This is a genomic window from Rhodoferax ferrireducens, assembly GCF_003347515.1.
In the GTDB taxonomy this organism is placed as follows: Bacteria; Pseudomonadota; Gammaproteobacteria; order Burkholderiales; family Burkholderiaceae_C; genus Rhodoferax.
This window is the reverse complement of sequence record NZ_QEII01000236.1, coordinates 1-228,214: the sequence shown is the minus strand read 5'-3', so window position 1 is coordinate 228,214 and position 228,214 is coordinate 1. Positions and strand designations below refer to the sequence as shown.

222 protein-coding genes, 2 tRNA genes and 1 pseudogene (1 of these 225 cut by a window edge) are annotated in these 228,214 nt (G+C 60.0%); 84 read left to right on the top strand and 141 right to left on the bottom strand.

The features are described 5' to 3' along the window. The 4 genes from C5P05_RS06785 to C5P05_RS06770 form a co-directional block, all read right to left on the bottom strand. Nucleotides 1-1,617, bottom strand: the 5' portion of a protein-coding gene (locus tag C5P05_RS06785; protein WP_114969082.1) for an FAD-dependent oxidoreductase. 57 nt of this gene lie to the left of the window's left edge; only the first 1,617 of its 1,674 coding nucleotides appear in the window; the start codon lies at nt 1,615-1,617; the stop codon falls past the left edge of the window. 50 nt (nt 1,618-1,667) lie between these two features. Next, entirely contained in the window at nt 1,668-2,633 is a 966-nt protein-coding gene (locus C5P05_RS06780) for an MBL fold metallo-hydrolase (RefSeq protein ID WP_114969081.1), read from the bottom strand. 179 nt (nt 2,634-2,812) lie between these two features. After that, nucleotides 2,813-3,604 (bottom strand): IclR family transcriptional regulator, encoded by a 792-nt coding sequence (locus C5P05_RS06775; protein WP_114969080.1) that lies wholly within the window; start codon nt 3,602-3,604, stop codon nt 2,813-2,815. Between the two features lie 154 nt (nt 3,605-3,758). Beyond that, a complete protein-coding gene (locus tag C5P05_RS06770) occupies nt 3,759-4,151 on the bottom strand; it encodes a hypothetical protein (protein ID WP_114969079.1) in 393 nt (130 codons plus the stop codon). 144 nt (nt 4,152-4,295) lie between these two features. Here C5P05_RS06770 and C5P05_RS06765 point away from each other — a divergent pair, with 144 nt between their 5' ends. Beyond that, nucleotides 4,296-5,279, top strand: a complete 984-nt coding sequence (locus C5P05_RS06765; RefSeq protein WP_114969078.1) for a Bug family tripartite tricarboxylate transporter substrate binding protein — start codon at nt 4,296-4,298, stop codon at nt 5,277-5,279. Nucleotides 5,280-5,293: 14 nt separating this feature from the next. Here C5P05_RS06765 and C5P05_RS06760 read toward each other — a convergent pair whose 3' ends face one another. From C5P05_RS06760 to xdhC, 4 genes are all read right to left on the bottom strand, one after another. After that, the gene (locus tag C5P05_RS06760; RefSeq protein WP_114969077.1) at nt 5,294-5,878 is read right to left on the bottom strand and encodes a chalcone isomerase family protein; all 585 of its coding nucleotides are present in this window, start codon (nt 5,876-5,878) and stop codon (nt 5,294-5,296) included. 90 nt (nt 5,879-5,968) lie between these two features. Next, on the bottom strand, nt 5,969-6,859 hold the full coding sequence (locus tag C5P05_RS06755) for an amino acid ABC transporter substrate-binding protein (protein WP_114969076.1): 891 nt from the start codon (nt 6,857-6,859) through the stop codon (nt 5,969-5,971). A gap of 151 nt (nt 6,860-7,010) precedes the next feature. Beyond that, nucleotides 7,011-8,252 (bottom strand): urate hydroxylase PuuD, encoded by a 1,242-nt coding sequence (locus tag C5P05_RS06750; protein WP_114969075.1) that lies wholly within the window; start codon nt 8,250-8,252, stop codon nt 7,011-7,013. An 11-nt stretch (nt 8,253-8,263) separates the two neighbouring features. Then, entirely contained in the window at nt 8,264-9,100 is an 837-nt protein-coding gene (gene xdhC / locus C5P05_RS06745; RefSeq protein ID WP_114969074.1) for a xanthine dehydrogenase accessory protein XdhC, read from the bottom strand. A 50-nt stretch (nt 9,101-9,150) separates the two neighbouring features. Between xdhC and C5P05_RS06740 the strand changes: the two genes are divergently transcribed. Next, nucleotides 9,151-9,663, top strand: coding sequence for a hypothetical protein (locus tag C5P05_RS06740; RefSeq protein WP_114969073.1), 513 nt, complete (start codon nt 9,151-9,153; stop codon nt 9,661-9,663). A 4-nt stretch (nt 9,664-9,667) separates the two neighbouring features. Here C5P05_RS06740 and uraH read toward each other — a convergent pair whose 3' ends face one another. Continuing rightward, nucleotides 9,668-10,021, bottom strand: a complete 354-nt coding sequence (uraH, locus tag C5P05_RS06735; RefSeq protein ID WP_114969072.1) for a hydroxyisourate hydrolase — start codon at nt 10,019-10,021, stop codon at nt 9,668-9,670. A 94-nt stretch (nt 10,022-10,115) separates the two neighbouring features. Between uraH and C5P05_RS06730 the strand changes: the two genes are divergently transcribed. The 10 genes from C5P05_RS06730 (at nt 10,116) to C5P05_RS06685 (ending at nt 22,665) form a co-directional block, all read left to right on the top strand. Continuing rightward, nucleotides 10,116-10,787, top strand: coding sequence for a GntR family transcriptional regulator (locus C5P05_RS06730; protein WP_114969071.1), 672 nt, complete (start codon nt 10,116-10,118; stop codon nt 10,785-10,787). Between the two features lie 4 nt (nt 10,788-10,791). Then, on the top strand, nt 10,792-11,742 hold the full coding sequence (puuE, locus tag C5P05_RS06725) for an allantoinase PuuE (protein WP_114969070.1): 951 nt from the start codon (nt 10,792-10,794) through the stop codon (nt 11,740-11,742). A 13-nt stretch (nt 11,743-11,755) separates the two neighbouring features. Further along, nucleotides 11,756-13,561 (top strand): 2-oxo-4-hydroxy-4-carboxy-5-ureidoimidazoline decarboxylase, encoded by a 1,806-nt coding sequence (gene uraD / locus C5P05_RS06720; RefSeq protein ID WP_114969069.1) that lies wholly within the window; start codon nt 11,756-11,758, stop codon nt 13,559-13,561. A 112-nt stretch (nt 13,562-13,673) separates the two neighbouring features. After that, complete coding sequence (locus C5P05_RS06715) at nt 13,674-14,906, top strand: M20 family metallopeptidase (RefSeq protein WP_114969068.1); 1,233 nt, start codon at nt 13,674-13,676, stop codon at nt 14,904-14,906. A gap of 65 nt (nt 14,907-14,971) precedes the next feature. Continuing rightward, nucleotides 14,972-17,284 carry an NADP-dependent malic enzyme gene (locus C5P05_RS06710; protein ID WP_114969067.1) on the top strand — a complete coding sequence of 771 codons (2,313 nt, stop codon included), beginning with the start codon at nt 14,972-14,974 and terminating at the stop codon, nt 17,282-17,284. 110 nt (nt 17,285-17,394) lie between these two features. After that, complete coding sequence (locus C5P05_RS06705; RefSeq protein WP_114969066.1) at nt 17,395-18,423, top strand: ABC transporter substrate-binding protein; 1,029 nt, start codon at nt 17,395-17,397, stop codon at nt 18,421-18,423. Further along, on the top strand, nt 18,424-19,266 hold the full coding sequence (locus C5P05_RS06700) for an ABC transporter ATP-binding protein (RefSeq protein ID WP_114969065.1): 843 nt from the start codon (nt 18,424-18,426) through the stop codon (nt 19,264-19,266). It abuts the gene before it with no gap. After that, a complete protein-coding gene (locus C5P05_RS06695) occupies nt 19,263-20,030 on the top strand; it encodes an ABC transporter permease (protein ID WP_114969064.1) in 768 nt (255 codons plus the stop codon). The genes C5P05_RS06700 and C5P05_RS06695 overlap by 4 nt, the downstream gene beginning before the upstream one ends. A gap of 57 nt (nt 20,031-20,087) precedes the next feature. Next, the gene (locus tag C5P05_RS06690; RefSeq protein WP_114969063.1) at nt 20,088-20,918 is read left to right on the top strand and encodes an urease accessory protein UreD; all 831 of its coding nucleotides are present in this window, start codon (nt 20,088-20,090) and stop codon (nt 20,916-20,918) included. A gap of 85 nt (nt 20,919-21,003) precedes the next feature. Beyond that, entirely contained in the window at nt 21,004-22,665 is a 1,662-nt protein-coding gene (locus tag C5P05_RS06685; RefSeq protein ID WP_114969062.1) for a response regulator, read from the top strand. A gap of 35 nt (nt 22,666-22,700) precedes the next feature. Here C5P05_RS06685 and urtE read toward each other — a convergent pair whose 3' ends face one another. The 5 genes from urtE to urtA all read right to left on the bottom strand — a co-directional run bounded on the left by urtE (nt 22,701) and on the right by urtA (nt 28,451). Continuing rightward, nucleotides 22,701-23,393, bottom strand: coding sequence for an urea ABC transporter ATP-binding subunit UrtE (gene urtE, locus C5P05_RS06680; protein ID WP_114969127.1), 693 nt, complete (start codon nt 23,391-23,393; stop codon nt 22,701-22,703). 2 nt (nt 23,394-23,395) lie between these two features. Next, the gene (urtD, locus tag C5P05_RS06675; protein ID WP_114969061.1) at nt 23,396-24,271 is read right to left on the bottom strand and encodes an urea ABC transporter ATP-binding protein UrtD; all 876 of its coding nucleotides are present in this window, start codon (nt 24,269-24,271) and stop codon (nt 23,396-23,398) included. Next, nucleotides 24,268-25,476: an urea ABC transporter permease subunit UrtC gene (gene urtC, locus C5P05_RS06670; RefSeq protein ID WP_420130725.1), complete on the bottom strand. Its 1,209-nt coding sequence runs from the start codon at nt 25,474-25,476 to the stop codon at nt 24,268-24,270. Before urtC ends, urtD begins: the two co-directional genes overlap by 4 nt. A 3-nt stretch (nt 25,477-25,479) precedes the next feature. After that, nucleotides 25,480-27,060: an urea ABC transporter permease subunit UrtB gene (urtB, locus tag C5P05_RS06665; RefSeq protein WP_114969060.1), complete on the bottom strand. Its 1,581-nt coding sequence runs from the start codon at nt 27,058-27,060 to the stop codon at nt 25,480-25,482. Between the two features lie 104 nt (nt 27,061-27,164). Beyond that, nucleotides 27,165-28,451, bottom strand: a complete 1,287-nt coding sequence (gene urtA, locus C5P05_RS06660) for an urea ABC transporter substrate-binding protein (RefSeq protein ID WP_114969059.1) — start codon at nt 28,449-28,451, stop codon at nt 27,165-27,167. A gap of 252 nt (nt 28,452-28,703) precedes the next feature. On the opposite strand from urtA, the gene C5P05_RS33580 reads away from it, so the two are divergent. Further along, on the top strand, nt 28,704-29,912 hold the full coding sequence (locus C5P05_RS33580; protein ID WP_157979232.1) for a PIN domain-containing protein: 1,209 nt from the start codon (nt 28,704-28,706) through the stop codon (nt 29,910-29,912). A 44-nt stretch (nt 29,913-29,956) separates the two neighbouring features. On the opposite strand, the gene C5P05_RS06650 is transcribed toward C5P05_RS33580, so the two are convergent. Beyond that, nucleotides 29,957-30,538: an RES family NAD+ phosphorylase gene (locus C5P05_RS06650; RefSeq protein WP_114969057.1), complete on the bottom strand. Its 582-nt coding sequence runs from the start codon at nt 30,536-30,538 to the stop codon at nt 29,957-29,959. A gap of 8 nt (nt 30,539-30,546) precedes the next feature. Next, on the bottom strand, nt 30,547-31,017 hold the full coding sequence (locus C5P05_RS06645) for a helix-turn-helix domain-containing protein (RefSeq protein ID WP_114969056.1): 471 nt from the start codon (nt 31,015-31,017) through the stop codon (nt 30,547-30,549). Between the two features lie 349 nt (nt 31,018-31,366). On the opposite strand from C5P05_RS06645, the pseudogene C5P05_RS06640 reads away from it, so the two are divergent. The 3 genes and pseudogenes from C5P05_RS06640 (at nt 31,367) to C5P05_RS06630 (ending at nt 32,346) form a co-directional block, all read left to right on the top strand. After that, a pseudogene (locus tag C5P05_RS06640) lies at nt 31,367-31,720 on the top strand (type II toxin-antitoxin system RelE/ParE family toxin). Continuing rightward, nucleotides 31,717-32,049, top strand: a complete 333-nt coding sequence (locus C5P05_RS06635) for a helix-turn-helix domain-containing protein (protein ID WP_114969055.1) — start codon at nt 31,717-31,719, stop codon at nt 32,047-32,049. The pseudogene C5P05_RS06640 and the gene C5P05_RS06635 overlap by 4 nt, the downstream one beginning before the upstream one ends. Nucleotides 32,050-32,070: 21 nt before the next feature. Further along, a complete protein-coding gene (locus C5P05_RS06630; RefSeq protein WP_232834372.1) occupies nt 32,071-32,346 on the top strand; it encodes a hypothetical protein in 276 nt (91 codons plus the stop codon). A 37-nt stretch (nt 32,347-32,383) separates the two neighbouring features. Here the strand turns inward: C5P05_RS06630 and C5P05_RS06625 are convergent, their stop codons facing one another. The 5 genes from C5P05_RS06625 to C5P05_RS06605 all read right to left on the bottom strand — a co-directional run bounded on the left by C5P05_RS06625 (nt 32,384) and on the right by C5P05_RS06605 (nt 37,681). Continuing rightward, the gene (locus C5P05_RS06625) at nt 32,384-33,175 is read right to left on the bottom strand and encodes a hypothetical protein (RefSeq protein ID WP_114969054.1); all 792 of its coding nucleotides are present in this window, start codon (nt 33,173-33,175) and stop codon (nt 32,384-32,386) included. A 174-nt stretch (nt 33,176-33,349) separates the two neighbouring features. Next, a complete protein-coding gene (locus tag C5P05_RS06620) occupies nt 33,350-33,730 on the bottom strand; it encodes a c-type cytochrome (protein WP_157979231.1) in 381 nt (126 codons plus the stop codon). 53 nt (nt 33,731-33,783) lie between these two features. Beyond that, nucleotides 33,784-34,902, bottom strand: a complete 1,119-nt coding sequence (locus C5P05_RS06615) for a c-type cytochrome (protein WP_114969126.1) — start codon at nt 34,900-34,902, stop codon at nt 33,784-33,786. Beyond that, nucleotides 34,902-36,614, bottom strand: a complete 1,713-nt coding sequence (locus C5P05_RS06610) for a PQQ-dependent dehydrogenase, methanol/ethanol family (protein WP_114969052.1) — start codon at nt 36,612-36,614, stop codon at nt 34,902-34,904. The genes C5P05_RS06615 and C5P05_RS06610 overlap by 1 nt, the downstream gene beginning before the upstream one ends. A 284-nt stretch (nt 36,615-36,898) precedes the next feature. Then, a complete protein-coding gene (locus tag C5P05_RS06605; RefSeq protein WP_114969051.1) occupies nt 36,899-37,681 on the bottom strand; it encodes a helix-turn-helix transcriptional regulator in 783 nt (260 codons plus the stop codon). 98 nt (nt 37,682-37,779) lie between these two features. Here C5P05_RS06605 and C5P05_RS06600 point away from each other — a divergent pair, with 98 nt between their 5' ends. From C5P05_RS06600 to C5P05_RS06590, 3 genes are all read left to right on the top strand, one after another. After that, complete coding sequence (locus C5P05_RS06600) at nt 37,780-38,562, top strand: class I SAM-dependent methyltransferase (RefSeq protein ID WP_114969050.1); 783 nt, start codon at nt 37,780-37,782, stop codon at nt 38,560-38,562. 74 nt (nt 38,563-38,636) lie between these two features. Continuing rightward, complete coding sequence (locus C5P05_RS06595; protein ID WP_114969049.1) at nt 38,637-39,215, top strand: TMEM175 family protein; 579 nt, start codon at nt 38,637-38,639, stop codon at nt 39,213-39,215. A gap of 440 nt (nt 39,216-39,655) precedes the next feature. Continuing rightward, a complete protein-coding gene (locus C5P05_RS06590) occupies nt 39,656-41,632 on the top strand; it encodes an AsmA family protein (RefSeq protein ID WP_198674641.1) in 1,977 nt (658 codons plus the stop codon). Between the two features lie 48 nt (nt 41,633-41,680). On the opposite strand, the gene nadA is transcribed toward C5P05_RS06590, so the two are convergent. The 4 genes from nadA to C5P05_RS06570 all read right to left on the bottom strand — a co-directional run bounded on the left by nadA (nt 41,681) and on the right by C5P05_RS06570 (nt 46,656). Next, on the bottom strand, nt 41,681-42,817 hold the full coding sequence (nadA, locus tag C5P05_RS06585; RefSeq protein WP_114969048.1) for a quinolinate synthase NadA: 1,137 nt from the start codon (nt 42,815-42,817) through the stop codon (nt 41,681-41,683). Between the two features lie 43 nt (nt 42,818-42,860). Next, nucleotides 42,861-43,739 carry a carboxylating nicotinate-nucleotide diphosphorylase gene (gene nadC / locus C5P05_RS06580; RefSeq protein ID WP_198674640.1) on the bottom strand — a complete coding sequence of 293 codons (879 nt, stop codon included), beginning with the start codon at nt 43,737-43,739 and terminating at the stop codon, nt 42,861-42,863. Nucleotides 43,740-43,870: 131 nt separating this feature from the next. Continuing rightward, nucleotides 43,871-44,359, bottom strand: coding sequence for a DUF1854 domain-containing protein (locus C5P05_RS06575; protein WP_114969046.1), 489 nt, complete (start codon nt 44,357-44,359; stop codon nt 43,871-43,873). Beyond that, the gene (locus C5P05_RS06570; protein WP_114969045.1) at nt 44,356-46,656 is read right to left on the bottom strand and encodes an ABC transporter ATP-binding protein; all 2,301 of its coding nucleotides are present in this window, start codon (nt 46,654-46,656) and stop codon (nt 44,356-44,358) included. The genes C5P05_RS06575 and C5P05_RS06570 overlap by 4 nt, the downstream gene beginning before the upstream one ends. Before the next feature lie 212 nt (nt 46,657-46,868). On the opposite strand from C5P05_RS06570, the gene cphA (C5P05_RS06565) reads away from it, so the two are divergent. Both cphA (C5P05_RS06565) and cphA (C5P05_RS06560) read left to right on the top strand, forming a co-directional pair. Continuing rightward, nucleotides 46,869-49,061 carry a cyanophycin synthetase gene (cphA, locus tag C5P05_RS06565; protein WP_114969044.1) on the top strand — a complete coding sequence of 731 codons (2,193 nt, stop codon included), beginning with the start codon at nt 46,869-46,871 and terminating at the stop codon, nt 49,059-49,061. A 4-nt stretch (nt 49,062-49,065) separates the two neighbouring features. Beyond that, nucleotides 49,066-51,642: a cyanophycin synthetase gene (gene cphA / locus C5P05_RS06560; RefSeq protein ID WP_114969043.1), complete on the top strand. Its 2,577-nt coding sequence runs from the start codon at nt 49,066-49,068 to the stop codon at nt 51,640-51,642. A gap of 38 nt (nt 51,643-51,680) precedes the next feature. Here the strand turns inward: cphA (C5P05_RS06560) and C5P05_RS06555 are convergent, their stop codons facing one another. The 4 genes from C5P05_RS06555 to C5P05_RS06540 form a co-directional block, all read right to left on the bottom strand. Then, a complete protein-coding gene (locus tag C5P05_RS06555; RefSeq protein WP_114969042.1) occupies nt 51,681-52,706 on the bottom strand; it encodes an NAD(P)H-dependent glycerol-3-phosphate dehydrogenase in 1,026 nt (341 codons plus the stop codon). Between the two features lie 52 nt (nt 52,707-52,758). Continuing rightward, nucleotides 52,759-53,226, bottom strand: a complete 468-nt coding sequence (secB, locus tag C5P05_RS06550; RefSeq protein WP_114969041.1) for a protein-export chaperone SecB — start codon at nt 53,224-53,226, stop codon at nt 52,759-52,761. 140 nt (nt 53,227-53,366) lie between these two features. Beyond that, entirely contained in the window at nt 53,367-53,630 is a 264-nt protein-coding gene (grxC, locus tag C5P05_RS06545; RefSeq protein WP_114969040.1) for a glutaredoxin 3, read from the bottom strand. 1 nt (nt 53,631) lies between these two features. Next, nucleotides 53,632-54,039, bottom strand: a complete 408-nt coding sequence (locus C5P05_RS06540) for a rhodanese-like domain-containing protein (protein WP_114969039.1) — start codon at nt 54,037-54,039, stop codon at nt 53,632-53,634. 161 nt (nt 54,040-54,200) lie between these two features. Here C5P05_RS06540 and gpmA point away from each other — a divergent pair, with 161 nt between their 5' ends. From gpmA to C5P05_RS06525, 3 genes are all read left to right on the top strand, one after another. Then, on the top strand, nt 54,201-54,944 hold the full coding sequence (gene gpmA / locus C5P05_RS06535) for a 2,3-diphosphoglycerate-dependent phosphoglycerate mutase (RefSeq protein WP_114969038.1): 744 nt from the start codon (nt 54,201-54,203) through the stop codon (nt 54,942-54,944). A 75-nt stretch (nt 54,945-55,019) separates the two neighbouring features. After that, entirely contained in the window at nt 55,020-56,492 is a 1,473-nt protein-coding gene (locus tag C5P05_RS06530; protein ID WP_114969037.1) for a S41 family peptidase, read from the top strand. 10 nt (nt 56,493-56,502) lie between these two features. Then, a complete protein-coding gene (locus tag C5P05_RS06525) occupies nt 56,503-57,255 on the top strand; it encodes a HesA/MoeB/ThiF family protein (protein WP_114969036.1) in 753 nt (250 codons plus the stop codon). Between the two features lie 15 nt (nt 57,256-57,270). On the opposite strand, the gene C5P05_RS06520 is transcribed toward C5P05_RS06525, so the two are convergent. Beyond that, nucleotides 57,271-57,795, bottom strand: a complete 525-nt coding sequence (locus C5P05_RS06520; protein WP_114969124.1) for a thermonuclease family protein — start codon at nt 57,793-57,795, stop codon at nt 57,271-57,273. A 202-nt stretch (nt 57,796-57,997) separates the two neighbouring features. On the opposite strand from C5P05_RS06520, the gene C5P05_RS06515 reads away from it, so the two are divergent. After that, nucleotides 57,998-58,768, top strand: a complete 771-nt coding sequence (locus C5P05_RS06515) for a GGDEF domain-containing protein (RefSeq protein ID WP_114969123.1) — start codon at nt 57,998-58,000, stop codon at nt 58,766-58,768. A gap of 2 nt (nt 58,769-58,770) precedes the next feature. Further along, on the top strand, nt 58,771-59,607 hold the full coding sequence (locus C5P05_RS06510; RefSeq protein WP_114969035.1) for a MinD/ParA family protein: 837 nt from the start codon (nt 58,771-58,773) through the stop codon (nt 59,605-59,607). A gap of 21 nt (nt 59,608-59,628) precedes the next feature. On the opposite strand, the gene C5P05_RS06505 is transcribed toward C5P05_RS06510, so the two are convergent. The 16 genes from C5P05_RS06505 to C5P05_RS06430 form a co-directional block, all read right to left on the bottom strand. Next, entirely contained in the window at nt 59,629-60,471 is an 843-nt protein-coding gene (locus tag C5P05_RS06505) for a DUF429 domain-containing protein (RefSeq protein WP_114969122.1), read from the bottom strand. A 61-nt stretch (nt 60,472-60,532) separates the two neighbouring features. Beyond that, on the bottom strand, nt 60,533-60,955 hold the full coding sequence (locus tag C5P05_RS06500; protein WP_114969034.1) for a BLUF domain-containing protein: 423 nt from the start codon (nt 60,953-60,955) through the stop codon (nt 60,533-60,535). Between the two features lie 2 nt (nt 60,956-60,957). Then, nucleotides 60,958-61,683, bottom strand: coding sequence for a GTP cyclohydrolase I (gene folE / locus C5P05_RS06495; RefSeq protein WP_114969033.1), 726 nt, complete (start codon nt 61,681-61,683; stop codon nt 60,958-60,960). Nucleotides 61,684-61,761: 78 nt separating this feature from the next. Continuing rightward, nucleotides 61,762-62,997: a cardiolipin synthase ClsB gene (gene clsB, locus C5P05_RS06490; protein WP_114969032.1), complete on the bottom strand. Its 1,236-nt coding sequence runs from the start codon at nt 62,995-62,997 to the stop codon at nt 61,762-61,764. Nucleotides 62,998-63,009: 12 nt separating this feature from the next. Then, a complete protein-coding gene (locus C5P05_RS06485; protein ID WP_114969031.1) occupies nt 63,010-63,744 on the bottom strand; it encodes an endonuclease/exonuclease/phosphatase family protein in 735 nt (244 codons plus the stop codon). Then, a complete protein-coding gene (gene nudB / locus C5P05_RS06480; protein ID WP_198674648.1) occupies nt 63,741-64,220 on the bottom strand; it encodes a dihydroneopterin triphosphate diphosphatase in 480 nt (159 codons plus the stop codon). The genes C5P05_RS06485 and nudB overlap by 4 nt, the downstream gene beginning before the upstream one ends. A gap of 75 nt (nt 64,221-64,295) precedes the next feature. Next, the gene (aspS, locus tag C5P05_RS06475) at nt 64,296-66,110 is read right to left on the bottom strand and encodes an aspartate--tRNA ligase (protein WP_114969029.1); all 1,815 of its coding nucleotides are present in this window, start codon (nt 66,108-66,110) and stop codon (nt 64,296-64,298) included. Nucleotides 66,111-66,158: 48 nt separating this feature from the next. Beyond that, nucleotides 66,159-66,806 (bottom strand): DUF502 domain-containing protein, encoded by a 648-nt coding sequence (locus tag C5P05_RS06470; RefSeq protein WP_114969028.1) that lies wholly within the window; start codon nt 66,804-66,806, stop codon nt 66,159-66,161. Nucleotides 66,807-66,828: 22 nt separating this feature from the next. Next, entirely contained in the window at nt 66,829-67,170 is a 342-nt protein-coding gene (locus tag C5P05_RS06465; RefSeq protein ID WP_114969027.1) for an FmdB family zinc ribbon protein, read from the bottom strand. A gap of 82 nt (nt 67,171-67,252) precedes the next feature. Continuing rightward, nucleotides 67,253-68,821 carry a ubiquinone biosynthesis regulatory protein kinase UbiB gene (gene ubiB / locus C5P05_RS06460; protein WP_114969026.1) on the bottom strand — a complete coding sequence of 523 codons (1,569 nt, stop codon included), beginning with the start codon at nt 68,819-68,821 and terminating at the stop codon, nt 67,253-67,255. Further along, nucleotides 68,818-69,366: a hypothetical protein gene (locus tag C5P05_RS06455; protein WP_114969025.1), complete on the bottom strand. Its 549-nt coding sequence runs from the start codon at nt 69,364-69,366 to the stop codon at nt 68,818-68,820. Before C5P05_RS06455 ends, ubiB begins: the two co-directional genes overlap by 4 nt. A 67-nt stretch (nt 69,367-69,433) precedes the next feature. Next, complete coding sequence (locus C5P05_RS06450; RefSeq protein ID WP_198674639.1) at nt 69,434-70,402, bottom strand: Tim44 domain-containing protein; 969 nt, start codon at nt 70,400-70,402, stop codon at nt 69,434-69,436. A 25-nt stretch (nt 70,403-70,427) separates the two neighbouring features. After that, nucleotides 70,428-71,159: a bifunctional demethylmenaquinone methyltransferase/2-methoxy-6-polyprenyl-1,4-benzoquinol methylase UbiE gene (ubiE, locus tag C5P05_RS06445; RefSeq protein WP_114969024.1), complete on the bottom strand. Its 732-nt coding sequence runs from the start codon at nt 71,157-71,159 to the stop codon at nt 70,428-70,430. Nucleotides 71,160-71,303: 144 nt separating this feature from the next. After that, nucleotides 71,304-71,717 carry a gamma-butyrobetaine hydroxylase-like domain-containing protein gene (locus tag C5P05_RS06440; RefSeq protein WP_114969023.1) on the bottom strand — a complete coding sequence of 138 codons (414 nt, stop codon included), beginning with the start codon at nt 71,715-71,717 and terminating at the stop codon, nt 71,304-71,306. Between the two features lie 66 nt (nt 71,718-71,783). After that, nucleotides 71,784-72,227, bottom strand: coding sequence for an HIT family protein (locus C5P05_RS06435; protein WP_114969022.1), 444 nt, complete (start codon nt 72,225-72,227; stop codon nt 71,784-71,786). Nucleotides 72,228-72,230: 3 nt separating this feature from the next. After that, nucleotides 72,231-76,118 carry a DUF3683 domain-containing protein gene (locus C5P05_RS06430; protein WP_114969021.1) on the bottom strand — a complete coding sequence of 1,296 codons (3,888 nt, stop codon included), beginning with the start codon at nt 76,116-76,118 and terminating at the stop codon, nt 72,231-72,233. A 230-nt stretch (nt 76,119-76,348) separates the two neighbouring features. Here C5P05_RS06430 and ugpB point away from each other — a divergent pair, with 230 nt between their 5' ends. From ugpB to ugpQ, 5 genes are all read left to right on the top strand, one after another. Continuing rightward, entirely contained in the window at nt 76,349-77,656 is a 1,308-nt protein-coding gene (ugpB, locus tag C5P05_RS06425; protein ID WP_114969020.1) for a sn-glycerol-3-phosphate ABC transporter substrate-binding protein UgpB, read from the top strand. A gap of 14 nt (nt 77,657-77,670) precedes the next feature. After that, entirely contained in the window at nt 77,671-78,552 is an 882-nt protein-coding gene (ugpA, locus tag C5P05_RS06420) for a sn-glycerol-3-phosphate ABC transporter permease UgpA (RefSeq protein WP_114969019.1), read from the top strand. 109 nt (nt 78,553-78,661) lie between these two features. Then, on the top strand, nt 78,662-79,513 hold the full coding sequence (ugpE, locus tag C5P05_RS06415) for a sn-glycerol-3-phosphate ABC transporter permease UgpE (protein WP_114969018.1): 852 nt from the start codon (nt 78,662-78,664) through the stop codon (nt 79,511-79,513). A 57-nt stretch (nt 79,514-79,570) separates the two neighbouring features. Beyond that, the gene (locus tag C5P05_RS06410) at nt 79,571-80,599 is read left to right on the top strand and encodes a sn-glycerol-3-phosphate import ATP-binding protein UgpC (RefSeq protein WP_114969017.1); all 1,029 of its coding nucleotides are present in this window, start codon (nt 79,571-79,573) and stop codon (nt 80,597-80,599) included. Further along, nucleotides 80,596-81,375 carry a glycerophosphodiester phosphodiesterase gene (ugpQ, locus tag C5P05_RS06405; RefSeq protein WP_232834371.1) on the top strand — a complete coding sequence of 260 codons (780 nt, stop codon included), beginning with the start codon at nt 80,596-80,598 and terminating at the stop codon, nt 81,373-81,375. The genes C5P05_RS06410 and ugpQ overlap by 4 nt, the downstream gene beginning before the upstream one ends. Nucleotides 81,376-81,379: 4 nt before the next feature. Here ugpQ and C5P05_RS06400 read toward each other — a convergent pair whose 3' ends face one another. Both C5P05_RS06400 and C5P05_RS06395 read right to left on the bottom strand, forming a co-directional pair. Further along, entirely contained in the window at nt 81,380-81,955 is a 576-nt protein-coding gene (locus tag C5P05_RS06400) for a rhodanese-like domain-containing protein (RefSeq protein ID WP_114969016.1), read from the bottom strand. Between the two features lie 149 nt (nt 81,956-82,104). Continuing rightward, nucleotides 82,105-82,350 (bottom strand): hypothetical protein, encoded by a 246-nt coding sequence (locus C5P05_RS06395; RefSeq protein ID WP_332871339.1) that lies wholly within the window; start codon nt 82,348-82,350, stop codon nt 82,105-82,107. Between the two features lie 102 nt (nt 82,351-82,452). Between C5P05_RS06395 and hemA the strand changes: the two genes are divergently transcribed. Further along, a complete protein-coding gene (gene hemA / locus C5P05_RS06390; RefSeq protein WP_114969014.1) occupies nt 82,453-83,712 on the top strand; it encodes a glutamyl-tRNA reductase in 1,260 nt (419 codons plus the stop codon). A 184-nt stretch (nt 83,713-83,896) separates the two neighbouring features. Then, nucleotides 83,897-84,994 (top strand): peptide chain release factor 1, encoded by a 1,098-nt coding sequence (gene prfA, locus C5P05_RS06385; protein ID WP_114969013.1) that lies wholly within the window; start codon nt 83,897-83,899, stop codon nt 84,992-84,994. 14 nt (nt 84,995-85,008) lie between these two features. Here prfA and C5P05_RS06380 read toward each other — a convergent pair whose 3' ends face one another. Further along, on the bottom strand, nt 85,009-85,251 hold the full coding sequence (locus C5P05_RS06380; protein ID WP_114969012.1) for a hypothetical protein: 243 nt from the start codon (nt 85,249-85,251) through the stop codon (nt 85,009-85,011). Between the two features lie 81 nt (nt 85,252-85,332). Here C5P05_RS06380 and prmC point away from each other — a divergent pair, with 81 nt between their 5' ends. Together prmC and C5P05_RS06370 are read left to right on the top strand one after the other, a co-directional pair. Continuing rightward, the gene (prmC, locus tag C5P05_RS06375) at nt 85,333-86,181 is read left to right on the top strand and encodes a peptide chain release factor N(5)-glutamine methyltransferase (protein ID WP_114969011.1); all 849 of its coding nucleotides are present in this window, start codon (nt 85,333-85,335) and stop codon (nt 86,179-86,181) included. Nucleotides 86,182-86,288: 107 nt separating this feature from the next. Beyond that, nucleotides 86,289-88,325 (top strand): GumC family protein, encoded by a 2,037-nt coding sequence (locus C5P05_RS06370; RefSeq protein ID WP_114969010.1) that lies wholly within the window; start codon nt 86,289-86,291, stop codon nt 88,323-88,325. Nucleotides 88,326-88,354: 29 nt separating this feature from the next. Here the strand turns inward: C5P05_RS06370 and C5P05_RS06365 are convergent, their stop codons facing one another. Then, nucleotides 88,355-88,831, bottom strand: a complete 477-nt coding sequence (locus C5P05_RS06365; RefSeq protein WP_114969009.1) for an FKBP-type peptidyl-prolyl cis-trans isomerase — start codon at nt 88,829-88,831, stop codon at nt 88,355-88,357. Nucleotides 88,832-89,085: 254 nt separating this feature from the next. Between C5P05_RS06365 and grxD the strand changes: the two genes are divergently transcribed. Then, entirely contained in the window at nt 89,086-89,409 is a 324-nt protein-coding gene (gene grxD, locus C5P05_RS06360) for a Grx4 family monothiol glutaredoxin (RefSeq protein ID WP_114969008.1), read from the top strand. 207 nt (nt 89,410-89,616) lie between these two features. After that, nucleotides 89,617-90,612, top strand: a complete 996-nt coding sequence (locus C5P05_RS06355; protein ID WP_114969007.1) for an AAA family ATPase — start codon at nt 89,617-89,619, stop codon at nt 90,610-90,612. 30 nt (nt 90,613-90,642) lie between these two features. On the opposite strand, the gene C5P05_RS06350 is transcribed toward C5P05_RS06355, so the two are convergent. Together C5P05_RS06350 and C5P05_RS06345 are read right to left on the bottom strand one after the other, a co-directional pair. Further along, the gene (locus C5P05_RS06350; RefSeq protein ID WP_114969006.1) at nt 90,643-91,287 is read right to left on the bottom strand and encodes a lytic transglycosylase domain-containing protein; all 645 of its coding nucleotides are present in this window, start codon (nt 91,285-91,287) and stop codon (nt 90,643-90,645) included. After that, nucleotides 91,284-93,026, bottom strand: coding sequence for a proline--tRNA ligase (locus C5P05_RS06345; protein ID WP_114969005.1), 1,743 nt, complete (start codon nt 93,024-93,026; stop codon nt 91,284-91,286). The genes C5P05_RS06350 and C5P05_RS06345 overlap by 4 nt, the downstream gene beginning before the upstream one ends. Before the next feature lie 93 nt (nt 93,027-93,119). On the opposite strand from C5P05_RS06345, the gene C5P05_RS06340 reads away from it, so the two are divergent. Both C5P05_RS06340 and C5P05_RS06335 read left to right on the top strand, forming a co-directional pair. Continuing rightward, nucleotides 93,120-93,761: an RNA pyrophosphohydrolase gene (locus C5P05_RS06340; RefSeq protein ID WP_114969004.1), complete on the top strand. Its 642-nt coding sequence runs from the start codon at nt 93,120-93,122 to the stop codon at nt 93,759-93,761. A gap of 25 nt (nt 93,762-93,786) precedes the next feature. Then, nucleotides 93,787-94,254, top strand: coding sequence for a CNP1-like family protein (locus C5P05_RS06335; protein ID WP_232834370.1), 468 nt, complete (start codon nt 93,787-93,789; stop codon nt 94,252-94,254). Between the two features lie 33 nt (nt 94,255-94,287). Here C5P05_RS06335 and proB read toward each other — a convergent pair whose 3' ends face one another. The 4 genes from proB to rplU form a co-directional block, all read right to left on the bottom strand. Continuing rightward, the gene (gene proB / locus C5P05_RS06330; RefSeq protein ID WP_114969002.1) at nt 94,288-95,424 is read right to left on the bottom strand and encodes a glutamate 5-kinase; all 1,137 of its coding nucleotides are present in this window, start codon (nt 95,422-95,424) and stop codon (nt 94,288-94,290) included. Nucleotides 95,425-95,485: 61 nt separating this feature from the next. Further along, a complete protein-coding gene (gene cgtA, locus C5P05_RS06325; protein ID WP_114969001.1) occupies nt 95,486-96,553 on the bottom strand; it encodes an Obg family GTPase CgtA in 1,068 nt (355 codons plus the stop codon). A gap of 172 nt (nt 96,554-96,725) precedes the next feature. Further along, nucleotides 96,726-96,983, bottom strand: a complete 258-nt coding sequence (gene rpmA, locus C5P05_RS06320) for a 50S ribosomal protein L27 (RefSeq protein WP_114969000.1) — start codon at nt 96,981-96,983, stop codon at nt 96,726-96,728. Between the two features lie 12 nt (nt 96,984-96,995). Next, complete coding sequence (gene rplU / locus C5P05_RS06315) at nt 96,996-97,307, bottom strand: 50S ribosomal protein L21 (RefSeq protein ID WP_114968999.1); 312 nt, start codon at nt 97,305-97,307, stop codon at nt 96,996-96,998. Nucleotides 97,308-97,489: 182 nt separating this feature from the next. On the opposite strand from rplU, the gene C5P05_RS06310 reads away from it, so the two are divergent. The 8 genes from C5P05_RS06310 (at nt 97,490) to C5P05_RS06275 (ending at nt 104,092) form a co-directional block, all read left to right on the top strand. Beyond that, entirely contained in the window at nt 97,490-98,440 is a 951-nt protein-coding gene (locus tag C5P05_RS06310; protein ID WP_114968998.1) for a polyprenyl synthetase family protein, read from the top strand. A gap of 28 nt (nt 98,441-98,468) precedes the next feature. Continuing rightward, nucleotides 98,469-98,545 (top strand) — tRNA-Pro (locus tag C5P05_RS06305). 119 nt (nt 98,546-98,664) lie between these two features. Then, nucleotides 98,665-100,398 (top strand): type IV-A pilus assembly ATPase PilB, encoded by a 1,734-nt coding sequence (pilB, locus tag C5P05_RS06300; RefSeq protein ID WP_114968997.1) that lies wholly within the window; start codon nt 98,665-98,667, stop codon nt 100,396-100,398. 21 nt (nt 100,399-100,419) lie between these two features. Further along, nucleotides 100,420-101,637 carry a type II secretion system F family protein gene (locus C5P05_RS06295; RefSeq protein ID WP_114968996.1) on the top strand — a complete coding sequence of 406 codons (1,218 nt, stop codon included), beginning with the start codon at nt 100,420-100,422 and terminating at the stop codon, nt 101,635-101,637. After that, nucleotides 101,637-102,479 carry a prepilin peptidase gene (locus tag C5P05_RS06290; protein ID WP_114968995.1) on the top strand — a complete coding sequence of 281 codons (843 nt, stop codon included), beginning with the start codon at nt 101,637-101,639 and terminating at the stop codon, nt 102,477-102,479. Before C5P05_RS06295 ends, C5P05_RS06290 begins: the two co-directional genes overlap by 1 nt. Before the next feature lie 4 nt (nt 102,480-102,483). Next, nucleotides 102,484-103,101 (top strand): dephospho-CoA kinase, encoded by a 618-nt coding sequence (coaE, locus tag C5P05_RS06285; RefSeq protein WP_114969119.1) that lies wholly within the window; start codon nt 102,484-102,486, stop codon nt 103,099-103,101. Between the two features lie 26 nt (nt 103,102-103,127). Then, nucleotides 103,128-103,883: a cell division protein ZapD gene (gene zapD / locus C5P05_RS06280; RefSeq protein ID WP_114968994.1), complete on the top strand. Its 756-nt coding sequence runs from the start codon at nt 103,128-103,130 to the stop codon at nt 103,881-103,883. Continuing rightward, on the top strand, nt 103,880-104,092 hold the full coding sequence (locus C5P05_RS06275) for a DNA gyrase inhibitor YacG (RefSeq protein ID WP_114968993.1): 213 nt from the start codon (nt 103,880-103,882) through the stop codon (nt 104,090-104,092). Before zapD ends, C5P05_RS06275 begins: the two co-directional genes overlap by 4 nt. 48 nt (nt 104,093-104,140) lie before the next feature. Here the strand turns inward: C5P05_RS06275 and C5P05_RS06270 are convergent, their stop codons facing one another. The 5 genes from C5P05_RS06270 to C5P05_RS06250 form a co-directional block, all read right to left on the bottom strand. After that, nucleotides 104,141-104,617: an NUDIX domain-containing protein gene (locus C5P05_RS06270; RefSeq protein ID WP_114968992.1), complete on the bottom strand. Its 477-nt coding sequence runs from the start codon at nt 104,615-104,617 to the stop codon at nt 104,141-104,143. Beyond that, nucleotides 104,614-105,492 (bottom strand): ATP-binding protein, encoded by an 879-nt coding sequence (locus C5P05_RS06265; RefSeq protein ID WP_114968991.1) that lies wholly within the window; start codon nt 105,490-105,492, stop codon nt 104,614-104,616. The genes C5P05_RS06270 and C5P05_RS06265 overlap by 4 nt, the downstream gene beginning before the upstream one ends. Then, a complete protein-coding gene (argJ, locus tag C5P05_RS06260) occupies nt 105,489-106,718 on the bottom strand; it encodes a bifunctional glutamate N-acetyltransferase/amino-acid acetyltransferase ArgJ (protein WP_114968990.1) in 1,230 nt (409 codons plus the stop codon). The genes C5P05_RS06265 and argJ overlap by 4 nt, the downstream gene beginning before the upstream one ends. Before the next feature lie 104 nt (nt 106,719-106,822). After that, nucleotides 106,823-109,588: a preprotein translocase subunit SecA gene (secA, locus tag C5P05_RS06255; RefSeq protein WP_114969118.1), complete on the bottom strand. Its 2,766-nt coding sequence runs from the start codon at nt 109,586-109,588 to the stop codon at nt 106,823-106,825. A gap of 144 nt (nt 109,589-109,732) precedes the next feature. Then, nucleotides 109,733-110,737, bottom strand: a complete 1,005-nt coding sequence (locus C5P05_RS06250; RefSeq protein ID WP_114968989.1) for a M23 family metallopeptidase — start codon at nt 110,735-110,737, stop codon at nt 109,733-109,735. 26 nt (nt 110,738-110,763) lie between these two features. Between C5P05_RS06250 and C5P05_RS06245 the strand changes: the two genes are divergently transcribed. Beyond that, nucleotides 110,764-111,075 carry a hypothetical protein gene (locus C5P05_RS06245; protein ID WP_114968988.1) on the top strand — a complete coding sequence of 104 codons (312 nt, stop codon included), beginning with the start codon at nt 110,764-110,766 and terminating at the stop codon, nt 111,073-111,075. A gap of 24 nt (nt 111,076-111,099) precedes the next feature. On the opposite strand, the gene C5P05_RS06240 is transcribed toward C5P05_RS06245, so the two are convergent. The 6 genes from C5P05_RS06240 to petA form a co-directional block, all read right to left on the bottom strand. Continuing rightward, nucleotides 111,100-111,175 (bottom strand) — tRNA-Thr (locus C5P05_RS06240). 51 nt (nt 111,176-111,226) lie between these two features. Then, the gene (locus C5P05_RS06235; RefSeq protein WP_198674646.1) at nt 111,227-111,751 is read right to left on the bottom strand and encodes a ClpXP protease specificity-enhancing factor; all 525 of its coding nucleotides are present in this window, start codon (nt 111,749-111,751) and stop codon (nt 111,227-111,229) included. Between the two features lie 21 nt (nt 111,752-111,772). After that, nucleotides 111,773-112,384, bottom strand: a complete 612-nt coding sequence (locus tag C5P05_RS06230; RefSeq protein WP_114968986.1) for a glutathione S-transferase N-terminal domain-containing protein — start codon at nt 112,382-112,384, stop codon at nt 111,773-111,775. 103 nt (nt 112,385-112,487) lie between these two features. Next, the gene (locus tag C5P05_RS06225) at nt 112,488-113,261 is read right to left on the bottom strand and encodes a cytochrome c1 (RefSeq protein ID WP_198674638.1); all 774 of its coding nucleotides are present in this window, start codon (nt 113,259-113,261) and stop codon (nt 112,488-112,490) included. 14 nt (nt 113,262-113,275) lie between these two features. Then, complete coding sequence (locus C5P05_RS06220; protein ID WP_114968985.1) at nt 113,276-114,676, bottom strand: cytochrome b; 1,401 nt, start codon at nt 114,674-114,676, stop codon at nt 113,276-113,278. An 11-nt stretch (nt 114,677-114,687) separates the two neighbouring features. Then, nucleotides 114,688-115,302 carry a ubiquinol-cytochrome c reductase iron-sulfur subunit gene (gene petA, locus C5P05_RS06215; protein ID WP_114968984.1) on the bottom strand — a complete coding sequence of 205 codons (615 nt, stop codon included), beginning with the start codon at nt 115,300-115,302 and terminating at the stop codon, nt 114,688-114,690. A gap of 145 nt (nt 115,303-115,447) precedes the next feature. On the opposite strand from petA, the gene mscL reads away from it, so the two are divergent. Further along, nucleotides 115,448-115,876 (top strand): large conductance mechanosensitive channel protein MscL, encoded by a 429-nt coding sequence (gene mscL / locus C5P05_RS06210; protein WP_114968983.1) that lies wholly within the window; start codon nt 115,448-115,450, stop codon nt 115,874-115,876. A 65-nt stretch (nt 115,877-115,941) separates the two neighbouring features. On the opposite strand, the gene pdxA is transcribed toward mscL, so the two are convergent. From pdxA to C5P05_RS06195, 3 genes are all read right to left on the bottom strand, one after another. After that, complete coding sequence (pdxA, locus tag C5P05_RS06205; protein ID WP_114968982.1) at nt 115,942-116,988, bottom strand: 4-hydroxythreonine-4-phosphate dehydrogenase PdxA; 1,047 nt, start codon at nt 116,986-116,988, stop codon at nt 115,942-115,944. Between the two features lie 39 nt (nt 116,989-117,027). Beyond that, nucleotides 117,028-117,786 (bottom strand): Nif3-like dinuclear metal center hexameric protein, encoded by a 759-nt coding sequence (locus tag C5P05_RS06200; RefSeq protein ID WP_114968981.1) that lies wholly within the window; start codon nt 117,784-117,786, stop codon nt 117,028-117,030. Nucleotides 117,787-117,847: 61 nt separating this feature from the next. Next, nucleotides 117,848-118,228: a hypothetical protein gene (locus C5P05_RS06195; RefSeq protein WP_114969116.1), complete on the bottom strand. Its 381-nt coding sequence runs from the start codon at nt 118,226-118,228 to the stop codon at nt 117,848-117,850. Nucleotides 118,229-118,380: 152 nt separating this feature from the next. Here C5P05_RS06195 and C5P05_RS06190 point away from each other — a divergent pair, with 152 nt between their 5' ends. Continuing rightward, nucleotides 118,381-119,532, top strand: a complete 1,152-nt coding sequence (locus C5P05_RS06190; protein ID WP_114968980.1) for a S1C family serine protease — start codon at nt 118,381-118,383, stop codon at nt 119,530-119,532. A gap of 76 nt (nt 119,533-119,608) precedes the next feature. Here the strand turns inward: C5P05_RS06190 and tatC are convergent, their stop codons facing one another. The 40 genes from tatC to C5P05_RS05990 form a co-directional block, all read right to left on the bottom strand. Beyond that, the gene (tatC, locus tag C5P05_RS06185) at nt 119,609-120,400 is read right to left on the bottom strand and encodes a twin-arginine translocase subunit TatC (protein WP_114968979.1); all 792 of its coding nucleotides are present in this window, start codon (nt 120,398-120,400) and stop codon (nt 119,609-119,611) included. Then, the gene (tatB, locus tag C5P05_RS06180; RefSeq protein WP_114968978.1) at nt 120,400-120,864 is read right to left on the bottom strand and encodes a Sec-independent protein translocase protein TatB; all 465 of its coding nucleotides are present in this window, start codon (nt 120,862-120,864) and stop codon (nt 120,400-120,402) included. The genes tatC and tatB overlap by 1 nt, the downstream gene beginning before the upstream one ends. 33 nt (nt 120,865-120,897) lie before the next feature. Next, nucleotides 120,898-121,137, bottom strand: a complete 240-nt coding sequence (gene tatA / locus C5P05_RS06175) for a Sec-independent protein translocase subunit TatA (protein ID WP_114968977.1) — start codon at nt 121,135-121,137, stop codon at nt 120,898-120,900. Between the two features lie 91 nt (nt 121,138-121,228). Beyond that, nucleotides 121,229-121,603: a histidine triad nucleotide-binding protein gene (locus tag C5P05_RS06170; protein WP_114968976.1), complete on the bottom strand. Its 375-nt coding sequence runs from the start codon at nt 121,601-121,603 to the stop codon at nt 121,229-121,231. Continuing rightward, entirely contained in the window at nt 121,600-122,016 is a 417-nt protein-coding gene (locus C5P05_RS06165; protein WP_114968975.1) for a DUF4870 family protein, read from the bottom strand. Before C5P05_RS06165 ends, C5P05_RS06170 begins: the two co-directional genes overlap by 4 nt. Next, nucleotides 122,013-122,393 carry a phosphoribosyl-ATP diphosphatase gene (locus C5P05_RS06160; RefSeq protein ID WP_114968974.1) on the bottom strand — a complete coding sequence of 127 codons (381 nt, stop codon included), beginning with the start codon at nt 122,391-122,393 and terminating at the stop codon, nt 122,013-122,015. Before C5P05_RS06160 ends, C5P05_RS06165 begins: the two co-directional genes overlap by 4 nt. A gap of 6 nt (nt 122,394-122,399) precedes the next feature. Continuing rightward, nucleotides 122,400-122,807 (bottom strand): phosphoribosyl-AMP cyclohydrolase, encoded by a 408-nt coding sequence (gene hisI / locus C5P05_RS06155; RefSeq protein ID WP_114968973.1) that lies wholly within the window; start codon nt 122,805-122,807, stop codon nt 122,400-122,402. A 65-nt stretch (nt 122,808-122,872) separates the two neighbouring features. Then, the gene (gene hisF, locus C5P05_RS06150) at nt 122,873-123,652 is read right to left on the bottom strand and encodes an imidazole glycerol phosphate synthase subunit HisF (RefSeq protein WP_114968972.1); all 780 of its coding nucleotides are present in this window, start codon (nt 123,650-123,652) and stop codon (nt 122,873-122,875) included. Between the two features lie 141 nt (nt 123,653-123,793). After that, a complete protein-coding gene (gene hisA, locus C5P05_RS06145) occupies nt 123,794-124,534 on the bottom strand; it encodes a 1-(5-phosphoribosyl)-5-[(5-phosphoribosylamino)methylideneamino]imidazole-4-carboxamide isomerase (protein WP_114968971.1) in 741 nt (246 codons plus the stop codon). Nucleotides 124,535-124,592: 58 nt separating this feature from the next. After that, entirely contained in the window at nt 124,593-125,276 is a 684-nt protein-coding gene (hisH, locus tag C5P05_RS06140; RefSeq protein WP_198674637.1) for an imidazole glycerol phosphate synthase subunit HisH, read from the bottom strand. A 51-nt stretch (nt 125,277-125,327) separates the two neighbouring features. Further along, on the bottom strand, nt 125,328-125,984 hold the full coding sequence (gene hisB / locus C5P05_RS06135; protein WP_114968970.1) for an imidazoleglycerol-phosphate dehydratase HisB: 657 nt from the start codon (nt 125,982-125,984) through the stop codon (nt 125,328-125,330). Next, a complete protein-coding gene (gene hisC / locus C5P05_RS06130) occupies nt 125,981-127,153 on the bottom strand; it encodes a histidinol-phosphate transaminase (protein WP_114968969.1) in 1,173 nt (390 codons plus the stop codon). The genes hisB and hisC overlap by 4 nt, the downstream gene beginning before the upstream one ends. Beyond that, nucleotides 127,150-128,478, bottom strand: coding sequence for a histidinol dehydrogenase (hisD, locus tag C5P05_RS06125; protein WP_114969114.1), 1,329 nt, complete (start codon nt 128,476-128,478; stop codon nt 127,150-127,152). Before hisD ends, hisC begins: the two co-directional genes overlap by 4 nt. 144 nt (nt 128,479-128,622) lie before the next feature. Next, a complete protein-coding gene (gene hisG, locus C5P05_RS06120; RefSeq protein WP_114968968.1) occupies nt 128,623-129,261 on the bottom strand; it encodes an ATP phosphoribosyltransferase in 639 nt (212 codons plus the stop codon). A 79-nt stretch (nt 129,262-129,340) separates the two neighbouring features. Beyond that, nucleotides 129,341-130,618 (bottom strand): UDP-N-acetylglucosamine 1-carboxyvinyltransferase, encoded by a 1,278-nt coding sequence (gene murA / locus C5P05_RS06115; protein ID WP_114968967.1) that lies wholly within the window; start codon nt 130,616-130,618, stop codon nt 129,341-129,343. Nucleotides 130,619-130,672: 54 nt separating this feature from the next. Beyond that, nucleotides 130,673-130,918 carry a BolA family protein gene (locus C5P05_RS06110; protein ID WP_114968966.1) on the bottom strand — a complete coding sequence of 82 codons (246 nt, stop codon included), beginning with the start codon at nt 130,916-130,918 and terminating at the stop codon, nt 130,673-130,675. A 30-nt stretch (nt 130,919-130,948) separates the two neighbouring features. Then, a complete protein-coding gene (locus C5P05_RS06105; protein WP_114968965.1) occupies nt 130,949-131,704 on the bottom strand; it encodes an ABC transporter permease in 756 nt (251 codons plus the stop codon). Next, the gene (locus C5P05_RS06100) at nt 131,701-132,717 is read right to left on the bottom strand and encodes an ABC transporter ATP-binding protein (RefSeq protein ID WP_114968964.1); all 1,017 of its coding nucleotides are present in this window, start codon (nt 132,715-132,717) and stop codon (nt 131,701-131,703) included. The genes C5P05_RS06105 and C5P05_RS06100 overlap by 4 nt, the downstream gene beginning before the upstream one ends. Before the next feature lie 108 nt (nt 132,718-132,825). Then, the gene (locus tag C5P05_RS06095; protein WP_114968963.1) at nt 132,826-133,095 is read right to left on the bottom strand and encodes an STAS domain-containing protein; all 270 of its coding nucleotides are present in this window, start codon (nt 133,093-133,095) and stop codon (nt 132,826-132,828) included. Between the two features lie 2 nt (nt 133,096-133,097). Beyond that, nucleotides 133,098-133,742 carry an MlaC/ttg2D family ABC transporter substrate-binding protein gene (locus C5P05_RS06090; RefSeq protein WP_114968962.1) on the bottom strand — a complete coding sequence of 215 codons (645 nt, stop codon included), beginning with the start codon at nt 133,740-133,742 and terminating at the stop codon, nt 133,098-133,100. After that, nucleotides 133,739-134,548, bottom strand: coding sequence for a VacJ family lipoprotein (locus C5P05_RS06085; protein ID WP_114968961.1), 810 nt, complete (start codon nt 134,546-134,548; stop codon nt 133,739-133,741). Before C5P05_RS06085 ends, C5P05_RS06090 begins: the two co-directional genes overlap by 4 nt. Continuing rightward, on the bottom strand, nt 134,545-135,039 hold the full coding sequence (mlaD, locus tag C5P05_RS06080) for an outer membrane lipid asymmetry maintenance protein MlaD (protein ID WP_114968960.1): 495 nt from the start codon (nt 135,037-135,039) through the stop codon (nt 134,545-134,547). Before mlaD ends, C5P05_RS06085 begins: the two co-directional genes overlap by 4 nt. 87 nt (nt 135,040-135,126) lie before the next feature. After that, the gene (mlaE, locus tag C5P05_RS06075; protein ID WP_114968959.1) at nt 135,127-135,909 is read right to left on the bottom strand and encodes a lipid asymmetry maintenance ABC transporter permease subunit MlaE; all 783 of its coding nucleotides are present in this window, start codon (nt 135,907-135,909) and stop codon (nt 135,127-135,129) included. Continuing rightward, the gene (locus C5P05_RS06070; protein WP_114968958.1) at nt 135,906-136,754 is read right to left on the bottom strand and encodes an ABC transporter ATP-binding protein; all 849 of its coding nucleotides are present in this window, start codon (nt 136,752-136,754) and stop codon (nt 135,906-135,908) included. Before C5P05_RS06070 ends, mlaE begins: the two co-directional genes overlap by 4 nt. Nucleotides 136,755-136,896: 142 nt before the next feature. Beyond that, on the bottom strand, nt 136,897-138,372 hold the full coding sequence (locus C5P05_RS06065; RefSeq protein ID WP_114968957.1) for a glutamate synthase subunit beta: 1,476 nt from the start codon (nt 138,370-138,372) through the stop codon (nt 136,897-136,899). A gap of 111 nt (nt 138,373-138,483) precedes the next feature. Beyond that, nucleotides 138,484-143,217: a glutamate synthase-related protein gene (locus tag C5P05_RS06060; protein WP_114968956.1), complete on the bottom strand. Its 4,734-nt coding sequence runs from the start codon at nt 143,215-143,217 to the stop codon at nt 138,484-138,486. 178 nt (nt 143,218-143,395) lie between these two features. Beyond that, entirely contained in the window at nt 143,396-144,094 is a 699-nt protein-coding gene (locus tag C5P05_RS06055; RefSeq protein ID WP_114968955.1) for an REP-associated tyrosine transposase, read from the bottom strand. Nucleotides 144,095-144,100: 6 nt separating this feature from the next. Then, nucleotides 144,101-145,084, bottom strand: a complete 984-nt coding sequence (locus tag C5P05_RS06050; protein WP_114968954.1) for a class I SAM-dependent methyltransferase — start codon at nt 145,082-145,084, stop codon at nt 144,101-144,103. Next, on the bottom strand, nt 145,081-145,701 hold the full coding sequence (locus C5P05_RS06045) for a DUF1415 domain-containing protein (RefSeq protein WP_114968953.1): 621 nt from the start codon (nt 145,699-145,701) through the stop codon (nt 145,081-145,083). Before C5P05_RS06045 ends, C5P05_RS06050 begins: the two co-directional genes overlap by 4 nt. A gap of 13 nt (nt 145,702-145,714) precedes the next feature. Beyond that, complete coding sequence (locus tag C5P05_RS06040; protein WP_114968952.1) at nt 145,715-146,362, bottom strand: hypothetical protein; 648 nt, start codon at nt 146,360-146,362, stop codon at nt 145,715-145,717. Nucleotides 146,363-146,394: 32 nt separating this feature from the next. Beyond that, on the bottom strand, nt 146,395-147,696 hold the full coding sequence (locus C5P05_RS06035; protein WP_114968951.1) for a CynX/NimT family MFS transporter: 1,302 nt from the start codon (nt 147,694-147,696) through the stop codon (nt 146,395-146,397). A gap of 19 nt (nt 147,697-147,715) precedes the next feature. Next, a complete protein-coding gene (locus C5P05_RS06030) occupies nt 147,716-148,891 on the bottom strand; it encodes a deoxyguanosinetriphosphate triphosphohydrolase (protein ID WP_114968950.1) in 1,176 nt (391 codons plus the stop codon). A gap of 69 nt (nt 148,892-148,960) precedes the next feature. Further along, nucleotides 148,961-150,085 carry a 3-dehydroquinate synthase gene (gene aroB / locus C5P05_RS06025; protein WP_114968949.1) on the bottom strand — a complete coding sequence of 375 codons (1,125 nt, stop codon included), beginning with the start codon at nt 150,083-150,085 and terminating at the stop codon, nt 148,961-148,963. Between the two features lie 75 nt (nt 150,086-150,160). Beyond that, entirely contained in the window at nt 150,161-150,697 is a 537-nt protein-coding gene (locus C5P05_RS06020) for a shikimate kinase (RefSeq protein WP_232834369.1), read from the bottom strand. 3 nt (nt 150,698-150,700) lie between these two features. Next, a complete protein-coding gene (locus C5P05_RS33575; protein ID WP_157979230.1) occupies nt 150,701-152,290 on the bottom strand; it encodes an Ig-like domain-containing protein in 1,590 nt (529 codons plus the stop codon). Nucleotides 152,291-152,326: 36 nt separating this feature from the next. Next, complete coding sequence (gene pilQ / locus C5P05_RS06010; protein ID WP_114968947.1) at nt 152,327-154,459, bottom strand: type IV pilus secretin PilQ; 2,133 nt, start codon at nt 154,457-154,459, stop codon at nt 152,327-152,329. Next, on the bottom strand, nt 154,456-154,998 hold the full coding sequence (locus C5P05_RS06005) for a pilus assembly protein PilP (protein ID WP_114968946.1): 543 nt from the start codon (nt 154,996-154,998) through the stop codon (nt 154,456-154,458). Before C5P05_RS06005 ends, pilQ begins: the two co-directional genes overlap by 4 nt. Next, the gene (locus C5P05_RS06000; RefSeq protein ID WP_114968945.1) at nt 154,995-155,669 is read right to left on the bottom strand and encodes a type 4a pilus biogenesis protein PilO; all 675 of its coding nucleotides are present in this window, start codon (nt 155,667-155,669) and stop codon (nt 154,995-154,997) included. Before C5P05_RS06000 ends, C5P05_RS06005 begins: the two co-directional genes overlap by 4 nt. An 8-nt stretch (nt 155,670-155,677) precedes the next feature. Continuing rightward, on the bottom strand, nt 155,678-156,313 hold the full coding sequence (locus tag C5P05_RS05995; protein WP_114969112.1) for a PilN domain-containing protein: 636 nt from the start codon (nt 156,311-156,313) through the stop codon (nt 155,678-155,680). Next, nucleotides 156,310-157,389 (bottom strand): pilus assembly protein PilM, encoded by a 1,080-nt coding sequence (locus C5P05_RS05990; RefSeq protein WP_114968944.1) that lies wholly within the window; start codon nt 157,387-157,389, stop codon nt 156,310-156,312. The genes C5P05_RS05995 and C5P05_RS05990 overlap by 4 nt, the downstream gene beginning before the upstream one ends. Before the next feature lie 266 nt (nt 157,390-157,655). Between C5P05_RS05990 and C5P05_RS05985 the strand changes: the two genes are divergently transcribed. Beyond that, nucleotides 157,656-160,052 (top strand): penicillin-binding protein 1A, encoded by a 2,397-nt coding sequence (locus tag C5P05_RS05985; protein ID WP_114968943.1) that lies wholly within the window; start codon nt 157,656-157,658, stop codon nt 160,050-160,052. 61 nt (nt 160,053-160,113) lie between these two features. Here the strand turns inward: C5P05_RS05985 and cyaY are convergent, their stop codons facing one another. Next, on the bottom strand, nt 160,114-160,443 hold the full coding sequence (cyaY, locus tag C5P05_RS05980) for an iron donor protein CyaY (protein WP_114968942.1): 330 nt from the start codon (nt 160,441-160,443) through the stop codon (nt 160,114-160,116). A 12-nt stretch (nt 160,444-160,455) separates the two neighbouring features. Here cyaY and lptM point away from each other — a divergent pair, with 12 nt between their 5' ends. Together lptM and lysA are read left to right on the top strand one after the other, a co-directional pair. Further along, entirely contained in the window at nt 160,456-160,698 is a 243-nt protein-coding gene (lptM, locus tag C5P05_RS05975) for an LPS translocon maturation chaperone LptM (RefSeq protein WP_114968941.1), read from the top strand. After that, nucleotides 160,695-161,987 carry a diaminopimelate decarboxylase gene (lysA, locus tag C5P05_RS05970; protein ID WP_114968940.1) on the top strand — a complete coding sequence of 431 codons (1,293 nt, stop codon included), beginning with the start codon at nt 160,695-160,697 and terminating at the stop codon, nt 161,985-161,987. Before lptM ends, lysA begins: the two co-directional genes overlap by 4 nt. 109 nt (nt 161,988-162,096) lie before the next feature. Here lysA and C5P05_RS05965 read toward each other — a convergent pair whose 3' ends face one another. From C5P05_RS05965 to C5P05_RS05955, 3 genes are all read right to left on the bottom strand, one after another. Continuing rightward, nucleotides 162,097-162,753, bottom strand: a complete 657-nt coding sequence (locus C5P05_RS05965) for a sulfite oxidase heme-binding subunit YedZ (protein WP_114968939.1) — start codon at nt 162,751-162,753, stop codon at nt 162,097-162,099. Then, nucleotides 162,753-163,760, bottom strand: coding sequence for a protein-methionine-sulfoxide reductase catalytic subunit MsrP (gene msrP / locus C5P05_RS05960; RefSeq protein ID WP_114969111.1), 1,008 nt, complete (start codon nt 163,758-163,760; stop codon nt 162,753-162,755). The genes C5P05_RS05965 and msrP overlap by 1 nt, the downstream gene beginning before the upstream one ends. Before the next feature lie 206 nt (nt 163,761-163,966). Continuing rightward, nucleotides 163,967-164,632, bottom strand: a complete 666-nt coding sequence (locus C5P05_RS05955; RefSeq protein WP_114968938.1) for a c-type cytochrome — start codon at nt 164,630-164,632, stop codon at nt 163,967-163,969. Between the two features lie 86 nt (nt 164,633-164,718). On the opposite strand from C5P05_RS05955, the gene yihA reads away from it, so the two are divergent. Then, on the top strand, nt 164,719-165,438 hold the full coding sequence (gene yihA / locus C5P05_RS05950) for a ribosome biogenesis GTP-binding protein YihA/YsxC (protein WP_232834368.1): 720 nt from the start codon (nt 164,719-164,721) through the stop codon (nt 165,436-165,438). 97 nt (nt 165,439-165,535) lie between these two features. Next, nucleotides 165,536-166,474 carry an alpha/beta fold hydrolase gene (locus C5P05_RS05945; protein ID WP_114968937.1) on the top strand — a complete coding sequence of 313 codons (939 nt, stop codon included), beginning with the start codon at nt 165,536-165,538 and terminating at the stop codon, nt 166,472-166,474. A 64-nt stretch (nt 166,475-166,538) separates the two neighbouring features. Here C5P05_RS05945 and C5P05_RS05940 read toward each other — a convergent pair whose 3' ends face one another. Next, complete coding sequence (locus C5P05_RS05940) at nt 166,539-167,450, bottom strand: LysR family transcriptional regulator (RefSeq protein ID WP_114969109.1); 912 nt, start codon at nt 167,448-167,450, stop codon at nt 166,539-166,541. Between the two features lie 102 nt (nt 167,451-167,552). Here C5P05_RS05940 and C5P05_RS05935 point away from each other — a divergent pair, with 102 nt between their 5' ends. From C5P05_RS05935 to C5P05_RS05910, 7 genes are all read left to right on the top strand, one after another. Next, the gene (locus C5P05_RS05935; protein WP_114968936.1) at nt 167,553-168,305 is read left to right on the top strand and encodes an SDR family oxidoreductase; all 753 of its coding nucleotides are present in this window, start codon (nt 167,553-167,555) and stop codon (nt 168,303-168,305) included. Nucleotides 168,306-168,367: 62 nt separating this feature from the next. Next, nucleotides 168,368-169,090: a pirin family protein gene (locus C5P05_RS05930; RefSeq protein WP_114968935.1), complete on the top strand. Its 723-nt coding sequence runs from the start codon at nt 168,368-168,370 to the stop codon at nt 169,088-169,090. 35 nt (nt 169,091-169,125) lie between these two features. Continuing rightward, nucleotides 169,126-169,536 (top strand): nuclear transport factor 2 family protein, encoded by a 411-nt coding sequence (locus C5P05_RS05925; RefSeq protein ID WP_232834367.1) that lies wholly within the window; start codon nt 169,126-169,128, stop codon nt 169,534-169,536. 37 nt (nt 169,537-169,573) lie between these two features. After that, nucleotides 169,574-169,999, top strand: coding sequence for a nuclear transport factor 2 family protein (locus C5P05_RS05920; protein WP_198674636.1), 426 nt, complete (start codon nt 169,574-169,576; stop codon nt 169,997-169,999). 234 nt (nt 170,000-170,233) lie between these two features. Continuing rightward, complete coding sequence (locus C5P05_RS34335) at nt 170,234-170,548, top strand: MCP four helix bundle domain-containing protein (RefSeq protein WP_232834366.1); 315 nt, start codon at nt 170,234-170,236, stop codon at nt 170,546-170,548. A 21-nt stretch (nt 170,549-170,569) separates the two neighbouring features. Continuing rightward, nucleotides 170,570-171,799 carry a methyl-accepting chemotaxis protein gene (locus C5P05_RS34925; protein WP_269813902.1) on the top strand — a complete coding sequence of 410 codons (1,230 nt, stop codon included), beginning with the start codon at nt 170,570-170,572 and terminating at the stop codon, nt 171,797-171,799. 3 nt (nt 171,800-171,802) lie between these two features. Further along, nucleotides 171,803-173,722: a putative bifunctional diguanylate cyclase/phosphodiesterase gene (locus C5P05_RS05910; protein ID WP_232834365.1), complete on the top strand. Its 1,920-nt coding sequence runs from the start codon at nt 171,803-171,805 to the stop codon at nt 173,720-173,722. Nucleotides 173,723-174,631: 909 nt separating this feature from the next. Here C5P05_RS05910 and C5P05_RS05905 read toward each other — a convergent pair. Then, a complete protein-coding gene (locus C5P05_RS05905) occupies nt 174,632-175,510 on the bottom strand; it encodes a lipid A biosynthesis acyltransferase (RefSeq protein WP_114968932.1) in 879 nt (292 codons plus the stop codon). Nucleotides 175,511-175,528: 18 nt separating this feature from the next. Beyond that, nucleotides 175,529-176,359 carry a lysophospholipid acyltransferase family protein gene (locus tag C5P05_RS05900; protein ID WP_114968931.1) on the bottom strand — a complete coding sequence of 277 codons (831 nt, stop codon included), beginning with the start codon at nt 176,357-176,359 and terminating at the stop codon, nt 175,529-175,531. A gap of 193 nt (nt 176,360-176,552) precedes the next feature. On the opposite strand from C5P05_RS05900, the gene metK reads away from it, so the two are divergent. The 4 genes from metK to C5P05_RS05880 are packed head-to-tail and all read left to right on the top strand — an operon-like array spanning nt 176,553 to nt 181,293. After that, complete coding sequence (gene metK, locus C5P05_RS05895) at nt 176,553-177,734, top strand: methionine adenosyltransferase (protein ID WP_114969107.1); 1,182 nt, start codon at nt 176,553-176,555, stop codon at nt 177,732-177,734. A gap of 26 nt (nt 177,735-177,760) precedes the next feature. Continuing rightward, a complete protein-coding gene (locus tag C5P05_RS05890; protein WP_114968930.1) occupies nt 177,761-178,996 on the top strand; it encodes a glycosyltransferase family 9 protein in 1,236 nt (411 codons plus the stop codon). Further along, the gene (locus C5P05_RS05885; protein WP_114968929.1) at nt 178,993-179,502 is read left to right on the top strand and encodes a GtrA family protein; all 510 of its coding nucleotides are present in this window, start codon (nt 178,993-178,995) and stop codon (nt 179,500-179,502) included. The genes C5P05_RS05890 and C5P05_RS05885 overlap by 4 nt, the downstream gene beginning before the upstream one ends. 3 nt (nt 179,503-179,505) lie before the next feature. Beyond that, nucleotides 179,506-181,293, top strand: coding sequence for an ArnT family glycosyltransferase (locus C5P05_RS05880; protein ID WP_114968928.1), 1,788 nt, complete (start codon nt 179,506-179,508; stop codon nt 181,291-181,293). Here C5P05_RS05880 and C5P05_RS05875 read toward each other — a convergent pair. The 7 genes from C5P05_RS05875 to imuA form a co-directional block, all read right to left on the bottom strand. Then, nucleotides 181,256-181,975, bottom strand: a complete 720-nt coding sequence (locus tag C5P05_RS05875) for a hypothetical protein (protein ID WP_157979229.1) — start codon at nt 181,973-181,975, stop codon at nt 181,256-181,258. The two genes, C5P05_RS05880 and C5P05_RS05875, sit on opposite strands and share 38 nt — an antisense overlap. 11 nt (nt 181,976-181,986) lie before the next feature. Beyond that, entirely contained in the window at nt 181,987-183,153 is a 1,167-nt protein-coding gene (locus C5P05_RS05870; protein WP_114968926.1) for an exo-alpha-sialidase, read from the bottom strand. A 7-nt stretch (nt 183,154-183,160) separates the two neighbouring features. After that, nucleotides 183,161-185,122: a methyl-accepting chemotaxis protein gene (locus tag C5P05_RS05865; protein ID WP_114968925.1), complete on the bottom strand. Its 1,962-nt coding sequence runs from the start codon at nt 185,120-185,122 to the stop codon at nt 183,161-183,163. Between the two features lie 124 nt (nt 185,123-185,246). Continuing rightward, complete coding sequence (locus C5P05_RS05860) at nt 185,247-185,819, bottom strand: hypothetical protein (protein WP_114968924.1); 573 nt, start codon at nt 185,817-185,819, stop codon at nt 185,247-185,249. Between the two features lie 155 nt (nt 185,820-185,974). After that, entirely contained in the window at nt 185,975-189,247 is a 3,273-nt protein-coding gene (locus C5P05_RS05855; protein ID WP_114968923.1) for an error-prone DNA polymerase, read from the bottom strand. Then, entirely contained in the window at nt 189,231-190,679 is a 1,449-nt protein-coding gene (locus C5P05_RS05850) for a Y-family DNA polymerase (RefSeq protein WP_114968922.1), read from the bottom strand. Before C5P05_RS05850 ends, C5P05_RS05855 begins: the two co-directional genes overlap by 17 nt. Continuing rightward, a complete protein-coding gene (gene imuA / locus C5P05_RS05845) occupies nt 190,648-191,415 on the bottom strand; it encodes a translesion DNA synthesis-associated protein ImuA (RefSeq protein ID WP_114968921.1) in 768 nt (255 codons plus the stop codon). The genes C5P05_RS05850 and imuA overlap by 32 nt, the downstream gene beginning before the upstream one ends. A 111-nt stretch (nt 191,416-191,526) precedes the next feature. On the opposite strand from imuA, the gene C5P05_RS05840 reads away from it, so the two are divergent. From C5P05_RS05840 to C5P05_RS05830, 3 genes are read left to right on the top strand one after another with little or no spacing between them, the layout of a single operon-like run. After that, the gene (locus tag C5P05_RS05840) at nt 191,527-192,327 is read left to right on the top strand and encodes an MlaE family ABC transporter permease (protein ID WP_114968920.1); all 801 of its coding nucleotides are present in this window, start codon (nt 191,527-191,529) and stop codon (nt 192,325-192,327) included. A 15-nt stretch (nt 192,328-192,342) separates the two neighbouring features. Beyond that, nucleotides 192,343-193,290 (top strand): MlaD family protein, encoded by a 948-nt coding sequence (locus tag C5P05_RS05835; RefSeq protein WP_114968919.1) that lies wholly within the window; start codon nt 192,343-192,345, stop codon nt 193,288-193,290. Next, nucleotides 193,287-194,090 (top strand): hypothetical protein, encoded by an 804-nt coding sequence (locus C5P05_RS05830; RefSeq protein WP_232834363.1) that lies wholly within the window; start codon nt 193,287-193,289, stop codon nt 194,088-194,090. The genes C5P05_RS05835 and C5P05_RS05830 overlap by 4 nt, the downstream gene beginning before the upstream one ends. Here the strand turns inward: C5P05_RS05830 and C5P05_RS05825 are convergent. Next, complete coding sequence (locus C5P05_RS05825) at nt 194,077-195,321, bottom strand: multidrug effflux MFS transporter (protein WP_114968918.1); 1,245 nt, start codon at nt 195,319-195,321, stop codon at nt 194,077-194,079. The genes C5P05_RS05830 and C5P05_RS05825 overlap by 14 nt on opposite strands. A gap of 10 nt (nt 195,322-195,331) precedes the next feature. Next, nucleotides 195,332-195,808 carry a CopD family protein gene (locus C5P05_RS05820; RefSeq protein ID WP_114969105.1) on the bottom strand — a complete coding sequence of 159 codons (477 nt, stop codon included), beginning with the start codon at nt 195,806-195,808 and terminating at the stop codon, nt 195,332-195,334. Between the two features lie 339 nt (nt 195,809-196,147). On the opposite strand from C5P05_RS05820, the gene groES reads away from it, so the two are divergent. Continuing rightward, entirely contained in the window at nt 196,148-196,438 is a 291-nt protein-coding gene (groES, locus tag C5P05_RS05815) for a co-chaperone GroES (RefSeq protein WP_114968917.1), read from the top strand. A gap of 50 nt (nt 196,439-196,488) precedes the next feature. After that, on the top strand, nt 196,489-198,141 hold the full coding sequence (gene groL / locus C5P05_RS05810; protein ID WP_114968916.1) for a chaperonin GroEL: 1,653 nt from the start codon (nt 196,489-196,491) through the stop codon (nt 198,139-198,141). Between the two features lie 257 nt (nt 198,142-198,398). Here groL and C5P05_RS05805 read toward each other — a convergent pair whose 3' ends face one another. Beyond that, nucleotides 198,399-199,007, bottom strand: a complete 609-nt coding sequence (locus C5P05_RS05805; protein WP_157979228.1) for a hypothetical protein — start codon at nt 199,005-199,007, stop codon at nt 198,399-198,401. Here C5P05_RS05805 and C5P05_RS05800 point away from each other — a divergent pair. Continuing rightward, a complete protein-coding gene (locus C5P05_RS05800; protein WP_157979227.1) occupies nt 199,000-199,860 on the top strand; it encodes an alpha/beta hydrolase in 861 nt (286 codons plus the stop codon). The genes C5P05_RS05805 and C5P05_RS05800 overlap by 8 nt on opposite strands. Before the next feature lie 30 nt (nt 199,861-199,890). On the opposite strand, the gene C5P05_RS05795 is transcribed toward C5P05_RS05800, so the two are convergent. The 3 genes from C5P05_RS05795 to tal form a co-directional block, all read right to left on the bottom strand. Beyond that, a complete protein-coding gene (locus C5P05_RS05795; RefSeq protein ID WP_114968913.1) occupies nt 199,891-200,538 on the bottom strand; it encodes an HAD family hydrolase in 648 nt (215 codons plus the stop codon). Nucleotides 200,539-200,542: 4 nt separating this feature from the next. Further along, entirely contained in the window at nt 200,543-202,111 is a 1,569-nt protein-coding gene (gene pgi, locus C5P05_RS05790; RefSeq protein WP_114968912.1) for a glucose-6-phosphate isomerase, read from the bottom strand. Between the two features lie 68 nt (nt 202,112-202,179). Continuing rightward, complete coding sequence (gene tal / locus C5P05_RS05785; protein ID WP_114968911.1) at nt 202,180-203,127, bottom strand: transaldolase; 948 nt, start codon at nt 203,125-203,127, stop codon at nt 202,180-202,182. 270 nt (nt 203,128-203,397) lie between these two features. Between tal and zwf the strand changes: the two genes are divergently transcribed. Together zwf and C5P05_RS05775 are read left to right on the top strand one after the other, a co-directional pair. Continuing rightward, nucleotides 203,398-204,852: a glucose-6-phosphate dehydrogenase gene (zwf, locus tag C5P05_RS05780; RefSeq protein WP_114968910.1), complete on the top strand. Its 1,455-nt coding sequence runs from the start codon at nt 203,398-203,400 to the stop codon at nt 204,850-204,852. 4 nt (nt 204,853-204,856) lie between these two features. Next, nucleotides 204,857-205,705: a MurR/RpiR family transcriptional regulator gene (locus C5P05_RS05775; RefSeq protein WP_114968909.1), complete on the top strand. Its 849-nt coding sequence runs from the start codon at nt 204,857-204,859 to the stop codon at nt 205,703-205,705. Between the two features lie 67 nt (nt 205,706-205,772). Here C5P05_RS05775 and C5P05_RS05770 read toward each other — a convergent pair whose 3' ends face one another. The 4 genes from C5P05_RS05770 to C5P05_RS05755 all read right to left on the bottom strand — a co-directional run bounded on the left by C5P05_RS05770 (nt 205,773) and on the right by C5P05_RS05755 (nt 210,145). Beyond that, nucleotides 205,773-206,996 carry a M20 aminoacylase family protein gene (locus tag C5P05_RS05770; protein ID WP_114968908.1) on the bottom strand — a complete coding sequence of 408 codons (1,224 nt, stop codon included), beginning with the start codon at nt 206,994-206,996 and terminating at the stop codon, nt 205,773-205,775. Between the two features lie 32 nt (nt 206,997-207,028). After that, the gene (locus C5P05_RS05765; protein WP_114968907.1) at nt 207,029-207,766 is read right to left on the bottom strand and encodes a DUF3047 domain-containing protein; all 738 of its coding nucleotides are present in this window, start codon (nt 207,764-207,766) and stop codon (nt 207,029-207,031) included. A 128-nt stretch (nt 207,767-207,894) separates the two neighbouring features. Then, on the bottom strand, nt 207,895-208,911 hold the full coding sequence (locus tag C5P05_RS05760) for a porin (RefSeq protein ID WP_114968906.1): 1,017 nt from the start codon (nt 208,909-208,911) through the stop codon (nt 207,895-207,897). A 253-nt stretch (nt 208,912-209,164) separates the two neighbouring features. Next, on the bottom strand, nt 209,165-210,145 hold the full coding sequence (locus C5P05_RS05755) for a porin (RefSeq protein ID WP_114968905.1): 981 nt from the start codon (nt 210,143-210,145) through the stop codon (nt 209,165-209,167). A 441-nt stretch (nt 210,146-210,586) separates the two neighbouring features. On the opposite strand from C5P05_RS05755, the gene C5P05_RS05750 reads away from it, so the two are divergent. Both C5P05_RS05750 and coq7 read left to right on the top strand, forming a co-directional pair. After that, nucleotides 210,587-211,888 (top strand): porin, encoded by a 1,302-nt coding sequence (locus C5P05_RS05750; RefSeq protein ID WP_114968904.1) that lies wholly within the window; start codon nt 210,587-210,589, stop codon nt 211,886-211,888. Nucleotides 211,889-212,014: 126 nt separating this feature from the next. Next, complete coding sequence (gene coq7, locus C5P05_RS05745; RefSeq protein WP_114968903.1) at nt 212,015-212,641, top strand: 2-polyprenyl-3-methyl-6-methoxy-1,4-benzoquinone monooxygenase; 627 nt, start codon at nt 212,015-212,017, stop codon at nt 212,639-212,641. Between the two features lies 1 nt (nt 212,642). On the opposite strand, the gene C5P05_RS05740 is transcribed toward coq7, so the two are convergent. After that, on the bottom strand, nt 212,643-213,092 hold the full coding sequence (locus C5P05_RS05740; protein ID WP_114968902.1) for an OsmC family protein: 450 nt from the start codon (nt 213,090-213,092) through the stop codon (nt 212,643-212,645). A gap of 67 nt (nt 213,093-213,159) precedes the next feature. Between C5P05_RS05740 and ilvA the strand changes: the two genes are divergently transcribed. The 3 genes from ilvA to C5P05_RS05725 all read left to right on the top strand — a co-directional run bounded on the left by ilvA (nt 213,160) and on the right by C5P05_RS05725 (nt 217,539). After that, nucleotides 213,160-214,719: a threonine ammonia-lyase, biosynthetic gene (gene ilvA, locus C5P05_RS05735; RefSeq protein ID WP_114968901.1), complete on the top strand. Its 1,560-nt coding sequence runs from the start codon at nt 213,160-213,162 to the stop codon at nt 214,717-214,719. After that, nucleotides 214,716-215,636: a 5'-nucleotidase gene (locus C5P05_RS05730; RefSeq protein ID WP_114968900.1), complete on the top strand. Its 921-nt coding sequence runs from the start codon at nt 214,716-214,718 to the stop codon at nt 215,634-215,636. Before ilvA ends, C5P05_RS05730 begins: the two co-directional genes overlap by 4 nt. A 103-nt stretch (nt 215,637-215,739) precedes the next feature. Continuing rightward, nucleotides 215,740-217,539, top strand: a complete 1,800-nt coding sequence (locus C5P05_RS05725) for an ABC transporter ATP-binding protein/permease (RefSeq protein ID WP_114968899.1) — start codon at nt 215,740-215,742, stop codon at nt 217,537-217,539. Here the strand turns inward: C5P05_RS05725 and queC are convergent. Together queC and C5P05_RS05715 are read right to left on the bottom strand one after the other, a co-directional pair. After that, nucleotides 217,524-218,243 (bottom strand): 7-cyano-7-deazaguanine synthase QueC, encoded by a 720-nt coding sequence (gene queC / locus C5P05_RS05720; RefSeq protein WP_114968898.1) that lies wholly within the window; start codon nt 218,241-218,243, stop codon nt 217,524-217,526. The genes C5P05_RS05725 and queC overlap by 16 nt on opposite strands. Nucleotides 218,244-218,288: 45 nt before the next feature. After that, nucleotides 218,289-218,774 (bottom strand): hypothetical protein, encoded by a 486-nt coding sequence (locus C5P05_RS05715; protein WP_114968897.1) that lies wholly within the window; start codon nt 218,772-218,774, stop codon nt 218,289-218,291. A gap of 149 nt (nt 218,775-218,923) precedes the next feature. On the opposite strand from C5P05_RS05715, the gene cdd reads away from it, so the two are divergent. From cdd to deoA, 4 genes are read left to right on the top strand one after another with little or no spacing between them, the layout of a single operon-like run. Then, nucleotides 218,924-219,415: a cytidine deaminase gene (cdd, locus tag C5P05_RS05710; RefSeq protein WP_332871338.1), complete on the top strand. Its 492-nt coding sequence runs from the start codon at nt 218,924-218,926 to the stop codon at nt 219,413-219,415. After that, the gene (locus C5P05_RS05705; protein ID WP_114968896.1) at nt 219,412-220,239 is read left to right on the top strand and encodes a purine-nucleoside phosphorylase; all 828 of its coding nucleotides are present in this window, start codon (nt 219,412-219,414) and stop codon (nt 220,237-220,239) included. Before cdd ends, C5P05_RS05705 begins: the two co-directional genes overlap by 4 nt. Next, nucleotides 220,236-221,051: a deoxyribose-phosphate aldolase gene (deoC, locus tag C5P05_RS05700; protein WP_114968895.1), complete on the top strand. Its 816-nt coding sequence runs from the start codon at nt 220,236-220,238 to the stop codon at nt 221,049-221,051. The genes C5P05_RS05705 and deoC overlap by 4 nt, the downstream gene beginning before the upstream one ends. A gap of 5 nt (nt 221,052-221,056) precedes the next feature. Continuing rightward, nucleotides 221,057-222,379, top strand: a complete 1,323-nt coding sequence (gene deoA / locus C5P05_RS05695; RefSeq protein WP_114968894.1) for a thymidine phosphorylase — start codon at nt 221,057-221,059, stop codon at nt 222,377-222,379. Between the two features lie 49 nt (nt 222,380-222,428). On the opposite strand, the gene C5P05_RS05690 is transcribed toward deoA, so the two are convergent. Further along, nucleotides 222,429-222,764: a cupin domain-containing protein gene (locus C5P05_RS05690; RefSeq protein ID WP_114968893.1), complete on the bottom strand. Its 336-nt coding sequence runs from the start codon at nt 222,762-222,764 to the stop codon at nt 222,429-222,431. 221 nt (nt 222,765-222,985) lie between these two features. On the opposite strand from C5P05_RS05690, the gene C5P05_RS05685 reads away from it, so the two are divergent. After that, nucleotides 222,986-223,792 (top strand): carbon-nitrogen hydrolase family protein, encoded by an 807-nt coding sequence (locus tag C5P05_RS05685; protein ID WP_114968892.1) that lies wholly within the window; start codon nt 222,986-222,988, stop codon nt 223,790-223,792. Nucleotides 223,793-223,883: 91 nt separating this feature from the next. Here C5P05_RS05685 and C5P05_RS33570 read toward each other — a convergent pair whose 3' ends face one another. From C5P05_RS33570 to C5P05_RS05675, 3 genes are all read right to left on the bottom strand, one after another. After that, a complete protein-coding gene (locus C5P05_RS33570; protein WP_157979226.1) occupies nt 223,884-224,120 on the bottom strand; it encodes a hypothetical protein in 237 nt (78 codons plus the stop codon). A 210-nt stretch (nt 224,121-224,330) separates the two neighbouring features. Next, the gene (locus C5P05_RS05680; protein ID WP_232834361.1) at nt 224,331-227,756 is read right to left on the bottom strand and encodes a DUF748 domain-containing protein; all 3,426 of its coding nucleotides are present in this window, start codon (nt 227,754-227,756) and stop codon (nt 224,331-224,333) included. Between the two features lie 210 nt (nt 227,757-227,966). After that, a partial coding sequence (locus tag C5P05_RS05675) for an aldehyde dehydrogenase family protein (RefSeq protein WP_114968891.1) occupies nt 227,967-228,214 on the bottom strand: 248 nt, incomplete at its 5' end.

Genomic DNA, 228,214 nt, shown 5'->3' with positions numbered 1-228,214 from the left:
GGCGCGCCAGCGGGCGGCGACATGCTGATCCGGACGCAGCAGGTAGGCGGTGCCGGCTTGGGCATCAAAACGCTCGGCAAACCGGCCCTTCTCGTCCACCAGCACGCGCAGACCTTCGGGGCCCACGCCCGCCTTCGAGGACACCAGCACCACGTCGACCGGAATCGGCGCATCCAGCAGCAAGCGAAACGCACGGGCGCTCGCGGCATCGACCGCCGCCGGGTCGTTGACGTAGACCAGCGCCATGAAGTGCCCGCCGACCGCGTCCAGCAGCCAAACGCTCTTGCCATCCTCCTGCATTGGCGCGTCATCCAGCGCCGCGCCCGGCACCATGTCGCCGGCAAACTCGGCCGTGTCCGGGGTATTCAGTGGCGATTCGGTCAGCACCGCCGGCACCGACAGACGACCCGAGTTGACCAGCGCGCGGGCAAACGCGTGGTCGCGCGCCAGGGTCAGCACGGCATTGCGAAAGGTCAGCGACATCTTGCTCTTGGGCGTGATGAAATCGGTCGAGCGGGTCGAATTGAGCAGGTTCTCGTCGGCGGCAAAAACACGCTCTTGCGAATAGCTGTCGAGCAGGCTGGACGGCGCCTTGCCTTCGATCACCAGCTTGAGCTTCCAGCACAGGTTGTCGGTATCCTGAATGCCGGAGTTGGCGCCGCGCGCACCGAAGGGCGACACTTGGTGAGCGGCGTCGCCGACAAACAGCACATGGCCGTGCGTGAAGCTGTTCATGCGCCGGCACTGGAAGGTGTAGACGCTGACCCATTCCAGCTCGAACTCGCGCTCGTCGCCCAGCATGGCCTTGATGCGCGGAATGACGTTTTCCGGTTTCTTCTCCTCTTCCGGGTCGGCCTGCCAGCCCAGCTGGAAGTCAATGCGGTAGACGTTGTCGGCCTGGCGGTGCAGCAGCACCGACTGACCGGGGTGAAACGGTGGGTCAAACCAGAACCACCGCTCCTGCGGGAAATCGGCCTTCATCACCACGTCGGCGATCAGGAAACGGTCCATGAAAATCTTGCCGTCAATCTCCAGGTTCATCATGCGGCGAATGCCGCTGCGCGCGCCATCGGCCACGATCAGCCAGTCGGTTTCCAGGCTGTAGATGCCGTCCGGCGTTTCCACCTGCAGCGTCGCGCCCTGCCCGTCCGGGCTGACCGAGAGCACTTTGTTCTTGAAGCGCAGATCGAGATTTGACAACTCCTGGGCGCGCTTGATCTCGAACTCTTCCAGGTAATACTGCTGCAGGTTGATCATGCCGGGGCGCTTGTGCTCGTCTTGCGGGCGCAGGTTGAAGTTGTACACCTCTTCCTCGCGGAAGAAGGTACGCCCGACATTCCAGCTCACGCCCTTCTCCACACAGGCGTCGCCGACACCCAGGCGGTCCAGAATCTCCAGCGTGCGCTTGGCATAGCAAACACCACGGGAGCCGACAGAAACCGTGTTGTCATCGTCGAGTACCACCACGGGCACGCCGGACTGGGCCAACTCAATGGCGGCCGCCAGGCCGACCGGACCAGCACCCACGATCACGACCGGATAGCGCTTTTTGTCGGCCCCGCTTTGCTCCGGCGGGCGGACGTATTCGTAGCTCGAATATTGATAGGTACTCAACATGTCTGTCTCCTTTTTTATAAATACTCGCTTCAGAAATCGGGGGAAGAAATCTAAGCCCCCGTCTGCAAGCCGTGCCACATTTCCTGGTCGCGCTGCGCCGTCCAAATGCGGGGGTGCTTGATGCCGCTGGCCTCATCCACGGCACGGGTGACGTCAAACGGCAGGCAGTGTTCGTAGATGAAGACCTGGCCGAACTTGGGGTCCATGGCCTTGCGGCAATGCGCCATGGCCTGGTTCAGGTTCATGCCTTGGGCCACGGCCTCCTTGGCCGAACTCAGCAGCGTCACGACAAAATCGCGCGTGTAGGCCAGGCCGGCCTGCACGCGCTCGGAGCCGACCAGCGCCGGACCCCGACCGGGCACCAGTTTTTCCGGCTGCAAAGCGGCCAGTGCATCCAGTGTGGCGGGCCATTCTTCGAGCTGCGCATCGCCGGTGTAGCAAGCGGCATCGGCTTCGACCAGGTCGCCCGAGAACAGCACTTTTTCTGACGGCACCCAAACCACCGTGTCGCCCTTGGTGTGGCCTGCGCCTAGATGCATGATCTTGACTTCCAGCTTGCCCATCCACAGCGTCATCGCGTCCTTGAAAACGAGCGTCGGCCAGGTCAGGCCGGGAATCGAATCAAAGGCGTCGAACAGGCGCGGAAAACGCTCGTACTCCGACTGCATATCCTGCGCGCCGCGCTCGACGATCATCTCGTAGGTACCCTGGCTGGCGATGATTTCCTGCAGGCCGGCGGTCTTGTAGCCCGAGGCGCCGAGCACGCGCACCGCGTGGTAATGCGAGAGCACGACGTACTTGATCGGCTTGTCCGAAACCTTGCGGATTTCAGCAATCAGGCCTTGCGCCATGACCGGCGTGGCCAGCGCGTCGCAGATCAGCACGGCATCGTCGCCAATGATGACGCCAGTGTTTGGGTCGCCCTCGGCGGTATAGGCCCAGCAGTGCTCGGACATCTGGGCGAAGGTGGTTTTCTTGACCTCGAGGTCGGCTTGGGATGCGAACTGCTTGCTCATGGGTGTTTCCTTGGTAATAAATGGGGCTCTTGCATCCGTCACGCTGATCGGGTTGCGGACGCTATTGGACAAGATTCTGAAATACAGAACTAGTTCTGTCAATAGGGACGGGCAAAAAAATGGCCTCGGGACATTGCGTATCCCCGAAGCCGAGTGATTGGGCGGCGTCTACAGAGCGGCTATGCATCCCCTCCCGCATAGCCCAGCCGCAATGACAGCGCCTGCGCCGAACGCTTCAAGGCGGCAACCACCGGCCCGTCCAGCGACATGTCGATCATGCCCTTCACGCCGATGGCCAGCACCCCGAGCGTGATTTCGTTTTTGGCATTGAAGACCGGCGCAGCCACCGCCGCCACGCCCGGCACCAGGTGGTAATCGGTCACGGCGGCCACCCCGTGCTGACGCACGGCCGCCAGCATGGCCTCAACCGCCGCTGACGTGCGCACGTCGGCCGGCAAGTCCGGCGTCTTCAGTTCGCGGGCAATCAGCGGTTCCACCGTGGCATGGGGCAACCAGGCGGCAAACATGCGGCCGCTGGCCGAAGTCAGGGTATTGAGTGCCGTACCGGTCACCACATTCACCGTGATCGGGCGGTGTGGCCGCTCCGAGCGCACGATCACCGGGCCGTTGTCGCTCCAGACGGCGAGCGCCGTGGTCTCGTTGATCTCGTCGCGCAATTGCGCGATGGCCGAGAGACCGAGGCCGACGCGGTCCAGCCGGTCCACCGCGACCAGGCCCACCGTCAAGGCGAACGGACCGAGGTCGTAGCGCGAGGTCATGGGGTCCTGGTCCACCAGGCCGGAGCGAACCAGGCTGACCATGTAGCGGTGCACCTTGGAGGCCGGCATGTCCGCCGCTGCCGCGATGTCCTTGAGCATCATGGCGCGGTGGCCGTTGGTGATGGCGCGCAGGATGCTGATCCCGATTTCCAGCGACTGCACGCCATGTTGACCTTCTGTATCTTTGCTCATCCCGGCTTCGCCCCTTGCGCCACGCGAAGCGGCGGCGCTATCGCCCGAATCATAAACAGGTCGGGGCCAAGGTCGTTTTGAAATAACGTTCAGGCCAGGCAACGCAAAAAAAGGCCGCCACCCGGTGGGTGCGGCCTTTTTTGCGAGCCCCGGTTTACTTGACCGGGTCAAGCACCGGCTTGTCGGCTTTTTGCTTATTGATCGCCTTGGCGTTCGCGCTGGCTTCCACCTTGAGCTTCTTTTTCTCTTGCGCAGTCACTTTACCGTCGGCCTTGGCGCCTTTCTTGTTGGCTTCCAGCTTGGTTTCACTCTTCTCAAGATCGGTCGCCTCTTTGGTGCTCAGTTGACCCGAGGCGACCCCTTTTTCGATACTCAGTTGCTGCTCGGCCTGCGCCTTGTCCACGGCGGGTGTCGCCACAGGACTCTTGACTTCCGCCGCAGGTGCGACTGCTTTGAGGTCCGCGGCGGCAGGGCCGGCTGTGGTTTGGGCAAAAGCGGCACCGCTGGCGGCGAGAACGAGAGCAGTCATCAGAGTTTGAATCTTCATCGTGAATTCCTTCATTGAGTTGGGCATGGAGAAAATCCCCCATGTACCTACAACGCCCCCTGCCCCGCTCAGACGACGTACAAAATGCAAGGCGTGTAAGACGATGTCACCAAGAACGCCCCCGGCATCGCGCAGAATAGCGCGATGCATTACCCAACATCCCTCAAATCTTTCACACTGGCCGCCCTGACCTTGCTCAGCGCGACCACCGCAACGGTGGCGCAGGCGCAAGGCAAACCGATCCGCCTGATCGTGCCCTACGCGGCGGGCGGCCCGATTGACGTCACGGCACGCGCCCTCGCGGAGCGGGTGCGGGACACGCTGGGGACTGTCATCATCGAGAACCGGCCAGGCGCGGGTGGCAACATCGGCGCCGACGCGGTGGCCAAGGCAGCGCCTGACGGCCTGACCATCGGCATCGCGGCCACTGCCACCCATGCCGTCAACCCCTGGCTGTACGCCAGGATGCCCTACAACGCCGCCACTGACTTCGCCCCCATCACGCAGATGGTGCGGGTGCCCAATGTATTGGTCATGAACGCGGAAGTGGCCCAGCGTTTGAAGATCGACAAGCTGTCCGACCTGATTGCCTATGCCAAGGCCAACCCGGCCAAGCTCAACTACGGCAGCGGCGGCAATGGCAGCGCGGGCCACCTGGCCGGGGAACTGTTCAAGAAAGAAGCCGGCATCTTTGCCGTGCACATTCCCTACAACGGTGGCAATCCGGCGCAACTGGCCCTGCTCAGTGCGCAGGTGGATTTCAACTTTGACAACCTGGCCACCGCCGCCCCCAACATTCGCTCCGGCAAGCTCAAGGCCATTGCGGTGACTACCTTGAAGGGCGTGAGCGCCCTGCCCGGCACACCGCCGGTGGCGGACACCCTGAAGGGCTTTGCCATCGACACCTGGTGGGGTCTGGTGGCGCCGGCGGCCACGCCGAAAGACGTGTTGGCCCGGCTCAATCAGGCCTTCGTGGCGGCACTCAATGCGCCCGAAACCAAAACCCGCTTTGCCACCTTGCTGGCCGAACCGGCACCCAGCACGCCTGAAGAGTTTGGCGCCTTCATGACCAGCGAACGGACCAAGTATGAGAGTCTGGTGAAGGCGTCCGGGGCGCGGGTGGACTGACAGAAGGCCAGGGCCTAGCCGCCGAGCAGTCCCTTCTTGAGGCTGCCGTCAACCGGCTTGTCGCCGATCCAGATGCGCAGCACCGAGGTGAAAAAATCCTCCCCGGGAATCACGCTGCCGCGCACCTGCCCGTTGACCGTCACGCGCGTGCCCGCTTCCGGCATGAACTCAAAGTGGATCACGTCACCTTTCTTGGCCTCGCCGACCGCCTTGAGGTTGGCATTCAAGGCATCGATCTGCGACTTCATGCCGGCGAACTGTGCCTCGCTGTGGTTGCTGCGCAAACCGTCATTCAGTGCGGTGGCAAAGGATTCCGCATCGACGTTGCGCAACATGGTGATGGCCACGCGGCGCGCACCCTTTTGGGACAGCAGTGTTGCCGCATCGCCCGCTTTCTGGGGCACGTACAGCCCGGCCACGTAGACCTTGAAGATGACGCGCGTACGCACGCCGGCGCCGTTGAGTTGCAGCGTTGTGGTGCCGACCTGGGCCGTCGGCTCAAGCTTCACGCCTTCGATGTCGACCGGCTGTGCAAGCGCCCCCACTGCGGCGAGCGCCATGACCACTGCGGCCAGAAGCCGCACCATTAAATTATTCATGTTTTGTCTCCTCAGGGTTGAAAGCCAGGGCGTCGCCCCGGTGCGGATGCAGGGTACCAGATCATTCCCGTCTGAGGGTTGCCGCACGACTCAGAACGGCACAAAGTCTGTCGGGTACTTCCAGAAATCCTTGAGCAGGTAGCTCGCCGGCAAGTTCAGTGACTTGCCTTTGGGGGGAATGCCCTTGAGGAACCATTTATCGTAGATGGGCTGAATCTCATGGCTCATGATCAGGCGGCGCATTTCGGAATCCACCAGTTTCTTGAACTCGGGGTCATCCTTGGACAACATGATGGCCAATGGCTCGGTGGTGAGAAATTTGCCCACGACTTTCAGGGCTTCGGGCTTGGCACGGTTGGCCGCCAGTCCATAAAGCAGCACATCGTCCATCACAAAGGCGTCTGCCTCACCCTTTTCCACCATCTCCACCGCCTTGGTATGGTCGGCCACTTCCAGTATGTTGATATTCAGCAAGCGCTCCCGGTTGGCCTGCACGGCTGCGTTCAGGGGCGTGGAGCCCTTGGTGGAAACCAGTTTCTTGCCATTCAGATCTTCAAAGCGTTCGATTTTGCTGTCAGCGCGCACCAGCATGCGCGCGCCCGTGATGAAGTGGGGAATGGTGAAGGCGACTTTTTGGCGGCGCTCGGCGTTGTTGGTGGTAGAGCCGCATTCCAGATCGGCCTTGCCCTGCTCGACCATGGCCAGGCGATTCGCCGAGGTGACCTGCAAAAACTCGACCTGCATGGCTTTGGCCCCTGTTTTCTTGCGCACGGCATCCGCCAGTTTCAGGCACAAATCCAGGGCATAGCCCACGGGCTTATTGTCTTGGTCCAGGTAAGAAAAAGGAATGGACGACTCGCGGTGCGCCAGGACGAGCTTGCCGCCGGCAGCCACCCGTTCCAGCACGCCAGTGGCCTGCGCAGTTGAACCGCCCAGTAACAAACCCAGTGCCAAGGCACCCGCCAACGACTTTATTTGCATATCTGCTCCAACAACGCATGTCTACTCCCCGGCCGCGACTCTAGCCACGTCGGCTCAACGCCGCCAATGCCGATTCATTCGCGCTTTATGCAAAATGAGAATGCAACTTCCATGCCGCAGTGATAAAGGCGGGCCTTGTGCGCCACGTCGTTCAATCGGTCCTAGCCCCCGCTTCATACCACTGCCTGATGAGCAGGCGCTCGGCATCAGTGATGCCCGTGGCATTGTTCATCGGCATCAGCTTCATCACCACCACTTGCTGGTACACGTTCTGCGCATGAAGCCTGAGGCTTTGCGGTGAATCCAGCCGCACGTTCTTCATCTGCACCTGTTCGCCGTGGCACATATAGCAGCGCTGCGCCAGCACGCTCTGCACTTTTTTATAGTCTTTTTGACCTATAGCCCCCGTCGAATAAGCGGGAGTAGCTATTGAATCAATAGCATTACCAACATTGACCGAGGATGGCACCGGCCTCAGCCAGACGATGACCGCCAGGATGGCCACCACCCCCACCACGGCATAGCCCAGCGGATTGCCATTGCGCCCCAGCTTGTAGCCGTGACGCATGACAAAAAACTGGCGAATGGCGGCGCCGGCGAACATCATCAAAATCAGCACCAACCAGTTCTGCGGATGCGTGTAGGTAAAGCTGTAGTGGCCGCTGAGCATGGCAAACAGCACCGGCAAGGTGAAATAAGTGTTGTGCACGCTGCGCTGCTTGCCGCGCTGGCCGTGGACGGGGTCCACCGGCGCGCCCGCCTTGATGGCTGCCACCACCTTGCGTTGCCCCGGAATGATCCAGAAAAAGACGCTGGCGCTCATGGTGGTGGCCAGCATGGCGCCGACCAGCAAAAATGCCGCCCGGCCGGCGAACCAATGGCAGGCCAGCCAGGACGCCACGCACACCAGCATGAACACCAACGCGCCCACAATCGCATCGCCATGCTTGCGTTGGCCGAAGACCCGACAAACCAGGTCGTACAGCAGCCAAAACACCACCAGGAAGGACAGCGCCACCGCGATCGCGCTGGCGGGCGCCCAGTCCATGCGCGATTTGTCGATCAGGTAGGTGCTGGCGCTCCAGAGATAGGACACCGTGAACAGCGCGAAACCCGACAGCCAGGTGCTGTAACTCTCCCAATAAAACCAGTGCAAGTGAGGAGGTAGCTGCGGTGGCGCCACATTGAACTTGACCGGGTGATAGAAGCCGCCACCATGCACCGCCCATAGCTCACCGCTAACGCCCTGTTTTTTCAGGTCATCATCCACTGGCGGGGTCAGGCTGCTGTCGAGAAAGACAAAATAAAACGAGGAACCAATCCAGGCAATGGCGGTGATGACGTGCACCCAGCGCAACAGCAGGTTGCCCCAGTCGAGGTAGTAACTTTCCATCCGTCTTGTCCTTATGTGTACTCGTGATGCGCATGGTGCGCTGGCAATGTCTGCAATATCTGTGCCGCCACCGCCACGGCGATCACCTCGGGCTCCTTGCCGCCAATCCCGGTAATACCGATCGGACAGGTGATGTGGGCCAGCTCCTGCGGCGAAAAGCCCCGTGCCTCCAGCCGGTGGCGAAAGGCGGCCCACTTCGTCTTGCTGCCAATCAGGCCGACATAGGGTAAGTCGGCCTGCAAGCGCTGGCGCTTCAGGCAAGTCGCCACCACCTCCAGGTCCTCCGCATGGCTGAAGCTCATGATGAGCACGCGGGTATCGGGCGCCAGTTGGGCCACCGCCGCCTGCACCGGATCGGAATGTTCGCAGCTGACGTTGGACGGCAGGCCCGCCGGAAAGACTTCATCGCGGCTGTCAATCCAGCTCACCTGCAGCGGCAACGGCGCCAGCACATGCACCAGGGCATGGCCGACATGGCCGCCGCCAAACAGGGCGACCGGATACGACTGTTCCGCCAATTGCACCTTGAGCGCGCCGATGTCCGCCGCGCTCACCCGCTCGAAGCGAAGATGCACCTCACCACCGCAGCACTGACCCAAGGCGGGGCCCAGCGCAAAACGCTGCACCGGTTCGCCCTCGCCGCCCGGTAATCCGAGCAGGCGCGTGCGCGCTTGCGCCATGGCCGCGAACTCCAGGTGCCCGCCGCCAATCGTGCCCACGGCGCCCTGGCTGAAAACCGCCATCCAGGCGCCTTGCTCCCGAGGCACCGAGCCGCGGGTCGCGTGCACCGTGATCAACACGGCTTCCTCCTGCGCCAGGCGCGCCAAAAATATTTCCCTTGTAGTCACGCTACCATTACCTCATCTATAAGCCATAACACCAGCACCGGAGACGCAGCATGAACCTATTACGCCTGATCCGCAGAGCCTTGATGGCCGCCACCGCCGGCGTTGTCGCCTTCATGGCGGGCTGCACGTCCACGCCCACGGCTCCCCGAGCCACGGCACCCGCAGCTGATGCGCCGCCGTCCGCTGCAGAGCAAGCTGCCGGGCCCGCGCCGGTGGTCACGGTTTCGCGCGCCTCCACGCCGCGGGACTACCGACGCGATGCCGCCAGTCATCTCTACGCGCAAAATGCCCAGCGGATTTATCAGGGAAAACTGCCGCCCATGCTTTACGCCATTGGCGTGCTGCAGGTTGACGTCGACGGCAAGGGCCGGGTCACCAAGCTCAACTGGATGCGGGCCCCGACACACGCGCCCGAAGTTATCAAGGAAATCGAACGCACCGTGCGCCAGGCCGCCCCTTATCCGATACCCGCACGCATGGGCCGCGTCACCTACACCGATACCTGGCTTTGGCACAAGAGCGGCCTCTTTCAACTCGACACCCTGACCGAGGGGCAACTGTAAAAAATCATGAGCCGCGATAGGTCGAATAGCTCCACGGACTGACCAGCAGCGGCACATGGTAGTGCTGGTCCGCGTGGGCAATGCCGAAATCCAGGTTCACCTTGCCCAAAAAATTGGGTTCCGGCAAGGCCACGCCGCGCGCCTTGAAGTAAGCCGCCACATCGAACACCAGCCGGTAGGTGCCCGACTTGAGGCTGTCGTTGTCAATCAGCAGGCCGCCCGGGTTGCGGCCATCCTGATTGAGCACAAATTGCTTCACCAGGGTCGCAACCTCCCCCGCCGTGCTGAACAGCGCGACCTGCATGCCCGCCGCCGGCGTGCCGTGCATGGTGTCCAGTACGTGTGTGCTCAAGCCCATGGTGTGTCCTTCCGTCTTTGCAACGCCACCTTGAGAATACGGGCAGCCGGCTGAAAGTGTATACACTTTTTCGGATTGCAGCTATCATGACCGCATGGAGTCCTCCACCACCAGTTTCATCGTGACCGCCTTGACCCGGGCCATCGTGGCGCACCAGCTCCAGCCCGGCGCCAAGCTGTCCGAGCAAAAACTGGCGGACCAGTTTGGCGTCTCCCGCACCCTGGTCCGCCAGGCCCTGTTCCAGTTATCGCAAAACCGCCTGATCCGCCTGGAACCGGCCCGGGGCGCCTTCGTGGCGACGCCCTCGGTCAGTGAGGCCAGGCAAGTCTTCACCGTGCGCCGCATGCTGGAGGCCGAGATGACGCGCGCCTTCGTGCGGCAAGTCACGCCGGCCCAGATCCGGGTACTCAAGGCGCATGTGGCACAAGAAAAGTCAGCGATGGCGCTTGACGACGTTCCCGGCCGCACCGAGTTGCTCGGCGATTTCCATGTCCGCATGGCGGAACTCATGGGCAACGAGGTGCTGGCCCAAATGCTGGTGGACCTGATTTCACGCTGCTCGCTGATCACCCTGATGTACCAGTCCGCCAGCGCGGCCGAGCATTCCCATGCGGAACATGCGGCCATCGTGAAGGCGCTGGCCGCCCGCGATGAGGCCCTGGCGCTGCAATTGATGGATGAACACCTGCACCACGTCGAAGCCCACCTGACGTTTGACCCCAAAGCCCCCAACACCCACATCGCCCCGGCGCTGGCGCTGGCCTGAATTTATGCATCACTACGACAGCACCCTGCTCTACCCGCGCGATCTCATCGGCTATGGGCCCAAGCCCCCGCACGCCCAGTGGCCCGGGCAGGCCCGCATTGCCGTGCAGTTTGTGCTGAACTACGAAGAAGGCGGCGAAAACAGCGTGCTGCATGGCGATGCCGGCTCCGAGCAGTTTTTGTCCGAGATGTTCAACCCGCCCAGTTTTCCAGAGCGCCACATCAGCATGGAGGGCATTTACGAATACGGCTCGCGTGCGGGTGTGTGGCGCATCCTGCGCGAGTTCGAAAAACGCCAGCTGCCCTTGACGGTGTTTGGCGTGAGCATGGCGCTGGAGCGCCACCCGGAACTGGTGCAGGCACTGAAAGCACTGGGCCATGAAATTGCCTGCCACGGCTGGCGCTGGATTCATTACCAGCATCTGGACGAGGCCACCGAACGCGAGCACATGGCGCGGGGCATGGACATCATCACCCGCATGACCGGCGAACGCGCCCTGGGCTGGTACACCGGGCGCGACAGCCCCAACACGCGCCGCCTGGTGGCGGACTACGGCGGCTTCGAATACGACAGCGACTACTACGGCGACGACCTGCCGTTCTGGATGCAGGTCCAAAAAACCAGCGGCGAAGTCGTGCCGCAGCTGATCGTGCCCTACACCCTGGACTGCAACGACATGCGTTTTGCCCTGCCGCAGGGCTATTCGCACGCCGATCCCTTCTTTCAGTACCTCAAGGACACCTTCGACGTCTTGTACGCCGAGGGCGCCGAGTCCCCAAAAATGATGAGCATTGGCATGCACTGCCGGCTGCTGGGGCGGCCCGGGCGCATCACGGCGCTGCAGCGCTTTCTGGACCACATCGAGAAGTTTGAGCGGGTCTGGGTCTGCCGGCGCCTTGACATTGCCCGGCACTGGAAAGCCACCCACCCTTACCAGGCCAACGAGCCGCAATAGCGCGAGACTGCACATGACCCTGACCCTTGAACAATTCAATGCCGCGACCAGCGAGGAAGCCATGCGGCTGCTGGAGGGTGTGTATGAACACTCGCCCTGGATTGCAGAAGCAGCCTTGAAGGCGCGTCCGTTTGTCTCGCTCGCGCAGCTCAAACATGCCCTGGCGCGGGTCGTGGCCGGCGCGGGGCGCGATGCCCAGCTGGCGCTGATCCGCGCGCACCCCGAACTGGCCGGCAAAGCCATGGTCAGCCAGACCTTGACCGCCGAGTCCAACAACGAGCAAAGCACGGCCGGCCTGACCCAATGCAGCGCTGAGGAATTTGCCAAACTCCAGCAGCTGAACACCGCTTACAACGAGAAATTTGGCTTTCCCTTCATCCTCGCCGTGCGCGGACCGCGCGGAACCGGCCTGAGCCGGCGCGACATCATCGACACGTTTGAGCGCCGGCTGCACGGCCATCCCGAATTTGAATTGCCGGAGTGCCTGCGCAACATCCATCGCATTGCCGAGCTGCGCCTGAACGACAAATTCGGCGTCACCCCCGCGCTGGGCAATGAGGTGTGGGACTGGCATGAGCAGTTGGCCCAATTCAGCGATCCGGGCTACGCCGAGAAGGGGCAACTCACCGTCACCTACCTCACCGACGCGCACCAAGCTTGCGCGGCGCAAATCAAGACGCGGATGCTGGACTGCGGTTTTGACGAAGTTCATATCGACGCCGTCGGCAATGTCGTTGGTTGCTATTACTCTGATAGCTATATGCGCACCACCAACGCGGGCTACAACGCTGAAACACCTAAAACTTTGCTCACCGGAAGCCATTACGACACCGTACGCAACGGCGGCAAATACGACGGCCGCCTGGGCATTTTTGTGCCCATGGCCTGCGTGCGCGAACTCGCAAGCCGAGGCAAACGCCTGCCGTTTCATCTGGAAGTGGTAGGCTTTGCCGAGGAAGAGGGGCAACGCTTCAAGGCCACTTTTCTGGGCTCGGGCGCGCTCATCGGCCAGTTCAACACCCATTGGCTGGATCAAAAGGACGCCGATGGCATCACCCTGCGCGAAGCCATGATGCAGGCCGGGCTGAACGTGGACGACATCGCCAAACTGCAGCGCCAGCCGACCGACTACCTCGGCTTTGTCGAAGTCCACATCGAGCAAGGCCCGGTGCTTAACGAGCTGGACTTGCCGCTGGGCGTGGTGAGCGCCATCAACGGCGGCGTGCGCTACACGGGCGACATCATCGGCACCGCCTGCCACGCAGGCACGACACCGATGAACCGGCGCAACGATGCAGCCGCCGCGGTCGCCGAACTGATCCTCGCCGCAGAAAAGCGGGCCCTGGCAGATGGTGACTCCGTGGCCACCGTCGGCCAGCTCCTGGTGCCCAATGGCTCCATCAACGTGGTGCCGGGGCGAGCCCAGTTCAGCCTGGACATGCGGGCGCCAACCGACGCCCAGCGCGACGCCATGGAAGGTGACGTGCTGGCGGCGCTGGCTGCGATCTGCACGCGCCGCCAGGTCCGCTATACGCTGGAAGAAACGATGCGCGCCGCCGCCGCGCCCAGTGCACCGGCGTGGCAAGAACGTTGGGAACGGGCGGTGCAGGCGCTGGGCGTGCCCGTTCATTGCATGCCCAGCGGCGCCGGCCACGATGCCATGAAACTGCATGAGGTCATGCCGCAAGCCATGCTGTTTGTGCGCGGACAAAATTCCGGCATCAGCCACAACCCGCTGGAGTCCAGCACCAGCGATGACATGCAACTGGCCATTGAAGCGTTCTCGCTGTTACTTGACCAACTCGCTGGCGGGTTCTAATGCGCCATCTAACTTGTTGTCATTGCGAGCGTAGCGCGGCAATCCAGCGGCCATGGATTGCCGCGCTACGCTCGCAATGACGGCTCCAAACTATTAAATAGCTTATTTTTTCATGAACACCTACGAACAACTCGACGCGTGGATCGACGCTCACTTTGACGAGCAGGTTCAATTCCTGCAGGAACTGATCCGCGTCCCCACCGACACGCCACCGGGCAACAATGCGCCCCACGCCGAGCGGGCGGCTGAACTCCTGCAAGGGCTGGGACTCGATGTTGAGAAACACCCGGTGCCCCAAGCCGAGGTGCAGGCGGCCGGTCTGCAGAGCGTGACCAATCTGCTGGTGCGTCGCTCCTACGGTCCCGGCAAGACGGTGCTCCTGAATGCGCATGGCGACGTGGTGCCTCCCGGCGAAGGCTGGACCAAAAACCCCTACGGGGGCGAGATTGAAGACGGCAAGATGTATGGCCGCGCCACCGCCGTGAGCAAAGGCGATTTTTCCACCTACACCTTTGCGGTGCGGGCACTCGAAGCGGTCGCCAAACCGACTGCCGGCAGCGTCGAGCTGCTCTTTACCTACGACGAGGAATTTGGCGGCACCGTCGGTCCGGCATGGCTGCTGCAGCACAACATCATCAAGCCCGACCTGATGATTGCGGCCGGCTTCAGTTACCAGGTCATCACTGCCCACAACGGTTGTCTGCAGATGGAAGTCACCGTTCACGGCCAGATGGCGCATGCCGCCATCCCCGACTCGGGCATCGACGCCTTGCAGGGCGCGGTCCACATCCTGAACGCGCTGTATGCGCAAAACACACTATTCAAGAAAGTCCGTTCCTCGGTCGAAGGCATCACCCACCCCTACCTGAACGTCGGCATGATTGAAGGCGGCACCAACACCAACGTGATTCCGGGCCGGGTCACGTTCAAACTGGACCGGCGCATGATCCCGGAAGAAATCCCGGCGCAAGTCGAGGCCACATTGCGCCAAAGCATTTGCGACGCCGCCATGCAGGTGCCCGGCGTCTGGGTAGATATCAAGCGCATTCTGCTGGCGAATGCCATGCAGCCGCTGCCCGGCAACAAGCCGCTGGTGGACGCCATTCAAAAACACGGCAAGGCCGTCTTTGGCGAGGACATCCCGGCCCTGGGCACACCCCTGTACACCGATGTGCGCCTATTTTGCGAACGGGGCATTCCCGGCGTGATCTACGGAGCCGGGCCACGCACGGTGCTGGAGTCGCACGCCAAGCGCTCGGATGAACGGCTCGATCTGGAAGACCTGCGCCGGGCCACCAAAGTGATCGCCCGCACCTTGATGGACTTGCTTGACCCCGCACAATGACGCGTAGCAGTATGGTTACCCCCCAGTAGCCAATTCGTTTAAATAAGACAAAACAGGAGACCCGCATGAGCAAAGAACTTTCCCCCGCCGAACACGCCCTCCGTGAAGCCGCGCGCGAATACCATCGCACGCCGACGCGCGGCAAGATCGCGGTCAACGCCACCAAGCCGCTGTCCAACCAGCGCGACCTCTCCTTGGCCTACTCGCCCGGCGTCGCCTACCCCTGCCTCGACATTGAAGCCGACCCCTCGCTGGCGGCCGAATACACCTCGCGCGGCAATCTGGTCGGCGTCATCACCAACGGCACGGCGGTGCTGGGCCTGGGCAACATCGGCCCGCTGGCCGCCAAACCCGTGATGGAGGGCAAGGGCTGCCTGTTCAAGAAGTTCGCCGGTATTGACGTGTTTGACATCGAACTGGCAGAGAACGACCCCGACAAGCTGGTGGACATGATCGCCGCGATGGAGCCCACCTTGGGCGGCATCAACCTGGAAGACATCAAGGCGCCCGAGTGCTTTTACATCGAGCAGAAGCTGCGTGAACGCATGAACATTCCGGTGTTTCATGACGACCAGCACGGCACGGCCATCATCTCCAGCGCCGCCCTGCTCAACGGCCTGGAGCTGGTCGGCAAGCGCATTGACGAAGTCCGCATCGCCGTCTCGGGCGCCGGCGCGGCGGCACTGGCCTGCCTGGACGTGATGGTCGGCCTGGGCGTGCGGCGCGAGAACATTTACGTCTGCGACTCCAAGGGCGTGGTCCATGAAGACCGGCCCGGCGGCTATGACGAGTCCAAAGCCCGCTTCGCACAGCGCACCGAGCTGCGCACCCTGGCCGACGTCGTCAATGGCGCCGACGTTTTTCTCGGCTGCTCGGCGCCCGGCGTGCTGACGCAGGACATGGTCATGACCATGGCCGCGCGCCCCATCATCCTGGCACTGGCCAACCCGGAGCCTGAAATCCGCCCGGAGCTGGCCAAGGCCGTGCGACCGGACTGCATCATCGCCACCGGGCGCTCGGACTACCCGAACCAGGTCAACAACGTCCTGTGTTTCCCCTATATCTTCCGGGGCGCGCTGGACTGTGGCGCGACCAAAATCACCGAAGCCATGAAGCTGGCCTGCGTACGTCAGATTGCCGATCTGGCCAAGGCCGACATCAGCGAGGAAGTCGCCACCGCCTACGCCGGCAAGGAACTGGTTTTCGGCCCGGACTACCTGATTCCCACCCCCTTTGACACGCGCCTGATTTTGCGCATTGCGCCGGCCGTGGCCAAAGCGGCCGAAGAATCGGGCGTGGCCGTGCGCCCGATCAAGGACATGGAGGCCTACCGCCAGCAGTTGTCGCGCTTTGTCTACCAAACCGGCATGTTCATGCGCCCGGTGTTCTCGGCCGCCAAAGCGGTGCCAAAAGACGCCAAACGCGTCGCCTATGCCGAAGGCGAAGACGAGCGGGTGCTGCGGGCAGCGCAAGTGGCGGTCGACGAAGGCCTGGCCCAACCGATCCTGATCGGCCGCCCCGCCGTGATTGAGGCGCGGCTGGCCAAAGCCGGGTTGCGCATCAAGCTCGGTGTGGATGTGGAATGCGTAAATCCGGAAGACGATGCCCGTTTTCGCCAGTACTGGGAGACCTACCACCGCCTGATGGGCCGCCATGGCGTGTCCGTCGACGCGGCCAAGGCCGCCGTGCGCCGCTCCAACACCACCATCGCGGCGCTGATGGTCAAACTCGGCGATGCCGACGCCCTCTTGTGCGGGCTGGTCGGCCGTTTTGATGTCCACCTGGAACATATTCGGGAGATCATCGGCGTCAAAAAAGGCGCCTCCGGCTTAGCCGCCCTGAACGCACTGATGCTGGATCAGCGCACCCTGTTCATCGCCGATACCTTTGTCAATGAAGAGCCGGATGCGGCGCAGCTGGCCAGTATTGCCGTCATGGCGGCGGATGAGGTCCGGCGTTTTGGCCTGCCGCCCAAAGTCGCGTTTCTCTCGCACTCCATGTATGGCTCCTCCAACCGCAAATCGGCCGTCAAAATGCGCGAGGCGCACGAGCTGTTTTGCCAGATGGCGCCCGAGGTGGAATGCGAAGGCGAGCTGCAAGGCGACGCCGCTTTTTCGCAGCAAATGCGCCAGGTGGCCCTGATGGACAACAAACTGCAGGGCGAGGCCAATGTCCTGATCTGCCCGAATCTGGACGCCGCCAACATTCTGTTCAATGTGCTGAAGGTCACCGGCGGGCACGGCGTCACTGTGGGGCCTATCCTGCTGGGCGCCGCCGCCTCGGCCCATGTGCTGACGCCCTCCGCCACGGTGCGGCGCGTGGTCAACATGACGGCGCTGGCGGCGGCCAATGCCGACCGTGTCACTGATATCAAATAGAGACTTGCTCGCGTGTCCGCGTCGGTGCCCAGATGAGTGTTTGGCACCGTTCTTGCGTGCTTTTTCACCATGCGAACCGTGCTATCCCTTGCCTTGACCGGAGTTTTTATATGAGCAAACGCATCTTGTTGAAGCTGGCCTCCACACTGGCCATGAGCGCCACGTTGGGTGCGGCCCAGGCCCAAAACACGCCCATCAAGTTCCAGCTCGACTGGCGCTTCGAGGGGCCGGCCGCCCTGTTTTTGTCGCCTGCCGCCAAGGGCTACTTCAAGGATGCCAAACTGGACGTGAGCATTGACGCTGGCAATGGTTCCGGCGGGACGGTGACCCGAGTGGCTTCCGGCACCTACGACCTGGGATTTGCCGACCTGGCGGCGCTCATGGAGTTCCACGCCAACAACCCGGATTCGCCCAACAAACCGGTCGCCATCATGATGGTCTACAACAACACGCCGGCCTCGGTCATGGCGCTCAAGAAGTCGGGCATCAAGACGCTGGCGGACCTGAGCGGCAAGAAGTTTGGCGCCCCGGTGTTCGACGCGGGCCGGCGCGCCTTCCCGATCTTCGCCAAGGCCAACAACATCACGAATGTGCAGTGGACCGCCATGGACCCGCCCCTGCGCGAAACCATGCTGGCACGCGGTGATGTGGACGCCATCACCGGCTTCACCTTCACCTCCTTGCTGAATCTGGAAGCGCGTGGCGTCAAGGCCGCCGACGTGGTGGTGTTCCCCTATGCTGAAAACGGCGTCAAGCTCTATGGCAACGTGATCATTGCCACGCCCAAAATCCTCAAAGAAAACCCGGCCGCCGTCAAAGCGTTTCTGGCGGCATTCACCAAAGGCGTCAAGGAGGTCGTCGCCAAGCCCGAGGCGGCGATTGAGTCGGTGCGCCAGCGCGACGGCATCATCAACGTCGCGATGGAAACGAGGCGCCTGAAACTGGCCATCGACACCGCCGTGAACAGTCCGGATGCCCGCGCCGAAGGCTTTGGGCAGGTCAAAGGGCCGCGCCTCACCTTGATGGCGTCGCAGGTGTCGGACGCCTTCAACACCAAAACCCGGGTCAACGCCGATGCCGTGTGGAACGCCAGCTTCCTGCCGACCAAGGCGGAGCTGGATATCTTGCCAAAAAAATAAATGTCATACACCCCCCTCCCCTGGTTTGTCGATTTTCAGGACGTCTGGCTCGCCTACAACGAGGCGTTGCGCCGGCAGAACCACTTCGCGGTGGAGGCCATCGACCTCAAGGTGAATCAGGGCGAGTTCATCGCCATCGTCGGGCCGTCCGGCTGTGGCAAGTCCACCTTCATGAAACTGGCCACCGGGCTGAACATGCCCTCGATGGGCCGCATTCTGATCGACGGCCAGCCGGTCACCGGGCCTTTGAAGATCTCCGGCATGGCGTTTCAGGCGCCGTCGCTACTGCCTTGGCGCACCACGGTGGACAACGTGTTGCTGCCGCTGGAAATCGTAGAGCCGTACCGCAGCCAATTCAAGGCGAAACGCAAAGAGTACGAGGAACGCGCCCGCCAACTGCTGCAAAAAGTGGGCTTGGCGGGCTACGAAGACAAGTTCCCCTGGCAACTCTCGGGCGGCATGCAGCAGCGCGCCAGCATCTGCCGCGCCCTCATTCACGAGCCCAAAATGTTGCTGCTGGACGAGCCCTTTGGCGCACTCGACGCCTTCACGCGCGAAGAGTTGTGGAGCATTCTGCGCGACCTCTGGACCGAGCAAAAATTCAATGTCATCCTGGTCACGCACGACCTGCGCGAGTCCGTCTTTTTGGCCGACACGGTTTACGTGATGAGCAAGAGCCCGGGCCGTTTTGTGGTCAAGCGCGAGATTGACCTGCCGCATCCACGCGACCTGGAAATCACCTACACCCGCGAGTTCACCGATATCGTGCATGAGTTACGTGGCCATATTGGTGCAGGCAGAAAAAATGAGGCCAAGACTCAACCGATGGGCACCACTGCATGAACCGCCAGCTCACCGAACACTGGGCGCCGGTTGTGCTGGCGCTCATTCTCCTGCTGATGTGGCAAATCATTTGCATGGGCTTTGCCATCCCCGAGTTCATCTTTCCCAGTCCCCTGGCCATTGGCCAGGCCATGGCCGAGTTCGCCGGACCGATTGCCGAGGCCGGTTGGAAGACCTTCTGGGTCACGATGGTCGGTTTTGGCATCTCCATCGTGGTCGGGGTGATGCTGGGTTTTCTGGTCGGCTCATCGCGCCTGGCCTACGCGGCGGTGTACCCGCTGCTGGTGGCGTTCAACGCGGTCCCGAAGGCCGCGCTGGTGCCCATCCTGATCGTCTGGTTCGGCATAGGCGTGGGGCCGGGCATCCTGACCGCCTTCCTGATTTCTTTTTTTCCGATCACGGTCAACATGGCCACGGGCCTGGCCACGCTGGAGCCCGAGTTGGAGGACGTGTTGCGAGTGCTGGGCGCCAAACGCTGGGACGTGCTGGTCAAGGTGGGCTTGCCGCGCGCCATGCCCTATTTCTTCGGCTCGCTCAAGATCGCCATCACATTGGCCTTTGTCGGCACCGTGCTGGCCGAGATGACCGCGGGCGACTCGGGCATTGGCTACCTGATGCAGTCGGCCGGCTCGTCGCAACGCATGCCGCTGGCCTTTGCCGGCCTGGTCGTGATCGGGGCCATGGCCATGGCGATGTACGAGTTGTTCAGCTACGTTGAAAAGAACACGACCGCCTGGGCGCATCGCGGCTCGCAGGGCGAATAGTTGCCCGCCCTCTCTCCCTCCCTCTTCATCCTCTCCATCTGGCTCTTGCTTTAATCCATGACCTGGCACGCCTCCCTGAAACTTGACTACGCCTTGCAGGCCGAGCGCACCGTCGCCCATTTCCTGCACGACGGCCCCTTGCGCATCCTGCAAAGCCTGTACCCCGAAGGCGATGCGGTGTGCCACAACGTGTTGGTGCACCCGCCGGGCGGTCTGGTCGGCGGCGACACGCTGGATATCGCCGTCACCGCCGGTGGCACCGCCCACGGCCTGATCACCACGCCAGGCGCCACACGGTTTTACCGATCCAACGGTGAGCTGGCTTTGCAGCGCACCCACATCACGCTCACGGAGCAGACGCGCCTGGAGTGGCTGCCGCTGGAGGCGCTTTGCTACAACCACTGCCGCGCCGAAAATCAGCTCACGCTCAATCTCGCACCACAGGCCGAGTTCATGGGCTGGGACGTGACGGCCCTGGGTCTGCCCCACGCCCAGCAGCCGTTCGAGCAGGGCAGTTTTTTGCAGCACATTGAAGTCCCCGGCGTGTGGCTGGAGCGCGGACGCATCCAGGCCGACGATCACCGATTGATGAACGGCCCGCTGGGACTGGCCGGCCATCGCTGCCTGGCAGCCCTCTTTTTTGCATCAGGAAGCAAGCTGGAACGCGGGCGACGCGAACAGGCACTGGACGTGGCCCGGGAGCTCATCCACGCGCACGGCCTGCGCCACACCGCCGGTGCCACTAGCCCGAATGGACAGGTCATCGTGCTCAGGGTACTGGCCCCCGTGGTGGAGCCCGCCATGGATTTGCTGCGCCAGGTCTGGTCTGCGTGGCGTCAACACCTGTGGAGCCTGCCTGCCATAAATCCACGCATTTGGTCCACGTAGTGCTATTATTTTGCGAAATCGCAATACGAGGTGACAAAATTTCCACAAAAACATCTGACGCAGCCAGTCAAACGGGGCGTTTCTGATGGCACTGCCCGAGGACGACCTGTCGGCTTCGAGTGCCCTGATTATTGAAAGCAACCCCACGTCACGCTCCATCCTGGTGGCGCAATTGCGTGACTTCGGGATGGGCACCGTGGTGCAATGCGCCCGCCTGGCGGATGCCCGCCGACAATTGGAATTTCGCACGTTTGACGTCGTTCTGTGCGAGCACCATTTCGCCAACGAAGTCATGTCCGGCCAGGATTTGCTGGACGATCTGCGTCGCAACCAGCTCCTGCCATTTTCAACCGTCTTCATCATGGTGACCGCCGAGGCCACCTACGCCAAAGTGGCCGAGGCCGCCGAGTCGGCGCTGGACGGCTATTTGCTTAAACCACACAAAGCGGTCCATCTGGGCGAGCGGCTGCGCCAGGCCCGCATCCGCAAGATTTCTCTGGCCGAGATATTTGCCGCGATCGAGGCGGAAGACTTCGATACCGCCGCCAATCTGTGTCTTCATCGCTTCGAGACCCGGGGCCTGTTCTGGCTGTACGCCGCCCGCGTCGGTGCCGAGCTGCTGCTGCGCACCGGCAAGTGCGCGCAGGCCCAGGTGTTGTACGAAGCGGTGGTGGCTGCCAAAACCCTGCCCTGGGCCAAACTGGGCGTGGCGCGCTCTTTGCTCGATGAAGGGCAAACCGCCAAAGCCGCCAGCACCCTGGAGAACCTGATCAGCGAAGACCCCAGCTACGCCGACGCCTACGATGTGATGGGACGCGCCCAGTTTGAACTTGGCAAGTTTGACAAGGCACTGGCCACCTACAAGATGGCCAGCGAACTCACACCCGCCTCCATCAGCCGTCTGCAGAATCTGGGCATGATGACCTACTATGCCGGCGACCGCAAAGAGGCCGAAGCCATACTCGACCGCACCACCCGACTCGGGCTCGACTCCAAAATGTTCGACTGTCAGACCCTGGTGCTGCTGGCCTTCGCCCGTCTGGAAAGCGGCGACCGCAAGGGACTGCAGCGCTGTCGTGACGACTTCGTTCGCCTGATCGAAAGAAATCCGAAAAGCGTGCGCCATCAACGGCTCGCAGGCATTGTGGATGCCCTGTCCTCCATTCAGCTTCACCAGTTTGCGCAGGCCCTGGACGCGGTACGCGCCATGACCAAAGCCGTGACATCCCCGGACTTTGATTTTGAAGCAGCCTCCAACCTGCTGGCCCTGATGGCCCAACTGGCCAACAAAGCCATTCAACTGAATGAAGTGGAAGCAGTTGTCGACACGCTGGGCATGCGTTTTTGCATCAGCCGGCCCTTGAGCGAACTTCTTGCGGCGGCGGCAGCCGTGCACGAGCCCTACGCCACCCGCGTGCGCGAGGCGCACACCCAGATTCTGAAACTCGCCGAACACGCCATGTTGCTCAGCATGGAGGGCGACCCCAAGGCGGCCGTCAAGAACCTGATTTTTCACGGCAACGCCACTCTCAATGGCAAGCTGATTGAAACTGCCTACCTGGTGCTGCATCGCTACTCAGAAAAAATTTCCGATGCAGCGGCCCTGACTGAAATTGTTCAGGACCTGCGCAGCCGTTTCTGCACCCTCAACAGCAAGCCGGCACTGGGCGAACAAAAACGCCAGGCCGGTGGGCTGACACTGCGCACGGGTGGTGCGCCCGCCAAGGTGCCCACCACCCTGAGCTGAACAACGAGTGATTCAAAACCGGGAACGCGGGGCCTTCAAATGGCAACCAGTTGCCGGACACCGTCAATGTCCATGTTCGCGCCTTTGCCGCGGGCCAGCACGGCGCCACGCTCCATCACCACATAGTCGTCGGCCAGCTCCTGGGCAAAGTCGTAGTACTGCTCCACCAGCACGATTGCCATGTCGCCCCGGCTGCTGAGCATGCGGATGACGCGGCCAATGTCCTTGATGATGCTGGGCTGAATGCCCTCGGTGGGTTCGTCCAAAATCAATAGCTTCGGGCTGGCCGCGAGCGCTCTGGCAATCGCCAGTTGCTGTTGCTGCCCGCCCGACAAATCGCCACCGCGGCGCTGCAGCATCTGCTTGAGCACCGGGAACAGTTCAAACAGCTCGGGGGGAATCGGCGTGCTGGCACTTTTGTAGGCCAGGCCCATGCGCAGGTTTTCTTCCACCGTGAGCCGCGCGAAAATTTCGCGCCCTTGCGGCACAAAGCCGATGCCGGCGCGAGCGCGCTCGTAGGGCGTGGCGTTTTGCATCGGTTTGCCGTCAAACTCGATGCTGCCGGTCTTGATCGGCACCAGGCCCATCAGGCTTTTCAGCAGTGTGGTTTTGCCCACGCCGTTGCGGCCCAAAATCACAGTCACCTGGCCCAGCGTGGCCTGCAGACTGACATCGCGCAGGATGTGCGAGCCGCCGTAGTATTGGTTGATGTTCTTGACGTTCAGCATGTTCATCTTCCGAGGTAAACCTCAATCACCCGTTCGTCCGCCTGCACCTGCGCCAGCGTGCCTTGCGCCAGTACCGAGCCTTCGCACAGCACGGTGACGATGTCGGAGATGGTGTTGATGAAGCTCATGTCGTGCTCCACCACCATCAGCGAGTGCTTGCCTTTGAGGCTCAAAAACAGCTCGGCGGTGCGCTCGGTTTCTTCATCGGTCATGCCGGCCACCGGTTCGTCCAGCAGCAGCAGCTTGGGGTCTTGCATCAGCAGCATGCCAATCTCCAGCCACTGCTTTTGCCCATGACTCAAGTTGCCCGCCAGGCGTGACACGCTGTCCGCCAGATGAATGGTGTGCAGCACGTCAAGCAGGCGGTCTGACTGGGTCGAGTCCAGCCGGAAGAACAGGGAGGCGGTCACCGCCTTGTCGGTCTTGAGCGCGAGCTCCAGATTCTCAAACACCGTGAGGTGTTCAAACACCGTGGGCTTTTGAAACTTGCGCCCGATGCCCATTTGCGCAATCTCGGATTCCTTGTAGCGCAGCAAATCAATCGTGCTGCCAAAGTAAACCCGCCCCTCGTCCGGCCGCGTTTTGCCGGTGATGATGTCCATCATGGTGGTCTTGCCCGCGCCGTTGGGCCCGATGATGCAGCGCAGCTCACCGGGTGCGATGTCAAGCGACAGTTTGTTGATGGCCTTGAAGCCGTCAAAGCTCACGCTCACGTCTTCCAGGTACAGGATGCGGCCGTGGGTCACATCCACATCACCCGGCGTGTGCAGGCGCGAGAAGCCCGCCGCACGCCCGCCTGATTCGGTCTTGCCGAGTTGCTCTTTCTGCTGGCGCGCCGCGAGTCGGCGTGCGCCTTCTTCCAGGAGGTCGGGGGTCATTTGGCGTCTCCCTTTTTAGCCATTGGATTGCCACGCTGCGCTCGCAACGACGAAATCCCTTTGACAAGCCCGACCACACCACTCGGCAAAAACAGCGTCACGCCAATAAACAAGGCGCCCAAAAAGTACAACCAATATTCCGGGTAGGCCACCGTCAGCCAGCTCTTGGCACCATTGACGATAAAGGCGCCGACGATCGGACCAATCAGCGAAGCACGCCCACCGACGGCGGCCCAGATGGCAATCTCGATCGAGTTGGCCGGGCTCATTTCGCTCGGGTTGATGATGCCCACTTGCGGCACATACAAGGCGCCGGCCACGCCGCACATCATGGCCGAGATGGTCCAGATGGTGAGCTTGTAGCCAACCGGCGAGTAGCCCGAGAACATGACGCGGGTTTCCGCATCACGCACCGCCTGCAGCACGCGGCCAAACTTGCTGCTAACCAGCCAGCGCGCCAGCAGGAAAAAAACCAGCAAGGTCACGCCGGTCATCACAAACAGCGTCATGCGCATGGAGGGCGTGGCAACCGGAATGCCCAGAATCCGTTTGAAATCGGTGAAGCCATTGTTGCCGCCAAAACCGGTTTCGTTGCGGAAGAACAGCAGCATCGCGGCAAAGGTCATGGCCTGGGTGATGATGGAAAAATACACGCCCTTGATGCGCGAGCGAAAGGCAAAGTAGCCAAACACAAAAGCCACCAGGCCCGGCACCGCCACCACCAGGAACAAGGTGGCGATAAAGCTGTCGCTGAAGGTCCAGTGCCAGGGCAAGGTCTTCCAGTCCAGAAACACCATAAAGTCGGGCAGATTGCTTTTGTAGTTGCCGTCCGTGCCAATCTGGCGCATCAGGTACATGCCCATGGCGTAACCACCCAGCGCGAAGAACACACCGTGACCCAGACTCAGGATGCCGGTGTAGCCCCAGATCAAGTCCATGGCCAGCGCGCAGATGGCGTAGCACATGATCTTGCCCACCAGCCCCACGGCGTAGTCGCTCAGGTGGAAGATGCTCTCGCGTGGCACGAGCAAGTTAAGAACAGGCGCGACGGCGCAGACCACGATCAAGGCGAGGATAAAGGCGGACCAGCCGGTGCGGGTGAGCAACGGGCCTTTGGCGGGCAGTGGATTGCCGCGCTGCGCTCGCAATGACGTAGCAATTGCCGGTAGCGTTGTGGGCGTAGAAGCGGAAGTTGACGTGTCCATCATTTAGGCCTCCGCCGAGCGGCCCTTCATGGCAAAAATGCCTTGAGGACGCTTTTGAATAAAGATGATGATGAACACCAGCACCGCGATCTTGGCCAGCACGGCGCCGGTCCAGCCCTCCAGAAACTTGTTCAAAATGCCCAGGCCCATGGCGGCATACACCGTGCCGGCCAGCTGGCCCACGCCGCCCAGCACCACCACCATGAACGAGTCCACGATGTAGCCCTGCCCCAGGTCCGGCCCCACATTGCCGACCTGGCTCAAAGCGCAGCCCGCCAGCCCGGCAATGCCCGAGCCCAGCGCAAAGGCGTAGGTATCAATCCGAGCCGTGTTCACGCCCATGCACGCGGCAATCGGCCGGTTTTGCGTGACGCCGCGCACGAACAGACCCAGCCGCGTTCGGCCGATCAACCACCCGACTCCCAGCAAGACAAACACGGCAAAGCCAATGATCACCAGCCGGTTGTAGGGCAGCGACAAATTGCCCAGCACCTGCACGCCGCCACTCATCCACGAGGGGTTTTCCACGCCCACGTTTTGTGCGCCAAACAAGGTGCGCACCAGCTGCATCAGCATCAGGCTGATGCCCCAGGTGGCCAGCAAGGTTTCCAGCGGACGGCCATACAGAAAGCGGATTACGCTGCGCTCCAGCGCCGCGCCCATCAGCGCCGAGGCCAGAAAGGCTACCGGCACCGAGGCCAGCAGATACCAGTCAAACGCACCCGGCAGGTATTTTTGAAACAGGCCCTGCACCACATAAGTGGCGTAGGCGCCAATCATCATCAGTTCGCCATGCGCCATGTTGATCACGCCCATCAGCCCGTAGGTGATGGCCAGGCCCAGCGCCACCAGCAGCAGGATGGAGCCAAGGCTGATGCCGCTGAAGATGGCGCCCAGCCGGTCACCCCAGGCCAGGGCCGCTTCCACCTCGCGCAAGGACTTTTGCAGCGCGGCTTTTACGTCGGGCTCGGTCTCTTGCGTCAGGCGCGCCAGCAACACGGTTTTGGTGCTGGCCTGAGTGCTGCTGCCCAACAAGGCGGCCGCTTCCAGGCGCTTGGCCTTATCGCTGCTGCCCAGCAGCGCGGCGGCGCGCACCATGCCCAGCAGCTCTTTAATCTGTTCGTTTTTCTCTGCGGCAAACGCCTTGTCGATCAAGGGTAGTTTGGTTTCATCCGCATCACTCTGCAACTGCTTGATGGCGGCCATGCGGATCTTCTCGTCTTTGGAAAACAGCTTGAGCGCGGCCAGCGCTGAATCCAGCTCGCCGCGCATGCGGTTGTTGTTCATCACGTCCTCAAACGCGTCCGGCACGGCAAACTCAACGCCGCTCACAGGATCAACGCCCTTGTCGTCCCGCACGATGAAGGCCCTGCTGCCGACCAGTTTGACGGCGTCATCGGACAAGGCCTGCAAAAACGCGGCGGTCTTGTCGTCAGCCGTGCTCACCGCCTTGTGCAAGGCTTCGATGCGCGCATCGGACTCGCCGGACGCCATGGCATTCGCCTCGTCAGCCGTCAAGGCGTGGGCGTTACCAGCGACTAAACATAGGGCAAATGCTGTCAATCGAATTAAATGGCTAAGCATTGACAGACTCTCTCTTTGGGTTGTTGTTGCTGACACGATCAATCCGGAGTTGAGTTTTAAAACCCAACCCCGGACCGTGTGACAGCTCTCTTACCTACCTTGTCTTACTTCTTGGCGATTTCCATCTTGGCCGGCTCATCAGGCTTCTTGTCGTTGCCTTCGATGTACGGCGACCATGGCTTGGCTTTCACCGGGCCGGGCGTCTTCCAGACCACGTTGAACTGGCCGTCGGCCTTGATCTCGCCAATGAACACCGACTTGTGCAGGTGGTGGTTTTTCTCATCCATCTTGCTCACGATGCCGCTCGGTGCCTTGAAGGTCTGGCCCGCCATGGCGGCGATGACCTTGTCGACATCGGTGGATTTGGCCTTCTCAACCGCCTGCTTCCACATGTTGATGCCGATGTAGGTGGCTTCCATCGGGTCGTTGGTCAAAGGCTTGTCAGCGCCGGGCAGTTTCTTGGCCTTGGCGTAGGCCGACCATTTCTTGATGAACTCGGTGTTGGTCGGGTTCTTGATCGACTGGAAATAGTTCCAGGCGGCCAGGTGGCCCACCAGCGGTTTGGTGTCCACGCCGCGCAGCTCTTCTTCACCGACGGAGAAAGCGACCACCGGCACATCTTTGGCCTTCAGGCCGGCGTTGCCCAGCTCTTTGTAGAACGGCACGTTGGAGTCGCCGTTGATGGTGGACACCACGGCGGTCTTGCCACCGGCGGAGAACTTCTTGATGTCAGCCACGATGGTCTGGTAATCGGAATGACCAAACGGCGTGTACTTTTCGTCGATGTCGGATTCTTTCACGCCCTTGGATTTCAGGTAGGCGCGCAGAATCTTATTGGTGGTGCGGGGATAGACATAGTCGGTGCCCAGCAGCACCCAGCGCTTGGCGCCGCCGCCGTCCTTGCTCATCAGGTAGTCCACCGCCGGAATCGCCTGCTGATTCGGTGCGGCGCCGGTATAGAACACGTTTTTGGACAGCTCTTCACCCTCGTACTGCACGGGGTAGAACAGCAGGCCGTTCATTTCTTCCACCACGGGCAACACCGATTTGCGTGACACCGAGGTCCAGCAGCCAAAGATGACCGCCACTTTGTCTTGGCCCAGCAGCTGCTTGGTTTTTTCAGCAAACAGGGGCCAGTTGGAAGCCGGGTCCACCACCACGGGTTCGAGCTTCTTGCCCAGCACGCCACCCTTGGCGTTGATCTCGTCGATGGCCATCAGCACGGTGTCTTTCAACACGGTTTCCGAAATGGCCATGGTGCCCGAGAGGCTGTGCAGAATGCCGACCTTGATGGTGTCAGCGGCATACGCAGGCAGCGCCGACAGGGTGGTGAGGGCGACGGCAGCGGTGAGTGCCTTGAGCGTAAAGCGTCGTGAATTTGAGCGTTGCATGTTGCTTCTCCGGTGGTGATAAGTTTCCGTCTCGCTGCGCTGGGCCTGTCTTTCTGTTGTCAGACAGGCTTTTGCGTGGCGATGGGGGAACTTTAGGGAGGAGCGGGGGATTGGGGAATACGCCTTGTGGCGTATGGGGGCGTTGGCGTTTGCAGTTTTCTCCTCAACACAAGAATCGCACGCCGAACTGATGACGGGGAATGTATAAAGCTATCATGCATTGAATCAAATAAGACAAAGTGGAGGCAACGAGTGCCAAGTGGTTTACCGAATTCGTCCGAATTGAATCCCCGAAAGGCGTGCGCATTTGCACTCGACACATCAGTCATTGAAGCGGCGGGGTTCCGCTTCAATGACGGTCCACTGCGTCACCTTGCGGGTCAATTGCCGCCATGGTTTCAACTTTGGATGCCAGACATCGTGCGCAGAGAAATAAGCCAGCATCGAACGGACAATGTTTCGCGATCAGTCCAGCAAATTCAAACTGGAATGCAAGATCTTCGAAGACACCTTGGCAACGCCTTCAACCAAACTGAACCAGATTGGCTAAAGTTCGCGAGAGATAGTGCTACCAATGTTTTTGATGCTCAATTTCAGATCTTTCTTAATTCACACAACGGCATAGTTTTAAAGCCCACACACGAACGTTTAAGTTCAAAGATTTTCGATATGTACTTCCAAGGTCATCCGCCCTTTGGCGGAGGCAAGGACAAAAAACATGAATTCCCGGATGCAGCATCGCTTCTAATGCTTGAATATTTGGCCGCTGAAAAACAGGTTCAAGTTGTTGCGGTGTCTAAAGATGTTGGTTGGAAAGCCTATGCGGAACAATCAACGCATGTATATTGCGTGTCATCGCTTCAAGAGCTGACTGCCATGTTTTTATCCGAAACGTCGGAAGTCAAAGATATAAAAAAGCGACTGTGTACTGCATATGAAACTCCAACTACTGGCTTCAAACGATCCATACAAGAAACGCTAGAAAAGGGACTCATATCCCTTCCATGGCGAATCAAACTACCGCGTTCATATCGCTATGGCTTTGATGCTCGAGTAGTCGAAACGACATTGAAATCATTTCAAGCGCATCCTGAGGCAATGGGAGTGTGGATTACCTCACCGCAACAGGATGCTTGTGTAGCAGAGATACCCATTGATATCGATGTATCGTTGAGAGTCGAAGTCGTCGCGTACCAATATGATGACTATGGACAACAGATTGACGTGACGATCGCACAAGCAATGATTGAGCATGAATTTGAAGCCAAACTGCAACTGGAATTGACTGGTGCGTTACAAACAACGGCTCTGGAAGATTTGATAAAAAACATGGAATTGGGTGACAGTCCTATTGAAGTGGTTGTAGGACGGGACAAACTGGGCCCCGACTGGATGGGGGAACCAGCGAAGGAAAGTCCGCGCAGCGGATTTGATGATATGGACGATGACATCCCTTTTTAGAGACAGTTGGCGGCAGATTCCAATTGCCTGAACTTTAGCGACGGTTACTCCCGAACAATCGGCACCTGCGACCCACGCGCGGCGACCATCACCGCCTTGTGCAACTGCTCGGTGTCCGGTTTGACAAGCGGCGTTAACGCGGTGCGCTTCGTCTTTTCAATGCCCGCCTTGAAAAGGCAAACACAGCCGTGGTAAGGGTGTTGGGCCGAGGCGTAGAGGATGCCGTGCAGGTCTTGCTGTCTGCAGTCCAGCGCGAAACTCTGTGTGGCGTCGTAGCGCAGCGATTGCAGCACCGGATAACGCTCTTCCAATCCCCGTAAGTCCACCAAACGCAGGCGGTGCAGCGTCTCAAAGCTGACCAACACGCGCTGCTGCAAGCGATCCCAGTGGCAGCTGCGCACTTCTCTTCGGAAAAGCGATTCATACAGCGCCGTCTCCGGGCTGTCACCGAGGTACGCGGTGGGCTCAATCGCGAGATCAAAGCGGCCGGCCAAGCCACCTGATGGGGCCAGTACGAAACCATTTATTCGCACGCTGTCTTTGCGTGCCGTTTTGCGCTGCACGCGGTGCCAGATTTGATGGGCGGGAAGCTCAATGATTGGCGGATTAAGTTCTTTGAAGTTCATGGTTGAGGTCAATGGGCCTCAGCCGTTGCCAGTGCCAGGATGCGCTCAAGTGGCGCGCCTTGTTCCAGTGCAGCGCGCGGTGTCTGGCCGTCCAGCGCGGTGGCCGGCGACTCCAGAAATGCGAGCAACTGCCAGCCATCGTTGGTACCCAGGTTCTTGGCCATGGGCTGCAGCGCGGGCCAGATGGCGGGCTCAAACTGCCAGCGCGGCAGCTTGAAGCCACGGCGCAGATTGGACATGCCGATGCAGCGCCCGCTTTTGATCCAGGCATTGATCGTCACGCGGCTGGTGCCCGCCAGTTCGGCAGCTTCATCGGTGGTGATCATGTCGGCGGCTTCCATGCGGTCGCGGCGGTACTGCACGCCGGATCGAAGCAAGGCGGCGGTCTGCGTGGCCGTGGCATAAGGGCTGTCGGTCGCTTCATGGCGGAGCTGAGCGGATTCTGTGGCAAACGGTGCGTGGATGGTTAGGGTGTTCATGCGTTTTCTCTAAAAAAGCGCTTTATGGCGCGTTACGCAGGTTGGCTTTGCTGGCGGAAAAGCCACTCAAATGGAAGCGAGGGCTAGCGCCAATGCGGGATGGTCAACATGCAATCAAATTCTAGTTAACTTTGCGTAATTCGTCAATTTTGATAAATACGTTAACTTCGTTAATAAAACGGCGTGCAGATCGGAACACTACAAAATAAATAGCTGCTTGCGCTTATTCCACGGGCGCTAGAACCCTAAAACACCGCACGATCAATACGTCGTCAATCACGGTGCGCTTGAGCCAACGTTTTTGTGACTTACCTTGACGCATCACCCTGCTTTGTATAAAATTTTATACATGCACGACCCTGACACCCAAAAAGAGATTCGCTGGGTGGGTTCCTGTTATGACGATTTACTGGCATTTCCTCATGAGCCCCGGAAATAAGCCGGTTTTCAATTAGGCAAGGTGCAAGCTGGTCTGGAGCCGGAGGACTGGAAGCCGTTTGATGACGTAGGCGCTGGCACCAAAGAAATCCGCATCAAAGATAGTCAGGGCATTTACCGTGTCATGTATGTCGTCAAGTTTGAGGAAGCGGTTTACGTGCTGCATTGTTTCCAGAAGAAAACACAGGCGACGAGCAAGCATGACAAAGACATCGCAGAGGCGCGCTACCGCGCCGTTGCAAGGACAAGAAAGGCCACAAAATGACGATTGATACCAATATCCACCATGTGACGAAACCGGGTGCCAACCTGTTTCGCGAATTGGGATTTACACCAGAAGAAGCGGACCGCTTCCAGGCGGAATCACAGCAACAAATCAATGACACGAAGGTGCTGAAAGAGCAACTCATGGGCGAGCTGTCGAAATGGATCAGCGACAACCATTTGAAGCAAGCGCAGGCGGCAGAAATTTTGATGGTGTCGCGGCCCCGCGTGTCAGATGTGGTGAACATGAAAGTCAGCAAATTCACCATTGACACGCTGGTCAATATGTTGAGCCGGGTTGGGAAACCGGTGCGGCTGGCCATTGGTTGAGTTTTCATGGAGAAGCCCGCAATGCCGCGCAAACCCACCCCTGAATTAATGGACATGGACACGCCCGAGGCCACTGAAGAGTGGTTTGCAAAAGCGCATCCGGCTTCCGAGGTGCTGCCCGGATTGTTTGGGCAGTCCGCAGCGCAAGAGATGCTCAACTGGCGCGGGGTGGCAGACTCGTCTGAACAACGCGCTACGGGATTGGCTAAAGACGCATCCCAAAGTCAATGGGGTATGACTGGCAACTTTAAATGCTACATATTTAGTAGTGGCTTGCGCTTATTCCACAAGGGCTAGAGGCCTAAAACGTTTAAATTTCTGGAACTCCGTGCTCTCAATGCCGCAAGGCCTTCAACGCTTGCGGCAAGGACTGCGCCGTAGGAATGAAGTAGTCAATCGTCGCCCCGAGCATCACCGCGCAAAGCACGGCGCCGGCCAGGGGTTTCCAGGTCAGACGCACGGCGGCCGACGCCCAGCCTTCGCGTGTGACGCGCACGGCGGTGCGGGCCGTGGCATAGGAGAACGCCAGCTCCACCGCAACCGCCAGCAAGACCTCCCAGCCAAAATACAGCAGCACCAGCGCGCCCGCTCCAAAAAAGACCGCGCACCCGATCAAGAACACGGCCACCACCGGCACCACCACGATGGCGGCCTCGTCGCTACCGGCAGCGGCCTCAATGGCACCGCCCGCCAGCTCGCCCATCCCGTCTGCTGCGCCAGCTGCACTATCTGAAAAATCTCCCGACGCACCGCCACCGCCAAAGTCCCCGCCGCCACCGCTGCGCAGGGTCGGCAGGTTGGGCATTTCCCAAGCGCCATGCGAACCGGGCAGATCAAGACCCGACACATCGGGCACTTCGGCATGGTTGCGCCGGATCAGGGCTTCAGCCCACAGGCGTATCGTCAACAGGTAGCTGAGGTAGCCCACGCCCAGGGACACCAGGTAGCGCAGCGCCAGCGATTCGCCGCCCAGATGCATCTGCATCGCTGACACGCCCCAGGTGACGGCCAGGGTGATCAGGCCAATGCACAGCCCATGCAGCCAGAGCACGCGCCGCTGATGCAAATCACGCGCCAGCCGCGACTCCCACATGCGCACCGAGCGCCAGTTTGAAAATGAATTCATTCCGCTTTTCCACCCTTTGAGTTATTGGACCGCTGCGGGGCGTCCCTGCAGAATGGCGGACAGCACCCTGACGCAGGCGACCGAAGTCGCTACATTCTCGGTGACTCATGGGACTGAAGGCGTCGCACATCATGCTTTGCGCGCGGCGCCCGGGGTGAAACAACTATTCGGCGTTTACTTGATTGAGGTCAGGTACGCGATCACGTCGGCACGATCCTTGGCATCGGGTACAGCAAAGAACATCTTGACGCCGTGCAGTACCTGACGCGGATTGGTCAGATAGGTATTCAGGTTCTTTTCGTCCCAGACCTTCCACTGCTTGCTGACCGCACGCATTTTCCTGGAATAGTCGTAGTCGTGGATGGAGGCGATGGGGCGATCGACGACATCGAACAAGGTCGGGCCAACCTTGTTCACGCCGGCATCGATCGAGTGGCAATTGGCGCAAGTTTTTTCGAAGATGAACTTGCCATTGGCAACGTCGGCCGCCCAGGCAGACGCGCCGAACGCCAGACAAATGGCAAATGCACACCCTGAAGCGGCCAGTCTTTTCATTTTCGATTCCTTCCGTACTTGTGGGATAACTGCCGCGGGCTGCGGTGACGTGATCATTTCTCCTGCACCGTGTTCAGGTAAGTCAATATGTTGACAAAATCCTGCCGCTTGAAGACGTCCTTCCACGCCGGCATGCCTTTAGCCGGACGGCCCTCGGTGACCGCGGTGAAGAACGTTTCACTCATCTGGTCGCCGTATTTGAGCTTGAGACGGCGCAGGTTGATCTTGCGATCGGCCACGATGGCATCCGGCCCGTGGCAGTGCCCACAGGTGCCGTTGAAGACTTCCTTGCCCGCGACGGGGTCGCCCTTTTCGGCGGCACCCGGAGCTGCTGGCGCGGCTACCACCTCGTTGGCTGCCGCGGCGACCTTTATTGGCGCCGCGTCCGCGAAGGCGAGCGACGGGCCCATCGCAACCCTGTATTTGCTGACGATGGCGCGGATTCGCGGCTCAAGACCCCCGAGCGCGGCATCGACCTCATCGCGCAATGCCGACTGCTTGTTGGAGAAACCGATGGCGGCCTGCCATTGCATCTGTGGCGCATCAACCGGGATCACGTCGAACTTGTCATGCAGCGCGGAGTGGTTGATATAGCTCGCGCTCGGACCCCAGATGAACGCCGCATCCACCTCGCCGGTGGCGAGGCGGCGCATTGCATCTTCCGGATCCAGGGTCGTGACAGAGGTAACGTCACTGCGCGCGGCGAGCAGGCTTTGCGGCGGCGAGGCGAGCTGGACCGCAACCCGCTTGCCTTTCAGATCGTCGACGCGGGTGGCCGTGCGGGCCTTTGGTACGACCAGTGAATAGCCCATTTTCAGGATCGGACGCGTAAAGATGACGCGCGGACCCATGAAGTCCGAGGTTGCCGGCAGGCCGACCGCGAAATCGCACTGGCCTGCCAGAAGCGTGGTGCGCAGGTTGCGTTTGCCGAAGTAACTGAGCGACCAGAAGATTTCCATCGGACGGCCCAGCGCTTCGGCCACGGCCTGGCCGATTTCGACGTACAGGCCAGGCGCCCCCTTGCTGACGGCTTCGGGCGCATTGCTGCTGAACGGCAGGTTGGCGGGGTCGGCGCACAGCCGCAGCGGTGGCGCTGCAGCCTGCGCAGCCGTGGCGCCGCCCACAACCGCCGCTGCCAGGCCAAGACACAGGATGACTCGCGTTTTCATCATCACTCCGAGAACACGAAGAGCGCACCGCCCTCTGGCGTTGCATCGGTCATCGTCACGCCGACGCTGCCCAGGAAGGCCGGGATCGACGCCGTGCGTCCGACGACGATCGCCACGTATTGCTTGCCGTTCACCGCATAGGTGATCGGGCCTGCGCCGATTCCGGAGCCCAGTCCGACCTTCCACAACTCTTTGCCGTTCTTGGCGTCGTAGGCATGGAACACGCCGTGCAGGTCGCCCCAGAACGTCAGGCCACCCGCTGTCGTCAGGGTACCGCCATTGAACGGCAGGTCCATCTTCACACCCCAGACCTTCTTCTGGGCGACCGGATCCCAGGCCAGCAGTTCGCCCATGTAGCCGCCGGGGCCGGGCTGGGGCGGGAATTCGCCGCCGAGGTAGAACACGCCCTTCTTGTAGTTGACCTCGGAGACCGACCAGTCCATGCAGAGGTTGTTGCTCGGTATGTAGACAAGGCCGGTCTGCGGGTTATACGACATCGGCTGCCAGTTCTTGCCGCCTATCAGGTTCGGGCATACACCCTTGACCGGGTGGCCGGGGCCGGGCCGCTTGTCGGGGTCTTCTTCCGGCTTGCCGGTGGCCAAATCGATCTTCGATGCCCAGTTCGTCGGCACGTATTTTTCTGCCGATATGATCTTGCCGTTCTCGCGGTTGACCACATAGAAGAAGCCGTTGCGATCGGCCTTCATGTAGACGGGTGTCTTCTTGCCGGAGATCGCCAGGTCGGCCAGCACCATCTCGTTGACGCCGTCATAGTCCCAGGCATCTTGCGGCGTGGCCTGCACCCACCACTTGATCTTGCCGGTGTCGGCATCGAACGCGACCGTGCTGGCGGAGTAGAGATTGGTCAGCTTGCCGTAATTGCCGTCGCCGGTGCTGCGCACGATTGAGTTCCACGGCGCGGGGTTGGAGGTGCCCCACAGCACGGTGTTGGTCTTCGGGTCATAGGAGCCGGTCAGCCAGGGCGCGGCACCGCCATGCTCCCAACTGTCGCCCTTCCAGGTGTCGTTGTTGGGTTCGCCGGGGCCCGGCACGGTCCAGGTCTTCCAGACTTCCTTGCCGGTGTTGACGTCATAGGCCTGCAGACTGCCACGCGCGCCGTATTCGCCGCCACCGAAACCGGTGATCACCAAGTTCTTGACCACCAGTGGTGGCGAGGTGATCACCGAGCCCTGCTTGTAGTCGACGACGGTCGTCGTCCACAGCTCCTTGCCGGTCGCGGCGTCCACCGCGGACAGCTTGCCGTCGACGCGGCCGACGAAGATCTTCCCGTCGGCGTAGGTCACGCCGCGGTTGGCCACGTCGCAGCAGGCGTACTGCAAGGTGTCATCGGGAACCTCCGGCTCATAGGTCCACTTGCGCGCACCGGACTTGGCGTCGAGGGCGTAGACATACTTGGGCCCCCAGGAAGTACTGACATACATCGTGTCGCCGATCACGATCGGCGAGGCCTCGTTTGAACGCAACGACCCGAGCTGAAACGAATAGGCGAGCTTCAGCTTGCCGACGTTGCGCGTGTTGATTTGCTTCAGCGTCGAATAACGCATGTTGTCGTAGCCGTAGCCATGCATCGGCCAGCCATTCGGATCGGCAGGCTTGGCCATGCCGTCTTGCGCGTAAGAAGCGGTGCCCAGCCCGCTGGCGGCCAGCGTGGTCGCGCCAAGCCAGAACAACAACCCAGTCTTTTTATGAACCATTTTGTATTCTCCATGTAGTTATGAAGCTTGTAGTAACGCGAACAGTCCGCCGGCCTTGACCGATATTCCCACTCACGCCTGCAACTCATTACCCGGATGCAAAACGCAAGACATTCGACAGCGGGCGGACACAATAGGCTTCAGCCCATTTCATGCGTTGATAAAACGCAAAGTGCATGTTCAGCCTCAAGCCGGTTTTGCTTGTTGAATCGCAGAAAGCCGATGGTTGATGTGGGCACAAGAAACATGGCTCTTGTCAATCGCCATCAGCACGATGTCGTTCGCTACAAGGCACCTTGGATCGGCGCCAGACAGACCAGCTTGCATTCCTGCTGCGAAGCCACCAGCAAAGTGGTTTGCAGAAATCGCTGCGGCCCATCCACGGGATGATTGAATTCACGCTCGCCGCCTTCGCGGTGCAGCACCGCCTGTTCCCGCCACAACTGCGGGAACAACGGACTCTTTTGCGACAACGCATCGATCAGCGCCCGCATCTCGGCATCACGCGGACGGCGACTGTAGTCGGCGCGAAATTCGGCCACCAGCCGCCGGGCGCGTTCGGGCCAATCGGCGATCAAGATTTTCGCGGTGGGTGAGAGAAAAACGAAGTGCAAGAGGTTGCGGTCGGCCCCTTCGTCCAGCCAGCCGGTGAACAGGCGGGCGGCGGCGGCATTCCAGGCACGGGCTGTCCATGTGTGGTCGAGAAGATAAGCCGGCACAGCAAACAGCTCCGGCAAAGCCAGGAGGCGGGGCGAGAGATCGGTTTGCGGTTCGGCGAGCGCGACCGGGTCGCGCCGCCCCGCCAAATCGAACAGGGAGACACGCTCCGCCGGGCTGAGGTGCAGCGCGTCGGCGAGGCGGGCCAAGGCTGCGGGCGAGGCCGAAACATCGCGCCCCTGCTCCAGCCAGGTGATCCATGTCACGCCCACACCGGCTGCTTCGGCCAGTTCCTCGCGCCGCAGTCCGGGGGTGCGACGACGGCCGCCCGATCGGGCCGGGGAAGGCTGACGCTCCCGGTGGGCGCGGATGAAGGTCCCCAGGATGCTGCGCGGATCAGTTTCAGTCATGGTGGGTTTTATACCAGGATAAGGTAGGTCCTTGTACCAGTTAAATAGCCGGAGCACCATCGGCCATCCCTAATGTGAAAGTTAACTCAGCACTCACCATGACCACAGAGAACCACGACGCGATTGTCAGCAGCCAATTCAGCCCCAGAGCGCATTCCTACCTGACCAGTGCCGTCCATGCCAGCGGGGAAGACCTGGAACAGATGGTCCGCCTGATTGGCGAACGGCCCGATGCCATTGCGCTCGACATGGGTTGCGGCGGCGGCCATGCCGCCTTCCGGCTGGCGCCGCTGGTGAACAAGGTGGTGGCCTGCGATCTGTCCGAGGCCATGCTCAAGGTGGTGGCCGACGAAGCCAGGCGGCGGGGCCTTGCCAATCTGGTGACCCAACAAGGCGCCGCCGAGACCCTGCCCTGCCCCTCGGCCTCCTTCGACGTCGCGGTGACGCGCTACAGCGCGCACCACTGGCGGGATGTTTCGGCCGGCCTGGCCCAAATGCGACGCGTCTTGAAGCCGGGCGGGCTGGCGGTGTTCATGGACGTGATCTCGCCGGGCGAGCCGTTGCTGGATACCTGGTTACAGACACTGGAGCTCTTGCGCGACCCCTCGCATGTGCGCAATGCGTCGCTGGACGAATGGCGTTCGCAATTGACGGCTGCGGGGTTCATCGTCGGCACGGCGACAAAATTCCGTTTGCGTCTGGAATTCGCTTCGTGGATCGAGCGGATGAAGACGCCGGAATCCCACGTTCTGGCCATCCGTTCCCTGCAGCTGCGCGCGGGGAGCGAGGTGACGGCGCACTTTGCCATTGAGGACGACGGTAGCTTCACGGTGGACACGGTCCTGATAACGGCCGAGGCAGGGACAGCCCCGCCGCTTTAAGCCGCGTGACCCGCCCAACGCGCCGATTGCCCCATGGGATACTTCAAAAAAAATCCCATCCAACAGGAGCAATCATGGGCAAGGCAAGACTGGAGGCATTCAGTGACGGCGTCACGGCCATCATCATCACAATCATGGTGCTGGAGATGAAGGTGCCGCACGGCGACAGCTGGGCCGAACTCAGCAAGCTGGGCCCTGTGTTTTTGAGCTACGTGTTGAGTTTTATCTACGTGGGAATTTACTGGAACAACCACCACCATATGCTGCACGCGGTGAAGCAGGTGAACGGCGCCGTCTTGTGGGCGAACTTGCATTTGCTTTTCTGGCTGTCCCTGATGCCTTTCAGCACCGGCTGGATGGGCGAAAACCATTTTTCTTCGCTGCCGGTGGCGGTCTATGCCTTTGATTTGCTGATGTGTGCCGTGGCCTACAACGTGTTGCAATGGCAAATCATCCGGCTGCACGGCGCGGAATCGATCCTGGCGAAAGCCGTCCGGGGCGACATCAAGGGCAAAGGATCCGTGGTGGCTTACGTTGTCGCGATCCCGATGGCCTTGTCGGGCTACGCCTGGCTGGCCGGCGCCCTGCTGATCGCCGTGGCGCTGATCTGGTTGATTCCGGATCGCCGGATCGAAAAAGTTCTGGAGCCTTGATGCGATATTGCTGAAGATTAGCTATTAAATGTATAGCATTTTTTGCATATTTCACCGGGCTAGAAGCCTGATATGTATTGACCTGTCAAGTTCTTGATAAACGGTATTGGTCTTCTTGCAATGTGTTGGCAGCAGAACGTACGGCTTGGGCGCGCCAGTCTTGCGGCAAGGCGCTGTTTGCCATGGTTTCAATGCTGACGTTATGGGGCAAATATACGGGTATCAAAACATAGTGGGCGCGCAAAGGTTCATCCTGCACCGGCATCTCCAGCCAGCAAAATTGGCTGATTTAAGTCTGGACTGGGCGTCACGTGGTTGATCGACAGTTTCGAAATTTGAGTCTTCTTCGTCGCGCCGGCACCCGAATATCAAGCGTCAAGAACAAAACTTTCATGGCGATGTGCGCTTACGCAAGACGCGAGCTTGGAGAGGATTTGACAATGAATTCCATCATGACGCTGATTCGTTTGCTCAAATGGCTGGCTGCAGCCTTTCTTGCGCTCATTATTCTGGCGGTCATGTTTATCGCCCTCTTCGGCTGGAACTGGCTGCGCGGTCCGATAGAACGCTCGACGGCGGAGAAAACGGGGCGGGTGCTGGCCATCCACGGCGACCTCACGGTGAAATTCGACTGGCCCTGGCCGCGCCTGCGTGCGGATTCGGTGACCTTCGCCAATCCGGACTGGGCCAAGGAAAAGCAGATGCTCACCGCCGATACGGTGGACATCACGCTCGACTTGTCGCAACTTCTGCGTCGAAAAATTGTCTTTCCCGACGTGTCGCTGGTACGTCCGGCGGTCTTTCTGGAGCAAAGCGCTGACGGCCGCAAGAGCTGGCTGCTGGACCGCAACCAGCAAGACGAAGGCGCGCGTATCCAGATCGACCGTTTGATGCTTGATCAGGGAACCCTCGGCTACGACGATGCGGCGAACAAGACCCGTATCCGGTCGGACTTCACGACCATGCGCCCGCCCTCGGGTGGCGCGACCGATGCCGGTGTCACTTTCAGCGCCAGCGGGCAATACAAGGGCCTTGCGCTGCAAGCGCGAGGCAGCGGCGGGCCGGTGCTGGCGATTCGCGATGAACGCACCCCTTACCCTTTGAAAGTTGAGGCAAGCATTGGCAAAACCAGCGTGCGGGCCAATGGCACGGTCACCGGTCTGCTCACATTTTCCGCCGTGGATCTGCGCATGGCGCTGCGGGGAGAGAGTCTGGATCAGCTCTTTCCCGTGCTCGGCATCGCCTTGCCGGCGACCCCGCCCTACACGACGGAGGGGCACCTGCAGCATAGCGGGACCGTGTGGCGCTATGAGAAATTCTCAGGTCGGGTCGGCGGCAGCGATATTGCGGGCTTGCTGCAGGTGGACACGAACGGTAAACGCCCGGCACTTACCGCCGAAATGGACTCCAAACTGCTCGATCTCGCGGATCTGGGGCCCTTGATCGGTTCACGGCCCGGCAGCGCGGCGCAAGCGGTCAGCCGGGCCGCGACCGGTGCGGCGAAGCCCGGCCGCGTGCTGCCTGACCTGCCGTTCCAGACCGATCGCTGGCACAGCGTGGACGCGGAAGTGCGCTTGCGTGCCAAAACCCTCCGGCGTGCCAAGGAGTTGCCGCTGGAAGATTTTGCGACCCATCTGACTTTGCGCGACGCCGTGCTGAAGCTTGAGCCTCTCACGTTCGGTCTGGCCGGAGGGCAACTCAATGCCGCTATTTCGCTCGATGGGCGCCAGGACCCCATTCGGGCGACTGCCCAGATACGGGCCAGAAAAATCCTCCTAGCCCAACTGTTTCCAACGGTCGAATTGAGCAAAAGCAGCATTGGCCAGGTCAACGGCGATTTCGATCTCGTCGGACAAGGCAACTCGGTCGGGCGCATGCTGGCGAGCGCCAACGGCAAGGTGGGATTGGTTGTCGCCGGCGGCGAGATCAGCAAGTTGATGATGGAAAAAGTGGGCCTGCATCTCTGGGAAATACTGCAATTGAGCCTGACCGGCGACAAACAAGTCAAGTTGCGCTGTGCGGTGGTCGATTTTGAGGTCCGCAATGGCCGCATGAACACCGACGCGCTGATCTTTGACACCGAAATCACGACCGTCATCGGCACCGGCAACATTGATCTGGGGCAGGAGACGCTGGATCTGACACTCAATCAGAAAACGAAGATCACCAGCCCCTTGGCCTTGCGCAGTCCGATCTACATTCGCGGCAATTTTGCCAAGCCGGTGGTCCAGGTGGACACGGCACGCGTCGCCTCGCGGGCGCTGGGCGCGCTAGCCTTGGGCCTGATCAATCCACTGCTGGCGCTCATGCCTTTGATCGACGCCGGCCCCGGAAAGGACAGCGATTGCGCGCAGTTGGTTCGGGATGCCACGGCTTTGGCGCGATCGGAGAATAAGAAAGAAGCCCCCCGAAAATGAGCTTGAGCGTCGTTCGTCCAGCGCTGCGGAAATTGATCAACCCGCAATTTATGCAGCACCGATAAGCGGTACCAGGCTGCCCGCATCCTGCCCCCCCTTGAGTGCCGAGGTGAACGCCAGCATGCGATCAATCGGCAACCGGGCTCTCACGCCCAGGGCGGGATCGACGTGAATCTCGTTGGTCCCGGTTTCCAGCACATGGGCCAGCCCCGCCAGACTGTTCATGGCCATCCACGGGCAGTGCGCGCAGCTCTTGCAGGTGGCGCTGTTGCCGGCCGTGGGCGCCTCCAGAAACACCTTGCCCGGATTGAGGGTGCGCAGCTTGTGCATCATGCCGTTGTCGGTGGCGACAATGAACTCTTTGGCGTCCATCTCGTGCGCCGCCTTGAGGATGGCCGAGGTGGAACCGACCGCGTCGGCCAACGCGATCACGTCGGCCGGTGACTCGGGGTGCACCAGCACTTTGGCACCCGGATGTTCCGCCATCAGGGCTTGCAGCTCAAAGGCCTTGAACTCGTCGTGCACGATGCAGGAGCCGCCCCACATCACCATGTCGGCACCGGTTTCGCGCTGGATGTAGCCGCCTAAGTGTTTGTCGGGCGCCCACAGAATCTTGTGGCCCTTGTCTTTCAGCGCACGCACGATGTCGAGCGCACAGCTCGAGGTCACCAGCCAGTCGGACCGCGCCTTCACGGCTGCGCTGGTGTTGGCGTACACCACCACGGTGCGGTCCGGGTGGGCATCGCAGAAGGCGCTGAAGTCCTCAATCGGGCAACCGAGATCGAGCGAACAGGTGGCGTCCAGGTCCGGCATCAAAACCCGTTTTTCCGGCGACAGGATTTTGGAGGTCTCGCCCATGAAACGCACGCCCGACACCACCAGCGTGGTCGCCGCATGGTCGCGCCCGAAGCGGGCCATTTCCAGCGAATCGCTGACGATGCCACCGGTTTCTTCGGCCAGATCCTGCAAATCCGGATGCACGTAATAGTGCGACACCATCACCGCGTTGCGCTCTTTCAGCAGGCGGCGGATTTTGTCTTTCAGCGCGGCACGTTCGGCCGGACCCGGTTCGACCGGCACCCGGGCCCAGGCATGTTTGGTGGCGCAAACCGAGCCGCTGGCCGTGGCATCGCGCAGCGGCTGCTCGTATTCAACATCCCGCACGGCATTGGAAACAGTATTCATCACAAGTCCTGATAAGGAAGTAACAGTGAAGACTAACTTGGACTCAAGTCAGGTCGGCGCTAAAGCGCATGGAAAAGTCAACCGCCTGCACGTCTTTGGTCAAGCCACCAATCGAAATCCGGTCCACCCCAGTGGCGGCAATCGCGCGCACGGTGGCCATGTTCACGCCGCCCGACACCTCCAGGATGGCGCGCCCGGCGTTGATCTGCACCGCCTCGCGCAGCTGCTCCAGGCTCATGTTGTCGAGCAGCACCATGCTGGCACCGGCATCCAGCGCTTCGGCCAGCTGGGTCAGGGTCTCGACCTCGATCTCGACGAAGCTGGCGGTCGGCGCCACCGCAGCCGCACGCGCCAACACAGCCGTGACGCCACCGGCCGCGGCAATGTGGTTTTCCTTGATCAGCACGGCATCATACAAACCGATGCGATGGTTGGTACCGCCACCGGCGCGCACCGCGTATTTTTGCGCCAGACGCAGGCCGGGCAGCGTTTTGCGCGTGTCCACGATCTGCGCGCGATTGCCGGGAACGCCTTGTACGGCATCGACAAAACTGGCGGTCTTGGTGGCCACGGCGCTGAGCAATTGCAGAAAATTGAGCACCGTGCGTTCCGCCGTCAAGAGCGAACGCGCCGAGCCTTCCAGCTCCAGTACCACCTGGTCGGGGGTGCAGCGCTGGCCCTCCTGCACGCGCCAGACGATTTTTATTTCAGGGTCAACCTGTTGCAACGCGGCCTGCGCCCACGGAGCGCCACAGATCACTGCGGCCTCGCGCGCCAGAATGCGGGCACGGGCACGGCGGCTGGGGTCGATCAGGCCGGCGGTCAGGTCGCCGGCGCCCACGTCTTCCTGCAGGGCGCGGGCCGCGTCCAGACCGGCCAGTTCAGTCACCGCGGCGTCGGAGAAATCAAAAGAATTTGTCATAGGGATTAGCATAGCGGCATCCATTCAGTGGGGTAATTCGTCACTGCGGAGCGGGGGTTTTAGGGGGCTTGAGGTTGCTATAAAATAAATAGCTACTTACGCATATAGAACGAGGGCTAGAGGCCTATTTCTTATAAAAATCGGTCCAGAATCCTGCGGCTGTCCTTGTTCAGGTTCGACTTGTCGCGAATCAGGAACTGGATGCCGTGCGAGTCCGTCACCAGCAGGATGGTGGGGCCGACGCGGCGAATGTCTTCATCACCGCGCAGCACGAAGCGGGTGTCGCCGCGGTCGGTCTGGACATGCCAGGTACAAGGCGTGGAAAAGCTGGTGACACTCGCAATATTCTCAATTTCAGGCATGAATTCGCGCGACTCCAGCTCTTCCCGGATCAGGCGCTGGATCGGGTCGGGCAGCTCATGCAGGCAATCGACCCACGCCACTTCGTGGCCATCGGTATGCACCATGCCAATACCCTCCTCCGGTGACTGGATGGGGAAAGCCCGCACCGGCACCACGCCCTCAAAAACCTCACCCGCAGACGTGGTCAAAACCAGCCGCCCGAAGGCATTTCGAGTCAGCTGAAAAGTCGTTGTTGCCATGGCAGAAGTCGCGTTCATTTGTCGTCTTTCACGTTACTGACCCTGACAATGCTTCTTCTATCGTCGTCCATGTCCACGTCCATGTTGCGCGCCTGCGCCTGGTAGAGGTTGAAGTAGGCGCCTTCGCGCGCCATGAGGTCGTCGTGCGTGCCCACCTCCACGATGTGGCCCCGGTCCAGCACCACCAGCCGGTTGGCGCGGTGCAGGGTGGACAGCCTGTGGGCAATAGCAATGGTGGTGCGGCCCTGCACCAGATTTTCCAGCGCCTTCTGGATTTCTTTCTCGGTCTCGGAATCCACCGAGGACGTTGCTTCATCCAGGATCAGGATGCGCGGATTGATCAGCAGCGCGCGGGCGATCGAGATGCGCTGGCGCTCACCGCCGGACAAGCCCTGGCCGCGCTCACCCACCATTGAGTCATAGCCCTGCGGCAGGCGCAGAATAAATTCATGCGCATGCGCGGCGCGCGCCGCCGCAATGATGTCGGCCTGGCCGGCGTGCGGCTTGCCGTAAGCGATGTTCTCGGCAATCGTGCCGAAGAAAAGGAAAGGTTCCTGCAGCACCAGCCCGATGTTGCGGCGGTAGTCGGCGATGGGGAAGGAGCGGACATCAACGCCATCGACACGGATCGAGCCTTCCGTCACATCGTAAAAGCGGCAGATCAGGTTCACCAGTGTGCTCTTGCCGGAACCGCTGTGGCCGACCAGGCCGATCATCTCGCCCGGCTCGATGACGAGATTGATGCCCTTGTTGACTTCGCGGTTGCCGTAGCGAAAACTCACTTCCGACAATTCGATGCGGCCTTCGACGCGGTCCAGCTTCACCGGCTGCGTTGGCTCGGGCACGCTGGAGACGTGGTCCAGGATGTCAAAAATGCGTTTCGCCGCCGAGGCCGATTTCTCGGTCACCGACACGATGCGGCTCATGGAGTCGAGCCGGCCATAGAAACGGCTGATGTAGGCAATGAAGGCCATCAGCACGCCGACCGTGATTTCGGCTTTGGACACCAGCCAGATGCCAAACGCCCACACCACCAGCAGCCCCAGCTCGGTGAGCAGGGAAACGCTGGGCGAGAACAGAGACCAGATCTTGTTGATCTTGTCGTTCACCGCCAGATTGTGTTTATTGGCCTCGCGAAAGCGCGCCGCCTCGCGCTTTTCCTGCGCAAAGGCCTTGACCACGCGCACACCGGGAATGGTGTCGGCCAGCACGCTGGTGACTTCGGACCAGACCCGGTCGATTTTCTCGAACCCTGTTTGCAGCCGGAAGCGCACGGCATGAATCATCCACACGATGAAGGGCAGCGGCACCAGGGTGACCAGCGCCAGCCAGGGGTTGATGGAGAACAGAATCACCGCCGTCATCAGCAGCATCAGGATGTCGGAGGCAAAGTCGAGCAAATGCAGCGACAGGAACACGCAAATGCGGTCACTTTCGCTACCAATGCGCGACATCAGGTCGCCGGTACGCTTGCCGCCAAAGTATTCCAGCGACATGCGCAGCAAGTGCTCGTAGGTGGAGGTGCGCAGATCGGCCCCGATGCGCTCGGAAACCAGGGCCAGGATGTAGGTCTTGGCCCAGGACAACCCCCAGGCCAGCAGCGCCGCGCCGAACAGGCCCGAGAGATACAGCGCCACCAGCATCGGGTCGATGTGCTGGCCGTTTTGAAACGGGATCAGCACCTCGTCCATCAAGGGCATGGCCAGATAAGGTGGAACCAGACTGGCCGCCGTGCCCAAGAGCGTCAGGATAAAACCGGCGAGCAACTGGCCGGAATAGGGTTTGGCAAAGCGCCACAGCCGAAGCAGCGTCCAGGTCGACGGCGGCGTGTGGATGACTTTGGTGCAAATTGGGCACTCATCTTGATCGGGCTCCAGCGGCGCCTTGCAGCTCGGGCAGCGGCGACGGTCCGGCAGGGCCGCAGGCTGACCGGTGACCTGGCTTTCCAGGTGAATCTGGAATTGATCCAGCAGCCGGATCGCGTGCAGGTTGCGCCCAAGGGTGAAACGCCAGGTCGCCAGGCGGCCCTGTGCATCATGGAGTTCCAGATGCCCCACGCCGGCGTGGTCGTGGTGCTTGAGTGTCAGATTGGGGCGGTAGGCCCAGGCGGTCCACGCCGCATCCGGCGCGCGGCTTAACAGGCGCAGGTTCGTGACCAGCACCAAACCTTTGACAAAACAAAGTTTGGTGTCGAGGTCAACCTCCAGCGCGGCTAAAACGTTCTCCCCTGTTTGGAGCTGCGCCCGGACTTCCGGGCGCCAATCCGCCGCGATGTCGTTCAACAATGTATCTGAAGCATGGATTTCGTTTGTCATTTAGGCCAGTTGATTCTGCGGGTTTGCATGCGGATTTACGGCCGTAAGCCGAGCCAGGGTCGCTTGCAGAACTGCAATAGACTTAACGGTATTACGATCAGCGCCGACTATTTGAAGTGATTATTACGTGCCGACCGTACCGGTAACCTGGGTATGTTCGCACGAACCAGAGATTCGCCCGCAGTGTTTGATTGCCAAACTTGTTTAAATTCATGACGACGAAGAACATTCAATTGCTGCGGGTTACCCATCTGCGCGGCCCCAATATCTGGACTTACCGTCCGGTCATCGAAGCCTGGGTCGATATCGGCGCACTGGAAGACCATCCCTCCAACACTATTCCGGGATTTTATGAGCGTTTGAGCGAGCTGCTGCCCGGCCTGGCAGAACACCGCTGCGGCGTTGGTGAACGCGGCGGCTTTTTGCTGCGCGTGCGCGTTGGCACCTGGGCCGGCCATATTCTGGAACATGTGGTGCTGGAACTGCAAAATCTGGCCGGCATGCGCACCGGCTTTGGCAAGGCCCGCCAGACCTCGGTTCGCGGTGTGTACAAGGTGGCCTTCCGGACCCGGCAGGAACAGGTCGGCCGTGCCGCGCTGGTTGCCGCCCTGGATCTGGTGATGGCCGCCATGGAGAACCGTCCCTATGACCTCACGGCCACGATCGCCAAATTGCATGACATGGTCGACGCCTTGTGTCTGGGGCCCAGCACCGCGCATATCGTCGAAGCCGCCACCGAGCGCGGCATTCCCCACCTGCGTCTGACCGATGGCAATCTGGTGCAACTCGGCCATGGCGCCAGCCAGCGTCGCATCTGGACGGCTGAAACTGACCAGACCAGCGCCATTGCCGAAGAAATTGCCAGCGACAAGGACTTGACCAAGTCCCTGCTGCAGTCCTGTGGCGTACCCGTTCCACAAGGGCGCCTGGTCAAGACCGCCGAAGAAGCCTGGGAGGCAGCGCAGGACATCGGACTGCCGGTCGCGATCAAGCCTTATGACGGCAACCACGGGCGTGGCGTGTCACTGGATCTGAACAACCGCAAGGATATCGAGGCGGCATTTCAGCTCGCCCAGCGCAAGGGCGGTGGCAGCGTCATCGTCGAGCAGTTCATCAACGGCAACGAGCATCGGCTGTTGGTGGTTGGCAAACAAGTCGTGGCGGCGGCGCGGGGCGAAACGGCCTGGGTCACCGGGGACGGCCAGTCCAACATCATTGAACTGGTCGATAAACAGATCAACATCGACCCGCGACGCGGCACGGGTGAGGATGCCCCGCTGAACGCCCTGGCGCCGCATGAGGGCGCGGAAATCATTCTGGAGCTGGAGCGCCAGGGTTTCACCGCCTACTCGGTGCCCGCCAGCGGTGAAAAAGTCCTGATCCAGCGCAATGGCAACGTCGCCTTCGATGTGTCCGACAAGGTCCACCCCAGTATTGCCGCAGCGGCGGCCCTGGCCGCGCGCGTCGTGGGCCTCGATATTGCGGGCGTTGATCTGGTGCTGGAGGACATCACGCGGCCTTTGTCAGAGCAACGTGGCGCCGTGATCGAGGTCAATGCCAGCCCTGGCCTGCTGGCCCACCTGAAGCCAGCCGACGGCCAGCCCCGTCCGATTGGCAAGGCCATCATTGAACACCTGTTCAGTGCTGAGCAGAATGAGCGCACGGACGGCAAGGTTCAAGGCCGCATTCCGGTGGTCGGCGTCACCGGGACGCAAAACACCACCCGGATTGCGCGGCTGATCGCCTGGCTGCTGCACATCAGTGGCAAGCAGGTCGGCCTGGCCTGCCGAGACGGCTTCTATCTGGGTGCCCGTCAGGTCGATGCCCATGACAGCACGCATTGGGACGCCGGCCAACGCATTCTCATCAACCGCACTGTCGATGCGGCGGTGTTCGAGCACAGCAGCCGGATGATCCTGAGCGAAGGTCTGGCGTACGACAAGTGCACGGTCGGTGTGGTGACGGATGTCAGCGGCTTTGAGTCACTGGCCGAGTTCTATATTGATGACATTGACAGGCTCTACAACGTGGTGCGCACGCAGGTCGACGTGATCCTGCCCCACGGAACCGCCGTGCTCAATGCCGCCGACCCTCTGGTGGTGGAAATGGCACCGCTCTGCGATGGCAAGGTGATTTTTTACGCGCTGGATTCCCAGCTCGAAGCCATCACGATCCACCGTACGCATGGCGAGCGCGTGCTCTTCGTACGGGACGGGAAGATCGTTCTGGCCCAGGGCATGGACGAAGTGGCCTTGATTCCTCTTGCCGCCATGAAGCCGGCCAAGTCGGAAAAGCCGGACATGGTGATGGCCGCCGTGGCCGCTGCCTGGGCTTTGGGCGTCACCCCCGATTTGATCATGGCCGGCCTGCGCACCTTTGAGTCAGATCCCAAGAAGAATTATTGAGACTATGGACATATCACGCATCCGCGCCCTGCGCGGCCCCAACCTGTGGAGCAATCACACCGCCATTGAGGCGATCGTGAACTGCACACCTGCGGAGTGCGCGATCAGCACGCGCAACGGATTCGAGGGTCGTCTGCGGGCCCGCTTTCCTGAACTCAGCCCGCTGCAGCCAACCGGACATGACGACACGGTGCCCATGGCCCATGTGCTCGAACTGGCCGCACTGGACCTGCAGGCCCAGGCCGGCTGCCCGGTGACCTTCAGCCGCACGACGGCCACCACCGAAGCGGGCGTCTACCAGGTGGTCGTGGAATATTCAGAGGAAGCGGTTGGCCGTCTGGCACTGGAGCTAGCCGCAAGCTTGTGCCTGGCAGCTCAAAACGACACGCCCTTCGAGCTGCAGCAGGCGCTGGAGCAGCTGCGCGAGCTCGACGAGGATGTACGCCTGGGGCCAAGCACGGGGGCCATCGTCAAAGCGGCGGTCGCGCGCAACATTCCCTACCGTCGCATGACCGATGGCAGCATGATCATGTTCGGCTGGGGCAGCAAACAGCGCCGGATCCAGGCGGCCGAAATGGACGTGACCGGTGCCATTGCTGAAGCCATTGCCCAGGACAAGCAACTCACCAAGAAGCTGCTGGCGGCGGCCGGCGTGCCGGTTCCGCTCGGTCGCGAGGTGGATACGCCCGAAGATGCGTGGACCGCCGCCTGTGAAGTCGGTCTGCCCGTCGTGATCAAGCCCAAGGATGGCAATCAGGGCAAGGGCGTGACGGTCAATATCACGTCTCACGAGCAACTGCAGGCGGCCTACAAAGCCGCCGCCGAGTTCGGCAATGACATCCTGGTCGAACGCTACATTCCCGGCAACGACTTTCGCCTGCTGGTGGTCGGCAACAAGCTGGTGGCCGCGGCACGGCGTGACCCGCCCCATGTCGTAGGCGACGGCAGCCACAGCATTCACGAACTGGTGGAACAAGTCAACAAGGACCCGCGCCGTGGCTCAGGACACGCCACCTCCCTCACCAAGATCCGCTTCGACGAGATTGCCCTGGCTTGCCTGACCGGCCAGGGTTTGCACGCCGGATCGGTGCCCCCCAAGGGCCAACGCGTCACGCTGCGCCACAACGCCAATCTATCGACCGGCGGTTCGGCCACCGATGTCACTGACAGCGTCCATCCGGAAGTGGCGGCACGCGCCGTGGCGGCCGCGCAGATGGTGGGGCTGGATATTTGCGGCGTGGACATGGTCTGCAACAGCATCCTGCACCCGCTCGAAGAACAGGGCGGCGGCGTGGTCGAGGTCAATGCCGCGCCCGGTCTGCGCATGCACCTGTCCCCTTCCTACGGCAAGGGGCGTCCGGTGGGCGAGGCGATCATCGCCAGCATGTTCGGCAAGCAGGAAAACGGTCGCATTCCGCTGGTGGCGGTGACGGGCACCAACGGCAAGACCACCACGGTGCGCCTGATCTCCCACCTGCTGGCCCAGAGCGGCCTGCGCGTAGGCATGACCAATACCGATGGCGTCTACATTGCCGGCCAGCGCATCGACACTGGCGACTGCAGCGGCCCCCGCAGCGCACGCAATGTATTGCAGCACCCCGACGTGGACGCCGCCGTACTAGAGACCGCGCGCGGCGGCATGCTGCGCGAAGGCCTGGCCTTCGACCGTTGCGACGTGGCCGTCGTCACCAATGTCGGCAGCGGCGACCACCTGGGCCTGAACTACATCACGACGGTCGAGGATCTTGCCGTGCTCAAGCGCGTGATCGTGCAGAACATCGCCCCTGACGGTGTGGCCGTGCTCAATGCGGCTGACGAAATCGTGGCGTCCATGGCCAAACACTGTCATGGCTCAATCACCTTTTTTGCCACCGACCGGAACCATCCGGTCATGGCCACCCATCTGGCTCAGGGGCGCCGCGTTGTCTTTATCGAAGACGGCTGCCTGGTCGCCGCCCAGGGTGCGGTGCGGCACAGGGTGCCCTTGTCCGGCGTACCCATCACCCGTCAAGGCACTATCGGCTTCCAGGTGGAAAACGTCATGGCCTCGGTGGCTGCGGCCTGGGGCCTGGGGCTGGACTGGGACATCTTGCAGCAGGGATTGGCCAGTTTTGTCAACGACAGCGACAACGCCTTGGGCCGCTTCAATGTGTTCAGCTACCGGGGCGCCACCGTCATTGCCGACTACGGTCACAACCCGGATGCCATTGCCGCTCTGGTTCAAGCGGTGGAGAGCATGCCCGCCCAACGCCGCTCGGTGGTGATCAGCGGCGCCGGTGACCGGCGCGATGAGGACATCCGTCAGCAAACCGAAATCCTGGGTCACGCCTTTGACGAAGTGGTGCTGTACCAGGATCAGTGTCAGCGCGGCCGCGCCGATGGCGAGGTGCTGGCGCTGCTGCGCGATGGACTCACCGCCGCCACGCGCACCAAGACCATCCGCGAGATTCAGGGTGAGTTCCTGGCCATTGACACGGCCATGAACACCTTGGGCGAGGGCGACCTGTGCCTGATTCTGGTGGATCAGGTGGAGGAGGCGCTGGCCCACATCGCGGCACGGATTGAAAGAAACCAGGACTGAGGATTGTGGTCGGGAGCACAAGCGGCTCCCGCCGGCGCCTAAGCCAGTTCGTTCGCCGGGTCGCGGCCCATGAGGGCGGCCACCGCGTGCTCAGGTCTGATTTGCCCATCCAGCAAAGCCACCACCGCCTGCGCAATCGGCATTTCCACCCCCAGACCCTGTGCCCGCTGCACCACGGTGCGGGCGGAGTAAACCCCTTCGGCCACATGGCCTAGCGACGCCACCGCCTGCTGCAAGCTCTGGCCTTGGGCCAGCGCCAGACCGACCTGCCGGTTGCGGGACAAATCGCCGGTGGCCGTGAGCACCAGGTCGCCCAGCCCGCTCAGACCCATGAAGGTGTCAGATTTGGCGCCCAAGGCCAGGCCCAGACGCGTCATCTCGGCCAGACCGCGGGTAATCAGGGCCGCCCGGGCATTGAGGCCCAGATTCAGGCCGTCACACAAGCCAGTGGCAATGGCCAGCACATTCTTGACCGCACCGCCCACCTCGACGCCAACGATGTCCTCATTGGCATAGACCCGCAGTGTCGGACTGTGAAAAGCCGCCACCAAGGCCTCACGCACCGCCGCATGGGTGCTGGCGGCCACCAGAGCCGTCGGTTGACCCCGCGCGACTTCCAGCGCAAAGCTGGGGCCGCTGAGTACGCCAGCTATCAAATCAGGAGCCACTTGCGCTTGTACTTCATGGGCTAGCAGTCCATAAGATGCTGTAGTAGCGGCTTCAAAGCCCTTGCACAACCAGGCCACCGGCATGCGGCAGTTGCTTAAGTGCGCCAACATGCCGCGCAGGCCCGCCATTGGCGTGGCGACAATAAGCAGATCAGCCCCGGCCACGAAACGGCCGAACTGCGCCGGGTCGTCCAGGCTGACGGCACTGACACCGAGCGCAGGCGGCAATGAGATACCGGGCAAGTAACGCACATTTTCACGCTGCGACTGCATGGCTGACGCCTGTCCGGCATCACGTGCCCACAGCGTCACGGTGTGCTGTGCCAGCAGGTTGCGGCCCGCGTTAACCGCCAGCGCCGTGCCCCAGGCACCCGCGCCAAGTACTACTATTTTCATAGCATGTTACGCAATGAATACGGGGGCTAGAGGACTAAAACGTTCTAACTTCTTACTGAACGAGAGTACTCGTCTCAACGTCAGCGGTGGCCGCCGCCTGCTGCTGTTGCTGCTCATACATGGCCTGGAAGTTGATTTCCGACAGGTGCACGGGCGGAAAACCACCACGCTGGATCAGGTCGGCCACGTTGCCCCGCAGGTAGGGGTAAACGATTTGCGGGCAAGCGATGCCCATGATCTGGCTCATCTGCTCTTGCGGCAAATTGCGGATCTCGAAAATACCGGCTTGCGTGACTTCCACCAGGAACACGGTTTTTTCCTTGATCTTGGTCTGCACCGTGGCCGTGACCGTCACTTCAAAAATGCCTTCGGCCACGGGCGCGGCGTTCACGCCCAGCTGGATGTCCACCGTGGGGGATTCCTGCTCCAGCAGGATGGCGGGCGAGTTAGGCTGCTCCAGGGATGCCTCCTTGAGGTAGACGCGCTGGATTTGGAAAACGGGTTCTTGTTGCTCGGACATGAAATTTCCTTAAATTTGTTGAGGACAGCGCGGGCTCAGCAATCGCTGGCTGCGGCCTGTCCCGCAAGATTTCAATTAAAAATAAAGCCCGCTCAGGTATCTCTTGAGCGGGCACGCAATCGGGAACGTGGAAGATTATCTCAGGTGGCCGCGTTCAGTAAGGGCATCAGGCCGCCGTGCCCGTCCAGCGCCACCAGATCGTCACAGCCGCCCACATGCGTCTGGCCAATGAAAATCTGGGGCACGGTGCGTCGACCCGTGATCTCCATCATCGTCATGCGGTGGTGGGGATCGGTATCGATGCGGATTTCTTCAATCTGCTCGACGCCCCTGGCCTTGAGAATCTGCTTGGCCCGAACGCAGTAAGGACAGACTGCGGTGGTGTACATCTTGACGGCTTGCATATCAGGCTTTTTCGACCGGCAGGTTGGCCTTTGTCCACGCGCCCATGCCACCACCCAGAGACTGGGCCTGTTCATATCCCAGCTTTTTGGCAATACTCACCGCACGACCCGAACGGGCGCCCGACTTGCACACCAGAATGACGGGCAGCGCCTTGTTCTTCACCGCAGCGGGCAACTTCTGTTCAAGTTGGCTGAGCGGAATGTTTTTTGCACCACCCACATGCCCGGCCGCAAACTCATTGGGCTCGCACACATCGATGACCACCGCTTTTTCGCGGTTGATCAGCTGAACTGCAGCTTCAGCGGTCAATGAGCCCCCGGTTGCGCCCTTGAGAATAGGCCAAAACAGCATGCCCGCAGAGGCCAGGGCGACGGACATGATCATCCAGTTATCGAGAATAAACTTCACTTTTTTCCTTTGTTAAATTCCTGAAATCTTGCGAGACGGACTGCCACTAACGACCATGCGCCAGGACCGTCCCCAGCCGATTCCACACTCATTTTAGAATGGAGGGCTGCGCAGCGCATTCAGTCTTCGTTTTACCCCGGCTCGGACCCTTTCAAACCACCATGCACAAACTAGTTCTAATCCGCCACGGCGAATCCACCTGGAACCTTGACAACCGTTTTACCGGTTGGACCGACGTCGACTTGACGCCTGCCGGCATTGAGCAGGCCAAAAACTCCGGGCATCTGCTCAAGGCCGAAGGCTATGAGTTTGATATCGCCTACACCAGCGTGCTCAAGCGTGCCACCCGCACCCTGTGGCATGTGCTGGACGAAATGGACCGGACCTGGCTGCCAGTAGTCAATAGTTGGCGGCTCAATGAGCGCCACTACGGCGCCCTGCAAGGCCTCAACAAAGGCGAGACGGCCAAGAAATACGGCGATGAGCAAGTACTGGTGTGGCGGCGCAGCTACGACACCCCACCACCCGCGCTGGACGCCACAGACCCGCGCAGCGAACGGGGCGACCCGCGCTACGCCAAACTGCAGCCCGAGCAAATCCCGCTGACCGAATGCCTGAAAGACACGGTCGCGCGGGTCATGCCGTTCTGGAACGAAGCGCTGGCACCGGCCCTCAAAGCTGGCAAACGCGTGGTGGTGGCGGCACACGGCAACTCCATCCGGGCGCTGGTGAAATACCTGGACAACATCTCTGACAACGACATCGTGGGCCTGAACATCCCCAACGGCATTCCACTGGTGTACGAGCTGGACGACGACCTTAAACCCATCCGCCATTACTACCTGGGCGACGCGGAAGCCGCCGCCGCTGCCGCTGCGGCCGTGGCATCCCAAGGTAAAGCGTAGGTAAATAGGGAACCATCCTGTCGAAAAATCCTCCAAACGTGTATATTGACCAATTGGATTGGTAGAGGACTATTTATGGCTCAGAAATTGAAAATTGCAGGCTGGATTTCGGTGGGCGTTGTCGCTGGCGCCTTGACCACTGTTTCCCTCCAGACCGTAGCGCGTGGCACGCTGGCACCCTTGCCGCTGGAGGAGTTGCAGCAACTGGCCGCCGTGTTTGGCATGGTCAAAAGCAATTACGTTGAGCCGGTCAATGACAAAAAACTCATCACCGACGCCATTGCCGGCATGGTGGCGGGTCTTGATCCGCATTCCGTCTACCTCGATAAAAAAGCACTCAAGGATTTCAACGAAGGTACAACCGGTAAGTTCGTCGGCGTTGGCATCGAAATCTCTCAGGAAGATGGCGTGATCAAGGTGGTGTCGCCCATCGAAGGCTCACCCGCTTTTCGGGCTGGCATCAAACCCAACGATTTGATCGTCAAGATCGATGACACCCCGGTCAAGGGCCTGCCGCTGAGTGAAGGCGTCAAGCGCATGCGCGGCGAGCCCAATACCAAGGTGGTGCTTACCATTTTCCGCAAGGCCGAGAATCGCACCTTCCCGGTCCCGATTACCCGCGAGGAAATTCGTACCCAGTCTGTGCGCAGCAAGGTGGTTGAACCCGGCTATGCCTGGGTCCGCCTGAGCCAGTTCCAGGAGCGCACGGTCGAAGACTTTTCGCGCAAGGTCGAAGAAATTTACAAGCAGGAGCCGCAACTCAAGGGCTTGGTGCTGGACCTGCGCAACGACCCGGGTGGTTACCTGGACGCCGCCGTGGCGATTTCGGCGGCATTCTTACCGGAGAACGTCACCGTGGTGTCGGCCAATGGCCAGTTGCCCGACAGCAAGTTCACGTACAAGGCATCGCCTTCGTTTTACCAACGTCGCGGTGGCTCCGATCCCCTGAAGCACCTGCAGGAAGTCACCAAAGGGGCGCTGAAAACCGTACCTCTGGTGGTGCTGGTCAATGAAGGCTCCGCCTCCGCCAGCGAAATCGTGGCCGGTGCATTGCAGGACCACCATCGCGCCAAGCTGCTGGGCAACCAGACCTTCGGCAAGGGCTCCGTGCAAACCGCGGTTTGTCTTGATCCCTCCTTCCGCATGGACAACTGCCCAAGCGCTGGCCTGAAGCTCACCACCAGCCGTTACTACACGCCCAGCGGTAAATCCATCCAAGCCAAAGGTATCGTGCCCGACGTCATGGTGGACGAAACGGAAGAAGGCAATCTGTTTGCCGCACTGCGCACCCGTGAGGCGGACCTGGAAAAACACCTGAACAATGGCCAGGGAGAAGAAAAGAAAGATGCAGCCCGCGAAAAAGCCCGGGAAGAAGCCCGGGTCAGGCTGGAGGAAGAACTCAAGAAGCCGCTGGCCGACCGCAAGATTCCTGAGTTTGGGTCGGACAAGGATTTCCAGCTGATCCAGGCCATCAACCAGCTCAAAGGTCGCACCGTCATGGTCAGCAAGACCATGGTTGAACGCCCGGAAGAAAAGAAGGAAGACTAAAAGTCTTCTGATGAAGGACGACCAGCTCCTGCGTTACTCGCGCCATATCCTGCTCGATGAGATCGGGATTGAAGGTCAGGCGCAAATTCTGGGCAGCCACGCCCTGATCGTGGGCGCTGGTGGTTTGGGATCACCGGTCGCGCTTTATCTGGGGTCTGCGGGTGTCGGGCGTATCACAGTAGTGGACCATGACACGGTGGACATGACCAATTTGCAGCGGCAAATTGCCCACACCATGGCCCGCGTCGGCCAGCCCAAGGTCTTGTCAGCCCAGACAGCCATTGGCGCCATCAACCCCGAAGTGCAGGTGACCCCCATCATTGCTCGCGCCGATGCCGCGCTGCTGGACAAGCTGGTGGCGCAGGCTGATGTGGTGCTGGACTGTTGCGACAATTTCGCCACCCGCCATGCCATCAATGCCGCGTGCGTGAGGCACCGCAAACCGCTGGTGTCTGGGGCCGCCATTCGCTTCGATGGCCAGGTTTGTGTCTACGACCCACGCGACCCAGATTCGCCCTGCTATGCCTGCGTGTTCCCGCCCGATACCACCTTTGAAGAAACCCGCTGCGCGACCATGGGCGTTTTCGCGCCCCTCGTGGGCATCATCGGCGCCCTGCAGGCAGCCGAGGCGCTCAAGTTGATCTGCGGCGCTGGCCGCCCGCTAACGGGCCGTTTGCTGATGCTCGATGGCCGCGCCATGGAGTTCACCGAGGTGGGCATCGGGCGCCAAGCCAGTTGCGTCGTCTGCGGCACCGCGCACTAACACTGCCTTCCGGGGTCATCGTCTCATTGCGTGGCACGTTCCATGTCGCTGGCGAAAATCGCGCGGCAACTCAGGTTGACCGACAGCGAACAGGCCACGGCGAGATTGCCGAGCGCGAGTTTCCTCGGATGCATAGGGCCCAGCACTGCGGCGGTAGTGGTAGGACCAGGCATAACCCTTGAGCACCATCCAGGCACCGATGTCCTCGCCACCCAAGGTGACGCGTCCCAATACACGGCCGTAACTATCACGGGCGCGTGTCCCGACTAACACAGACTGATGCAATAGACGCGCGGCCAGCGCATCGCGCGACTGTGGACCGAAGTCCTGACAAATCTCCGGTGCGTCAATGCCCTGGAAGCGCACCTTGCGCGGCTCCCCACCGGAAACCGGGCGCACCCACAACGTGTCGCCATCGGAGATGTGCGTGACCACACCCTGAAAGCTGCGCGCCTGCGCCGAACCGCCCCACAGCAGCACCAACAGGAAAATGGAACAAAGACGGGGATTCAGATAAGTCACCTGACAACAACGCACCATGGCGCCGTCCCGATGACCGGTGCACCGGGCGACGCGCTGGAGGCCACCCTCACACGGAAACTGAAGTGCACCCAAAACCACTTCATAACGTGATTAATGCGTGGAAATAACCATGGAACTCCATCGAAGTCGAAAAACGTTCCTGTTAGACTCAATTCGTCAAACCTCCAGTTATCCCGTGATTACCAAGGCTGTATCTTCCATGATCGATATGCGTGATTTGCGCTTGGACGACGCACGTGCGCTGCTGGAGCATGATCCTACATGTCACCTGCCCGAACCGGAAGAGTCCCTGACGGTCTATATGCAAAGTGTCATAGACAATCTGTGTGAACTTTCGCTGAAAGACCCCCTGACAGGCTTGGCAAATCGACGCCATTTCCGCAATGTGCTGGCCCGCGAAATTGATGCGGTGGCCCGTTCCGGTGATTCTGCGCTGCTGTTGATGATGGACATTGACCATTTCAAGAAGGTCAATGACAACTATGGCCATTTGGCGGGCGACCGGGTGCTGCAGGCCATTGCCAACTGCCTGGCAAGCTGCATGCGACCGATGGACACGGTGGCCCGCTACGGTGGCGAAGAGTTCGCCGCGATTCTGCCCAACTGTCCGCCCTCGTTTGGGAAAATCGTGGCAGAACGAATCCGCGAAGCTGTGGGGAGCCTCTCCATTTCCGTGCCCCCCCTGGTCAGCATCCAGGTGACGCTCAGTATTGGGGGGGCCTATGCGCCTGAGTGGGTCCGCTCAACGACAGCCTTGTGGAGCGATCGGGCCGACATCCAGCTCTATCGCGCCAAGACCGAGGGTCGCAACCGCGTTTGTATCGAGCCGCAACGGGAGATCGCCGTGAGTGCGGAAGAAAAAAGCATGTTGTTCGGCCACCTGTCAATAGGTGACCCGGCCTGGCTTGAAAGTGCGTCCAGTGACGCGTCCGTCGGTGCAGCAGACAGCGCAATGAATAAAGTGAACTGAAAATGAGCGATGTCCTGAACCCTCCACTCGACAATGTGGCACCCGTCGCAGTACCCCTTAAACCGCTGGGCAAAGTGCTGGCCGTCACCAGCGGCAAAGGCGGCGTCGGCAAGACCTTTGTCTCGGCCAATCTGGCAGCAGCACTGGCCAAACGCGGCCACCGGGTTCTGGTACTGGACGCTGATCTGGGGCTGGCCAACCTGGATGTGGTGCTGAACCTTTATCCCAAAGTGACTCTGCACGATGTATTCACCGGAAAAGCGAAACTCGAAGAAGCCATTGTCCGGGCTCCGGGCGGTTTCTCCGTTTTGCTGGCCGGCTCCGGCATGGTTGAGTACTCGCGCCTGACCCCCGAAGTTCGCGACGATTTTCTGCGCATCATGAGTGGGCTGGTGCCGCATTACGACATCGTATTGCTGGATACCGGTGCCGGCATCTCTGATGTGGTCCTTTTCGCGGTGTCGCTGGCTTCGGAGGTTCTGGTGGTGGCCACCCCCGAACCCACCTCACTGACAGATGCCTATGCCACCATCAAGGTGCTGGTCGGCCAGCAAAAGCGGCAAAATATTCGCATGGTGGTCAACCAGACGGCACGTCTGGGGGATGGCCGGGCCATCACGACGCAATTACAGCAAGTGCTGGACCGCTTTGTGGTCACTGAACCGGGGCGCCCGATCCGCTTGATCCATCTGGGTGACATCCCCTCCGACCCCTCGGTACGTCAGGCGATCATGCGTCGCCAATTGCTGATGCTGTCCACACCCGGATGCCCAGCCGCCATGGCGATTTCCCAGTTGGCCGTCAAGCTGGAAGACACCCTCATCAGGCGCCCGGCATAAACGTTTGCCGCGTTGAAATCATCAAGCCGTGACAATCCAGCCCTCCAGCGGATCCATGTTGTCGGGCAAACCATAACGCGCATCACCTTCGCGTTGCCGGGATTGCGCCCAGGCCGCCTGCATCAGACACAGCACGGCATCCAGCGAGTCACCGCTGGCGTCATCCACCAATACGTCGCGCTGCGCATGGGTCAGCTTGAGCCGCAAACCCAGGCGGGTCTGACCATGCTCCAGCGCCGTGATCAGGTCTTTGCGGGCAATCAGGCGCTCTGGTGTCTGGCGCGCTTTGTCGTCACTCTTGTAGCTTCGCTTCTCCAGCACTTCGCGCGCCAGCAAACCCGGATAGGCTTCCAAGGCGACCCGACACGCTTGGCCCTCCCTGTCTACATCGAGCGGATCGCCGGCATGCAGGCCGACCAAATGCACCCCCGCCTGAAGTAACAGGGGTACGCCAGCGTGCAGCATGTAGGCCACCGGCGGGTTGACCCATTTCATGGAGGGACTGGACCCCGCGGGCAAGTCTGTTGACCTGTGTGCGAATTTGCCGCCCACGGGCCGCAAATTGCAAAAAGCGGCAAAGGTACTGCGAATTTGCGCCCGGCTCAGCGTGGCGTAATGCCGGATACAAGCTTCCCAATGTGTGGGCCAACCCAATGTTTCCACCAATTCGCGCGGCAACCCGAACGGCAAATCAAAGCCACCCACCCAGCAAAGCGGTTGCTGCAACCACTGTGCAAAGGCCTCCAGCGACTCCAGTTGCTCTAGTTTTGATAGCTGAACCCGCCCGGCAGTCAAGGACCCGAGGGCTATAACAATCGGTTTTTTGCGGGAAGGACGACTTGAAAAGTCACAGCCCACGAGCACCGGCCCCACCCCGGACTCACCCCGGCACGGCTCGTTCAGCAACGCGGAAGCTGACAAATTCTCAGGCGCGGCCAATGATGCTGGCGGTCGCCATCAACTCTTCCAGCAGCGCGAGGGACACGCTGCCCGACACCGAATAGGGATCAAGCTCCGGTTTTTCGGCGTACTTGAGCAAAATGGAAGCGTTGATCTTGGACATGTTGACTTGTCCCATGGTCCAGCCGCCGAAATGACGTTCGGAAATTTCTTCGTAATGCAGCAGCACCACGTCCTTGTGGCGAGGATCTCTCTGGATGTGGCCATACAGCTCGCTCACGGCCATGCGCCCGCCTTCGATGGCTTGAAGAAAAATGCCACCGCCATAACAAAGAATGCCGGTGATGCCACACTCCGGATTGTGCAGGCGCGACTGGGTCAGAATCGCCTCGATGGCATTGGGACTGGTGTCGACTGCACGGCTGGCGTAAAGCAAACGTACCAACATGATCAGCCTTTCTTGGGTATCAGTGAGAGAAATTCACGGCGCAAATTGGGGTCTTTGAGAAAGCTGCCCCGCATGACCGAATTGATCATCTTGCTGTCCATGTCCTTGACGCCGCGCCAGCCCATGCAGAAATGGGTCGCTTCCATCACAATGGCCAAGCCGTCCGGCTGGGTTTTTTCCTGAATCAGGTCTGCCAGCTGAACCACTGCTTCCTCCTGAATTTGCGGCCGGCCCATGACCCACTCCGCCAGCCGCGCGTACTTGGACAAGCCAATCACGTTCGTGTGTTCATTGGGCAGCACGCCAATCCAGATCTGGCCGATCACTGGACAGAGGTGGTGGCTGCAGGCGCTACGCACCGTGATAGGACCGACGATCATCAGCTCATTGAGGTGCTCGGCGTTGGGAAACTCGGTGATGGGTGGGGCGCTGACGTAGCGGCCGCGAAACACCTCATTGAGGTACATCTTGGCCACGCGGCGGGCGGTCTTGTCGGTGTTGTGATCGCGATCGGTGTCAATGACCAGGCTGCTCAGCACGCCTTTCATCTTGTCTTCGACCTCGTCGAGCAACTTCTCGAGTTCACCGGGCTCGATGAAGTCGGCAATGTTGTCGTTGGCATTGAAGCGTTTGCGCGCCGCCATCAGACGTTCCCGGATTTTGACGGAGACGGGAGTGCCCTCATCGGCATCGCTTGAGATCATGGTGCTTTGACTTTTCATTAACATGAAAGAATGGTACCAGCGTTTCAGTTAAAGGGTTTTTGGCCTGTGACCCTCGCCAAATGAGCGTCGTCAGCTATAAATTTAATAGCGCTTTCCATGCAGAAACAGCAGGACGCGCATCACACCCAAGGCGACGCGGTCCAGAAAGCGCTGGCGCCACGGTCGGTTGGCGTACGCCGCCGGGTCCACACGAACACCGCCATGCGCCATGGCGTGCACCAGCCGCGCACGCAAATCCTGCGCGAAAGCCACATCCTCCACCACCACGTTGGCCTCACGTGCCAGCAGCAGACTCAAAGGATCTAAATTGGAAGAACCCACTGTGGCCCAATGGCCGTCGATCACCGCGACCTTGGCGTGGAGAAAGCTGACGGAGTACTCGTGAATTTCCACGCCTGCTGCCAGGAGCGCGCCGTACACGGGTCGGGCCGCGTGGTATTGCATGAAATACTCATAGCGCCCCTGCAGCAACAAGCGCACCCGCACCCCGCGCAACGCAGCGAGAATCAGGCCCTTGCGCAGTTTGCGGCCGGGAACAAAATAGGCATTGGCAATGATGATCTCATCAACTGCGGTGCCAATGGCTTTTCGGTAGCTGCGTTCGATCCGGGAGCGGTTGCGCACGTTGTCGCGCAACACCAGTTCAGCATGGGTGTCATGCACCAACGCATCGTGCTGCAGCGTTCCGGCACTCCCGTCAGATTCAGTGCCGGAACGGGCCTGCAAAGACAGCGCGACCGCCTCTTGCAGTGCCTGCCAGGCGGCCTTGAAATGACTCTGCCGCACGGTCCGGGCCGCCTGCAAACGCCACCAGAATTGTGCCGTGGCCTCATGCACCGCCTGCACCAGCGGGCCTGTCACACGCACGGCGAAGTCAAAGCGGGGGGCATCTAGAGCACCGTGGTTGGGGTCAAAATAATCGTCCAATACGTTGATGCCGCCGCAAAAGGCCACTGTGCCATCGACCACACACAGCTTTCGGTGCAAACGGCGCCAACGGCTGGGAATAAAAACCCCCAGTCGCCCCAGCGGCGAAAAAATACGCCACTCAACGCCCGCTTTATTGAAGCGGTTTTTCCACTCCGCTGGAATGCGGGGCGTGCCCACGCCGTCCATCACCAAATACACCGCCACGCCGCGTTGTGCCGCTCGCTCCAGCGCCACAGCCACCTGTACCCCGGACGCTTCCACATTGAAGATATAGGTCTCGATCCGGATTTCATGCACGCTGCTGTCAATGGCATTGTTTAGCGCCTGGAAAAACGCCTGCCCGCCCTGCAGCAACTGGACCTGATGACCGGATCGGGTCTGTGACATGGATGGGCGTGGCTAAACCGGCAGGCCGAACTCGGCGATCAATGGCAGATGGTCAGACATGCGCCACCAGATGCGCCCTCGGGGCACATGAACACTCAGTGGGGTCAGGCCTCGGGCATACACATAGTCCAGCTGCACCAAGGGCATCCGGGCGGGGAACGTGGGGTTGTTTTCCCCCTTGAATGCTCTTAAGTTCGTCGCATACAGCGCACGCTGTACGAGGGCGCCCCAGTCATTGAAGTCGCCAGCCACCAGTAGCGGCGCCGTCAGCGGGACTTCACGTTCGATAAAGCGCTGCAACTGCGCCACCTGGCGGGCACGGCTGGACCGGATCAGCCCCAGGTGAACCACGACCACGTGCACGGCCTGCCCATGCACCATCACCTCCACGTGCAGGAGACCACGCTGCTCAAAGCGGTGATCCGAGATGTCTTCGTGCTGGTGCGCCACCACGGGCCAGCGCGACAAGACGGCATTGCCGTGCTCGCCATGCCGGGTGATAGCGTTGGTCTGGTACACCGCTTCGTAGCCTTCGGGGGCCAAAAAATCGGCCTGCGACAACTCCGGCCAGCGTGTGAAGTGGCGCTCCTCGTTGCGATTGAGCTTGCGCACCTCCTGCAGACACACGACGTCCGCATCGAGCTGCTCGACCGCGTGACCCAGATTGTGTATTTCCAGCCGGCGCTGTGGCCCGATGCCTTGCACGCCCTTGTGGATGTTGTAGGTGGCCACGCGAACGATATTCATACTTGCACCTTCAATGCCGCCAACCGGGGCAACATCAAAATAGCCTCCGCGTTGGATGGTGAAAAACAGGCCTGGGCGGCTTGGCGAAACGGCAGCCACTGGTAAGCCGTATGTTCACGCGGGCTCAGGCAAACGTCAAGAACGGCTGGCACCTTCAAACCAAACAGATGCTCGGTATTGCGTGTCACACCCGGCGCATAGCGATGGCGCCAACGCGAATAAATGTCGTACACGTTTTCAAGCTGCCAATCCAACAGACTGTGTTCCAGCGACGTTCCGGGTCCGCAGTCAATACCGGTTTCCTCCTGCACCTCACGCACCGCCGTTTGCGCGAAGGGTTCATCCAAAACATCTTTGCTGCCCGTGACCGATTGCCAGAAGTCGGCCGCATCGGCTCTCTTGATCAGAAGCACATCCAGCGCCGGCGTGTAAATCACCACCAGGACGGATTCGGGAATTTTGTAAGCAATGGACATGAAGGCGAGCGATAAAAAAAGGGCGCTTGACAAGCGCCCATTCATTCTGCCTGAAGCCTCCCGGTCAGGACTTGATCAAACTGCTTTGCTCAGTTCGGTTGGGCGCAGCCTGATGTGCAGTTCGCGCAGCTGTTTTTCATCCACCGTGCTCGGCGCCTGCGTCAGCAGGCACTGGGCACGCTGGGTCTTGGGGAAGGCAATTACGTCGCGAATCGACTCGGCGCCGGTCATGAGCGTGACAATGCGGTCCAGACCGAAGGCCAGACCACCATGGGGTGGTGCGCCATATTGCAGGGCGTCAAGCAAAAAGCCGAACTTGTCCTGCGCTTCTTCGGGCGTGATTTTCAAGGCATCAAACACTTTCTGCTGAACGTCGGCACGGTGGATACGCACCGAACCGCCGCCCATTTCCCAGCCGTTGAGCACCATGTCGTAGCCTTGGGAAATACATTTCTCCGGGGCGGTGACCATCCAGTCCTCATGGCCCTCTTTGGGCGCCGTGAACGGATGGTGCACGGCGGTGAAACGCTGCGACTCTTCGTCGAACTCGAACATCGGAAAGTCAACCACCCACAGCGGGCGCCAGGCCTTTTCGAACAATGCGTTCTTCTTGCCAAACTCGCTGTGGCCAATCTTGATGCGCAACGCGCCGATGGCGTCATTGACGATTTTTTCCTTGTCCGCGCCAAAGAAAATCAGGTCACCGTCCTGCGCGCCGGTGCGGGCCAGCACTTCGGCCAGCGCCTTGTCGTGAATGTTCTTGACGATGGGGCTTTGCATGCCCTCGCGGCCCTTGGCCAGGTCATTCACCTTGATGTAGGCCAGGCCCTTGGCGCCGTAAATCTTGACGAACTCGGCGTAGGCATCAATCTCACCGCGGCTCAGGCCACCCACTTCCCGGGCGCCGCCGGGGATGCGCAGACCCACCACGCGGCCGCCCTTCATGGTGGCGGCGCCGGAGAATACCTTGAAGTCCACATCCGTCATGACGTCGGTCAGCTCGGTGAACTCCAGCTTGACGCGCAGATCAGGTTTGTCCGAGCCGTAACGGTGCGCGGCCTCCTGGAAGGTCATGACCGGGAATTCGCCCAGATCGACGTTCAGGGTGTTCTTGAAAACGGTGGTGATCATGCCCTGGAACATGTCGCGGATTTCCTGCTCGCTAAGGAACGAGGTCTCAATATCAATCTGCGTGAATTCGGGCTGGCGGTCAGCCCGCAGGTCTTCGTCGCGGAAGCACTTGGTGATCTGGTAATAACGGTCGTAACCGGCCACCATCAATAGCTGCTTGAACAACTGGGGACTTTGCGGCAAGGCAAAAAAGTGCCCCTCATGCACCCGGCTGGGCACCAGGTAGTCGCGCGCACCTTCGGGCGTGGACTTGCCCAGCATCGGGGTCTCGATGTCAATGAAGCCGTTGGCATCCAGGAACTTGCGCACTTCCATGGACACGCGGTAACGCAGCATCAGGTTGTTTTGCATGTAGGGACGGCGCAGGTCCAGCACCCGGTGGGTCAGGCGCGTGGTTTCGCTCAGGTTTTCATCGTCCAGCTGGAACGGTGGCGTGACCGACGGGTTGAGCACGGTCAACTCGTGACACAGCACCTCGATCTTGCCACTCTTGAGGTTGTCGTTGATGGTGCCGTCCGGGCGGGCGCGCACCAGGCCCTTGACCTGGATACAGAACTCGTTGCGCAGGCCCTCGGCGGTTTTGAACATGTCGGCCCGATCCGGATCGCACACCACCTGCACATAACCTTCGCGATCCCGAATGTCGACAAATATCACGCCGCCATGGTCACGACGACGGTTGACCCAACCACACAAGGTAACGGTTTCGCCCAACAGGGCTTCGGTCACAAGACCGCAATAGTGGGAGCGCATGGCCATAGACAGCTTTCAGAGCCCGCCCTGAGGGGCGGCACAGGTTATCAAAAATTATTTGGAAGAAATGCCAACGGCAGAGGACGGAGCGACAGAGCCCATGGAAATGACATAGGTCAAAGCCTCATCCACACTCATGTTCAATTCGATGACTTCGGCACGCGGCAGCATCAGGAAAAATCCGCTGGTCGGGTTCGGCGTGGTGGGTACATAGACACTCACCAAATCCGGCCCCAGATGCCCTGCCACCTCGCCGCCCGGTGTGCCGGTCTGGAAAGCGATGGTCCAGACACCAGCACGTGGATACTGGACCAGCATGGCGGTGCGAAACGCGTTGCCATTGCTGGAAAAAAGCGTATCCGACACTTTTTTCACACTGTTGTAAATCGACTTGAAGACCGGAATCCGGGTGAAAATCTTGCCCCACTGGCTGAGCCACCAGCGGCCCGCCACATTGGAAACCAGCGCGCCTGTCACCAGCAAGGCGGAGAAAACCAGAATCACGCCCAAACCGGGAATGTGACGCAGTTGTTCAATCAGGTCGCCGGTCGAAGCCGGCGTCAGCGCGGAAAGCCCTGTCAAAAATCCGCCAAAAATGGCATCCAGCAGACCCACCAACCACAACAACACCCAGATGGTGAGGGTCAATGGCAACCAGGCCAAGAGGCCGGTGAGCAGGTACTTCTTGATTGGCACAGTCATTCCAGATTGGTTTCAGTAAAGGTCAATGACAAGCACAAGAGCCGCCGCAGCCGCCCGAGGCAGAAGGCGGTTCCGACTCCGTTTTTGTCGCAGAGCTCTCACTGGGCTTGGCGCCCGCCGCATCCTTTGACGCCGTCTCAGCGCTGGGGGCACTGGAAGAAGCGGTGGCAGGAGCCGAGGTTCCGCCCTTGAAGTCAGTGGCGTACCAACCAGAACCTTTTAGCTGAAAGCCGGCTGCCGTCAACTGTTTCTTGAAGGCGGAGGTGCCGCAGGACGGGCAATCAGTCAGCAGGGGGTCCGACATTTTTTGCAATACATCCTTGGCAAACCCGCAGGACTCGCATTTATAGGCGTAAATAGGCATGGAAATAGGACTCGGATTTCTAGTTGCAAAGCTTTTAATTATAGAGGGTCGGCACCTCAGGCTGGGCTTTCGCCACCGACAACTAGAAAACCCGGACCCGGACAATCAGCTGCATCGCCACCAATCCCAGCACGAAGCCAACACCGCCATAGACAAGACCTTGAAGCAGGCGGTTGGTGCGCTTCTGCTCAGCCAGCAACTCGCCGAGTGCACGGTCTGAGCCGGACTGTCCCCTTTGAAGAAAGTCAACCAGGAGCCGCGGCAACTCGGGTAGCAGCTTGGCATAGCGGGGCGCCTCGTTGCGCAACTGGTCGAGGAGTTTTTTGGGCCCCAACTGATCGATCATCCACTTCTCAAGAAATGGTTTGGCCGTGGCCCAGAGATCCAGGTCCGGGTCCAGTTGACGCCCCAGACCTTCGATGTTGAGCAGTGTCTTCTGCAACAGTACCAGTTGCGGCTGGATTTCGACATGAAACCGCCGTGAGGTCTGAAACAGCCGCATCAGCACCAATCCCAGTGAAATTTCCTTGAGCGGCCGATCAAAGTAAGGTTCGCACACCGAGCGAATGGCGGACTCCAGTTCATCCACGCGGGTCGCCGCTGGCACCCAGCCGGACTCGATGTGCAGCTCGGCCACCCGCTTGTAGTCACGCCGGAAAAAGGCCGTGAAATTCTGCGCCAGATACTCCTTGTCCGTCTCGGTCAGCGTGCCGACAATGCCGAAATCCAGCGAGATATAGCGGCCAAACGTGGCGGGCGCCACACTGACCTGAATGTTGCCGGGGTGCATATCGGCGTGAAAAAAACCGTCGCGAAACACCTGGGTGAAGAAAATAGTGACACCGTCTCGCGCCAGCTTCGGGATGTCCACCCCGGCCGCGCGCAGGCGCTCCACCTGACTGATGGGGATGCCCGTCATGCGCTCCATCACGATGACTTCGGTCGCGCAGTAGTCCCAGAACATCTCGGGGATCAGCACCAGGTCCAGCCCGGTCATGTTGCGGCGCAACTGCGCCGCACTGGAGGCCTCCCGCACCAGATCAAGCTCGTCATGCAGATACTTGTCGAATTCGGCCACCACTTCACGCGGCTTGAGGCGCTTGCCATCGTCGGAGAGCCCCTCCACCCAACCCGCCATCATGCGCATCAGGCTCAGGTCTTTTTCGATCGCCGTGAGCATGCCGGGGCGCAACACCTTGACCGCTACCTCGCGACTTTCGCCCGTCCGGTTTTTGAGCACCGCAAAATGCACCTGTGCAATCGAGGCACTGGCAATCGGCTCCCGGTCGAACGAGACAAAGATATCCTCCACCTTTTTATTGAACGCCCGCTCAATGCTGGCGATGGCCACATCGCTGCTGAAGGGCGGCACCCGATCCTGCAGGCGCGCCAATTCGTCCGCGATGTCCAGCGGCATCAAGTCACGCCGGGTCGACAGCACCTGCCCGAACTTGACGAAGATGGGTCCCAAGCGCTCTAGCGCCTCGCGAATGCGCTGGCCCCGCGGCGCGTCCAGCTTGCGCCCGACCGACACGATGCGGGCAATGGCATGCAGCCAGGGTTTCTGAAAGCTCGTCAGGAACAGCTCATCCAAACCGTAACGCAGCATGACCCAGACAATGAAGACGCCCCGAAACAGGCGGCGCGTCATGTCTGCGCCTTGCTCGAACCCGCTGCAGCAACACCGGCAAACTGGCGCAAGGCCTGGGCCATGCCGCGAGCGGCCTGGCCCAGCGCATGGGCGGGTGCGTCGCCGATCACACGCGCCACATCTTCCTCCAGATCCCAGCGAACATGGTCGACCAGCCAGTTCACCTCGGCGGCCAGTTGCACGTCGCCCTCAATGCGCACCGCCGGTTTGTCGCCACGCAACGCTGCCTGCGCCAAGACCAGGGGGGATTCTTCGGTCACCGCCAGCAGCAGGTCCGGCTTGGCCTCGCCCGGCGCCCGGTCCAGCAGACCGGCCGGTGTTGCAATTAACTCCATAGAGAATGAGCGCCATTGCATGTGCACGACGCGCCCTTTTTGCCGTGCAAGACGGCTGGTGGCTTCCGGCTCCTGAATCAGGACGTGGTTCAACAGCAAGACGAGGCGGCGCTGCGCCTCATCTATAGCCCAAGCCGGGGGCTGAATAGTGGGGAGGGGAAGATTTTGAAGAAAACCTTCCAACAATGAAAAAGGGGACTGTGTTGCCATAGCCCCCGATTATTCCTTGTTTATTCCCGGAATTTCCCCGTGCTTTCGGGGAATCCTGCGCCGCAGCCTATTGCAGGGCCTGCACCCCGGCCACCAGCCAGCCGCTGTTGCCGCTTTTGGCTTTGCTCATGTTCCACACTTCACGGAACGGGTTCGGGCCGGCAGACGCCTCTTCGCGGATCATGCCAGAGAACTCGACACTGGCCAGATAAGAATCGCCCAGATCTTCAATCCCCAGCAACTGGGCTTCGATCATGACGACATCGGTCATGTTGACCGGGCCGCCGGTGTGCACTTCGCGCTCGGCGAGTTGGGCTTGAATTTCCTTGAGCATGGTGTCCGTCATCATGACGCGCAAGGCGTTGATGTCCGACTTGTCCCAGGCAGCCTGCAGCGACACAAAATTCGCTTTGGCCGACTTGAGAAAGCCCTCTGCATCAAAACCAGCGGGAACACCCCAGCTTTGTGAGCCACCCAGACCCGCGCCAATCATCGAACCCGATGCTTCAGGCGCTTTCAGGGCTTCGAACGATGTGCTGTTGCGCTCCCAGGGACGGGCGGAAGCGTCGTTACCCACGTTTTCCGGCCGGTAAGTGGCCGGCGCCTGGGCCAGGCTTGCCGGCGAGGCCCCTTGAAAGGCAAACGGCGAGCTACCCGCTTGACGCGATTGCGCCGCCTTGCGCGACTTCATGAACCAGCCAACGGCGACCATGATCACCAGCGCCAACAGGGCAAACATCATGAACTGGCCTGCAGCCGCTCCCAAACCGAGGGAGCTCGCCAGCCAGGCCAAGCCCAAACCAGCGGCCAAACCACCCAGCATCGCACCCCAAGGACGCTTGGGCGCGGCAGCGGCCGGCGTTGTGGGCGCTGGCGCTTTCGTGGCACCTTGCGCGGGCGCTGGCGCCGCCTGGCGCTGCGTCACATTACCGGACTGCTGGCCAATCGAGCGGCCGCCGCCAAAGCGTTTAGCCGCCTCGGCATTGAAGCCCGCCAACAGCATAAATACCGCCAAGACCAAAGACCAAATTTTCATGATGTCTCCAAAAGATTCTTTATGTTCAACACTTGATTCCAACATGCAAGGCTACCAGCCCGCCGGTGAGGTTGTGGTAGTCCACATGGCCAAAGCCATTATTTTTCATCAGGGCTTTGAGTTCCTCCTGTCCCGGGTGCATGCGAATGGATTCGGCCAGGTAGCGGTAACTGGCATCGTCGCCAGCCACCAGCTGGCCCAGCTTGGGCAAAACCTTGAAGGAATACCAGTCATAGATTTTCTCCAGCGGCGGCGCCACTTTGGAAAACTCCAGCACCAACAACTTGCCGCCCGGCTTGAGTACCCGGTTCATCTCGGCCAGCGCCACATCCTTGTGCGTCATGTTGCGCAGGCCAAAAGCCACGCTCACGACATCGAAATGGTTGCTTGGAAAAGGCAGCTTCTCGGCGTCGCACACCAGTGTCGGCAAGGCAACGCCGGCATCGAGCAAGCGGTCGCGCCCGGTACGCAGCATGGCTTCGTTGATGTCGGTATGCACCACGCGCCCGCTTTTTCCCACTTTTTTGGAAAAAGCCAGCGCCAGGTCGCCAGTACCGCCAGCGATGTCGAGCACCTGGTAACCCTCATGGATATTCGCCAGCAGCACCGTGAACGCCTTCCAGGCCCGGTGCATGCCCATCGACATCAAGTCGTTCATCAGGTCATATTTGGGCGCGACCGAGTCAAATACGCCGCGCACATGCTTTGCTTTTTCGGCCTCGTCGACCGATTGATAACCAAAATGTGTTGTTGTCATGAACGTAATACTAGACGTGAAAGAACGAGCCGGGAACGGGGAATCCCCGTATCCGCGAGAATAATGTGGTGATTATGACAAAAATGGGCTCTAGCCCCCGTCCCTGTTGCGCAGACAGCTATTATTTCAATAGCTTCGCGTAAGTCAGTGACTGGCGCAACCGTGGCCCGGTTTCTCGGGCATCGGGTCATCACGCGCGACGCCGGCAGCTGCCAGCCGGGCCGTGTAGTCGGCCCACAGTTTGTCCTGCTGGGACCCCAGGAAATAGAGGTAATCCCAGGTAAAAATGCCGGAGCTGTGTCCGTCCGAAAACGCCGGCTGCACGGCGTAGTTGCCGACGGGCTCCAATGTGGTCAGCTCGACCTCCCGCTTGCCACTCTGCAACACTTCCTGCCCCGGCCCATGGCCCTGCACCTCGGCCGAGGGCGAATACACGCGCATCAGCTCGAACGGAATGCGGAACGCGGCGCCGTCAGAAAAACTGATCTCCAGCACTTTGGACTGGCTGTGTACCGTGATGGACTGCGGCGTCGGAGCGCCTGATTGCAAACCTGCCATGAAGATCACCTATTGAAGAGTTGTCTAATCAGTGAAGGACAGCGCTGAAGGTCTGCCCCGTCAAAATCATTCGGTCTGACACAGCGCCGCAAGTTCAGCTTGAATCGCCAGATCCACAGCGCCCAGACGCGTCTGCATCGCCGCCAGCGCCGCCACATCGACCGGCCGTTGCGCTGGACACCATACCGGCGACGGAAAATGACTGTCCCAGTCAAAGCGGGCAATCACATGCCAGTGCAGATGCGGCACCACATTGCCCAGCGCGGCCAGGTTGATCTTGGTGGGCTGCAACTGCGCACGCAAAGCCAGCTCCACGACATTCACGGCCGCCATGCACAGGCTTCGGTCCGCCAGGCTCAGATCCGAGAATTCGGCTACATGCTCTGTCCAGACCACGCGGTAGAACGCCGGGAAACCGGCCTCCTCCGCCCGGATCACCCGGAATTTGGCAGCCTGGAATACCAGCATCCCGCCGATAGCCGTGCACAAGGGGCAGTCCGGATTCGCCATGTTTTAGACCAGCACGCGTTCAATGCCGCCGTTATTGGCGCGCTTGACGTAGTCGGGCATCCACTGGTCGCCCAGAATCTGGTTCGCCATCTCGACCACGATGTAGTCAGCTTCCAGCAGGCCGTTTTGCAGATCGTCGCCAAACCGGCTCAATCCCTGCAGGCAGGCCGGGCACGAGGTCAATATCTTGACGTTTTCCTTGGCACCCAACAGCCCCTTGTCGCGCAGTTGCGCTTCGCCCTTGCGGATTTCCTCTTCCTTGCGAAAGCGCACTTGCGTGGACACGTCCGGTCGGTTCAGCGCCAAGGTACCGGACTCGCCGCAGCAGCGCTCGGACTGGATCACGTTGTCGCCCAGCAAGGCCTTGACGGTCTTGATCGGCGCCTGCAGCTTCATCGGGCTGTGACACGGGTCGTGGAACAGGAAGGAGCCGGCGTTGTTCAGGGTAATGCCCTTCTCCAGCAGGTATTCGTGAATATCGATGATGCGACTACCCGGAAATATCTTGTCGAATTCATAACCCTGCAACTGGTCAAAGCAAGTGCCGCAACTCACCACCACGGTCTTGATGTCCAGGTAGTTCAGCGTGTTGGCGACCCGGTGGAACAGCACCCGGTTGTCGGTGATCATCTTCTCGGCCTTGTCAAACTGGCCCGAACCGCGCTGCGGGTAACCGCAACACAGGTAACCGGGCGGCAACACTGTCTGCACACCGGCGTGCCACAGCATGGCCTGCGTCGCCAGGCCGACCTGGCTGAACAGGCGCTCGGAGCCGCAACCGGGGAAATAAAACACCGCCTCGGTCTCGGACGTCGTGGCCTGCGGGTCACGGATGATGGGCACGTAGTCCTTGTCCTCGATATCGAGCAAGGCGCGCGCCGTCTTCTTGGGCAAACCACCGGGCAGCTTCTTGTTGACGAAGTGGATGACCTGCTCCTTGATCGGCGCGGTGCCGACCGTGGCCGGCGGGGCCTTGGTCTGCTTGCGCGAGATCACTTTGAGCACGTCATGCGCCACGCGCTGCGCCTTGATCGCCACATTCACCATGGCCGAACGCGCGAACTTGATGGTCTCGGGGTTGGTGGCGTTGAGCATGAACATGGCGGCGGCGCCGGCCGGACGGAAGGTCTTCTTGCCCATCTTGCGCAGGAGATTGCGCATGTTCATGGTGACATCGCCAAAGTCGATGTTCACCGGACAGGGCGACAGGCATTTGTGGCACACGGTGCAGTGGTCGGCCACGTCTTCAAACTCTTGCCAGTGGCGAATCGAGATGCCGCGGCGCGTCTGCTCTTCGTACAGAAAAGCCTCGACCAGCAGCGAAGTCGCCAGAATCTTGTCGCGCGGGCTGTACAGCAGATTGGCCCGCGGCACATGGGTGGAGCACACCGGCTTGCACTTGCCGCAGCGCAGGCAGTCTTTCACGCTGTCGGCGATGGCGCCAATATCGCTTTGCTGCATGATCAGCGACTCATGGCCCATCAAACCGAAGCTGGGCGTGTAGGCATTGGTCAAATCAGCCTGTAGGCCCCGTCCTACCTGCGTAAGTAGCTCTGAATTGCGTAGCAGTTTGCCCTTGTTGAAGCGCCCTTCCGGGTCCACCCGGGCCTTGTACTCGGTGAAGGGGCGCAGCTCTTCGTCGCTCAAAAACTCCAGCTTGGTGATGCCAATGCCGTGCTCGCCCGAAATCACGCCATTGAGCGAGCGCGCCAGCGCCATGATGCGTTTGACCGCACCATGCGCGGCCTGCAGCATTTCGTAATCATCACTGTTGACCGGCAGGTTGGTGTGTACATTGCCGTCACCGGCGTGCATGTGCAGCGCCGCCCAGACCCGGCCCTTGAGCACGCGCTGGTGGATGGCGTTGCACTCCAGCAGGATGGGTTCAAAGGCGCCGCCGGTAAATATGTTTTGCAAGGGGGCCCGAAGCTGAGTCTTCCAGCTGGCGCGCAGGGTGTGGTCCTGCAGCTCGGGAAACAGCGTTTCCACGCCCGCCAGCCAACCCGCCCACAGCGTGCGTACTTCGCCAATCAGGGCCAGGGCCTGCGCCACGCGGTCTTCCAGCAACTCAGCGGACGGAATGCCATTGGCATCGTCGGACTTGCCCAGCGGCAAATTGCCCTTGGCAAAAAACTCGTCCAGCGCATCGCACAGGGCAATTTTGTTGCGCAGGCTCAACTCGATGTTGATGCGCTCAATGCCATCGGTGTATTCGGCCATGCGCGGCAGCGGAATCACCACGTCTTCATTGATCTTGAAGGCGTTGGTATGGCGGGAAATCGCGGCCGTGCGCTTGCGGTCGGCCCAGAACTTTTTGCGCGCTTCCGGGCTGATGGCAATAAAGCCTTCGCCACTGCGCGAATTGGCAATGCGCACGACTTCCGACGTCGCCCGCGCCACCGCATCGGCGTCGTCACCGGCGATATCACCAAACAACACCATCTTCGGCAGGCCACCGCGCTTGGACTTGGTGGCATAGCGCACCGCCTTCAGGTAGCGGTCATCCAGATGCTCAAGCCCGGCCAGCAACACGCCCGAGCGTTTTTGCTCGGCAAACATGAAATCAATGATCTCGACAATGCTGGGCACGGCGTTCTTGGCATTGCCAAAAAACTCCAAGCACACGGTGCGCGTGTGCACCGGCATGCGGTGCACCACCCAGCGCGCGCTGGTGATCAGGCCGTCGCAGCCTTCTTTCTGAATGCCGGGCAGACCGCTCAGGAACTTGTCGGTCACGTCCTTGCCCAGACCTTCCTTGCGGAAGGATTTGCCGGGAATGTCGAGCCGCTCGGTGCGCAGCGGCGTTTTGCCGTCGGCCTTGAAATACTGCAACTCGAAACTGGCAAGCTCGGCGTCGTGAATCTTGCCCATGTTGTGGTTCAGGCGAGTCACCTCCAGCCACTCGGCTTGCGGCGTCACCATGCGCCAGCTGGCCAGGTTGTCCAGCGCCGTGCCCCATAGCACGGCCTTTTTGCCACCGGCGTTCATGGCGATATTGCCGCCAATGCAGGAAGCTTCGGCCGACGTGGGATCGACCGCAAACACATAACCACCGCGTTCGGCCGCATCCGCCACGCGCTGGGTCACGACCCCGGCTTCAGTCCAGACCGTGCCAACCGGCTCGGACAGACCCGGCAGCGTCAGCATCTCGACTTCCGTCATGGCCTCCAGCTTTTCGGTATTGATGACCACGCTCTTCCAGGTCAGGGGAACCGCGCCGCCGGTGTAGCCGGTGCCGCCGCCGCGCGGGATGATGGTCAGCCCGAGGTCGATACAGCCCTTGACCAGACCGGCCATCTCTTCTTCCGTATCCGGCGTCAGCACAACAAACGGATACTCCACGCGCCAGTCGGTGGCGTCGGTCACATGGCTCACTCTGGAGAGGCCGTCGAACTTGATATTGTGTTTGGCCGTCAATTTGACCAGCGTACGCTGGGCCTTGCGCCGCAGGGTCGCCGTTTCAACAAACGCCGCGTCAAAGGCCTGCACCGCCTGGCTGGCCGCCTTGAGCAGTTCGCCCACCAGCGCATCGCGCTCCGGATCGGTCTCGGGTGTGCGCCGTTTTTGCACCTCGGACAGACGGTGGTGCAGGGCCTCGACCAGCAGCGCACGCCGCTTCGGGTTGTCCAGCAGGTCATCCTGCAAATAGGGGTTGCGCTGAACCACCCAGACATCACCCAGCACTTCATACAACATGCGGGCCGAGCGGCCGGTGCGGCGCTCGTCGCGCAGGCGGTTAAGCAAGTCCCACGCAGGTGCACCCAACAGGCGGATGACGATTTCGCGATCAGAAAACGAAGTGTAGTTGTAGGGGATTTCGCGAATGCGGGCGTGTTCGTGCGGCAAATGGGCGGCGGGCACGAATTGATTGAGCAAAATGGGAGCGTTCATCGGTTCTTAGGGTTGCAGCCAGCACATGACACGGAGGTGCGGTGAGGGTAAGCCCGGCTGGGCTGAGATATTACCGCAGCGCAGCATGCACCTACTGCCCTGATGGAAACCCCGATAAGACGGCGCCGAAATCGCGTGTTTAATGAATGGTCGATGGTTTTTGACATATTTTTGTCGCCCGACCGTCACAAAGCGTCACTATGCTCAGCCCTTTCATCCAAGGAGATCGCATGAAATTTAAATTTGCTGCTGTGGCCGTTGCCGCGGTTTTTACCCTGTCCGCCCAGGCGCAAACTGAAATTCAGTGGTGGCACTCGATGACCGCGGTCAACGGCGAATGGGTCAACGACCTGGCCAAAGACTTCAATGCCCGCCAAACCCAGTACAAAATTGTGCCGACCTACAAGGGCCAATACGACGAATCCATGACCGCCGCCGTAGCCGCCTTTCGCGCCGGCAATGCACCGCACATCCTGCAGGTGTTCGAAGTGGGCACCGCCACCATGATGGCCAGCAAGAACGCCATCGTGCCCGTCGCTCAAGTGATGAAGGATGCCGGCCAAAAATTTGACCCGTCTGCCTATATATCAGCAGTCGCCGGCTATTACACGGCCCCCAACGGCCAGATGCTGAGTTTCCCGCTCAACAGCTCGACCACGGTTTTCTACTACAACAAGGACGCTTTCAAAGCCGCGGGCCTGGACCCCGAGAAGGCACCCGCCAGCTGGCCGGAGGTGGCGCTGGCGGCCGCCAAGCTCAAGGCCAACGGCCACAAATGCCCTCTGACCATTGCCTGGCAGGGCTGGACCCAGCTGGAGAGTTTCTCGGCCTGGCACAACGTGGAATTTGCCACCAAGGGCAATGGCCTGAACGGCATGGATGCGCGCATGAAAGTCAATTCGCCCCTGCATGTGCGCCACATTGAGAATCTGTCCAATATGGCCAAACAAGGCCTGTTTGTCTACAAGGGGCGGGCCAATGTGCCGGAACCGACCTTTGTTTCCGGCGAGTGCGCCATGATCACCACCTCGTCGGGCTTTTACGGCAACGTCAAGAAAAATGCCAAGTTTGCCTTTGGCCTGTCGCCCCTGCCCTATTACCCGGACGTTCCCGGCGCACCGCAGAACACGGTGATTGGCGGCGCCAGCCTGTGGGTCATGGCCGGCAAGAAGCCGGAGGAATACAAAGGCGTCGCCGCCTTTTTCAACTACGTCTCCAGCCCCGAGGTGCAATCCGCCAGCCACAAGCGCACCGGCTATCTGCCCATCACGACCGCCGCCTTCCAGCTGACTGAAAAATCCGGCTTTTACAAGGAAAACCCGGGAACCGATGTCGCTCCGACGCAGATGATCCGCAAGACCACCGACAAGTCGCGTGGCATCCGCCTGGGCAACTATGTGCAGATCCGCACCATTGAGGACGAGGAACTCGAACAAGTCTGGGGCGGCAAGAAGACGGCCAAGGAAGCGCTGGACTCTATCGTGAAGCGCGGCAATGAATTGCTGGAGCGGTTTGAAAAAGCCAATAAAAAGGGCTGAGACGCGTCAATTTGATGGAAAAACGCGTCGTTTTTCGCTCAAGCTGGTTGCCTTGGGTGCTGATCGCACCCCAGGTGCTGGTCATCGCGGTATTTTTCTTCTGGCCCGCGGTCCAGGCCCTGCTGCAATCGGTGCAACAGTCTGACGCCTTCGGCACCTCGGTCGAATGGGTTGGGCTGGAGAACTTCCGCAACTTGTGGAACGACGACACCTACCTGGCATCGTTCTACACCACGGCGATTTTCTCGACGGCGGTGGCGGTGGCCGGCATCAGCCTGTCCTTGATGCTGGCGGTGTTTGCGGACCGCATCGTGAAAGGCGCACTGATCTACAAAACGCTGTTGATCTGGCCTTACGCGGTGGCCCCGGCGGTGGCCGGTGTCTTGTGGCTCTTCATGTTTGCGCCCAGTGTGGGCGTGGTGTCTTATGCCCTGCAGGCGCTGGGGATGGATTGGAACCATTTGCTGAACAGTACCCACGCGATGACGCTGGTTGTGATGGCAGCGGTCTGGAAGCAGATTTCCTACAACTTCCTGTTCTTTCTGGCCGGTCTGCAAAGCATCCCCAAATCACTGATCGAGGCCGCCGCCATTGACGGCGCCCGCCCATGGCGGCGCTTCTGGACCATCGTGTTCCCGCTGCTGTCACCCACCACCTTCTTCCTGCTGGTGATCAACATCGTTTATGCCTTCTTCGACACCTTTGCCATCATTGATGCCGCGACCCAGGGCGGCCCTGGCAAAGAGACGGCCATCCTGGTCTACAAGGTGTATTACGACGGTTTCAAGGCCATGGACCTGGGCGGTTCGGCCGCGCAGTCGGTGGTGCTGATGGTGATCGTGGTCTTGCTGACGGTGGTGCAGTTCCGGTTTGTCGAGAAGAAAGTGAACTACTGAGATATGAAACCCCCACGCTTGTCACTACGTGTACTGCGCTGCCCCCCGAGGGGGCCGTGCCTTGCTTGGGGCGGCCCGGCGCGGCGGCCATTCGTCGGAGCCTCCTTCCATGGTTGAGCGCCGCCCCCTGCTGACCCTGCTCTCGCACCTCGTCCTGATTCTGGGCGTGTTGGTGGTGGCGTTTCCGCTGTACTTGACCTTTGTCGCCTCGACACAGACCTCGCAGGCCATTGTGCAGACGCCCATGCCGCTGCTGCCCGGCGCGCACCTGATCGAAAACTACACCGCGGCCTGGAACGGCACCGGTGGCGGATCGGGCGCCAAGGCCCCGGTGGGACGCATGATGATGGTGAGCCTGATCTCGGCGCTGATCATTTCCATCGGCAAGATCGCCATCTCCTTGCTGTCCGCGTTTGCGATCGTATATTTCCGCTTTCCGTTTCGCATGTTTTTCTTCTGGGCCATCTTTATCACCCTGATGCTGCCGGTCGAGGTGCGCATCGGCCCGACTTACAAAGTGGTGGCTGATCTGGGCATGCTCAACAGTTATGCCGGCCTGACCGTGCCGCTGATCGCCTCGGCCACCGCCACCTTTTTATTCCGGCAGTTTTTCCTGACCGTGCCGGAGGAGCTGGTGGAAGCGGCCCGCATGGATGGCGCCGGCCCCATGCGCTTTTTCAAGGACGTGCTGTTGCCTCTTTCGAGCACATCGATAGCCGCCCTGTTCGTGATCCAGTTCATTTACGGCTGGAACCAGTACCTGTGGCCGCTGCTGGTGACCACCAACGAGAACATGTACCCGGTGGTCATCGGCATCAAGCGCATGATCTCAGGCGGCGACTCCGACATGCAGTGGAATGTGGTCATGGCCACCGCCGTGCTGGCCATGATCCCGCCGGCGCTGGTGGTAATGCTGATGCAAAAATGGTTTGTCAAAGGGCTAGTGGATACCGAAAAGTAACGTCTTTGCGGGACAGACCGAAGCAAAGCGGAGCTCTGTCGCCAACTGATTAAGAATATGGCCTCAATCACATTAAAAAACATCGTCAAAAGCTACGGGCACGGCAAGTCGGCGAATCAGGTCATCCATGGCGTGAATGCCGAGATTAGCGATGGCGAGTTCGTCGTGATCGTCGGCCCGTCCGGCTGCGGCAAGTCCACGCTGTTGCGCATGGTTGCTGGCCTAGAAGAAGTCAGTGGCGGTGAAATTTCCATCGGTCCGCGCGTGGTCAACCAGCTGGAGCCGTCCGAGCGCGACATTGCCATGGTGTTCCAGAACTACGCGCTGTACCCGCACATGAGCGTGTTCGACAACATGGCCTACGGGCTGAAAATCGCCAAGGTGCCGACGGACGAGATCAAAACCCGGGTCGACAAGGCCGCCAAAATTCTGGAAATCGGCCCCTACCTTCAGCGCAAGCCGCGCGAACTCTCCGGCGGCCAGCGCCAGCGCGTGGCCATGGGGCGCGCCATCGTGCGCCAGCCGCAGGTGTTCCTGTTTGACGAGCCGCTCTCCAACCTGGATGCCAAGCTGCGCGCCCAGACCCGACTCGAAATCCAGAAACTGCACCGCGAGCTGGGCATCACCTCGCTCTTTGTCACCCACGACCAGGTCGAGGCCATGACCCTGGCGCAACGCATGATCGTCATGAACGCCGGCGTGGTCGAACAATTTGGCACGCCGGTCGAGGTCTACACGCGCCCCGCCAGCACCTTTGTCGCCAGTTTCATGGGTTCGCCCCCGATGAATCTGCTGAAAAACGCACCGAATGCGCCAGCGGGCACCATTACCGGGGTGCGCCCCGAGCATCTCGATATCACGGCCACCGGCTGGGCACTGCAGGTGGAAGCGGTGGAAATGCTCGGCGCCGAGCGCCTGGTCTACGGCCGCTGGGCTCACGGCAGCGGCGACGAGCTGGTCATCATCCGCACCGAAGAAGCCCATGCGGTGCCGGCGCTGGGCGGCACCATCCACGTCACCCCGCGTGCGGACAAGATGCACTGCTTTGACGCCGCCAGCGGCAAGCGCAGGGAGGCGTCCCAATGATGCAGGTGACCCATGACAACTGGCCCTACCCGCGCTGGGTGGCACACCGGGGCGCCGGCAAGCTGGCGCCTGAAAACACCCTGGCCGCGTTTCGTGTGGGTGCCAGCCACGGCTACCGCATGTTCGAATGCGACGTCAAGCTGAGTGCCGACGGTGTTCCCTTTCTGCTGCACGACGCGACGCTGCAGCGCACCACCCATGCCCGCGCGCAATTGGGCGCCGGCAACAGTGCCGTGGCCGGTGATCATCCCTGGAGTACCTTGTCGCAACTCGATGCGGGCAGCTGGCATTCCCGAGCCTATGCAGGCGAACCCCTGCCAAGTTTCGAGAACATCGCCCGCTATTGCCTGCACAACGGCTATTTTTTGAACATCGAAATCAAGCCCACGCCGGGGCTGGAGCGCCAGACCGGCGAAGTGGTGGCCAACTACGCCGCCCGACTCTGGCAGGGCGCCGCGGTGCCGCCGCTGCTGACTTCTTTCGACCCGGAAGCGCTGGAAGGAGCACGCGACGCCCAGTCCGAGCTGCCACGCGGCCTGTTGCTGGATTCGCTGTGGAAAGGCTGGCTGGAAACCGCCCTGACGCTGGACTGTGTGGCCGTCGTCTGCAACCACGCCTTGTGGGACAAGTCCAGTGTGTTGCAAGCCCGGAGCGCCGGGTTTCGGACGCTGAGTTACACCGTGAACGACGAATGGGCCGCCCAACGCCTGATCGAGCTGGGCACGGACGGCATCATCACCGACCGGGTGGACTTGTTTTCACCCGCTTGCGTTTGACGGCTTAAAAGTCGCCCTTGACGACCGGAAAGCCCAAAGCAGACCAGTCGAGCATGCCGCCGCGGTAGTAATAGATGCGCTCAGCCGGAAAACCTTCACGCGTCATGGCCTGGATGGCCGACGGGCTTTGTGGGCAGGCCGGGCCATTGCAGAAGGCATACACCTTCTTGGCTTTGCTGCAATCCCATTTGCCGGCGACCTTGGTGCAACCCAGCTCGTTCAGGCGACCGGCCACTTCGGTGTACACAATGTGCATGGAGCCGGCGATGGTGCCGTTGGCGCGGTCTTCGGGCTCGCGCATGTCCACCAGCAGGGCATCGCGGTCGTTCATCGCATTCAGAATTTCGATCTCGCCGACCGGATGCACGCCCGCCACGGGGACCATCGCCTGAATCCAGCCCTTGTTTTTGGCGCAAGGTGTCATCACACGGGTGATCACGGTTTCTTCGCCCTTGGCATTTTTGGCCACGAATTTCGTGTCGGTGCCGATGATGCGCAGGTATTCGGGGTCGGCCGCGTGGGCGGTGGAAGTCAGGCCACAGGCCAAGGTGAAGGCGGCGAGCCAGGCAGTAAATTTCATGTTGTCTCCGGTTTCGTGATTCGAATCCGGGAGCGTAGCGATGCCGCCCCCCAACACCCCTGATCCAAATCAATCGCTCGAAAATACTGATGTCGCCGGAACTTGCCTACACCCTGGCGTCTGCTGGGCTAGCCCGGCGCCCACGCTACTTAGCGCCAGCCACGCACCATGAACCACTGGCTCGTGGCGCAAAGTAAGGCCATGCCGGTGTACGTGGCCATCTTGCCATCATGTCCAAAGAACCACAGTCCAAGCACAAGTGCGCCCACGCCGACTACGAAATTGATAGCTGCTTGCGCATATAGCGCGAGGGCTAAAGGCCGTTTTTTCATAAATATACGGGCAACCAGTGCGACCAGAACAGCCACCCACAAAGCCGGTGCGATGAAATTCAACAAGTGGTTCAGGAGGTCTAGCGGGCCCATCGGTGAATTGATCTATGGATAAGTAAAAGTGTTTGGCTGGTTATCAACGCGGGCTGATTTTATAATCCCCATATGGCAGTCTGGGCTTTAGGCATCAATCACACGACCGCACCGCTCGATTTGCGCGGTCGTTTTGCGTTCGCGCTCGATCAAATCGAGCCGACTTTGCGCGGTTTGCGCGAGTCGCTCTCCCGCCAGCCGGAGGCGGCGCTGATCTCCACCTGCAACCGTACCGAGATCTATTGTGCCGGTGACAAACCCGAGCTGGAGCACACGCTGGACTGGCTGGCCCACTCGGGCGGCGTCTCCCCGGCCCTGTTGCGCTCCCATTCCTACACACTGCAGGATGGTTTTGCCGCACGCCACGCCTTTCGCGTCGCCAGCGGCCTGGACTCGATGGTGCTGGGCGAGCCGCAGATTCTGGGCCAGCTCAAGGATGCCGTAAGGGCCGCCGAAGCCGCGGGCTCTCTGGGCACCACGCTCAGCCAGTTGTTCCAGCGCTCGTTTGCCGTCGCCAAGGAAGTGCGCACCTCGACCGAGATAGGCGCCCACTCCATCAGCATGGCCGCCGCCGCCGTGCGCCTGGCCGGACAGTTGTTTGAAGACCTGGGTGAGGTGAAAATCTTGTTCGTGGGTGCCGGCGAGATGATTGAGCTCTGCGCCACCCATTTCTGCGCCAAGAACCCCAAAGCCGTCGCCATTGCCAATCGCACACTGGAACGCGGCGAAAAGCTGGCCAGCCGCTTTGGCGGTGAGGTCATGCGCCTGGCTGATCTGCCGGAGCGCCTGCATGAGTTTGACGCCGTTGTGAGTTGCACCGCCAGCACGCTGCCCATCATTGGGCTGGGTGCCGTGGAGCGGGCTTTGAAACGCCGCAAGCACCGCCCCATGTTCATGGTGGATCTGGCCGTGCCGCGCGACATTGAGCCCGAAGTCAAGGCGCTGGAAGACGTGTACCTGTACACCGTGGACGACCTGGCCGGTGTGGTGCAAACCGCGCAAGCCAGCCGACAGGCGGCCGTCGCCCAGGCCGAAGCCATTGTGGATGCGGGCGTGCAAAGCTTTATGCACTGGGTCGACCAGCGCGGCTCGGTGCCCTTGATTCAACAACTGAACGCCCAGGCCGACCAGTGGCGCGCCGCCGAACTGGCACGCGCCCGCAAGCTGCTGGCCAAAGGCGAGGATGTCGATGCCGTGCTCGAAGCCCTCTCCAAAGGGTTGACGCAAAAGATGCTGCATGGCGCCATGGCCGAGTTGCATGCCGGCGACGCCACGGCACGGGAGCGCGCCAGCACCGCTATTCAGCACTTCTTTTTGCGCAAAGAACGTTAGCGACGCTGTCCTGACGCAACCCTTCGTCATCGCGAGCTCCGCGCGGCAATCCAATCCTGTCTCGTCATTGCGAGCGAAGCGTGGCAATCCATGACTCCTAGATTGCCACGCTTCGCTCGCAATGACGGTCAAAAAGGCCAATCCTGCAACCTTAATCTCCCTGTCCCGCATCGTCTGATCACTCATGAAACCATTCCTCCGTCAACAACTCGCACGCTATGCCGACCGCTTGGGCGAGCTTGAATTCCTGCTCTCGCGCGAAGACATCATGAAGGACATGAAGCAGTTCCTGGTACTGTCGCGCGAGCACACCGAAGTCTCCGCGGTGGCGACCCGCTGGGCGCGCTATACCCAGCGCGAGGCCGATCTGGCCGCGGCGCAGGAGATGCTTAAAAGTGCTTCAGACGACGCCGACATGACCGAGATGGCGCAAGAAGAGATCGACAGCGCCACCGCCGAACTGCAGCAACTGGAAGGCGAGCTGCAGCGCATGCTGCTGCCCAAAGACCCGGACGACGCACGCAACGCCTTCATGGAAATCCGCGCCGGCACCGGCGGCGACGAATCGGCCCTGTTTGCCGGCGATCTGGCGCGCATGTACACGCGCTACTGCGAACGCCGCGGCTGGAAAACCGAGATCATCAGCGAATCCTCCAGCGAACTGGGCGGCTACAAGGAGGTGGTAATCCGCATTGAGGGTGACAACGTGTACGGCGCCCTCAAGTTCGAATCCGGCGGCCACCGCGTGCAGCGCGTGCCGGCCACCGAGACGCAGGGACGCATCCACACCAGCGCCTGCACGGTGGCGGTGTTGGCCGAGCCGGATGAGGCGGTGGCGATCCAGATCAACCCGGCGGACCTGCGCATCGACACCTACCGCGCCAGCGGCGCCGGCGGCCAGCACATCAACAAAACCGACTCGGCGGTGCGCATCACGCACATCCCGACCGGCATAGTGGCCGAATGCCAGGAAGGCCGCAGCCAGCACGGCAACAAGGCCCAGGCGCTCAAAGTGCTGACCGCCCGCATCCATGAAAAAGACCGCTCCGAGCGTGCCGCCAAAGACGCCGCCGAGCGCAAGGGCCTGATCGGCACGGGCGACCGCAGCGACCGCATCCGCACCTATAACTTCCCGCAGGGTCGCCTGACCGACCACCGCATCAACCTCACGCTGTACAAGCTGCTCTACATCATGGAAGGTGACTTGGACGACGTGGTCCAGGCGCTGCAGGCCTACGAGGCAGCGGAGCAACTGGCGGCACTGGAAGTGGGCGCGACATGAACGCCGCCCCGGTCTCAGACCGCCAAGGTGTAGACCTCGGCCATCGCCCGCTCAATCCCGCTGTGTCCCGCCAGCGCCCGGTCCCATTCAGGGTCAGCGGCGCTGGCCGTCGGCATAAGGCCGTCAATCGTTGCCACCACCTCTTCGGTCGAGGCGTCCATGTCCATCACCGGGGCACGCTCCGCATTGAACAGCCGCGCCACCATGGGTCCCCCCGAGTCGATCACGATCAGGTACTTGACTGGTGCGCTGTGCATGTTGACCCCTAAGCCTTGGTTGGTTCAGGCTGACAGCATACGGCCAAAAGGTGCTCATCTGCACACAACAGGGGTATCAGAATGAACAGACCGGCAAAGCCAGCGCTGTGCGTGTCGCAGGCTATCGCGGCCGCCATCGCCGGCGGGCTGGACCGGCTGGACGCGCAACTGCTTTTGCTGCGCGCGCTCGGCAAGAACGCCCATGAGCGCGCCTGGCTGCACGCGCACGACACCGACATGCTGGGGCCAACAGTGCAAGCCGCGTTTGACGCCAACGTGCAGCGCCGCGCTGCAGGCGAACCGCTGGCCTATATCACCGGTCACAAGGAGTTTTTTGGCCTGGACCTGCGGGTCGACGCCCGGGTGCTGGTGCCCCGGCCCGACACCGAGACACTGGTGGAGTGGGCGCTGGCGGTGCTCCCGGCGGCGCCCAACTTGAGCGTGCTCGACCTCGGCACCGGCAGCGGCGCCATTGCGCTGGCACTCAAGGCAACGCGGCCGGATCTGCAACTGAGCGCCATCGACTACAGCGAGGACGCGCTGGCGGTCGCACGCGCCAACGCGCAACGCCTCCATCTCGATGTGCAGTTCCTGCAGGGTTCATGGCTGAACGGCGTGCAAGCGCGTTTTCAGGTCATCGTCTCCAACCCGCCCTACATTGCCGCGCAAGACCAGCACCTGCGCGCCCTCACCCACGAACCCCTGCAGGCGCTAGCGTCCGGCCCGGACGGTCTGGATGACATCCGCCGCATCATCACCCAGGCCCCGGCCCATTTGCATCCGGGCGGTTGGCTGCTGCTGGAGCATGGTTTTGACCAGGCCGCAGCAGTACGTGGCTTGCTGACGGCTGCCGGCTTCTGCGACGTCCAGTCCCGGAATGACTTGAGCGGCATTGAGCGCTGCAGCGGTGGGCACCTGCCGCAGGTCTGACTGGCGCGCGTGGTCGCGCCAATCCAGCATTTGGTAACAACTTTCTTCCGGCTTGCATTGATCATTTTCAATTCGACTGCCTGAATGATCCGCTCCAATCAACGCCTATGAGCGATCAGTCAGTCCCCTTGCAGCGGGTGTTTCCGAATGAATTCGGAACACGGCACGCTGGTTACGCCAACGCGAATGTCGAACCCACGCCACGCAGCAGGGCGATGCGACATCGGATATTTATTTTCTCCGGCGTGTTCGTGCTGTGCCTGCTGGTGAGCCTGAGTTACACCTTCCTGCGCAGTCCCATCTTCATGGCCAATGCACGGGTGCTGGTCACACCGGCCGAACGGGTGGCGCTCCGCGACACACCCGCCGTCCCGGATGCCAAACCCGACTTTCTAAGTGAAGTGCAGATACTCACCAGCCGCCCGCTACTTGAAAAAGTCGTCAAGAAGCTGCAGGAACTCGGCCATTTGAAGGGTCTGGATGCCGATCCCATCATGACGGTGCAAAACATGCTGACGGTAACGCCGGTTGAAGGTACGCAGATGGTGCAGCTGCAGGCGCAGGGTCCTGAGCAAGCTTTGGTGGCGCGGCTGATCAATACATTGATCGAAACCTACCGCGACGAGCAGGCAGCAACGGGCAACGCAGCCTCCCAGGCCCAGTTGCTTGAAACCCGCCAAGCGCTTCAGGTCATAGAAGCCAACGTGGCGGAGAAGAAAAAAAATCTGGAAGCCTACAGATTGCAGTCCAACATCGTGTCCAGCGAGCGCGACGAGAACCAGACCCTGTCGCGGCTGCGAGGACTGAGCACATCCCTGAGCACCGCCACCGATCGTGAAGCCATCGCCGCCGGCCGGGTCCGGGCCATTGAACAGGCCATCGCAGAAGGCAAACGCACGCCACAGGCCAAAGACAATCCCACGGTCGCCAATATCGAGGCTCGCCTGTCCCAGGCCCGGGAAGAATGGCGCGCTCTGGAGCGCCAGTTCACCCCGCAGTACATGGACATGGACGCCCCTTCCAAGGCTCTCAAGACCAGAATTTCCAACCTGGAGCTGCAACTGGACGGCGAACGGCAGAAAAGCCAGCAAATGGGCTTGGCCGAGGCGCGCGAAGACCTCGCCAGCGTGCGCGCCGCGACCCAGCGCCTGCAACAACAACTCGCGGACGACAAACAGAGCGTGCAGGTCTTCAGCCGCCGTTTTAGTGAATACCAGGGCATGCAGGAGGAGATGAAAGGTCTGGAGGAAATGCGCCAGAACGCCAAAAAGAAGCTGCTCGCCATGGAGTCCAGTGAAACAGCACGCCGGCCGCGCATTCTGGTGGTGGAACCGGCGGTGACGCCCGATGGAGCTTGGCGCCCCTTGTACTGGCGCGACGCCGGCATCAGCCTGGCCGCCTCCCTCGCGCTGGGTTTTCTGGCGGTCTGGTTCGTGGAATTTTTCAACCGGAAGGAAATTCAGCCCCCTGGCCCCTCGACTGTGATCCTGCCCCAGCCGTGGATGGCGATCGCCCAGCCCATCGGACCAGCGCTTGGCGCAGGGTCAGCTTCAAGTCCGCCGCTGCCGGGCGGTCAGGACACCCGACTTTTGGGCAATCCCTTGCCGCGCGAGCTGCGCTCCGACGAAGTCGAAAAATTACTGGCGTCCGCGGCGCCCGAGAATCTGGCCATCCTGGCCTGCCTGCTGTGCGGCTTGAGCGCCGATGAGGTGGTGTCTTTGCGGCGCCAGCATGTGGATACCGCAACAGACACGCTACAGGTGCCGGGAGAATCCAGCCGCGCGCTGCCCTTGCCAGCCCAATTGCTTGCACTGACGGCGCACCGGCACGCGGGCTCGCCGGACACACCCTTGTTTCTAAAGGCAAAGGATCGCGCTTTGGACGCCGAGGACATCCATTCTGTCGTGACCTCCAGCGCCTATGACGCCGAACTAGAACACCCTCAATCCATCACCCCGGTCGCACTGCGCCACACGTATGTGGCGTTTCTGGTGCGCCAGGGGCTGCGCTTCAGCGAGCTTGTTCATCTGGTCGGCCGGCTGAGCGCAGAGACTTTCAACATGCTGGCGCCGCTGGCTCCTGATGCCCAACGGGTGTCCGTCGACAGCGTGGAACGCCTGCTGCCAGCCTTGCGCACGCGCTAGCCTTCTCGCGGACTCAGGGTTACCAAACTTCAGTGGTGGTGACCATGCTCACCGTGCACATGGCGGTGCGCAATTTCCTCTTCGGTCGCCGGGCGAACCGACACGACCGTGACGCCAAAACGCAAGGCTTTGCCGGCCAAAGGGTGGTTGCCGTCCAGCATGACCGTGTCGCCCTTGATCTTCATCACGGTGAACACATGCGCATGCCCGTCCTCGCCCTGGCCCTGCAGCTGCCCGCCCACTTTCACGCCGGGCGGGAACTGGGTCTTGGGAATGGTCTGCACCAGACTCTCATCGCGCAGGCCGAAGGCATCCTGCGGCTGCAGTTCCAGCGTGGTCTGGAAGCCCGGCATTTGGCCTTCCAGCGCAGCCTCAACCTTGGGGAAGGTGTTGTCGTAGCCGCCATGCAGGTAAACCATGGGCTCCTGGCTTTCCTCCAGGACTTTTCCCAAGGTGTCGGCCACCTTGTAGCGCAAGGTGACGGCGGTGTCTTTTTCGATCTTCATAGGTGTGCTTGAGTTGCAAATGTAATTGTCAGGCTGCCATTTTCGCGCATTGCCGGATGGAGCGGAAAATCCCAAGAGGGGCGAAAGATTCACCTTTTATATGCAAAATAGGCCTCTAGCCCCCATCGAATAAGCGTAGTAAGCTATATATAAAATAGCAATCAATTTCAATCCCTTCTCGGTGCGGGGTTACCTGCGGCGCGGCGCGGGCGAAGGTGAAATAATTGCGCCATCTATTTACGAGGACTATTGACATGAGCGACACACAACAACGCATTGACGAACTGGTGAAATCCAACGAAGTGGTCCTTTTCATGAAGGGCAACGCCAGTTTTCCCCAGTGCGGTTTTTCGGGCCGCGCCATCCAGATTTTGAAAGCCTGTGGCGTGGACCCCAAGGCGCTGAAGACCGTCAATGTGCTGGAAGATGACGAAATTCGCGCCGGCATCAAGGACTACAGCCAGTGGCCAACAATCCCCCAGCTCTACGTCAAGGGTGAGTTCATTGGCGGCTCGGACATCATGATGGAAATGTACGAAAACGGTGAGTTGCAGCAGGCCTTGACGGCCAAATCCTGAAGTAGCCGCCGGGCCAATCCCGGTTCCATGTGTGCAGGCCAGTGACTGGATACGCATGCAACAAAAAAGCCACCGCGAGGTGGCTTTTTTGTTATTCAACCGAACAATGTCACTTTTTGGTGCCCTAATTGCGTTAATAGCAGGCACAACTTGTGCTTGAATGGGGTTGTGGTTGTTGCTTGGAAAGTTACTACTCAGGAGTCCATCATGGAATCTCGCAGTCTTGTTCCCCAGTCTTCACCGTTTCACCTGCCGGTGGCGCAAATGCGCCGTGTGTTCCAGCCCGACGAGGTCGAGCGCAAGCTGGCCAAGCTGCAAGACCACGAGCACGACAGCCTGCGCGCCACCTACCAGCGCATGCTGGAACGCGGGCCCCAGCGCTTTCAGGTCAAACCCTCGGGCGTACCCGACATGGCGGGCCTGTATCACACCCTGCCCAACTTCACTGAGGTGCTGGACGACGTCAAACGCCATGTCGCCCTGGCCCAGGACTGCCGCGACGGGCTGGAGGTCACGCCCATCTTGTTGCTCGGCCCGCCCGGTATTGGCAAAACCCACTTTGCCAAAAAGCTGGCCGACCTGCTCGGCACCGGCATGAGTCTGGTGCCCATGAGTTCCATGACGGCCGGCTGGCTGCTGTCGGGCTCGTCGTCGCAATGGAAAGGGGCCAAACCGGGCAAAGTGTTTGAGGCCCTGGTGGACGGCGAATATGCCAATCCGGTGATCGTGGTGGACGAGATTGACAAGGCCAGCGCCGACGCGCAGTACGACCCGCTGGGCGCCTTGTACAGCCTGCTGGAGCACGATACGGCGCAGAGCTTTACCGACGAGTTTGCCGAGGTTGCCATTGACGCCAGCCAGGTGATCTGGATCACCACAGCCAACGACGAACGCGCCATCCCGGAGCCGATTTTGAACCGCATGAATGTGTTTGTGGTGGAGCCACCATCCCAGGATGCAGCACGCCAGATTGCCCGCAATCTGTACCAGACCATTCGCAACGAACATGGCTGGGGCGCGCGTTTTGCACCCGAACCGAACGACGACGTGCTTGACCAGTTGTGCGAGATGGCGCCACGGGAGATGCGCCGGGCCTTGATGACCGGCTTTGGCAACGCCCAGCTGGAACGGCGCGATGAGATCGGCGTGGCCGACCTGCCCAAGGCGGGCCTCAAAAAAGGGCAGATCGGTTTTCTGCAATAAGGCCCTTCACGGAGGGCCAAGCCTTGGCCTTCAGGCCGTGGGATATTCCCACAGCCTTTTCGCGCCCAGCACCGCGTTCGGGTACGGGGCTCTGCCGCGCGAACCGTTGTAGCGTCCCAGCGCCAGGAAGACATCGCCTCGTTCACGGTCCAGGTAGTGGCGCAGGATCACGCAGCCAAAACGCAGATTGGTCTGCATATGAAACAGTTTGCCGGCGTCACCATCGCCCAGCACCCGCGTCCAGAACGGCATGATCTGCATGTAACCGCGGGCACCCACGCTAGAAACGGCAAATTTGCGGAAATTGCTTTCCACTTGCACCAGCCCCAACACCATCGCCGGGTCCAGGCCCGCGCGCCGGCTTTCGTACCAGAGGGTTTGAAGAAACTCCTTGCGCACGTTCCATTCCGGCTTCTTCTTGCGCAGACGATCGCTCATGCCGCCCAGCCAGCGCAGATATTTGAGGCGGGACTCGGTATCGGAGAACTCCGGCACCGGCGGTGCATGGTTGGAAATGGCCGAACTCAAGGCGGTGCGCACCGAGTCCATCAGCGGCTCTTCCATCTGGCGCCCGGCGGCGGCCTGCTCTTGGGCTGATAGCAGGCCAATCCCTGAAATCAGGGATATCAGGCTGATTCGCCTGGAAACCAGGGTGGCCGCCAGCGGCAAGGTCATGCTGTCAGGCGGGACTGGATCAGGCCGAAAATTTCTGTCACAGCCACATTGGTCGCCGCCGCATCGCGGCGATGCTGGTATTCGACCTGTCCGTCTTTCAGCCCCCGGTCACCCAGGGTCACGCGGTGCGGCACACCAATCAGTTCCCAATCGGCAAACATTGCGCCGGGACGCTCACCCCGGTCATCCAGAATCACATCCACACCGGCAGCGATCAAATCAGCATACAACTTGTCGGCCGCCACTTTGACATCGGGGAAACGATCCGGGCTGATCGGACACAGTACAACGGTAAATGGCGCCAACGCGTCGGGCCAGATGATGCCGCGCTCGTCGTGGTTTTGCTCAATCGCGGCTGCGGGCAGGCGGGTGATACCAATGCCGTAACAGCCCATTTCCATGAAACTCGGTTTGCCGTTCACGTCCAGGAAAGTGGCATTCATCGCCTGGCTGTATTTGGTGCCGAGGTAAAACACATGGCCGACCTCGATGCCACGCTCAATCGCCAGCACACCTTGCCCGTCGGGCGATGCGTCGCCGGCCACGACATTGCGCAGATCGGCCACGAGTGTGGGTTCGGGCAGGTCGCGCCCCCAGTTGACGCCAGTGATGTGGAAGTCGGGCTCGTTGGCGCCACAAATCCAGTCGCTCATGGCAGCCACATCTCGGTCGACCACGATATTGACTGGTTTCTGCAAGCCGATGGGACCCAAGTAGCCGGGCTTGCAACCAAAATGATCTTCAATTTCGGCCAGCGTGGCGAAACGGGAATCGGCCAGTCCCGCCAACTTGCCCACTTTGACTTCATTCATGTCGTGATCGCCACGCAGCAAGAGAAGCCACACCTGGGTTTTGACGATCTCGCCTTCTTTGCTGAGCGTGTCTGTCGCCAGTACCAGTGACTTGACCGTTGTTTGCAGCGGCACGTCCAACAACTCGGCCACGTCGGCACAGGTACTTTTGCCCGGCGTAGCAGTTTTCACCATGGCTTGCATCGGAGCGGGTCGTGGTCCAGCAGGTGCCAGCGCCTCCGCCTTTTCCATATTGGCTGCGTAATCACTGGTGGGGCAATACACGATGGCATCTTCGCCGGTGGCGGCAATCACCTGGAATTCTTCGCTCAGGTCGCCGCCAATCGCACCGCTGTCCGCCGCCACGGCCCGGTAGGTCAAGCCAAAACGATCGAAAATCTTGCGGTAAGCCTGCGCCATCACCTGGTAGCTGGCCTTGGCTGAAGCTTGATCTCGGTCAAAACTGTAGGCATCTTTCATGATGAATTCACGGCCACGCATCAGACCAAAACGTGGCCGGCGTTCGTCACGGAACTTGGTCTGGATCTGGTAGAAGTTTTTCGGCAGCTGTTTGTAGCTCTTGATCTCCTGGCGTGCGATGTCAGTCACCACCTCTTCGCTCGTCGGCTGGACCACGAAATCCCGACCGTGGCGGTCCTTGATGCGCAGCATCTCGGGGCCCATGGTCTCGAACCGACCGGTCTCAGCCCAGAGTTCGGCAGGTTGCACCACCGGCATACTCAGCTCCACTGCACCGGCCCGGTTCATCTCTTCGCGCACGATGGCCTCCACTTTGCGCACCACGCGCAAGCCCATGGGCATGAGGCTGTAGATGCCGGCGCCGAGCTTTTTGATCATGCCGGCACGCATCATCAGCTTGTGACTGACCACCTCCGCGTCCGCAGGCGCTTCCTTGAGGGTGGAAATAAAGAATTGGGAGGCTTTCATGGCAGATATCCGGGAAGAAACTGAGGGCTACGCCCCTTGCTGCACAGCGCGTGCTGTGCATAATGGACACAGTTTAAAAATTGGGGTTTGATTATGCTTGACCGGGACGGCTTTAGGCCCAACGTCGGCATCGTCCTGCTCAACCAGAAAAACCAGGTGTTCTGGGGCAAGCGAATTCGTACACACTCATGGCAGTTTCCGCAGGGTGGCATTGACCGGGGTGAAACCCCCGAGCAAGCCATGGTGCGCGAACTGCACGAGGAAGTCGGGCTCTATCGTGAGCATATTCGCATTGTGGCCCGCACCCGAGACTGGTTGCGCTACGAGGTGCCGGACAGATACATTCGCCGCGATGCGCGCGGCCATTACAAAGGCCAGAAACAAATCTGGTTCTTGCTTCAACTGGTGGGTCACGACTGGGATTTGAACCTGCGTGCTACGGACCATCCCGAATTCGACGCCTGGCGCTGGAATGATTACTGGGTGCCGCTGGATGCGGTGGTTGAGTTCAAACGCGGCGTTTACGAAACGGCGCTGACTGAACTGGCGCGCTACCTGCCGCGCAACGAGCACCGCAACCGATTCCTGCGCCAAGGCATGCGCCCGCACGACCAGGATGGGGCGTTTGACGCCCTGCCAGGTGCCAATTTCGAGTTGCCACCCGGCGGCTCATTCGAGCCGGATCCACATACCGGCTCTTTTCCGGTCATGACCGAGAAGTCGAATGAAGTTTAAAAAGAGAATTTTCTGGCTTGGCCTGATGCTGATGGCACTGGGTGCGTCTGCGCAGGTGGTGACGGACCCTGATTGGAAGGAAACCGAAACACCTCTGCCGCCGGCATTTAACAAAGACCGGCTGATTTCGATTGAGATGCCGAAATATGTCTCCCTGCGCTTTGGTGTCGATCCGGCCACCTTGACCATTACACCTGACGGCATCGTCCGTTATGTGGTGGTCGCGTCAAATGCAACAGGGTCGATCAATGCCATGTACGAGGGAATTCGCTGCGCCACCGGGGAGTTCAAGACCTATGCCCGTTACACCGCCAGCGGGCAATGGTCTTCGGTGCAAAATCCGCAATGGCAAGGACTCGACGACAACTTGCCATCAAAGCATGCCATGGCGCTCGCTCGGCAAGGGGTTTGTGAAGGTCGCTCGACGTCAGCCAGTTCGGCGACGGCCATCGTTCACGCGCTGCAGAACTCGGGTCACGCGCAGTCCCGTTAAGGACTGGCGTGAGGCCTTGGTGCGACTTGGAACTTACCGGGTCAGAACCAAGTTGTCCCGGTGCACCATTTCGGGCTCAGCCACGTAGCCCAACAGTTTCTCAATTTCGGTGGAGGCCTTGCGGCAGATGAGCCGTGCCTCGGCGCTGGCGTAATTGGCCAGCCCGCGCGCCATCTCGGCACCCAAGACGTCACGGATCGCGATCACATCACCCCGTGAAAAATCCCCGTCCACAGCCGTCATGCCGATAGGCAATAGACTTTTCCCGTCATCACGCAACTTGTCAACGGCGCCGGCATCGACTGTGACGGAGCCCCGCAGTTGCAGATGATCGGCAATCCACTGTTTGCGTGCCTGCGTTTTCTGCGTCTGTGCAACCAGCAATGTGCCAATCGACTCACCTTCGGTCAATCGGACCAAAACGTCAGGCTCGCGCCCCCAGGCGATCACGGTGGAGGCACCCGATCCGGCTGCCCGCTTGGCCGCCAGAATTTTGGTAATCATGCCGCCGCGCCCCAGACTCGATCCAGCGCCACCGGCCATGGCCTCAAGCGCCGGGTCACCGGCCTTGGCTTCATGGACAAACGATGCCGACGTATCCTTGCGTGGATCAGCCGTGAACAGCCCTTTTTGGTCCGTCAGGATGACCAAGGCATCCGCTTCCACCAAGTTGGCCACCAGCGCACCCAATGTGTCGTTGTCACCAAACTTGATTTCGTCATTCACCACCGTATCGTTTTCATTGATCACCGGCACAACGCCCAGCTTGAGCAAAGTCAGCAAGGTGGAACGCGCGTTGAGATAGCGCTCCCGATCAGCCAGATCAGCGTGGGTCAGCAGCACCTGCGCGCTGCCCAAGCCGTTTTCACGCAAGTTGGTCTCGTATGCATGTGCCAGTCCCATCTGGCCGACCGCAGCAGCGGCTTGCAGTTCATGGATTTCGTGCGGCCGACTGGTCCAGCCCAAGCGCTTCATACCTTCGGCAATGGCACCGCTGGACACCATGATGACTTCGCGCCCACCACGCACCAGAAGGGACATCTGGCGGCACCATTCGCCAATCGCCGTCTCGTCCAGCCCGCGCCCCTCATTGGTCACCAGGCTGGAGCCCACTTTAACGACGATGCGCCGGGCATCACGCAGCACGAACGAAGCTGTTTCTATTGTCATTTTGGCCTGTAGCGCCCGTCAGTCAAGCGCAAATAGCTATATAAATAATAGCACTCTCGCCTTATTCGGGATTCACCGCAAAACGCGGATCTATGACCTCAGGCGTCTGCTCGGCTTTTTGTTGTGCCTTCACGTGCTGGTAGATGATTTTGATCAGGGACTCACAACCTTCACGTGTGAGTGCCGAAATCTCAAACACCGGCCCTTTGAACTTGAGGCGTTTGACAAAGTCCTTCACGAGTGCTGCGCGCTGTTCAAGCGGGACCATGTCCAGCTTGTTGAGAACCAGCCAACGGGGCTTGTTATAGAGCGCCGGATCGTATTTCTTCAACTCATTCACAATCGCTTTGGCTTGCGCGACGGTATCAACGGCCTCGTCAAAAGGGGCCATGTCTATGACATGCAGCAACAGCCGCGTGCGCTGCAAATGGCGCAAGAACAGATGGCCCAGGCCCGCGCCCTCGGATGCACCTTCGATCAATCCCGGCAAATCCGCCACCACAAAGCTCTGCTCCGGCCCCACCCGCACGACGCCCAAGTTGGGGTGCAAGGTGGTGAACGGGTAGTCGGCGATACGGGGACGCGCATTGGAGATGGCGGAGATCAACGTGGATTTGCCCGCATTGGGCATGCCCAGCAAGCCGACATCGGCCAACACCTTGAGTTCAAGCTTGAGTTCGCGCTTTTCACCCGGCCAACCCGGGGTTTTTTGCCGCGGCGCGCGGTTGATGGCGCTCTTGAAACGCATATTGCCAAAACCACCGTCGCCCCCTTTGGCAATGGTGATGACCTCACCGGGTGTAATCAACTCGAACAATACTTCGCCGGTTTCAGCATCCGAGATGATGGTGCCCACTGGCATCTTCAGGATGATGTCATCACCCGCAGCCCCGAACATGTCAGAGCCCATACCATGTTCGCCGCGCTTGGCGTCATGCCGGCGGGAAAAACGGTAGTCCACAAGGGTATTCAGATTGGGGTCCGCTACGGCAAATACATGACCACCACGACCACCGTCGCCACCATTAGGCCCCCCGAACTCTTTGTATTTTTCATGCCGAAACGAGACGCAGCCAGCGCCGCCGTCTCCTGCAGAGACGTCAATATAGGCTTCATCAACGAATTTCATGATTTCATTCCATTTCTACTTCAATGCGCCAAGTGGTTGGCCCGTCCGGCCTTGTCGAAACACTGCCAGCGACGGTTTGCCTAATCTCGCATTGAACTAAAAACGGAATCAGGCTTTATAAACGAAAAACCCCGCGCAGCGCGCAGGGTCTCAATTGGGAGTTCCCTGCAAATTATGCCGAGATAACGCTCACCGTCTGCTTGTTCAATGCACCTTTGGTGGTGAACAATACATTGCCGTTTACCAGTGCAAACAGCGTGTGATCCTTGCCGATGCCGACATTGGTTCCGGGATGGAACTTGGTACCACGTTGGCGAACAATGATGGCGCCTGCGCCGATCAACTCACCACCGAACTTCTTCACACCGAGCATTTTGGGCTTCGAATCGCGCCCGTTTCGCGTAGAGCCGCCGCCTTTTTTCTGTGCCATGACCCGTACCTCTTAAGCCACAATCGCACCAATCAGCAGTTCAGTGAACTGTTGACGATGACCTTGACGTTTCTGGTAATGCTTACGACGACGCATTTTAAAAATGCTGACCTTGTCGTGCTTACCGTGAGCCAATACTGTGACACTCACGGTTGCGCCGGACACCAAGGGAGTACCCACTTTCAGATCTGCGCCGTTGCCGACCGCCAGAACCTCGTTGAACACAATCTCTTGGCCTACGTCCGCAGCAATCTGTTCTACTTTAATTTTTTCGCCGGCTGCAACCCGATATTGCTTGCCGCCGGTTTTTATGACCGCGTACATGTTGACCTCTTCAATTTAGCTCCGGGAACGAATTTTCTCAGAGCCATAAATTATAGCGCAGCGTTGTATAAACAGCAATCGAGGCCATTCCGATCAGGTTTGAGTGCATTCAGCTTTCTATAATCCGCGCATACAACTGGTCATTTGTCTTGCAAGTTATTCCATCCAGCCCCGCTTCTTCCATGTCGATCATCACGCACGATATGCGTGAGGTCGATCAAGTCATTGCCCTGCGATTGAACTCCGGAGTGCCGCTGATCGGCCAAGTGTCGCGTTACATCATCGCAGCCGGAGGCAAGCGTTTGAGGCCAGCCCTGCTGCTACTGACCAGCGGCGCACTAGGCTATCGTGGCGAACAGCGCTTCAATTTGGCCGCAGTCGTGGAGTTCATTCACACCGCGACCCTGTTGCACGACGACGTGGTCGACGACTCTGCCTTGCGACGGGGCAATCCCACAGCCAACGAAACTTTCGGCAACCCTGCCAGTGTGCTGGTCGGCGACTTCTTATATTCTCGGGCCTTTCAGATGATGGTCGACGCCCAAAACATGCGCGTGATGCAAGTTCTTGCCGATGCCACCAACGTCATCGCCGAAGGCGAAGTGTTGCAGTTGATGAACATGCACAACGCATCATTGGACGAAGCAGGTTACCTTCAGGTCATCCGCTCCAAAACCGCAAAATTATTTGAAGCCAGCGCCAGGGTTGGCGCGATTCTCGCTGGCAGCTCACCCGAGATGGAAGACGCTTGCGCCGTTTATGGCCAGGCACTCGGCACCGCCTTCCAGGTCATTGATGATCTGCTTGACTACACGGGCGATGCCGATGTCATGGGAAAAAATCTGGGCGACGACTTGCGCGAAGGCAAAACCACGCTGCCGCTGATTGCGGCGATGCAACGAGGCACTGCCGGCCAGAAGACCGTTATCCGAGAAGCGATTGAGACCGGAGATGTATCAATGCTGGATCAAGTAGTCAACATCGTGAAAACAACGGGTGCACTGGACGTTGCTCGCCTGGCGGCGATGCAGGAGGCGCAACGAGCCAGCGCCGCCGCCGGACGACTTCCGGCGGGGCCGCATACCGAGTGTTTGATACAATTGTCAACTCAGCTGCTTGAGCGCCAGTATTGACACTGCGTGCGACGGGCGACAGAAATATCGGAATGTGGCGCAGCCTGGTAGCGCACTTCGTTCGGGACGAAGGGGTCGGAGGTTCGAATCCTCTCATTCCGACCATAAATTATCCCTTCTCAAACAACGTCCTTGCAGCCGGACGCTGCACCTTTAAATTTTTATCGACTAGCAATCGATGATGATTCGATAAGGCCCCTCCCGACGTAGTACATTCTTGGCCTATGGCCGCAGTCGATACCACTCAATCTGAATCCCCCAGCACTGCGCTTCCGGGATTGGGCCGTGCCCTTGTTCTGGCAGGAAAACTAGGGCAAAAATCAGCGGAAGATATCTACAGCAAAGCCAAAAGTAGTCGCACCAGCTTTATCGCCGAACTGACCGGGTCGGGGGTGGTTTCAGCGTCTGACCTGGCGCACACCATGTCTTCCGCGTTCGGGGCACCGTTGGTGGATCTCGATGCCATCGATCCGCAACGCCTCCCCAAAGGCCTTCTGGACAGCAAAATTTGCGTTGACTATCGCGTTGTCGTCTTGAGCAAACGCAATAACCGGCTGATTGTTGCCACGGCCGATCCTTCCGATCAACAAGCGGCTGAAAAGATCAAGTTTGCTACCCAAATGGGGGTTGACTGGGTCATTGCCGAATACGACAAGCTGCTGAAACTGGTCACCGCCAACGTGGCGACGGCATCGGAAACGATGGAGCACATCATTGGCAGCGAGTTCGAGTTCGATGAGTCGATGGCAGAGGCCGTCACGGACAGCTCCGACGCCACGGTTTCAGAAGTTGAAGATGCGCCGGTAGTCAAGTTCCTGCACAAAATGCTGCTGGATGCCTTCAGCATGCGCGCCTCCGATCTGCACTTTGAACCGTATGAACACAATTACCGCGTCCGATTCCGGATTGACGGAGAACTCAGGGAAATCGCGTCTCCTCCCATAGCCATCAAAGACAAGCTGGCCTCGCGCATCAAGGTTATTTCGAGAATGGACATCTCGGAAAAACGGGTCCCCCAAGACGGCAAGATGAAACTGAAGATTGGGCCGGACCGGGTAATCGACTTTCGGGTCAGCACCTTGCCTACCCTATTTGGCGAAAAAATTGTGATCCGCATACTCGACCCGAGCAGCGCCAGACTGGGTATTGATGCCTTGGGCTACGAACCGGAAGAAAAGGAACGGCTGGTGCAAGCCATTGGCCGGCCGTACGGCATGATACTGGTCACAGGGCCCACCGGCTCAGGCAAAACGGTCTCCTTGTACACATGCCTGAACATGTTGAACAAACCAGGGGTCAACATTGCCACGGCCGAAGATCCTTGCGAGATCAATTTACCGGGCGTCAATCAGGTCAATGTCAATGAAAAGGCAGGACTTACTTTTGCAGTGGCGCTCAAATCATTCCTGCGCCAGGACCCGGACATCATCATGGTGGGAGAAGTCCGGGATCTTGAAACGGCCGATATCTCCATCAAGGCGGCACAGACTGGTCACCTGGTGCTCTCCACACTTCACACCAACGACGCACCAACCACATTGACGCGCATGCGTAATATGGGCATTGCGCCATTTAACATCGCCTCCAGCGTAATCCTCATTACGGCGCAGCGCTTGGCGCGTCGTCTTTGCCCGAACTGCAAAACCCCAATCGACATCACCAAGAAAGTGCTGATCGATGCCGGCTACAACGACGATGAACTCAAGGATTCCTGGGTCTCTTATCGTGCCGTCGGTTGCTCCATGTGTAACAACGGCTACAAAGGGCGCGTGGGCCTCTACCAAGTTATGCCCATCAGCGAAGAAATCCAGCGCATCATCCTGCGCGACGGTAACGCCATGGAGATCGCCGAACAAGCCAAGCGCGAAGGTGTTCGCACGCTCAGGCAAGCCGGCCTGCATAAAGCCAAATTGGGTTTAACTTCGCTGGAAGAAGTGCTGGCCGTGACGAACGAATAAACCATCAATCCAGGAAAGCATATGGCAACCGCAAAATTAAAAGGCGCCAAAGAGTTTGTCTTCGAATGGCAGGGCAAGGACCGCAACGGTAAACAGGTACGTGGAGAAACAAGAGCGGCGGGCGAGAACCAGGTCCAGGCGGCCCTGCGTCGCCAGGGGGTGATGCCGACGAAGATCAAAAAACGCAGAATGGGCATGGGCAAATCCATCAAGCCCAAAGATCTTGCCATTTTTACGCGCCAACTTGCCACCATGATGAAAGCAGGCGTTCCCCTGTTGCAGGCGTTTGACATCGTGGGACGGGGAAACCCCAACGCAAGCGTGACCAAGTTGCTCAACGATATCCGTACCGATGTCGAAACGGGAACATCACTGAGCGCAGCATTTCGCAAGTACCCGCTATATTTTGACAACCTCTACTGCAACCTGATTGAAGCCGGTGAATCCGCGGGCATTTTGGACCAGTTGTTGGACCGGCTTGCGGTTTACATGGAAAAGACTGAAGCCATCAAGTCAAAAATCAAGTCAGCCCTGATGTACCCGATCTCGGTCTTGATCGTGGCGTTTGTTGTCACGGCCGTCATCATGATTTTTGTAGTGCCTGCCTTCAAGGAAGTTTTCTCGAATTTTGGCGCCGACCTCCCAGCACCGACCCTTGCCGTGATCGCCATCAGCGAAATTTTTGTCAACTATTGGTGGTTGATTTTTGGTGGCCTCGGCGGTGGTTTTTACTTTTTCATGCAGGCGTGGAAACGCAACGAAAAAATGCAGCATGTCATGGACCGCATCATGCTCAAGATGCCGATTTTTGGCACGCTGGTCGATAAATCATGTATTGCGCGCTGGACACGAACCTTGTCAACCATGTTCGCAGCGGGTGTGCCATTGGTGGAAGCGCTTGATTCTGTAGGCGGCGCCGCAGGTAATTCCGTCTACGAAATTGCCACCAAGAAGATTCAGCAAGAGGTATCGACCGGTACCGCCTTGACGGTTGCCATGACCAATACCAATCTCTTCCCATCCATGGTCCTGCAAATGTGCTCCATTGGCGAGGAATCGGGCTCGATTGATCACATGCTCGGCAAGGCCGCTGATTTTTACGAAGCAGAGGTCGACGACATGGTGGCGGGCATCTCCAGCCTGATGGAGCCCATCATCATCGTTATTCTGGGTACGGTGATTGGCGGCATTGTGGTGGCGATGTACCTGCCAATTTTCAAACTGGGGCAGGTTGTCTGATGCAGGTTTCACCATGGTTTGACGTCACCGCTTTCTGCGTTCTGGGCTTGTTGATCGGCAGTTTTCTCAATGTCGTGGTTTACCGGCTACCCCTGATGCTTGAAGCACAGTGGAAAGCCGAGTGTGCTGAGTTGTCGGGCGCTGAATCTCCTTCGGCAGAGAAATTTAACTTGAGTGTGCCGCGCTCCCGATGCCAACAGTGCGGCCATCAAATCCGGTGGTATGAAAACATTCCTGTTGTGAGCTACCTGTTCTTGCGGGGAAAATGCTCAGCCTGCAAAACGCCCATCAGCCTGCGCTACCCCATGGTGGAACTGGCAACAGGCGCCCTATTTTTCTATTGCGCCTGGAAATGGGGGGCAAGCCCTACCGCCCTGCTCTGGAGCGGCTTTAGCGCATCTATTTTGGCGCTGGCTTTAATCGACTGGGACACCACGCTTTTACCAGATGACATCACCTTGCCCTTGCTGTGGAGCGGCCTGATCGCAGCCACCCTTCAATGGACCCCAGTCTCCCTGTCAGCCGCTGTCTGGGGCGCGGTAGCAGGCTATATGTCCTTGTGGTTGATCTATTGGGCTTTCAAGCTGATCACCGGCAAGGAGGGCATGGGTTTCGGTGATTTCAAGCTTTTTGCTGCCCTGGGGGCTTGGTTTGGCTGGCAGGCGCTGGTGCCGATCATTCTGATGGCTTCGGTCATTGGGGCCATTGTGGGGATTGCCATGAAGTTTTCCAGCGGCTTACGCGAAGGTGGTTATGTGCCTTTTGGTCCGTTTCTGGCGGGCTCCGGTCTGACGGCGATGATTTTTGGCCCTGGTGCAATTCTCGGCCTCTTTGGGCTGTAAAGCCGTGGCGCCTATTGTCCGGCTTGGACTCACCGGCGGTATTGGCAGCGGCAAGAGTACCGTTGCCCGATCTCTGGCCGAATTGGGCGCCGCCATAGTGGATACCGATGCCATTGCCCGCGATCTGACGGCGGTGGGAGGTCTGGCCATGCCATCGATTGCGGCCACTTTTGGTCAGAAGTTCATTACATCCGCCGGCGCGCTGGACCGGGAAAGAATGCGGGCTCTCGCCTTCACCGACGCAACAGCGCGCAAACGGTTGGAGTCCATCATTCACCCTCTGGTGGGGCTGGAAGCTCAAAGGCAAGCTTCGTCTGCGGCAGGTGAAGGGCGCGCTTGCGTCGTTTTCGACATTCCCCTGCTGGTTGAATCGTCCGTCTGGCGGCAAAAGCTGGATCACGTTTTGGTGGTGGATTGCACGCCAGAAATCCAGATCAGCCGGGTGATGGCGCGCAGCAATTTGACGCGCGACGCCATCGAGAAAATCATCTCATCCCAAGTCGGACGAGAACGGCGTCTGTGCGCGGCTGACACGGTCATTTGTAACATCGATCTGTCACTTACAGAACTAGCTGGCGAGGTACGTCAAATATCGCATCGCTTCGGGCTATCATTCAAGTAGCATCCGGCCTACTGAAAAAAACAAGCGTGATCCTTTACGAATACCCCTTTAACGAGCGAATCCGCACCTATTTGCGACTGGAACACCTGTTTCTTCGCTTGACAGAGCTTGTCGCACGTGACCCTGCGCTGGATCACCACTACGCGCTGACCACGCTCTTCGAGATCATGGATGTCGGCGCGCGTGCCGACCTCAAGTCCGACGTACTCAAAGACCTGGATAAACAAAAACACATTCTGGACGGATACCGGGGCAATCCAGCCATTGCCGAAAGCGTTCTTGATAACGTGATCGGGAAATTGGACCGTTGTTTCATGGCCTTGAGCAGTCTGCCTGGGAAAGCGGGTCAATCGCTGACCGAGAATGACTGGCTTATGAGTATACGGAGCCGGGTCGGGATTCCAGGTGGAACCTGCGAGTTCGACCTCCCGGCCTACTATGCGTGGCAGCACGAAACAAGCGTGCAACGCCGAACTGATCTGCAGCGTTGGGCGTCCACGTTAGCGCCTCTTGCTGACTCGATTTACGTATTGCTCAAATTGCTGCGGGATTCCGGTGCGCCGCAAAAGGTGATGGCCAACGCAGGGCAATTTCAGCAAAATCTTCCCCAGGGGAGAACCTTTCAACTGTTGCGCCTGGCACTGGACTCCTCACTGAAGCTGATACCGGAAATCAGTGGCAATCGACTGATGGTATCCATCCGACTCATGCGTCATGGAGAGGATGACAGACTCCATGCCTGCGGTGAAGATGCTGCTTTTGAATTGACCTTGTGCTCATGAAACTTCAAGATAAGGCCTCTCCAGATCTGCCCAAACTGGTCACTTGTCCTACCTGCGGTGGAGACAGTGTTTACGCGCCGTCCAACCCATTCCGCCCTTTTTGTGGCGAGCGCTGCAAAAATATCGATCTGGGTGCCTGGGCCAGTGAAGACTTCCGTATGCCCGCCACGGGCTTGCCAGAAGATCAACTCACTGACGACGAACAATAGCCTTTGATTTATATAAATATGGGCTCCAGCCCTTTATTTATATGCGTATCAAGCTATTAAATAAGTAGCGCCCTGAAAACCCCGCTCCTCTGCAAGCCATTGCAGAACTGGCACCGTACCTGGTAACACCGGCACCACCTGCACGGGGAGTTGTTGCCAGGAAAACGCCTGTGCTTCCCGCATTTGCAGGTCACCCGTCCAGCTAAAGACCTTGCAGAAGTTCAAGCGAACCAGCGCATGGGGATAATCCACCACTTCAACTTTCCATGGCGTGGCATGGTCGATCGTGATGCCGAGCTCTTCATGCAACTCACGCAGCAAGGCCCGCGCCACCGTTTCACCCGGCTCCAGCTTGCCACCGGGAAACTCCCAGTACCCTTCATAAACCTTCCCCGTCGGTCTGGAGGTCAGCAAGAAGTCGCCATTCGGTCGAATCAGAACACCTACCGCGACATCAACGACCGCACGATCAGCGCCACCTTCGCGCGGAAGTCCGGCGTCAGCCACCAGTGTCGGCGTGCTCATGTGCTTGCGGCATGTTTGCCAGCATAGTCACGCGCAAACTGGTAGGCCACCCGGCCGCTGCGTGAACCCCGCTCCAAAGCCCACACCAGGGCTTCCGGCCTTGCCGCTTCAATCGCCGTTGAAACCACACCGAACGAGGACAACCATTGCGCCACGATGGTGAGGTACTCATTCTGGGTGAAGGGGTAAAAGCTGACCCACAAACCAAAGCGTTCGGACAGCGAAATTTTTTCCTCCACCACCTCGCCGGGGTGAACCTCGCCGTCGTCTGTATGCGTGTAGCTGAGGTTTTCCTTCATGTACTCCGGCAACAAATGCCGCCGGTTGCTGGTGGCGTAAATCAGCACATTAGGCGTTGTCGCTGCCACCGAGCCGTCCAGAATGGACTTGAGGGCCTTGTAGCCCGGCTCGCCGTCTTCAAAGCTCAGGTCATCGCAAAACACAATGAATTTCTCGGAACGTTCAGACACCACGTCCACAATATCGGGAAGGTCAATCAAATCAGCCTTGTCCACCTCAATCAGCCGTAGTCCCCGCCCGGCGTATTCATGCAGACAGGCTTTGATCAGCGAAGACTTGCCGGTACCCCGGGCGCCGGTCAGCAACACGTTATTGGCAGGTTTGCCGTTGACAAACTGCAGGGTGTTGAGCTGGATCTTTTCCTTTTGCGGCTCAATTTTCTTCAAATCCGACAAATGCATGACGCCCACATGGCGCACCGGCTCCAGCGCACCATGGCCTGAGCTTCGCTTGCGATAGCGGTAGGCCACAGACGCCGTCCAGTCGGGTTGAGAAAGCGCTTGGGGCAAAACCGATTCAATGCGGCTGATGAGTTGCTCGGCACGCAGCAACAAATGTTCAAACTTCTCGTTCATGAGCGGTAGTCCGCGTTGATCGTGACGTAGTCATGGCTGAGATCGCACGTCCAGACCGTGTCCACCGCATCGCCCCGTCCCAAGACAACACGTACCGTGATCTCACTTTGTTGCATGACCCGCTGACCATCTTCCTCGCGGTACAAGGGGTTGCGACCACCGTGAACCACCACATGCACGTCATCAAGAAACAAGTCAATACCAACCTGATCCAGATCAGCGATGCCAGCGTATCCTACTGCCGCCAGTATCCGCCCCAGGTTGGGGTCGCTGGCAAAGAAGGCCGTCTTCACCAAGGGTGAATGGGCGATGGCATAAGCCACCTGGCGACACTCCACTTGTGTCTTTCCGCCCTCCACCTTGATTGTTATAAATTTAGTAGCACCCTCCCCATCACGCACAATAGCTTGCGCCAGTTTTCTTGCAACGTCCAGCATGGCCGCCTTGAGTGCTCGCCCGTCCGCGGTGTCCAGCGAATCAATAGGCGTGTGCGCCGCTTTGTTGGTGGCAATGACCACGAATGAGTCGTTGGTAGACGTGTCGCCATCCACCGTCACCCGGTTGAATGAACCTTCCGCCAGTTCCGTCGCCAACTGATGCATCAACCCCGGCCTGACACAGGCGTCGGTCGCCATAAACCCCAACATGGTCGCCATATTGGGCCGAATCATGCCAGCCCCCTTGCTGATGCCCGTGATGCTCACCAAGGCGCCACCAATCGTCACCTGCGCGCCAAAGGCCTTGGCCACCGTATCAGTGGTCATGATGCCTTCGGCAGCACGCAACCAGTTATCTTCGCGTGCATCCGCCAGAGCGCCCTCAAGCCCGGCCTCGATTCGCTCACTGGGCAAGGACTCCATGATGACGCCGGTGGAAAACGGCAACACTTCCTCTGGAGAAATGCCGAGTTCGCGGGCCAGTGCCGCACACGTACTGAGGGCACGAATCCGTCCGTCTTCGCCGGTACCTGCATTGGCGTTGCCGGTATTGATGAGCATGGCCCTGACCCCGGCCCCGCTGGCGAGATGTTCACGGCATATCTGCACCGGCGCCGCACAAAACCGGTTCTGGGTGAAAACACCCGATACCGAAGCCCCTTTGTCGATCAATACGACCGTCAGGTCTTTACGATTGGCCTTACGCACACCGGCTTCAGTCACGCCTATACGCACACCCGAGACGGGATACAACTCTTTCAGATCGGGGGCGGGCAAGTTAACGGACATATTTTTCCTTCAGAGAATTAGCAGATTATCCAAAAAATTCATCCCACAAAAGCAATCGGGCCTTGGAAAAAATCCAAGGCCCGATGCTTTGGCGGCTAGGCGACTTAGGCCAACTTGCCGTGGCAGTGCTTGTATTTATGGCCACTGCCACAAGGACACAGCTCATTGCGACCCACGCGGGGTACGGCCCCCGCCATGGCGAGCGATTTCTTATTGACGGTCTCTTCATCGACCGTGGTTTCAACTTCGCCGGTTTCAGTAGGCGCCGTGTAGGTCACGTTAGCAATGCTTTCACCGCGATACTCAATCTCATCAGCCACCTGCTCCAGTTGCTCATTGGATTGGATCTTGACGGTCATGAGGACCTTGGTGACATCATTTTTTACAGAGTCAAGCAACTGCCCGAACAACTCAAAGGCTTCGCGCTTATATTCCTGTTTGGGCTGCTTCTGGGCGTAACCACGCAGATGGATGCCTTGACGCAAATAATCAAGTGAACTCAGATGTTCGCGCCAATGGGTGTCGATACTCTGCAGCAACACCATGCGCTCGAACTGGGTGAAATTTTCACCGCCGACCTGCTCCACCTTGGCGTCGAATACCTTGTTGGCTTCGTTGCGCACGATTTCCAGAAGATCCTCGTCGGTAATGGCACTGGCCGCGCTCACCTGCTGCTGCAATGGCAGGCTTATTTGCCACTCATCGGATAAAACTTTTTCCAGCCTCGTGATATTCCACTGCTCCTCAACCGATTCGGCAGGCACATATTCGCGTACCAAATCATTGAAACAGCCTTCCCGCAAGGACGTGATCTGCGCCGACAAGTCCTTCGCATCCAGGATTTCATTGCGCTGCTGGTAGATCACCTTGCGCTGATCGTTGGACACATCGTCGTACTCAAGCAGCTGCTTGCGCATGTCGAAATTGCGGGCTTCTACCTTGCGCTGGGCGCTCTCGATACTGCGCGTTACGATGCCCGCTTCGATGGCTTCACCATCCGGCATTTTGAGTCGATCCATGATGGCCTTGACCCGATCACCCGCAAAAATGCGCATGAGGGAATCATCGAGACTCAAGTAGAAGCGCGAGGAACCAGGATCGCCTTGGCGACCGGAGCGGCCACGCAACTGGTTATCGATCCGGCGCGACTCGTGCCGCTCGGTGGCGATGATGCGCAAACCGCCCAGGGCCTTGACCTGCTCGTGGACGATTGCCCACTGCGCGCGAATGGCCTCGATTTGTTTCTGCTTTTGCGCAGCGTCCAGTGATTCGTCCGCCTCCACAGCCTCCACGGCCTGACTGATGTTGCCGCCCAGCACGATATCCGTTCCACGCCCCGCCATATTGGTGGCGATGGTAATCATTTTGGGGCTGCCCGCTTGGGCCACAATGTCGGCTTCGCGCGCATGCTGCTTGGCGTTCAGCACCTGGTGCGGCAACTTCTCTTTTTCCAGAAGCTGCGCAATGATTTCCGAATTTTCGATGGAGGTTGTTCCAACCAGCACGGGCTGGCCCCGTTCATAACACTCGCGAATATCCTTGATCGCTGCTTCGTATTTCTCACGCGTTGTCTTGTAGACGCGGTCCAGTTGATCTTCGCGCTTGCTGGGCCGGTTGGGTGGCATCACCACCGTTTCCAATCCGTAAATTTCCTGGAACTCATAGGCTTCGGTATCAGCCGTGCCCGTCATACCTGCCAATTTGCCGTACAGACGGAAATAGTTCTGGAAGGTGATCGACGCCATCGTCTGGTTTTCAGGCTGGATCGCCACACCCTCTTTGGCCTCAACCGCCTGATGCAAGCCCTCGCTCCAGCGACGACCTGACATCAAGCGCCCCGTGAATTCATCCACAATCACAATCTCGCCGTCCTGCACCACGTAGTGCTGGTCGCGATGATAGAGGTGGTTGGCACGCAGGGCCGCATACAGGTGATGCATGAGCGTGATATTGGCCGGGTCGTAAAGCGTTGCACCCTCGGGAATCAGCCCCAAGTCGAAAAGAATGCGCTCAGCACTCTCATGGCCCTGTTCAGTCAAGAAGACCTGCCGACTCTTCTCGTCCAGCGTAAAGTCACCCGGTTTGGTAATCCCTTCGCCGGTTCGCGGATCTTCCTCGCCTTCCTGTCGGTGCAGCGAGGGAACCACTTTATTGATCGCAAGGTAGAGGTCTGTGTGATCTTCTGCCTGCCCGCTGATGATGAGGGGCGTGCGCGCTTCATCAATCAGAATGGAATCGACTTCGTCAACAATGGCGTAGTTCAGGCCGCGCTGGACACGGTCGCCCGCCTCGTAGACCATGTTGTCACGCAGGTAATCAAAACCGAATTCGTTATTGGTGCCGTAGGTAATGTCGGCCCGGTAAGCCGCCTGCTTTTCTTCGCGCGCCATGTTTGGCAAATTGATGCCGACCGTCAAACCCAGAAAATTGTAGAGCTTGCCCATCCACTGCGCGTCGCGATTGGCCAGGTAGTCATTCACCGTGACAACGTGAACACCTTTGCCGGTCAGCGCATTGAGGTACACCGGCAACGTGGCGGTCAGCGTCTTGCCCTCACCCGTTCCCATTTCAGAAATCTTGCCGTTGTGCAGTGACATGCCGCCCAGCAACTGAACGTCAAAATGGCGCATCTTCATCGCACGCTTGGAGCCCTCTCGCACCACAGCAAAGGCCTCCGGCAACAGGGCGTCCAGAGTTTCTCCCTTGGCGACCCGAGCCATGAACTCCTGCGTCTTGCCACGCAATGCGTCATCGGAGAGATTCTCAAGCTCGGCTTCCATCGCATTGATGCGAACCACGCTGGTGCGAAACTGTTTGAGCAAGCGGTCATTGCGACTGCCGAAAATTTTGGTGAGGATATTGGTGGCCATGAATGCAAGACGGACCAGCCAGCCCACATGGGCCGACAGGACAGCTCAATCCTTTTTCTAATCTGGATGAAATGGGGTCACTATCGCGAAATGCAACCGTTGGAACGGAATGCGCTGCGTGGAGAAATAACCAAACACGTGATTTTACCTTTGCCCGGGCAAGCGATTTTCGAGCGGTTTACTCTGACCCAAAGCTGCGATATGGGTTGGGATAGCATGCCTGACCGATTGTTGAAATGGGAGCTTGCGGGCAGCCGCCAAAAACTTCTCCGGATCTTGCGGAACTCCCTGCACCAACACTTCAAAGTGCAGATGCGCTCCGGTGGAACGTCCAGTGGTTCCGACCTCGGCAATTTTTTGCCCCCGCTTGATCAAATCACCTCGCCTGACAAGTGTTTTTGACGCATGGGCATAACGCGTGATCAGCTCATTACCGTGATCGATTTCGATCATGTTCCCATACGCAGGATGAAACTCCTGCGCCACCACAACGCCACCAGCGGCCGCCAATATAGTCGCGCCCTGCTCGGCCGAGAAATCCAATCCGGTATGAAGCGCGGACTGCCCCGTGATCGGATCGATTCGCCAACCGAACAGGGATCCCAGGTTGGCCGGTGAAACCGGTTGCTGCGTGGGAACCATCATGTTGCGAATTTTCTGATCGAACAGACGGGACTCCATCAAGGTCATCAAGTCGGTGCGTTGATCCGTCAAGCCATCAAGGTCTGCCATTGTGGCCAGGAGTTGTTCCATGGACAAAGAGCGACCCGAAATCAGCGCACCACCTTGACCAGGCTTTGCCTTGATGTCGTTAGGGTTGACCCCGGCCAATCCAGAAACACGCTCACCCAAAGATTCGAGCTGCGTCATTTTTGCCTGCATTTCGCCCAACTTGCGCGCCAAGACGTCAAGGTTTTCGCGCATATAGCGATCGCGCTGCTCAAACTCATCCTTGACAACCAGTCTAACCAGTGTGCCCACCACTGGCCAGCCCTCCCTAGCCCCCTTCAGGAACACCCAGTGGTACAACGCTGCGGCCACCAGCATTAAAGAGAACGACATCAGCAATGTGGTCAAAACCAGCTTCGTGCCGCTGAGGTGAATGGCCCGGCTTTTCGCGAGCCATGCATCCGTGATAATCAATTGCATTCAGATATTCCCTCAACAGCTCGCTCATGAACCGCCGTCAAAATTCAGTCACGCTGCTGCAAGCCAGTCAGGACTCACCCACACTGGGCAGGTTGATAGAACTCACCCGTGACTCTGCGGCACGACTCAAGGCGATTGAATCCCTTATTCCCGGATCCTTGCGAACCGCGATCAAAGCTGGGCCCATTGAAGGCCCAGTGTGGTGTCTGATTTTGGACAATAACGCGGCCGCAGCGAAGATTCGCCAGATTCTGCCTGCGCTGGAATCTCATTTGCGGACCAAGGGATGGGAGGTTAACTCAATTCGGCTGAAGGTTCAAATCAAACGTGATCAGTGATTTACGTCAGCGAAGAAATATAGATGGTGCCGATTATCGGATTCGAACTGATGACCTACCGCTTACAAGGCGGTTGCTCTACCAACTGAGCTAAATCGGCACGTCTTTTATTCTACTAGACTCTTCGAGCTTAGCGGCGATGCGCGCCTGATTATTTCACCCGTTTCAGCGCAGGCCTCAGGCCCGTCGCAGGCGGTCGCGGCGGATCCGGCTCCTCATTTTGTTCATTATTTCGTCGTCCCGATTCGACGCTTGCCAACGGGACCACCTTAACCTCGGGCGCAGCGGCCTGATCGTCATTCCGCACAGAGAGCAGGTTCGTCGAGGACGGTGCAGTTATTTTGACGCCGCCGGGTGGTCCCAAGGGAAAAGCCATACCTTGCCCATTTTCTCGTGCATAAATGGCAATGACCTGGTTGATCGGCACCATGATGTCACGGGCAGTGCCGGCAAACCGACCTTTGAACTCGATGAAATCGTTGCCCAACTTGAGCGAACTCGTAGCATCAAAGCTGATGTTGAGCACGATCTCCCCGTCTTTCACATACTCGCGGGGAACCTGCACAGTCTCATCCACCGCAACGGCAAGATAAGGTGTGAACCCGTTATCCGTACACCACTCGTACAAAGCCCGGATCAGGTAAGGACGAGTGGAAGTGGCGTCTGGAGCATCCATCATGGGTCGTTGGCAAAGCGCTTACTTGCGCATCACTTTCTCAGAAGGAGTCAACGCTTCAATGTAGGCCGGACGCGAAAAGATGCGCTCGGCATACTTGAGCAATGGCGCTGCATTTTTGCTGAGATCAATGCCGTAGTAATCCAGGCGCCACAACAAGGGGGCGATCGCCACATCAAGCATCGAGAAGCCATCGCCAAGCATGTACTTGTTCTTCAGAAATACAGGGGCAAGTTGCGTCAAGCGATCGCGAATGTGGGCGCGGGCTTTTTCCAGCACCTTTTCGTTGCTCTTGGCAGCACGGGATTCGAGCGTAGATACGTGCACAAACAACTCCTTCTCGAAATTGAGCAGGAACAGGCGAACACGGGCCCGGTCAACTGGATCTCCGGGCATCAGCTGTGGATGAGGAAAGCGTTCATCAATGTATTCATTGATGATGTTTGATTCATACAGAATCAAATCGCGCTCCACCAAGATCGGCACTTGACCGTACGGATTCATCACATTGATGTCTTCAGGCTTGTTGTACAGATCCACGTCGCGAATTTCAAAGTCCATGCCTTTTTCGAACAGGACAAATCGGCAACGGTGGGAAAACGGGCAGGTAGTACCTGAATACAACACCATCATGGCAGGGCTCCTAAAAATCAAAAAGAGTGGGATGCTAGATGCAAACCCACTCTGAAAAGCTTGAGTCACGCTTATCGAGCGAAACCCAAGCCGTTTGTTTGTGCTACTTGACGTCTTTCCAGTAGGCGGCATTCAGTCGCCAGGCGAAGAATGTAAAAACAGCGAGGAACAGCAAAACCCAGACACCTATGCGCACACGCGTGTTTTGAACCGGCTCGCCCATCCACTGCAAATAGCCCACCAAATCGCCCATTGCCTGATCGTACTGCAGCGGCGTCATGCTACCGGGCTTGAGCTGTTCCCAGCCCTTAAGGACATGAATCTTGGAACCATGCTCCTCGATTTCATCATAGACCGGGCGACGCTCACCTTGGAGTTCCCACAAAACATGCGGCATCGCCACATTCGGAAACAGCAGATTGTTCCAGCCGGTCGGCTTGGTTTCGTCTTTATAAAAAGTCCGCAGGTAGGTGTATAGGTAGTCAGCACCCGTCCCGCCAGCGCCAGCGCGCGAACGGGCAATCACAGTGAGATCGGGCGGATTGACGCCGAACCAAGCCTTGGCCTGCTGCGGATCGATGGCAGCCTTCATGGTGTCCCCAATCTTGGCATTGGTCACCAACAGGTTGTCCTTAATCTGCGCCGACGTCAACCCAATGTCTTGCAGGCGGTTGTAGCGCATGAACGCTGCCGAATGGCAATTCAGGCAATAGTTGACGAACAGTTTGGCGCCATTTTGCAGCGCAGCCATGTCATTGGTCTTGCTGGGGGCCTTGTCCCAGGCCAAGCCGCCGACATTTGCCTGTGCACCCAGCGTCACGCCAAATGCCACCATCAAACCAAAAATGACTTTTTTAGTGAAACCCATTGTTTTCATAATTTCTTTCCAGTTCAATGCGCCGTGAAGGTGACACGATCTGGCACCGGCTTGGATTTTCCGATACGACTCCACCAAGGCATTAACAGGAAAAAGCCAAAGTAGAACAAGGTTCCCGCTTGCGAAACACGACCGCCAATAGCGGAAGGCGGTTGCATGCCCAAGTAGCCCAGCACCAGGAAATCGATGACAAAAACCGCATACAAATATTTATGCCAGTCAGGCCGGTACCGGATGGACTTGACCGCGCTGTTGTCCAGCCATGGCAGGAAAAACAGAATCACAACGCCGCCACCCATGGCCACCACGCCCCAGAATTTGGCATCAATGGAGAGCATCATGGCCACGACCACGATAGCCACACCCAGGATAGCGCCCTTGAACACATTGGGCATCTTGATTTTGGTCACACCCAGCACGGCGCCCACCAGCACACAGGCAATCAACGCGTACATCATCTCGCCCGTCACCGCACGCAGCATCGAGTAGAAGGGCGTGAAATACCAGACCGGCGCGATATGCAATGGCGTTTGGAACGGATCAGCCGGGATGAAGTTGTTGTACTCCAGGAAGTAGCCGCCCATCTCCGGCGCAAAGAACACGATGGCCGTAAACACCATCAGGAACACACTCACCGCAAAGATGTCATGTACCGAGTAGTAAGGATGGAAAGGAATGCCATCCAGAGGACGTCCGTTCGCATCTTTTTTTGCCTTGATTTCGATACCATCTGGATTATTGGAGCCGACTTCATGCAAGGCAATGATGTGCGCAACCACCAGACCCAACAGCACCAGCGGAACGGCGATCACGTGGAAGCTGAAAAAGCGGTTCAGCGTGGCATCACCCACCACAAAGTCACCGCGAATCAACAGAGCCAGATCAGGGCCAATAAATGGAATGGCGGAAAACAGATTCACGATCACCTGGGCGCCCCAGTAGCTCATCTGACCCCAAGGCAACAGATAACCCATGAATGCCTCGGCCATCAAGGCGAGGAAAATGCCACAGCCAAAAAGCCAGATCAATTCGCGAGGTTTACGGTAACTACCGTACATCAACCCACGAAACATGTGCAAATAGACCACCACAAAGAAAGCTGACGCGCCCGTGGAGTGCATGTAGCGAATCAACCAGCCCCATGGTACGTCGCGCATGATGTACTCAACCGAGCCAAACGCCAGTGCGGCATCGGGTTTGTAGTGCATCACCAGGAAAATGCCAGTGACAATTTGAATCACCAACACCAACAAAGAGAGCGAACCAAAAATGTACCAAAAATTGAAATTCTTCGGCGCGTAATATTCGCTCATGTGCTCTTTGAAGAGCTTGGAAGCCGGAAATCGATTGTCGACCCAGTTAAGCAATTTTTCAGCGGCGGGCGCGTTTGGGGAAATTTCGTGGAATTCAGCCATGTCGTTCGTCCTCAGGCTTTCTTATCGTCGCCAATGAGCAACTTGGTGTCAGAGAGATACATATGGGGCGGGACTTCGAGGTTGTCCGGCGCTGGCTTGTTTTTATAGACCCGACCGGCCAAATCAAATGTGGAGCCATGACATGGACAGAAAAATCCACCCTGCCAGTCATCCGGCAATGAAGGCTGGGCGCCTGTCTGGAACTTATCCGACGGCGAACAACCCAGGTGGGTGCAAATACCCACGGCAATCAGGTATTCGGGCTTGATGGAACGAGTTTCATTGCGCGCATAGGCAGGCGCCTGGTCAGCAGGCTTGCGCTCGGATTTGGGATCCGCCAACTGCGAGTCCAGCTTGGGCAAGGCGGCCAGTTGTTCTGGCGTGCGTCGTACGATCCACACCGGCTTGCCCCGCCACTCCACTGTCATCTTCTCGCCCGGCTTGAGCGCGGAAATGTCCGCCTCGACCGCCGCGCCAGCCGCTTTGGCCTTTTCAGAGGGTTGAAAACTACTGACAAAAGGTACGACGGCGGCTACACCGCCCACGGCGCCAGCGCAGCTGGACGCTATCAGCCACGTTCGTTTACTGGCGTCGATTTGACCGTTGTCGACAAGGGTTTCACTCATGGGAATCCTCAATGAAAATCATCGCTATTGGGGTTAACGCTCGATTGTAGCTGACCGTTTCGGGCGACTTTGCGCTTGAAGCTTGCCCGCAAAAGGGGTTTCGGTTAATACTTCATTCATATTTTTTGAATAGGAGATTTCACACATGGGAATGATGCAAGAGTTCAAAGAGTTTGCCGTCAAGGGCAATGTGATGGATCTCGCCGTGGGTGTAATCATTGGCGCCGCCTTTGGCAAAATCGTCGATTCCGTGGTCGGCGACCTGGTCATGCCAATGGTGGGGGCGGTGATTGGAAAGCTTGATTTTTCCAATCTTTTCGTCGTGCTGGGTCAAGCGCCCGCGGGTACTGCGACGACTCTCGACGCCTTGAAAAAAGCAGGCGTGCCAGTATTTGCCTATGGCAACTTCATCACGGTGGCTGTCAATTTTGCGATTCTGGCGTTCATCATTTTTATGATGGTCAAACAAATCAACAAACTGAAAAAAGCCAACCCGCCACCGCCTGCTGCCCCCGCTGCACCAGCAGAAGATGTGTTGCTGCTACGCGAGATTCGCGACAGCCTCAAGAAATAGTGCAGCTATAAATTTAATAGCGATTGGCGATTGTTTGACGGGCGCTACGGCCCGGTTTAACACGTTTATTGAGACAATTCGCTCAGCTGCCGCGCCATGCGAATGGCCTCAACCAGGCTCGACGCGTCGGCCTGACCCGTGCCGGCGATGTCAAAGGCTGTGCCGTGGTCTGGACTGGTGCGCACCAGCGGTAGGCCTAGCGTCACGTTAACGCCTTTTTCAACACCCAAGTATTTCACCGGGATCAAGCCTTGGTCGTGGTACATCGCCACCACGACATCAAACTCCCCAGGCTCGCCGTCCCTCGCGCGCGCGCGCATGAACACGGTGTCCGGTGCGAACGGCCCACTGACCTGCATGCCGAGTGCGCGCGCCGCAGCCATGGCCGGCGCGATGATGTCAAGTTCTTCGCGCCCGAACAGACCGCCCTCCCCCGCGTGCGGATTCAGACCCGCCACGCCGATACGCGGCACGCGGCCCAAGATCGCGCCCAGCGACGCATGGGTGATGCACAGCGTCTGCAGGACATTGTCATAAGTCACGGCTTGAATAGCGTCACGCAAGGACACATGAATGCTCACCAGGACAACGCGCAACTCGTCATTGGCCAGCATCATGCGTACCGGCATATCCGCTACCGACGTCCCCGCGTGCGCCGCCGCCAAGGCCTGCAGCATTTCCGTGTGGCCCGGATAGTTTGAATGGGGCGCGCCAGCAAGGGCCAGCGCCTCCTTATTGAGTGGCGCGGTCACCAGCGCTGCCACGTCACCGCGCAAAGCGGCCTGGGCCGCCCAGACTACGCATTCGGCGGCGAGTCGGCCAGCGCCGGCATTCAAGCGTCCGAAGGGGACGGGCTCCGCCAGCGCGCCCATTTGCAGCACCGGCAGGCAGCGCGGGGGCAGGCTGAGGGCCTCGGCCGGGGAGTCGATCAGCGCCACCGGCAGGGGTATCCGGTCGGTGCTGATCACGCCTGCCGCCCGTCGCAGGATCGCCACATCGCCCACCACAAAACAGCCCTGCGTGATGTCGGGCGCATCCCGAAACGCCTTGGCGATGATCTCGGGGCCTATGCCGGCAGGGTCGCCGAGCGTGATGGCAATGGGTTTCTTCATGGCGTGTCAATTTCCGGTTCGGCCCGGGCCTGATGCGATTCAAGCCGGGTTGTCAATGTCAATGAATTCATGCGCCAGACCGAATTGCGCGGCCACATGCGCGGCCACCGCGGGGGCGCCAAAACGCTCGCTGGCGTGGTGGCCACAGGCCAGGTAGGCGACGCCACATTCACGGGCATAGTGGGCTTGCGGCTCGGAAATTTCGCCGGTGATGAAGGCATCGGCCCCGGCGGCAATCGCGGCTTCAAAATAGCTCTGTGCGCCACCGCTGCACCACGCTACTTTTCTAATAGCGCGTTGCGCAACATTGACGAGGGCTACAGGCCGATTTAGCTTATTCTCAATATGCTGCGCGAGAACCTCTGCGGTCTCGAAGCCACCAGGTCCGATCCGCTCGCCCAGAAAACCCAGGTCCTGCTCGCCGAAGCGGCTCTGCGCCTTTAAACCCAGTTGCAGGCCCAGTTGCGCGTTGTTGCCCAACTCAGGGTGCGCATCCAGCGGCAGATGGTAGGCAAAGAGATTGATGTCGTGCGCCAGCAGCAATGCCAGGCGCTGCTTCATCCAGCCGGTAACACGCCCGTCTTGCCCCTTCCAGAACAGGCCGTGGTGCACAAAAATCGTGTTCGCCTGGGCTGCAATGGCCGCCTCAATCAACGCCCGGCTGGCAGTGACGCCAGAGACGATTTTGCGCACGGACGCGGCGCCTTCGACCTGCAAACCGTTGGGGCCGTAGTCACGAAATCGCTCTGGCTGGAGCAGCGCGTCAAAAGTCTGCAGGAGCTGTGTGCGGTCGGTCATTTCAATGAATGGAGGAAGAACAGGGCCGGAAGAAACTATTCGGGAATATGCCTTGGCATTGTCAACGAATTTGTGGGCTGGCCGGCGGTTCTTCCAGCGGTCTCGCCTCCACAGTGCTGTCGCAGCCCTGGCCCACAGCGATCCATCGTTTCGCCAGCCGCGCCAAGCCCGGTGCCAAGTGGGGAACCAGGCGACGCATTGGCTTGGGCAATACATGCTGCAGCACATCCACCGGCTCACTGAGGGCACCGCAACGGTACTGGCGCGCCTCAACACGCCAGCGCACCGCGACGCAGGCGCCACGACGGCGGCCGGAGAGCAACACTCCCAGCGGACACGGCTCCAGCAGGCAGCACACCCCGCACCCATTGCAGGGCGCGCCGGTCGCCGGCTTGGACGCGGCTTCGGGCTGTATCAGGATGATCTGGCGTATCTTTGACATGGAGCCACTGGACTGTACAGCCCCAGCCAAGCCCTGTGTCCAAGTGCTGAAATTTCCCGTTCCTGCCCGCGTCCCTCTACGCGGCGCCTACAATTTGGCGACCTGCTTCTGACCATCCAATCACTCGGAGGGCATCGCGCCCGAAATTCCTCATGAAACGTTTTTGGTTGTTATTTTCCCAAACAGTCACCGTGCTGCTGGCGGCCTATTTTGTCGTTGGCACACTCAAACCCGATTGGCTGGGAAACCAGCCTTCCCGCTCGGGTGCCTTGGCCCTGATGGAGGCGCCCGCCACTGCCCCCGGCGTGGCGCCGCCGGGCAGTTTCAGGCTGGCGGCGCAAAAGTCGTCGGCGGCCGTGGTCAGCATCAACACCAGCAAGGCGGCCCGGAACAATCCGAACAGCAATGATCCCTGGTTCAAATTCTTTTTCGGCGACCAGGGCAACGAGCCGCAGGTCGGACTGGGCAGCGGTGTCATCGTGAGTGACAGCGGTTACATCCTGACCAATAACCATGTGGTGGAGAGTGCCGATGAAATCGAGGTCATCCTCAATGACAGCCGCCACGCCCGGGCCAAAGTCATTGGCACCGATCCGGACAGCGACCTCGCCGTGCTGAAGATTGAGCTGGACCGGCTGCCCGCTATTGTGCTGGGCGACTCCGATACGCTGCAGGTAGGGGACCAGGTGCTGGCCATCGGCAACCCGTTTGGCGTCGGGCAAACCGTCACTAGCGGCATCATCAGTGCGCTGGGGCGCAATCAGCTCGGCATCAATACGTTCGAGAACTTCATCCAGACCGATGCCGCCATCAATCCCGGTAACTCGGGTGGCGCGCTGGTGGATACCAGCGGCAATCTGCTGGGCATCAATACAGCCATTTACTCGCGCTCGGGCGGCAGCATGGGCATTGGCTTTGCCATTCCCGTGTCCACGGCCAAGCTGGTGCTGGAAGGCATTGTGAAGGACGGCCAGGTCACGCGCGGCTGGATCGGCGTGGAACCGAACGACCTGTCACCCGAACTGGCTGAAACCTTTGGCGTCAAGACACGCTCGGGGGTAATCATTACCGGCGTGCTGCAAAACGGACCGGCGGCGCAATCAGGCATCCGGCCTGGTGATGTCATCACCAGCGTGGCCGGCAAGCCGATTGGCAATGTCTCCGAATTACTGTCCAGCGTGGCCGCCTTGAAGCCGGGCACCGCGTCGAAATTCAGTTTGCTGCGGCGGGAAGAAAAGGTCGAACTGGATGTAATCCCCGGCTTACGGCCCAAGCCGCGCAGACCGGTGCAGCCAACGCAATAGTCATCAGCACCTGTCAGGCACTACTGTTTTAGTAGCAGCCTGCGCTTAATCAGCAAGGGCTGGAGCCCTGATTGACTTAAGGTTTTGCGGCCTCGGCATCTTCTTCAGGTGCCTGGGTGTGTTTGATGAAGACTTGGGCCGCCACAATGCCGATTTCGTAAAGCAGGTACATCGGCACCAGCAAGGCAATCATGGAAACCGGATCGGGCGGCGTCACCAAACCCGCAACAGCGGCCGCACCGACCACAAAATAGGTGCGAAATTTCTTCAGCTGCGCAATCGTCACGAAGCCCATACGAGCCAGAATCACGACGACGATAGGCACTTCAAACGCCACGCCGAAGGCGATGAACATGGTGATGACGAAGTCAAGATAAGCCTCGATGTCCGGACTGACAGCAACCGACATCGGCGCCATTTTCTGGATCGCCGGAAAGGCCTGCCCAAACACAAAGAAGTAGCAGAACGCCGCGCCCAGGTAGAACAGCACGGTACTGGCCGCCACCAGGGGCAACACCAGCTTCTTTTCGTGCTTGTACAGGCCCGGCGCGACAAAAGCCCAGACCTGATAAAGAATCCAGGGCAATGCCAAACCAATCGCTGCCAGCACCGATACCTTGATCGGCACCAGAAATGGTGACACCACGCCCACGGCAATCATCCGCGAGCCTTCCGGCAGCGCTTTGACCAGTGGCATCGCCAGCAAGTCATAGAGTTGGGAGGGACCCGGGTAGAACAGCAGCACAGCCAGCACGGCGGCAACGCCATACAGGGAACGCAGAAGTCGGTCGCGCAGCTCATAGAGGTGCTGGACGAAGGGCTGTTCGGTTCCGGCCAGTTCGTCGTCTTTGTTGACAGGATCAGTCATCAGCTAAATTTGGAGGGTCGATACCGGGCCACCCGGGCGGCCCCGGACATGGCATGCGTCCGTGTGCCCGTGCGGGCTTTGTACCAACTGGGGGTGGCGCCTTGCTTGAGTCGCCATTTCTTTTTGGGGTGTTTGTACTCTGGGAAACCGGGGCTTGAATCACCGAACTGCGTATCCGACGCCAATCCGGTGGTTTCGCTCCAGCTTTTCTCAAAATCGCTGGCACTGGTCTGGATCGAATTTTCGACATCGCGCGCTGCGCCTTCGACCGTGTCCTTCATTTTCTTGAGTTCGTCCAGCTCCATGGACCGGCTGACCTCTTCCTTCACATCGGCCACGTAGCGGCGTGCGCGCCCCAACAGTGTTCCGATGGTCTTGGCCAAACCCGGTAGCTTCTCGGGACCAATGACCACCAGCGCAATCCCGCCAATGATGGCGAGCTTGGTGACGCCAATATCAATCACTTGCGCGTATCCCTGGCTGCTGAACCTGCGCCATCAGACCTTGGTCTTGGCTTCAACATCAATGGTTTCCTTGGCGGCCGTGCCTGCAGTGCCTACCTGCTGGGCAGGTGCAGCAGACGCATCAGCTGCCCTGTCGGTGCCGTCCTTCATGCCGTCCTTGAAGCCTTTGACCGCGCCACCGAGGTCCGACCCGATGTTGCGCAGCTTCTTGGTACCAAAAATAACAATGATGATGACCAAAAAAATGATCAGGTGTGTTGTCGAAAATCCCATGAGTCTCTCCTAACGAATTGCGCCGATTTTAGTCGGCGAAGTAGATCCAGCGCCTTATCCCCGAAAATTACCCGCGATATAAACGCCGGAACTAACCCTTCAGCCAGGGCCGCGGCCCGCCCATCACATGAATGTGCAGATGATGCACTTCCTGGCCCCCTTCCGCACCCGTGTTGCTCAAAATGCGAAACCCTCCGCCCGGGTAGGGATTGCACCCTTCCTGCAAAGCGAGACGGGGTGCAAGCGCCATCATGCGCCCTAACAGGCCAGCATGCTCGACACCGACGTGCGCCATGGACGGAATGTGCACCTTGGGGATCATGAGAAAGTGCACGGGCGCCCATGGATGGATGTCATGGAATACGAAAAGTTCCTCATCCTGGTAAACAATCCTGGAGGGGATTTTTCCCGCCACTATTCTGCAAAACAGGCAATCCGGGGCGTGCTGAACAATCTCTTCCTTCATGCTGAAAACTCCATGCCAAGTCCCTTGTTCATGCGCACCATGCCACGCACGATGCGGTAGAGAAACCAGATGGAAATGAGGCACCAGGCAATCCATCCCGGCAGAATGAAAAGAAACCACAGAGGCGCCGTCACAGCATAGAGCAGCGCCGCGATGATGACGGTGCGGATGCGCCAACGAAAATGGGAGGCATGCCAGGTGCCCGTTGCTTCGGAGCGTTTCACCAGATCAAGGGTCAAGGCCACAATCAGCAGGACCGGACCGAACTGCCCGCCCGGGATCAGGGCACCCACGGCCACGATCAAGTGCAGGATGTAACTGATGGTGCCCACCGTGTTGAGCGACTGCAGCTTTTGCAGGCCGGCCCGATCCGGATCTGAACCCTGGCCTGGGTTTGAATAGTCTTGCGTCATTTGGCATCTCCTTCTCGCGCCAACACCTTGCGCAACGCCTTTTCTTCAATACCGCTGGTGCCGACACGACGATCCAGTTCGGCCACCACCTCGGCCGGGGTCAGGCCGTAGTGCGCCAGCGCCACCATGCAGTGAAACCACAGATCCGCCACTTCGTAGACGATCTTCGCCTTGTCGCCGCCATGGTCGGCATCCTTGGCGGCCATCACCACTTCCGTGGCCTCTTCGCCGATTTTCTTCAGAAAGGCGTCGGGGCCCTTGTGCAGCAGGCGCGCCACGTAACTGGCTTCTGGATTGCCGCCATTGGCGGGCAAGCGGCTTTCAATCACCTGCGCGAGGCGGGTCAGTGAATCCGTGGACGAGGGGATGGATGGCATAAGTTCTTATTTATAGATGGTTTGCGGGTCTTTCAAGACCGGCTCGGTGACTTTCCACTCGCCGTTCTCGTACAAACTGAAGAAACAGCTGTGGCGCCCGGTGTGGCAGGCAATGCCGGGCTCATGCCCGAGTTGCGTCACCTTGAGCAAAATCACGTCATTGTCGCAATCCATGCGGATTTCATGCACTTTTTGCACATGACCCGACTCCTCGCCCTTGTACCAAAGTTTGTTACGTGAGCGGCTGAAATACACGGCCTGCCCCAGTTCCGCCGTCTTTTGCAAGGCCTCGCGGTTCATCCAGGCGAACATCAGCACGTCGTTGCTGCCCTGCTCCTGGGCGATCACCGGCACCAGCCCTTTGGAATCCCAGCGGATGTGTTTTAGCCAGCTCGTGGAGGTCGTATTCGTCATATGTGTTTACTTCAAAATTGATAGCTGCTTGCGCAGCATCGACGAGGGCTAGAGGCCAAAAAGGCTTAAATCCGAACCGGAATGCCGCGCTCGGCCATTCTGGCCTTGGCCTGACCGACGGTGAATTCACCGTAGTGGAAGATGCTGGCGGCCAGCACAGCATCGGCGCCACCCAGCTGGATACCATCGGCCAAGTGGTCCAGGGTACCGACACCGCCGGAGGCGATCACCGGCACGCTGATGGCATCACTCACCGCGCGGGTCAGCGCCAAATCGAAACCGGCCTTGGTGCCGTCGCGGTCCATGCTGGTGAGCAAGATCTCGCCGGCGCCGTATTCGGCCATCTGGCGCGCCCAGGCCACCGCATCGAGGCCCGTGTTCTGGCGCCCGCCGTGGCTGTAAACGTCCCAACCCTCGCCGCGGTTCAGCATGTCGTCGCCAAAGCGGCGTTTGGCATCGATGGCGACCACGATGCACTGGGCGCCGTATTTGGCCGAGGCATCCCGGATGACCTGCGGATTCGCCAGCGCCGCCGAGTTGAAACTGGTTTTGTCGGCCCCGGCGTTGAGCAAGCGACGCACATCGTCCACCGTCCGCACGCCCCCGCCCACGGTCAGCGGAATGAACACCTGCGAGGCCACTGCCTCGATGATGTGCAGAATCATGTCGCGCCCGTCACTGGTGGCGGTGATGTCGAGAAAAGTCAGCTCATCAGCGCCCTGCTCGTTGTAGCGCGCGGCAATCTCCACCGGGTCACCGGCATCGCGCAGCTCCACGAAATTGACGCCTTTGACCACCCGGCCACCGGTGACGTCAAGACAGGGAATGATGCGTTTGGCTAGCATGGGCAGGCGACGCCGGGCCGTGCATTACGTGCTACGACAAGCGGGGGGGTCATGCGGCCTGTCGCCGGGCCGCCCCAAGGCAGGCCAACCCCCTCGGGGGGCAGCGCAGCACACGAAGTGGCAAGCGTGGGGGTCATAGTCCTAGCCATTGAGCTCGTCAGCGCGTTCTTGCGCGGCCGCAAAATCCAGGTCGCCAGAGTAAATGGCGCGGCCGCAAATGACGCCTTCGACGCCGTCGTCCTCCACCGCACACAGGGCTTCAATGTCGGCCATATTGCTCAGGCCACCGGAGGCGATGACTGGAATGGTCAGGGCTTGCGCCAGTTTGACGGTGGATTCCACATTGATGCCGCTGAGCATGCCGTCACGGCCAATGTCGGTGTAGATGATGGATTCCACACCGTAGTCTTCGTACTTTTTGGCCAGATCCACCACGTCGTGGCGGGTGAGCTTGCTCCAGCCGTCGGTGGCAACCTTGCCGTCGCGGGCATCCAGGCCGACGATGATGTGGCCGCCAAACGCCGTGCAGGCGTCCTGCAGAAAACCGGGATTTTTCACCGCCGCTGTGCCAATGATGACGTAGCGCAGACCCGCATCCAGGTAGCGCTCTATGGTGTCGAGATCGCGGATACCGCCGCCGAGCTGCACGTCCACTTCGCTGCCGACCTCTTTGAGGATTTTGCGAATGGCCATCTCGTTTTTCGGATGCCCGGCAAACGCGCCATTCAGGTCCACCAGGTGCAGACGACGCGCGCCTTTGCTGACCCAGCTGCGGGCCATCACGGCGGGGTCCTCGCCAAAGGTGGTGGATTGGTCCATGTCGCCTTGTTTGAGGCGAACGCAGTGGCCGTCTTTTAAGTCAATTGCAGGGATTAAAAGCATGATGCTTCAGAGTGGTGGGAAAAGGGAGGCGTGGCGAGGCTCAGCGGGCGCAAAAGCTTCAGGGATTCCAGTGAAGGAAGTTTCGGTAGAGAGACAAACCGTGCTCGGCACTTTTTTCAGGGTGGAACTGGGTGGCAAAAATATTATCGCGTGCAATGACCGAGCTGAAGCGGCTGCCATAGTCCGTCTCGCCCACGCTGTGGCGCGCATCCGACGGTTGGACGTAAAAACTATGCACAAAGTAGAAGTAGCTGCCATCCGGCACGTCGCCCCACATCGGATGCGGCGCAGCCCCATGGTTGTTGCGGTAGACCTGGTTCCAGCCCATTTGCGGTACTTTGTAGCGACTGCCATCGGGCTGCAGCTGGCCTTCGAGCTCGAACTTGACGACATTGCCGGGAATCAGGCCCAGGCAGGCGGTGTCTTGCTCGTCACTGTGGTCGAGCAGCATTTGCATGCCGACACACACGCCCATCAGCGGCTTGTTCGCCGCCGCATGCAGGACCGCCGCCAGCATGCCGGAGTCGTGCAACTCGCGCATGCAGTCGCGCATGCCGCCCTGGCCGGGCAGCACCACGCGATCGGCGGCCATCACCTCTTCGGGCGAGCGCGCCCACACCACCTCGACGCCAGAGCCCTGGGCCGCGTGCAGCACAGCTTGCGACACCGAGCGCAGATTGCCCATGCCGTAGTCGACCACGGCCACGGTTTTAGGACGGGCACCAATTACTACTGAATTCATAGCTGCTTGCGCAGGATCGACGGGGGCTAGAGGCCTATTTGGCATATAAAATTACAAAGATCCCTTGGTCGAGGGAATGCTGCCCAGGGCACGCGGATCCAGCTCCAGCGCGGCACGCAGGGCGCGGGCAAAGGCCTTGAACACGGTCTCGGCCTGGTGGTGCGCGTTTTCGCCGCGCAGGTTATCGATATGCAGCGTGACAAAAGCGTGGTTCACAAAACCCTGGAAAAACTCGTGCGCCAGCTGGCTGTCAAAAGTGCCGATCATGCCGCTCTTGAAGGGCACGTTCATGATCAGCCCGGGGCGCCCGGACAGGTCGATGACGACCCGGGACAGCGCCTCGTCCAGCGGCACATAAGCGTGACCGTAGCGGCGAATGCCTTTTTTGTCGCCCACCGCCTTGTGCACGGCCTGGCCGAAGGCAATGCCCACGTCTTCCACCGTGTGATGACCGTCAATGTGCAGGTCGCCATCGGCGTGGATGTCGAGGTCGATCATGCCGTGGCGGGCGATCTGGTCGAGCATGTGGTCAAAAAAACCGATGCCGGTGTGCAGCTTGGCCACACCAGTGCCGTCCAGATTGACTTTGACCGTGATCTTCGTTTCGGCCGTGTTGCGGGACACTTCCGCGATGCGCGGGGTCGGGGTAAAAACAGACGCTAGCGGAGGAGTAGCAGTGGGTGCAGCGGTCGGCGTAGAGGTGGTCATAGTGATTCGTGGAGGGCGGCCAGCATGCGCCGGTTTTCATCGGCGGTGCCGACAGTCAGGCGCAGGCAATTGGCCAGCAATGGGTGCATTTTAGAAACGTTCTTGACGAGAACTTTGCGTGTTCTCATGTCTTCAAAGGTTTTTTGCGCATCGGCCACCCGCAGCAAAATCATGTTGGCGTCGCTGGGATAGGCCCGCACACCGGGCAAACTGGCCAGGGCGTCCAAAAGATAAGCACGCTGGGCGCGCACATCAAGAGCTTGTGCCGCAAAAACGGCTTGATGCTCCAACGCGAACAAAGCGCATTCGCAGTTCAACACGCTGATGTTGTAGGGCGGGCGTACCTTGTCGAGCTCGGCGATCAGGGTCTGTGGCCCCATCATGTAGCCCAAGCGCACGCCGGCCAGACCGAATTTGCTGAGGGTGCGCATCAGCAGCACATGGCGGTGGCGCGGCAGGCGGTCGATATAGCTTTTACTGGAAAACGGCTGGTACGCTTCGTCCATCACCACCAGACCGCCCTGCGCGCCGACGGCCAGGATGATTTTCTCAATCACCGCGTCGTCCCACAAATTCGCGCTGGGGTTGTTCGGATAGGCCAGGTAGGTGATGGATGGTTTGTGCTGCGCGATGGCGGCCAGCATGGCGGCCTCGTCCAGCTCGAAGTCTTCCGTCAACGGCACGCCGTGAAAGGCCAGGCCCTGCAACTGCGCACTCATGGCGTACATCACAAAACCCGGTACCGGCGCGAGCACGCTGGCGGTTCTGAATTCGTTCGCGGCGCTCGGGGGCACGGCGCAGGCCAAGGCCAGCAGGCTGATTAATTCGTCCGAACCGTTGCCCAGCATGATGTCAAAACCTTCGGGCATGGCCGCGTAACGGGCCAGCGCGTGGCGCAAATCGTTCACCCGGCCAGCCGGGTAGCGGTTCAGTGCCAGCGCGCCCAGGCGTTGACCCAGCTCCGCTTGCAGCACGGAAGGCAACCGGTGCGGGTTCTCCATCGCATCGAGCTTGACCATGCCGGCCGAATCTTGGATGGCGTAGGCGTGCATGGACTGCACGTCCTGACGAAAGACGCGCGCCCCCACGCTTTTCGCTTCGCGTACTGCGCTGCCCCCCGCGGGGGCCGTGCCTTGCTTGGGGCGGCCCGGCGCTACGGCGGCGCTCATGATTTCACGCCCTTCAGCCGCATTTCAGCGGCGCGCGCATGGGCCTGCAGGCCTTCGCCATAAGCCAGTTCAGCAGCGATCGGGCCCAGCACTTGGGCGCCGGCTTCGCTCACTTCGATCAGGCTGCTGCGTTTCTGGAAGTCGTACACGCCCAGCGGCGAGCTGAAGCGCGCCGTGCCGCTGGTGGGCAACACGTGGTTCGGGCCGGCGCAGTAGTCGCCCAGCGATTCGCTGGTGTAGGCGCCCAGAAAGATGGCGCCTGCATGTTTGAGCAAGGGTTCCCAGCGGTGCGCGTCCCGGCTGCTCACTTCCAGGTGTTCGGGCGCAATGCGGTTGCTGATGGCGCAGGCCTCCTCCATGCTGCGCGTGTGAATCAGCGCGCCGCGCCCATTGAGCGACTTGGCGATGATCTCGGCGCGCGGCATCTCGTTCAGCAGTCGGTCGATCGAGGCCTGCACCTGGTCGATGTAAGCCAGGTCGGGACATAGCAGAATGCTCTGCGCCAACTCATCATGTTCGGCTTGGCTGAACAAATCCATCGCCACCCAGTCGGGCGGCGTTGTGCCATCGGCCAGCACCAAAATCTCGCTCGGCCCGGCGATCATGTCAATGCCGACAGTGCCGAAGACACGGCGTTTGGCGGCGGCCACGTAGGCGTTGCCGGGTCCGGTGATTTTGTCCACTGCGGGAATCGTCTGCGTGCCGTAGGCCAGCGCCGCCACCGCCTGCGCGCCACCGACGGTGAAGGCGCGAGTGACACCGGCCACATAGGCGGCGGCCAGCACCAGTGCGTTCTTTTCGCCCTTGGGCGTGGGCACGACCATGATGATTTCACCGACCCCGGCCACATGGGCGGGGATGGCGTTCATCAACACCGAGGAGGGATAGGCCGCCTTGCCGCCGGGCACATAAATGCCAACCCGGTCCAGCGGCGTGACCTTCTGGCCCAAAAGTGTACCGTCCTGGTCGCGGTAGCTCCAGCTCTCGCCGCTGGCCTTTTTCTGCGCCTCGTGGTAGCTGCGCACGCGTTGGGCCGCGGCCTGCAGGGCCTCGCGCTGGGCGGCCGGAATGGCCTCGAATGCAGCCTTGAGTTCGGCCTGTGTGAGCTCCAACTCACCCACCGTCTTGGCGCTCAGTCCATCAAAGCGCGCGGTGTAATCCAGCACCGCGGCATCGCCGCGTTGCCGTACGTCGGCCAGAATATCCGCCACCCGCTGCTCAATCGCGGCGTCGGCCTCGGCGGACCAATGCAGGCGCGCCTTGAATTCAACATCAAATGTGCTGCTAGCGGTTGATAGACGGGCGGTAGTAGCTACTAATTTCATAGCGTTTTTAAAGATGAATTGCTTTAGGAAACCGTCATTGCGAGCGTAGCGCGGCAATCCAGTGCGTTGGCATTCCACCATGGATCGCCACGGCCTGCGGCGTCGCGATGACGAGTGAAAGGTCTTTGCTCATTCCCTCTGCCTTCATTTCCCAATAGCGGAGGCAAACGCGTCAATGATCTTGCGGATCGGCGCCTGCTTGAGTTTGAGCGCGGCCTGATTCACCACCAGCCGCGAGCTGATGTCCATGATGTGCTCGACCTCGACCAGGTGGTTGGCCTTGAGCGTGTTGCCGGTGGAGACCAGATCGACGATGGCATCGGCCAGTCCGACCAGCGGTGCGAGTTCCATGCTGCCATAGAGCTTGATCAAGTCCACATGCACGCCTTTGGCGGCGAAAAATTCGCGCGCGATCGCCACGTATTTGGTCGCCACTTTCAGGCGCGAGCCTTGTTTCACCGCCGAGGCGTAGTCAAAGTCCGCCCGCACGGCGACGCTGATGCGGCACTTGGCGATCTGCAAATCAAGCGGCTGGTACAGGCCGTCGCTGCCGTGCTCCAGCAGCGTGTCCTTGCCGGTGATGCCAAGGTCGGCACCGCCATATTGCACGTAGGTCGGTACATCGGTGGCGCGCACCACCAGCACACGCACATCGGGCTGGTTGGTCGTCAGGATCAGCTTGCGCGACTTTTCCGGGTCTTCCAGCACATCGATGCCGGCGGCCCGCAGCAGCGGCAAGGTTTCTTCAAAGATCCGGCCTTTGGACAATGCGAGGGTAATCATGGTGTCTCCTGCCGAGCCGCCTCAAAGGAGACACACGCCCCCTCGGGGGGCAGCGAAAGAATGTGAGCGTGGGGGTACATCATTTCACTCTTTCAATGTCGGCACCCAGGCCGCGCAGCTTGGTTTCCATCTGGTCGTAACCGCGGTCCAGGTGGTAGATGCGGTCGATCAGGGTTTCGCCCTCGGCCACCAGGCCGGCAATCACCAGGCTGGCAGAGGCGCGCAGATCGGTCGCCATCACGGTGGCGCCCGAGAGTTTTTCGACCCCCTCCACCAGCGCCACCTTGCCATCAATCTGGATGTTGGCGCCGAGACGCACCATCTCGTTGACGTGCATGAAGCGGTTCTCGAAAATCGTCTCGGTCACCTTGGCGGTGCCGTGCGAAATGCTGTTGAGCGCCATGAACTGCGCCTGCATGTCGGTCGGAAAACCCGGGTACTCGGTGGTGCGAAAACTCTGCGCCTTAAGGCGCCCCTGGGACTGGACGTGAATCCCATCCGCCACTTCAGTGACGGTGGCGCCTGCTTCCCGCAGCTTTTCCACCACGGCTTCCAGATGTTCCACCCGGCCATGCCGGAGCAACACATCGCCGCCCGTGGCCGCCACGGCACAGAGGAAGGTGCCGGTCTCGATCCGGTCCGCCACCACCTGGTGCTCGCAACCCTTCAGTTTTTCAACACCCTGGATGCGGATGCGGCTAGTGCCGTGACCCTCGATTTTCGCGCCCATCTTGATCAACATTTCGGCCAGATCGGGAATCTCGGGCTCCTGCGCCGCATTCTCCAGAATGGTCTCGCCCTCGGCCAGACAGGCGGCCATCAGAAAGTTTTCGGTCCCGGTGACGGTCACCATGTCGGTGGCGATGCGGGCACCCTTCAGGCGCGTCCAGCCTTGCGGCAGTTTGGCGATCATGTAGCCATGCTCGACCACAATCTCGGCACCCATGGCGGTCAGGCCCTTGATGTGCTGGTCCACGGGACGGGAGCCAATGGCGCAGCCGCCGGGCAAGGACACGCGGGCATGGCCAAAGCGTGCCAGCAAAGGCCCCAGCGCCAGCACCGACGCGCGCATGGTTTTGACCAGCTCATACGGCGCCTCGGGTGTGGTCAGCGATCCGGCGTTCACCGTGACCCGGCCGTCCCTGCCCGCGCCCGCTTGATGCTGCACGTCAACGCCCATGTTGCGAATCAGCTTGAGCATGGTGTTCACATCCTGCAGGCGCGGCAGGTTGCTCAGGATGACGGGCTCGGCCGTCAGCAGGCAGGCACACAGCTCCGGCAAGGCGGCGTTCTTGGCACCGGAGATGTAAACCTCGCCCTGCAGCTGGCGACCGCCGCGAATCAGTAATTTATCCATGGGGTTAGCTCAGCAAGAATCGGAGGCACATGTTCGTCAGGCCTATTGAATCGGTCATGGTTTGGGCAAGGCGGCCCATTCGGCCGGCGTGTAGGTTTTCATCGACAGGGCGTGAACTTCATCGTTCTTCATTTTGTCGCCCAGTGTCGCGTACACCATCTGGTGGCGTTGGATCGCGCGTTTGCCTTCAAATTCGACGGACGCAATGGTGGCGTACCAATGGCGGCCATCGCCTTCAAGCTCGATATGCTCGCATTGGATGCCAGCCGCAATCATGTTTTTGATCTGGTCTGCATTCATGTCATTAGTTTAATAAGTGGAAAAAAGCCGTTAGCTGCGTATTTTGTAGCCAATGCGAAGCAGATACACCGCCACCGCGCTCACCGCGACCAGCGCACCGCCCACAACACCCAGGCTCAGCCAGGGCGACACGTCGCTGGCACCAAAAAAGCCAAAGCGAAAACCGTCAATCATGTAGAAAAACGGATTCAAGTGGCTGACGTTTTGCCAGAACGGGGGCAGCGAATGGATGGAATAAAAAACGCCACTGAGAAAGGTCATGGGCATGACGACGAAATTCTGAAACGCCGCCAGTTGGTCAAACTTTTCGGCCCACAAGCCGGCAATCAGGCCCAGGGTACCCATCAGTGCGGCGCCCATCACGGCAAAGATCATGATCCACAGCGGCGCGAAAAAGCTGACATCTGTGAACAGGGCGGAAATGGCAAACACCCCCACACCGACGACCAGACCACGAATGACGGAAGCACCGACGTAAGCCACAAACCAGTTCATGTAGGACAGCGGCGTCAGCAGCAAAAATACCAGATTGCCCATCACTTTGCTCATGATCAAGGACGATGAGCTGTTGGCAAATGCGTTTTGCAGCAAGCTCATCATGGCCAGACCCGGCACCAGAAAAGCGGTGTAACTGATTTTGTCGTACACCTTGACATGCGCCTCCAGCGCGTGGCCGAAGATCAGCAGGTAGAGCATGGCGGTCAGCACCGGACCGGCCACGGTCTGGAATGCCACCTTCCAGAAACGCAGCACTTCCTTGTAAAGCAGGGTTTGCCAGCCGGTCATGACGTCACCCCCACGCTTGCCGCTTCAGTCAACGCGCCCGTATCCGCCGGGGCTGCTTCGTTCTGGGGTGGCCCGGCGTCAGGACTCGCTCCGCTTTGCCCGCTCTTTTTCATCACGTCCAGAAAAACATCTTCCAAATCGGCTTTGCGGATCTCGACATCCTGCGCCACCAGACCGGCCTCGCGCACAGCCGCCAGGTAGTGCTCAATTTCCAGTGCGTCATGCGCGGGAAACTGAACAATGCGCCCGGTGATGCGTGCCTTGTCGGCCAGCACTTTGGGCAGTTCACTGTCAATTTTGAAGCGCAGCACATTGCTGGAGGCCGCCTTGAGCAGCTCACTGGTGTGGTCCAGCGCCACAATTCGCCCGGTTTTGAGCATGGCAATGCGGCCACACAGGGCTTCAGCTTCTTCCAGGTAATGCGTGGTCAGCAAGACCGTGCTGCCCTGCTTGTTGAGCTTGGCAATGAACTGCCACAAGGTCTGGCGCAACTCCACGTCAACACCGGCGGTCGGCTCATCCAGCACGATCACCGGCGGCTTGTGCACCAGGGCTTGCGCCACCAGAACACGCCGCTTCATGCCGCCGGAGAGCTGGCGCATGTTGGCGCCGGCCTTGTCGGCCAGCCCCAGGCTTTCCAGCAGCTCGTCAATCCAGGCGTCGTTGTTCTTCACACCAAAGTAGCCGGACTGGATGCGCAGCGCCTCGCGCACGCTGAAAAACGGGTCAAACACCAACTCCTGCGGCACCACACCAAGGCTGCGCCGGGCCTGGGCGTAATCCGCCTGGACATCGTGGCCGAGCACCGACACCCTGCCCGCATTGGCGCGCGACAAGCCCGCCAGAATGCTGATCATGGTGGTCTTGCCGGCGCCGTTGGGGCCGAGGAGACCAAAAAACTCGCCCTCTTCGATGTCGAGGCTGACGCGATCGAGTGCTAGAAAAGTGCTGCCTTTGGGTCCACGCGGGGAAGGATAGGACTTGGAAACGGACTGAAAGGAAATGGCAGGCATGAAGAGCGTTATTTTAGAGACTTGCGGGACTGGCCGCTGTTAAACGAGGCGAACAGGCCCGCTCCTCAACATTTCATGAGCCGGGGTCGCTCCCAAGACACGGGAGAGTCAAGCGGATGGTAGCAACTCAACAACCCCGTACAGCGTAGCCAGATCACCCAGGCGGGCCGGTAGTCCACGCACCAGAAAACGCTTGCCTGCCGCCAGCGTTTCCCGCCGGAATTCCAGCAAGACAGCCAGCGCCGCTGAATCAAAGCGGCTCAGCGCGCTTGCGTCAACCACCACATCCGGACCCGGCAGCGCGCGCAGGCCCTGCACCAGCATGCGCAGGCACGCGGTGGCGTGGACTTGCGTCAACTCTTTGGGCAATACCAGCACACTTATCCCTTTTTGGCGTTGGTGTTGGCCTTGTTACGGGTGGTCAGGCTGGCAATCAAGCCATCGATGCCTTTGGCATTGATTTCCTGCGCAAACTGGCTGCGATAGGTTTCCACCAGCCACACGCCCAACACGTTCAGGTTGTGGATTTTCCAGCCAGCCCCCTCACCGGGGGTTTTTTCCAGCTTGTAGTCCAGTTGAATGGGGTCGCCCCGGCCTTTGACCTCGGTACGAACTGTCACCTCTTTATCTTCAGCGGCCGCACGCATGGGCTTGACCTCAATGGTCTGATCGCTGACCTGGGTCAACGCGCCGGCATAGGTGCGCACCAGCAAGATCTTGAACTCCTCCTGCAACCGCTTTTGCTGCTCAGGGCTTGCCTGGCGCCAGGCCGGTCCCACAGCGGAGGCCGTCATGCGCTGGAAGTTGACGTTGGGCATGATCTTGGCATCCACCAGCGCAACGATCCGGGACACGTCCCCGCCCTGGATGGCTTTGTCGGCCTTGATGCTGTCCAGCACGTCAGTGGACAGGCGTTTGATCAAAGCGTCCGCGGGTTCATCCGCCGCGCTCGCCGGCAGGGCCAACAGACTCGATGCGCTCAAGATAAGCACGCTGAACAGGTGACTAAACATACGACGATTCATGGTTTGTCCTTTCCATCACCGGGAAGCCCGGCCTTGATTAACGTTTCAGGTCCCGTTTCGGTTCCCGTTTCTGCCTGCGGTTCCGCTAAATCTTGCTGCGCCGGCCATATTTCCCCCGTTTTTTCCTCCGGTGGGTTGCCGTCATAAACACTGCTGCGGCGGCGCTGAAGGTAGGCGTCGCGGGTGAACGTGTACCTGTCCAGCGCAGCTTGCTCCAGCATCGCGGTGGCTTTGAGCAATTCCGATCGTGTGTCAATGGCTCTCACCACGATCAAGGTATTACGCGTGGGGACGTGCCCCATATTGCCAACGATATCACCCTGCATGTCCACCGGCAATGCCACAGTCTCGCGCAGACTGGAAGGTCCCAGCAGGGGCAGGACCAGATAGGGACCCGGGGCAACCCCCCAATAACCCAGGGTATGGCCAAAATCCTTAGTGTGCTTCTCGATTCGCATCTCGCTGGCGACGTCCAACACACCCCCCAAGCCAAAAAGGGTATTGACGCCGAAGCGGGCCAGGCTGTCGGCCGCCGCCTCGCCTTTGAGTTGCAGGGTGTTGTTCACGAATGACCACGCGTCTTCCAGATTGCCAAAGAAATTGGCAACGCCGCGGCGCACTGGCGTTGGCAAGACATCACGATAGGCCGTGGCCACGGGTTTGAGCACCGCCTTGTCCACGGCATCGTTGAACCGGAAGACGCCACGATTGAAGGGCTCAAGTGGATCGCGCGGATTGGCGGCGGGCCCGCTGGCACAGCCGCAGAGCAGCACAAGAGCTGACAGCATGCAGACAATGAGCTTCATTTTTTGGCCTTATCTTTATTGCTGTCAGCCGCACTGCCGTCGGCGGCCTTGCTGTACATGAACTGACTGATCAGGCTTTCCAGCACCATGGCCGACTGGGTGCTGGAAATGGTATCGCCGGCCACCAGTGTTTTTTCTTCGGCACCGGGCTCTATTCCCAGGTATTGCTCACCCAGCAAACCACTGGTCAGAATTTTCAGCGAACTGTCTTTGGGGAAGACGTAACGACTCTCCATCGCCAGGGTCACTCGGGCCTGGAAGGATTTGTCGTCAAAGGCGATCTCTTCGACTCGGCCCACGACCACGCCCGCACTGCGCACCGCGGCCTTGGGCTTGAGTCCGCCAACATTGTCAAATTTGGCGTTGACCAGATAGCTGCTCTGGAAATTCAAAGTCAGCAAATTGGCGGCCTGCAGGGCCAAAAACAGGATGGCCACCGCACCAATCAGCACAAATAGACCCACCCACACATCATTCTTCGAACGTTGCATCAAACTTCCTTCTTATTCCGACACTCATTGGCGGCAGCGCTTGCCAACTTTATCCAGCGACGGCCTGCTCAACGAGGTTTCAGTTATTCATATAGTAAACATCATGGCCGTCAGGATGAAATCCAGACCAAGAACCGACAGAGACGAAACCACCACGGTTCGGGTGGTTGCGCTGGCCACGCCTTCGGGCGTGGGCTGGGCTTCAAATCCCTGCAACAAGGCGATAAAAGTCACCGTAAAACCAAACACGATGCTCTTGATGACGCCGTTGCCGACGTCCTTCCATACATCGACGCCACCCTGAATCTGACTCCAGAACGAACCGCCATCCACGCCAATCATCAGTACGCCCACCGCCCAGCCGCCAATGATGCCCATGGCGCTGAACACGGCGGCCAGCAGGGGCATCGTGATGATGCCGGCCCAGAACCGGGGCGCCAAAACGCGCAGCACCGGGTCAACCGCCATCATTTCCATGACGCTGATTTGCTCGCCCGCCTTCATGAGACCAATCTCGGCCGTCAGCGAGGTGCCGGCCCGACCGGCAAACAGCAAGGCGGTTACCACCGGCCCCAACTCGCGGACCAGGGTGAGCGTCACCAGCAAGCCCAAGGCCGACGATGAACCATAGCGCTGCAAAGTGTAGTAACCCTGCAAACCAAAAACAAATCCAACAAACAGGCCGGACACCGCAATGATGGCCAGCGAATAGTTGCCCAGAAAATGAATCTGGTCGCGAATCAGTCCAAAGCGCTTGAAACTGCCGCCCAACGTGCCCAGCAAGCGAACGAAAAGGCGGGCGCCTTGGCCCAGATCGGCCAACTGGCTGCGAACGGCAAAGCCGATGTCGGCCGGCTTGTACCAGCTCATGAGGCGGTTCCCGTCATTTGGGGCGTTGGCACCGCAACGGTGCCCAAACCAAAATCTTCATCAATTGATGGACCCGGATAATGAAAGCGCACCGGCCCGTCCGACAAGGCGTTCACATACTGGTAGACCAGCGGATCGGTGCTTTGCCGTACTTCCTCGGGCGTGCCCTGGGTGGCAATCTTGCCATTGGCCAGAATAATGACGTGGTCGGAAATCGCGAACGTCTGCTCCAGCTCGTGCGACACAAAAACGCTGGTCAACCCCATGGAATCATTGAGCTGGCGTATCAGGCGCGCGGCCGTGCCCAGGGAGATCGGATCGAGGCCGGAAAACGGCTCGTCATACATCACCAACTCAGGGTCCAGTGCAATAGCGCGCGCCAGGGCAATGCGACGCGCCATGCCGCCCGACACTTCGCTGGGCATCAGGTCGCGCGCGCCGCGCAGGCCGACGGCATTGAGCTTCATCAGGACAATGTCCCGAATCAGGGCGTCGGACAAATCAGTGTGTTCACGCAGCGGGAACGCCACATTCTCAAACACCGACAAGTCCGCGAACAAGGCGCCAAACTGGAACAACATGCCCATGCGGCGCCGCGCCGCGTAAATTTGCGCCTGGTCCATGGGCGTGACATCTTGCCCGTCAAACAGCAGCTCACCCGATTGAGCCCGGTTCTGCCCGCCGATCAGCCGCAAAATCGTCGTCTTGCCGCCGCCCGAGGCCCCCATGAGCGCCGTGACCTTGCCGCGTGGCACGGACAGGGAAATGTCGTCCAGAATGACCCGCTCACCATAACCAAAGGTCAGGTGACGCAGCTCGACAAGAGATTCTGAAGTTGGGACCATTAATACAGTTGGGAACAGGGCAGTCGCGCGGCGCATGGCTGCGGTCTGTCCTGCAGAGTTGCAAAAATAACAAAGGCCCGGGCTGCCCCGGACCTAGGGGATCATAAGGGATTGCCCTAATGTCCTGGTCCGTGCCGATGAATTACCTTGGCAAATCGCTGAATCCCATCAGGAATTCATCCACCGCCCGCGCGGCCTGACGGCCTTCGCGGATGGCCCACACGACCAGGCTCTGGCCGCGACGGATGTCGCCGGCGGCAAACACCTTGGGTACGTTGGTGGCATAGCCACCGGTGAACTCGGTCGTCGCTTTGGCGTTGCCACGGCCATCCTTGTCGACTCCGAAGGCTTCCAGCACGGTGGCCACCGGGTTGACAAAACCCATGGCCAGCAAGACCAGATCGGCCTTCAGCACCAGCTCGCTGCCGGCCACTTCGACCATTTTCCCGTCTTTCCATTCGACGCGAACGGTTTTCAGGCCAGTGACCTTGCCTTTTTCGCCGATGAATTCCTTGGTGGAAATGGCGAACTCGCGCGAGCAGCCTTCGTCATGACTGGAGCTGGTGCGCAGCTTGAGCGGCCAGTAAGGCCAGGTCATGGGGCGGTTTTCTTCCACCGGGGGCTGGGGCATCACCTCGAACTGGGTGACGCTGACGGCGCCATGGCGGTTGCTGGTGCCCACGCAGTCCGAACCGGTGTCACCGCCGCCGATGACGATGACGTGCTTGCCGGAGGCAGACAACTGGTTCTTGAGTTTGTCACCGGCATTGACCTTGTTCTGCTGGGGCAGGAGCTCCATGGCGAAGTGAATGCCGTCCAGGTCGCGGCCCGGCACGGGCAGATCGCGCGACTGCTCGGAGCCACCGGTCAGCACAATGGCGTCAAAGTCTTTTTGCAGCTGGGCGGCAGAAATGGTTTCCTTGGCCCAGTTGGTCACCTTGGAGCCTGGACCCGATTTCGGCAGCTCGCCCACCAGAACGCTGGTACGGATGGTGACGCCCTCTTTTTTCAGCTGCTCGACGCGGCGATCGATGTGCGACTTCTCCATCTTGAAGTCGGGAATGCCGTAGCGCAGCAAGCCGCCAACCCGGTCATTCTTCTCGAACAGGGTGACATCGTGGCCGACGCGGGCCAACTGTTGCGCTGCCGCCATGCCGGCCGGGCCGGAGCCCACCACGGCGACTGATCTGCCTGTCTTGTGCTTGGCCGGTTGCGCCAGCACCCAGCCCTCCGCCCAGGCGCGGTCGATGATGGCGTGCTCGATGGACTTGATGCCCACGGCATCGTCGTTCACATTGAGTACACAAGCCGCCTCGCACGGTGCCGGGCAAATGCGGCCGGTGAACTCGGGGAAATTGTTGGTGCTGTGCAGCACGTCAATCGCGTTTTTCCAGTCGCCCTGGTACACCAGGTCGTTGAAATCAGGAATGATGTTGTTGACCGGGCAGCCGTTGTTGCAAAACGGTGTGCCGCAATCCATACAGCGCGCCGCCTGCACCTTGGCCTGCGCGTCATCCAGACCGATGACAAATTCCTTGTAACTCTTCAGGCGCTCGGGCACGGGCTTGTAGCCCTCTTCGATGCGCTCAAACTCCATGAAGCCGGTAACTTTACCCATCTCTACTCCTTTGCGGGACAGCCCTTCAACGCTGCCCTCAAGCTATTAATTTTTGGGGGGACAGAGCTTGCGTTCTCTCCCCAACACTTTCAGTTTGCGCTGGTGCAAGCCTTATTTGGCCGGAACCGCTTCTTTTTTCATAGCAGCTTGCGCACGGCTGGTAAGGGCTAGAGCTTCTTTTCGTGCATGAATCTCGCCCAAGGCACGTTTGTATTCATTGGGGAACACCTTGACGAACTTCAGACGGGACACGGCCCAGGTATCGAGCAATTCACGCGCGCGCTTGCTGCCGGTCCAGCGGTTGTGGTCTTCCAGCAGTTTCTTGAGCTGCGCTTCATCGCTTTGACCGCGATGCCAGAGGCTTGAATCCACGCTGGCTTGCTGCTCGGCCGTGGTCAGCACTTTCTCCATCGACACCATGGCGGTGTTGCAGCGTTTGGCAAACTGGCCGTCTTCGTCATACACATAGGCGATGCCGCCGCTCATGCCGGCGGCAAAGTTGCGTCCGGTTTTGCCCAGCACGGCCACGGTGCCGCCGGTCATGTATTCGCAACCATGGTCGCCTGTGCCTTCCACCACGGTGGTGGCACCGGAGAGGCGCACCGCAAAGCGTTCGCCGCCGACACCACTGAAGAAAGCCTCGCCGGCGGTGGCGCCATACATCACCGTGTTGCCGACGATGGTGTTGCGGATCGCCTCGCCCCGGAAGTCGATGCTGGGTCGCACCACCACGCGGCCGCCGCTCAGGCCCTTGCCGGTATAGTCGTTGGCGTCGCCAATCAGGTAGAGCGTGATGCCGCGCGTCAGGAAGGCACCGAAGGACTGACCGCCCGTGCCCTCCAGCTGGATGCGGATGGTGTCGTCCGGCAAACCCTCCGGGTGCACCTGGGTCACCGCGCCGGACAACATGGCGCCGACCGAGCGATTAACGTTGCGCGTCATTTCCATGAACTGCACTTTTTCACCCTTGTCGATCGCCGCGCGGGACTTGGCAATCAGCACCTTGTCGAGCGACTTTTCAAGACCGTGGTCTTGCTCCAGCGTCTGGTAGCGTGGTACGTCGGCCGGCACATTGGGCAGCGCAAACAGACGACCGAAATCCAGGCCGCTGGCCTTCCAGTGTTCGATGCCCTGGCGCATGTCGAGCAGGTCGGCGCGGCCGATCATGTCGTCAAACTTGCGGATACCCAGCTGCGCCATGATCTGGCGCACTTCTTCGGCGATGAAGAAGAAGTAATTCACCACATGCTCAGGCTTGCCGGAAAACTTCTTGCGCAGGGCCGGGTCTTGCGTGGCCACGCCCACCGGGCAGGTGTTGAGGTGGCATTTGCGCATCATGATGCAGCCTTCCACCACCAGCGGTGCGGTAGCAAAGCCGAACTCGTCGGCACCCAAGAGCGCGCCAATGGCGACATCGCGGCCGGTTTTCATCTGGCCGTCAGCCTGCACGCGGATGCGGCTGCGCAGACGGTTCAGCACCAGGGTTTGCTGGGTTTCGGCCAGGCCGATTTCCCACGGGCTGCCGCAATGCTTGATGGACGACCAAGGCGAGGCGCCGGTGCCGCCGTCGTGGCCGGCGATCACCACATGGTCGGCCTTGCACTTGGCAACGCCCGCGGCGATGGTGCCGACGCCGATTTCAGCCACCAGCTTGACGCTGATGCCGGCATGCGGTGCCACGTTTTTCAGGTCGTGAATCAGCTGCGCCAAGTCTTCAATCGAATAAATGTCGTGGTGCGGCGGCGGCGAAATCAGGCCCACGCCCGGCACGGAATGGCGCAGACGGCCGATGTACTCGGACACCTTGCCGCCAGGCAGCTGGCCGCCTTCGCCAGGCTTGGCGCCTTGGGCCATCTTGATCTGGATCTGGTCGGCACTGGTCAGGTACTCGGCGGTGACGCCAAAGCGGCCCGAGGCCACCTGCTTGATGCGCGAACGCAGCGAGTCGCCGTCCTGCAACGGCAGGTCGACTTCCACCACGTCGTTACCAATCACGCTCTTGAGTGAATCGCCCTTCTTGATCGGGATGCCCTTGAGCTCGTTGCGGTAGCGGGCCGGATCTTCGCCGCCTTCGCCGGTGTTGCTCTTGCCGCCGATGCGGTTCATGGCGACGGCCAGCGTGGCATGCGCCTCGGTCGAAATCGAGCCCAGCGACATGGCGCCGGTGGCAAAACGCTTGACAATTTCCTTGGCCGATTCGACCTCGTCCAAAGGAATGGCCTTGGCCGGGTCAATTTTGAACTCGAACAGGCCGCGCAAGGTCATGTGGCGCTTGCTCTGGTCGTTGATCAGCTGGGCGTACTCCTTGTAGGTATTCCAGTTGTTGGCCCTTGTGCTGTGCTGCAGCTTGGCAATCGCGTCCGGGCTCCACATGTGCTCTTCGCCACGCGCACGCCACGCGTACTCGCCACCGGTGTCCAGCATATTGGCCAGCACCGGGTCGTCGCTGAAGGCGGCCTTGTGCATGCGGATGGCTTCTTCGGCGATCTCGAACACGCCGATGCCTTCGACCCGGCTGGGGGTGCCGGTGAAATATTTGGCGATGGTTTCACTGTTCAGGCCAATGGCCTCGAACAATTGGGCACCGCAGTAGCTCATGTAGGTGGACACGCCCATCTTGGACATGATCTTGGACAAGCCCTTGCCGACGGCCTTGACGTAGTTGTAAATCGCCTTGTCGGCGCTCAGTTCGCCTGGCAGGTTCTTGTGGATGCTGGCCAGTGTTTCCATGGCGAGGTAGGGGTGAACGGCTTCCGCGCCGTAGCCCGCCAGCACGCCAAAGTGGTGCACCTCGCGCGCCGTGCCGGTCTCGACCACCAGGCCGGCATTGGTGCGCAAGCCCTCGCCCACCAGATGCTGATGGATGGCGCTCAGGGCCAGCAATGCCGGAATCGCAACCTGGGTGGCGCTCACGGAACGGTCGCTGATGATCAGGATGTTCTTGCCACCCTTGATCGCGTCCATGGCTTCGGCGCACAGCGAGGCCAGCTTGGCCTCCACGCCCTCGCGGCCCCAGACCAGCGGGTAAGTAATGTCCAGCGTGTAGCTGCGGAACTTGCCTTGGGTGTGTTTTTCGATGTCGCGCAGCTTGGCCATGTCGGCAAAGTCGAGAATCGGCTGGCTCACTTCCAGGCGCATCGGCGGGTTGACATGGTTGATGTCCAGCAGATTGGGTTTGGGGCCAATGAAGGACACCAGCGACATCACGATCGCCTCGCGAATCGGGTCGATTGGCGGGTTGGTCACCTGGGCGAACAACTGCTTGAAGTAGTTGTAAAGCGGCTTGTTCTTGTCGGAGAGCACAGCCAGCGGGCTGTCGTTGCCCATGGAGCCGATGGCTTCCTCGCCGGCCGTGGCCATGGGCGCGATCAGGAACTTGATGTCTTCCTGCGTGAAGCCGAAGGCCTGCTGGCGGTCCAGCAAAGTCACCACGCTCTCGGAGGCCGAGGCCGGCTCGCCACCGCCCACGACGTCATCCAGACGGATGCGCAGGTTCTCGATCCACTGCGTGTAGGGCTTGCTGTTGGCCAGGGTTGCCTTGATCTCTTCGTCGTCGATCATGCGGCCCTGTTCCAGATCAATCAGGAACATCTTGCCGGGCTGCAGGCGCCATTTGCGCACGATCTTGTTCTCCGGCACGGGCAGCACGCCGGACTCGGACGCCATGATGACCAGGTCGTCATCGGTGATGCAGTAGCGCGAGGGGCGCAGGCCGTTGCGGTCCAGCGTGGCGCCGATCTGGCGGCCGTCGGTGAACACGATCGAGGCCGGGCCGTCCCACGGCTCCATCATGGCGGCGTGGTATTCGTAGAAGGCCTTGCGGCGCTCGTCCATGGTGGTGTGCTGTTCCCAGGGCTCGGGAATCATCATCATCACGGCCTGGCTGATGGGGTAACCCGCCATCGTCAGCAGTTCCAGGCAGTTGTCAAAGGTGGCGGTGTCGGACTGCCCGGCGAAGCTGATCGGGTACAGCTTTTGCAGATCCGCGCCCAGCACCGGCGACGACATCACGCCCTCTCTAGCCTTCATCCAGTTGTAGTTGCCCTTGACGGTATTGATCTCGCCGTTGTGCGCCACATAGCGGTACGGGTGAGCCAGCGGCCACTCGGGGAAGGTGTTGGTGGAAAAGCGCTGGTGCACCAGGCCCAGGGCCGAGACGCAGCGCACGTCTTCCAGGTCCTTGAAGTAAACCCCCACCTGATCGGCCAGCAGCAAGCCCTTGTAGACCACGGTCCGGCTGGACATGCTGGGCACGTAGTATTCCTTGCTGTGCTTGAGCTGCAGGTTCTGGATCGCTGCGCTCGCCGTTTTGCGAATCACATACAGCTTGCGCTCCAGTGCGTCCTGCACGATCACATCGTTGCCACGGCCGATAAAGACCTGGCGCAGCACCGGCTCTTTTTTGCGCACGGTCGGCGACATCGGCATGTCGCGGTTCACCGGCACATCGCGCCAACCCAGCAAGACCTGGCCCTCGGCCTTGATGGCGCGGTCCATCTCCTGCTCGCAAGCCAGCCGCGAAGCGTGCTCCTTGGGCAAAAAGACCATGCCCACGCCGTATTCGCCCGGGGGTGGCAGCGTCACGCCTTGCGCGGCCATCTCTTCGCGGTACAGCGCGTCGGGCAACTGGATCAGAATGCCGGCGCCGTCACCCATCAGCTTGTCGGCGCCGACAGCACCCCGGTGGTCCAGGTTTTCAAGAATCTTGAGCGCATTCTTGACGATGTCGTGCGACTTCGTGCCCTTGATGTGCGCCACAAAGCCCACGCCACAAGCATCGTGCTCGTTCTCGGCGGAATACAAACCGTTGTTTTGAAGATGTTGGATTTCGGCAGCCGTGGTCATGGCGCACTCCTAAAAATATCAGAGGGATTGAAGAATACTGCAACGCAACAAAAGTGCCAAGCAGAATAATTGGGGTCAGATTCCAATTATTTGCCGAATAATTTAGCCGACTTTAAATTAGGGACACATCAAAAATAATAGCTACTTACGAACTATACGCAAGGGATACAGGCTAATTTCACTGTATTTTTCGAGTTGAAACCGGACGCCCGGCCGTGCTTTTCGTGACACGACGCTCGGTTCTTTTTTGTAAATCAGCCACAAAATCAGGCTCCCCCAAGGCCCAGCCCCGCAGAACCGAGTCCGTCAAAGCAGTCTGCTGCACCGGGTTGATGCCACGCTGCACTAGTTCAGCGTAAGCCGCTTCGCGGGCGAACGGTGTGTTGCCCAAGGCCCAGACCAGGGGATGCGGCGTGATGAGCTTGTCGATGCGCTGGCCCGTGTAGTGGCCGTGGCTCGACCAGGGATAGTCCCGCGCCTGCGTCACCAGCCCGGCACGCACCGGGTTGAGGTCGATATAGACCATGCAGGCGAGCAAATAACGCTCGGCCTGGATCAGGGTGGATTTGTAGCGCCCTTCCCACAAGGTGCCGGTGCGTTGTTGGGTGTCGTTGAAATAGCGCACATAGCGCCGGCCCACGGCCTGCATCAACTGCGGCAGGCCGTCCGCCGTTTGCGGCGTGGCCAGCAGGTGAAAGTGATTGCCCATCAGCACATAGGCATGGATGGCGACGCTGAACTTTCTGGCGTTCTCGTCCAGTAGGTCCAGCAGGGTCTGGTCATCCGCGTTGGAGGCAAAAATGGGCTGGCGGTTGTTGCCGCGCTGGATGATGTGGTGCGGGTAACCGGATAGGGTCAGGCGGGGCAGACGGGCCATGGGCCGTCAAACCGTGGCGACGGTGTCGGACGCGTTGTCCGTCGTGTTGCCCGAACCCTGGACTTCGGGCAATCTGAAGCGCGTCTCCAGCAAGCTGGTCAGTCCGAATTCCTGCAATACGTCGCGCAGGCGCTGCGCGGCCGCCCGTTTGGGCTGGCCGGTGTGGCGGGCGATGATGAGCTCGTTCTTCATGCTGTGTTCCCAGCCCACCAGCTCGGTGACGGTGACCTGGTAGCCGCAGGCCTCCAGGTACAGGCAGCGCAAGACATTGGTGATTTGGCTGCCCATCTCGCGCGTGTGCAGCGGGTGCCGCCACAGTTCGGCCAGCGGCGTGCGTGACAGCGACAGGGCTTTGTGCTGGCTTAAGACACGCGCCACTTCGGCCTGGCAACAGGGCACCAGCACCATGAATTTGGCACGTTTTTGCAGGCCGAAGGCGATGGCGTCGTCGGTGGCGGTGTCGCAGGCGTGCAATGCAGTGACCACGTCAATCCCCTCAGGCAGCAGCTCCGACTGCGCCGACTCGGCCACGCTCAGGTTCAGGAAGGACATGCGCTCGAAGCCGAGCCGTGCCGCCAGCTCGCGCGATTTCTGCACCAGTTCGGAACGGGTCTCGACACCGTAAATGTGCCCCGCCTTTTGCGCCTTGAAGAACAGGTCGTAAATGATGAAGCCGAGGTAGGACTTGCCCGCGCCGTGGTCGGCCAGGGTGAGGCCGCGCTCCTGGCCTGCTTTGCTGTCCAGCAGCTCCAGCAAGAGCTTCTCAATGAACTGGAACAGGTGGTAGACCTGCTTGAGTTTGCGCCGCGAGTCCTGGTTGAGCTTGCCCTCGCGGGTGAGGATGTGCAACTCCTTGAGCAACTCGATGGACTGACCGGGCCTGATTTCAGGGGCGATGACGGCAAGCGCTTGCGCATTGGCCGGCGGCTTGGAGGGCGTAGCGGCTTGCGACCCGCTGTGGGCCGGACGATCAGATTTTTTTGTTTTCATGCTTTTTGTCCGCCAAACCCTTTGGCGCCAGGTGTTTCTTCTATCAGCGACGCATGCGGGCATTCCTGCGAACGCCCTACCCCCAGCGCAGTCCAGCCCTCGGGGCCAAGCCGTTCCATGGTTTCCATGTTGCGCTCAAAAATGGTCTCCGCCTCGGGAAAGGCCTCCACCGCGCGGTCAATGCTGTCTTCGCGCAGCAGGTGCAAGGTGGGGTACGGGGCACGGTTGGTGCAGTTCGTGATGTCGTCGGGCCGGGTACCGGCGAACTGGTAGTTCGGGTGCAAATTGGCGATTTGCAGCACGCCATCGAGTTCCAGATCGAGCAAGGCCTGATCGGCCTCGGCCAGAAAATCGTTGAAATCGAGGAAATCGGCAAGACAGTCAGGCGCTATCAAAAGCGTAGTATCTCGCGCTGATGGGTCCTGGGCTAGCAGCTCTTTTAGTTCAAAAACCAGATCTTTCAGGAGGTCTTGCGCCGTCTGGGCGCGACTCACCACATAGTGAATTTGCCCCTTGACATGGACGCTTTTGGCGAACGGGCACAGGTTCAGACCAATCACCGCGCGCTCCAGCCAGACTCGGGTATCGTCAATGGCGGTTTGTGTCGTTACTTGCATGTTGCTAACTCTCTTAAACAAAGCGGCTGATCTGCCCGACGATCAGTTTGGCCAGCTCGTCGAGCACACGGCTCTGGATTTGCGCGGCCGGGTAGCTTGTATTCACGATCTCAAACCCTTGCGCATTGACCAGGCGAAACGCCAGCTTGGCCGCTTCGTGATCGGTGCTGATGGTGAGGCTGCCGCGCGCCTCGGTCATGTAATCGAAGCGGATCGCCTGCAAAGTGTTCTTCTCAGGATGGCGCACATTGACGCGTTCATGCTCGACGGTGCCAGCCGACAAACGTGTTTCTATACGCTGCAAATCCGGCGGAAAATTGGCACTGACGCTGCCGGCAACTGGTGCGCCATCGCGCGGCACAATGCGCCAGCCCATGGCGATGTAGTCAAACACCTCCTGGTCGCGCAGCTTCTTTTGGCGCGCATCGACGCGGAACGCCATCAGCTTCATGAGCGGCCAGGGGGTTTTGCCGTCCAGGCTCAGCGTGGGGCCGCCCGGCTCGATCACATTGAGTTGCGTTGCCAGGTCCGTGACATACAACCAGGCGGTTTTTGCCGCCGCCTCGGTCAATCGGGTGTTCTCCGTGCTGTGGGTTTGCTGCACACTTTGCGCAGTCTGCACAGCACTGGCTTGCGATTTAAGTTGATTGAGAAAACTCACGACGATTCCAGGGTGCTCTTGTTTGCTCAATTTTAACGAGGCGTTACACAGGGCACGTTGATCCCTGCAACGCTTGCGTCAAGCTGGCGCCCCACTTGGCGCGCCAGCATCAACCCCAGCACGGAGCAGGCGCCCGTGACGAGCCAAGTCCAATGCCAGCCGCCAGCGCCGCTGGCCACCCAGGCCACCAGCGGCGGGCCGGCAAACTGGCCCAGGGCCGACCACTGCTGCATCCAGCCAACCGTGGTGGAGACCGTGCGCTCATCGGGGGCCAGCCGCACGGCCAGGGAGAACAAGGTGCCCGGAATCATGCCGCCCACCGCCGAGAACAACAAGATGGCGGCATACCGGATCCCAGCTGGCAAGCCGGCACCGCCCGCCAATGGCCAGGTGGCGAAGGCCAGCAAAGTCCCCAGAGCCATGACACAAAAACCGGTGTAGAGCAGACGCTGCGCCGCCACGCCGCGCTGCAAGAATCGCCCCGAAGCCAGGTTGCCGACGATATTCACCGCCGCCGCGAGCGCTGTCAACACCGCGCTGCTGCCACCCGCCACCCCGGCCTGGGCGTAGATGGACGGCAAAAATCCGATCACTGCCAGCCATTGGCCCGAGTAGACGGCAAAGCTCAGGGCCACCAGCCAGGGCCCCGGCGACACCAGCGTTTGGCGCAGGCGCCCAGGCCAGCCGGTCCGGGTGCTGGCCATCACGCCCGTGAGAGGTTTGGCGAGGGCACGGCGTTGCGGGTCGGACGGAACGACGCGCCAGACCCAGACCGCCATGGCCAAAGACAGTGCCGCCGTGCCCCACCACCAGGTCTGCCAGCTGCTGATCAAGATCACCAGCGGACCCAAGAGCAGGGCGACGGCCGTGCCCAAGGGCATGTAAGCGCCCCAAATGCCCAGCATGGCACTCAGGCGATGCGGGGGCACCAACTGGCGCACCAGACCCGGTGCCGGCATGGACACCAACAGAAAGCCGAAACCTTCGAGTGCCCGCAGCGCTATCAAACTGGAAGCATCCTGCGCCCAGCCACCCAAGGCTCCCGCCCCAAAAAGCACCAGAAGCCCGGTTAGCAGACTGCGCCGCAAGCCGATACCGTCAGCCGTCAGCCCGACAGCGAGGCCCAAGGTCATGCCGGCCAGTTGCACCATGGACAGCAAAAATCCGGATTGCAGCAGCGTGATGCCCAGCGCCTCGCGCAACACGGGCAAGGCCGGTGGCAACTTGCCGATATGCAGGGCAGCACTGACGCCGGCCAGAATAACCACGAAGGCCGAACTAAGGACCTGAGGCGAATCCGGGCGCCCTTCTTCGTTTCGCAACGGATGGTTCATGCCACGTGCCCGGCCAGGTTCATGACAACAAACGCTGGCCAGTGAGACGTTCATGCTCCCGCCCGGCAAAGCGGTCGGTCATGCCAGCGATGTAATCGGCCACCACGCGGGCGGCCGTACGCGTCGCATCCGGTGTGCCGCAGGCTGCGTCGGAGCGCGCCAGAAATCGGCCCTGCATTTCCACCGGACTGGCCAGATAGGCGGCAAACAGCTCGCGCACCATCTGCTTGGCCTGCCCGGTGGTGTGCATGACCTGGGGATGGCGGTACAACTGGTGCAACAGGAATTGTTTGAGTGTTTGCGACTTGATGCGCATGTCCTCGCCAAACTGCAGCATGGGCGCCATCTGGCGTGCTTCTTCCGCGCTGCGTGGCGCGGCCATGTCCAGCGCACCCTGGGTGGCGACGATGACGTCATACACCTGGGCGCTGAGCATGCGCCGGATCGTCTCGTAAAGCAGGCGACGGCCCTGCGTTTTATCCTGCAACTGCGGATACTCGGCCAGGGTCTGCTGCCGGAAATCGTCAAACAGCGCGACCGCCTGCAACTGCTCCAGCGTAATCAGGCCGGAGCGCACGCCGTCGTCAATGTCATGCGCGTTATAGGCAATTTCATCGGCGAGATTACACAGCTGCGCCTCCAGGCTGGGCTGGCTGCGGTCCAGAAAGCGGCGCCCCACGCCGCCCGGCTCGCTGAGTTCCAGTTGCTCGGCGTTGCTGCGCGAACAGTGTTTCAGAATGCCTTCGCGCGTCTCGAAGGTCAGGTTCAGGCCGTCGAACTGGGGATAACGCTCTTCCAGCTGGTCCACCACGCGCAGGCTTTGCAGGTTGTGCTCGAAGCCACCGAACGCGGCCATGCATTCATTGAGCGCATCCTGACCAGCATGGCCGAACGGCGTGTGGCCCAGGTCGTGCGCCAGCGCAATGGCCTCGACCAGGTCTTCATTCAGCCCCAAAGAACGGGCAATGGACCGCCCAAGCTGAGCCACCTCCAGCGAGTGCGTGAGACGCGTGCGAAACAGGTCGCCTTCGTGGTTGAGAAACACCTGCGTTTTGTAGACCAGACGGCGAAATGCCGTGCAATGAACAATGCGGTCACGATCGCGCTGAAACTCGGTGCGCGTGGGCGCAGGCGATTGGGGATAACGACGGCCGAGCGACTGGACGGGATCACAGGCAAAAACAGCAAGCGTCATATAAATTTGTGAAAAATAAGGCTCTAGCCCTCGTCGAATAAGCGCAATTAGCTATTATTTACATAGCAATCAGGCGCAACACGAATCTATTACCTCGCGCACCAGCGCATCCGGTGCGCTGCGCACGGCGGCCCGGGCGGGCCCATCAATCACGACGAATCTGATTTCCCCACCTTCCGCCTTTTTGTCCACGCGCATGAGTTCAAGGTAGCGCCCGGCGTTGTCCGTCTCCGACAGGCGCGGCCCGATCACCGGCAAACCGGCTTTTTGAATCAGCGCCGTCAAGCGCCGAACCAAGGCCGCATCCACCAAGCCCAGTCGATGCGACAAATGAGCCGCCATGACCATGCCACAACCCACCGCCTCGCCATGCAGCCACTGGCCGTAACCCAGCCCGGCCTCAATCGCGTGGCCAAAAGTGTGGCCAAAATTGAGGATGGCGCGCAGCCCCGCTTCGCGCTCGTCCTGACCCACGACCCAAGCCTTGATTTCACAGCTGCGCTTGACCGCATGGGCCAGCGCCGCGGGCTCGCGTGCCATCAGGGCGTCGATATGAGCCTCAATCCAGTCAAGAAATGTCAGATCGGCAATCGGTCCGTATTTGATGACTTCAGCCAGTCCGGCACTGAGTTCACGTTCGGGCAGGCTCTTGAGCGTGTCCAGATCACACACCACTTTGAGCGGCTGGTAAAACGCGCCCACCATGTTCTTGCCCAGCGGATGGTTGATGCCGGTTTTGCCGCCGACCGAAGAATCGACTTGCGCCAGCAAGGTGGTGGGAACCTGGACAAAAGGCACGCCGCGCATATAGCTGGCCGCCGCAAAGCCAGTCATGTCCCCCACAACGCCGCCACCGAGCGCGAAGAGAATTGTCTTCCGATCACAGCCGTTGTTTAACAGCGCATCGAAAATCAGGTTGAGGGTTTCCCAAGTCTTGAACACTTCCCCGTCCAGCAAGGTCAGCATGTGGATGGCGGCGTACTTTCCCTGCAAAGCCTTCTGCAGACGCTTCGCATACAGAGGGCCGACCGTGGTGTTGCTCACAATCAGGGCGCTACTGGCACCGGGCAGCTCTGAATAGGTTAGAGGATTGTCAAGAAGTGCACCACCGATGGCAATGTCGTAGCTGCGATCGCCGAGATCAATAGAAACGGTTGCGCCTGGTGAAGTTGGTTGCGGGTCTGAAGCATTCATACCCTTGAGTTTAGAGGCTCTTGGGGATGCACCGTGCTGCCACTGGCAGGGAAACCCTGCAGCGACCCGACCACCTCACGAACTGGGCACGACGCCCGCCAGCTCCAGCTGCATCACAATCATATTGACCAGGGTTGCGACGGAGGGGCGCCCGGTTTCAATGGTGAAATGCGCCGTCTCCCGATAAAGCGGATCGCGCAACGTATGTAAATCGCGCAAGCGACCGAGCGGGTCAGCGACTTGCAGCAAAGGCCGGTTCACATCGTGGCGCAGCCGCCGAAACAGCTCATCGGGCGAGGAATTCAGGTAAACCACCTGACCGCGTTCATGCAAATGCTGACGGTTGGCGGGCCGCAAGACGACGCCGCCACCCGTGGACAACACACATTTGGGATTCTGCGTCAACTGGTCGATCACCGCTTCCTCGACATCGCGGAAGCGGTCTTCCCCCTCACGCTCGAAGTATTCGCGGATAGAACAGCCAAGCTGCTGCTCTATCACATGGTCCGAGTCAAAAAACGGAAGCTGCAGCCGCCGGGCGAGTTGTCGCCCGACGGTGGATTTACCGGAACCGGGGAGGCCGATGAGGGCAATATTCGAGATTTGTCTCAAGAACTAGTTGGCCGTTGAGCAGCTATTGATGCCAAAAGGCGGGGTCAGAAATGATCCATTGGCATCGTCACCAATAATAAATGTAGTGAAGTAGCTCTTCACAGCCGTGCCCTCGGAGCCGGCCACATTAGTGGTAACCCGAACTGAATAATCCAGCCACGTCGCAACGTTTTGCGGATACTCCACTTGGATCGTAGTTCTCCCATTCGCCCCAGTAGTGTTTGTACCTGTAAATGACAGGATTACATCGGCTTTTCGCGGCGACAGGATACCGTTGCCGTCCAAGTCTTCTATCGACTCAAGAAAGCCATTCCGGTTCGCGTCTTCGTTGGCGCACCAGAGGCGGGCAGCAGAGTACAAGCCTTTGCCATAGCGCATGAGATCCACGCTAGCAGACACAATTGCGTTCGGTACCGCATTACCGGCAGAGTCCGCGACTGCGACGTCGAACAATTTGATATAGGTAAGATTATTGCCACCCTTGGCCAGTTCATTGTTGTCACCCAGCGTAATTGAAAGCGGCTGACCTGCAACAGTCAGGGTGGCCGTCCTAGAACTGACGCAGGTACCCATAGCGATATCAGCGTCTGTGTTTCCGTAGCATGCACGGATGGTTACGCCATTGGTCGGACTTGTTCGGGTTCCAGCGATGTAGTCTGCGATCGCCACCCCGCTGGCATCGCTATATACCGTCGCGGCAGCAGTCGACACTTGTTCGCCGCTTCCTAGACCTGGCGCTACGATTTCAAACCGCACCCGGACATTTTGAATAGCTTGATTCGAAGAGTCCAGAAAAACTGCCCGGATACCGGCACGGTTTGAGGTTCCGCCCGACAAATTGGGAAAGATTGTATTTGGGGTAACCGCCAAAGTAGCGGCGCTAATTGAGCCTGCGGCGTTAGGAATACCACCGCTGCCGCCAACCACCTGCACATCGCGCAAGGCCGTCACCCCCAAACCAGCCGCTGCGACTGTGTATGTTCCTGAGATGGAGGGTACAGCGCCAAGTATCGCAGTAACGTTACCAGAAGGATCTGTCGTCACGGATTGAGTAAACCCTAGCGTCCCTCCAAGCTGGACAGTGGCGCCGCCGATTCCGACCCCATTCACATCTGTAGCCTTGACAACCACTTGAACACTAACCCCAGGTCCCGGAGTTGCAGGAAGCGGTGTCAACGAAATCTGACTCCCTGTTACGGCAATTACAGCTGAGCCAGTTTTCCCACCGACATTTATTGTGGCCGTAATGTTTCTATTGGCCTTGTTACCACCAATCGAAATGCTCCCGGATGCCTGACCAGTTGCATCGGTGGTGGCGACGATGGCAGTGTAGACACCAGAGTCGACAGAAACGGCTAAAGGAATGCCACTCACCACATTCCGCGCTACATCCAATGCGGTTACTGTCAGTACCGCCTTGTCGCTTCCCGTATTACTTATTGACGATTTATCCAAGGTGAACACAAAGCTTGCCGCGCTAGGAGTACTGCCCGAAGCAGCAGCGAGCGGAGCACTAGCATTTCCCCCACCACCACCACAAGCCGTCAATGCCATGGCGACGACAAGACCCATTCCATATTTCAACAAATTCATACTCACCTTGTTTCGATTCATTTTTAGTAGTAACGATTAACGTGCTGCACTGCGTTCGGCGACAACCTTGGGCGTGATAAATACCAGCATTTCCTGCTTGTTTGATATTCTGGAACGGCTCTTGAACAGGTTGCCGACTCCAGGTATATCCCCCAGCAAAGGCACTTTGGTTTCACTATCGCTTTCAGTCAATTCAAAAATTCCGCCGATAACGACGGTGCCGCCGTTTTCAACCAGCACCTGGGTCTGTATATGTTTTGTGTTGATGGCAAAACCAGCAGCAGTCGACTGACCGACCGTATCCTTATTGACATCCAACGCAAGGATGATGTTGCCTTCAGGTGTGATTTGCGGCGTCACTTCCAGTTTCAAATTCGCTTTACGGAAGGCAATAGAGGTTGCACCACTGGCAGAGGCCACCTGATACGGTAACTCGGTGCCTTGCTCTATCAGAGCCTTGATCTGGTCAGCAGTCACCACGCGCGGGCTCGAAACAACCTTGCCTTTCCCGTCAGCTTCAAGCGCTGACAGCTCCAGATTGAGGAAGCGATTGGCCGCGGAGCTAAAAATTGAAACTGCAAACGTCGCAGGGTTGTAGCCATTTTGACCGACGGCGGGCAGGTTGACAAAGTTGCTGGTTAGATCATTCGTTCCACCTGCACCGCTGCTCGAAACCACATTCGAATAACTTGTACCAAAGGCAACGCGATTCTCTCCTGCCAGTGCATAACCACCATCGCCGCCCTTTTGAGCCCGCAGATCGTTCCCACCCAACTTGACACCCAGCGATCTACCAAAGGTATCTGAAGCCTCAACAATTCGTGCTTCAATCAGCACTTGGCGGACCGGAATATCCAGTTTGGCAATAAGTTGCTGGACCTGTTCTAGTTTGCTGGGAATGTCGGTGACGAACAACTGGTTGGTTCGGGCCTCAGAAATGGTGCTGCCACGCGGGCTCAACATCCGCGAACTGGCACCCGTTCCGCCGCCCGTAGCAGTCAACTGTGCCGCAACTTCTGCCGCCTTGGTGTAATTCATCTGGAAGGATTGCGTTCGCAGAGGCTCCAGATTTTGAAGTGAGGCAACCGATTCAAGCTCCAGTTTTTCCTTGGCGTTGATTTCATCCTTGGGGGCGATCCAGAGCACATTTCCGGTTTTTCGCATGCCCAATCCCTTGGCCTGCAAAATAATATCCAGCGCTTGGTCCCAAGGTACATCCTGAAGGCGCAAGGTCACAGAGCCCGTGACCGAATCCGACGTGATGATATTGAAATTCGTGAAATCAGCAATGACCTGAAGAAGCGAACGGACCTCGATGTTCTGGAAATTGAGTGACAGCTTTTGCCCGCTGTATCCTGGCCCCTGCGTCAGCTTCGACGCATCCACTTTCAGTGGTTTGACTTCCACCACAAACTGCTCGTCCGTTTGGTAAGCGCTGTGAACCCATTGACCTTTGGGTTCGATGACCATCCGCACACGATCACCCGCCTGGAAGGTCGTCACGGTTTGAACCGGTGTGCCAAAGTCGGTGACATCCAGGCGGCGCCGCATACCTTCCGGCAACGTAGATTTCATGAACTCGACCACCAAAGTTTGACCTTGCTGCCGAATATCAACACCGACTTGATTGTTCGGCAGGGAAACAACAATTCGACCAGAACCCTCGTCACCACGACGGAAGTCGAGATCTCGAAGCGGCAACGTGTCCCTGCTGCGGTTTTCCGCAAAAACAGGGGCTACAGACGCTGCGGGCGCAGCAACCGTCACAGCATCCAGCACAATAAGCAAAGACTTACCCTGCAATCGGGCCTTGTAAGGCGTTGCCTGTTTGAGGTTCAGCACGACGCGGGTACGGTCACCGGCTTGAACCACGCTGACTGACTTCAAATTACCTTGATTGATTTCAACGGTGGAACGACCCATGGCGTTCGAAATACCCGGAAAATCAAGTGCGATTCTGGCGGGCGACTGGATTGAAAAACCGGTCGGCACTGCCGTCAGCGGCTGCGTCAGGTCGATTTTAACGACCTCGACACCACCTTGAATGGAGCCCGACACCGCTTCTATGGCCGTTTGCGCCTGTGATGAAAGCGCAGTCAACATGAATGCCGTGGCCAGAAATACCCGTTGCCACATGCGCTTTGTCATCCAATAGTTCTGATTATTCATTTTGATCTCTCTTGCAGCTGCAAAGTAGCAGTGCGTTCAATCCATTCACCTACAGCGTCTTGCACAATTTCACGCAGGGTGACTTCCGTTTCCGCGATCTTCGTCACACGGCCATAGTTTTGTCCCAGATAGTTACCTGGCCTGACCTGGTACAACAAGTTATCAACCTTGACCAGCGCAACGGGCTGACCAGCCTTGACCAGATTCCCCACCAAGGCCATCGTATCAAGCGGGAAAGACTCCAATGCCTCTTTGCGACGTGCCAGCTCTGGCGCGATCAGCGCGCCATTGGCCGCCGCTTGCGTCGATTCGCGCTTCAAAGCCTGTGTCAGTTTCTGATTGCTGAAGGGTTCTACCCCTGTGCTCTGGGTGTAGCTTTCAGGCTGAAATTGTTTAGGCTCGGAAATGGGGGCGATCCGTGGCCGGGTCAGGCTCTTTTGCTCCGCCATCCATTGATGCAATTCATCGTCGCCGGAGCTACCACAGCCACCAAGGGTCAGAACCATGGCGGCAAGAACCAGTTTGGTCACGGGCATCATTTTTTGGCCCCTTTCGGTCCGGCGGCCTTGGCTTGAGCCGCAACCTCATCGGTATCGAGATAACGGAACGTCTTGGCCGTCGCGTCCATTGCCAGAGCCCCATCCTTGGCAGGCACGATCGTCAAATTATTAAGTGTCACGATGCGGGACAGGTTGGCAATATCCGACGCGAAAGCGCCAATATCGTGATAACGCCCGGTCACCCGCACAGCAATGGGCAACTCGGCGTAGTAGTCTTTAACAGCGACTTGCCCCGGCCGAAACAAATCGAACTGCAGGCTGCGCCCCAAGCCAGCTTGGTTGATGTCTGACAGCAATGCGTCCATCTCAGCTTTGCTTGGCAGCTGCTTTTCAAGTTGTGTGACGTACTGCTGCACCTGCTCCCGCTGCTTTTTGAGGGCTTCAAGATTGACAGCCTTGACCAGCTTCACCTTGTACTCTTCGCGCAGCTTGACCTCTGTGGCCTGCTCGGCCACAAGCTCTTCCTCCGAAGTGTTCAACCACAAAAACCAAAGCAATACCACCAACGAAACCGTTACTACCGCGAAGAGCGCATAACGGGGAAACGCTGGCCAGTTTGACGGGTCCTTGGGGTCTAGGTTACGAAATTGGCCAGTCAACTTTTCTTGCAAAGCAGGAAAGTCAAAATTCAATGCGGATTTGCTTGCCATGGGTGCAGCTATTTTTTGACAGAGGTTGACGCAGCGAGCAGCGGAGCTGTAGCACTTGCGGCAGCAAGCATTTTTTCAGCCTCACTGGCGCGCACCAGACGAACACGAATAGTGAAATTGGAGACGCGACGCTGCTCACGCGGCGTCAGCGCGATTGAAGCTGCCACAATTTCGACCAACTCCGGCTTGGAAAACCAGGGGGTGTTGTTTCCGAGATTACGCAGCAACTCGGACACCCGTTCATTGGACTGGGCGACGCCCTGCAGCGCCACCGACTGGTTTTCCTGACGCATGCTCGTGATGTACACGCCGTCAGGCAGTTGCTTGACAAGCTCGGTTAGCAGGTGAACCGGCAAGTTTCGATCTGCCTGCAGATCTTCCACGGCTTGTTGTCGGGCCCGCAAGGCCGTAATTTCGGACTCAAGGCCAGCAATGTCCTTGATTTGGGCATCGAATCGCGTGATCTCGGTCTGCAAAAGCTGGTTTTTCCCCTGTTGCCCTGATATCTGGGCTTGATACCAAAGAAAAATGATTCCGGCCAGCAGGCCACCAACCAGGGCAGAAGCCCCTAGGTTGACGTTAAAGATATCCCGGCGCAGCTTACGCGCAAGCTCGCGGTGCGGGAGTAGATTGATCAAAATCACTGCAAAAACCTCCGCAAGGCCAGTCCGCATGACGTGAGGTAGGACGGCGCCTCCCGTGTCATTTTCTTCAAGCGAACACCGTCGCCAATTTCCATACCCTCAAACGGATTCACCAAATTGCAGGCGAAAGTAGTGTGCTGGGTCACGGCTGCTGTCAAGCCAGGCAAGGCAGCCGAGCCACCTGCCAGCATCACGTAGTCGACCTTGTTATGGGGTGTGCTCGTAAAGAAAAACTGCAATGCACGACCAATTTCCTGCACCATGCTCTCAATGAACGGACGCAGCACACTGGATTCATAGTCGTCAGGCAGCTCACCACTTCGTTTTTTGCTTTCTGCCTCTTCCAGCGAAAACCCATATTGACGCACTATCAGTTGCGTTAACTGGGCCCCGCCAAATGCCTGGTCGCGATCGTACAAAACCTCATCGTCCCGAATGACCTGCATGCTAGTCGTCAGAGCGCCCACTTCAAATAGCGCCACAATGCTGCCAGCACCTTTGTTGGGCAGGTTTTCAATCAGACGACCGGTTGCCAGGCGTGACGCATAAGACTCGACATCCACGATCACGGGTTTCAAACCTGCCGCTTCTGCCAAACCCTGAATATCCTGGACTTTCTCTCGGCGCGAGGCCGCAATGAGAACCTCGATGTCGCCGGACGAAGCCGCACTAGGTCCCACTATGCAAAAATCAAGACTGACCTCGTCCAGTGGAAACGGTATGTACTGGTTGGCCTCTGTTTCGACCTGCAGTTCCAATTCCTGGTCGGACATGCCACCGGGGAGAATGATTTTTTTGGTAATGACCGCTGACGGCGGCAGGGCCATCGCCACATTTTTGGTCTTAGTCCCGCTTTTCTTCACCAGCCGACGAACTGCATCGGCGACCTCATCGAACTTTTCGATGTGGCCGTCGGTAATCCATCCGCGCTCAAGCGGAACAATGGCACAGCGCTCCAGCACCAAATTCCCGGCGTTGTCTCGACCTAACTCGACCAACTTGACACTGGAGGAACTGATATCCAGACCCAGCATGGGCGCGGGTTGACGATTAAACAACGACCCCAATGAGACCAATACTATCCCCTAAGACAGGCTGACTAAAGATTAACCAAACGTAACAATTCACATGAATACTAGCAGCAAGATCCTTGTCCCGTAAGGTTTTTACAAATTTTCAACCTTATGAGCGTTGCCAAAAGTAGACGCTTTGGAATCGAAATCAGCACCTTCATTCTGTGAAGCAGCAACAAAAAGTAACCAGTAACAATAGCGGATACTCACAAGCCAACGCTATGAAGACATCGTTTTTATAATTGCGACGCGTTTCTACGAAGTTCTTTATGCCCTCCAAAACATCGCCCAGTGAATCCAGCTCCCGCAAGAATCCCCCCCCCCGCTCTAGCGCGATGAAATGGTTGCTTCGCATTGTGGTGTGGGGAAGCGGCTTGGCGTTAGCCGGGATACTGTCAGTTTTGATCGTCATCGCGATTGCGATGGCTGTGGCATTCCCGAACTTGCCGGATATTTCAGACCTGTCTGACTACCGGCCCAAATTGCCCTTGCGCGTGTTCTCCGTGGAAGGCGCACTGATTGGGGAGTTTGGCGAGGAACGCCGACACCTGATTCCGATCAAGGAGATCCCGAAGGTCATGACGGATGCGGTACTGGCCATTGAAGACTCTCGTTTTTACGAACATGGCGGCGTTGACTACAAGGGCGTTTTGCGTGCTGCTCTTGCCAATCTGGGACGGATAAAAAGCCAGGGTGCCTCAACCATCACCATGCAAGTGGCACGTAACGTCTATTTATCATCTGAGAAAACCTACACCCGCAAGATCTACGAAATCCTGCTGACCTTCAAGCTGGAACACATGCTGACCAAGGACCAAATTCTTGAGATCTACATGAATCAGATTTTTCTGGGCAACCGCGCCTACGGTTTTGCCGCAGCGTCTGAGGCTTACTTTGACAAGCCGCTGAAAGACATCACGATTGCAGAAGCCGCCATGCTGGCAGGATTGCCCAAGGCGCCCTCCGCCTACAACCCTATCGTCAATCCGAAACGAGCGAAGACTCGCCAGCTCCATATTGTTGAGCGCATGCTGGAAAACGGCTTCATCACTGCCGAGCAGGCCAGCACAGCGAGAGCCGAAGAGATCAAGGTTAAATCCGGTTCAAACAACACCAAAGTGCATGCGGAGTACGTGGCTGAAACGGTTCGCCAGCTGATGTTTGCGCAATACGGAGACGAAACCTATACCCGCGGCCTGAACGTTTACACCACGCTGCGGGCAGCGGATCAGGATGCAGCTTACAAGGCATTGCGGCGCGGGATCATGGATTTCGAGCGCCGCCAAATTTACCGAGGTCCCGAGAAATTCGTCACCCTGCCGACCAACTCGCAGGAGCAGGAGGACATCATCGACGACGCACTGGACGAGCATCCCGACAACGGCGACGTGATGTCGGCGATGGTGCTGGAAGCGGATGCGAAGCGCATCAAGGCGATTCGCCAGAACGGCGAGACGGTCGACATTACAGGCGAAGGCCTCAGACCCGCTCAATCCGGGCTGTCCGACAAGGCACCGCCCAATATCAAAATTCGCCGTGGTGCCGTGATTCGGGTGGCTAAAACCCTGAAAAACACATGGGAAATCACGCAATTACCGGAAGTGGAAGGTGCTTTTGTGGCCTTAGACCCGCGCGACGGCTCCATCAAGGCTTTGGTGGGCGGATTTGATTTTGAGAAAAACAAATTCAACCACGTCACGCAGGCTTGGCGCCAACCCGGCTCCAGCTTCAAGCCATTTATCTATTCCGCTGCGCTGGAAAAAGGCTTTACGCCTGCGACCATCATCAATGATGCGCCACTCTTTTTTGACGCCGGCGTAACAGGTGGTCAACCTTGGGAGCCCAAAAATTACGACGGTAAATTTGAAGGTCCCATGAGCATGCGACGGGCTTTGGCCAAGTCCAAGAACATGGTCTCCATCCGCATCCTGCAGGCCGTGGGCGCGCCAAACACCCAGGAATGGATCACCCATTTTGGCTTTGAGGCGGACAAGCATCCCGCTTACCTGACCATGGCTCTCGGTGCAGGATCGGTCACCCCCATGCAGATGGCGTCGGCCTATTCGGTGTTTGCCAACGGCGGGTACCGCGTCAACCCCTGGCTCATCAGCAAGGTCACCGAGCAAAAAGGCAACAAAATCCTGGTGGAAACGAAATCACCGGTGCTGGACGAGTCAGTGCGGGCCATCCCTGCGCGCAACGCCTTCATCATGGAAAGTCTGCTGCAGGAGGTCACGCGCTCCGGCACGGCTGCATCCGCGCAGGCAAAGCTCAAAAGACCTGACTTGTATGGAAAAACGGGAACGACTAACGATTCCATAGATGCCTGGTTTGCAGGATTTCAGCCAACGCTGACCGCAATCACCTGGATCGGCTATGACACGCCGCGCAATCTCGGTGATCGCGAAACCGGGGGGGGCTTGAGCCTGCCCATCTGGATCCGGTTCATGGAACATGCACTCAAAAACGTCCCGGTCATGGAAGCCACAGCCCCTGAGGGCGTTATCAATTCAGGCGGTGAATGGTTCTACAACGAGTACATCAACGGGTCTGGCGTCACCACTCTCGGACTTGACAATGCGGCAGGCGCGCAAGGGGGCAACCCCGTCAATCAGCTGCCGCCAGCGGATGAAAGAAAAAGCATTCTGGATATGTTTAGAAACTAGGCGGAAACCCTACACGACGGATCACGAACGGAGAAACAGATCCGTACTGCCTCCGAACTGGTCAGACTGCGAACAACAGCGGACAGCCCGCCTGTTCGCTGGCATAGCGCGACAAACTGGCGAAAAACTCGCCCTGTCCCTTGGTATCCATCCACTTTGCGCTGTCAAATTTGAAGTGGTAGCCACCGGATCTGGCTGCCAACCAGATTTCATGCAGGGGTTTTTGCAAATTGATGACAATCTGGCTGTGGTTTGAAAAAACAAGCGTCACCATCCCGCCCGTGCGCTGATTGTCGATATCTGCGAGGTTTTCGTCATTGATGCGATCACAACTCGCCTCCACGGCCTTGAGCAGAATTTCGGCTTGATTCATGAATTCGGAGTCGGTCATTACAATTTCACCATGTTGTTATCTCGTCAAATTCTAGTCAGTGCGATTATCCTCGCCGTCAGTGCGGTGAGCCTGTCGGCCTGTGGCCAGCAGGGCGCCCTGTATCTGCCCACAGAACCGGCAGCGGCGAAACGCGCCACCTTGCCAGAAACCCTATTGCCCTTCGGCGCGGCAAGGAACGCCTCACCTGATGCACAGACTGTACCGTCTTCCGCGACGCCACCGGCTTCTGCACCCACTCCTGTCCCTCAATGACCACTCAAAACCTTCCCGGCCAACCCCATCTTGCCTACCGGGGCAATGAACTATTCACCGAAAACATCTGTTTAAGCGAGTTAGCCAAAGAACATGGCACGCCGCTTTTTGTGTACTCAAAGGGTGCTATGTTGGCAGCGCTGGCCGCGTATCAGCGTGGCTTTGCGGGACGAAACGTTCAAATCTGCTACGCCATGAAAGCCAACCCGGCCCTGGGCGTGATTCAGGTCTTTGCCGAAGCGGGCTGCGGTTTTGACATTGTCTCCGGCGGCGACATGGACCGCGTGCTGGCGGCTGGCGGGCGGGCTGAGAATATTATTTTTTCCGGCGTCGGCAAGACGCGCGCTGAAATGCGCCGCGCACTGCAGGCCGGTATCGGCTGCTTCAATGTCGAAAGCGAGGCCGAGCTTGAAGTCTTGAGTGACGTGGCTTTGTCCATGGACTTGCGCGCCCCGGTGAGCATTCGCGTCAATCCCAATGTCGACCCCAAGACCCACCCTTACATCTCCACGGGACTCAAAGGCAGCAAGTTTGGTGTCGCCCACGAACGCGTGCTGCAGACCTACCAGCGCGCCGCCACGCTGGCCGGCATTCGGGTGGTGGGCATCGACTGCCATATCGGCTCCCAGATCACGCAGGAGGCCCCTTATCTCGACGCGGTCGACCGCATGCTGGATCTCGTGGAAGCCATTGAAGCAGCCGGCATCCCCGTGGACCACATCGATTTTGGCGGTGGCCTGGGCATCAACTACAACGGCGATACGCCGCCCAGCGCAGACCGCCTCTGGGAGAACATGCTGGCCAAACTCGATGCCCGCGGATTTGGCCAGCGTCAATTGATGATCGAGCCCGGCCGCTCGCTGGTGGGTAACGCCGGTGTGTGCCTGACAGAAGTGCTGTACCTCAAACCCGGTGAGCAGAAAAACTTCTGCATCATCGACGCCGCCATGAACGATTTGCCGCGCCCGGCCATGTACCAGGCGTTTCACCAGATCGTGCCGCTGAATCCACGCCCAGAAGCGCCCGACACTTACGATGTGGTCGGTCCGATCTGCGAAAGCGGCGACTGGATCGGGCATGACCGTACGCTGACCGTCCAACAAGGTGACCTGTTGGCGGTGCTGTCGGCCGGCGCTTACTGCATGAGCATGGCCAGCAACTACAACTCGCGCGGTCGTGCGCCTGAAATTCTGGTGGATGGCGAGCAGGCCCATGTGATCCGGCAACGGGAGACGATGGCGGACCAGATGCGGCAAGAACGTTTGGTCGGAGCGACGCCCACGACCTAAGTGACTGGTATGGCCGGGTATGCGCCGGCAACCCTGGATTGCGCGTCAAGTCCGCTCTTTGAACACCTTCGCGCGTTCGAATAGCTATTATTTAGATAGCTTGCTACGCTTATTCGACGGGGGCTAGAGCCTTTTTTTTCTTTATAAACTGAGTCGCGCGCCAGCCCAGCAGCGCCCCCAGAATCGCGGCATAAACAAACACTTCGGCAAAGTTGTTTTTGCCGGCCCGCATCCAGAAAAAATGCAGAATAGCCAGACCGGCCACGGCATAGACCAATCGGTGCAGCCACTGCCAGCGTTTGGCGCCCAGTGCCTTGATGGCCCGGTTGAATGACGTCAAAGCCAACGGTGTGAGCAAGACAAAAGCCGCAAATCCCACCAGAATGAACGGTCGCTTGACGATGTCTTTGGCGATGTCGGCCACGTCAAAGCCCATGTCAAACCAGCCGTAACACAGCAAATGGATGGCGGCATAAAAGTAGACAAACAAACCCAGCATGCGGCGAAACCGGGCCAGCGCCGGCGTGCCGGTGATGGAACGCAGCGGCGTCACCGCGAGCACCAGGCACAAGAAACGCAAAGTCCAGTCGCCCGTTGACCGGCTCAAGGCCTCGGCCGGATTGGCGCCCAGCTGGTTGGTAACGGCTGCATACAACAGCCAGCAAAACGGCAACAGCGACAAGCCAAACACGAGCGGCTTAGCAAAGCGGTGCAGCAAAAGCGTCTTGACCCGCACCGGCGCATGGGGACTGGCGAGCGCAACCATCAGAAGAACTTCTTGAGGTCCATGCCCGCGTAAAGCTGCCCGACCTGCGCCTCGTAACCATTGAACATCAGGGTCTTGCGCTTCTTGGCAAACAAGCCGTCCTCGCCGATGCGCCGTTCGGTCGCCTGGCTCCAGCGCGGATGGTCAACCTCGGGGTTGACGTTGGAGAAAAAGCCGTATTCATTGGCCGCCGCCTTGTTCCAGGCCGTGGCCGGCGGTTTGTCGGTGAAGCGGATCTTGACCAGGCTTTTGCCACTCTTGAAACCGTACTTCCAAGGCACCACCAGGCGCACCGGCGCGCCGTTCTGGTTCGGCAAGACCTCACCATACATGCCGAAGGTCAGCAAGGTCAGCGGGTGCATGGCCTCATCCATGCGCAGGCCTTCGACATAGGGCCAGTCGAGCACGCGGGAGCCGACAAAAGGCATGGTCTTGGGATCGGCCTGGGTTACAAACTCAAGATATTTGGCACTACTCAGCGGCTCCACTTTTTTGATGAGTTCGCTCAGCGAATAGCCCACCCATGGAATCACCATCGACCAGCCTTCGACGCAGCGCAGGCGATAAATTCGTTCCTCCTGGGCGCTGAGTTTGAGCAGGTCTTCCAGCGCGTATTTGGCGGGCTTTTTGACCAGTCCTTCAATCTCGACCGTCCACGGGCTGGTCTTCAAGGTGTGGGCATTTTTGGCCGGATCTGCCTTGTCGGTCCCGAATTCGTAGAAATTGTTATAGCTGCTGGCGTCCTTGTACTCGGTCAGCTTGTCCATCGTGATGGCGCCCGCCACACCCGACTTCGCACCCGGCAAGGCTGTCAGCTTGCCCGGGCGGGGAGTCGCACCGGCAACTTGTGCATGAGCTTCCCGCGAGGCCCACGAGGCGAGTGCCGCGCCGGCGACACCCGTGGCCATGAGCTTGACGAGGTCACGCCGCCCCGCATAAACGCGCTGGCTCGTGATCTCGCTGGTGAGCGCATGGCTAAAGTCGTTGGAATTGGTTTTGATCAACATCATGCAGTCCTTGTTTCAACAATAGTCGTGGGGCGGCGTGCATTCTTACAAAAACCTGCAATCGACGCTGGGCAGATACGGTCATGCATCCGTTGACCAAAAAAAAGGGCAGGCCATTGGGAAATGGTCCTGCCCTTCTTGGGGTATGTGGCGAGCGTTTAGTTCAATCCACAACCCATGTACTGATCCGTGACCGGAGCTTGCGACTAACGCAGGCCCGCGACGTAATCGGCCACTGCCTTGATCTCGCGATCATTCATCTTGGCGGCCACTGCCGCCATCTGCAGGCTGTTCTTCCGGGTGCCGTCACGGAAGCTGTTCAATTGAGCCACGGCGTAATCCGCATGCTGGCCACTCAAACGAGGATACTGGGCGGGAATGCCAGCCCCGTTGGGGCTATGGCAACCGGCACAGGCTGCAACCTGACGGTCTGGAATGCCACCGCGGTAAATGCGCTCACCCAGGGTCACCAGTTCTTTTTCCTTGGCAAAGCCAGGCTTGGCAGGCTTGGCGGTCACCCAGTAGGCGATGTTCTTCATGTCTTCATCGCTCAGTGCGGCCACCATGCCCGACATGATGGGGTTGGCGCGCTTGCCTGACTTGAACTCCTGCAGTTGTTTCAGCAGGTATTCTGGATGTTGCTGCGCCAGTTTGGGGTTGGCGGGGATGGCCGAGTTGCCATCTGGCGCGTGACAGGCCGCACACACAGCGGTATAACTGGCCTCGCCCTTGGCCAGATCAGGCTTGGCTGCTTTCACGGGTTCGGCTTTGGCCCCGGCGTGAGGCGCAGCAGGCTTGTCCTCCTGTGCAAACGAGGAAAAAACGGGCGCGGCCAATGAGGCGGCAAGCAAAAGAGAGGTGAGCAACTTCATAGGGAATGTCGTGTCAGGAAAGGCGTAACAGGTGAGCAAAACAGCGTGATTCTACAATGCGGCTTCGGGTTTCTTCCCTTTAATTCATGACCACCAACACAAACCCACCGGCTTCGGCCCCCCCACCCGCTACCAAAGACAGCGCCCCCAAGGACGCTGCCACCGTGGCATTGGGCTGGCTGCACACAGCCAAATTTCTCACCACGGCGCCCCAGCTGCACTTTTTGCCGGCGCTGGAGGTGCCCGAAATTGCATTTGTGGGTCGCTCCAACGCAGGCAAATCGACCTGCATCAACACACTGACGCAGCAAAAACAACTGGCTTTCGCCTCGAAGCGACCAGGTCGCACCCAGCACATCAACCTGTTTTCCGTGGGTAAACAAGGTGTGACCGACGCGGTGTTGACCGATCTGCCCGGCTATGGCTACGCGGCTGTGCCCAAGGCCGACAAGATTCGCTGGCAGCAGGTCATGGCCAACTATCTGGTCACGCGTGAAAACCTGAAGGCCATTGTGCTGATGTGCGATCCGCGCCACGGCCTGACCGAGCTGGATGAAATCCTGCTCGACGTCGTGCGTCCGCGGGTGGAAGAAGGTCTCAAATTTCTGGTGGTCCTCACCAAGGCGGACAAGCTCACCCGCGTCGAGCAAAACAAGGCGCTGTCCATCATGAAGCTGCAAGCCGGCGGCGGTGAAGTACGGCTGTTTTCGGCCCCCAAGCGCCAGGGAATTGACGAAGTGGCCATGCTGCTATGGCAATGGGCGCACCCCGCAGACAAGCTTCCAGCGGCCGGACCCGCTGCTTAACCCCTCGCCGCATCGGCCGCGGTCCCCCAAGCGACTGCGGCAGGCCTTCTCTCATCGTACGCTCAGCCCAGTTTGACTTTGAAGGGCTGACTTCGCCATGATCGAGACCTATCTCCAGCCCTTGCCGCATGGCATCACCCTGAGCTGCCGCGCTGCCGGGGAGCGCGGACGCCCCGTGCTCATGTTTTTGCATGGCTTCCCGGAAGCGGCATTTGTGTGGGACGTCCTGCTGGCGCATTTCTCGCGCGCCGAGAACGGCGGCTACCGCTGCGTGGCGCCCAATTTGCGCGGTTTTGAACAGTCCAGCGCACCGACTGACACCGGTGCTTACCGGCCAAAATATCTGGTGCAAGACGTCGCCGCCCTGATTGAGATCGAAACGCAGGGCCAGGGCGGTCAACTGGCCTGTCTGGTAGCGCACGACTGGGGCGGTGCCGTGGCGTGGAGTCTGGCCAACCAGTTGCCCCATCTGGCCCGACAGCTGGTGATCATCAACTCCCCCCATCCCGGCACGTTCTTGCGTGAGCTGAAAAACAATCCCGCGCAGCAGGCCGCCAGCGCCTACATGAACTTTCTCATTCGTCCGGATGCCGAACAATTGCTGGCGCAGGACGACTACCGCCGGCTCTGGGAATTTCTGACTGCGACGAAAAGTGAAAGCGGCGCGCGCACACCGGACTGGCTCACGGACGAGGTCAAGACACAGTACCGCGCCGTCTGGGATGCGGGACTGAGCGGTGGCTGCAACCTCTACCGGGCCTCGCCCCTGCGCCCCGCCCGACCGGCGGACCCCGCCGCCGCCGCCGTGGATCTGCCGCGCGCCATGCTGACCGTGGGTTTGCCAACGCTGGTGATCTGGGCGATGGACGATACCGCGCTGTTGCCGGGTTTGATTGAAGGGCTCGACGCGTATGTTGAGCACCTGACGATTCAAACCGTGGCGGAGGCCAGCCACTGGATCGTGCACGAAAAGCCGCAACAGGTCGCGCAATTTATCGCCTCTTTCCTGCGATCAAATTCACTACAAAATTCATAGCTTCTTGCGCTTATGAACCATGGGCCAGAGGCCTAAATTTTACTTATAAATTCCTCATAATCGGTCAGCGCCACGCGGGCTGCGAAAGACGTTCGACGAGGAAGTTAGCGAGAGCCTCAACCTTGGCCGGACGTGTATGTACGGAGGGTGTGACGAAATAAAGGCCGCCCTTTTGCATCGTCCAGTCCGTCAAAATCGCCTCCATTCGTCCGTCGCGCAAATACTCGCCGGCAATGAAATCAGGCAGCTCGGCAATCGCAAGTCCGGCAAGCACGGTGGGAACCAGCGCATCCGCATTCGTGACGCGCAGTGTACCCGTGGGTGCAATCGCCTCGACCTCGCCGGTCGCCGTGTGGGTGAGCCGCCAAATATCGCTGCGGGAGCGGTAGGCGTAACCAAGGCAGTTATGTCCGGCCAGATCCTGCGGATGCTGGGGCCGGCCGTATTGCTCCAGGTAGTGGGGCGCAGCGACGATAAGGCGCGCAACCGGGCAGAGCCGCCGGGCGACCAGCGACGAGTCTGGCAGTACTGCAATCCGCAGGGCTGCATCGAAGCCCTGGCCGATCAGATCGACTGTTGCGTCCGACAGATGCAGATCGATCGATACGTCCGGATAGGCGCGGAAGAAATCCGGCAGGATAGGGGCCACCCAGCGCAAGCCGAACGACATGGGCACCGCCAGACGGACCAGCCCACGCGGCCGGAGGGAAAGTTCTCGCGCCGCGCCCTCTGTTTCCAAGGCCTCTTGGTAAATGCGACTGGCGCTTTCTGCGATGGTCCGGCCGAACTCGGTGAGTGCCAACTGCCTTGAGGTACGGTTCAAAAGCCGCGCTCCGAGGCGATCTTCCAGGCGGCTGACGCCCCGCGATACCGTAGCCACCGACAGGCCCATGGCCCGCGCCGCTGCGGCGAAGGACCGCTCCTCCGCCACCTTGGCAAACATCGCCAGCCCCTGGAAATCCGGCATTCTAGACATCGTCATTCCTGCAATGATGGTTTGCAATCAATGCTATTTCAAAAAGATGGGTGCGTCCATACACTTTGTTTTACCAACTCGTAACCACTGAAGGAACACACCATGACACGCAAACTTGAAGGCAAAATCGCCATCGTTACCGGCGGCACCACCGGGATCGGGCTCGCCACCGCCAAGCGCTTCGCCAGCGAAGGCGCCCACGTCATCGTCACCGGCCGCCGCCAAGCCGAACTCGACGCCGCCGTCTCCGCGATTGGTAACGCGACCGGCATCCGGGTCGACTCATCGAACATGGCCGAGCTCGACACGCTGTTTGCTCGGGTGAAATCAGAGAAGGGCCGGATCGACGTGCTGTTCGTCAATGCCGGTGGCGGCTCGATGCTGCCGCTCGGCAGCATCACCGAGGAGCAATATGACGACACCTTTGGCCGCAACGTGAAGGGCGTGCTGTTCACTGTGCAGAAGGCACTGCCGCTGCTGGCGGACGGCGCATCGGTCATCCTGACCGGCTCCACCGCCGGCAGTGGTGGTACCGCGGCATTCAGCGTCTATGCCGCGTCCAAAGCCGCCGTGCGTTCTTTCGCCCGTAACTGGATCCTCGACCTCAAGGGGCGCCACATTCGGGTCAACACGCTCAGCCCCGGACCCATCAAGACTCCCGGCTTGGTCGGACTCGCCGGCCCTGACGCCGCCCAGCAGCAGGGGCTGCTCGATCACTTCGCCTCACTAGTCCCGATGGGCCGCGTCGGTGATCCGGACGAGATTGCCAAGGCGGCAGTCTTTCTTGCCTCCGACGATTCGAGCTTCGTCAATGGCATCGAACTGTTCGTCGATGGCGGTGTGAGACAAATCTGAGTCTCGCACCAGTTGGGCAGGGGCGCGGTCCCTTCCCAGCCTTATTTCAAAGGAACCGTATCATGATTGAGCGTCGCCCCTTTTCCACCTTGGCCGGAATCGAAGACGGCTGGCTGAAAGCCAAACTGCACTTCGCCTTCGCCGGTATGGGGCAGCCAGAACATGGTCCACTCGGCGCTTTGCGCGTCTGGAACGATGATGAGTTCGCCCCATCCTCCGGCTTTGCGCTCCACCCACACAGGAATGTCGAGATCGTTACCTATGTCCGTGAAGGTGCGATCACGCATGAGGACAGCCTGGGTAACAAGGGCCGTACCGCCGCCGGTGATGTGCAGGTGATGAGTGCGGGTTCGGGCATCCGTCATTCCGAGTTTAATGCCGAGCTGACTACGACCCGTCTCTTTCAGATCTGGCTGGAGCCCCGGAACCAAGGCGGCGAGCCGCGCTGGAACAGCCGACGCTTTCCGCGCGCCGACCGCAGCGGCCGGCTCGTGACGCTGGCCAGCGGCGACTCCGCCGACACCGATGCGCTTTTCATCAACACCGATGCGCAGGTGCTCGGTGCAACCATGCAAGCAGGCGAGACCATCGTCCACGACCTGGCAGGAGGAAGATGTGCCTATCTGGTCTCGACCACGGGTTACGTCGACCTCCACGGCCTGCACCTTGCTCCCCGCGACGGTGCTCTCATCACCGGGGAGCCGCAACTCGCCATCACCGCCATCGACGACACCGAAATTGTGCTGGTCGAGGTAGCGCTGAAAAGCGCGGCCTCATGCTGCTGACTTACTACTGATTCGCAATTTTATTTAAGGAGAAAATGATGAGCCAAGAACAAACCAAACACATTGCCCAGGAATTTCTGAGCCGCTTAGGCACTGGGGCTGAACCCGAGGAGATCGCCAAGCTGTTCAGCCCGGATCTTGACTTGGACATACCCGGGGATGCCGGCGCGCTGCCGTGGATCGGACGGACGACCGGACGCGGCGCCATTGTGAACTTCATTTCCGCTACGCGCAGTCTCCTCGAGCCGCTTCGCTTCGACGTGCATGACATTCTCGCCAGCGACAGTCGAGCCGTGATCCTCGGCGAGCTAGCGTCGAGAGTGACGGGCAGCGGCAAGGTTATCGAGACGCCTTTTGCCATCGTTCTGACCGTCTCGGGCGGCGAGATTACTCGCTTCCTGATGCTGGAGGACAGCTTCGCTGTCTCCATAGCGATACGCGTTTGACACGGCCGCCATTGATACACATTTAAAGGACTTCATCATGAAAAATTCTGTAATCGAACAGCGTCACATCGACATCGCCAAGCAGTATTTCCGCAAAGGCGATGCCGGCGATCAGACAATCCTGAGCATGTTCACTGACAACGTACAGCTCTATTTCCCCAAATTCGGCACTCGCTCGGGCAAGGGCGAGGTCATCGCATTTATCCAAGGTTTACTAGGTAAGCTGGAAAGCTTGCAGCATGACGTCGATACTTACAACTACATCGCATCTGGCAATGTCGTGGTGGTCGAAGGGACTGAAAGCGGCGTGATGAAGGACGGAACTACGTGGCCGGTTGCCGGGCGCTCGGAAGGCCGTTTCTGCAACGTCTTCGAATTCGACGGCGACCTGATTGCACGTGTGCATATCTATGTCGATCCGGACTTCGCCAGCGAAGATCACAGCAGGTTTTACTGGCAGTAAATACCAGCCGAAACCGCAAGGAATAGAAATACTTGGACCTCATTGACGAGCTTGGACTCAGCAATCAATTGCGTCGTCTGGTATGGACAATTGCGTCGAAACTGCTTCTTCTCATTCCACGCGGTGCGCGCCATAGTGCCAACTTAAGGCAACGCTGACCGATGTCGAAGCCCTCATCGCGGGAATGCCCGTGGTGCCGGTCGAATAACCTTACTGCCTACTAGAAAACTATCAATGAACAAGCTGAAAATCGGGTCCCGCCTCGCGCTGGCGTTTGGACTGGTGTTGTTGATCACCGCCATCATCGCTGCCATCGGCGTCTGGCGTCTGGGAACCCTCAAGGCTGCGGCGCAGCAGATCGCGAGCACCGAGCTGGAACGAAACTCCCTGGCCCAGCGCTGGACGGCTGACATCAACCTCAACTGGGTGAGGGCATCATCGGCGCTGAAGACGTCGGATGCAGCCTACATCGATGCGCTGCAGACCGACATGGCCGCGACCTCGAAGAGCGTGGGCGAGGCCCAGAAGAAGCTCGAAGCACTGCTGTAGGATGACAAGGGCAAACAAGTGATGGCCGAGGTTGCCAGGAATCGTTCGATATACATTGACGCGCGTGCCAAGTTACTGACAAGGAAAAATGCTGGCGAGGACATCTCCGCCGCCGTGGACCACGACCTGCGACCGTTGGCTGAGAACTACCTCAAGACCGTTGACCAGGTTGCCCAGCACGCCAGTGCGCTGCTGGCCCAGGTTCAGGCTGAAGCCGCCTCCGTGACGACCTCCAGCCAATGGGCCCTTGGACTCGGCGCCGTACTGTCTTTGGTGTTGAGTATGTTGCTCGCGTGGATGGTCACACGTTCCATCACGGGGCCTATCCAGCAGGCGATTGAATCCGCTGAAGCCATCAGTCGGGGCAATCTTGCGACCGTCATCCGGGTCCAAGGCGAGGACGAAGCCGCGCGTTTGCTGCACGTCCTGTCCGACATGCGGGACAAGCTTGCCGACATCGTGGGCAACGTACGCCAGGGCTCCGAAGCCGTGGCCACGGCCAGCGCCCAGATCGCCCAAGGCAACCACGATCTCTCAAGCCGCACCGAAAGCCAGGCCAGCGCGCTGGAGCAAACAGCGGCCGCCATGGAACAACTTGGCGCGACCGTCCAACACAACGCCGACAATGCGCGCCAGGCCAATCAGCTGGCCATGAGCGCATCCACGGTGGCAGTCACGGGTGGCGAAGTGGTAGACCAGGTGGTGCAAACGATGAAGGGCATCAATGAATCGTCGCGCACAATTTCCGACATCATTGGCGTCATTGACAGCATCGCCTTCCAGACCAACATCTTGGCCTTGAATGCGGCGGTGGAGGCGGCCCGAGCCGGTGAGCAGGGCCGCGGCTTTGCCGTGGTGGCGACCGAGGTGCGCAGTCTGGCCGGCCGCTCGGCCGACGCGGCCAAGGAAATCAAACGCCTGATCAACGCCAGCGTCGAGCGCGTCGCGCACGGCACCACCCTGGTCAATCAGGCGGGCAACACCATGACTGAAGTGGTGAGCTCGATCCGCCGTTTGAGCAATCTCATGGGCGAGATCAGTGCGGCGAGCAACGAGCAGGCTACCGGCGTGGCGCAGGTCGGCGGGGCGGTCACCGAGCTCGACCAGGCGACGCAACAAAATGCGGCTCTGGTGGAGGAAATGGCCACCGCTGCCAGCAGCCTCACGGCCCAAGCCCAGGAGCTGGTTCGGGCTGTGGGTGTGTTCACGCTCGGTGCGCCGGAGTCCCGTGGTCCGCTGTTGCTGGCATAGGGCTTGACCCGCTCGCTGCTCCTTGCCATGAAGATCATTCGCCTTTACGGATTCATCCGCCGCCAGCTCAAAAGTGCCGAAGTTGTGCTTGCGCGCACGATGGGACTCCTGATGCGCATTGCCAACCGCAGTATCACGGAGCGCAAACGCATCGAACAGGAGCTGCGCATTGCCGCGACCGCCTTCGAGACGCAGGACGGCATGATGATCACCGACCGCGACAAAGTGATCCTGCGCGTGAATCGGGCTTTTACCGAATCGAGCGGGTATGGCGCTGAAGAAGTGATCGGCAAAAGCCCGCAATTCTTCCGCTCCGGCTACCACGAGCCGGCGTTTTATGAAGACTTGTGGTGCCAGACTAAACGACAGGGTTACTGGCGCGGGGAGATGTACGTGCGACACAAAAGCGGCGCCGTGTACCCGATCTGGTGCAGCTTGGCAGTGGTCAGGGGCACCGATGGCACGATCACCAACTACGTTGGAACGGTGAGCGATATGTCGCGTCGAAAGGCCGCGGAAAAAGAAATCATGGAGCTGGCGTTTTACGACTCGCTGACCAAACTGGGCAACCGCCGCTTGTTGATGGATCGTTTGCAACAGGCGCTGACCGTCAGCCGCCGTACCGGTGGCCGAGGGGCGCTACTGTTTATCGATCTCGACAATTTCAAAATGCTCAATGACTCGGCCGGCCACGAAATTGGCGACCTCTTGTTGCAGCAGGTCGCCAAACGTCTGACCAACTGCGCACGGGAAGGCGATACCGTCGCGCGCCTGGGGGGCGACGAATTCGTGGTGATCCTGACCGATCTCGGCCCGCAGATCGAACATGCCGCCCGTCTCGCCGAGCTAATTGGCGAGCGCATTCGCGCCGCCCTCAATGCGCCCTATGTGCTAGCCGATCAGGTGCATTACAGCAGTCCCAGCATCGGCGCGACCCTGTTCCACGCCGAACATGAAACGGTGGCCGAGTTGCTGCGCCGCGCGGACCTGGCGATGTACCAGGCCAAGGCGGCTGGCCGCAACGCGTTGTGTTTCTTCGATCCAGCCATGCAGAGGGCAATCACCGAACGCGCCGAACTGGAGAGCGCCATGCGACTCAGCCTGCAACGTAAGGAATTCGTGCTGCACTACCAACCGCAGGTTTGCAGCGATGGCAAACTGATAGGCGCCGAAGCCCTGATACGCTGGCAACATCCGCAGCGTGGGCTGCTGGCACCATGTGAATTCATCCCGATGGCGGAGGACTCCGGCCTGATCATTCCGATGGGCCTGCAAGTGCTTGAGATGGCCTGTCAGCAACTGATGGAATGGTCCGCAAGAAGTGATCTTTGCAATTTCACCATCTCGGTCAACGTCAGCGCTCGCCAACTACACCAGCGGGATTTTGTCGAGCAAGTGCTCGCCACGCTGGATCGCACCGGCGCCGATCCGAAGCGTCTCAAGCTGGAACTGACTGAGAGCCTGCTGCTGGATGCCGTGGAGGACACCATCGCCAAGATGACCGCGTTGCGCGCGCACGGCGTCGGTTTTTCTCTGGACGATTTCGGGACCGGCTATTCATCACTGTCCTACCTGAAACGCTTGCCACTGGACCAGCTGAAGATCGACCAGTCTTTTGTGCGCTCGGTTCTGGTGGACCCCAATGATGCAGCGATAGCGCAGATGATCGTGGCACTGGGACAGAGCATGCGCCTGAATGTCATCGCCGAAGGCGTGGAGACGGAAGAGCAGCGCATCTTTCTTTCAGGCTGCGGCTGCCATGCCTATCAGGGCTACCTGTTCGGCCGCCCCATGGCGCCCAGGAGTTTCGAGACTTACTTGCTCGGCATCGGCTGTGACGATGCAAGGCCGAAGATCACCCGGCCGGGCGAGCAGCGCTGCCATCCTCTGGGCGGGCGGCTTCTCTTGCCAATAGCGCCTTGATGATCAGGCACACTCTGAACGCTCTATGTGGGCGGTGGCGACACAATTGGCCGAGGGATAAGCGCTTGGTTGACGTCGCAGTTGCGCCAATTTCTGTAACTCCTCAGGGCTGACCTCCGCTAGAAGGTATGCAGACTTGCGTGTGTTGGTATATGACTTACAGCTGGACTGCCCCATCGGTCAAGTCATGTCCCAGTCGATCAGTCTTATACCCTGGCGATCTGATGTCCACCCACCGCCTCACCTTTTCTCGGCCATTCATCTTGCCGCAATAGAACCCTTCGCCAAGGCTGCGTCTGATATGCAATTTTTGAATGGCATCTGAGTCTTTCGTCGATTTGGCATAGCCAGCAGTCAAATATAGAGTCCAGCAAATGAGCACACTTCGCCATGTCAGCATGAACTTCTGGAAGTTTCTGAAAATTTATCGGTTGGCCGGATCGGCCGAAGAGTTGTCGGTGGCGGCCTTTGCTGCCGGAAAGCGGCAGCCATGACAAAGCCGATGGCACGTCACGCAATACCGCTGCGAGCGATGTGGCACGGCGTGGGAGTACTAGAACAACAAGGTCAATCTGCACGCCGGTTGGTCGGTGGCGGGCGGATAGACGGCGCCAGCTGAAATTACCCATGATTTAATAGCTACTAACTCAGGTAAGACGGGCTAGATCTTGTTTTAGTACTAATCTGCCGTGCCATCACTTCAACAGGCAAATGGCTTTGCAGCCAGGACCGTTTGGGCAGCTCTTGCATTTGTCGCTGCAAGGGCCATAACATCCTGATCAGCTCATCCTTTTGATCGGAGCTGAGTTGCGTGAGGTCGGGTAGGTTTGGCATCGAATCCAATTGTCGCTCACTATTTCATAGCGAATTCTGATTGAACACCATTGGGAGCTGAGTAGTTACTAAATCTCAATAAACGGCTGGCACGCCCGGCGGGCGGTCCTTGAAGCGCTTGTGAACCCAAAAATACTGGTCCGGCATGGTGTCGATGAACGACTGCAGGCGCAGGTTCATGAGCGCCGTATCCGCCAGCACATCGTCCGACGGAAAACCCGGCCAGGACGGCATGACCTCAACCTCATAGCCACGGCGCGTCATGCGCGTCACCACCGGCACCACCTTGGCGCGACCCAGTTTGGCAAAGCGCGACAGAGACGGCACGGTGGCCGCCGAGACGCCATAAAAGGGCACGTAAACGGAGTCCTCTGGACCAAAATTCATGTCCGGCAACAAATACAGCGGATCGCCCGCACGCAGCGTGGCGACAATGGTTTTGACACCATCCGCGCGCCCGAACAGCCGCGCACGCCCGAAACGCTGACGACCGGCCAAAATCCAGCCGTCAACCACCTTGTTGGCCTGATTGGTGTAAATCGTGGTGAAGTGGCGTGGCAACTGCTGGGTCAAGGCCACCCAGCCCGCATCCAGCCCGACGAAATGCGGCGCAAAGATGACGACTGGTTCATTGCCTTGCAGCTCGCTCACCGCCCCGGACAGATGCAGGCGCCGTCGCACGACGTCAGGCGAACCATGCCAGAGCCAGCCGCGGTCCAGCCAGGCCTGGGCGAAATGAACAAAGGTCTGCAAAGACAGAGCCCGAATCTGGGCTGCGGACTTGTCCGGAAAACACAGGCGCAAGTTGGTCTGCGCGACCCGGCGCCGCGGCACCGCCAGGACATGAAGCACGCCACCCAGCATCCAGCCCAAGGCACGTACCCAGGCCAGCGGCAAACGCCCCAGCACGTGCATCAGGGCGACGCCACACTGACTCACCCAGCGGCTAAGCATGAAACACCGGACGCATGATCACAGCTCCTGCCGCGGCTGCTTGTAGCGCGCGTAGCCCCACAGGTATTGCTGCGGACAGCTGCGGATCAGACCTTCCATGGCCCGGTTGATATGCGCTGCCGCCTGCACGCCATCTGTGGGCAAGGCGGCCCCCAAAGGCTGCACATGCACCCGATAACCGCGCCCCCAGGACAAGCGCTCGCCCCAGGCCATCAGCACCGTAGCGCCCGTTTGTTGCGCCAGCCGCACGGACAGGGTCATGGTGTAGGCATCGCTGCCAAAAAACGGCACCCACAGCCCCAGGCCCAGCGGCGGTACCTGGTCCGGCAACAGGCCCAGGGACTGGCCTTTTTTTAAGGCTTTGATCATCTGCTTGACCCCCGCCAGTGTCGTGGGCGCCGTGTGCAGGCCCGGGCGCGCGCGTGCCGTCGTCACGAGTTCGCGCAACCAGGACTGGCGCGGCGGGCGAAACAACACGGTCATGGGCTCTTTGTCCTGGCCGTAGCGCTGGGCATAGGCCTGGGCCGTGATCTCGAAGCAGCCCAGATGCGGCGTCAAAAAAACCACGCCCCGCCCCAGTGCCAGCGCCGCCTCCACATGCCGGGCACCATCCCATTGCACCGGCACCGGTCGTCCCAGCCACAGGCGCGGCAACTCTGCCACCAGCTTGCCGCTCTCGCCGACCGCGCCCAGCCATTGCTGCCAAACCATGCCGGCCTGGCGGGCGTTGGCCAGAAAACGCCGGCGATACACGCCGGAGATGGCAAACACCAGCCAGCCCATGCCCCAGCCCAGCCCATGCGCCAACCACAAGGGCAGTACGGACAAAATTTTGAAAAGGGTAATCATCGCTGGGATAAAATGCTCGGGTCGCTGAGTTATGGAACTACTTGCAGGGCGACACACACATGGAGCGGTTCCCGCGAGCCGCCATTGTGCCTTGTCAAATTTGACAAATCTGCTAAAGCGTTCGCCGAAGCCTCCAAGCCCAAGCAACGCGGTCTTGAACTTGTTGCAACTGCTGTTATTGGAGCTTAAAACCATGGCGAACGATTTTCTCTTCACTTCCGAGTCCGTATCTGAAGGTCACCCCGACAAGGTGGCCGACCAGATTTCGGACGCCATCCTTGACGCGATCTTTCAACAGGACCCCAAGTCCCGCGTTGCCGCAGAGACCTTATGCAACACCGGCTTGGTGGTGCTGGCCGGTGAAATCACCACCAACGCGCATGTCGACTACATCCAGGTGGCCCGCGACACCATCAAGCGCATTGGTTACGACAACACCGAATACGGCATCGACTACAAGGGTTGCGCCGTGCTGGTGGCCTATGACAAGCAAAGCAATGACATCGCCCAGGGCGTGGACCATGCGAGCGACGACCACCTCAACACCGGCGCCGGTGACCAGGGCTTGATGTTTGGCTATGCCTGCAACGAGACTCCCGAGCTGATGCCCGCGCCGATTTACTACGCGCACCGCTTGGTGGAGCGCCAGGCGCAGCTGCGCAAAGACGGCCGCCTGCCCTTTCTGCGCCCCGACGCCAAGAGCCAGATCACCATGCGCTACGTGGACGGCAAGCCGCACAGCATCGACACCGTGGTGCTGTCCAGCCAGCACAGCCCGGAGATGAGCGACGGCGCCAAGATGAAGCCGGCTTTCATTGAGGCCGTGATTGAGGACATCATCAAGCCCGTACTGCCCAAAGAATGGCTGACCGCCGACACCAAATACCTGATCAACCCGACCGGCCGCTTTGTGGTCGGCGGCCCGCAGGGCGACTGCGGTTTGACCGGACGCAAGATCATTGTCGACACCTACGGCGGTGCCTGCCCGCACGGCGGTGGCGCTTTCAGCGGCAAAGACCCAACAAAAGTGGACCGCTCCGCCGCCTATGCCGCGCGTTATGTGGCCAAGAACATTGTGGCGGCCGGCTTGGCGCGGCAGTGCCAGATCCAGGTGGCTTATGCGATCGGCGTGGCCAAACCCATGAACGTGACCGTCTATACCGAAGGCACGGGCGTGATCCCGGACGACAAAATCGCCGCGCTGGTGCACGAGCTGTTTGACCTGCGCCCCAAAGGCATCATCCAGATGCTCGATTTGCTGCGTCCGATCTACGAGAAGACGGCGGCTTACGGTCACTTCGGCCGTGAAGAGCCCGAGTTCACCTGGGAGCGCACCGACAAGGCGCAGGCCTTGCGTGACGCGGCCGGCCTGTAAAGCGACTGACAAGCGAACCGGGACGCATGAAAGTACAGACACAACGCTGGATTGACCGCTGGCTGGGCCAACTCCTGTGCGCCGTGGTGTCGGTGTGGGCCCGGGCCGCGGCATGGGGGCGCCCTGCGGCGCAACTGGCCCGCGAGCCGCGCCACATCCTGGTGATTCTGCTGTCCGAAATGGGCAGCGTGGTGCTGGCCGGCCCCATGTTTGCGGCCCTGCGCCAGCGCTACCCGAGTGCCACGCTGCACGTGTTGCAATTAAAAAAAAACCAGGAAGTCGCCGCCTTGCTGGGCCTGGCCCAACCGGAACACCTGCACGCGCTGGACGACAGTGCCGGCCTGGGTTTGCTGGGCGACATCTGGCGCGTCTGCATGACATTGCGCCGCCTGCCCTTGGACTCGGTGATCGACTGCGAACTGTTCTCCCGCATCAGCAGCCTGATGTCTTACCTGAGCGGTGCGCCGCTGCGCGTGGGCTTCACGCCGCATACGCAGGAAGGCCTGTACCGCGGCAGCTATATCAACAAGGCCGTTCCCTACAACCCCTACCAGCACATCAGCAAACAGTTTTTGTCGCTGGTCGATGCGCTGGACGCTGACGCCATGCCGCGCAACAAGGCGGCGCCGATCCGCGAATTGCCCTCGGATACGGGCCTGTCCGTACCCTTCGACGCCCTTGAGCTGCAAACCTACCGCAACAAAATGCTCGCCGACCACCCGGCCCTGCAAGGTCGGCAAATCGTATTGATTTACGCTGGTGGCGGCCTGCTGCCCGAGCGCGCCTGGCCTGCGGCCCACTATGCCCAGGTGGCACGCGGTCTGTGCCAAACCGGGCACGCGGTGGGACTGATTGGCCTGCGTGACGATGCGCCGCTGGCGCGCGAGTTGCTGACGCAAATCGGCAGCGAATTTTGCGTCGACCTCACCGGCTACACCCGCAGCATCCGCGAACTCCTGATGCTGTTTCACGGCGCGGATTTACTCATCACCAACGATGGCGGACCCGGCCACTTTGCCAGTCTCACGCCGATCCGCACGCTGGTGTTCTTCGGCCCCGAGACCGGCCGCCTATACGGCCCGCTCGGGCCACGCGCCCAGGTACTGGAATCGGGTATTGCCTGTTCACCCTGCCTGAGCGCGTACAACCACCGCGAAACCTTTTGCGATGGCGACAACCAATGCCTTAAACGCATTGCCCCGGACCCGGTGCTGGCCGACGCCCTGGCCGCCCTGGCCCGGCCCACACACGTACTGTCATGAGTCAGCGCCAGAGCTGGCAACAGCGTTTCTATTTGTGGGTGGAATGGGTCAAGAGCTTTCGCTACATCAAGTTTGGCTTGGTCGGCGCCTCTGGCACCGTGGTCAACATGGCCGTGCTGTTCCTGGCGCAGGAATACTTGTTTGCGGCCATTGCCGCGCCGCGTAACCGGCTCTACGCCTCGCTGGCCCTGGCCATTGCGGTGGCCACCCTCAATAACTTCACCTGGAACCGGCTCTGGACCTGGGCCGACCGGCTGCGTGCCGCCGCGCTGCATGCCGCCCGGCCCGGCCAGGCGCCCCAGACCGGTGTCTCAGTCTTTTTTGGCCAGCTTGGACGCTATGCAGTTGCCTCGTGGCTGGGCATTGCCTTGCAGTACGGTCTGACCCTGTGGCTCGCGCACAGCCTGCACTACATGCTGGCCAATGTCATCGCCATCCTGATGGCCAGCGTGAGCAACTTCCTGGCCAACGACCGCTGGACCTTTCGCCACCGCCCGGCCAAATAAACCATGCGTCCGCCCCCGCCGCAACACCAGACTGTTGACACCGCTACGGGGCTCTGGCTTGCCCTGCTGGTGTTTGCTGCCGCCGTCTATGCCTTCGGTTTGGGCGGCCAGTACATCCCGACCAACGGCGACGAGCTGGTCTACACCCACATTGCGCGCCTGACGGCGGCGTCCCAGCACTGGTTGCCGCTGGTGTCCGAGCTGGACCACATGCGCAACACCAAACCGCCGCTGCTGTTCTGGCAGGCGATCGTGGCCGGTGACTGGGGGCAACACTGGAGCATGGCGGCATTGCGCACGCCCAGCCTGATCTACACCCTGCTGATCGCCGGCGCCGTGGCCTGGACGGTGCAGAAAATCACCCGCGACCTGCGCACCGCCTGCCTCGCCGCCTGCCTTTACCTGGCGTTTTTCTGCACCTTCCGTTTTGGTCGCGCCTACCTGACCAGCGCCCCGGAAACTTTCTGGCTGAACCTGCCCATGTTCTGGCTCTTGTGGCAACGCCTACGCCCGGCACCTGCGTCACAAGTGAGCAGCCTGGGGTGGCTGACCCATGCCGGCTTCGGGCTGGCGCTGGGGCTCGGGCTGGCCTACAAATCCTTTGCCCTGATTGCCCCGGCCGCCGCCGCACTGTGGTGCGCCCAGCTCGTGAGTGCGCCCACCCTGAACTGGCGCGTGGCGCTACAGACCACGCTCAAAGTGAGCTTGAGCGCGGCGCTTGCGCTGGGCATTTTTGCCTTGTGGTTTGTGTTGGACCCCAACCCCGCTGCGGTCTGGCAGGAGTTTGTCATTGGTGAAAACGCAGGCAAGTTGTCGAATAGCCAGGGCTACTGGCATGTGGCCTTGCTCGGCGGCGGCGTCAGCATATGGGCGCAGCTGCTGGCCTATGCGCAAAACGCCGGCCTGCTGGCCTTTGTCGTGCTCGGCCTGATGTGGCTTGGACTCAGGCTGGGAGTTCAAACCTGGCGCGAATCAAAAGACGATGGCGCCATCACCCGGCTGTCGCCGCATCTCCTGATCGTGCTGATCTGGTTGGCCGTCTGGCTGATCGTGTTCACCCTGCCCAGCCAGCGCTCGGCACGCTACGTCATCCCCGCCATGCCGGCCTTGGCCATGCTGGTGGCACTTTGCTGGCAGCGCATTGCACGCGGCTGGTTTTTGGCGTCCTTGCTGCTGTGCGGAATTTTTATTACGGTGCTGGGGCGCATCGCCTGGGCTGCACACGAGCTCGGCATTGGCAGCGGCACCGAACTGGGCGCCGCCATGCTCGCCATGCTGACGGGCCTGGCCCTCGTGATCGGCGGCGCAGTCAAGCCCGCCTGGACACGCGCCTGCACCGTGGCTGCCTGCCTCGTGGTGTTCGCCAGTTTCGGCTTGGCCACCGCGCCCTTGAACGGTGCCGCCGGCCTGTACCCGAGTGAGGTGATCGCCAAGCTTCACCAGGCCCGCGTCGCCGTGCCGAACGGCTTCAACGGCCAGTTCGAGCGCTTTCAGTTCTTGCTGCCGGGTAACCAGTTTGTGCCCTACGACAGCGAAGGTCGTGCAGCGCCCCACATCAGCGAGCACGCCGTGGAACTCAAGCGTTTATTGACCAGCCATGATGCGGTCATCTGGCTTCAGTCAGAACCCGCCGAGCAGGCACCGCCCTGCGTACCGGGCTGCACCGTGCTGGGCACGCGCTGGGAAGTGAAGGGACGCCACCAGAGCGGCGAAATCAATCTCGCCAACCTCTGGTATCCGCAAACCTGGCTGTTCAGACGCGAATGGCTGGTGACAAGCGCCGCACCGTGATCAGGCGGCGCACGGCGCTGAACAGCCAGCCCAGCTGAAGCGCGACCCAGAGCCAAGGGTCGATCAGCGCATCCCACAGATTGCCGCTCGGCAAACGGGTCAGCACAAACAAGGTCAACACACACAGCATCAACATCGGCCCGACCAGCGCTGGCGAGCGACCCTTCGCACGCGCAGTGCCCCAGACGGCCCAAAGCAGCGTGGCGAATATTGCCACGGCACCGACGGCGGCCGAACCAAAGCCCCACGCGTAGACCGACACCGGCAGCCAAGCCAGCGTATCCAGCAGCAATATCCACCCGAGCGCAATGCCGGCGGCAGCCAGAATTTTCAATGCCGGACCGCTCGACTCTGCCGCCATGACACCGGCTCCCGGCCCACGCCGTTCACGATCCCAAAACCAGGCCAGACCCATGACAGCCGTCATCAAACTGGGCGTTTGAAACGCCAGGCCGAGCCAATATGCGGGTGATGCCGGCCCCGGCAGCAGGGTCCACACGGCCACCAGCAGGCCCAAGCCGAGTCGATAAGGGCGAGCCAGCCTGCCCGCCAGAAGCAAGGCGCCACTGCCCAGCACGATGGCCCAAATGGCGGGTAAGGCCAGCCGCATGAACGCGGGCGCAGGCAAGACCGGGTTCCCGGTTGACAGCAACAGGTCTGACAAAGCGCTCAGGTCCATCAAGTGATCAGGTCTCAGTGGGGGCTTGCCGACAAGGAAAAGCGTTGCCAGGCGATGTTGCGGCGCTGATCTGTGTAACTCACCCACAAGCTGTCATCGGCCCAGGTCAGGGCCGGGTAAGAGTATTCATCCGCACCGGCGCCATGCGCCAGCCCTTGGGCCAGGGACCAGACCCTGCCATCCACCGAGGCGCTCAAATCAAGCGCCTTGCGCGAGTGAAGCGAAGAATTCTGAGCCAGAAACATACGCCCGGGCGCCATCGCCAGCCCCGCCACGGAGGCATCCGGGTTGTCCAGCGCCAGGTCCGGCAAATCAGCCCAACTCTGCCCGTTGTCCAGCGTTTGCGCCACCGCCACCTTGCCCACCGGGCTGTTGTCGCGCATCAGCGCCAGCCAATGCGATGCGTTCACCATCAAGAGCGTGGGTTGCAGCAGGTGCTGGCGACTCGAAATACGCACCATGCCCTTGAAATCGCCTGCGGCATCAAAGCGCAAGGCCACCGGGTATTTGATGCCCAACTCGAAATGCACCGGCAGCACCATGCCCCCGTCTTTCAGGGGCAACGGTGCGCTGCGCACCAGAAAACTGGTGTTCCACAGCCAGGACAGGGGCAGTGCCCGCACCATGTCAAACGACAGCGCAGAGAAGTCCTGCCCGGCCTCGCTTTGGCGCAAATGCACAATGCGCCCGGCGGCCCAGCCGCCCAGGCCGGTCGCCACCACGAACAGATGAATCTTGCCCTGGGCATCCAGCCAGGCCACCGGATTGCCCAGCCGCCGCACGCCAAAACCCAGTTGATCCCCCATGGCGGCGCGGTTCAGCACAAAACGCGCGGCGCTCCATTGCTGGCTGCGACGGTCAAAGTAGGAGGCGGCGATCTGCACATCGGCCGCACTTTCGCGCGCGCCGGCAAACCAGAAGGCCATCAGCGCGGAAGGGTGCCCGGCCGGCATCGCCAGCAGACTGCTGGCATGCGCCGCCGGCGTGTTGGCGGGCATGGGAATGTGGCCGCGACTCATCGGCACCGCATGCATGCCAGCCGCCTTGTCCTGCGCAGGCCACACCGCCCGGGCCACGGGCGTGATCCCGCTACGACGGGCCACGTCCAGGCCCAGCAAGGCGCCACAGATCAGCAGACCGCAAAGCAGTCGTGTGCCGAAGGAACGAAAAAGAAGCGGCATTGAGCGGTCAGGCTTGGCCCAAGGCCAGGGGAGACGGTATCAAACCGCCAACCCGAAACACCGCCACCACCTGCACCAACTCCTGCGCCTGACTCCTCAAGCTGCCGGCCGCGGCCGCCATCTCTTCCACCAGGGCCGCGTTTTGCTGCGTGGTCTGGTCGATTTGCGTCACGGCTTCGCCCACCTGTGCGATGCCCGTGGATTGCTCATTGCTGGCCGCGCTGATCTCACCCATGATGTCGGTCACCCGCTTGATGCTGCTGACCACTTCGGCCATGGTGACACCGGCTTGGTCGACCAAGATCGTGCCGTGCTCCACTCGCTCCACGCTGACGCTGATCAACGACTTGATTTCCTTGGCGGCTGCGGCCGATCGTCCCGCCAGGGAACGAACTTCCGAAGCCACCACCGCAAAACCCCGACCCTGCTCGCCCGCCCGGGCGGCTTCTACCGCCGCATTGAGGGCCAGAATATTGGTCTGAAAAGCGATGCCATCAATCACACCGATGATGTCGGCTATCTTGCGGGATGACTCATTGATGTTCTTCATGGTCTCGACCACCTGACCCACCACCTCACCGCCCTTGACGGCCACCGTGGACGCACGCATGGCCAGTTGATTGGCTTGGCGCGCGTTGTCGGCGTTTTGCTTGACGGTGGCACCGAGTTCTTCCATGCTGGAGGCGGTCTCTTCCAGCGCACTGGCTTGGCTCTCGGTGCGGGCGCTCAAATCATGGTTGCCCTGGGCGATTTCGGCGCTGGCGGTGGCCACGCTTTCCGAGCCGTGGCGCACCTGCGTCACCACTTGGGACAAATGATCACGCATGGCCAACATGGCCTGCATCAACTGCCCCAATTCATTGCTGCCGTGAACGGGCACGTCCACGGTCAGGTCGCCGCCTGCGACGGCACTGGCCACCCTCACGGCTTGCGTTACCGGACCGGTGATGCTGCGCACAAAAGCCAGCGCAAGGGTAATCGCCGCCAACAAGCCGACCAACTGCAAGGCCACCACCATGTACTCCGTGCGGCGCAAATCACTCCCGCGGGTATCCAAGGCAGCGGCCAGGCTGGTCATGGCCAGTGCATTGAATTCAAACAAGCCGTCAATGGTGCGGGTGAACTCGTCAAGGTACTGCGCTGCCGGGTAATTGATGTCGGTTGCACTGATCAACGCTTGATCGGCCACGGCCAGGGTCTTGTCGACGGTCGCGCGACTGGCCTCCGCCCGGGCGGCCAATGCGGCCTTCATGTCCGGGTTGTTTTCGGTGGCCCGCCTGAGGTTGCGGAACATGTCGCCCTGCAACTCCAGCACCCGCTTGTTAATGGCCCGCAGGCCGCCGCGGTCTTCAGGCGTCAGGCTATTTTGAGACAGAAAACCGGTACCGCGAGCCCGCATGATGCCCAGGTTCTCCGCCAGCAAGGGCATGTTCACCAGCGAGGCCTGAATCAGGAAATAGGCATCGGCCTGCGGATCAAGCGACAGGCCAAACTCACCCAGAATCTCTTCATTGAGGATCAGCACACGGGCCACCAACTGCGTATGGAGTTGGGTGCTGTCCGCGGATTTGAGCTGGCCGCTGGAGACGCCCTGCTCCAGCGTGGTCCAGCGCTGATTGACGTCCAGCCACAGGGACATGATTTGCGCGGAAGCACCGAGTTGTTTCAGTTCAGCATCCAGGGTGCTCATGTTGAGGGTCACTTTGTCGCGCATGTCGGGTCTGCGCTGCGCCAAAGCCGCGTTGCCGTTCAAGGCACCCGCCGACAAGCCGCGATGGGACTGGATAAATTGCACCACTTTATTCAGTGCAAACACCGCCTTCGTCGAACTCTGCTCGCTATTGAGCGTATCGATTTCCGCGGCTGTTTTCTTGAAATACAAGCCCAATGGAACCATCACCATGATCAGCGCAATGACGCCCAAAATAAGAAATTTCTGGGCCAGGCTCAGACGGTGCAGTAACGACATGACATTTTTCCAAATAAAGGAAGCAGTGCTTTTGCGGCCGATGCTGCTCCGACCGCCATTCTAAAGTGACGCAGAATCACCTCCACCGCCGCACCTCGACGCCGTGTTGATTTTTAAATCACGCCTACCTGAGGGGAATGACGTCGGTGGCGGGGAAATTAGACGACCGATCGCAGGTGTCAAAAAACGAGGGCGCCAAAAGGAGGGCCTTCGGTGGGCGTGGGGCGCGGCGCCGGTCCAGGATGGGGATTGGTGCTTCGTTCACGACAGGCGGCTCGTCACCTGACAACCAGAATTTCGGATCGGGCATCTGCTTGAAAGGAATGCTGCAGCTGGGTGAAAAACGCCACGACACAATGTATTTTGAATGATCGACCGATGGGTCAAATCGATCCAGCCCAAGCAACAGTTGCTGCTGCAGCGCGCCGGCATAGCGCAGTAATTTTTCGTTCCACTTCATCACCATCAACTGAATATGCAGTTCATTTTTGCCTGCAGACCGCGCGATGGTGATGACTTCACAGGCGAGCCAGCCTAATGGAATGCCGTGCAGCCGCAATGTGTCCTTCAACACCACCCGGATCAGCTCGTGATGAATGTTGCTGTGCGCTTGGGATCTGCTGGGGGCCACTGAAGCCGGTACTTTCAAGGATGCCTGTGCTTTTTTCGTCCCTTTTATTTTTAAAAAACCAAACATTTCCCTGCGTCCACTGACTGATTTATTTTGAATCTCATCTTATCCGGCGGGCGTTCAGAGTCGATGGCGAACTTTGTAAACAATCTGCTGAATGGATGAGTTCGCCCAGATCGTTGTGGTCGTCGGTCGAGGTAATGGCCGGCAACCAGGGGCGCTCAGTGAAACTCCCGGCTCAGCGTCGCCAGGTCGCCCAGCAAGGGCGTCAGATCCTTCAGGTGCCCGGCGACCAGGTGGCGCACTTCACCCCCACTCTCCTCATCGCGTTGCCACACGCCATGCACCGCCAGCAGGCGTGACCGGAGCGCGGGCAGGCGCTGGTGTTCGCGCAGACGCTTCCATACGATCACATTCACCGTACCGGTCTCATCCTCCAGGGTGATGAAGAGCACGCCCTTGGCGGTAGGCGGTTGCTGGCGCGCGGTGACCAGTCCGCAGGCCCGCACCAGCCGACCGCTGGGCAGGTCGCGCAACTGGGCCGCCGTCTGCAGCTTCATGTTTGACAGCTGCTCGCGCAGCAGTGCCACGGGGTGGCTGCGCAAAGTGAGCCCGAGTGCGGCGTAATCAAAAACCACTTCTTCGCCTTCGCTGGCGGCCGGCAGCAGCAAAAGGTCTTCCTCCACCGGCACGCTTTTGAGCAGCGGGGGCGCGGTTTGCAAGGCGGCGGCGTCCCACACCTGCTGGCGGCGGTGGCCAGACAGCGCGGCCAGCGCGTCGGCAGCCGCCAGGGCCTTCAAGTCGCCCTGATCCAGTGCGGCGCGCAGGGCCAGGTCTTCGGTGCTGCTGAAAGGGTTTTGCAGGCGCGCGGTGACGATGCGCTGCGCAGCGGCCTCTGTCAGGCCGGCGACCAGGCACAAGCCCAGACGCACGGCGGGCTGGCGGGGGACAACCTCATCGTCATGGCGAGCGTAGCGCGGCAATCCACTGATCTCGCCACCCCCTGGCTGAGCGCCTTCGAGCGTGCAGTCCCACATGCTGTGCATCACATCCACCGCCCGCACCTCGACGCCATGGCGTCGGCCATCCTGCACCAGTTGCGCCGGCGGGTAAAAACCCATGGGCTGCGAGTTCAGCAGAGCGGCAAGAAATGCGGCGGGCGCATGGCATTTGAGCCAGGCGCTGACATAGGCGAGTTGCGCAAAACCGGCGGCGTGGCTTTCCGGAAAACCGTATTCGCCAAAGCCCAGAATCTGTTTAAAAATATTCTCGGCAAACTTGGCCGCGTAACCGTTACGGACCATTTGGTGCACCAGCCGGTCATGAAAGCGGTGCACCCCGCCCTTGCGTTTCCAGGCGGCCATGGAGCGGCGCAAATCATCGGCTTCATCCGGCGTGAAATCAGCCGCAATCATGGCGATCTGCATCACCTGCTCCTGAAAAATCGGCACACCGTGGGTTCGCCCCAAGGCCGGCTGAAGTGCCGGCGGGTACACCACCGCTTCCAGCCCCTGACGCCGCTGCAAATAAGGATGCACCATGCCGCCCTGGATCGGCCCGGGGCGCACGATGGCGACCTCGATCACCAGGTCGTAAAAACAGCGCGGTTTCAGGCGCGGCAGCATGCTCATCTGTGCCCGGCTTTCGATCTGGAACACGCCCACGGTGTCGGCGGCGCAAATCATGTCGTAAGTGGGCACATCGTCAGGGGGAATGTCCTGCATGCGCAAGGGCGCGCCACCACGCTGCTGGCCGACCAGGTCCAGGCAGCGGTGGATGGCGCTGAGCATGCCCAGGGCCAGCACATCGACCTTGAGCAGACCCATGGCGTCCAGATCGTCCTTGTCCCACTGGATGATGGAGCGATTCTCCATGGCGGCGTTTTCCACCGGCACCAGGCGCGTGAGCTTGCCCTGCGTCAGCACAAAGCCGCCAACGTGCTGGCTCAGGTGGCGCGGGAAACCCAGCAACTGACTCGTCAGGTCCAGCCACTGGCCGACCTGCGCATCATCCGGGTCGAGCCCAGCCTGCAGCAGATGCCCGGCCATGGCGCTTTTTCCATCAAACCAGAAATGCTCTTTGGCAAAGCGGTCGATCAGGGCTTCGTCAATGCCCAGCGCCCGGCCCACATCGCGGATGGCGCTGCGCGGGCGGTAGGTGACCACGGTGGCGGCAATCGCGGCGCGCTCGCGGCCGTACTTGGCGTAGATGTACTGGATGACGTCTTCGCGCCGGTCGTGCTCAAAGTCCACATCGATGTCGGGTGGCTCGTTGCGGGCGCGGCTGATGAAACGCTCGAATAGCAGATTGGAGTGTTCGGGATCGACCTCGGTGACGCCCAGGCAGTAACACACCGCCGAGTTGGCGGCCGAGCCGCGGCCCTGGCACAGGATGTTCTGGCTGCGGGCAAAGCGCACGATGTCATGCACGGTCAGGAAATACATCTCGTAGTGGAGATCGGCAATCAACGCCAGCTCGTAGTCCACCTGCTTTTGAACAGCCAGCGGCATGCCCTGCGGGTAACGCGTGCGCGCGCCCTCCAGCGTGAACTGGCGCAGAGTTTGCGCGGAGCTCAGACCCGGCAGCACGGTCTCCAGCGGGTACTGGTAGCGCAGCTCGTCCAGGCTGAAGCTGCAGCGCGCCGCCACGGTGAGCGTGTTGGCCAGCCAGGCCGATGGGTAAATCTGCTGCAGGCGCGCGCGCGATCGCAGATGTGCTTCGGCATTGGGCTGCAGCGCAAAACCGCAGTCGGCCACCGTCGCCCCCAGGCGCACGGCGCTGATCACGTCTTGCAGCGGCTTGCGCGAGCGCACATGCATGTGCACCTGGCCGGCCGCCACCAGCGGCACGCCGGTGAGCTGAGAGATCTGCGCCAGCTTGTGCGACTGCAAGCCATCGTCGGGGCCCAGCAGCAATTCCACGGCCAGCCATAGATTTGAGCCAAACAGGCCTCTGGCCCTTATACAGATTGCGCAAGCAGCTTCTATATTGATAGCAGACGGCAAGGCTACCAAAACCTCGCAACCGACCAGCAGGGTCCAGTGCGGGTCCTGCCAGCGCACCCGGTACTCGCCCTTGGGCGCGGCCCGCCGCGCCAGGGTGATGAACTCGCACAAATCGCCCCAGCCCGGCAGATCATGCGGCAAGGCGATCACCGTGAAACTGGCGCCAGCCTGCGTGCGCGCCGCGACGCCGGCACTGCCCAATGTGTTGTCGGAAGAACCATCCAGCACCACCGCAAACTCGGCGCCCGGCAAGAGTTTCAGCCCCAGCTTCTTCGCCTCGACATGCGCGCGCACCACCCCGGCCACCGAACACTCGTCGGTGATCGCCAGCGCCGTGTAGCCCAGCGCGTGCGCCCGCGCCACCAGCTCTTCCGGGTGCGAAGCCCCGCGCTGAAAGCTGAAGTTGCTCAGGCAATGCAGCTCGGCGTAGGCGGGCGCAGAGTCCACGGGGGCATCTCCGGGGAAGGGGGTTTCAGGCAAACAGGCCATGTAAGTACCACTGTGATTCGGCCTCGGTCCAGCGCGCCGGGTCTCTCTCAGTTTCCCCCTCCGCTTGGCCCCCTGCTTGCACCCCTGCCCGGCCCGGCCCCATGAGCCGCTCGCGGTAAATCCACAACAAGCCCATGCGCTCGCTGTGCGCCAGAAAATAGTCGCGCAAGGCGCCATCGCCGCCGCCCCACCAGCCGGCTTCCAAGCGCTGCGGACCGGCCAGCAAGCTCAGCGGGCCCTGGTACTGTGGCCTGTTGTGCTGCACCGCCAGTGGGAGTGGCACGGCCAGCAGCCAGGTCGGGTACAGCGCGCTGGCCATGAGGTTTTCCGGGTTTTTAGGATAATTCTGGCCTCTAGCCCCCGTCCCGCCTGCGCAAGCAGCTATTAAATGTGAAGCACTTGAGGCCGGCTGCCAGCGCTGCATCAGTTCCGGCCGGTGGTCGGCACAGGCTTGCATTTGCAATACCTGCTGCGGGCCCAGGCGTGCGCTCAAACGCTCCAGCAGCTGGTGCAGGCTGTCACCCCGGCGCTGCTCGTCGGACAGCAGACTGGTGCTTTCGCCGCGTAGTTTTTGCGTCTCCAAGGTGCGCAGGCGCAGGTAGCTCACCGGGGCGGGCAAGGTGACGCGCGCCAGATGTTCGCCCAGCAGGCGCTGCAGGTGGCTCATGTCGCCGGTGGGCTCGGCCGTGCGCACCACCAGCTGGCCCTGGGTGGCGGTGTCGCGCCGGGCGTCCATGGTCCACCCCAGTTCCAGCGCCAGCACGCCGCTGTGGCGCAGCTGCAGCCAGACCTGCAATGAGCCGAGCAGGCGGCGCGCGCCAAACAGCAGCGCCGGTGCCGTCTCGACCTGGGCGCCCAGTTCCAGCGTGGCCTCAAAAACTTCCGGCACGACCAGCCAGGGGTAAAGATCGGGCCGGTGTCCATAAGCCCGGTCCAGCGCCTCCAGCAGCGGCGCGCCAAAACGCCGCGCCACGCCGCCGCGCGGCAGCGCACGCAACTGGCCCCAGTGGCTGCAGCCCATTCTGACCAGGGTGGGCAGGTGGGGCCGGGCCGCCACCAGCGTGGCCAGCGGCAGATCGTCGGGCGACGTCGCCCCCAGTGGGTCCGTCTGCAGGCGTGAAAACGCTATTAAAGACGTAGCACCTTGCGCATATTGGACGGTGGCTGGAGGCTTGTTTGACTCAAAAATATGACGGATTAATGCCTGCCGCCCGCCCCACAGGCGCTCGCTGGCCGAGACCTCCAGCAGCAGCGCGTCTTCCAGCCGCGCCACCTTGGGCGTGAATTGCAAGGCCCACCAGCCCAGGGCGCTCAGGACATCGACCAGCGCGGGCGACCCACCTTCGCCAGGCGTGTGGTCGCCTTCGCAAAGCGGGTTAGCGCCCTCGGCTAGGGCCGGTTCAGGCAGCGGCTGCAGTGCGATCCAGTACATGGTCCGATCCTGAAAAAACACAGAGGGCGGGCACCCGCCGGCCCCCCAACGCTTGAAGCTCATCGTCTGCCTGACGAGCGTGGCTTGCCAGCAAGGCGGCCAGCCGGGCCGGCCGGGCCGCCAATGTCAGAGGCTGGTCCAGCGGCGGGCCGCGCCGCTTGAGGATGTGCAGCAAGAGCGCGTCGCTGTCCGGCGATGCCGAGGCCAGCAGCCGCAGCACGGCGGGCGAGGATTCACCTTGGGCCTGGGCCGGCCGCAGCACGAACAAGAGCTTGCTGTGTTCCTGGGCCGCGATTTGCAGGCGCCGCAACTGCTCAGCCCGCACCTGCGGCAACCAGGCCAGCACCGCCACCACCTCGGCGCAACGCAGCGCCTGCTCAGTCGCCCACAGACGTGCGGCCGGCGCGCTCTCAGTCATCCACAACAGCCGCCGCGCCTCAAAACCCTGGGCCCACAGCCCCGGCCCGAACGGCACATGGGGCGCGCCCACCAGCACCACCGGGCCGGGTGCCGCATGCCGCAACGCGGGCAACAGCAAACGCCATTCGCTTTGGCCACTGTGGTCCTGCAGGATTTCGCTGATCGCGCCCACCGGCCAACCGCCCCCGGGCAACTGGGCGTCCAGCGCCGGGTGGCCCGTGGCCACCGTCGCGCCAGCGGCGCAGGCCAGTGCATCGGCGCGCCAGACGGCGTCACCCAAGTGGGCCAAAGAAAGGGGCGAGGGTCGGGACACCATGGCACATCAAACCAGACAAACAATAATTAACTGTACAAATAAACAGTATAGTGATTTGCCCGACTTGCGTCTTCTCTATCTGCGCGACGGAGGCCTCGTTATCATCCGCCCATGCCTGCAAGCGCTCCCCCCCACTTTATTCCCGACGCCTGGGGCCGCGCGCTGCTGCGCGGAGCGGTCAGTTGGTGGCACATGATTCACTTTGCGGCTGTCGTGCTGGTGATGGCGCTGTCGCCCTCCACTTACAACCGGGCCAACCGCGCCACCACGTCCCAGCATATTTATGCCAGCACCTGGCAGGTCTTGCCCTGGTTCACCGCGCTGGCCGCACTGCTCAGCCTGGTACTGATCCGCATCGTGGTGGTCACGGCCTATAACTACGGCCTGTCGCAGTACGCCCTGCAAATGGTGGTGCGCGTGCTGGTGCTGGAGCTCATTCCGCTGTCGGCCGCCTTGTTTGTCGCCTTGCGCGCCGGGCTGACATTCAACGCGGCCATCGCTGGCCTTCCCCTGCCCGCCCAGGCCGGCCCCCTGCCGCGCCTGAGCATGGAACGCTTGCGCCGCGAACTGGTTCCCAAAGTATTTGCCAGCGCCTTCTCGGTGCTGACGCTGGCCATGATCAGCAGCGTGATCGCGTTGGTGCTGGCCTACCTCATCGTCCACGGTTTTTCACTCTGGGGGCTGCCGGGCTACACCCGAACCGTCGGCCATGTGTTCGACCTGACCGTCACCCTGGGCTTTCTGCTCAAGACCTTTTTCTTCAGTCTGGCGGTGGCCGTGGTGCCCGTGGCAGCCAATCTGGAGGCGGAGCAACAGCCCGCGACGGACTACACCGTGCAGCCCGGCGCGGTTCGCCTGTTTTTGGTACTACTATTGATCGAGGCCGCCTCCCTGGCGGTCAAGTACATCTAAGCTCCCACCCTGCGCATGGAACCCCAAACCCCACCTCCATCAGATTCTCCGACTGCGATTGCCCGTGTCGAGCGCAAGGCCATCCTGCTGCTGATCCTGATCACTTCACTGGTGCTGGGTTTCCTGCTTTATGTGATGTATGCCCGCGGCGTGTTCGAAAGCCAGCAGCAACTGGTGCTGATCTCGGACGACTCCGAGGGCGTCATCGTCGGCATGGACATGACCTTCTCGGGCTTCCCCATCGGGCGCGTGCGGCGCATCGAACTGGCGGCTGACGGCAAGGCCCGCATGGTGATTGATGTGCCACGCAAAGACGCCCACTGGCTGCGCACCTCCAGCATCTTCACCATGGAGCGCGGCATGGTGGGCGAAACCCATATCCGCGCCTTCAGCGGCATCCTGACCGACCCGCCCCTGCCCGAAGGCGCCGAGCGGACTGTGTTGCGCGGCGACACCAACGCCGAAATTCCGCGCATCGTGGCCTCTGCCCGCACCCTGCTGGAAAACCTGGAGACCATGACCGGATCCGACTCCAGCATCAACACCAGCATGGCCAACCTGCGCACCGTGACCGAACGCATGAGCGGCCGCTATGGCATGCTGACCGGCGTGCTGGGCAGCGAAGAGCAGGCCAAAAAAATCATCGACACCTTGAACCGCACCAACGCGCTGCTGACCAAGGCCGACCAGCGCGTCTTCGGTCCGAATGGCGTGATGGACGGGACGCAAGCCGCCGTGACGCAGCTCAACAGTGTGCTCACCGATGTGCGCGCCAGCCTGCAGAAAGTCGATGCCGTGCTGGTTGAGGCGCAAGCGGTGGGCGCCAATGCGCGCGTGGCCAGCACCGATCTGGGCGCATTGCGCGCCGAGGTCGAGATCAGCCTGCGCAAAGTCACGCAGCTGGTGGACGAGGTCAACCGCAAGTGGCCGTTTGCCCGTGACACGGAGATCAAGCTGCCATGACACGCCAACCGACCGTTAATTTGATTCGTCACCGCGAGGCCGCAGGCCGTGGCGCTCCATGGCGCAGTGCCGGCGTATCTGTCATTTCCCGTTCTTTCAGCGCGATTTTTTCTGCGACCCTGCTGCTGAGCGCCTGCGCCAGCAAGCCGGCGCCGCCCGACTGGCAGGCCAACGCCTTTGCCGCGCTCAAGGGCTTTTCGTCGGCTTACCTGAACGGCAACACCCGTCTGGCTGACTTTGAGTTTGCCCGCGCCAAGTCTGAGATTTCCAGCACGGGCCGCGCCGATTTACTGGCCCGCGCCGAGCTGACGCGCTGCGCCGCCCGCGTCGCCAGCCTGGAATTTGACAACTGCGCCGGCTACCAGCCGCTGGCCGCCGATACCCAAGCCGCCGAACAGGCTTATGCCGCTTATCTGACCGGGCAGTGGACGGGATTGAATACCGCCCTGCTGCCAGCGCAGCACCGTGCCATGGCCGTCAAGGCAATGGCAGACCAACCGGCGAGCAGCGTGGTGTCGGCGGGCAGCGCGGCACCCGCAACTAGCATGCTGGGGACCGTGGAAGACCCGCTGGCGCGCTTGGTGGCGGCGGGCGTGCTGCTGCAAGGCAGCCGTTTGACACCGGCCGACATCGTGGCGGCGACTGAAACGGCGTCAGCCCAGGGCTGGCGCCGGCCGCTGCTGGCCTGGCTGGGGCTGCAACTGCAGCGCGCCCATGCGGCCGGCGACCGGGAGGCGGCGATGCGCCTGCAGCGCCGCATCGACCTGGTCTTGCAAGTCGCCCCTCCTACAACTCGGTGAGTTGGTGTACCTCGGCTCTGCCGATATGCGGCCAGCGTTGGCGCAGGTAGACCCAGGCCAGCAGACCCACGCACATCATGGCCAGCGACACCGCCGCCAGTAAAACCGTTGAATGCATGACCAGCGGCGCGATGACACCGGCCACCAGACCATTGGCCGAGGACGCGATAAAGGCCTGCAGCGAAGACGCCATGCCCCGTCGCTCGGGATGCAGATCGAGCACCAGCAGCGTCACCACCGGCACCATCATGGCCCAGCCAAAGGCAAAAATGGCAATCGGAAAAAGCGCCCACGCCACATGCGCCTTGAACAACAGATTCGCCGCCAGATTGATGCTGGCAATGGACAGCATGACGGCAAAACCATATTTGATCTGCTGCTTGGGTGCCAACCGGCCAGCCATGCGGCCGCTGACCCAGGCGCCCCCCATGATGCCGCCAATACTGAGCACAAAAAACCAGAAGAACTGCGTCGGGGCCAAGGCCAGGTGATCCCCCAGAAAGGCCGGCGCCGATAACACGTACAGAAACATGCCATTGAAGGGCACGCCACTGGCCAGCGCCAACAGCAAAAACCGCGGATCAAGCCCCAATTGCCAATAACCCTGCAGCAGGTTGCTGACCTTGAGCGGCTGGCGGTGCGTGAGGTGCAGGGTCTCGGGCAACAATTTGTAATTGGCGATCCACAGCACGACACCCACAGCGGTCAGAAACCAGAAAACACTGTGCCAGCCGAGGTGCACAAACAACCAGCCGCCAATGATGGGCGCAACGGCCGGCGCGACACCGAAATAGATCGTGATCTGGCTCATCACCTGCTGCGCCTGGGCCGGTGCAAACATGTCGCGCACGACCGCACGCGCCACCACAATGCCCGCGCCGGTGGTCAGCCCCTGCATGGCCCGGAAAAACACCAGCTGGCCGATGCTTTGCGACAGCGCACAGCCGGCCGACGCCAGCGTGAAGGCCGCCAGCCCCCACAAAACCACAGGCCGGCGCCCCACGCTGTCGGAAATCGCGCCATGAAACAGGCACATGAAGGCAAAGCCAAACAGATAGGCCGACAGCGTTTGCTGCATCTCTACTGGTGTCGCGCCCAAGGACTGGGCGATGCCCGAAAAAGCGGGAATATAAGTGTCAATGGAAAACGGGCCCAGCATGCCCAGCACCGCCAGCAGCACCGCCAGTGCCCAGCGCGGTGCGCGCCAGAGTTGTTTCGCGTCCGGATTCATGGACGGCGCGTCAGCTCGATGCGCCCAGCAGCGTGACCGCCACAATCACCACCCCAATCACCAGATTCACCATAACCCAGGTGCGAATGCTCGCCAGCGCGGCGCCGCCCGCCGGCCAAGCCTCTGCCGTGACGGCACGCGAGAGGCGCTTGTACAACGCGAAACGGATGTGGCCCAAAACAGCCAGCATCACGATGCCCAGCAGTGACATCACCATCCATTCAATCGGCATATTGAACTTGACGCCGGATTGCGCCATTTGCCGCGCCGTGCGGCCGATCATCCAGACGCCGCTGCCCAGCGCCAGTCCGGCCGCCACCAGCACCGCGTTGAGAAAGCGGCCAAGCACATCGTGCATCAGGCGCACCCGCTCGGGTGCCGCCAGCGTGGCCACGGCCGGGCGCAAGAAGAACTGGGCAAACACCATGCCCCCGATCCAGACGATGATGCAAAGCAGATGGAGGGTTTTGAGCGCGGCGTAAATCATGGGCAGTGGCAGTGTATTGTTAGGGTTAAAAATGACTCTGATGATGCCATGCCGGCGCCAAAACGACATTCCTCATCAACCGTACAGGTATGGGCCAATCCGATAGGACATGCCACGACGGGCTGCTAGACTGAATCGGAACTTACAGCCATCCACCCCCGGATTTACCCCCGCCCTCTTGAAAGTCTGGCAAATGCCCTTATCATTAGCACTCGTAAGAGTTGAGTGCTAACAGGCTTTGTCCTCGCGGAACCCCCTCTTCAGATTAATGAATGTCAACTTATTCCAGTTGGCATTCTTGATTGTTCAACCTCTGTTTCAAAACCCAAAGGAGATCCCATGAAACTTCGCCCTCTGCATGATCGCGTGATTGTTAAACGCGTGGAAAACGAAACCAAAACAGCTTCCGGCATCGTCATTCCTGACAGCGCTGCTGAAAAGCCTGATCAAGGCGAAGTCCTGGCCGTGGGCCCTGGCAAAAAGAACGACAAGGGCGAATTGAGCGCCATGGCTGTCAAAGTCGGCGACCGCGTGTTGTTCGGCAAGTACAGTGGCCAAACCGTCAAGGTTGACGGCGACGAACTGCTGGTCATGAAAGAAGACGACCTGTTTGCGGTTGTCGAGAAGTAATTTCTCCGCTCGCTCAAGTCACATTAACCAACTGAATCTGGAGTCATAACATGGCAGCAAAAGACGTAATTTTCGGCGGCGAAGCCCGCGCACGCATGGTCGAGGGTGTGAACATCCTGGCCAACGCCGTCAAGGTAACCCTGGGCCCCAAAGGCCGTAACGTGGTTCTGGAGCGCTCGTTCGGCGCCCCCACCGTGACCAAAGACGGTGTGTCCGTCGCTAAAGAAATCGAACTCAAGGACAAGCTGCAAAACATGGGTGCGCAGATGGTCAAGGAAGTGGCTTCCAAGACGTCTGACATCGCTGGCGACGGCACCACCACGGCGACCGTGTTGGCTCAAGCCATCGTGCACGAAGGCATGAAGTACGTGGCCGCCGGCATGAACCCGATGGACCTGAAGCGCGGTATTGACAAGGCAGTGACTGCTTTGGTTGCCGAACTGAAGAAGGCTTCCAAAGCCACCACCACGTCCAAAGAAATCGCCCAAGTCGGTTCGATTTCCGCCAACTCTGACGAAGCTATCGGCAAGATCATTGCTGATGCGATGGACAAAGTCGGTAAAGAAGGCGTGATCACGGTTGAAGACGGCAAGTCCCTGGACTCCGAACTCGACGTGGTTGAAGGCATGCAGTTTGACCGTGGCTACCTGTCACCCTACTTCATCAACAACCCTGAAAAGCAAGCCGCTTTGCTGGACAACCCGTTCGTGCTCTTGTACGACAAGAAAATCAGCAACATCCGTGACCTGCTGCCCACCCTGGAACAAGTCGCCAAGTCGGGCCGTCCTTTGCTGATCATCTCTGAAGATGTCGAAGGCGAAGCCCTGGCAACGCTGGTGGTCAACACCATCCGTGGCATCCTGAAGGTTGTGGCTGTCAAGGCGCCTGGCTTTGGCGATCGTCGCAAGGCCATGCTGGAAGACATCGCCATCCTGACCGGCGGCAAGGTCATTGCTGAAGAAGTTGGCATGTCGCTCGAAAAAGTGACTTTGGCTGACCTCGGCTCTGCCAAGCGCATCGAAGTGGGCAAAGAAAACACCATCATCATCGACGGTGCTGGCGCTGCTGCTGACATCGAAGCCCGCGTGAAACAAGTTCGCGTGCAAATCGAAGAAGCCACGTCCGACTACGACCGTGAAAAACTGCAAGAGCGCGTGGCCAAGTTGGCTGGCGGCGTTGCCGTGATCAAGGTTGGCGCTGCCACCGAAGTCGAAATGAAAGAAAAGAAAGCCCGCGTTGAAGACGCCCTGCACGCGACCCGCGCTGCTGTGGAAGAAGGCATCGTGGCTGGCGGCGGCGTCGCACTGTTGCGCGCCAAGCAAACTGCTGGCGTCATCAAGGGCGACAACGCTGACCAGGAAGCCGGCATCAAGCTGGTGATGAAGGCCATCGAAGCGCCCCTGCGCGAGATTGTGTACAACGCCGGCGGCGAAGCTTCGGTGGTGGTGAATGCGGTGTTGGCCGGCAAGGGCAACTTCGGCTTCAACGCTGCCAACGACACCTATGGCGACATGATCGAAATGGGTATCCTGGACCCAACCAAAGTGACCCGCACCGCACTGCAAAACGCAGCGTCTGTCGCGTCCCTGATGCTCACCACCGAATGCATGGTGTCTGAAGCACCGAAGGACGAGTCGGCTGGCGGCGGCATGGGCGGCGGCGATATGGGTGGCATGGGCGGCATGGGCGGCATGGGCATGTAACGTGCTCCTTGCCTGAGGCTCCAGGCCGTCGTTGCAAGGGCTTGCCGTACCGTTGGTACTGTCTGCGCCCTTGCGCCTAGGACTGAAGCCTCATGCTGCGTCGAAGTGTTCTTTGTGGCACTCGGCACAAAACAACAAAAAACCCGCAGGGCCTTGAGCCTTGCGGGTTTTTTGTTGTGCTTCTATTTTTATAGCTAGCTGCGCTTATTGGACGGGGGCTAGAGGCCTATTTGGCATATATTTTTGAGCCCCAGCCTTTAATTAAACGGTGCGTTGAGTTGAAACATCAGCGCGGCTGTCCCCAGGATGTTGACTTGCGCCGACCAACCAGGCTTGAATTCATACACTAGGGCAGGAATGAGCGCCGGGGACAAACCCTTGTAGTTCAAAGGCACTTTGTCCTCGTAGGGATCCCGGTAGCCGTAGAGCAAACCGGCCGTCCACTTGAACGACAGGCGCTTGATACCCCCAATATCGTGATAGACGCCGCCCCACGGATAAACATACACCGTGGGTTGCCCAAATGAATTGGTGAACAGCGTGATGCCATCCACCTTGGCATTGGGATGCTCGCGCTCCAAGCCCAGCATCAACACTTGTTTGTGGTCATCACTGGGGGAGAAATGATGGGTATAGGAACTGAACTGCCAGCTCACGACTTTGTCCCGCGTCAGGTCGGAGAGGAAGTCTGGCGCGGCCATGGCGGTGCCGCCAAGCTGGGCCACAATCAGGCCAAAGGCGATGGGAATCAATTTATTCATGAATACAAGGGTGAGTTTGCTGACGCGATGGGTTGGCAGTGTAACGGCTGCCCTTTTGCGCACTGCCAGCAGCGGTGCCGCCTGGTTGCGGATTTTCTTGGTCATCTCCCTGCTGGCAAGCAGTGGCTGCGCCTGGCTCGATACCAAGCAGCGCCGGGTTATCTACCGCCCCACGCCGGGCATACCGGCTGATTTTCCAGGCCTGCGCAGTGGCGACGAGCGCTACTTTGTTGATATGTCGCAGGCCCTTGCCCATGATGGCGAAGCTGACAACGCCAGTGGCCCAGCCCACCGTGTCGAGATGTGGTGGTTGCCGCACGCTGACAAGAACGCGCCCACCTTGCTGTATTTCCATGGCACGTTTCGCACCCTGTTCGAGAACCTGCGCAAGATCGACGCGCTGCGCGAAGCCGGCTTTGCGGTATTGGCGGTGGACTACCGGGGCTGGGGCTTGAGCACGCCGATCACACCCTCGGAGCAAACCATTCTGCAAGATGCCCAGACCGCGTGGGCTGAGCTGCAGCGCCGCGAGCCGCGCGCCAGCCAGCGCGTGCTTTACGGCCATTCCATGGGCAGCGGCGTGGCGGTCGATGTGGCCAGCCGTCTGCACGCCCAGACCGATTACGGTGCGCTGATTCTGGAATCGGCCTTCACCGACTTTGCCGATGTGGCTTGGGAGGCGGGGTATCTGGCGCGGTTTTTACTGATTTTTAACAGTGAACGCTTTGACTCGCTGCAGAAAATTGCCCGGGTGGACGCGCCCGTCTTGATGCTCCATGGCAACCTGGACACGACGATTCCCATGCACCTGGGAGAAAAACTGTTTGCGGCCGCCCACCCGCCCAAACAATGGATCACCATCGAAGGCGGCGCGCACAGTGACCTGGACCAGGTCGGTCATGCCCAGTACCAAGCCACGCTCCGGCGTTTCATGCATGACTACCTTAGGGAGCGTTAGGGAGTGTGCGCGTCTCAGGCTTGTGCAGGCTCAGCTGCGCAACAAGTGCGCCAGTTGCGCCTGCAGCTGCGGCGCTGACTCAAAGTGGATGCCATTCCAGCCCAGTCCGCGAGCCGCTTCAACATTGCCCGGCAAATCATCGATAAACAAGGTCTGTGCCGGCTCCAGTGCATAGCGGGTTTGCAGCAACCGGTAGATGGCCGGCTCCGGCTTGATGTGCTGTACGTCGCCCGAAAAAATACCACCATCAAACCACTGCAAAAAGCTGTGCTTTTGCTCCAGCGTGCGGGCATAAGGCGCTGGCATGTTGGATAAATAGTAGAGTTTCAGCGCCTCGTCGCCACCCTGACCGTCCCGTCCCGCCGACTGTCGCAAACTGTGCAATTGGGCCAGCAGTGCCACCGTGTCGTCAATCGGCAGCAGCCGGTCGCCGATGCCATGCACCAGTTCGGTCAGCGCTCCCCTGTCCAGGTCCAGCCGCGCGGCGGTGCGTTCGATCACCGTCGCCATGCTCAGAAGACCGCGGTCGAAGTTGTGCCAGTCTTCATGGCCGAACACCGTCTGCGCCAGGTGCGCGCCTTGCTGCGGGGTGGATGCCCGTTGAGGAAAGCTGTGCGCCAGCAAGGCAGCGGGTCGCCAGGTGAACAGCACAGCACCAAAATCAAATACGACATTCATGCGTTCAGGCCCGCAGCAGGGCCAGCAAGCCGGCGGTGGAACCGTCCAGCCCGGCGGCGTCGCCACTGGCCAGACGCGGTGCAATATCCTTGGCCAGAACCTTGCCCAGCTCCACGCCCCACTGGTCGAAACTGTTGATGCCCCACAGGCTGCCGCTGACAAACACGCGGTGTTCCTGCAGCGCAATCAAGGCGCCCAAGCTGGCGGGGGTGAGTTCGTCCAGCAGCAAGAAGGTGCTGGGCCGGTTGCCAGGAAAGTTTTTATGCCCGCCCGTATCCGACTTACCGACCATCAGCGCCTGGGCTTGCGCCAGCACATTCGCCAGCAGCAGATCGTGGTGGCCGGCCAAGCTGTGCTTGGGTTTCTTGATCGCCACGAACTCGACCGGCACCACGTCCGTGCCCTGGTGCAGCATCTGGAAATACGCATGCTGGCCATTGGTGCCGGGCTCGCCCCACAGCACCGGCGAGGTGCCGAAGGGCAAGGCGTCGCCGCTGGCGTCCACCTGCTTGCCGTTGCTTTCCATCTCCAGCTGCTGCAGATAAGCCGGCAGCCGACGCAGGGCGCTGTGGTACGGCGCGATAGAGCGGCTGCTGAAACCATGAAAATTGCGGTACCAGACGTCCAGCAAACCCAGTTGCACCGGCAGATTCTGTTCCAGCGGCGCCGTGCGGAAATGCTCGTCCATCTCGTGCGCGCCGGCCAGGAATTCGCGAAAACCGTCGGCGCCAATGGCGATGGCCAGCGGCAGGCCGATGGCCGACCACATCGAATAACGCCCGCCGACCCAGTCCCAAAAGCCGAAGGTGGTGCTGATGCCAAAGGCATTCGCCGCCGCCACGTTGGTGGTCAGGGCCGCGAAGTGCCGACCAATGTCCGTGCCGCCCTGGGCCTCGAACCAGCGCTTGGCGGACAAGGCGTTGGTCATGGTCTCGATGGTGGTGAAGGTCTTGCTGGCGATCAGGAACAGCGTGCTTTCCGGCTTGAGACGCTTGAGCACGGCGGCCAGTTCATGCCCGTCCACATTCGAGACGAAGTGAAAACGCTTGCCCGGTTGTGCAAATTCGTCCAGCGCCAGCACCGCCATTTGCGGACCGAGATCGGAGCCGCCAATGCCGATGTTGACCACGTCGGTGATGGCCTCGTCGGCCCGCACGGTTTGCGCGTAGGCCAGCATGGCGTCCAGCGTGATGTGCACCTCGTGCAGCGTCTCTGCCATATGCCTGTGCACGGACTGTGTTGGCATGGCGGGGTCGGCGGGTGGTGTTCTTAACAAGCAGTGCATGACAGCACGCTGCTCGGTGCTATTGATTCTTTCCCCGGCAAACATCGCGTCCCGGTGCTGCTCCACGCCGGTTTGACGCGCCAGATCCAACAGCAACTGCTGCGTCGTGCTGTCGATCAGGTTCTTGGACAGGTCGGCAAACACATACGGCGCGCTTTGGCTGAAGGCCGCAAAACGGCCAGCGTCTGTCGCAAATGCCGTGCGCAAGTCAAAGGCGCGGCCGCTGGTATTGAACGAGGTTTGCAGTTCGCCCCAGGCGGGGGTGCGGTCACAACGGGTACGGTTCATGGGAGAAATCCTCGGTAAACGTGAAAATAGCGTGAAATCAACGTGACATCAACGTGAATGTCAGGTGATCAGGCGGCCAGCAACAACTGGTCCAGCTTGACGGCGTCGACGCAAAACGCGCGTATGCCTTCGGCCAGCTTCTCGGTGGCCATCGCGTCTTCATTCAGCGCAAAACGGAAGCCCGCCTCGTCGTAGGTCACGGGCGCCAGGTCCAGCGTCTGGGCGGTGTTGGCGTCGAGCGCGCGCGCCAGCGGGGTTTGGGTGGCGGCCAGGGTGGCCAGCAAATCCGGGCTGATGGTCAACAAGTCGCAACCGGCCAGCGCTGTGATCTGACCCACGTTGCGAAAGCTGGCGCCCATCACCTCGGTGGCAATGCCGAATTTCTTGTAGTAGTTGTAGATCTGCCGCACCGACTTGACGCCGGGGTCATTGGCCTCGGCGTTGTCCGCCTCGATCCAGGCCGCGCCGGCCGATTTTTTGTACCAGTCGTAAATGCGCCCAACAAAGGGCGAGATCAGCTGCACCTTGGCCTGGCCGCAGGCCACGGCCTGACAAAAGGAAAACAACAAGGTCAGGTTGGTGTGAATGCCGCGCCGCTCCAGCTGCGCCGCCGCCTGAATGCCCTCCCAGGTGGCCGCCACCTTGACCAGCACCCGGTCGATGTGGATGCCCTGCGCCTGGTACAGCTCGATGATGCGTTCGGCCCGGGCCACGGTGGCCGCGGTGTCAAAACTCAGGCGTGCATCCACCTCGGTGGAAACACGTCCCGGCACGATGGACAGGATTTCGACGCCAAAACGCACAAGCAGCCGGTCCATGATTTCGTCCAGCGGGCGCCCGCGGAACTCGGCCACGGTGTCTTGCAACAGCGACTGGTAGTCGGGCTTTTGCACCGCTTTGAGGATCAGTGACGGGTTGGTGGTGGCGTCTTGCGGCTTGAAGACGTCGAGCTGTTTGAAGTCGCCGGTGTCGGCCACCACGGTGGTGAATTGTTTGAGGGCGTCGAGTTGGTTCATGAATCGGGGTGTCTGGGGAGAACAAGCTGAAAGGATGTTAAGGAGCACTTTCCTTGAACCCGGCCGTCATTGCGAACGCAGTGAAGCAATCCATGCAGTCTGGACTGCCGCGCTTCGCTCGAAGTGACGCCATCTGGTTCAAGGTCAGTGTGCGGTATCGGGCCGGTACGGGGTACTCGCAATGACAAAAATGCGAATTTATCAAAGTACCTTGAATTATCAGTGAAACAAAGTTACATTATCAAGTCATTTTTTATGTAACTAAAAATCATGAGTTTTGATCTTGTTTTATTTGGCGGCACCGGCGACCTGGCTTGGCGCAAACTGATGCCTGCGCTGTTTCAGGCCTTTCGCCACGGCACGCTGCCCGCCCAAGGCCGCATCATCGGTGTCGGTCGCGACGACCTCAGCAATGAGCAGTACCGCGATTTGATTCGTTCCCGCTTCGACCATGTCGAACTGGCCAAACGGCCCAGCGTGGAGGAGTTCACCCGCTTTGCCGCCTTGCTTGAATTCGTGCAGATGGACTTGTCCATCCCGGCCGACTACGCCCGACTGGCGGCCGCCCTGGCGCAACGCCAGGCCGACACCGTGGTCATGTACGTGGCGACCGCACCCAGCCTGTTCACCACCGTCTGTGAGCAGCTGGCCGTGGCCGGGCTGAATACCCCGCAGACGCGGGTGGTGCTGGAGAAGCCGCTGGGCCATGATCTGGCGAGCAATCGCGCCATCAATGAGTCCGTGTGCCGGGTGTTTGGTGAAAAACAGGTGTTCCGCATCGACCACTACCTGGGCAAACCCGCCGTGCAAAACCTGTTTGCGCTGCGCTTTGGCAACTCCCTGTTCGAGCCCCTGTGGCGGCGCGAACACATTGCCAACATCCAGATCACCATCGCGGAAGAACTGGGCGTGGAAAAACGCGGCGCCTTTTACGAGACCACCGGCGCCCTGCGCGACATGGTGCAAAACCATGCACTGCAACTGCTGTGCGCCATTGGCATGGAGCCGCCCATCAACTCGCACGCCGACGCCATCCGTGACGAAAAGCTCAAGGTGCTGCGCTCGCTCAAACCCTGGACGCCCGAGACTCTGGCGCAGGACGTGATTCGGGGCCAGTATTCAGCCGGCGGCATCAACGGCACGCCGGTCGCGTCGTACCGCGAAGAGACCGGCGTCAACCCGCAAAGTCACACCGAGACCTTTGTTGCCCTGCGCACCGAAATTTCCAACTGGCGCTGGGCCGGCGTGCCCTTTTATATCCGCACCGGCAAGCGGCTGGCCGGGCGCGATGCCCGCATTGTGGTGAATTTCCGCCCGACACCGCACGCCATTTTCAATTCGCAGATTGACGTGGCGAATCGTCTGGTCATCAACCTGCAGCCCAAGGACGGACTGGAACTGCATCTGCTGGCGCAGGGGCAAAACAACCGCCGCAACACCCAAACCCTGTCGCCCGTGCAGCTGGATCTGGACTTTGACAAGCGCTTTGGCTCGGAGCGCGTCGGCGCCTACGAACGCCTGCTGCTGGACGTGATCGACGGCCGCCTGAACCTGTTTGTGCGCAGCGACGAACAGGAAGAAGCCTGGCGCTGGGTCGAACCGATTCTTGAACACTGGAAAAACGACGCGCAGGGCCCGCGCCTGTATGGCGCCGGCACCTGGGGACCGAGTGCCTCCAGCGCCATGATTGCGCGCGATGGTTTCTGCTGGGCCGAAGAGACCTGAACCTATGCTTGACCGCATCAAAGCTTGCCTGCCCTCGCTGGCGCCCGCTGAACAGCGCGTGGGCAAGCTCGTGTTGAGCGACCCGCGCAGCTTTGCTAAGCAGCCGATCAGCGAGCTGGCCGATCGGGCCCACGTCAGCAAACCCACGGTCGTGCGTTTTTGCCGCAGCGTGGGCTATGACGGTCTGTCTGACTTCAAGCTCAAGCTGGCGGGCAGCGTGAGCGAGGGTGTGCCCTTTATTCACCGCAGCGTCGATGTGGACGACAAGACCAACGACATCATGGTCAAGGTGATCGACAACACGGTGGCGGCATTCCTGAAATACCGCAACGACGCCAGCACCCTGGCGATTGAAAAGGCCGTCACCACCCTGGTGGAAGCCTTCACGCAGGGCAAACGCATCGAGTTTTTTGGCGTCGGCAATTCCGGCGTGGTGGCACAGGATGCGCAGCACAAGTTTTTTCGGCTCGGCATGCACACCATCGCCTACAGCGACGGCCACATGCAGGTCATGAGCGCCTCGCTCCTGGGGCCAGGCGACTGCGTCGTCGTCATCTCCAACTCGGGCCGCACCCGCGACCTGATGGACGCCTGCGACATCGCGCGCAAAAACGGCGCCACCACCATCGTCATCACCGCCAGCGGCTCGCCACTGGCCTCGGCCGGCCATATCCACCTGGCGGCCGATCACCCGGAAGGCTACGATCGCTACAGCCCGATGGTGTCGCGCCTGCTGCATTTGATGATCATCGACATCCTCGCCACCTGCGTGGCCTTGCGCATCGGCGGTGACACACTGCAGCCCTTGCTGCGCGAGATGAAAAACAATTTGCGCAGCAAGCGCTACGCCTGAAATTTATGCATTTTAGGCCGCTAGCCCTTATGGAATAAGCGCAGATAGCTCCTTAAAACAGAGCAAATCAAGGCACTGCCAGTGGCATGCCCTGCTCAATCAGACTGGCGTGCAAGGCCGCGCCCAAGGGCAGAATGTCGTCGTTGAAGTCATAGTGGCTGTTGTGCAGAAAGCAGCTGCCGACACCGTTTTCTTCGCCCTGGCCAATGCGCATATAGGCGCCTGGCTTGACCTGCAACATGAACGAAAAATCTTCCGCCCCCATGCTGGGCTCCAGGTCGCGCACCACATGTTCACGCCCGACCAGGCTTTGCGCCACATCGGCGGCGAAGCGGGCCTCGGGTGCGGTATTGAGGGTGGCCGGGTACATGCGCTCATAGTGCACCGTGGCCGTGGCGCCGAAGCCCAGCGCCACCGCGCTGCACAGCTCGTTCAAACGCCGCTCCACCAGGGCTTGCACATTCGGGCTAAAGGTGCGCACCGTGCCCACCAGCGTGGCCGTCTCCGGTATCACGCTCATGGCGCCGAGTTCACCCGCCCGCATGGCACACAGACTGATCACGGCGCTGTCCACGGGTTTCACGTTGCGCGACACGATGCTTTGCACCGCGGTAATGATGTGGGCGGCCACCAGCACCGGGTCCACCGTCTGATAAGGGTGGGCGCCGTGCCCGCCCTTGCCCGTGATCTCGATGGTGACGCGGTCCGCCGCCGCCATCATCGGCCCCGGATTGATGCCGATCGTGCCGGGACGCATGGCGGGCCAGTTGTGCATGCCATACACCGACTGCACCGGAAAGCGGTCAAACAAACCATCCTCGATCATGGCCTTGGCGCCCGCGTAGCCCTCTTCGCCGGGTTGGAAAATCAGCACGGCAGTGCCATCGAAATTGCGCGTTTCGGCCAGATAGCGCGCCGCCCCCACCAGCATCGCCGTGTGGCCATCGTGACCGCAGCCATGCATCAGGCCCGCCTTGGCGGATTTCCAGGCGAAATCGTTGTGCTCGGTCATGGGCAGGGCGTCCATATCGGCGCGCAGGCCGATCATCCTGGCATTGCTATTGCGCTGGCCCTTGATGACCGCTACCACACCGGTTTGGCCAATGCCGGTGTGAATCTCATCCACGCCACACAATTTCAGGGCCGTCTGTACCCGCGCCGACGTGTAAACCTCTTCAAAACCCAGTTCGGGGTGGGCGTGCAGATCGCGCCGCAAGGCCGTGATCTCGGGGTGAAAGGCCGCAATGTGGGCAAAGGCGCGGCCGTGAATTTTTAAACCTGAAGTCTGCATCTATATTCTCCTGCCTTGCTCACGCGAAAGCACTACTTACCCGCTGCCAGTGTCAGTTGTCCGTACCAGGCCTGGGTTGTCGAACGGGTGTTGTCAGTATCGGTCATGATGCCAATGCCCACCAAGGCGCCGGGCGATTCGCCAAAAGCCTTGACATAGTCCGCACGGATGTCACGCTCATAGTCCAGCCACTGGTTCAGGTTTTTGCCGCCTGACTCCACCACCAGTGTGCGAATACGGTCGGTACGCGGATTGATGATGACGGTGCCCGGTGCGCGGGAGTTGCACCACACATACATCAACGTGGCATAGGGCAGCGGTTCACCAGTGATGGCGTGCGATAGCTCCGAGAGCATGGCATTTTTGGCTGAAAACCGGGACCGATCACCGTCAAAGGCCAATACGATGCGCACCGGCGAATCATCAACCTCGCGCAAGGCCATGTCGGCTTGGGCAATCAATTCGGGGACTTTCCAGGAAAACTTCACCTGACCCAACTGATCGGGCGGAATGTGCACGGTCTGGCGCAACATGCTGGCGGAAGACACGGCACTCGCCGCCATGGCGTCACGCCCGTCCTGGCGAGCGTAGGTAAATTGGGTGGACCCTTTGCCTGGGAATTTATGGTGCCGCCATGCGTGTGCCGACGCCTGCGTCCAGGGACTGATGGCTGAATATCTGCGCTCCGATTCAAGCGAAGGCGCAAAAGACGCGCAACCCAGCAGCGGCAGCAACAGACCCAGTGAAGCTATTTTGGTTAGCGCAAGCATGTCACCTTAAGAAGGCCGGATGACGCATATTCGTCCAACATCCGTTAATTTGCGAAAAAAAAGCCGCTTGGCGAACCAGGCGGCTTTTCCTTGCTGATAGCAAAGCTGGCTGAATGCCAGCTTCAAAATCAGAAGTTGTGACGAACACCCAGGCCAAAGTTGGCCGTTGCTGCGGTATCAGCGCCAGCATTGTTATCAGCAGTGGTCTTGCTTGCAGCAGCGTACAAACGAGTACGCTTGGACAGGTCGTAGTAACCAACGACGCTGTAGCCCTTGCCGTTCGAAGTGGTTGCACCAGCAACTTCACCCTTGGACTTGGTGTAACCAATTGCCACATTTGCAGAAGTGCCAATAGGTGCGCTCAGACCCAATTGATATTCTTTGTCTGAATTGTCATTGACTTTGGCGGTGTTGTAACCACCGACCAATTTCACCACGCCAAAGTCGTACGAACCAGCGATCAGGTTGTACTTGGTAGTAGCTGTATCAGTCACCAATGCGTTTTGTGCTTTTTGCTCTTGATAAGCGTAGCCAACCAACACTGGGCCTTTAGCGTATTTCACGTGCAAGCTCAGGTTTTGATTTGCATCAACCGTGGCGGTCTTGTTCTCGCCCAAACCAACGACAGCAGCACCGCTGAAACCACCGAAGTCAGGTGATGTGTAGGCGATGGAGTTGTTCACGCGGCTGGCGTAATCAGCAACAGCGCCGTAGCCCCAAACCGTACCAGTCGTCGTGAAAGCCGCGGTATCGTATGTGTTGTTGGTTGCACCACGCAATGCGTCGTAAGCGGTGTACTGACGACCAGCGGTCACGGAACCAAAGCCACCGGCCAAACCGACAAAGGCTTGACGATTGAACAAGCTGGCTGAATCGGTCTGTGCGCCGGTGTCAATGTTGAAGCCGCTTTCGAGTTGGAAAACAGCTTTCAAACCGCCACCCAGGTCTTCAGAACCTTTCAGGCCCCAACGTGAGCTATTCATACCATTGGTATTGAGAACTGTTTGCTTGAGCTTTGCTGCACCGACGCCGGTTTCAGTTTGACCAAACCAGGTGTCGGCAACACCGTACAGCGTGACGGTGGATTGAGCCATAGCGGCGCCTGATGCAGCCAGCACAGCCAGCGCGATGAGGGTTTTTTTCATTCAATTTCTCCAAAGATGAGGTACATCAAAACACCACAGGTGTCTTGCTTCACTTCTTAACCAGAAGCTGAACGAATTTAAACAGAGAGACATGTCGAAGCAAAGCTTTTTGCCGTGCAAAGCTCAATTTGGAGCGTAAACCGTTGGCGTGATACAACATTTGAGAATTGCCAGTGCACAAAAAAACCGCCCATAAGGGCGGTTTTTTTCAGACTATCCGTGATCGACCGGTGAAACCGGTCTCACATGGAAATCAGAACGTGTGCTTCAGGCCCACTGCCAGCAAGGTTGCGTCAGTGTCAGCAACACCAGGCTTGGCAACATTGGCGGATTGGTAGCCACCATACACGGTCGTACGTTTGGACATGGCGTACGCAGCGCCCAGGCCGTAGCCCTTACGCGTAGCATCGCCTTTGGCTGCGTTGTCGCTGGACCGTGCGACACCTGCGGAGAGTGTCAGGGCGCCGGAGACTGGGAAGTCAGCACCGAGTTGCCATTCGCTGGTCGACGTATCAGCTGCACCGGTCACACGGCCGTAACCAGCCAGCAGTTTGGCAACGCCCAGATCGTAAGAGCCATTCACGCGGGTGAAGTTAGTAGCCTCTGCAGCGTCCGTGGCTTTCTCGCGCTGGTGAGCCAAACCTGCGTACACAGGGCCGCCTTCGTACTTGACATTGAAGGAAACAACCGAACCGGCATCAACTGTTGCGGTCTTGTTTTCGCCCAAAGCGTAGCTCACTGCAGCACTGAAGCCACCCATCGAAGGAGAAACATAGTACAGGCCGTTATTGGGGTTGGCTTGGTAACCGGTGCTCAACCAGACGTTGTTTTGGGGTGACAGGGCTGAATCGAATACAGCATTGGTAGCGCCGTTGATGTCGTCATAGGCTGTCCACATCTTGCCCAGTTTGACTTCACCGAAACCACCGGAGAAACCGACATAGGACTGGCGGCTGAAAGTCTGGCCGGCAGTAGAAGCAGCGCCTGTGTCAATGTTGAAGCCTTGTTCCAGCAGGAAGTTGGCTTTCAGACCGCCACCCAGATCTTCAGAGCCCTTGAAGCCAAAACGGCTGCCGGAAACGCCACCGCTGTCGAGCTTGATTTGCGAAGGTGCGTTGCTGAGTGTCGTGCGACCGAACCAAACGTCAGCAATGCCGTAAATGGAAACGCTGGATTGGGCAAAAGATGCGCCGGAAGCGGCGAGCACGGCGAGGGCGATCAAACTCTTTTTCATGAAAACTCCAATAAATTTAGGGGATTACCAAAACGCTTCTTGCAAAACACTCTGGAAGGGACGTGTTGAACATCTCGAAAATCATTTGAACAAATAAGCTCAATTCCTACAAATATTTCGTGAATCAATCATGATTTACCCTTACTTTTTTGGCAAAAATGTCGCTCCGATGCAACAAATCAGTACACCATAGCCTGAGTCACCAGCGCATTTCAAGTCCAGTAAGCAATCACCCCATTCACGCCCCCAGCTTGACGGAGGCTTAGCAATGCGCCCGCTAACGCGCCCCTAGGGAAAACACCTGTGAACGAAAAGCCCAAAAAGACATGCCTTGTCGCCAATGCGTCTTGTCGGTTCATTGGGAGGTATGGAGAATCAAAAGCGTCACATGTCTGCCGTGCATTGACCCATTTATTTAACGTAGAACCAACAAGGAACTTTATGAAATCCCGCATCGCCTCCGGCTACACCTCAATTCCGACTGCTGTGCGCAGTATCGCGACGGCCACCGCACTTTGCTGCGCCGGCTTCGTCAGCGCTCAAGGCACCGGCGCTTCCACAGTCACCTTGTACGGCATCGCTGATGTGGGCATTACCCAGGTCACCGGCTTGAAAGCAGGCTCGGTCACGCAAGTGGCCAGCGGCATCATGGAAGGTTCGCGTTGGGGCCTGAAAGGCAATGAAGACCTGGGCGGCGGTTATCGCACCGTGTTTACGCTGGAGAGCCGGGTTGAGCTGGATACCGGCTCGACGAGCAGCCGCCCCATCTCTGGGTCTCAGTTGTCCGATCGATTTTCCCAAGCCACACTGATGGGCTTGCCAAGTGCTTTGCAACCGGCCGTCGCAGGCGTCGACGCACTCTTGGCAAGCGAGTTTGGTGTGAATGTCGGTGCGAGCGGCAATCGCCTGTTCGACCGTCAGGCCTTCGTGGGCCTGGTCACGCCGTTTGGCGGCTTTCTGGCCGGGCGCCAATACACGCCGGCCTATGAGACTTTTGGGACCTACGACATTACGGCAACGCAGTCTGCCCTGTCCGCAGGGCAAATCGTGGCCTTCCCGGCAGTTTTTGAAATTCGCACCTCCAACTCTCTGGTCTACCGTATTCAGCAAGGCGGCATCTCGGGCTCCCTGATGTATGCCGCTGGCGAAGTCGCTGGCGATGCCGACAAAGGCCGGCTGCTCGGCATTAACGCCAACTACAAGGCCGACAGGTTCTCGGTGGGCGCTGGCTACAACACCCGGAACAACGAACTCGGGAACAAGTCCTTGACCTCCGCCATTCTTGGCGCCTCGGTGAATTTTGGTAGCAGCACCGTCAGCACCCTGGTGGCCAAGATCACGGATGACAACCCCAGCAGCTTGTCGGCTATTACGCCGGCGTTGACGCCCTTGGTAGGCGCAGCGAATGCGGCACTGGTCCAGAATGCGTTTATCAACGCTTTCAAACAAGACGGCAGACTGTTCCACATCGGCTATCGCTACGTGACCGGCCCGAGCACGATCGCGCTGGCCTATAACCATTACAACGACAACCGCCCGTCTGATTCAGACGTCACCTCTTATGGCGTCGCGTACACCTACGCGCTTTCCAAGCGGACGGATCTGAACGCGGTGCTGGTTCACTATGACAACCAGAACCTGGCGCAAGTTGCGCCTGGCGGCAATGGCTACATCGGCGGCGTGACCTCATCCGCGGGGACGGACAGCACAGGCTTGGCACTCGGAATCCGGCACCGCTTCTAAAAGACATTTTTCCCCTGTAAAAGAGCCCCTTGCGGGGCTTTTTTTCTTTGTCAGGGCCGCAAATGTGCAAGCGGGGACAATAGCGACTGCACCCAGCCTCAATTATTAAGCGGATCAGTTATACACATGAGCCCCTCCGACCAATTTCTTGCCACCGCCGACGCCGCCCTGCGCACCCTGTTTGCCACACCCCGCGCCGCCCTGCCCTGCCCAACGCTGCCAGGCGAAGCCACCGAACTGACGGCCACCGAGAAAGCCCATGCGGGCGCGCTGATGCGGGTCAACCATGTGGGCGAGGTGTGCGCCCAGGCGCTTTACACGGCACAGGCGTTTGCTACCAAAAACGAAGCGCTTCGCGCCCATTTCATAAGGGCCAGTGCCGAAGAAACCGATCACTTGGCGTGGACCGAGCAGCGCCTGAACGAGCTGGGGGACCGGAAATCGCTGCTCAACCCGCTGTGGTACGCGGGGGCCTTCGGGCTGGGCCTGCTGGCCGGACGACTCGGCGATCGGCTGAGCCTGGGTTTTGTGGTGGAAACTGAAACCCAGGTGGAGGCGCACCTGCAAAGCCATCTGACCCGGCTACCTGCTAACGACCACGCGTCGCGTGCCATCGTGGCGCAGATGAAGGACGACGAGGCGCGCCATGCGCTGGACGCACAGAAGGCCGGCGCCATCGAGTTGCCGCAAGCCGTCAAAAACGTCATGCGTGCCGCCGCCAAAGTGATGACGACGGTGGCGCACCGGGTTTAACTCAAGACTCGATCAACTCGAAACTGGTGCTGATCTCGGCAGTTTTGGCCAGCATGATGCTGGCCGAGCAGTATTTTTCGTGGCTCATGGCGATGGCGCGCTCCACCGCGACGACCGGAATGCCCTTGCCCGACACGGTGAAATGCATGTTGATGCGGGTGAATACCTTGGGATCAACCTCGGCCCGCTCGGCGGTGAGTTTGACCGAACAGCCGGTCACCAGATGGCGACCCCGCTTCAAAATCAACACCACGTCATAGGCGGTGCAGCCGCCCGTGCCGGCCAGCACAGTCTCCAGCGGGCGTGGCGCCAGGTTCAGACCGCCGTTTTCGGGTTTGGCGGCGTCCGGCGCGCCGTCCATCATCAAGGTATGGCCACTGCCGGTTTCGGCGACAAACCCCATACCCGAGCGCGTGCCAAGCGCCCCGGTCCAGCTGACTGTGCATTCCATAATGAAGCTCGCCCTTTATTTAAAGCTGAGAATTGTGCCCTGTGCCGGGGCTTATTATCAAAGCCCCATGAAAACACAACACCTCAAACCTGCTGACTACCTGAAAAAGATCCTGACCGCCCGTGTCTATGACGTGGCGGTGGAGACCGCCCTGGAGCCCGCCAAAGCCTTGAGCAAACGCCTGCACAACACCGTGCTGCTCAAACGCGAAGACCAGCAGCCCGTGCACAGCTTCAAGCTGCGCGGCGCCTACAACAAAATGGCGCACCTGACGCCCGAGCAGTTGAAGAAAGGCGTGATTTGCGCTTCGGCCGGCAACCATGCCCAAGGCGTCGCCTTGAGCGCGCAAAAGCTCGGTACCCGTGCGGTCATCGTCATGCCAACCACCACACCGCAGCTCAAAATAGAGGCGGTGCGCAGCTTTGGCGGCGAGGTAGTGCTGCATGGCGACAGCTATTCCGATGCCTACGCGCATTCCGTGGAACTGGAGAAAAAGCAAGGCCTGACCTTTGTCCACCCGTTTGACGACCCGGACGTGATTGCCGGCCAGGGCACGATTGCCATGGAGATGCTGCGGCAACTGCAAGGCCACGGCTCGAACCGACTGGATGCCGTATTTGTGGCGATTGGCGGTGGCGGCCTGATCTCGGGCGTGGCCAACTACATCAAGGCGGTACGCCCGGAGATCAAGGTGATCGGCGTGCAAATGAACGACTCCGACGCCATGACGCAGTCAGTGGCGGCCAAGAAACGCGTGACCTTGCCCGATGTGGGCCTGTTCTCCGACGGTACCGCCGTGAAACTGGTCGGCGAGGAAACTTTTCGGGTTGCGCGCAAGCTGGTGGATGAATACATCATCGTGGACACCGATGCCGTGTGCGCGGCCATCAAGGATGTGTTCGTCGACACCCGCAGCATCGTGGAGCCTGCTGGCGCCTTGGCGGTGGCGGCCATCAAGCAGTATGTGGCCAGCCACAAGACCAAGGGCGAGACCTACGCCGCCATTTTGTGCGGCGCCAACATGAACTTTGACCGCCTGCGCTTTGTCGCCGAGCGCGCCGAAGTAGGGGAAGAGCGCGAAGCCTTGTTCGCGGTAACGATCCCGGAAGAGCGCGGCAGCTTCAAGCGCTTTTGCGAGTTGATCGAGAATTTGCCCGGCGGCCCGCGCAACGTGACCGAATTCAACTACCGCATCAGCGACGCCGCCCAAGCCCATGTGTTCATGGGCCTGACCACGCACGGCAAAGGCGAATCCACCAAGATCGCCGCCAACTTCACCCGGCACCGCTTTGAAGCGCTGGATTTGACCCATGACGAACTGGCCAAGGAGCATATTCGCCACATGGTCGGCGGCCACTCCAAACTGGCGCAGGACGAGCGTTTGCTGCGCTTTGTCTTTCCCGAGCGGCCTGGTGCGCTGCTGAAATTTTTGAGTCTGATGCGGCCGGGCTGGAACATCAGCCTGTTTCACTACCGCAACCAGGGCGCAGACTATGGCCGCATTCTGGTCGGGCTGCAGGTGCCCGAGGCCGACACAGCAGCGTTCGACAAGTTTCTGGAGGCCCTGGACTACCCCTATGTGGAAGAGACCAGCAACCCGGTCTACCGGATGTTTTTGCAGACATGAGCGCCTCACTGGACGGCAAGCTGGTGGTGGCGATTTCAAGCCGCGCGCTGTTTGACTTCGAGGAGGAAAACGAAGTCTTCGAGCAAGGCGACGACCGCGCCTACATGGCGTTGCAACTGGCGCGACTGGACATTCCGGCCAAACCCGGCGTGGCGTTTTCCATGGTCAGGAAATTGCTGGCCTTCAACCAGGCACCCGCTGATCCCCTGAGTGCGCCGGCTTCGCAGCCGGTGGAGGTGGTGATCCTCTCGCGCAACGACCCGGTGTCGGGCATGCGGGTGTTCCGCTCGGCCCAGCATTACGGCTTGCCAATTGAGCGCGGCAGCTTCACGCGCGGGCAGTCACCGTGGCGCTACCTCAAACCACTGCACGCCAATCTGTTCCTGAGCACCCACCTCAGCGACGTGCGCGCCGCGCTGGACGCTGGCGTGCCCGCCGCGCAGGTGTATCCGCAATCGGCGCATGCCGGCGAGGCTTATCCGAATGAAGTGCGAATCGCTTTTGACGGTGACGCCGTGCTGTTCAGCGACGAAGCCGAACGCGTCTACCAGGCCGAGGGCTTGCGGGCGTTTCAAAAACACGAAACCGACAAGGCCCAGCAGCCGCTGCTGGCCGGGCCGTTCAAACCGCTGCTGACCGCGCTGCAGCGCCTGCAGCAAGCCGGCACGCCGCGCATGCGCATCCGCACCGCGCTGGTCACCGCCCGCAGCGCCCCGGCGCACGAACGCGCCATTCGCACGCTGATGGACTGGAACATCGAGGTCGATGAGGCGATGTTCCTGGGCGGCCTGCCCAAGGGCGAGTTTCTGCGCGAATTCGAACCCGACTTCTTTTTTGACGACCAGACCGGGCATGTTGACTCGGCCTCCCGCCATGTGCCCTCGGGCCATGTAGTGAGTGGCATCTCGAACACCTGAGGTCCTTCTTCCACAGTGTCGTCATTGCGAGCGCAGCGCGGCAATCCAGGGGGCGGGGATTGCCGCGCTGCGCTCGCAATGACGAAGAAATAAAAATCCACCTATGAATTTGTCCCAAAAACTCACCGCATTCAAGACCTTCACGACTCAGGCCTGGGCTTTGACCAAGCCCTACTTCCAGTCTGACGAGAAGTGGAAAGCGCGCGGCCTGTTGGTCGCCATCATCGCCCTGAATCTGGGCCTGGTGTACATGGCGGTACTGTTCAACGAGTGGAACAAGCTGTTTTACGACGCGCTGCAGGACAAAAATGCGGCCGTGTTCTGGACGCAGCTGGGGCGATTCACCTACCTGGCGTTTGCCTTCATCATCATCGCGGTCTACAAGTTTTACCTGACGCAGTTGCTGGAGCTGCGCTGGCGCGCCTGGATGACCGGCCACTACCTGCAGCGCTGGCTGTCCAACCATGCGTTTTACAAACTGGAGCTGAACCGTTTCACGCGGCAAGCCGATGGCGGCGCTCGCAACCCCGACAACCCGGACCAGCGGATTCAGGAAGACATCAACCTGTTCACCAGTTACACCATCTCCCTGACCATGGGGCTGCTCAATGCGGTGGTGACGCTGCTCAGCTTTGTCGGCATTTTGTGGGGGCTGTCGGGCGGCTTTGCGTTTTCCTTCAACGGCGGCCAGTACAACATTCCCGGCTTCATGGTCTGGATGGCGGTGCTGTACTGCGCGGCCGGCAGCATTCTGACGCACTACATCGGGCGGCCCCAGATCAAGCTGAATTTCCAGCAGCAGCGAGTCGAGGCCGATTTCCGACACCACATGGTGCGGGTTCGCGAATACAGCGAATCGATTGCGCTGGACCGGGGTGAAACGGTGGAACGCGTGCAGCTCGATGCCCGCTTCTCGCACGTCCTGGGCAATTACCTGGCGCTGATCAAGGCGCAGAAAAACCTGATCTGGTTCACCAGCTTTTTTGGCCAGGCGGCGGTGGTGTTCCCGTTCGTGGTGGCGGCACCGCGGTTTTTCAGCGGCGCCATCCAGCTCGGCGAATTGATGCAGATCTCCTCCGCCTTTGGCCAGGTGCAAGGCTCGCTCAGCTGGTTTGTGGACAGCTACAGCAATCTGGCCAGTTGGCGCGCCACCACCGACCGTTTGACCAGTTTTGAAGCATCTTTTAGGGCTCTAGCCCCCGTCGATACTGCGCTGACAGCTACCAACACTGTAGCGCTTGACGCGCACGACCTGACCGTGGCCTTGCCGGATGGCGCGATACTGCTGGCGGGGGCCGCGCTGCACGCCAAGCCGGGCGACAGCGTGCTGTTGCAGGGGCCATCGGGCAGCGGCAAGTCAACCTTGTTTCGCACCATTGCAGGCATCTGGCCGTTTGCCAGCGGCACCGTCACCCGCCCGGCGCAGGCGATGTTTATTCCGCAGCGGCCCTATTTTCCCAATGGACCGCTGCGCGACGCGCTGGCCTATCCCGAGGCGCCGGCCCGCTATAGCGATGCCGAACTGCGCCAGGCGCTCACCGACGCCCTGCTGCCCCAGATGGCCGAGCAACTGGACCAGGCCGACGCCTGGAGCCAGACACTCTCCGGTGGGGAACAGCAGCGACTGGCCATTGCCCGCGTGCTGTTGAAGAAACCGAAATGGGTGTTTGCCGATGAAGCCACCAGCGCGCTCGACGAAGTTTCCGAAAATAAAGTATATAAACGGCTTCTAGCCCTCGTCCAGTCTGCGCAAGGCGCTATTATTTCAATAGCACATCGACCCAGTGTGGCGGCCTTTCATAATCAGCATTGGGCGCTGGAAAAATTGCCGGAAGGAGCACCGGCACTGTATCGCCTGGTCGCGCAGACCGCCAAACCGCAAGTCGTTCAGGCCGCGGAATAGCGCTCATAGCCGCGCGCCCGCAGCTCGCAGGCCGGGCAGGTGCCGCAGCCGTAGCCCCAGGCATGGCGGTGTTCGCGGTCACCCAGATAACAGGTGTGGGTGTGCTCGATGATCAGGTTCACCAGGGCCTCGCCGCCGCCCGGCGTTCCGGATTTTTCGCCCAACTCGTGCGCCATCGCCCAAGTCGCGGCCTTGTCGATCCACATCAGCGGGGTTTCAATCAGAAAGCGTTTGTCCATGCCGAGGGAGAGCGCCAGTTGCATGGCTTTCATGGTGTCGTCGCGGCAGTCGGGGTAGCCTGAAAAGTCGGTTTCGCAGACGCCGGTCACCATGACCTGCAGGTCGCGCCGGTAGGCCACGGCGGCGGCCAAGGTCAAGAACAGCAGGTTGCGCCCCGGCACAAAGGTGTTGGGCAGGCCGCTTTGCTCCATCTTGAAGGCGGTGTCGCGCGTCAGTGAGGTGTCACTCACTTCGCCCAGCACCGCCAGGTCGAGCAGATGGTCGTCGCCCAATTTGGCTGCCCATTGGGGAAACTGGCGGCGCAGTTCGGCAAGGACATTGAGACGTGACTCCAGTTCGACGGCATGCCGCTGCCGGTAGTCAAAGGCGATGGTTTCGACCCGCTGGTACTTGCTTAAGGCCAGCGCCAGGCAGGTGGTGGAGTCTTGGCCCCCGGAAAAAAGTACAAGTGCGGTGGTGTGCATCCCTCAATATTAGAGGATGCCAGAGCAAGCCTGAAGCACACGCGCTTAAGTTTTTTCTGTTTTGTTGATTTTGCTGGGCGAGTAAGTCAACACTTCGGTCGACAGCACACCCGGCGTGGCATTGGGATTGGGCTGCCCCATGTCGAGTTGGTTTTTGACCTGCTGAACTTGAACGGCGCTGGCACTGGCGGTCCACAGTGACTTGATGTGGTCAATCAGCAGTTTGGAGATCGGTACCGGTGGTGGATCTTCCACCTTTTCCGGCTCGGGACGGTGGATGGTCCAGTCTTTGGGCGTCGTGGCCGCCTCGGAACCACGTTGAGCCGGATCGGACACACTGGTGTAGACCCCCTCCCCCGTACTGGGCTTGTTGGCCAGGTTCACGAGGTTGATGACGCTGGGCGTGGGCTCAATCGATGTCGTGGCGTTGGCAGAAGGTGCAACGGGAATGACTCTGACTGCCGCGAGCGAAGCCACCTCCGCGCCGGATGGGCGCAGACTGGGGGTTCGATCAAGGGGCGGCAGTTGCATTTTGTGTCAATCCATAATCAGGTTTGAGGCTCTTATCCGTGTTGGTAATTTGTAATCGGCAGATTTAGGGGCTAATTTAGGCCTATTTTTGAAATAAACCCATTTTTTCAATTTTTCCTTCGAGAACCGCTATCTTGAACAGCCGCCGAATGGTCACAACACCGAACCAGCGAGCTATGGCGCAACCGTCGCAGGAGCGTGTTATTGTGAACGGCATGACTCATTTGTATCTCACCGACGCCTTGCAGACAGCCCTGTTGCAAGCCGCTCGTGCAGCCCAGCTTAAGGCGTACGCGCCCTACTCCAGGTACCGGGTCGGGGCTGCGGTGCTGGATGAGCAGGGGCACATTCATGCCGGCTGCAACGTGGAAAACGCCGCCTACCCGGAAGGCTTGTGTGCCGAGGCCAGCGCCTTGAGCGCCATGGTGCTGGCGGGCAGTACCCGGGCACGCGCTGTGCTGGTCGTGGGCACGGGTGGCGCGTGGATCACGCCTTGCGGGGGCTGCCGCCAGAAGCTGCGGGAGTTCTGCGCACCCGACACGCCCATTCTCACGGCCAATGAAACAGAGATGGGCCCCAGCTACACGCTGGCCCAGTTGCTACCCGAAAGTTTCGGGCCTGACCACTTGCCCGCGCCGTGAGCGAGCTGGTTGCCCTGCATACCATCCGCCAGCGTGCGCCCCTGGCGCGCCCCCGCATCGCGGTCGTGCTGGGCTCTGGCTGGAGCGACCTGACCGATCATGTACAAGAGGCTGTTTGCATTCCCTATACGGAACTCGACGGCTTTCCCAAGGCAACCGTCGCCGGCCACAGCGGCATGCTGTGGGTGGGCCAGATTGGGGCCAATCAGGTTGCGGTGATGAGCGGACGCAAGCACGGCTATGAAACCGGTGAGGTCGACGCCATGAAGACGCCGCTGCGCGTGTTGCAGCGCCTGGGCTGCGCCATCCTGGTGCAAACCAATGCGGCCGGCAGCCTGCGGACTGACATGCCCCCGCAAAGCTTGATGGTGCTGAGCGATCACATCAATATGTCGCAACGCTCGCCGCTGGTGGGGGAAGGCGGCTCGGAGCGTTTCGTCAGCATGGTGGACGCTTACGACCCGGCCCTGCGGGCGCACGCCCGCCACATCGCGCTGCAGCGCGGCATCACCTTGCATGAAGGTGTGTACGCCTGGGCGTTCGGCCCCCAGTTTGAAACCCCGGCCGAGATCCGCATGTTCAAGCAGCTGGGCGCCGATGCGGTGGGCATGAGTACCGTGCCCGAAACCATTCTGGCGCGCCATGCGGGCCTGCGCGTGCTGGCCCTGTCGCTCATCACCAACATGGGCGCAGGCCTGTCGACAGAACAGCTCAGCCATGCCCACACGCTGGCGCAAGCCCAATCCGTACGCGGTGTCGCCAGCGGCCTGCTGGCCGACATCATTGGCCAGATTGAATTGCCCCTGGAGATGCCAGAACCATGAAACCTTCACAGTCCACCCACGGCGCAACACCAGACTGGTTGAATGACCGGCACGCCTGCGCGCAGCTGACCTTGTCATGCCTGGACCTGACCAGTTTGAACGAGCAGGACACCGAGGCCGACATTGCCCGCCTGTGCCTGCGGGCGCAAAGCCCCTTTGGGTCGGTGGCAGCGGTGTGCGTCTGGCCACGCCTGGCGGCGTTCGCCCGGACGCAGTTGCCCGATCACATCGCCGTGGCGGCGGTCGCCAACTTTCCTGACGGTAGTTTTGATGTGCAGCGCGCCGTGCGTGATACCAGCATCATTGTGCAAAGCGGCGCGCAGGAGGTCGACGTGGTCATGCCTTACGCGCAGTTGCTTGCCGGCAATGAAGCTGCGGTGAGCCTGGTGCTGCAGGCCGTGCGCAAAGCCTGCCCTAGCCTGGTGTTGAAGGTGATTCTGGAAACGGGTGAACTGAAAGACCCGATGCTTATAGAGCGCGCCTCCCGCCTGAGCCTGGCTGCGGGGGCCGACTTCCTTAAGACCAGCACCGGCAAGACGCCTGTCAGTGCCACGCTGGCGGCGGCGCGCACAATGCTCGCCGCCATCGCCTCGGATCCGGCCGCCGCAAACCGGGTCGGATTCAAACCCGCCGGAGGCATTCGGACGGTGGCAGATGCCGCCGGCTACATCGCGTTGTGCAGCGAAGTACTGGGCGTGCAAGCGCTGACCCCGGCGCGCTTTCGTATTGGTGCCAGCAGTGTGCTGAGCGACATTGAGGCAATTTTGGGTGGCACCGCCCTGCCCCCCACGACGTCTCCGGGCGCTTACTGAGCCAAGTGATGCTGGCCCAGGAGATCATTCGCCACAAGCGCGACGGCCACAGCCTGCAGCGCGCTCAGATCGACGCTTTCGTACGGGGTCTCGTGGACGGTTCCTGGAGCGAAGGGCAAGCCGCCGCCCTGGCCATGGCCATGTTTCTCAAGGGCATGTCCAGCGCTGAAACCATTGACCTGACCCAAGCCATGACACAGTCCGGTGTCGTGATGGAGTGGGCCAGCGCCAACCTACCGGGCCCGATTCTGGATAAACATTCCACCGGCGGCGTGGGCGACAAGGTCAGCCTGATGCTGGCGCCCATTGTGGCAGCCTGTGGCGGATTCGTACCCATGATCTCGGGCCGCGGGCTTGGCCACACCGGCGGCACTTTGGACAAGCTGGACAGCATTGCGGGTTATCAAAGCACACCGGATACCCAGCGTCTGCGCCAGGCCTTGCAGACGGCGGGCTGCGCCATCATCGGCCAGACCGCGGAGCTGGCACCGGCTGACCGCCGGCTTTACGCCATCCGCGACGTCACAGCCACCGTGGAGTCGGTCGCCCTCATCACCGCCAGCATTCTGTCGAAAAAGCTGGCGGCCGGTCTGCAAGGCCTGGTGATGGATGTCAAGGTGGGCAACGGTGCGTTTGCGGCCTCGCAGGCCATGGCGATCGAGCTCGCCCAATCGCTGGTAACGGTGGCCAACGGTGCCGGCCTGCCCACCCGCGCCTGGATCACGGACATGAACCAGGTGCTGGGCGACAGCTGCGGCAATGCCGTGGAAATCAGAGAGGCCGTGGAGTTCCTCCAGGGCAAGCGGCGCGAGACGCGGCTGCTGGAGGTAACGCGGCGCCTGAGCGCCGAGTTACTGCTTATTGGGGGCCTGGCGCTCAATGAAGTACAGGCCTTGCATCAGGTCGACACAGCGCTGGACAGCGGTGCGGCACTGGAGCGTTTCGCCCGTATGGTGGCGGCACTCGGGGGGCCTGCGGATTTCGTTGAGCGCGCCCACCACTACTTGCCCGCCGCACCGGTCCAAATGCAGGTGGTCGCGCCACACGGCGGCTGGATCGGTGGCATGGCGACGCGGGCTATTGGCCTTCAGATCATCGAACTAGGCGGCGGCCGGCGCCGAGCCAGCGATAGCGTGGATGCGCGCGTTGGCTTTACCCAGTTTGTTCAAGTCGGGCAGCGCGTGGAAGCGGGCGACGTGCTGGCGGTGGTGCATGCCGCCGATGCCAATGCCGCAAAAAATACCAGCCAGGTCCTGCTGGCACTGATCCAGATTGCCGACCAAGCGCCTGCCAGCGCGCCCGTGTTCATCACCCGCCTACCGGCTTGACCCTGCAGATCCACACGCATCTACGCTGTAACCTGCAACCGGCTCCATATCAGCGCGGTACTGCGATGCACATGGTCAGCAACGCAGAGGAGTCCACGAGGGCCCGCAGGGCATGAGGCTCCTCGCTTCGCAGGAAGATAAAGTCGCCTGGCAAAAGCACCTGCAATACGTCAGCTGTTCGGAACTCAATACTGCCCTCGATGCACTGGACCGTTATTTCCCCAGGGGCCTTGTGCTCCGTCCACTCCTTGCCAGCGGGCAGCACCAGGCGAACAACCTCCAGCTGCTCTGCCTTGAGAATGGCCGTTGTCTTGGCAGCATTGAGTTGCGCACCGAGCGGCAGGACGCTGACGACTTGACCTGACTGGGCGTGATTCTGGGCCATAGGATTACTCCAATATGAATGATGATTCAATTTGTGGCCAACGATTGCGCTGGCACCCCGCCTACAAGTTTAGCGTCGGGCGACATTGGAATGGGCTGACGGCCTGCGGTTTCTGTTGACAATACTCAGTCCGACCATGCCAAGCCGTCGGACCTCTGCTTTCCTTCGTTCATTCATTCAACGCCACGTTGGCAGACAAACGTTTCAAAGGACAATGGCTTATGAAAATTGCAGCTATCCAGATGGTCTCGGGCGTCAACCTGCAAAGCAACCTTGACGCCGCAGGGCAATTGCTCGTACAGGCATCCGCACAGGGCGCCGAGCTGGCGGTGTTGCCCGAATACTTTTGCCTGATGGGTTTCAAAGACACCGACAAGCTCCATATTCAGGAGACGGTCGGTGCGGGACTGATCCAGGATTTTTTGAGTCAGGCGGCGCGCGATCTCAAGCTGTGGATTGTGGGCGGCACGCTTCCCGTGGCCACGGCAGATGCGCATCGGGTACGAAACAGCGCCCTGGTGTTTGATCCCAACGGCCGCTGCGTGGCACGCTACGACAAGATGCATCTGTTCCGGTATGACAACGGCGGGGAAAGCTATGACGAGTCACGCGTGCTGGAACCGGGGACGCAAGCTGTGAGTTTTGATCTACCGTCCATGGACGGCAGCACCTACCGGATCGGTTTGAGCATTTGTTATGACCTGCGATTCCCGGAGCTGTACCGCAAATTGAGGGCGGACCTGTTGCTGGTGCCAAGCGCGTTCACCTATGCTACGGGACAGGCGCACTGGGAGGTTCTGCTGCGTGCGCGCGCGATCGAAAACCTCGCGTACGTGCTCGCCTCTGCACAGGGCGGTGTGCACGAAAATACACGGCGCACCTGGGGCCACAGCATGATTGTCGACCCGTGGGGTCAAATCCTTGTTCAGCACGATGAAGGTCCGGCTGTCATCATGGCCGAGGTGCGAAAGGAGGCCCTTGAGCTTGCCAGGGCCCGACTGCCGGCGCTCAGTCATTCGGTGCTTTGAGGCTATCGGGTAGTGCTCCAGGGATCTGTGCTACCGGACTTTCTGGCGGTAGATCACCGTCATGGTCAACATATAGCGTCTCAGTTTTCCATTAGTCCTTCAAAAACGCAGGAACACCAGATGGCGCTTTTTCCAGAACAACAAAGCAGAATTTCTCAGGTTTTTGAATTCCGATGAGATGCGCTACCCTCGCTATGCGATGCTGGGCCTCTTCCTCCGAAGCGGCTTCAATTGCGAGTTGGATCTGCCTTGTATTGGGGTCAAAAGCACAGTAAAAATGACCGCTAATGTCACCATGTTCGGAAGGTCGGTAGACTGAAATTTTCATGATTCATGTGCACTCGAAGTGCCCACGGTTGAGTCTTTGAAAAAGGCTCAACTGCGTGAACATTGAGTTGATTAAAACGTTGTCAGATTTTCAGACAAGCATCGTGAAAATGGAATCCAGAGTGAGTATTTCCCCTGTAACAATGACTACAGCAGCGTTGCAAATTACCACTACCTGCCACAAAGATCCAGAGAATCCGTGGTCGTCGTATTACTTTGCCGCCAGCCCCAGCTTGAGCGACACCGGCTTGCCAATATCGGCGCTAATCTTCTCGGGCGCTACCGCGAGCGCACGCGAGGGATCGAGCCCGACCTCCGTTAGCGCAGCGAGAATGGCGCTCGCTCGCTGCGCGCCCAGTTGTGCAAATGCGTCGGCGGCCAGTGGCTGGTTCTGGTCCAGACGCTCCTGCAGCTTGCGGTAGAAGGCGCTCGCATCGGCCACCTGCGGCTCACCCTGAATCAGCTTGCCGACGCGCTGCCATAGAGGCAATTTCTCCTGACCCGTTCCGGTCTCGATGTCTGGAACGGCCGGCTCCATGGCGGAAGCGGCGGAGCCAGCCTCAGCCACCTTTTTTTCTCTGTCGAGTTCCGCGGTGCCAAAACGCTCGGCATACAGACCCCGCAAGGCGCCGCGCACGGCGCGATCGCGCAGGTCCACGGGTCCGGGTTCCTCGCCGGCCGCTAGTTTGATGTCAGCCCGCCGGGCAATTTCAACGCGCACCGCGCGCGTCCTCAGCGCGGCACCATCGGCTGCCTCGCTGTACTGGCCCGGCACCGAGAGTTTCAGTTGCGCGCGCTTGGACAGCACCTGCGCTACCTGTTTCAGCTTCTCGCGCTCTGGTGGCAGCAATCTGGCGCTGCCCGGATCGAATTCGATCGCCTCCAGCTTTTCCCCGCTGACGCCAAGCAGGCCGCCCAGCGCGCGAAACGGTGCAGTCACGATACGGGTGAGCACATTGCTGATGGCCTTCCAGACCACTGCGCCGTAACTGAACTGCGGATCGTTCATGTTGCCGGAAACCGGCAGGCCGAGGTCGATGCGGCCGTCGCTGTCCTTGAGTATGGCAATCGCCAGTTCCAGCGGCAGCTTGAGCGCGTCGGGGCTGTCGACCCGCTCACCCAGGGTCAGCTTGTCGATGACGATCTGGTTGGCGCCTTCGAGCTGGCTATTGCGCACTTTGTATTGGAGATCGAGCGATATCTTGCCTTCGGCAACCCTGTAGCCGGCGAACTTCATGGTATAGGGCGAGGTCGACACCATGTCGACATTCTTGAACACGACATTGACATCGGTGTTGTCGCGCGGCGCGAAGGGGTTGAGCTCCCCGCGGATGCGCGCCAGGCCGAACTCATCGACCCGGCCGTCGAGCTCGATCTGGCTGCGCGAAGTCCGGTTCGACGATAGGCCATTCACAACACCGTTCAACTCATAGATCTTTGCGCCGAACTGCGGCCGCAAACTGAGGTCGGTGAAATCGAGCTTGGCATTCTGGACACGCAAGCGCTGGATGCGCAATGGGAAGGGGTCGTCCGCTGCAGACACGGGGGTAGGCGGCGATTCGACCTTCCCGCTGCCAGTCGCGGGCTGCACCAGCAGGCGCGCCGCATTGAAACTGCGGTCGTTCTCGATGATCAGCGTGGCATTGGGTTCGACCACCCGCAGTTCCGGGATCTGCAGTAGGTTCGGACTGAGGCTCGCGCTGAGCCTGTCGGCGCCTACGTTTCGCCATTGCGCAAACCGCTCGCCGTCTTCTTCGTTGAGCGCCAGGCCAGCGATGTCGACCCCGCCAACATAACGCAGACTGGGGCTTTTTGCCTGACCTGAACCGGTCGAGAGCCGTCCCTGCGCGGAAACGCTGCCGCCCGCAATTTTCAACTTCAAGTACTGACTCAACCAGGGTTGCAAGGGCGCCAGCGCCAATTGTTTGACCCGTACGTCGGCCTCCAGGACACCGCTGGCAGGTACCACCCTGCCCTGCGCCGACAACAAGCCGCCTTCGGCCAAGTTCAGGCCGGCATTGAATTTGACCGGTTGCGTTAGGTCGCTGCTGGCGCCTTCGAGTTTCACAGCGAGGTCTTGCACATGGACCTTGACACCAGTGCCCTGATCCGCGACCTCGGCGCCGAATTTCTTCAATTCCACGCTATCGGCCACGGCAATCCAGGGCGCGCCAACGGATGCCGCCGGTGTCGCCGCCGAAGCGGCCACGCTGAACTTGGGCAGCAGGTTCAGGATGCTGAGCTGCCCTTTGCGGTCGCGTGTGAGCTGCAGTTGCCCACCCTCGGCATAGAGCCGGCCCAGGCTGGCTCGGCGCGCAGCCAGATCGAACGAACCGCCGGTAAAGCCCAATTGCGCCAGCTTGAATGGCGTCTGCGAACCACTCGTGAACGCTAAATCAGCGAGCGAGACCGTCGCATCCGTGACCGCCAGTTTGAAGTCCGCGCCGGCCTGCTCGGCGGTCAGCTGCAGGCGCAGTTGCACTTTGTCCGCGCCCAGCTTGAGCGCTGGGCTGACCGATTCATCGAGCGCGCTGATGGCGACCTGATCGAAGTTCACCTGCTTGACACCCAACTTCCAGTTGTTGATGACAGGCGCCTGGCCCCGGACCGGGGCCGCCACGGGCGCCGCGGCCGTCACCAGGAGCTTCGCCAGATCAAGTTCGCCCTTGGCGTCGCGCCGGACCGTCAGCTTGCCACCGTCGGCGAGCACCTCACCCACCGTCGCCTCGCGGCGCGCCAAGTCGGCGCTGATGTCGCTAACCTCCAGGCGCGTCAACGCGGCGAAGACATCACGGGTGCCCGCGTGCGCCAGCGCCAAGTCGCGCAGCGCCAGCCTGGCGCCGGAAACGCTGGCTTCGAACTTTCCTTCGTTATAGGAAAAGCGGTAAGGCAAAGTGCCGGCAAGCTGCCCGGCTACCACGGTCGCACGGGTGTAGGACTTGAGGTACACCGCCAGCTCCGGCAGGGCAACGTTTTCCAGCGACAGTTCGCCGCTGCCGCGAATCGGATTCACCGACAAATCACCCTTCCAGCGCAACTTGCCGCCGCGCGTCGAATCGGCGCTGAAAGTGTAGGCGTCGTTCCGGTCCGCCAGGGTGCTGAAATTGGTCAGTTCAAAATCAATCGGGAAAAAATTGTTGGTGTAGCCAGCGCGGCGGTCGTGCATATCCAGCTTGCCCTGTTCCAGCGCGAAGCGGCCGATAATCAGGCGTGGCAAGCGGGTGTCGGTGGACGCTTCATGCGGCCGGCGCGCTAACGTGGCCAGCAGTTCGGCGATATTGAATTTGCCGTCCGGCGCGATCGCCAGGCTCGCACTCGGCGCGGTAATGCGAATTTCGGCGAAGCTCCACGCACGCCGAAGCAGAGATCGCCACTGCAGCTCGACGGCGAGTTTGCCAATCGCGAACAGCGGCGCGCCATCGGCCTCGGTCAGGCGCAGATCCTGCACTTGCAGGCGCAAGGTATACGGATTGAAACTGACATCGCCAATCGTCGCCTGGCGCGCCAGTTCGGTCTGTCCAAACTTGGGGACCTGATGCTTGATCAGCAGCGGCACCAGCCAAAAGCCGGCCAGGGTATACACGGCCACCACACCCGCCGCGCCCGCTACCCACCGCCGCCACCGAATATTTGTCAAATGCAAGCCTCTATCTCCCATGTCTTGGATGGCCATTGATGGCCTATTGTCCAGCTACGCTGAAATCAGTACCCCAGACATGAGTATGCCGCTTTGCCGGTCGAACCGGAGAAAGACGCTGCGATCGGCGCGCGAGCCAATTCCGTGACTTGTAACAACAATGATCCGCCCATCGCCGGTGTCACCTTGTCATGCAACCGTGCAGTGATGTCAGATCTGAATATCCCCAATGCAGAGGTATTTGATCTCCACATAGTCATCCATGCCGTGGTGCGAGCCCTCGCGCCCGAGTCCCGACTGCTTGACGCCGCCGAACGGCACGTGCTCGCTCGCCAGGATGCCGACGTTGATGCCGACCATGCCGTATTCCAGCGCCTCGCTGACGCGGAAGATGCGCCCAACGTCGCGGCTGTAGAAATAGCTGGCCAGGCCGAACTCGGTGTTGTTGGCCGCATCAA

Coding starts and splice junctions, on each gene's coding strand:
- imuA (WP_114968921.1), bottom strand. CDS start 191,415: ATGGTGTCCCGACCCTCGCCCCTTTCTTTGGCCCACTTGGGTGACGCC.
- C5P05_RS06245 (WP_114968988.1), top strand. CDS start 110,764: ATGAACCGCCGTCAAAATTCAGTCACGCTGCTGCAAGCCAGTCAGGAC.
- tal (WP_114968911.1), bottom strand. CDS start 203,127: ATGAACCAACTCGACGCCCTCAAACAATTCACCACCGTGGTGGCCGAC.
- cdd (WP_332871338.1), top strand. CDS start 218,924: ATGGTCACAACACCGAACCAGCGAGCTATGGCGCAACCGTCGCAGGAG.
- C5P05_RS06290 (WP_114968995.1), top strand. CDS start 101,637: ATGCAGGTTTCACCATGGTTTGACGTCACCGCTTTCTGCGTTCTGGGC.
- urtB (WP_114969060.1), bottom strand. CDS start 27,060: ATGCTTAGCCATTTAATTCGATTGACAGCATTTGCCCTATGTTTAGTC.
- nadC (WP_198674640.1), bottom strand. CDS start 43,739: ATGACAAATTCTTTTGATTTCTCCGACGCCGCGGTGACTGAACTGGCC.
- hemA (WP_114969014.1), top strand. CDS start 82,453: ATGGCAGTCTGGGCTTTAGGCATCAATCACACGACCGCACCGCTCGAT.
- C5P05_RS06065 (WP_114968957.1), bottom strand. CDS start 138,372: ATGGGTAAAGTTACCGGCTTCATGGAGTTTGAGCGCATCGAAGAGGGC.
- C5P05_RS06165 (WP_114968975.1), bottom strand. CDS start 122,016: ATGACGCAAGACTATTCAAACCCAGGCCAGGGTTCAGATCCGGATCGG.
- C5P05_RS06410 (WP_114969017.1), top strand. CDS start 79,571: ATGGCCTCAATCACATTAAAAAACATCGTCAAAAGCTACGGGCACGGC.
- C5P05_RS05920 (WP_198674636.1), top strand. CDS start 169,574: ATGAAAAATTCTGTAATCGAACAGCGTCACATCGACATCGCCAAGCAG.
- C5P05_RS06570 (WP_114969045.1), bottom strand. CDS start 46,656: ATGACAAACGAAATCCATGCTTCAGATACATTGTTGAACGACATCGCG.
- C5P05_RS06265 (WP_114968991.1), bottom strand. CDS start 105,492: ATGAACGAGAAGTTTGAACATTTGTTGCTGCGTGCCGAGCAACTCATC.
- C5P05_RS33570 (WP_157979226.1), bottom strand. CDS start 224,120: ATGAAAATTTCAGTCTACCGACCTTCCGAACATGGTGACATTAGCGGT.
- C5P05_RS06005 (WP_114968946.1), bottom strand. CDS start 154,998: ATGATGCCCGTGACCAAACTGGTTCTTGCCGCCATGGTTCTGACCCTT.
- C5P05_RS06250 (WP_114968989.1), bottom strand. CDS start 110,737: ATGCAATTGATTATCACGGATGCATGGCTCGCGAAAAGCCGGGCCATT.
- mlaD (WP_114968960.1), bottom strand. CDS start 135,039: ATGCAACGTTCGAAGAATGATGTGTGGGTGGGTCTATTTGTGCTGATT.
- C5P05_RS05795 (WP_114968913.1), bottom strand. CDS start 200,538: ATGAATGTCGTATTTGATTTTGGTGCTGTGCTGTTCACCTGGCGACCC.
- prmC (WP_114969011.1), top strand. CDS start 85,333: ATGAACAGACCGGCAAAGCCAGCGCTGTGCGTGTCGCAGGCTATCGCG.
- C5P05_RS06190 (WP_114968980.1), top strand. CDS start 118,381: ATGAAACGTTTTTGGTTGTTATTTTCCCAAACAGTCACCGTGCTGCTG.
- nadA (WP_114969048.1), bottom strand. CDS start 42,817: ATGAATACTGTTTCCAATGCCGTGCGGGATGTTGAATACGAGCAGCCG.
- C5P05_RS06715 (WP_114969068.1), top strand. CDS start 13,674: ATGAACACCTACGAACAACTCGACGCGTGGATCGACGCTCACTTTGAC.
- cyaY (WP_114968942.1), bottom strand. CDS start 160,443: ATGACCGACTCCGAATTCATGAATCAAGCCGAAATTCTGCTCAAGGCC.
- C5P05_RS05765 (WP_114968907.1), bottom strand. CDS start 207,766: ATGCTTGCGCTAACCAAAATAGCTTCACTGGGTCTGTTGCTGCCGCTG.
- C5P05_RS06340 (WP_114969004.1), top strand. CDS start 93,120: ATGCTTGACCGGGACGGCTTTAGGCCCAACGTCGGCATCGTCCTGCTC.
- C5P05_RS06740 (WP_114969073.1), top strand. CDS start 9,151: ATGAACCTATTACGCCTGATCCGCAGAGCCTTGATGGCCGCCACCGCC.
- C5P05_RS06440 (WP_114969023.1), bottom strand. CDS start 71,717: ATGGCAGGTTTGCAATCAGGCGCTCCGACGCCGCAGTCCATCACGGTA.
- C5P05_RS06530 (WP_114969037.1), top strand. CDS start 55,020: ATGGCTCAGAAATTGAAAATTGCAGGCTGGATTTCGGTGGGCGTTGTC.
- ugpE (WP_114969018.1), top strand. CDS start 78,662: ATGGTTGAGCGCCGCCCCCTGCTGACCCTGCTCTCGCACCTCGTCCTG.
- pdxA (WP_114968982.1), bottom strand. CDS start 116,988: ATGAAGAAACCCATTGCCATCACGCTCGGCGACCCTGCCGGCATAGGC.
- C5P05_RS06780 (WP_114969081.1), bottom strand. CDS start 2,633: ATGAGCAAGCAGTTCGCATCCCAAGCCGACCTCGAGGTCAAGAAAACC.
- C5P05_RS34925 (WP_269813902.1), top strand. CDS start 170,570: ATGGCCGAGGTTGCCAGGAATCGTTCGATATACATTGACGCGCGTGCC.
- C5P05_RS05715 (WP_114968897.1), bottom strand. CDS start 218,774: ATGCAACTGCCGCCCCTTGATCGAACCCCCAGTCTGCGCCCATCCGGC.
- C5P05_RS06295 (WP_114968996.1), top strand. CDS start 100,420: ATGGCAACCGCAAAATTAAAAGGCGCCAAAGAGTTTGTCTTCGAATGG.
- secA (WP_114969118.1), bottom strand. CDS start 109,588: ATGGCCACCAATATCCTCACCAAAATTTTCGGCAGTCGCAATGACCGC.
- C5P05_RS06645 (WP_114969056.1), bottom strand. CDS start 31,017: ATGAACACCCTAACCATCCACGCACCGTTTGCCACAGAATCCGCTCAG.
- urtC (WP_420130725.1), bottom strand. CDS start 25,476: ATGGACACGTCAACTTCCGCTTCTACGCCCACAACGCTACCGGCAATT.
- C5P05_RS05930 (WP_114968935.1), top strand. CDS start 168,368: ATGATTGAGCGTCGCCCCTTTTCCACCTTGGCCGGAATCGAAGACGGC.
- tatA (WP_114968977.1), bottom strand. CDS start 121,137: ATGGGATTTTCGACAACACACCTGATCATTTTTTTGGTCATCATCATT.
- pilB (WP_114968997.1), top strand. CDS start 98,665: ATGGCCGCAGTCGATACCACTCAATCTGAATCCCCCAGCACTGCGCTT.
- C5P05_RS06465 (WP_114969027.1), bottom strand. CDS start 67,170: ATGCCTATTTACGCCTATAAATGCGAGTCCTGCGGGTTTGCCAAGGAT.
- C5P05_RS06085 (WP_114968961.1), bottom strand. CDS start 134,548: ATGAAGCTCATTGTCTGCATGCTGTCAGCTCTTGTGCTGCTCTGCGGC.
- C5P05_RS34335 (WP_232834366.1), top strand. CDS start 170,234: ATGAACAAGCTGAAAATCGGGTCCCGCCTCGCGCTGGCGTTTGGACTG.
- C5P05_RS05760 (WP_114968906.1), bottom strand. CDS start 208,911: ATGAAAAAAACCCTCATCGCGCTGGCTGTGCTGGCTGCATCAGGCGCC.
- aroB (WP_114968949.1), bottom strand. CDS start 150,085: ATGAATGCTTCAGACCCGCAACCAACTTCACCAGGCGCAACCGTTTCT.
- folE (WP_114969033.1), bottom strand. CDS start 61,683: ATGTTAATGAAAAGTCAAAGCACCATGATCTCAAGCGATGCCGATGAG.
- C5P05_RS06755 (WP_114969076.1), bottom strand. CDS start 6,859: ATGCAAATAAAGTCGTTGGCGGGTGCCTTGGCACTGGGTTTGTTACTG.
- C5P05_RS05955 (WP_114968938.1), bottom strand. CDS start 164,632: ATGAAGTTGCTCACCTCTCTTTTGCTTGCCGCCTCATTGGCCGCGCCC.
- pilQ (WP_114968947.1), bottom strand. CDS start 154,459: ATGAATAATCAGAACTATTGGATGACAAAGCGCATGTGGCAACGGGTA.
- C5P05_RS06485 (WP_114969031.1), bottom strand. CDS start 63,744: ATGAATATCGTTCGCGTGGCCACCTACAACATCCACAAGGGCGTGCAA.
- C5P05_RS05890 (WP_114968930.1), top strand. CDS start 177,761: ATGAAAGTACAGACACAACGCTGGATTGACCGCTGGCTGGGCCAACTC.
- secB (WP_114969041.1), bottom strand. CDS start 53,226: ATGTCCGAGCAACAAGAACCCGTTTTCCAAATCCAGCGCGTCTACCTC.
- C5P05_RS06200 (WP_114968981.1), bottom strand. CDS start 117,786: ATGACCGACCGCACACAGCTCCTGCAGACTTTTGACGCGCTGCTCCAG.
- C5P05_RS06600 (WP_114969050.1), top strand. CDS start 37,780: ATGACCACAGAGAACCACGACGCGATTGTCAGCAGCCAATTCAGCCCC.
- mlaE (WP_114968959.1), bottom strand. CDS start 135,909: ATGAGCTGGTACAAGCCGGCCGACATCGGCTTTGCCGTTCGCAGCCAG.
- C5P05_RS06685 (WP_114969062.1), top strand. CDS start 21,004: ATGGCACTGCCCGAGGACGACCTGTCGGCTTCGAGTGCCCTGATTATT.
- C5P05_RS06700 (WP_114969065.1), top strand. CDS start 18,424: ATGTCATACACCCCCCTCCCCTGGTTTGTCGATTTTCAGGACGTCTGG.
- C5P05_RS06620 (WP_157979231.1), bottom strand. CDS start 33,730: ATGAAAAGACTGGCCGCTTCAGGGTGTGCATTTGCCATTTGTCTGGCG.
- argJ (WP_114968990.1), bottom strand. CDS start 106,718: ATGTCCGTTAACTTGCCCGCCCCCGATCTGAAAGAGTTGTATCCCGTC.
- C5P05_RS05725 (WP_114968899.1), top strand. CDS start 215,740: ATGAATTTGTCCCAAAAACTCACCGCATTCAAGACCTTCACGACTCAG.
- C5P05_RS05775 (WP_114968909.1), top strand. CDS start 204,857: ATGCTTGACCGCATCAAAGCTTGCCTGCCCTCGCTGGCGCCCGCTGAA.
- C5P05_RS06695 (WP_114969064.1), top strand. CDS start 19,263: ATGAACCGCCAGCTCACCGAACACTGGGCGCCGGTTGTGCTGGCGCTC.
- C5P05_RS06470 (WP_114969028.1), bottom strand. CDS start 66,806: ATGACTGTGCCAATCAAGAAGTACCTGCTCACCGGCCTCTTGGCCTGG.
- C5P05_RS05965 (WP_114968939.1), bottom strand. CDS start 162,753: ATGGTTGCGCTCGCCAGTCCCCATGCGCCGGTGCGGGTCAAGACGCTT.
- prfA (WP_114969013.1), top strand. CDS start 83,897: ATGAAACCATTCCTCCGTCAACAACTCGCACGCTATGCCGACCGCTTG.
- C5P05_RS05905 (WP_114968932.1), bottom strand. CDS start 175,510: ATGCTTAGCCGCTGGGTGAGTCAGTGTGGCGTCGCCCTGATGCACGTG.
- C5P05_RS05755 (WP_114968905.1), bottom strand. CDS start 210,145: ATGAAAAAGAGTTTGATCGCCCTCGCCGTGCTCGCCGCTTCCGGCGCA.
- C5P05_RS06650 (WP_114969057.1), bottom strand. CDS start 30,538: ATGAACTTCAAAGAACTTAATCCGCCAATCATTGAGCTTCCCGCCCAT.
- C5P05_RS06160 (WP_114968974.1), bottom strand. CDS start 122,393: ATGCCATCCATCCCCTCGTCCACGGATTCACTGACCCGCCTCGCGCAG.
- C5P05_RS06275 (WP_114968993.1), top strand. CDS start 103,880: ATGAAACTTCAAGATAAGGCCTCTCCAGATCTGCCCAAACTGGTCACT.
- C5P05_RS05835 (WP_114968919.1), top strand. CDS start 192,343: ATGGAACCCCAAACCCCACCTCCATCAGATTCTCCGACTGCGATTGCC.
- rplU (WP_114968999.1), bottom strand. CDS start 97,307: ATGTACGCGGTCATAAAAACCGGCGGCAAGCAATATCGGGTTGCAGCC.
- cphA (WP_114969044.1), top strand. CDS start 46,869: ATGACGACGAAGAACATTCAATTGCTGCGGGTTACCCATCTGCGCGGC.
- C5P05_RS05985 (WP_114968943.1), top strand. CDS start 157,656: ATGCCCTCCAAAACATCGCCCAGTGAATCCAGCTCCCGCAAGAATCCC.
- C5P05_RS05690 (WP_114968893.1), bottom strand. CDS start 222,764: ATGGCCCAGAATCACGCCCAGTCAGGTCAAGTCGTCAGCGTCCTGCCG.
- C5P05_RS06710 (WP_114969067.1), top strand. CDS start 14,972: ATGAGCAAAGAACTTTCCCCCGCCGAACACGCCCTCCGTGAAGCCGCG.
- hisF (WP_114968972.1), bottom strand. CDS start 123,652: ATGCTAGCCAAACGCATCATTCCCTGTCTTGACGTCACCGGTGGCCGG.
- hisG (WP_114968968.1), bottom strand. CDS start 129,261: ATGATTACCCTCGCATTGTCCAAAGGCCGGATCTTTGAAGAAACCTTG.
- C5P05_RS06230 (WP_114968986.1), bottom strand. CDS start 112,384: ATGATGGTGTTGTATTCAGGTACTACCTGCCCGTTTTCCCACCGTTGC.
- hisD (WP_114969114.1), bottom strand. CDS start 128,478: ATGAAATTAGTAGCTACTACCGCCCGTCTATCAACCGCTAGCAGCACA.
- C5P05_RS06060 (WP_114968956.1), bottom strand. CDS start 143,217: ATGACCACGGCTGCCGAAATCCAACATCTTCAAAACAACGGTTTGTAT.
- hisA (WP_114968971.1), bottom strand. CDS start 124,534: ATGCTTTTAATCCCTGCAATTGACTTAAAAGACGGCCACTGCGTTCGC.
- ubiE (WP_114969024.1), bottom strand. CDS start 71,159: ATGACAACAACACATTTTGGTTATCAATCGGTCGACGAGGCCGAAAAA.
- C5P05_RS06775 (WP_114969080.1), bottom strand. CDS start 3,604: ATGAGCAAAGATACAGAAGGTCAACATGGCGTGCAGTCGCTGGAAATC.
- C5P05_RS06225 (WP_198674638.1), bottom strand. CDS start 113,261: ATGAAAACAATGGGTTTCACTAAAAAAGTCATTTTTGGTTTGATGGTG.
- C5P05_RS06690 (WP_114969063.1), top strand. CDS start 20,088: ATGACCTGGCACGCCTCCCTGAAACTTGACTACGCCTTGCAGGCCGAG.
- C5P05_RS05685 (WP_114968892.1), top strand. CDS start 222,986: ATGAAAATTGCAGCTATCCAGATGGTCTCGGGCGTCAACCTGCAAAGC.
- C5P05_RS05945 (WP_114968937.1), top strand. CDS start 165,536: ATGATCGAGACCTATCTCCAGCCCTTGCCGCATGGCATCACCCTGAGC.
- C5P05_RS06170 (WP_114968976.1), bottom strand. CDS start 121,603: ATGAAGGAAGAGATTGTTCAGCACGCCCCGGATTGCCTGTTTTGCAGA.
- C5P05_RS05940 (WP_114969109.1), bottom strand. CDS start 167,450: ATGTCTAGAATGCCGGATTTCCAGGGGCTGGCGATGTTTGCCAAGGTG.
- grxC (WP_114969040.1), bottom strand. CDS start 53,630: ATGCAAGCCGTCAAGATGTACACCACCGCAGTCTGTCCTTACTGCGTT.
- C5P05_RS06380 (WP_114969012.1), bottom strand. CDS start 85,251: ATGCACAGCGCACCAGTCAAGTACCTGATCGTGATCGACTCGGGGGGA.
- C5P05_RS06235 (WP_198674646.1), bottom strand. CDS start 111,751: ATGGATGCTCCAGACGCCACTTCCACTCGTCCTTACCTGATCCGGGCT.
- C5P05_RS06625 (WP_114969054.1), bottom strand. CDS start 33,175: ATGAATTCATTTTCAAACTGGCGCTCGGTGCGCATGTGGGAGTCGCGG.
- C5P05_RS06070 (WP_114968958.1), bottom strand. CDS start 136,754: ATGGTCCCAACTTCAGAATCTCTTGTCGAGCTGCGTCACCTGACCTTT.
- C5P05_RS05855 (WP_114968923.1), bottom strand. CDS start 189,247: ATGGCCTGTTTGCCTGAAACCCCCTTCCCCGGAGATGCCCCCGTGGAC.
- C5P05_RS06615 (WP_114969126.1), bottom strand. CDS start 34,902: ATGATGAAAACGCGAGTCATCCTGTGTCTTGGCCTGGCAGCGGCGGTT.
- groL (WP_114968916.1), top strand. CDS start 196,489: ATGGCAGCAAAAGACGTAATTTTCGGCGGCGAAGCCCGCGCACGCATG.
- mscL (WP_114968983.1), top strand. CDS start 115,448: ATGGGAATGATGCAAGAGTTCAAAGAGTTTGCCGTCAAGGGCAATGTG.
- C5P05_RS05750 (WP_114968904.1), top strand. CDS start 210,587: ATGAAATCCCGCATCGCCTCCGGCTACACCTCAATTCCGACTGCTGTG.
- C5P05_RS05820 (WP_114969105.1), bottom strand. CDS start 195,808: ATGATTTACGCCGCGCTCAAAACCCTCCATCTGCTTTGCATCATCGTC.
- C5P05_RS06400 (WP_114969016.1), bottom strand. CDS start 81,955: ATGAAATTTACTGCCTGGCTCGCCGCCTTCACCTTGGCCTGTGGCCTG.
- C5P05_RS05935 (WP_114968936.1), top strand. CDS start 167,553: ATGACACGCAAACTTGAAGGCAAAATCGCCATCGTTACCGGCGGCACC.
- C5P05_RS05870 (WP_114968926.1), bottom strand. CDS start 183,153: ATGCCGCTTCTTTTTCGTTCCTTCGGCACACGACTGCTTTGCGGTCTG.
- ugpQ (WP_232834371.1), top strand. CDS start 80,596: ATGATGCAGGTGACCCATGACAACTGGCCCTACCCGCGCTGGGTGGCA.
- cphA (WP_114969043.1), top strand. CDS start 49,066: ATGGACATATCACGCATCCGCGCCCTGCGCGGCCCCAACCTGTGGAGC.
- metK (WP_114969107.1), top strand. CDS start 176,553: ATGGCGAACGATTTTCTCTTCACTTCCGAGTCCGTATCTGAAGGTCAC.
- ilvA (WP_114968901.1), top strand. CDS start 213,160: ATGAAAACACAACACCTCAAACCTGCTGACTACCTGAAAAAGATCCTG.
- C5P05_RS06610 (WP_114969052.1), bottom strand. CDS start 36,614: ATGGTTCATAAAAAGACTGGGTTGTTGTTCTGGCTTGGCGCGACCACG.
- ugpB (WP_114969020.1), top strand. CDS start 76,349: ATGAAATTTAAATTTGCTGCTGTGGCCGTTGCCGCGGTTTTTACCCTG.
- C5P05_RS06595 (WP_114969049.1), top strand. CDS start 38,637: ATGGGCAAGGCAAGACTGGAGGCATTCAGTGACGGCGTCACGGCCATC.
- C5P05_RS05805 (WP_157979228.1), bottom strand. CDS start 199,007: ATGACCAAGAAAATCCGCAACCAGGCGGCACCGCTGCTGGCAGTGCGC.
- C5P05_RS06630 (WP_232834372.1), top strand. CDS start 32,071: ATGCCGCGCAAACCCACCCCTGAATTAATGGACATGGACACGCCCGAG.
- C5P05_RS06335 (WP_232834370.1), top strand. CDS start 93,787: ATGCTGATGGCACTGGGTGCGTCTGCGCAGGTGGTGACGGACCCTGAT.
- C5P05_RS06770 (WP_114969079.1), bottom strand. CDS start 4,151: ATGAAGATTCAAACTCTGATGACTGCTCTCGTTCTCGCCGCCAGCGGT.
- C5P05_RS05830 (WP_232834363.1), top strand. CDS start 193,287: ATGACACGCCAACCGACCGTTAATTTGATTCGTCACCGCGAGGCCGCA.
- C5P05_RS05900 (WP_114968931.1), bottom strand. CDS start 176,359: ATGATTACCCTTTTCAAAATTTTGTCCGTACTGCCCTTGTGGTTGGCG.
- C5P05_RS06090 (WP_114968962.1), bottom strand. CDS start 133,742: ATGAATCGTCGTATGTTTAGTCACCTGTTCAGCGTGCTTATCTTGAGC.
- C5P05_RS05850 (WP_114968922.1), bottom strand. CDS start 190,679: ATGTACTGGATCGCACTGCAGCCGCTGCCTGAACCGGCCCTAGCCGAG.
- C5P05_RS06105 (WP_114968965.1), bottom strand. CDS start 131,704: ATGACCGGCTGGCAAACCCTGCTTTACAAGGAAGTGCTGCGTTTCTGG.
- C5P05_RS06765 (WP_114969078.1), top strand. CDS start 4,296: ATGCATTACCCAACATCCCTCAAATCTTTCACACTGGCCGCCCTGACC.
- C5P05_RS06195 (WP_114969116.1), bottom strand. CDS start 118,228: ATGTCAAAGATACGCCAGATCATCCTGATACAGCCCGAAGCCGCGTCC.
- C5P05_RS06050 (WP_114968954.1), bottom strand. CDS start 145,084: ATGAAAACAAAAAAATCTGATCGTCCGGCCCACAGCGGGTCGCAAGCC.
- C5P05_RS06430 (WP_114969021.1), bottom strand. CDS start 76,118: ATGAACGCTCCCATTTTGCTCAATCAATTCGTGCCCGCCGCCCATTTG.
- rpmA (WP_114969000.1), bottom strand. CDS start 96,983: ATGGCACAGAAAAAAGGCGGCGGCTCTACGCGAAACGGGCGCGATTCG.
- clsB (WP_114969032.1), bottom strand. CDS start 62,997: ATGTCACAGACCCGATCCGGTCATCAGGTCCAGTTGCTGCAGGGCGGG.
- zwf (WP_114968910.1), top strand. CDS start 203,398: ATGAGTTTTGATCTTGTTTTATTTGGCGGCACCGGCGACCTGGCTTGG.
- C5P05_RS06355 (WP_114969007.1), top strand. CDS start 89,617: ATGGAATCTCGCAGTCTTGTTCCCCAGTCTTCACCGTTTCACCTGCCG.
- C5P05_RS06555 (WP_114969042.1), bottom strand. CDS start 52,706: ATGAAAATAGTAGTACTTGGCGCGGGTGCCTGGGGCACGGCGCTGGCG.
- C5P05_RS06310 (WP_114968998.1), top strand. CDS start 97,490: ATGTCGATCATCACGCACGATATGCGTGAGGTCGATCAAGTCATTGCC.
- C5P05_RS06365 (WP_114969009.1), bottom strand. CDS start 88,831: ATGAAGATCGAAAAAGACACCGCCGTCACCTTGCGCTACAAGGTGGCC.
- C5P05_RS06345 (WP_114969005.1), bottom strand. CDS start 93,026: ATGAAAGCCTCCCAATTCTTTATTTCCACCCTCAAGGAAGCGCCTGCG.
- queC (WP_114968898.1), bottom strand. CDS start 218,243: ATGCACACCACCGCACTTGTACTTTTTTCCGGGGGCCAAGACTCCACC.
- C5P05_RS06750 (WP_114969075.1), bottom strand. CDS start 8,252: ATGGAAAGTTACTACCTCGACTGGGGCAACCTGCTGTTGCGCTGGGTG.
- C5P05_RS06000 (WP_114968945.1), bottom strand. CDS start 155,669: ATGGCAAGCAAATCCGCATTGAATTTTGACTTTCCTGCTTTGCAAGAA.
- C5P05_RS06515 (WP_114969123.1), top strand. CDS start 57,998: ATGATCGATATGCGTGATTTGCGCTTGGACGACGCACGTGCGCTGCTG.
- urtE (WP_114969127.1), bottom strand. CDS start 23,393: ATGCTGAACGTCAAGAACATCAACCAATACTACGGCGGCTCGCACATC.
- C5P05_RS05840 (WP_114968920.1), top strand. CDS start 191,527: ATGCCTGCAAGCGCTCCCCCCCACTTTATTCCCGACGCCTGGGGCCGC.
- C5P05_RS06110 (WP_114968966.1), bottom strand. CDS start 130,918: ATGAATGCAGACCAGATCAAAAACATGATTGCGGCTGGCATCCAATGC.
- nudB (WP_198674648.1), bottom strand. CDS start 64,220: ATGTCCATTGCTTACAAAATTCCCGAATCCGTCCTGGTGGTGATTTAC.
- C5P05_RS06270 (WP_114968992.1), bottom strand. CDS start 104,617: ATGAGCACGCCGACACTGGTGGCTGACGCCGGACTTCCGCGCGAAGGT.
- C5P05_RS05925 (WP_232834367.1), top strand. CDS start 169,126: ATGATGAGCCAAGAACAAACCAAACACATTGCCCAGGAATTTCTGAGC.
- lptM (WP_114968941.1), top strand. CDS start 160,456: ATGTTGTTATCTCGTCAAATTCTAGTCAGTGCGATTATCCTCGCCGTC.
- urtD (WP_114969061.1), bottom strand. CDS start 24,271: ATGACCCCCGACCTCCTGGAAGAAGGCGCACGCCGACTCGCGGCGCGC.
- urtA (WP_114969059.1), bottom strand. CDS start 28,451: ATGCAACGCTCAAATTCACGACGCTTTACGCTCAAGGCACTCACCGCT.
- ubiB (WP_114969026.1), bottom strand. CDS start 68,821: ATGACGCGCCGCCTGTTTCGGGGCGTCTTCATTGTCTGGGTCATGCTG.
- hisI (WP_114968973.1), bottom strand. CDS start 122,807: ATGACGAATACGACCTCCACGAGCTGGCTAAAACACATCCGCTGGGAT.
- groES (WP_114968917.1), top strand. CDS start 196,148: ATGAAACTTCGCCCTCTGCATGATCGCGTGATTGTTAAACGCGTGGAA.
- C5P05_RS06450 (WP_198674639.1), bottom strand. CDS start 70,402: ATGAAAATTTGGTCTTTGGTCTTGGCGGTATTTATGCTGTTGGCGGGC.
- C5P05_RS06035 (WP_114968951.1), bottom strand. CDS start 147,696: ATGAACCATCCGTTGCGAAACGAAGAAGGGCGCCCGGATTCGCCTCAG.
- hisH (WP_198674637.1), bottom strand. CDS start 125,276: ATGAATTCAGTAGTAATTGGTGCCCGTCCTAAAACCGTGGCCGTGGTC.
- hisB (WP_114968970.1), bottom strand. CDS start 125,984: ATGACCACCTCTACGCCGACCGCTGCACCCACTGCTACTCCTCCGCTA.
- C5P05_RS05770 (WP_114968908.1), bottom strand. CDS start 206,996: ATGCAGACTTCAGGTTTAAAAATTCACGGCCGCGCCTTTGCCCACATT.
- ugpA (WP_114969019.1), top strand. CDS start 77,671: ATGGAAAAACGCGTCGTTTTTCGCTCAAGCTGGTTGCCTTGGGTGCTG.
- grxD (WP_114969008.1), top strand. CDS start 89,086: ATGAGCGACACACAACAACGCATTGACGAACTGGTGAAATCCAACGAA.
- msrP (WP_114969111.1), bottom strand. CDS start 163,760: ATGTTGATCAAAACCAATTCCAACGACTTTAGCCATGCGCTCACCAGC.
- C5P05_RS05740 (WP_114968902.1), bottom strand. CDS start 213,092: ATGGAATGCACAGTCAGCTGGACCGGGGCGCTTGGCACGCGCTCGGGT.
- C5P05_RS06055 (WP_114968955.1), bottom strand. CDS start 144,094: ATGGCCCGTCTGCCCCGCCTGACCCTATCCGGTTACCCGCACCACATC.
- C5P05_RS06705 (WP_114969066.1), top strand. CDS start 17,395: ATGAGCAAACGCATCTTGTTGAAGCTGGCCTCCACACTGGCCATGAGC.
- C5P05_RS06500 (WP_114969034.1), bottom strand. CDS start 60,955: ATGTTGGTACGTTTGCTTTACGCCAGCCGTGCAGTCGACACCAGTCCC.
- C5P05_RS05825 (WP_114968918.1), bottom strand. CDS start 195,321: ATGAATCCGGACGCGAAACAACTCTGGCGCGCACCGCGCTGGGCACTG.
- C5P05_RS06590 (WP_198674641.1), top strand. CDS start 39,656: ATGAATTCCATCATGACGCTGATTCGTTTGCTCAAATGGCTGGCTGCA.
- C5P05_RS06730 (WP_114969071.1), top strand. CDS start 10,116: ATGGAGTCCTCCACCACCAGTTTCATCGTGACCGCCTTGACCCGGGCC.
- gpmA (WP_114969038.1), top strand. CDS start 54,201: ATGCACAAACTAGTTCTAATCCGCCACGGCGAATCCACCTGGAACCTT.
- yihA (WP_232834368.1), top strand. CDS start 164,719: ATGACCACCAACACAAACCCACCGGCTTCGGCCCCCCCACCCGCTACC.
- C5P05_RS06045 (WP_114968953.1), bottom strand. CDS start 145,701: ATGCAAGTAACGACACAAACCGCCATTGACGATACCCGAGTCTGGCTG.
- coq7 (WP_114968903.1), top strand. CDS start 212,015: ATGAGCCCCTCCGACCAATTTCTTGCCACCGCCGACGCCGCCCTGCGC.
- C5P05_RS05880 (WP_114968928.1), top strand. CDS start 179,506: ATGCGTCCGCCCCCGCCGCAACACCAGACTGTTGACACCGCTACGGGG.
- puuE (WP_114969070.1), top strand. CDS start 10,792: ATGCATCACTACGACAGCACCCTGCTCTACCCGCGCGATCTCATCGGC.
- murA (WP_114968967.1), bottom strand. CDS start 130,618: ATGGATAAATTACTGATTCGCGGCGGTCGCCAGCTGCAGGGCGAGGTT.
- uraD (WP_114969069.1), top strand. CDS start 11,756: ATGACCCTGACCCTTGAACAATTCAATGCCGCGACCAGCGAGGAAGCC.
- petA (WP_114968984.1), bottom strand. CDS start 115,302: ATGAGTGAAACCCTTGTCGACAACGGTCAAATCGACGCCAGTAAACGA.
- tatC (WP_114968979.1), bottom strand. CDS start 120,400: ATGACTGATCCTGTCAACAAAGACGACGAACTGGCCGGAACCGAACAG.
- aspS (WP_114969029.1), bottom strand. CDS start 66,110: ATGGCCATGCGCTCCCACTATTGCGGTCTTGTGACCGAAGCCCTGTTG.
- uraH (WP_114969072.1), bottom strand. CDS start 10,021: ATGGGCTTGAGCACACACGTACTGGACACCATGCACGGCACGCCGGCG.
- C5P05_RS05730 (WP_114968900.1), top strand. CDS start 214,716: ATGAGCGCCTCACTGGACGGCAAGCTGGTGGTGGCGATTTCAAGCCGC.
- C5P05_RS05860 (WP_114968924.1), bottom strand. CDS start 185,819: ATGTTTGGTTTTTTAAAAATAAAAGGGACGAAAAAAGCACAGGCATCC.
- C5P05_RS06635 (WP_114969055.1), top strand. CDS start 31,717: ATGACGATTGATACCAATATCCACCATGTGACGAAACCGGGTGCCAAC.
- lysA (WP_114968940.1), top strand. CDS start 160,695: ATGACCACTCAAAACCTTCCCGGCCAACCCCATCTTGCCTACCGGGGC.
- cgtA (WP_114969001.1), bottom strand. CDS start 96,553: ATGAAATTCGTTGATGAAGCCTATATTGACGTCTCTGCAGGAGACGGC.
- deoC (WP_114968895.1), top strand. CDS start 220,236: ATGAAACCTTCACAGTCCACCCACGGCGCAACACCAGACTGGTTGAAT.
- C5P05_RS06605 (WP_114969051.1), bottom strand. CDS start 37,681: ATGACTGAAACTGATCCGCGCAGCATCCTGGGGACCTTCATCCGCGCC.
- C5P05_RS06370 (WP_114969010.1), top strand. CDS start 86,289: ATGAGCGATCAGTCAGTCCCCTTGCAGCGGGTGTTTCCGAATGAATTC.
- C5P05_RS06435 (WP_114969022.1), bottom strand. CDS start 72,227: ATGGCGAATCCGGACTGCCCCTTGTGCACGGCTATCGGCGGGATGCTG.
- C5P05_RS06350 (WP_114969006.1), bottom strand. CDS start 91,287: ATGACCTTGCCGCTGGCGGCCACCCTGGTTTCCAGGCGAATCAGCCTG.
- hisC (WP_114968969.1), bottom strand. CDS start 127,153: ATGAGCGCCGCCGTAGCGCCGGGCCGCCCCAAGCAAGGCACGGCCCCC.
- pgi (WP_114968912.1), bottom strand. CDS start 202,111: ATGAACCGTACCCGTTGTGACCGCACCCCCGCCTGGGGCGAACTGCAA.
- C5P05_RS06510 (WP_114969035.1), top strand. CDS start 58,771: ATGAGCGATGTCCTGAACCCTCCACTCGACAATGTGGCACCCGTCGCA.
- C5P05_RS06525 (WP_114969036.1), top strand. CDS start 56,503: ATGAAGGACGACCAGCTCCTGCGTTACTCGCGCCATATCCTGCTCGAT.
- C5P05_RS05885 (WP_114968929.1), top strand. CDS start 178,993: ATGAGTCAGCGCCAGAGCTGGCAACAGCGTTTCTATTTGTGGGTGGAA.
- C5P05_RS06575 (WP_114969046.1), bottom strand. CDS start 44,359: ATGAACGCGACTTCTGCCATGGCAACAACGACTTTTCAGCTGACTCGA.
- C5P05_RS33575 (WP_157979230.1), bottom strand. CDS start 152,290: ATGAATTTGTTGAAATATGGAATGGGTCTTGTCGTCGCCATGGCATTG.
- C5P05_RS06760 (WP_114969077.1), bottom strand. CDS start 5,878: ATGAATAATTTAATGGTGCGGCTTCTGGCCGCAGTGGTCATGGCGCTC.
- C5P05_RS06520 (WP_114969124.1), bottom strand. CDS start 57,795: ATGGTGCGTTGTTGTCAGGTGACTTATCTGAATCCCCGTCTTTGTTCC.
- C5P05_RS05865 (WP_114968925.1), bottom strand. CDS start 185,122: ATGTCGTTACTGCACCGTCTGAGCCTGGCCCAGAAATTTCTTATTTTG.
- C5P05_RS06220 (WP_114968985.1), bottom strand. CDS start 114,676: ATGGCTGAATTCCACGAAATTTCCCCAAACGCGCCCGCCGCTGAAAAA.
- C5P05_RS06100 (WP_114968964.1), bottom strand. CDS start 132,717: ATGCCTGCCATTTCCTTTCAGTCCGTTTCCAAGTCCTATCCTTCCCCG.
- C5P05_RS06030 (WP_114968950.1), bottom strand. CDS start 148,891: ATGACGCTTGCTGTTTTTGCCTGTGATCCCGTCCAGTCGCTCGGCCGT.
- C5P05_RS06455 (WP_114969025.1), bottom strand. CDS start 69,366: ATGGCAACACAGTCCCCTTTTTCATTGTTGGAAGGTTTTCTTCAAAAT.
- proB (WP_114969002.1), bottom strand. CDS start 95,424: ATGACAATAGAAACAGCTTCGTTCGTGCTGCGTGATGCCCGGCGCATC.